At 71.3% G+C, this 226669-nt stretch carries 217 protein-coding genes, 3 tRNA genes and 4 pseudogenes (2 of these 224 running past the window's edge); 135 read left to right on the forward strand and 89 right to left on the reverse strand.

What is annotated here, in order from left to right; translation table 11 throughout:
• From OHA65_RS19990 to OHA65_RS20005, 4 genes are all read right to left on the reverse strand, one after another.
• Positions 1-1030: the 5' portion of a hypothetical protein gene (locus tag OHA65_RS19990; protein WP_405762220.1), read on the reverse strand. The gene continues 536 nt to the left of window position 1, outside the view; the window shows 1030 of its 1566 coding nt (coding positions 1-1030); it begins with the start codon at positions 1028-1030; its stop codon lies beyond the left edge, outside the window.
• Positions 1031-1198: 168 nt separating this feature from the next.
• On the reverse strand, positions 1199-2491 hold the full coding sequence (locus tag OHA65_RS19995) for a M18 family aminopeptidase (protein ID WP_327284457.1): 1293 nt from the start codon (positions 2489-2491) through the stop codon (positions 1199-1201).
• A 101-nt stretch (positions 2492-2592) separates the two neighbouring features.
• Positions 2593-3339 carry a hypothetical protein gene (locus OHA65_RS20000; RefSeq protein ID WP_327284458.1) on the reverse strand — a complete coding sequence of 249 codons (747 nt, stop codon included), beginning with the start codon at positions 3337-3339 and terminating at the stop codon, positions 2593-2595.
• 148 nt (positions 3340-3487) lie between these two features.
• Positions 3488-5314 (reverse strand): acyl-CoA dehydrogenase, encoded by a 1827-nt coding sequence (locus OHA65_RS20005; RefSeq protein ID WP_327285725.1) that lies wholly within the window; start codon positions 5312-5314, stop codon positions 3488-3490.
• A 206-nt stretch (positions 5315-5520) separates the two neighbouring features.
• Here OHA65_RS20005 and OHA65_RS20010 point away from each other — a divergent pair, with 206 nt between their 5' ends.
• The 4 genes from OHA65_RS20010 (at position 5521) to OHA65_RS20025 (ending at position 7831) form a co-directional block, all read left to right on the forward strand.
• The gene (locus OHA65_RS20010; RefSeq protein WP_054221662.1) at positions 5521-5979 is read left to right on the forward strand and encodes an SseB family protein; all 459 of its coding nucleotides are present in this window, start codon (positions 5521-5523) and stop codon (positions 5977-5979) included.
• 52 nt (positions 5980-6031) lie between these two features.
• Entirely contained in the window at positions 6032-6316 is a 285-nt protein-coding gene (locus OHA65_RS20015) for a hypothetical protein (protein ID WP_327284459.1), read from the forward strand.
• Between the two features lie 85 nt (positions 6317-6401).
• A complete protein-coding gene (locus tag OHA65_RS20020) occupies positions 6402-6710 on the forward strand; it encodes a hypothetical protein (RefSeq protein WP_327284460.1) in 309 nt (102 codons plus the stop codon).
• Positions 6711-6844: 134 nt separating this feature from the next.
• Positions 6845-7831 (forward strand): pirin family protein, encoded by a 987-nt coding sequence (locus OHA65_RS20025; RefSeq protein WP_327284461.1) that lies wholly within the window; start codon positions 6845-6847, stop codon positions 7829-7831.
• Between the two features lie 41 nt (positions 7832-7872).
• On the opposite strand, the gene OHA65_RS20030 is transcribed toward OHA65_RS20025, so the two are convergent.
• The 8 genes from OHA65_RS20030 to OHA65_RS20065 all read right to left on the reverse strand — a co-directional run bounded on the left by OHA65_RS20030 (position 7873) and on the right by OHA65_RS20065 (position 17184).
• Positions 7873-9180, reverse strand: a complete 1308-nt coding sequence (locus OHA65_RS20030; RefSeq protein ID WP_327284462.1) for an ABC transporter permease — start codon at positions 9178-9180, stop codon at positions 7873-7875.
• On the reverse strand, positions 9177-10046 hold the full coding sequence (locus OHA65_RS20035) for an ABC transporter ATP-binding protein (protein WP_405762223.1): 870 nt from the start codon (positions 10044-10046) through the stop codon (positions 9177-9179). The genes OHA65_RS20030 and OHA65_RS20035 overlap by 4 nt, the downstream gene beginning before the upstream one ends.
• Positions 10043-11551, reverse strand: coding sequence for a peptidoglycan-binding protein (locus OHA65_RS20040; protein ID WP_329314097.1), 1509 nt, complete (start codon positions 11549-11551; stop codon positions 10043-10045). Before OHA65_RS20040 ends, OHA65_RS20035 begins: the two co-directional genes overlap by 4 nt.
• A gap of 42 nt (positions 11552-11593) precedes the next feature.
• Positions 11594-12139, reverse strand: coding sequence for a hypothetical protein (locus OHA65_RS20045; protein ID WP_329314099.1), 546 nt, complete (start codon positions 12137-12139; stop codon positions 11594-11596).
• Complete coding sequence (locus OHA65_RS20050; protein WP_327284466.1) at positions 12136-13074, reverse strand: hypothetical protein; 939 nt, start codon at positions 13072-13074, stop codon at positions 12136-12138. Before OHA65_RS20050 ends, OHA65_RS20045 begins: the two co-directional genes overlap by 4 nt.
• Before the next feature lie 120 nt (positions 13075-13194).
• On the reverse strand, positions 13195-13506 hold the full coding sequence (locus OHA65_RS20055) for a hypothetical protein (protein ID WP_327284467.1): 312 nt from the start codon (positions 13504-13506) through the stop codon (positions 13195-13197).
• Positions 13507-13818: 312 nt separating this feature from the next.
• Positions 13819-14868: an AI-2E family transporter gene (locus OHA65_RS20060; protein ID WP_328763259.1), complete on the reverse strand. Its 1050-nt coding sequence runs from the start codon at positions 14866-14868 to the stop codon at positions 13819-13821.
• Positions 14869-14919: 51 nt separating this feature from the next.
• Positions 14920-17184, reverse strand: coding sequence for a SpoIIE family protein phosphatase (locus tag OHA65_RS20065; RefSeq protein ID WP_328763260.1), 2265 nt, complete (start codon positions 17182-17184; stop codon positions 14920-14922).
• A 138-nt stretch (positions 17185-17322) separates the two neighbouring features.
• Between OHA65_RS20065 and aspS the strand changes: the two genes are divergently transcribed.
• Positions 17323-19140 carry an aspartate--tRNA ligase gene (gene aspS, locus OHA65_RS20070; RefSeq protein WP_327284470.1) on the forward strand — a complete coding sequence of 606 codons (1818 nt, stop codon included), beginning with the start codon at positions 17323-17325 and terminating at the stop codon, positions 19138-19140.
• Between the two features lie 70 nt (positions 19141-19210).
• Here aspS and OHA65_RS20075 read toward each other — a convergent pair whose 3' ends face one another.
• The gene (locus OHA65_RS20075) at positions 19211-21154 is read right to left on the reverse strand and encodes a VWA domain-containing protein (RefSeq protein ID WP_327284471.1); all 1944 of its coding nucleotides are present in this window, start codon (positions 21152-21154) and stop codon (positions 19211-19213) included.
• Positions 21155-21507: 353 nt separating this feature from the next.
• Between OHA65_RS20075 and OHA65_RS20080 the strand changes: the two genes are divergently transcribed.
• A complete protein-coding gene (locus OHA65_RS20080) occupies positions 21508-23610 on the forward strand; it encodes a PhoX family phosphatase (protein WP_327284472.1) in 2103 nt (700 codons plus the stop codon).
• A 40-nt stretch (positions 23611-23650) separates the two neighbouring features.
• Here the strand turns inward: OHA65_RS20080 and OHA65_RS20085 are convergent, their stop codons facing one another.
• The 4 genes from OHA65_RS20085 to OHA65_RS20100 form a co-directional block, all read right to left on the reverse strand.
• Positions 23651-24958 (reverse strand): ATP-binding protein, encoded by a 1308-nt coding sequence (locus OHA65_RS20085; RefSeq protein WP_327284473.1) that lies wholly within the window; start codon positions 24956-24958, stop codon positions 23651-23653.
• Positions 24959-24978: 20 nt separating this feature from the next.
• A complete protein-coding gene (locus OHA65_RS20090; protein WP_327284474.1) occupies positions 24979-25707 on the reverse strand; it encodes a hypothetical protein in 729 nt (242 codons plus the stop codon).
• A 128-nt stretch (positions 25708-25835) separates the two neighbouring features.
• Complete coding sequence (locus tag OHA65_RS20095) at positions 25836-27833, reverse strand: FUSC family protein (RefSeq protein WP_327284475.1); 1998 nt, start codon at positions 27831-27833, stop codon at positions 25836-25838.
• A gap of 120 nt (positions 27834-27953) precedes the next feature.
• A complete protein-coding gene (locus OHA65_RS20100) occupies positions 27954-28781 on the reverse strand; it encodes a hypothetical protein (RefSeq protein ID WP_327284476.1) in 828 nt (275 codons plus the stop codon).
• A gap of 176 nt (positions 28782-28957) precedes the next feature.
• Here OHA65_RS20100 and OHA65_RS20105 point away from each other — a divergent pair, with 176 nt between their 5' ends.
• Both OHA65_RS20105 and OHA65_RS20110 read left to right on the forward strand, forming a co-directional pair.
• Positions 28958-29434 (forward strand): Rrf2 family transcriptional regulator, encoded by a 477-nt coding sequence (locus OHA65_RS20105; protein WP_327285726.1) that lies wholly within the window; start codon positions 28958-28960, stop codon positions 29432-29434.
• 147 nt (positions 29435-29581) lie between these two features.
• Positions 29582-29989, forward strand: a complete 408-nt coding sequence (locus OHA65_RS20110) for a hypothetical protein (RefSeq protein WP_327284477.1) — start codon at positions 29582-29584, stop codon at positions 29987-29989.
• A gap of 60 nt (positions 29990-30049) precedes the next feature.
• On the opposite strand, the gene OHA65_RS20115 is transcribed toward OHA65_RS20110, so the two are convergent.
• From OHA65_RS20115 to OHA65_RS20140, 6 genes are all read right to left on the reverse strand, one after another.
• Positions 30050-30220 carry a hypothetical protein gene (locus OHA65_RS20115; RefSeq protein WP_327284478.1) on the reverse strand — a complete coding sequence of 57 codons (171 nt, stop codon included), beginning with the start codon at positions 30218-30220 and terminating at the stop codon, positions 30050-30052.
• A gap of 58 nt (positions 30221-30278) precedes the next feature.
• Positions 30279-30653 carry a hypothetical protein gene (locus OHA65_RS20120; RefSeq protein ID WP_327284479.1) on the reverse strand — a complete coding sequence of 125 codons (375 nt, stop codon included), beginning with the start codon at positions 30651-30653 and terminating at the stop codon, positions 30279-30281.
• 109 nt (positions 30654-30762) lie between these two features.
• Positions 30763-31353, reverse strand: coding sequence for a class F sortase (locus OHA65_RS20125; protein WP_327284480.1), 591 nt, complete (start codon positions 31351-31353; stop codon positions 30763-30765).
• A 211-nt stretch (positions 31354-31564) separates the two neighbouring features.
• The gene (locus tag OHA65_RS20130; RefSeq protein WP_327284481.1) at positions 31565-31810 is read right to left on the reverse strand and encodes a hypothetical protein; all 246 of its coding nucleotides are present in this window, start codon (positions 31808-31810) and stop codon (positions 31565-31567) included.
• A gap of 21 nt (positions 31811-31831) precedes the next feature.
• Positions 31832-32587, reverse strand: a complete 756-nt coding sequence (locus OHA65_RS20135; RefSeq protein ID WP_329314102.1) for a CbtA family protein — start codon at positions 32585-32587, stop codon at positions 31832-31834.
• Positions 32588-32618: 31 nt separating this feature from the next.
• Positions 32619-32831 (reverse strand): CbtB-domain containing protein, encoded by a 213-nt coding sequence (locus tag OHA65_RS20140; protein WP_327284483.1) that lies wholly within the window; start codon positions 32829-32831, stop codon positions 32619-32621.
• A 221-nt stretch (positions 32832-33052) separates the two neighbouring features.
• Between OHA65_RS20140 and OHA65_RS20145 the strand changes: the two genes are divergently transcribed.
• A complete protein-coding gene (locus OHA65_RS20145) occupies positions 33053-33475 on the forward strand; it encodes a histidine phosphatase family protein (RefSeq protein ID WP_327284484.1) in 423 nt (140 codons plus the stop codon).
• Between the two features lie 21 nt (positions 33476-33496).
• Here OHA65_RS20145 and pucL read toward each other — a convergent pair whose 3' ends face one another.
• Positions 33497-34414 carry a factor-independent urate hydroxylase gene (gene pucL / locus OHA65_RS20150; RefSeq protein ID WP_329314104.1) on the reverse strand — a complete coding sequence of 306 codons (918 nt, stop codon included), beginning with the start codon at positions 34412-34414 and terminating at the stop codon, positions 33497-33499.
• A 255-nt stretch (positions 34415-34669) separates the two neighbouring features.
• A complete protein-coding gene (locus OHA65_RS20155; RefSeq protein WP_327284486.1) occupies positions 34670-36022 on the reverse strand; it encodes an aspartate aminotransferase family protein in 1353 nt (450 codons plus the stop codon).
• A gap of 149 nt (positions 36023-36171) precedes the next feature.
• Here OHA65_RS20155 and OHA65_RS20160 point away from each other — a divergent pair, with 149 nt between their 5' ends.
• The 4 genes from OHA65_RS20160 to OHA65_RS20175 all read left to right on the forward strand — a co-directional run bounded on the left by OHA65_RS20160 (position 36172) and on the right by OHA65_RS20175 (position 40217).
• On the forward strand, positions 36172-37068 hold the full coding sequence (locus OHA65_RS20160) for a sigma-70 family RNA polymerase sigma factor (protein ID WP_327284487.1): 897 nt from the start codon (positions 36172-36174) through the stop codon (positions 37066-37068).
• A gap of 292 nt (positions 37069-37360) precedes the next feature.
• Positions 37361-38875 carry an APC family permease gene (locus tag OHA65_RS20165; RefSeq protein WP_405762227.1) on the forward strand — a complete coding sequence of 505 codons (1515 nt, stop codon included), beginning with the start codon at positions 37361-37363 and terminating at the stop codon, positions 38873-38875.
• Between the two features lie 26 nt (positions 38876-38901).
• Complete coding sequence (locus OHA65_RS20170; protein ID WP_328763269.1) at positions 38902-39861, forward strand: hypothetical protein; 960 nt, start codon at positions 38902-38904, stop codon at positions 39859-39861.
• Positions 39862-40034: 173 nt separating this feature from the next.
• A complete protein-coding gene (locus OHA65_RS20175) occupies positions 40035-40217 on the forward strand; it encodes a hypothetical protein (RefSeq protein ID WP_327284490.1) in 183 nt (60 codons plus the stop codon).
• Between the two features lie 101 nt (positions 40218-40318).
• On the opposite strand, the gene OHA65_RS20180 is transcribed toward OHA65_RS20175, so the two are convergent.
• Complete coding sequence (locus OHA65_RS20180; protein ID WP_327284491.1) at positions 40319-41257, reverse strand: alpha/beta hydrolase; 939 nt, start codon at positions 41255-41257, stop codon at positions 40319-40321.
• A gap of 122 nt (positions 41258-41379) precedes the next feature.
• Here OHA65_RS20180 and OHA65_RS20185 point away from each other — a divergent pair, with 122 nt between their 5' ends.
• Complete coding sequence (locus OHA65_RS20185) at positions 41380-42012, forward strand: TetR/AcrR family transcriptional regulator (RefSeq protein ID WP_371644255.1); 633 nt, start codon at positions 41380-41382, stop codon at positions 42010-42012.
• A gap of 123 nt (positions 42013-42135) precedes the next feature.
• On the opposite strand, the gene OHA65_RS20190 is transcribed toward OHA65_RS20185, so the two are convergent.
• A complete protein-coding gene (locus OHA65_RS20190) occupies positions 42136-43074 on the reverse strand; it encodes a restriction endonuclease (protein WP_327284493.1) in 939 nt (312 codons plus the stop codon).
• A 338-nt stretch (positions 43075-43412) separates the two neighbouring features.
• Between OHA65_RS20190 and OHA65_RS20195 the strand changes: the two genes are divergently transcribed.
• The 4 genes and pseudogenes from OHA65_RS20195 (at position 43413) to OHA65_RS20210 (ending at position 45808) form a co-directional block, all read left to right on the forward strand.
• Entirely contained in the window at positions 43413-43616 is a 204-nt protein-coding gene (locus OHA65_RS20195; RefSeq protein WP_327284495.1) for a hypothetical protein, read from the forward strand.
• Between the two features lie 319 nt (positions 43617-43935).
• Positions 43936-44124, forward strand: a pseudogene (locus OHA65_RS20200) (IS5/IS1182 family transposase); the annotation flags it as partial.
• 329 nt (positions 44125-44453) lie between these two features.
• Entirely contained in the window at positions 44454-45284 is an 831-nt protein-coding gene (locus OHA65_RS20205) for a hypothetical protein (protein WP_371644257.1), read from the forward strand.
• On the forward strand, positions 45281-45808 hold the full coding sequence (locus OHA65_RS20210; RefSeq protein WP_327284497.1) for a histidine phosphatase family protein: 528 nt from the start codon (positions 45281-45283) through the stop codon (positions 45806-45808). Before OHA65_RS20205 ends, OHA65_RS20210 begins: the two co-directional genes overlap by 4 nt.
• A gap of 27 nt (positions 45809-45835) precedes the next feature.
• Here the strand turns inward: OHA65_RS20210 and OHA65_RS20215 are convergent, their stop codons facing one another.
• From OHA65_RS20215 to OHA65_RS20230, 4 genes are all read right to left on the reverse strand, one after another.
• Positions 45836-46108, reverse strand: coding sequence for a hypothetical protein (locus tag OHA65_RS20215; RefSeq protein ID WP_327284498.1), 273 nt, complete (start codon positions 46106-46108; stop codon positions 45836-45838).
• Positions 46109-46161: 53 nt separating this feature from the next.
• Complete coding sequence (locus OHA65_RS20220; protein WP_371646889.1) at positions 46162-46404, reverse strand: hypothetical protein; 243 nt, start codon at positions 46402-46404, stop codon at positions 46162-46164.
• 119 nt (positions 46405-46523) lie between these two features.
• The gene (locus OHA65_RS20225; protein WP_327284500.1) at positions 46524-46712 is read right to left on the reverse strand and encodes a hypothetical protein; all 189 of its coding nucleotides are present in this window, start codon (positions 46710-46712) and stop codon (positions 46524-46526) included.
• Between the two features lie 5 nt (positions 46713-46717).
• On the reverse strand, positions 46718-47296 hold the full coding sequence (locus OHA65_RS20230) for a DUF5994 family protein (protein WP_328763271.1): 579 nt from the start codon (positions 47294-47296) through the stop codon (positions 46718-46720).
• A gap of 232 nt (positions 47297-47528) precedes the next feature.
• Here OHA65_RS20230 and OHA65_RS20235 point away from each other — a divergent pair, with 232 nt between their 5' ends.
• Positions 47529-48017: a DUF5994 family protein gene (locus OHA65_RS20235; RefSeq protein WP_327284502.1), complete on the forward strand. Its 489-nt coding sequence runs from the start codon at positions 47529-47531 to the stop codon at positions 48015-48017.
• 33 nt (positions 48018-48050) lie between these two features.
• On the opposite strand, the gene OHA65_RS20240 is transcribed toward OHA65_RS20235, so the two are convergent.
• On the reverse strand, positions 48051-48221 hold the full coding sequence (locus OHA65_RS20240) for a hypothetical protein (RefSeq protein WP_328763272.1): 171 nt from the start codon (positions 48219-48221) through the stop codon (positions 48051-48053).
• Positions 48222-48258: 37 nt separating this feature from the next.
• Complete coding sequence (locus OHA65_RS20245) at positions 48259-48615, reverse strand: PRC-barrel domain-containing protein (protein ID WP_327284504.1); 357 nt, start codon at positions 48613-48615, stop codon at positions 48259-48261.
• 610 nt (positions 48616-49225) lie between these two features.
• On the opposite strand from OHA65_RS20245, the pseudogene OHA65_RS20250 reads away from it, so the two are divergent.
• A pseudogene (locus OHA65_RS20250) lies at positions 49226-50008 on the forward strand (PP2C family protein-serine/threonine phosphatase); the annotation flags it as partial.
• 118 nt (positions 50009-50126) lie between these two features.
• Here the strand turns inward: OHA65_RS20250 and OHA65_RS20255 are convergent.
• On the reverse strand, positions 50127-50465 hold the full coding sequence (locus OHA65_RS20255) for a MerR family transcriptional regulator (protein ID WP_327284505.1): 339 nt from the start codon (positions 50463-50465) through the stop codon (positions 50127-50129).
• Between the two features lie 1825 nt (positions 50466-52290).
• On the opposite strand from OHA65_RS20255, the gene OHA65_RS20260 reads away from it, so the two are divergent.
• Positions 52291-52464 (forward strand): CsbD family protein, encoded by a 174-nt coding sequence (locus OHA65_RS20260; protein ID WP_371644261.1) that lies wholly within the window; start codon positions 52291-52293, stop codon positions 52462-52464.
• Between the two features lie 74 nt (positions 52465-52538).
• On the opposite strand, the gene OHA65_RS20265 is transcribed toward OHA65_RS20260, so the two are convergent.
• The 3 genes from OHA65_RS20265 to OHA65_RS20275 form a co-directional block, all read right to left on the reverse strand.
• Entirely contained in the window at positions 52539-52985 is a 447-nt protein-coding gene (locus OHA65_RS20265; RefSeq protein ID WP_327284507.1) for a DUF2267 domain-containing protein, read from the reverse strand.
• Between the two features lie 54 nt (positions 52986-53039).
• Positions 53040-53435, reverse strand: a complete 396-nt coding sequence (locus OHA65_RS20270; protein ID WP_328763273.1) for a DUF2267 domain-containing protein — start codon at positions 53433-53435, stop codon at positions 53040-53042.
• A 97-nt stretch (positions 53436-53532) separates the two neighbouring features.
• Positions 53533-53967 carry an Hsp20/alpha crystallin family protein gene (locus OHA65_RS20275; protein WP_329314117.1) on the reverse strand — a complete coding sequence of 145 codons (435 nt, stop codon included), beginning with the start codon at positions 53965-53967 and terminating at the stop codon, positions 53533-53535.
• 128 nt (positions 53968-54095) lie between these two features.
• Between OHA65_RS20275 and OHA65_RS20280 the strand changes: the two genes are divergently transcribed.
• Positions 54096-54755 carry an HSP18 transcriptional regulator gene (locus tag OHA65_RS20280; RefSeq protein ID WP_371644263.1) on the forward strand — a complete coding sequence of 220 codons (660 nt, stop codon included), beginning with the start codon at positions 54096-54098 and terminating at the stop codon, positions 54753-54755.
• Positions 54756-54939: 184 nt separating this feature from the next.
• Here the strand turns inward: OHA65_RS20280 and OHA65_RS20285 are convergent, their stop codons facing one another.
• Together OHA65_RS20285 and OHA65_RS20290 are read right to left on the reverse strand one after the other, a co-directional pair.
• Complete coding sequence (locus tag OHA65_RS20285; protein WP_030303412.1) at positions 54940-55143, reverse strand: cold-shock protein; 204 nt, start codon at positions 55141-55143, stop codon at positions 54940-54942.
• Positions 55144-55394: 251 nt separating this feature from the next.
• Positions 55395-55733 (reverse strand): MerR family transcriptional regulator, encoded by a 339-nt coding sequence (locus tag OHA65_RS20290; RefSeq protein ID WP_327284511.1) that lies wholly within the window; start codon positions 55731-55733, stop codon positions 55395-55397.
• Positions 55734-56800: 1067 nt separating this feature from the next.
• On the opposite strand from OHA65_RS20290, the gene OHA65_RS20295 reads away from it, so the two are divergent.
• Positions 56801-57193: an ATP-binding protein gene (locus OHA65_RS20295; RefSeq protein WP_405762230.1), complete on the forward strand. Its 393-nt coding sequence runs from the start codon at positions 56801-56803 to the stop codon at positions 57191-57193.
• A gap of 48 nt (positions 57194-57241) precedes the next feature.
• Positions 57242-57601, forward strand: coding sequence for a hypothetical protein (locus OHA65_RS20300; RefSeq protein ID WP_327280981.1), 360 nt, complete (start codon positions 57242-57244; stop codon positions 57599-57601).
• A 106-nt stretch (positions 57602-57707) separates the two neighbouring features.
• On the opposite strand, the gene OHA65_RS20305 is transcribed toward OHA65_RS20300, so the two are convergent.
• The 3 genes from OHA65_RS20305 to OHA65_RS20315 all read right to left on the reverse strand — a co-directional run bounded on the left by OHA65_RS20305 (position 57708) and on the right by OHA65_RS20315 (position 58897).
• Positions 57708-58019, reverse strand: coding sequence for an SCO5918 family protein (locus OHA65_RS20305; protein ID WP_405762232.1), 312 nt, complete (start codon positions 58017-58019; stop codon positions 57708-57710).
• A 49-nt stretch (positions 58020-58068) separates the two neighbouring features.
• The gene (locus OHA65_RS20310; RefSeq protein ID WP_327284513.1) at positions 58069-58476 is read right to left on the reverse strand and encodes a hypothetical protein; all 408 of its coding nucleotides are present in this window, start codon (positions 58474-58476) and stop codon (positions 58069-58071) included.
• 193 nt (positions 58477-58669) lie between these two features.
• Complete coding sequence (locus tag OHA65_RS20315) at positions 58670-58897, reverse strand: hypothetical protein (RefSeq protein WP_327284514.1); 228 nt, start codon at positions 58895-58897, stop codon at positions 58670-58672.
• A 555-nt stretch (positions 58898-59452) separates the two neighbouring features.
• On the opposite strand from OHA65_RS20315, the gene OHA65_RS20320 reads away from it, so the two are divergent.
• From OHA65_RS20320 to OHA65_RS20405, 18 genes are all read left to right on the forward strand, one after another.
• Positions 59453-59869 (forward strand): hypothetical protein, encoded by a 417-nt coding sequence (locus tag OHA65_RS20320; protein ID WP_327284515.1) that lies wholly within the window; start codon positions 59453-59455, stop codon positions 59867-59869.
• Between the two features lie 1249 nt (positions 59870-61118).
• Positions 61119-61838, forward strand: coding sequence for a hypothetical protein (locus tag OHA65_RS20325; RefSeq protein ID WP_405762235.1), 720 nt, complete (start codon positions 61119-61121; stop codon positions 61836-61838).
• A 1067-nt stretch (positions 61839-62905) separates the two neighbouring features.
• Positions 62906-64267 carry a YcaO-like family protein gene (locus OHA65_RS20330; RefSeq protein WP_329314123.1) on the forward strand — a complete coding sequence of 454 codons (1362 nt, stop codon included), beginning with the start codon at positions 62906-62908 and terminating at the stop codon, positions 64265-64267.
• A 54-nt stretch (positions 64268-64321) separates the two neighbouring features.
• Positions 64322-65002, forward strand: coding sequence for a TOMM precursor leader peptide-binding protein (locus OHA65_RS20335; protein WP_329314125.1), 681 nt, complete (start codon positions 64322-64324; stop codon positions 65000-65002).
• A 4-nt stretch (positions 65003-65006) separates the two neighbouring features.
• Positions 65007-66677, forward strand: a complete 1671-nt coding sequence (locus OHA65_RS20340; RefSeq protein WP_405762238.1) for a nitroreductase family protein — start codon at positions 65007-65009, stop codon at positions 66675-66677.
• Positions 66674-67390 carry a nitroreductase family protein gene (locus OHA65_RS20345; protein ID WP_405762240.1) on the forward strand — a complete coding sequence of 239 codons (717 nt, stop codon included), beginning with the start codon at positions 66674-66676 and terminating at the stop codon, positions 67388-67390. Before OHA65_RS20340 ends, OHA65_RS20345 begins: the two co-directional genes overlap by 4 nt.
• Positions 67391-67430: 40 nt before the next feature.
• Positions 67431-67604, forward strand: coding sequence for a thiocillin family RiPP (locus OHA65_RS20350; RefSeq protein ID WP_405762242.1), 174 nt, complete (start codon positions 67431-67433; stop codon positions 67602-67604).
• Between the two features lie 50 nt (positions 67605-67654).
• A complete protein-coding gene (locus tag OHA65_RS20355; RefSeq protein WP_329314133.1) occupies positions 67655-67837 on the forward strand; it encodes a thiocillin family RiPP in 183 nt (60 codons plus the stop codon).
• Between the two features lie 53 nt (positions 67838-67890).
• Positions 67891-68070, forward strand: a complete 180-nt coding sequence (locus OHA65_RS20360) for a thiocillin family RiPP (protein ID WP_405762244.1) — start codon at positions 67891-67893, stop codon at positions 68068-68070.
• A 57-nt stretch (positions 68071-68127) separates the two neighbouring features.
• Positions 68128-68295, forward strand: a complete 168-nt coding sequence (locus OHA65_RS20365; RefSeq protein ID WP_405762246.1) for a thiocillin family RiPP — start codon at positions 68128-68130, stop codon at positions 68293-68295.
• A gap of 57 nt (positions 68296-68352) precedes the next feature.
• Complete coding sequence (locus OHA65_RS20370) at positions 68353-68520, forward strand: hypothetical protein (RefSeq protein WP_329314139.1); 168 nt, start codon at positions 68353-68355, stop codon at positions 68518-68520.
• A 208-nt stretch (positions 68521-68728) separates the two neighbouring features.
• Entirely contained in the window at positions 68729-69853 is a 1125-nt protein-coding gene (locus OHA65_RS20375) for a PqqD family protein (protein WP_405762248.1), read from the forward strand.
• Positions 69850-72291, forward strand: a complete 2442-nt coding sequence (locus tag OHA65_RS20380) for a lantibiotic dehydratase (RefSeq protein ID WP_405762250.1) — start codon at positions 69850-69852, stop codon at positions 72289-72291. The genes OHA65_RS20375 and OHA65_RS20380 overlap by 4 nt, the downstream gene beginning before the upstream one ends.
• Positions 72288-73244 (forward strand): thiopeptide-type bacteriocin biosynthesis protein, encoded by a 957-nt coding sequence (locus tag OHA65_RS20385; RefSeq protein WP_405762251.1) that lies wholly within the window; start codon positions 72288-72290, stop codon positions 73242-73244. Before OHA65_RS20380 ends, OHA65_RS20385 begins: the two co-directional genes overlap by 4 nt.
• Positions 73244-74125 (forward strand): ATP-binding cassette domain-containing protein, encoded by an 882-nt coding sequence (locus OHA65_RS20390; RefSeq protein ID WP_329314146.1) that lies wholly within the window; start codon positions 73244-73246, stop codon positions 74123-74125. The genes OHA65_RS20385 and OHA65_RS20390 overlap by 1 nt, the downstream gene beginning before the upstream one ends.
• Positions 74122-75348: an ABC transporter permease gene (locus tag OHA65_RS20395; RefSeq protein ID WP_329314148.1), complete on the forward strand. Its 1227-nt coding sequence runs from the start codon at positions 74122-74124 to the stop codon at positions 75346-75348. Before OHA65_RS20390 ends, OHA65_RS20395 begins: the two co-directional genes overlap by 4 nt.
• A gap of 86 nt (positions 75349-75434) precedes the next feature.
• Positions 75435-75707, forward strand: coding sequence for a hypothetical protein (locus tag OHA65_RS20400; RefSeq protein ID WP_329314150.1), 273 nt, complete (start codon positions 75435-75437; stop codon positions 75705-75707).
• Between the two features lie 174 nt (positions 75708-75881).
• On the forward strand, positions 75882-76157 hold the full coding sequence (locus OHA65_RS20405; RefSeq protein ID WP_329314152.1) for a hypothetical protein: 276 nt from the start codon (positions 75882-75884) through the stop codon (positions 76155-76157).
• Between the two features lie 23 nt (positions 76158-76180).
• Here the strand turns inward: OHA65_RS20405 and OHA65_RS20410 are convergent, their stop codons facing one another.
• Both OHA65_RS20410 and OHA65_RS20415 read right to left on the reverse strand, forming a co-directional pair.
• Positions 76181-77152 (reverse strand): LuxR C-terminal-related transcriptional regulator, encoded by a 972-nt coding sequence (locus OHA65_RS20410; protein ID WP_405762254.1) that lies wholly within the window; start codon positions 77150-77152, stop codon positions 76181-76183.
• A 744-nt stretch (positions 77153-77896) separates the two neighbouring features.
• Positions 77897-77967: transfer RNA gene (locus OHA65_RS20415), tRNA-Gly, on the reverse strand.
• 480 nt (positions 77968-78447) lie between these two features.
• Here OHA65_RS20415 and dcd point away from each other — a divergent pair.
• Positions 78448-79035 (forward strand): dCTP deaminase, encoded by a 588-nt coding sequence (dcd, locus tag OHA65_RS20420; RefSeq protein WP_327284520.1) that lies wholly within the window; start codon positions 78448-78450, stop codon positions 79033-79035.
• Positions 79032-79529, forward strand: coding sequence for a phosphoribosyltransferase (locus OHA65_RS20425; protein ID WP_327284521.1), 498 nt, complete (start codon positions 79032-79034; stop codon positions 79527-79529). The genes dcd and OHA65_RS20425 overlap by 4 nt, the downstream gene beginning before the upstream one ends.
• 80 nt (positions 79530-79609) lie before the next feature.
• On the opposite strand, the gene OHA65_RS20430 is transcribed toward OHA65_RS20425, so the two are convergent.
• Complete coding sequence (locus OHA65_RS20430; RefSeq protein WP_327284522.1) at positions 79610-80521, reverse strand: Yip1 family protein; 912 nt, start codon at positions 80519-80521, stop codon at positions 79610-79612.
• Positions 80522-80870: 349 nt separating this feature from the next.
• On the opposite strand from OHA65_RS20430, the gene OHA65_RS20435 reads away from it, so the two are divergent.
• Both OHA65_RS20435 and OHA65_RS20440 read left to right on the forward strand, forming a co-directional pair.
• Positions 80871-81068, forward strand: a complete 198-nt coding sequence (locus OHA65_RS20435) for a hypothetical protein (protein ID WP_328763278.1) — start codon at positions 80871-80873, stop codon at positions 81066-81068.
• 24 nt (positions 81069-81092) lie between these two features.
• On the forward strand, positions 81093-81602 hold the full coding sequence (locus OHA65_RS20440) for a hypothetical protein (protein ID WP_327284523.1): 510 nt from the start codon (positions 81093-81095) through the stop codon (positions 81600-81602).
• A 721-nt stretch (positions 81603-82323) separates the two neighbouring features.
• Here OHA65_RS20440 and OHA65_RS20445 read toward each other — a convergent pair.
• Together OHA65_RS20445 and OHA65_RS20450 are read right to left on the reverse strand one after the other, a co-directional pair.
• Positions 82324-84573, reverse strand: a pseudogene (locus OHA65_RS20445) ((Fe-S)-binding protein); the annotation flags it as partial.
• Between the two features lie 110 nt (positions 84574-84683).
• Positions 84684-85265 (reverse strand): sugar transferase, encoded by a 582-nt coding sequence (locus tag OHA65_RS20450; RefSeq protein ID WP_327284525.1) that lies wholly within the window; start codon positions 85263-85265, stop codon positions 84684-84686.
• A 205-nt stretch (positions 85266-85470) separates the two neighbouring features.
• Between OHA65_RS20450 and dnaK the strand changes: the two genes are divergently transcribed.
• Genes dnaK through OHA65_RS20470 form a run of 4 tightly spaced genes read left to right on the forward strand, consistent with a single transcriptional unit; the run spans position 85471 to position 89694 of the window.
• The gene (gene dnaK / locus OHA65_RS20455) at positions 85471-87315 is read left to right on the forward strand and encodes a molecular chaperone DnaK (RefSeq protein ID WP_327284526.1); all 1845 of its coding nucleotides are present in this window, start codon (positions 85471-85473) and stop codon (positions 87313-87315) included.
• On the forward strand, positions 87315-87986 hold the full coding sequence (gene grpE / locus OHA65_RS20460) for a nucleotide exchange factor GrpE (RefSeq protein WP_327284527.1): 672 nt from the start codon (positions 87315-87317) through the stop codon (positions 87984-87986). Before dnaK ends, grpE begins: the two co-directional genes overlap by 1 nt.
• Positions 87987-88034: 48 nt before the next feature.
• Entirely contained in the window at positions 88035-89222 is a 1188-nt protein-coding gene (gene dnaJ, locus OHA65_RS20465) for a molecular chaperone DnaJ (RefSeq protein WP_327284528.1), read from the forward strand.
• 1 nt (position 89223) lies between these two features.
• Complete coding sequence (locus OHA65_RS20470) at positions 89224-89694, forward strand: heat shock protein transcriptional repressor HspR (protein WP_327284529.1); 471 nt, start codon at positions 89224-89226, stop codon at positions 89692-89694.
• Positions 89695-89780: 86 nt separating this feature from the next.
• Here OHA65_RS20470 and OHA65_RS20475 read toward each other — a convergent pair whose 3' ends face one another.
• The gene (locus OHA65_RS20475) at positions 89781-90794 is read right to left on the reverse strand and encodes a helix-turn-helix transcriptional regulator (protein WP_327284530.1); all 1014 of its coding nucleotides are present in this window, start codon (positions 90792-90794) and stop codon (positions 89781-89783) included.
• Positions 90795-91120: 326 nt separating this feature from the next.
• Between OHA65_RS20475 and OHA65_RS20480 the strand changes: the two genes are divergently transcribed.
• On the forward strand, positions 91121-91435 hold the full coding sequence (locus OHA65_RS20480) for a hypothetical protein (protein WP_030299141.1): 315 nt from the start codon (positions 91121-91123) through the stop codon (positions 91433-91435).
• 187 nt (positions 91436-91622) lie between these two features.
• Here the strand turns inward: OHA65_RS20480 and OHA65_RS20485 are convergent, their stop codons facing one another.
• Entirely contained in the window at positions 91623-92036 is a 414-nt protein-coding gene (locus tag OHA65_RS20485) for a pyridoxamine 5'-phosphate oxidase family protein (protein WP_327284531.1), read from the reverse strand.
• 93 nt (positions 92037-92129) lie between these two features.
• Between OHA65_RS20485 and clpB the strand changes: the two genes are divergently transcribed.
• Both clpB and OHA65_RS20495 read left to right on the forward strand, forming a co-directional pair.
• Complete coding sequence (gene clpB / locus OHA65_RS20490; protein ID WP_327284532.1) at positions 92130-94730, forward strand: ATP-dependent chaperone ClpB; 2601 nt, start codon at positions 92130-92132, stop codon at positions 94728-94730.
• A 191-nt stretch (positions 94731-94921) separates the two neighbouring features.
• On the forward strand, positions 94922-95464 hold the full coding sequence (locus tag OHA65_RS20495) for a YbjN domain-containing protein (protein ID WP_327284533.1): 543 nt from the start codon (positions 94922-94924) through the stop codon (positions 95462-95464).
• A gap of 13 nt (positions 95465-95477) precedes the next feature.
• On the opposite strand, the gene OHA65_RS20500 is transcribed toward OHA65_RS20495, so the two are convergent.
• Positions 95478-96626: a hypothetical protein gene (locus OHA65_RS20500; RefSeq protein WP_405762256.1), complete on the reverse strand. Its 1149-nt coding sequence runs from the start codon at positions 96624-96626 to the stop codon at positions 95478-95480.
• A 146-nt stretch (positions 96627-96772) separates the two neighbouring features.
• Positions 96773-97954 carry a pyridoxal phosphate-dependent aminotransferase gene (locus OHA65_RS20505; RefSeq protein ID WP_328763280.1) on the reverse strand — a complete coding sequence of 394 codons (1182 nt, stop codon included), beginning with the start codon at positions 97952-97954 and terminating at the stop codon, positions 96773-96775.
• Positions 97955-98102: 148 nt separating this feature from the next.
• On the opposite strand from OHA65_RS20505, the gene OHA65_RS20510 reads away from it, so the two are divergent.
• The 8 genes from OHA65_RS20510 to OHA65_RS20545 all read left to right on the forward strand — a co-directional run bounded on the left by OHA65_RS20510 (position 98103) and on the right by OHA65_RS20545 (position 105215).
• Entirely contained in the window at positions 98103-98357 is a 255-nt protein-coding gene (locus tag OHA65_RS20510) for a hypothetical protein (protein WP_327284536.1), read from the forward strand.
• 355 nt (positions 98358-98712) lie between these two features.
• On the forward strand, positions 98713-99255 hold the full coding sequence (locus OHA65_RS20515; RefSeq protein WP_327284537.1) for a DUF2617 family protein: 543 nt from the start codon (positions 98713-98715) through the stop codon (positions 99253-99255).
• Positions 99256-99396: 141 nt separating this feature from the next.
• Positions 99397-101037 (forward strand): polyamine aminopropyltransferase, encoded by a 1641-nt coding sequence (locus OHA65_RS20520; RefSeq protein ID WP_327284538.1) that lies wholly within the window; start codon positions 99397-99399, stop codon positions 101035-101037.
• A 47-nt stretch (positions 101038-101084) separates the two neighbouring features.
• Positions 101085-101966: an SRPBCC family protein gene (locus OHA65_RS20525; protein WP_328763281.1), complete on the forward strand. Its 882-nt coding sequence runs from the start codon at positions 101085-101087 to the stop codon at positions 101964-101966.
• A 21-nt stretch (positions 101967-101987) separates the two neighbouring features.
• Positions 101988-102776, forward strand: coding sequence for an aldose 1-epimerase (locus OHA65_RS20530; RefSeq protein WP_327284540.1), 789 nt, complete (start codon positions 101988-101990; stop codon positions 102774-102776).
• Between the two features lie 31 nt (positions 102777-102807).
• The gene (pyrE, locus tag OHA65_RS20535) at positions 102808-103347 is read left to right on the forward strand and encodes an orotate phosphoribosyltransferase (protein ID WP_327284541.1); all 540 of its coding nucleotides are present in this window, start codon (positions 102808-102810) and stop codon (positions 103345-103347) included.
• Positions 103348-103572: 225 nt separating this feature from the next.
• Positions 103573-104595: a class II fructose-bisphosphate aldolase gene (gene fbaA, locus OHA65_RS20540; protein ID WP_327284542.1), complete on the forward strand. Its 1023-nt coding sequence runs from the start codon at positions 103573-103575 to the stop codon at positions 104593-104595.
• A 221-nt stretch (positions 104596-104816) separates the two neighbouring features.
• The gene (locus OHA65_RS20545) at positions 104817-105215 is read left to right on the forward strand and encodes a hypothetical protein (RefSeq protein ID WP_327284543.1); all 399 of its coding nucleotides are present in this window, start codon (positions 104817-104819) and stop codon (positions 105213-105215) included.
• Positions 105216-105293: 78 nt separating this feature from the next.
• On the opposite strand, the gene OHA65_RS20550 is transcribed toward OHA65_RS20545, so the two are convergent.
• The gene (locus OHA65_RS20550) at positions 105294-106559 is read right to left on the reverse strand and encodes a transposase (RefSeq protein ID WP_405762258.1); all 1266 of its coding nucleotides are present in this window, start codon (positions 106557-106559) and stop codon (positions 105294-105296) included.
• Between the two features lie 201 nt (positions 106560-106760).
• On the opposite strand from OHA65_RS20550, the gene OHA65_RS20555 reads away from it, so the two are divergent.
• From OHA65_RS20555 to OHA65_RS20575, 5 genes are all read left to right on the forward strand, one after another.
• Positions 106761-107174 (forward strand): DUF3151 domain-containing protein, encoded by a 414-nt coding sequence (locus OHA65_RS20555; protein WP_327284545.1) that lies wholly within the window; start codon positions 106761-106763, stop codon positions 107172-107174.
• A 209-nt stretch (positions 107175-107383) separates the two neighbouring features.
• Complete coding sequence (locus OHA65_RS20560; RefSeq protein WP_327284546.1) at positions 107384-108229, forward strand: tryptophan 2,3-dioxygenase family protein; 846 nt, start codon at positions 107384-107386, stop codon at positions 108227-108229.
• Positions 108222-109535 carry a kynureninase gene (gene kynU, locus OHA65_RS20565; RefSeq protein ID WP_405762259.1) on the forward strand — a complete coding sequence of 438 codons (1314 nt, stop codon included), beginning with the start codon at positions 108222-108224 and terminating at the stop codon, positions 109533-109535. Before OHA65_RS20560 ends, kynU begins: the two co-directional genes overlap by 8 nt.
• A gap of 166 nt (positions 109536-109701) precedes the next feature.
• A complete protein-coding gene (locus OHA65_RS20570) occupies positions 109702-110586 on the forward strand; it encodes an alpha/beta hydrolase (RefSeq protein ID WP_328763284.1) in 885 nt (294 codons plus the stop codon).
• A gap of 213 nt (positions 110587-110799) precedes the next feature.
• Positions 110800-111087: a hypothetical protein gene (locus OHA65_RS20575; RefSeq protein WP_327284549.1), complete on the forward strand. Its 288-nt coding sequence runs from the start codon at positions 110800-110802 to the stop codon at positions 111085-111087.
• Positions 111088-111214: 127 nt separating this feature from the next.
• On the opposite strand, the gene OHA65_RS20580 is transcribed toward OHA65_RS20575, so the two are convergent.
• Entirely contained in the window at positions 111215-112498 is a 1284-nt protein-coding gene (locus tag OHA65_RS20580) for an adenylosuccinate synthase (protein ID WP_030152855.1), read from the reverse strand.
• Positions 112499-112682: 184 nt separating this feature from the next.
• On the opposite strand from OHA65_RS20580, the gene OHA65_RS20585 reads away from it, so the two are divergent.
• Positions 112683-113609 carry a diacylglycerol kinase gene (locus OHA65_RS20585; protein ID WP_405759246.1) on the forward strand — a complete coding sequence of 309 codons (927 nt, stop codon included), beginning with the start codon at positions 112683-112685 and terminating at the stop codon, positions 113607-113609.
• A 95-nt stretch (positions 113610-113704) separates the two neighbouring features.
• Here OHA65_RS20585 and OHA65_RS20590 read toward each other — a convergent pair whose 3' ends face one another.
• A complete protein-coding gene (locus tag OHA65_RS20590) occupies positions 113705-114205 on the reverse strand; it encodes a MarR family transcriptional regulator (protein ID WP_327284551.1) in 501 nt (166 codons plus the stop codon).
• A gap of 75 nt (positions 114206-114280) precedes the next feature.
• Between OHA65_RS20590 and OHA65_RS20595 the strand changes: the two genes are divergently transcribed.
• Positions 114281-115252 (forward strand): ATP-binding cassette domain-containing protein, encoded by a 972-nt coding sequence (locus OHA65_RS20595; protein ID WP_405762261.1) that lies wholly within the window; start codon positions 114281-114283, stop codon positions 115250-115252.
• Positions 115249-116832: an ABC transporter permease gene (locus OHA65_RS20600; RefSeq protein ID WP_405762263.1), complete on the forward strand. Its 1584-nt coding sequence runs from the start codon at positions 115249-115251 to the stop codon at positions 116830-116832. Before OHA65_RS20595 ends, OHA65_RS20600 begins: the two co-directional genes overlap by 4 nt.
• 4 nt (positions 116833-116836) lie before the next feature.
• On the opposite strand, the gene OHA65_RS20605 is transcribed toward OHA65_RS20600, so the two are convergent.
• Positions 116837-118033 (reverse strand): cytochrome P450, encoded by a 1197-nt coding sequence (locus OHA65_RS20605; protein ID WP_327284554.1) that lies wholly within the window; start codon positions 118031-118033, stop codon positions 116837-116839.
• A gap of 134 nt (positions 118034-118167) precedes the next feature.
• On the opposite strand from OHA65_RS20605, the gene OHA65_RS20610 reads away from it, so the two are divergent.
• Positions 118168-119334 carry a hypothetical protein gene (locus OHA65_RS20610; protein WP_405762265.1) on the forward strand — a complete coding sequence of 389 codons (1167 nt, stop codon included), beginning with the start codon at positions 118168-118170 and terminating at the stop codon, positions 119332-119334.
• Between the two features lie 18 nt (positions 119335-119352).
• A complete protein-coding gene (locus OHA65_RS20615; protein ID WP_405762266.1) occupies positions 119353-119616 on the forward strand; it encodes a hypothetical protein in 264 nt (87 codons plus the stop codon).
• A 22-nt stretch (positions 119617-119638) separates the two neighbouring features.
• On the opposite strand, the gene OHA65_RS20620 is transcribed toward OHA65_RS20615, so the two are convergent.
• From OHA65_RS20620 to OHA65_RS20645, 6 genes are all read right to left on the reverse strand, one after another.
• A complete protein-coding gene (locus OHA65_RS20620) occupies positions 119639-120298 on the reverse strand; it encodes a response regulator transcription factor (protein WP_327284557.1) in 660 nt (219 codons plus the stop codon).
• A complete protein-coding gene (locus tag OHA65_RS20625) occupies positions 120295-121647 on the reverse strand; it encodes a sensor histidine kinase (RefSeq protein WP_371644291.1) in 1353 nt (450 codons plus the stop codon). Before OHA65_RS20625 ends, OHA65_RS20620 begins: the two co-directional genes overlap by 4 nt.
• A gap of 87 nt (positions 121648-121734) precedes the next feature.
• Entirely contained in the window at positions 121735-122415 is a 681-nt protein-coding gene (locus OHA65_RS20630; protein ID WP_327284559.1) for a response regulator transcription factor, read from the reverse strand.
• Positions 122416-122424: 9 nt separating this feature from the next.
• Positions 122425-123810, reverse strand: coding sequence for a sensor histidine kinase (locus tag OHA65_RS20635; protein ID WP_371644293.1), 1386 nt, complete (start codon positions 123808-123810; stop codon positions 122425-122427).
• Positions 123803-125014 (reverse strand): acyltransferase, encoded by a 1212-nt coding sequence (locus tag OHA65_RS20640; protein WP_327284561.1) that lies wholly within the window; start codon positions 125012-125014, stop codon positions 123803-123805. Before OHA65_RS20640 ends, OHA65_RS20635 begins: the two co-directional genes overlap by 8 nt.
• Positions 125007-126026 (reverse strand): alpha/beta hydrolase, encoded by a 1020-nt coding sequence (locus tag OHA65_RS20645; RefSeq protein ID WP_327284562.1) that lies wholly within the window; start codon positions 126024-126026, stop codon positions 125007-125009. Before OHA65_RS20645 ends, OHA65_RS20640 begins: the two co-directional genes overlap by 8 nt.
• Before the next feature lie 221 nt (positions 126027-126247).
• Here OHA65_RS20645 and OHA65_RS20650 point away from each other — a divergent pair, with 221 nt between their 5' ends.
• Entirely contained in the window at positions 126248-126763 is a 516-nt protein-coding gene (locus OHA65_RS20650; RefSeq protein ID WP_327284563.1) for a diadenosine tetraphosphate hydrolase, read from the forward strand.
• Positions 126764-126864: 101 nt separating this feature from the next.
• On the opposite strand, the gene OHA65_RS20655 is transcribed toward OHA65_RS20650, so the two are convergent.
• The 4 genes from OHA65_RS20655 to OHA65_RS20670 form a co-directional block, all read right to left on the reverse strand.
• A complete protein-coding gene (locus OHA65_RS20655; protein ID WP_327284564.1) occupies positions 126865-127467 on the reverse strand; it encodes a LysE family translocator in 603 nt (200 codons plus the stop codon).
• A 5-nt stretch (positions 127468-127472) separates the two neighbouring features.
• Positions 127473-127874 (reverse strand): nuclear transport factor 2 family protein, encoded by a 402-nt coding sequence (locus OHA65_RS20660; RefSeq protein ID WP_327284565.1) that lies wholly within the window; start codon positions 127872-127874, stop codon positions 127473-127475.
• Positions 127875-127967: 93 nt separating this feature from the next.
• Positions 127968-128465, reverse strand: a complete 498-nt coding sequence (locus OHA65_RS20665) for a helix-turn-helix domain-containing protein (RefSeq protein WP_327284566.1) — start codon at positions 128463-128465, stop codon at positions 127968-127970.
• Positions 128458-129084: a DJ-1/PfpI family protein gene (locus OHA65_RS20670; RefSeq protein WP_327284567.1), complete on the reverse strand. Its 627-nt coding sequence runs from the start codon at positions 129082-129084 to the stop codon at positions 128458-128460. The genes OHA65_RS20665 and OHA65_RS20670 overlap by 8 nt, the downstream gene beginning before the upstream one ends.
• Positions 129085-129306: 222 nt before the next feature.
• On the opposite strand from OHA65_RS20670, the gene OHA65_RS20675 reads away from it, so the two are divergent.
• The 4 genes from OHA65_RS20675 to OHA65_RS20690 all read left to right on the forward strand — a co-directional run bounded on the left by OHA65_RS20675 (position 129307) and on the right by OHA65_RS20690 (position 134773).
• Positions 129307-130662, forward strand: coding sequence for an aspartate aminotransferase family protein (locus OHA65_RS20675; RefSeq protein ID WP_327284568.1), 1356 nt, complete (start codon positions 129307-129309; stop codon positions 130660-130662).
• A 131-nt stretch (positions 130663-130793) separates the two neighbouring features.
• The gene (locus tag OHA65_RS20680; protein WP_266665442.1) at positions 130794-131474 is read left to right on the forward strand and encodes a GntR family transcriptional regulator; all 681 of its coding nucleotides are present in this window, start codon (positions 130794-130796) and stop codon (positions 131472-131474) included.
• Complete coding sequence (locus OHA65_RS20685; protein ID WP_405762268.1) at positions 131471-134026, forward strand: glycosyltransferase; 2556 nt, start codon at positions 131471-131473, stop codon at positions 134024-134026. The genes OHA65_RS20680 and OHA65_RS20685 overlap by 4 nt, the downstream gene beginning before the upstream one ends.
• Before the next feature lie 96 nt (positions 134027-134122).
• Positions 134123-134773, forward strand: a complete 651-nt coding sequence (locus tag OHA65_RS20690; RefSeq protein WP_327284570.1) for a hypothetical protein — start codon at positions 134123-134125, stop codon at positions 134771-134773.
• A gap of 105 nt (positions 134774-134878) precedes the next feature.
• On the opposite strand, the gene OHA65_RS20695 is transcribed toward OHA65_RS20690, so the two are convergent.
• Complete coding sequence (locus OHA65_RS20695) at positions 134879-135634, reverse strand: SLATT domain-containing protein (protein WP_327284571.1); 756 nt, start codon at positions 135632-135634, stop codon at positions 134879-134881.
• Between the two features lie 266 nt (positions 135635-135900).
• On the opposite strand from OHA65_RS20695, the gene OHA65_RS20700 reads away from it, so the two are divergent.
• The 7 genes and pseudogenes from OHA65_RS20700 (at position 135901) to OHA65_RS20730 (ending at position 142243) form a co-directional block, all read left to right on the forward strand.
• Positions 135901-136245: a YbaB/EbfC family nucleoid-associated protein gene (locus tag OHA65_RS20700; RefSeq protein WP_327284572.1), complete on the forward strand. Its 345-nt coding sequence runs from the start codon at positions 135901-135903 to the stop codon at positions 136243-136245.
• Between the two features lie 39 nt (positions 136246-136284).
• A complete protein-coding gene (recR, locus tag OHA65_RS20705) occupies positions 136285-136884 on the forward strand; it encodes a recombination mediator RecR (RefSeq protein WP_030152816.1) in 600 nt (199 codons plus the stop codon).
• Positions 136877-137551: a DUF5063 domain-containing protein gene (locus OHA65_RS20710; RefSeq protein WP_327284573.1), complete on the forward strand. Its 675-nt coding sequence runs from the start codon at positions 136877-136879 to the stop codon at positions 137549-137551. The genes recR and OHA65_RS20710 overlap by 8 nt, the downstream gene beginning before the upstream one ends.
• A 226-nt stretch (positions 137552-137777) precedes the next feature.
• Entirely contained in the window at positions 137778-139052 is a 1275-nt protein-coding gene (locus tag OHA65_RS20715) for an aspartate kinase (protein WP_327284574.1), read from the forward strand.
• Positions 139049-140125 (forward strand): aspartate-semialdehyde dehydrogenase, encoded by a 1077-nt coding sequence (locus tag OHA65_RS20720; protein ID WP_327284575.1) that lies wholly within the window; start codon positions 139049-139051, stop codon positions 140123-140125. Before OHA65_RS20715 ends, OHA65_RS20720 begins: the two co-directional genes overlap by 4 nt.
• A gap of 371 nt (positions 140126-140496) precedes the next feature.
• A pseudogene (locus tag OHA65_RS20725) lies at positions 140497-141140 on the forward strand (SigE family RNA polymerase sigma factor).
• The gene (locus tag OHA65_RS20730; protein ID WP_327284576.1) at positions 141137-142243 is read left to right on the forward strand and encodes a hypothetical protein; all 1107 of its coding nucleotides are present in this window, start codon (positions 141137-141139) and stop codon (positions 142241-142243) included. The pseudogene OHA65_RS20725 and the gene OHA65_RS20730 overlap by 4 nt, the downstream one beginning before the upstream one ends.
• Here OHA65_RS20730 and OHA65_RS20735 read toward each other — a convergent pair.
• Both OHA65_RS20735 and OHA65_RS20740 read right to left on the reverse strand, forming a co-directional pair.
• Positions 142215-143069: an SURF1 family protein gene (locus OHA65_RS20735; protein ID WP_327284577.1), complete on the reverse strand. Its 855-nt coding sequence runs from the start codon at positions 143067-143069 to the stop codon at positions 142215-142217. The genes OHA65_RS20730 and OHA65_RS20735 overlap by 29 nt on opposite strands.
• A gap of 43 nt (positions 143070-143112) precedes the next feature.
• Entirely contained in the window at positions 143113-144906 is a 1794-nt protein-coding gene (locus tag OHA65_RS20740) for a prolyl oligopeptidase family serine peptidase (RefSeq protein WP_327284578.1), read from the reverse strand.
• Positions 144907-145008: 102 nt separating this feature from the next.
• Between OHA65_RS20740 and OHA65_RS20745 the strand changes: the two genes are divergently transcribed.
• The 5 genes from OHA65_RS20745 to OHA65_RS20765 all read left to right on the forward strand — a co-directional run bounded on the left by OHA65_RS20745 (position 145009) and on the right by OHA65_RS20765 (position 147873).
• Positions 145009-145173, forward strand: a complete 165-nt coding sequence (locus OHA65_RS20745; RefSeq protein ID WP_327284579.1) for a hypothetical protein — start codon at positions 145009-145011, stop codon at positions 145171-145173.
• A gap of 96 nt (positions 145174-145269) precedes the next feature.
• A complete protein-coding gene (locus OHA65_RS20750; RefSeq protein ID WP_159044533.1) occupies positions 145270-145437 on the forward strand; it encodes a hypothetical protein in 168 nt (55 codons plus the stop codon).
• A gap of 119 nt (positions 145438-145556) precedes the next feature.
• Positions 145557-146852: a cytosine deaminase gene (gene codA / locus OHA65_RS20755; protein WP_327284580.1), complete on the forward strand. Its 1296-nt coding sequence runs from the start codon at positions 145557-145559 to the stop codon at positions 146850-146852.
• 32 nt (positions 146853-146884) lie between these two features.
• Positions 146885-147400 (forward strand): DUF5956 family protein, encoded by a 516-nt coding sequence (locus tag OHA65_RS20760; protein WP_327284581.1) that lies wholly within the window; start codon positions 146885-146887, stop codon positions 147398-147400.
• Positions 147401-147468: 68 nt separating this feature from the next.
• Positions 147469-147873, forward strand: a complete 405-nt coding sequence (locus OHA65_RS20765; RefSeq protein WP_327284582.1) for a GNAT family N-acetyltransferase — start codon at positions 147469-147471, stop codon at positions 147871-147873.
• A 12-nt stretch (positions 147874-147885) separates the two neighbouring features.
• On the opposite strand, the gene OHA65_RS20770 is transcribed toward OHA65_RS20765, so the two are convergent.
• The 3 genes from OHA65_RS20770 to OHA65_RS20780 form a co-directional block, all read right to left on the reverse strand.
• Positions 147886-148626 (reverse strand): metallophosphoesterase, encoded by a 741-nt coding sequence (locus tag OHA65_RS20770; protein WP_327284583.1) that lies wholly within the window; start codon positions 148624-148626, stop codon positions 147886-147888.
• A 366-nt stretch (positions 148627-148992) separates the two neighbouring features.
• Positions 148993-149066, reverse strand: a tRNA-Pro gene (locus OHA65_RS20775).
• Between the two features lie 115 nt (positions 149067-149181).
• Positions 149182-150120 carry a metallophosphoesterase gene (locus OHA65_RS20780; protein WP_327284584.1) on the reverse strand — a complete coding sequence of 313 codons (939 nt, stop codon included), beginning with the start codon at positions 150118-150120 and terminating at the stop codon, positions 149182-149184.
• 67 nt (positions 150121-150187) lie between these two features.
• Between OHA65_RS20780 and OHA65_RS20785 the strand changes: the two genes are divergently transcribed.
• On the forward strand, positions 150188-150649 hold the full coding sequence (locus tag OHA65_RS20785; protein ID WP_327284585.1) for a GatB/YqeY domain-containing protein: 462 nt from the start codon (positions 150188-150190) through the stop codon (positions 150647-150649).
• Positions 150650-150706: 57 nt separating this feature from the next.
• On the opposite strand, the gene OHA65_RS20790 is transcribed toward OHA65_RS20785, so the two are convergent.
• The gene (locus tag OHA65_RS20790) at positions 150707-153001 is read right to left on the reverse strand and encodes a transglycosylase domain-containing protein (RefSeq protein WP_327284586.1); all 2295 of its coding nucleotides are present in this window, start codon (positions 152999-153001) and stop codon (positions 150707-150709) included.
• Positions 153002-153398: 397 nt separating this feature from the next.
• On the opposite strand from OHA65_RS20790, the gene OHA65_RS20795 reads away from it, so the two are divergent.
• The gene (locus tag OHA65_RS20795) at positions 153399-153749 is read left to right on the forward strand and encodes a WhiB family transcriptional regulator (RefSeq protein WP_030228569.1); all 351 of its coding nucleotides are present in this window, start codon (positions 153399-153401) and stop codon (positions 153747-153749) included.
• Positions 153750-153810: 61 nt separating this feature from the next.
• Here the strand turns inward: OHA65_RS20795 and OHA65_RS20800 are convergent, their stop codons facing one another.
• Together OHA65_RS20800 and OHA65_RS20805 are read right to left on the reverse strand one after the other, a co-directional pair.
• Positions 153811-155046, reverse strand: a complete 1236-nt coding sequence (locus OHA65_RS20800; RefSeq protein ID WP_328765220.1) for an ArsA family ATPase — start codon at positions 155044-155046, stop codon at positions 153811-153813.
• Between the two features lie 92 nt (positions 155047-155138).
• Positions 155139-156119, reverse strand: coding sequence for an ArsA family ATPase (locus OHA65_RS20805; protein ID WP_405762270.1), 981 nt, complete (start codon positions 156117-156119; stop codon positions 155139-155141).
• 100 nt (positions 156120-156219) lie between these two features.
• Between OHA65_RS20805 and OHA65_RS20810 the strand changes: the two genes are divergently transcribed.
• The 5 genes from OHA65_RS20810 to OHA65_RS20830 all read left to right on the forward strand — a co-directional run bounded on the left by OHA65_RS20810 (position 156220) and on the right by OHA65_RS20830 (position 159062).
• Positions 156220-156381: a DUF4177 domain-containing protein gene (locus OHA65_RS20810; protein ID WP_007264966.1), complete on the forward strand. Its 162-nt coding sequence runs from the start codon at positions 156220-156222 to the stop codon at positions 156379-156381.
• The gene (locus OHA65_RS20815; RefSeq protein ID WP_327284588.1) at positions 156378-156845 is read left to right on the forward strand and encodes a RidA family protein; all 468 of its coding nucleotides are present in this window, start codon (positions 156378-156380) and stop codon (positions 156843-156845) included. The genes OHA65_RS20810 and OHA65_RS20815 overlap by 4 nt, the downstream gene beginning before the upstream one ends.
• 188 nt (positions 156846-157033) lie before the next feature.
• Complete coding sequence (locus OHA65_RS20820; RefSeq protein ID WP_329314187.1) at positions 157034-157933, forward strand: NUDIX hydrolase; 900 nt, start codon at positions 157034-157036, stop codon at positions 157931-157933.
• Entirely contained in the window at positions 157930-158775 is an 846-nt protein-coding gene (locus OHA65_RS20825) for an MBL fold metallo-hydrolase (protein ID WP_327284590.1), read from the forward strand. The genes OHA65_RS20820 and OHA65_RS20825 overlap by 4 nt, the downstream gene beginning before the upstream one ends.
• Positions 158772-159062: a hypothetical protein gene (locus OHA65_RS20830; protein ID WP_327284591.1), complete on the forward strand. Its 291-nt coding sequence runs from the start codon at positions 158772-158774 to the stop codon at positions 159060-159062. Before OHA65_RS20825 ends, OHA65_RS20830 begins: the two co-directional genes overlap by 4 nt.
• A 135-nt stretch (positions 159063-159197) precedes the next feature.
• On the opposite strand, the gene OHA65_RS20835 is transcribed toward OHA65_RS20830, so the two are convergent.
• On the reverse strand, positions 159198-159998 hold the full coding sequence (locus OHA65_RS20835; protein ID WP_405762272.1) for a nucleotidyltransferase domain-containing protein: 801 nt from the start codon (positions 159996-159998) through the stop codon (positions 159198-159200).
• A gap of 109 nt (positions 159999-160107) precedes the next feature.
• Complete coding sequence (locus OHA65_RS20840; protein WP_003981529.1) at positions 160108-160782, reverse strand: Crp/Fnr family transcriptional regulator; 675 nt, start codon at positions 160780-160782, stop codon at positions 160108-160110.
• A 353-nt stretch (positions 160783-161135) separates the two neighbouring features.
• Here OHA65_RS20840 and nth point away from each other — a divergent pair, with 353 nt between their 5' ends.
• The 3 genes from nth to OHA65_RS20855 all read left to right on the forward strand — a co-directional run bounded on the left by nth (position 161136) and on the right by OHA65_RS20855 (position 163999).
• Positions 161136-161894: an endonuclease III gene (gene nth, locus OHA65_RS20845; RefSeq protein ID WP_371644310.1), complete on the forward strand. Its 759-nt coding sequence runs from the start codon at positions 161136-161138 to the stop codon at positions 161892-161894.
• Positions 161895-162021: 127 nt separating this feature from the next.
• Positions 162022-162783 carry a CoA pyrophosphatase gene (locus tag OHA65_RS20850; RefSeq protein ID WP_327284593.1) on the forward strand — a complete coding sequence of 254 codons (762 nt, stop codon included), beginning with the start codon at positions 162022-162024 and terminating at the stop codon, positions 162781-162783.
• 13 nt (positions 162784-162796) lie between these two features.
• Positions 162797-163999: a MarP family serine protease gene (locus tag OHA65_RS20855; RefSeq protein WP_327284594.1), complete on the forward strand. Its 1203-nt coding sequence runs from the start codon at positions 162797-162799 to the stop codon at positions 163997-163999.
• 365 nt (positions 164000-164364) lie between these two features.
• Here the strand turns inward: OHA65_RS20855 and OHA65_RS20860 are convergent, their stop codons facing one another.
• The 5 genes from OHA65_RS20860 to OHA65_RS20880 form a co-directional block, all read right to left on the reverse strand.
• On the reverse strand, positions 164365-165324 hold the full coding sequence (locus OHA65_RS20860) for an alpha/beta hydrolase (protein ID WP_327284595.1): 960 nt from the start codon (positions 165322-165324) through the stop codon (positions 164365-164367).
• The gene (locus OHA65_RS20865) at positions 165321-165779 is read right to left on the reverse strand and encodes a phage holin family protein (protein WP_327284596.1); all 459 of its coding nucleotides are present in this window, start codon (positions 165777-165779) and stop codon (positions 165321-165323) included. Before OHA65_RS20865 ends, OHA65_RS20860 begins: the two co-directional genes overlap by 4 nt.
• Positions 165780-165877: 98 nt before the next feature.
• Complete coding sequence (gene nhaA / locus OHA65_RS20870) at positions 165878-167311, reverse strand: Na+/H+ antiporter NhaA (protein ID WP_328763304.1); 1434 nt, start codon at positions 167309-167311, stop codon at positions 165878-165880.
• Between the two features lie 218 nt (positions 167312-167529).
• Positions 167530-169527 (reverse strand): acetate--CoA ligase, encoded by a 1998-nt coding sequence (gene acs, locus OHA65_RS20875; protein ID WP_327284598.1) that lies wholly within the window; start codon positions 169525-169527, stop codon positions 167530-167532.
• A 201-nt stretch (positions 169528-169728) separates the two neighbouring features.
• Positions 169729-172155 carry a SulP family inorganic anion transporter gene (locus tag OHA65_RS20880; protein ID WP_329314191.1) on the reverse strand — a complete coding sequence of 809 codons (2427 nt, stop codon included), beginning with the start codon at positions 172153-172155 and terminating at the stop codon, positions 169729-169731.
• A gap of 245 nt (positions 172156-172400) precedes the next feature.
• On the opposite strand from OHA65_RS20880, the gene OHA65_RS20885 reads away from it, so the two are divergent.
• Positions 172401-173711, forward strand: a complete 1311-nt coding sequence (locus tag OHA65_RS20885; RefSeq protein WP_327284600.1) for a hypothetical protein — start codon at positions 172401-172403, stop codon at positions 173709-173711.
• On the opposite strand, the gene OHA65_RS20890 is transcribed toward OHA65_RS20885, so the two are convergent.
• Positions 173665-174729 (reverse strand): ATP-binding protein, encoded by a 1065-nt coding sequence (locus tag OHA65_RS20890; protein WP_327284601.1) that lies wholly within the window; start codon positions 174727-174729, stop codon positions 173665-173667. The genes OHA65_RS20885 and OHA65_RS20890 overlap by 47 nt on opposite strands.
• A gap of 109 nt (positions 174730-174838) precedes the next feature.
• On the opposite strand from OHA65_RS20890, the gene OHA65_RS20895 reads away from it, so the two are divergent.
• On the forward strand, positions 174839-175660 hold the full coding sequence (locus OHA65_RS20895; RefSeq protein WP_327284602.1) for an oxidoreductase: 822 nt from the start codon (positions 174839-174841) through the stop codon (positions 175658-175660).
• A 462-nt stretch (positions 175661-176122) separates the two neighbouring features.
• On the opposite strand, the gene OHA65_RS20900 is transcribed toward OHA65_RS20895, so the two are convergent.
• Entirely contained in the window at positions 176123-177001 is an 879-nt protein-coding gene (locus OHA65_RS20900; protein WP_371644318.1) for an HAD family hydrolase, read from the reverse strand.
• A 488-nt stretch (positions 177002-177489) separates the two neighbouring features.
• Between OHA65_RS20900 and ssd the strand changes: the two genes are divergently transcribed.
• From ssd to OHA65_RS20935, 7 genes are all read left to right on the forward strand, one after another.
• Positions 177490-178704: a septum site-determining protein Ssd gene (gene ssd / locus OHA65_RS20905; RefSeq protein ID WP_371644320.1), complete on the forward strand. Its 1215-nt coding sequence runs from the start codon at positions 177490-177492 to the stop codon at positions 178702-178704.
• Positions 178701-179849, forward strand: a complete 1149-nt coding sequence (locus OHA65_RS20910; protein WP_327284603.1) for a TadA family conjugal transfer-associated ATPase — start codon at positions 178701-178703, stop codon at positions 179847-179849. The genes ssd and OHA65_RS20910 overlap by 4 nt, the downstream gene beginning before the upstream one ends.
• A gap of 5 nt (positions 179850-179854) precedes the next feature.
• On the forward strand, positions 179855-180736 hold the full coding sequence (locus OHA65_RS20915) for a type II secretion system F family protein (protein WP_328763306.1): 882 nt from the start codon (positions 179855-179857) through the stop codon (positions 180734-180736).
• Positions 180736-181515 (forward strand): type II secretion system F family protein, encoded by a 780-nt coding sequence (locus OHA65_RS20920; RefSeq protein WP_405762275.1) that lies wholly within the window; start codon positions 180736-180738, stop codon positions 181513-181515. Before OHA65_RS20915 ends, OHA65_RS20920 begins: the two co-directional genes overlap by 1 nt.
• 86 nt (positions 181516-181601) lie before the next feature.
• Entirely contained in the window at positions 181602-181799 is a 198-nt protein-coding gene (locus OHA65_RS20925; protein ID WP_327284606.1) for a DUF4244 domain-containing protein, read from the forward strand.
• Positions 181786-182163, forward strand: a complete 378-nt coding sequence (locus OHA65_RS20930) for a TadE family type IV pilus minor pilin (RefSeq protein ID WP_327284607.1) — start codon at positions 181786-181788, stop codon at positions 182161-182163. The genes OHA65_RS20925 and OHA65_RS20930 overlap by 14 nt, the downstream gene beginning before the upstream one ends.
• A complete protein-coding gene (locus OHA65_RS20935) occupies positions 182160-182501 on the forward strand; it encodes an Rv3654c family TadE-like protein (protein ID WP_328763308.1) in 342 nt (113 codons plus the stop codon). The genes OHA65_RS20930 and OHA65_RS20935 overlap by 4 nt, the downstream gene beginning before the upstream one ends.
• Positions 182502-182705: 204 nt before the next feature.
• On the opposite strand, the gene OHA65_RS20940 is transcribed toward OHA65_RS20935, so the two are convergent.
• Positions 182706-185162 (reverse strand): DEAD/DEAH box helicase, encoded by a 2457-nt coding sequence (locus OHA65_RS20940; RefSeq protein ID WP_371644325.1) that lies wholly within the window; start codon positions 185160-185162, stop codon positions 182706-182708.
• An 81-nt stretch (positions 185163-185243) separates the two neighbouring features.
• Between OHA65_RS20940 and bldG the strand changes: the two genes are divergently transcribed.
• The 15 genes from bldG (at position 185244) to OHA65_RS21015 (ending at position 205749) form a co-directional block, all read left to right on the forward strand.
• A complete protein-coding gene (gene bldG, locus OHA65_RS20945) occupies positions 185244-185585 on the forward strand; it encodes an anti-sigma factor antagonist BldG (RefSeq protein ID WP_030152678.1) in 342 nt (113 codons plus the stop codon).
• Positions 185586-185709: 124 nt separating this feature from the next.
• A complete protein-coding gene (locus OHA65_RS20950; RefSeq protein ID WP_327284610.1) occupies positions 185710-186150 on the forward strand; it encodes an ATP-binding protein in 441 nt (146 codons plus the stop codon).
• 285 nt (positions 186151-186435) lie between these two features.
• Entirely contained in the window at positions 186436-188844 is a 2409-nt protein-coding gene (locus tag OHA65_RS20955; protein ID WP_405762277.1) for a sodium-translocating pyrophosphatase, read from the forward strand.
• Between the two features lie 172 nt (positions 188845-189016).
• Positions 189017-189580 (forward strand): small secreted protein, encoded by a 564-nt coding sequence (locus tag OHA65_RS20960; RefSeq protein ID WP_327284612.1) that lies wholly within the window; start codon positions 189017-189019, stop codon positions 189578-189580.
• A gap of 215 nt (positions 189581-189795) precedes the next feature.
• Complete coding sequence (locus OHA65_RS20965) at positions 189796-191316, forward strand: class I SAM-dependent methyltransferase (protein WP_328763312.1); 1521 nt, start codon at positions 189796-189798, stop codon at positions 191314-191316.
• Positions 191317-191538: 222 nt separating this feature from the next.
• Positions 191539-191736, forward strand: a complete 198-nt coding sequence (locus tag OHA65_RS20970; RefSeq protein ID WP_327284614.1) for a hypothetical protein — start codon at positions 191539-191541, stop codon at positions 191734-191736.
• A gap of 279 nt (positions 191737-192015) precedes the next feature.
• Positions 192016-194847 (forward strand): type I DNA topoisomerase, encoded by a 2832-nt coding sequence (gene topA, locus OHA65_RS20975; protein WP_327284615.1) that lies wholly within the window; start codon positions 192016-192018, stop codon positions 194845-194847.
• A 168-nt stretch (positions 194848-195015) separates the two neighbouring features.
• A complete protein-coding gene (gene tmk, locus OHA65_RS20980) occupies positions 195016-198294 on the forward strand; it encodes a dTMP kinase (protein WP_405762279.1) in 3279 nt (1092 codons plus the stop codon).
• Between the two features lie 104 nt (positions 198295-198398).
• Entirely contained in the window at positions 198399-199610 is a 1212-nt protein-coding gene (locus OHA65_RS20985) for a DNA polymerase III subunit delta' (protein ID WP_327284617.1), read from the forward strand.
• 159 nt (positions 199611-199769) lie between these two features.
• Positions 199770-201338, forward strand: coding sequence for an alpha/beta hydrolase (locus tag OHA65_RS20990; RefSeq protein ID WP_327284618.1), 1569 nt, complete (start codon positions 199770-199772; stop codon positions 201336-201338).
• A 118-nt stretch (positions 201339-201456) separates the two neighbouring features.
• Positions 201457-201530, forward strand: a tRNA-Thr gene (locus tag OHA65_RS20995).
• Between the two features lie 548 nt (positions 201531-202078).
• On the forward strand, positions 202079-203296 hold the full coding sequence (locus tag OHA65_RS21000) for a serine hydrolase domain-containing protein (protein ID WP_328763315.1): 1218 nt from the start codon (positions 202079-202081) through the stop codon (positions 203294-203296).
• Between the two features lie 46 nt (positions 203297-203342).
• Positions 203343-203837 (forward strand): GNAT family N-acetyltransferase, encoded by a 495-nt coding sequence (locus OHA65_RS21005; protein ID WP_328763316.1) that lies wholly within the window; start codon positions 203343-203345, stop codon positions 203835-203837.
• A 56-nt stretch (positions 203838-203893) separates the two neighbouring features.
• Positions 203894-204409, forward strand: coding sequence for a SigE family RNA polymerase sigma factor (locus tag OHA65_RS21010; RefSeq protein ID WP_327284653.1), 516 nt, complete (start codon positions 203894-203896; stop codon positions 204407-204409).
• A 107-nt stretch (positions 204410-204516) separates the two neighbouring features.
• Positions 204517-205749: a hypothetical protein gene (locus OHA65_RS21015; protein ID WP_405762280.1), complete on the forward strand. Its 1233-nt coding sequence runs from the start codon at positions 204517-204519 to the stop codon at positions 205747-205749.
• A gap of 18 nt (positions 205750-205767) precedes the next feature.
• On the opposite strand, the gene OHA65_RS21020 is transcribed toward OHA65_RS21015, so the two are convergent.
• A complete protein-coding gene (locus tag OHA65_RS21020; RefSeq protein ID WP_329314205.1) occupies positions 205768-207507 on the reverse strand; it encodes a bifunctional 3'-5' exonuclease/DNA polymerase in 1740 nt (579 codons plus the stop codon).
• A 176-nt stretch (positions 207508-207683) separates the two neighbouring features.
• Between OHA65_RS21020 and OHA65_RS21025 the strand changes: the two genes are divergently transcribed.
• Positions 207684-208853, forward strand: a complete 1170-nt coding sequence (locus OHA65_RS21025; protein WP_327284656.1) for a DUF2786 domain-containing protein — start codon at positions 207684-207686, stop codon at positions 208851-208853.
• Positions 208854-208865: 12 nt separating this feature from the next.
• Here OHA65_RS21025 and tatA read toward each other — a convergent pair whose 3' ends face one another.
• Entirely contained in the window at positions 208866-209045 is a 180-nt protein-coding gene (gene tatA, locus OHA65_RS21030) for a Sec-independent protein translocase subunit TatA (RefSeq protein WP_327284657.1), read from the reverse strand.
• A 301-nt stretch (positions 209046-209346) separates the two neighbouring features.
• On the opposite strand from tatA, the gene OHA65_RS21035 reads away from it, so the two are divergent.
• Positions 209347-209583: a DUF397 domain-containing protein gene (locus OHA65_RS21035; protein ID WP_030868010.1), complete on the forward strand. Its 237-nt coding sequence runs from the start codon at positions 209347-209349 to the stop codon at positions 209581-209583.
• Between the two features lie 134 nt (positions 209584-209717).
• Here OHA65_RS21035 and OHA65_RS21040 read toward each other — a convergent pair whose 3' ends face one another.
• The gene (locus tag OHA65_RS21040) at positions 209718-210236 is read right to left on the reverse strand and encodes an ATP-binding protein (RefSeq protein ID WP_327284658.1); all 519 of its coding nucleotides are present in this window, start codon (positions 210234-210236) and stop codon (positions 209718-209720) included.
• Between the two features lie 344 nt (positions 210237-210580).
• Between OHA65_RS21040 and OHA65_RS21045 the strand changes: the two genes are divergently transcribed.
• The 6 genes from OHA65_RS21045 to OHA65_RS21070 all read left to right on the forward strand — a co-directional run bounded on the left by OHA65_RS21045 (position 210581) and on the right by OHA65_RS21070 (position 217532).
• Positions 210581-211459, forward strand: a complete 879-nt coding sequence (locus OHA65_RS21045) for a helix-turn-helix transcriptional regulator (protein ID WP_327284659.1) — start codon at positions 210581-210583, stop codon at positions 211457-211459.
• Positions 211460-211548: 89 nt separating this feature from the next.
• Positions 211549-213006, forward strand: coding sequence for an aldehyde dehydrogenase family protein (locus OHA65_RS21050; protein WP_054224268.1), 1458 nt, complete (start codon positions 211549-211551; stop codon positions 213004-213006).
• Between the two features lie 56 nt (positions 213007-213062).
• Entirely contained in the window at positions 213063-215144 is a 2082-nt protein-coding gene (gene mrdA / locus OHA65_RS21055) for a penicillin-binding protein 2 (RefSeq protein WP_405762283.1), read from the forward strand.
• Positions 215145-215229: 85 nt separating this feature from the next.
• Positions 215230-215772, forward strand: coding sequence for a DinB family protein (locus OHA65_RS21060; protein ID WP_327284661.1), 543 nt, complete (start codon positions 215230-215232; stop codon positions 215770-215772).
• 133 nt (positions 215773-215905) lie between these two features.
• Complete coding sequence (locus OHA65_RS21065; RefSeq protein WP_327284662.1) at positions 215906-216664, forward strand: MerR family transcriptional regulator; 759 nt, start codon at positions 215906-215908, stop codon at positions 216662-216664.
• A 166-nt stretch (positions 216665-216830) separates the two neighbouring features.
• Positions 216831-217532: a VTT domain-containing protein gene (locus OHA65_RS21070; RefSeq protein WP_328763322.1), complete on the forward strand. Its 702-nt coding sequence runs from the start codon at positions 216831-216833 to the stop codon at positions 217530-217532.
• 122 nt (positions 217533-217654) lie between these two features.
• Here OHA65_RS21070 and OHA65_RS21075 read toward each other — a convergent pair whose 3' ends face one another.
• Together OHA65_RS21075 and OHA65_RS21080 are read right to left on the reverse strand one after the other, a co-directional pair.
• Positions 217655-219307: a threonine/serine exporter family protein gene (locus tag OHA65_RS21075; RefSeq protein ID WP_328763323.1), complete on the reverse strand. Its 1653-nt coding sequence runs from the start codon at positions 219305-219307 to the stop codon at positions 217655-217657.
• Positions 219308-219469: 162 nt separating this feature from the next.
• Positions 219470-219964, reverse strand: a complete 495-nt coding sequence (locus tag OHA65_RS21080; protein WP_215011464.1) for an inorganic diphosphatase — start codon at positions 219962-219964, stop codon at positions 219470-219472.
• Positions 219965-220126: 162 nt separating this feature from the next.
• Here OHA65_RS21080 and dacB point away from each other — a divergent pair, with 162 nt between their 5' ends.
• From dacB to ftsH, 5 genes are all read left to right on the forward strand, one after another.
• Positions 220127-221575, forward strand: coding sequence for a D-alanyl-D-alanine carboxypeptidase/D-alanyl-D-alanine-endopeptidase (dacB, locus tag OHA65_RS21085; protein ID WP_405762285.1), 1449 nt, complete (start codon positions 220127-220129; stop codon positions 221573-221575).
• 48 nt (positions 221576-221623) lie between these two features.
• Positions 221624-222751 (forward strand): zinc-dependent metalloprotease, encoded by a 1128-nt coding sequence (locus OHA65_RS21090; RefSeq protein WP_327284666.1) that lies wholly within the window; start codon positions 221624-221626, stop codon positions 222749-222751.
• A gap of 320 nt (positions 222752-223071) precedes the next feature.
• The gene (tilS, locus tag OHA65_RS21095) at positions 223072-224133 is read left to right on the forward strand and encodes a tRNA lysidine(34) synthetase TilS (protein ID WP_327284667.1); all 1062 of its coding nucleotides are present in this window, start codon (positions 223072-223074) and stop codon (positions 224131-224133) included.
• Between the two features lie 65 nt (positions 224134-224198).
• On the forward strand, positions 224199-224759 hold the full coding sequence (gene hpt, locus OHA65_RS21100) for a hypoxanthine phosphoribosyltransferase (protein ID WP_030158549.1): 561 nt from the start codon (positions 224199-224201) through the stop codon (positions 224757-224759).
• Positions 224760-224956: 197 nt separating this feature from the next.
• A protein-coding gene (ftsH, locus tag OHA65_RS21105) for an ATP-dependent zinc metalloprotease FtsH (RefSeq protein WP_327284668.1) crosses the window boundary here: on the forward strand, positions 224957-226669 show its 5' portion. The gene runs 309 nt beyond the window's last position; only the first 1713 of its 2022 coding nucleotides appear in the window; it begins with the start codon at positions 224957-224959; its stop codon lies off the right edge, out of view.

A 226669-nucleotide genomic window follows, 5' to 3' on the forward strand; every position in this document is an offset into this window, starting at 1 on the left:
GCGCGGCGTCGGCGATCAGCAGGTTCGGGTCGATGCCCGTGAGGAAGGCGCCGCTGGTCACGTAGACCTTGTGGTGGCGGATCGCCACGGCGGTCGGACCGGACAGCCCGTCCGCCCCGGTCAGCACGATGGTGTGGGTGCCGTTGGGCCGGACCAGGGCGAGCTCGCTGGCCTCGGTGTTCAGTGCGGCGAGCACCGTCGTGCCGTGCCCGGCGAACGCGAAGTCGTCGATCCCCGTCAGCCCGGTGGCCTGCGTCCTGATCGGGCCCGCGGACCCGTCCTTCTCGACCGGGATCCGCAGCAGCGTGCCCCGGTCGGAGTTCGATACCCAGACCGCACGGTCGCGCACCTTGATGCCGTTGGCGCCGACGAACGTGGACGGTTCCAGCGCGGCGCCGGTGGCCCAGGTCGTCACCTCGGGTTCTTTGCCGAGCGAGACGCGCCGCACGGCGCCGAGGACGGAGTCGGCGACGTAGAGCAGGCCGAGGTGCTCGTCGAGGGCGATGCCGTTGGCGAAGCCGTCCGCCGGCAGGTCGACGAACTTGGTGACCTCGCCGTCCGGGGCGATCCGGTAGATGCCGGTCTCGGCGGTGCCGGTGTTGTACGCGACGTAGAGCGACCCGTCCTTGGTGCGGACGATCCCGCTCACGACGGCGGCGCCGACGAGCGGTGTCTGCGGGTTCGCGACGAAGGGCAGCGTCGCGAGGACATGTTTGCCGCCGTGGCGGTCCACGCGGACCACCTGCCGGGCCAGCGCGAGGGTCAGATCGGCGGAGCCGTCGGGCTCCAGGGCGAGGTTCTCCGGTGTCTGGCCGGCCTTGAAGTCGAAGTGCGCGACGATCCGCGGGTTCGTGAGGGCGAACGGGGACTTGGCTGACGGGGGCGGCGCCGGCGCGGGCGCCGCGAAGGCGCCTGCTGCGGGGGCGGATACGAGCAGGGCGAGGGCGATGCCCACGGCGCCGGTGGTGCGCGGCGTACGGAGTCTGCGGGCCGTGCGGGGCACGGGGGCCATGCGGAACAGGCGGAGCACGGGACTCTCCTTGTCGACCGGGAGTGACAGGAGTCCAGAACAACATGACGGAATGTCACTATCGGTTCATCACACCGCGTCGCCCCGCAGATCGACCCACCCGGCCGAAGCCGGTGCCCGCGTCCGCACCCGCCCGCCGGGACGTTCCGGCAGGCGGTGCGGGGCGCGTCAGCCCTCCAGGAAGGCCACGAGCGCGTTCGCGAGCAGGTACGGGTCGTCCGCACCGCACAGTTCGCGGGCGCTGTGCATGGAGAGGATCGCGACGCCGATGTCCACGGTCTGGATCCCGTGCCGGGCGGCCGTGATCGGGCCGATCGTCGTACCGCAGGGCATCGAGTTGTTCGAGACGAACGTCTGCCACGGCACGCCGGCCCGCTCGCAGGCCGCCGCGAACACCGCGCGCCCGCTGCCGTCCGTCGCGTACCGCTGGTTGACGTTGACCTTGAGGATCGGGCCGCCGTTGGCGCGCGGGTGGTGCGAAGGGTCGTGGCGCTCCGCGTAGTTGGGGTGCACGGCGTGGCCGGTGTCCGAGGACAGGCAGATGGTGCCCGCGAAGGCACGCGCGCGGTCCTCGTAGGTGCCGCCGCGCGAGAAGACGGAACGTTCCAGCACGTTCCCGAGCAGTGGGCCGTCCGCGCCCGTGTCCGACTGCGAGCCGTTCTCCTCGTGGTCGAACGCGGCCAGCACCGGGATGTGGTCCAGCTTGTCGGCGGTCGAGGCGGCGGCCAGCGCCGCGAGTCCGGCGTGCACCGAGATCAGGTTGTCCATCCGCGGGCCGGCGACGAGCTCGCGGTCGCGCCCCAGGTAGGACGCCGGCTCGATCGAGTGGACCATCAGGTCCCAGCCGGCCACCGAACCCTGCGGCAGACCCTCTTCCTCTTCCAGGAAGGCGATGAGGTCGCCCTCCTGGACCTCGCCCAAGCCCCAGATCGGCTGCATGTGGCGCTGCTTGTCGAGCTTGAGGCCGTCGCTGTTGACCGAACGGTCCAGGTGGACGGCCAGCTGGGGGACGCGCAGCAGCGCACGGTCCACGTTCACCAGCCGCTCGCTGCCGTCGCGCAGGGTCAGCCGGCCCGCCAGGCCCAGGTCCCGGTCGAGCCAGGTGTTGAGCAGCGTGCCGCCGTAGATCTCGACGGCGATCTGCCGCCAGCCCTGTGAGCCCGTGTCAGGCAGCGGCTTGACCCGCAGGTTGGGGGAGTCGGTGTGGGCGCCGACGATCCGGAACGGGGTGTGCGCGGAGGCGCCCTCCGGGACGAACCAGGCGATGAGCGCCCCGCCGCGGAGGACGAACCGGCCTCCGCTGCCCGAGTCCCAGGCGTCCGTTTCCGACAACTGCCTGAAGCCTGCCTTTTCCAGCCGCTCGGCCACATTGGCCACGGCGTGGTACGGCGACGGACTGGCCGTCAAAAAGGTCATCAGATCGTCGGTGTGGCCGCGGTCGAAGCGGGCGGGAGAGCTCATGTGGTTCACCTTAACGACGGTCGTGTTCGCCATGGTCGGGCTGCGGCGGATGGCCGGAACGCCGGGGTTACGGGTCGTGTGGTCCCCTTCCCGGCGGCTTTTCAGCCCGGCGGGCGCTCGAAACGGCGCTGCAGCTGCCTGCGCTCGCCCCGGCGGATGCGCGGGAGCATCTCCGGGGCCGTCGCGGAGCGCTGCGCGCGTCTCTTGCGTCCGGCGCAGAAGATACAGGCCTCACCGGCCGGCGCGTCGGGATCGATGGGCGCGCCGGGGTGCTCGGAACAGCCGGAGGCGTTGCGGGGCCTGGAGAGTTCGCGGGCCACGATGAACGCCCGGTGGAGATCGTCCGCGATGCGTACGAACTCCTCGGGGGGCGAGGAGAAGCCCAGGTGGAAGCGGCGGTCCTCGACGGTGCGGAGGTGGTCGCGCAGCGCCTGGAGCGTGTACGGGGGGTCGGGCACGGGATAGCCCAGCCGGCGCTGCTCCCCCGCGGGCGGGGCGGCGGCCGCGCGGGCGCCGCGGACGCCCTGGGCGCGCAGTCCGAGGCGGCGCCGGTCGTTGCAGATCAGGCAGCGGCCCCAGCCGTCGGGCGCCTCGGGGTCCAGGGCGCCATTGGGGTGCTCGGAGCAGCCGGTGTAGCTCTTGGCGGGGGCGAGCCCGGCGGCGGTCTGGAAGGCGGTGTAGAGCGCGTCGGCGACGGCCTCGTACTCGGCGGGGTGGGCGCCGTCGTACAGCTCCCGCAGATGGTCGCCGAGGCTGCCCAGGGCAGCCTGCAGCTCCTTGAGGGCGTACGGCCGCCCGGTCGGGACGGAGTACCCCCTGCTGTTGCCGCGCTGCTCTGCTGGACTCATGCCATACAGCGTCCCACGCGGGACCGACAGCCGGGGATGCCGGTGCCCTGCGGGGGCCGTGGTACGCCGACGGCCGGGCCCTCCGGGGAGGGTCCGGCCGTCGGGTGTACGTACACCGCGTACAGCTGCGGTGGACGGGCGCCGCGGGCTAGAAGGCGGCCTCGTCCAGCTCCATCAGGGTGTTGTCGACGGACTCGGCCAGCGCGCGGGCGACCGAGACGTTCGGCAGGACCTGCGAGGCGAAGAACTTCGCCGCCGCGATCTTGCCGGTGTAGAACGGGACGTCCTTCGCGGAAGCCGTGGCCAGCTTCTCGGCGGCGACGGCCGCGCCCTTGAGCAGCAGGTAGCCGACGACCACGTCACCGGACGCCATCAGCAGGCGGGTGGTGTTCTGGCCGACCTTGTAGATGTTCTTGACGTCCTCGCCGGTGGCGGTGAGGTCGACGATCATCTGGCCGACGATGGCCTCCAGGTCGACGGCGGCCTTGGCGAGCGCGTCGCGGGCGCCGGCCAGCTCCTCGCCGCCGACGGCCTCGGCCAGGAACTTCTTGATCGTCTCGGAGAGGACGTTCAGCGAGGCACCCTGGTCGCGGACGATCTTCCGGAAGAAGAAGTCCTGGCCCTGGATCGCCGTGGTGCCCTCGTAGAGGGTGTCGATCTTGGCGTCGCGGATGTACTGCTCGATCGGGTATTCCTGGAGGTAACCGGAACCGCCGAAGGTCTGCAGCGACTGGGCGAGCTGCTCGTACGAGCGCTCCGAGCCGTAGCCCTTCACGATCGGCAGGAGCAGGTCGTTCAGGCCGATCTCGGCGGAGGCGTCCTCGCCCGCGGCCTGCTTGACCTGGATCGCGTCCTGGACGGAGGCCGTGTACAGCACCAGGGCGCGCATGCCCTCGGCGTACGCCTTCTGCGTCATCAGCGAACGGCGCACGTCGGGGTGGTGCGTGATGGTGACCTTGGGCGCGGTCTTGTCCATGAAGTTCGCGAGGTCCGGACCCTGCACGCGCTCCTTGGCGTACTCCAGGGCGTTCAGGTAACCGGTCGAGAGCGTTGCGATGGCCTTCGTGCCGACCATCATGCGGGCGAACTCGATGATCATGAACATCTGGCGGATGCCGTCGTGCTTGTCGCCGATCAGCCAGCCCTTGGCGGGGTGCTGGTCGCCGAACGTCATCTCGCACGTGTTGGAGGCCTTGAGGCCCATCTTGTGCTCGACGTTCGTCGCGTAGACGCCGTTGCGCTCGCCCAGCTCGCCGGTCTCCCAGTCGAAGTGGAACTTCGGGACGAGGAAGAGGGACAGGCCCTTGGTGCCCGGGCCGTGGCCCTCGGGGCGCGCGAGGACGTAGTGGAGGATGTTCTCCTCCATGTCGTGCTCACCGGACGTGATGAAGCGCTTCACGCCCTCGATGTGCCAGGAGCCGTCCTCCTGCTGCACGGCCTTGGTGCGGCCGGCGCCCACGTCCGAGCCGGCGTCCGGCTCGGTGAGGACCATGGTGGAGCCCCAGCGCTTCTCGACCGCTATCTGAGCGACCTTCTTCTGCGCCTCGTTGCCCTCTTCGAAGAGGATGCCGGCGAACGCCGGGCCGGAGGAGTACATCCAGATGGCCGGGTTCGAGCCGAGCAGCAGCTCCGCGTAGGCCCAGATCAGGGAGCGGGGCGAGGTGGTGCCGCCGATCTCCTCGGGCAGGCCGAGCCGCCAGTACTCGGAGTCCATGAAGGCTTCGTAGCTCTTCTTGAAGGACGCCGGGACCGGCGCGGTGTTGGTGGCCGGGTCGAAGACCGGCGGGTTGCGGTCGGCGTCCGCGAAGGAGTCGGCCAGCTCGTTCTCGGCGAGGCGGGTCAGCTCGGACAGGACGCTCTTGGCGGTGTCGGTGTCCATCTCACCGAACGGGCCGGTGCCGTACAGCTTGTCGCGACCGAGCACCTCGAAGAGGTTGAACTCGATGTCTCGGAGGTTCGACTTGTAGTGCCCCATGGCGACGGCTCCGTTAAGGCTCGGGAAGACAGGTTCCTCGTACATACCAATCGGTAACGTCATGATGCTACCCGCGGGTAATAAGGCGCAAGCCCCGGCCGGTCGACTGTGACCAGGGTCAAGCCGCACACCAGCCGGACCCCGGCCCGCAACCCTGGCGGGAATGCGCGTCCACGGGGCCGGAGGCGCTCGGTAGGCTTCGCCCTATGTACGGCTACGACCAGAACGTGAGCGCGGGGCAGCAGTACGCCGCCCCGCAGCAGATGGCCGGCGGGTACGGCGAGCAGCCGCTGTACCCGGAGCCCTCGCCGCCGTCGCTCGCCGACGCGGTGCGCGCCTTCACGACCGGGTCGCTGTCCGCCGAGGACTTCCAGCAGATCTTCGCCACGTCGAAGGTCTACTGCCCGCGCGGCGACACCCCTGGGTTCCTGGCGCTGCACAACACGCAGCAGCCGGTGATCCCCATGTTCACCACGCTCAAGGAGCTCCGCCGCTACGCAGGCAAGGAGTCCAAGTACTTCGTGATCACGGGCGCCGAGGTGATCGACCTGCTGCCCACCGGGTACGGCTTCGTCCTCGACATGGAGGGCGACCACCGGATGGTCTTCGACGCGAAGGCCGTCGAGCAGATGGTCGACTTCGCGATGCGCCGCATGTACGGCTGATCGCCTTCGCCGCACGGGCGGCCGGCGTCGTACCCCGGGGCGAGGGGGGATCGTGCTGCGCGTGCACTTCACGGCCGAGGGCCTGCTCGACGTCACCTTCGCGAGCGAGCCGCTGCCGCTGGTGGAGCCGTCGATGGCGCTGATCGCCTGGCAGCGCGTCGACGAGCAGGCCGTTTTCGGCCGCTGGCGCAACCGGATCGGTCGGGAGTTACCGGACCGGGCGCGCCCGCTGCTGGATCCGCTGCGGCCGGACGGCGACGATCCGCAGTTCGTCGAGCCCCTCTCGCGGAGCCCGGAGGAGGGGCTGGCCGCCTTGCGGGACGCTGGTCCCGGCTGACCGCGGACCAGCTGCACCGCACCGCCGCCCGCGCGCCCGGCCGGGCGTCCTGGCTGCGCGCGCTGTGGGGCCGGGACCGCGAGGCGTGGGAGCTGCTGGACGGCGCGATCCGCTGTGCGCACGAGGTCGTGGCCCGCAGTGGGCGCAGATCCGCCGGTCCTTCCGGGTGGACGTCGCCCGGCGCACCCGGCTGCTGGCCGCCCACGGCATCAAAGCGTGCCCGGCGGGCATCCATCCGGCCGCGGCCTGGTCGGACACGGTCTTCGAGGTGGGCCTGCCGCCGGACTGCGACGTCCGGCTCGGCGGCGGCCTGACGCTCCTGTCCGTCCGGCGACGCCTGCATCTACGGGGGGGCGATCTCACGCCGATCAACTCGGTCGTCGTCTCGCCGTAACTGCCGCAACTGTCATATGCGCAGGTGGAGCGTCTCAAGGGCTCGGGGAATGTCTCCGGGGCCCCTTGTGTTCTGGGGGGTGTGGCAGAAAGTTCGAGTTTCAACTAAACTCGACGCAGAAGGAGGTTCCGACCATGCCTGCAGTGACTGTGGAGAACCCGTTGACGCTCCCCCGCGTCGCCGAGCCCGCCCAGGAGACCGCCGCCCGCAAGGTGCTGGCCGTCACGACCGCCCCCGGTGGGTTCGAGGGCGAGGGGTTCCCGGTGCGCCGCGCGTTCGCCGGGATCAACTACCAGCACCTCGACCCGTTCATCATGATGGACCAGATGGGCGAGGTGGAGTACGCGCCGGGCGAGCCGAAGGGCACCCCCTGGCACCCGCACCGCGGCTTCGAGACCGTCACGTACCTGATCGACGGAACCTTCGTCCACCAGGACAGCAACGGCGGCGGCGGAGTCATCAACGGCGGTGACACCCAGTGGATGACCGCCGGCGCCGGCCTCCTGCACATCGAGGCCCCGCCGGAGTCCCTCGTCGTGTCCGGCGGCCTCTTCCACGGCCTCCAGCTGTGGGTGAACCTCCCCGCCTCCGACAAGATGATGCCGCCGCGCTACCAGGACATCGGCGGCGGCCAGGTCCAGCTGCTGTCCACCCCCGACGGCGGCGCCCTGCTCCGCGTGATCGCCGGTGAGCTGGACGGCCACTCCGGCCCCGGCATCACCCACACCCCGATCACGATGATCCATGCCACCGTCACCCCGGGCGCTCAGGTCACCCTCCCGTGGCGCGAGGACTTCAACGCCCTCGCGTACGTCATGGCCGGCCGCGGCAGCGTCGGCACCGACCGGCGGCCCGTCCACACCGGGCAGACCGCGGTCTTCGGCGAGGGCGGCTCGATCACGGTGCGGGCGGACGAGTCCCAGGACGCGAACACCCCGGACCTGGAGGTCATCCTCCTCGGCGGGCGCCCCATCCGGGAGCCGATGGCGCACTACGGGCCGTTCGTCATGAACAGCCGGCAGGAGCTCCAGCAGGCCTTCGACGACTTCCAGGCGGGCCGGCTGGGAACCATCCCCACCACCGCCCGGGAGCGCACGAAGTCGGCGGATCAGCACTCCTGACGACGCGACAGCGGCAGCACGGCCCGGCGGCGGACCCGGCTTTAGCGGCGCAGGGCCTCCGCCGGCTGGGTACGGGAGGCCCGCCACGCCGGGTACAGCCCGGCCAGTACCCCGGTGACCAGTCCGATCAACGGCGCCACGGCGACGGTGAGCGGCGACATCACCGGGGTCCAGTCGCGCAGCGCCGACACCCCGACCACGGTCAGGGTGCCGAGCGTGGTGCCGACCAGGCCGCCCACCGCACCCTGCGCGGCGGACTCGGCCAGGAACTGGGCGGTGATGTGCCGCCCGCGGGCGCCCAGCGCACGGCGCAGTCCGATCTCGCCGGTTCGCTCCAGCACCGCGACGAGCGTGGTGTTGGCGATCCCGACCGCCCCGATGACCAGGCAGATCGCCGCCAGCAGCAGGAACAGCTGGTCCAGGTCCGAAGTCACCCCCGCCCGCAGCGTCTTCGGGTCCGGCGGCGGCGCGGCCGTGAGCCAGTCGGGACGGTCCGGGCGCAGGGCGAGCGGCAGTTCCGCGGACACCTGGCGGGCCGCCCCCAGCTCGGTCACCACCAGCATCCGGGCCCGCTGGGCGTTGTCCGGCGGCCCCCACAGCCTCTCGGCGGTGCCCCGGGGCACGATCACCGACAGCAGCAGGTCCGGCTTGCGGTCCGCCCCGCTCGCGATGCCGATCACGGTGAACGGGTGCTCGCCGATGAACACCGCGGGGCGGCTTTCCAGCGTGGTGATGCCGAGACGCGCCGCCATGGCCGAGCCCACCACCGCGACCTGCTCGGCGCGCCCGTCGTGGAAGGCGTCGTACGCCCTGCCGGAGCCCAGCGTCAGGCCGGCGGCGCGCAGCATCCCGGGGGAGGCGGCGACGACCGGGAGCCGTTCGCCGCTCGCGCCCGCGACCGGGGCCGACCGTACGGTGGTGTCTCCCAGCGGTACCGGCCAGAACACCCCTGCGGCGCGCACTCCGTTGAGCGCGCCCGCGCGGGCGTCCGCGTCGCGGGGGAAGGCGAGCGGAACCTGCCGGCCGAGCTGGGGATCGCCGCCGCCCGCGGTGTCGGTGACCCCGATCTCGGTGGCCGTCAGTGCGTTGAAGCGGCTGTCGATCTGCGAGGAGGCGGTGGCCGTCAGGCCCAGGATCGCCACGAAGGTGCCCACGCCGAGGACCGTGCCGAGGCCGGTCAGCGCCGAGCGGGCGGGACGCTGGAGCATTCCGGCGAGGGCCTCGGAGAGCAGGTCGCGCAGGGACAGTCGGGAGGGAACGATCCCTGCCGCGCGGCTCCCCGCACGGTCGGCAACGTCGGTCCCGTCGGCCCGCCGCCTTCGCCCGATGCTTCGCAAAGCGGTCCTCATGCGGTGACCACCTCGGTCAGGATCCCGTCGCGGATGGACACCGTCCGCCGGCCGCGGGCGGCCACGTGCGGGTCGTGCGTGATGACCAACAGGGTCAGCCCGTCGGCGTGCAGCTCGTCCAGCAGGCCCAGTACGGCCCCGGCCGTGGCGGTGTCCAGGTTCCCGGTGGGTTCGTCGCACAGCAGCAGTGAGGGCCCGGCGACCAGGGCGCGGGCGATGGCCACGCGCTGGCGCTCGCCGCCCGACATCCGGGTCGGGAGGTGGCCGGTGCGGTGGCCGAGGCCGACCCGCTCCAGCGCGGTACGGGCCCGGTCGGCGCGTTCCGCGTGCGGGACGCCGTTGTAGACCATGGCGAGGCGGACGTTCTCCAGGGCGCTGCGGTGCGGCAGGAGGTGGAAGGACTGGAAGACGAAACCGATGCGCTGCCCGCGCAGGGCGGTCCGGTCGCGGTCGCGCAGTGCGCCGGTGTCGATGCCGTCGAGAAGGTACCGGCCGGTGGTCGGGGCGTCGATGAGCCCGGCGACGTTCAGGAAGGTCGACTTCCCGGAGCCGGAGGGGCCGACGACGGTGACGTACTCGCCGCGTTCCACGGTCAGTTCGCAGGGCCGCAGCGCCTGGACGGGCGGCGGCCCGGGATAGGTGAGCCCGACCCCCTCGAACCGTACGACGGGCCCGTCCCCCGCCCCCACGTCGGCGGCCCCGCCTGCCCCCACGTCGGCGGCCCCGCCCGCGACCGATTCCGTGTCCCCGCCCGCGGCCGAATTCGTGCCCGCTGCCGACTCCGTGCCTGTGCCCGTGCCCGTGCCGGCGCCCGTGCCCGTGCCCGACTCCGTGCCTGTGCCCGCGGGTCGGTCCGCGGGCGTCATGGCTTTGCCTGCGCTACCAGCACCCGGTCGCCGTCGGCGAGCGCGCCGCCGGCGACCGGCTCGACCTGGACCATTCCGTCGGCGGACATCCCCGCCCGGACCTCGACCCGGCGCCGGGCGTCCGCCGCCGCGGGGTCCTTGCCCAGCACCGTGACGGTGGTCCGGCCGTCGGCGCCGGCCGACACGGCGGACAGCGGTACGACCAGCACCGGCTCCCCGGAGGAGGCGGCGGTCACGGTGAGCCGGACCCCCTGTCCGGAAAGCCGGGCGTCGAGGGCCTGGTCGGGGGTGACGGTGAGCGCGTACCCGCCGGGGTCCTGCCCGGCACCCGGTGCGCCGTCCCCGGAACCGGCACCCGCAACCGCACCCGCACCGGAGCCGCCGCCCGAGGGGGCGCCGGCCGAGGCCGGGGTAGGAGCGGTGGCGACCGAGGCGACGGTCGCGGTGGCCGTGAGCCCGGTGGACTCGGACAGCACTTCCACCTTCATGCCCGCCTTGACCAGGTCCTTCTGGTGCGCCGGGAGCGAGGCCCGGATCACCGGGGCGCCCGCCGAGAGCGTGAGCAGTCCGTCCGGGACGGGTTCCCCGACCCCCGCCTTGACCGCGTCCACGCGGGCCGGGAAGCCCTTGACGAAGACGAGCTCGTCCGCCGGGACCATGGGGCCGGCCGAGGCTCGGGCCGTCTCCAGGCGGGTGGTGGCCTTGGCGAGGTCCTGCTGGGCGAAGACCAGTTGCTGCTGTGCCTCGGAGGTGTCGCTGCCACCGCCCGCCTTGGCCTTGGCGAGGGCGTTCTTGGCGGTGGTGACCCCCCGCTGGGCGGTGTCGGCGGCGTCCTCCGCCGCCTGCAACTTCTCGGCGTCGCCGGGGTCGGCGGGCCGCGGGGTGTAGCCGAGCGCGGCGTAGAGCGCGGTGACCGCCGCCTTCGTCCCGGCGCCGTACGTGCCCGCCGGATCCTTGCCGGTGGGGTGGCCCAGCGCCTTGAGCCCTTCCTGGAGCTGCCCGACGTCCTTGCCGGTGGCCCCGGGCTTCAGGTCCCGGTACACGGGCAGGGCCCCGGCCAGCGCGAACACCGGCCGCCCCGACACCTCGACCAGTACCTCGCCGGCCTGTACGGCGGCCCCGGGCTGTTTGTTGACCCGGGTGACCACGGGCTTCCCGCCCGTCCCGGCACCGGCGGCCCCGGCCCCCGGGGACACCGTCAGAACCTGCTCGGCGGCAACCGTGCCCCGTACGACCACGGAGGAGGTGAGCACCCGCCGTTCGACCCGGTCGGCCAGAACGGAGGCGGGTGGCGGCGCGGCATCGGCCGCGACCTGGGCGGGGGAGCGGATGGTGGTGGCGAGGACCACCCCGGCCCCCGTGAGGGCGACGGCGCCCACGACGACCCAGATCAGGATCCGGCGCCGCCGGCCGAGGGAGGCCCGTACGTCATCGGGCTCGGCTGCGGCGCCGGACTCGGCTGCGACGTCCGGCTCCTCGGGGACGACGGCCTCTTGATGTTTCACGTGAAACCCACTTTTCCGTTCAACAGCTGTTGTCGGCTGTCGTCAGCAGTCGCCGAGCACCGAGACCGACGTGACCTTCCACGGCGCGCCCAGCCGCTCGCGGACGAGGGTGAACGCGGACAGCTGGGAGGGCTTGTCCTGCAACTGGTCGGCGAGCGCGCCGCTCGCGCGGTCGTAGATCAGCCAGCGGTCGAGGTCCACGCAGTCCTGCACCACGCGGGTCTGCTCGCCGGAGACGTCCATGCCGTCGATCCGGTGCCCGACCTCGCCGCGCAGCACCTTCCCGCCGTCGCCGAAGTGCTTCAGCATGGCGCGCATGTCGTCCAGTTGGGCCCCGGTGGCGATCTGGGCGAGCACCGGATCATCGGGGTCGGCCTTCCGGCCGGCCGCCAGCCAGGAGGTCCAGTACGCGTCGTACGCCTGGCGGACGTCGGGGGTCGGCTCGACCAACCCGGTTCCGCCGGCCGACGGCGCAGGTCGGGCGGTCCCGGCGGCGGACGAGGTGCACCCGGTGACGGTGAACACCAGCACCGCGCACGCGGCGGCTACGGCCACGGCGGCGCGTCGGGCTCCGGCGGGGCGCGTCACGCCGTACCGTCCTTGAGGACCTTCCCGGCGGTCTTCACCTGCTCGGCCAGGTTCTTCTTCTCCTGTCCGAGTCCGTCCTTGTTCTTCTCCACGGCGGTGTTCTGGTACGCCGTCAGCACCGCGGTCCAGGTGTCGGTCAGCTTGCTCTTCTGCTTGCAGGACACGTCCGTGGTGGCGGCGGTGATCTCCTCGGAGGTGACCGGGCCGGTCCACCGGGTGCCCTCCATGTCCTGGAGCTCCCAGGGCGTCTTCACCTGGAACCCGGCGTCACGCATGCAGGCGCTCCATTGGCCGATGGCCGCCACGACCCGACTGTCGCCGCGCGCCCGGTCGTTGGTCTGCCGGGTCAGCTCGTCGAGCAGTTCGGTGCCGGCCTTGCCGCTCTGCGGGTACAGCTTGTGGGTCGCCTCGCCCGAACAGCCGCCCTCCGGGGTGCCGGGCCGGGCCGGCGCTCCGTCCTGCGGACCGTAAAGGGCCGCGGTCTCGTTCGGGTCCTGCTTCTTCGCATCCCTCGGGCGGTCCGGTGACGCGCCCGTGCGGTAGCCGAACTTCTTCGCGTATTCCGCGTCGACCAGGCCGATTCCGGTACTTCCGCGCTCGGCGCCGGTATTGGTGTACGTATTCGAGTTTTTGAAGGAGGCGAATCCGAGCCGGTGCATGCAGGAGTCGGTGAGAATGTCCTGGGCCTGCTGCATGGTTTTCAGCTGGTCTTTGTCGAACGTGTAGGCGTCCAGCGGGAGTCCGGCGTGTACGGGATCGTCCTGCGGCGTGATGCTGACCTTGGGTTCCGTACTGGGCAGGGATCCGGCGCCGGTTCCGGTACCGCCCGTGCCGGCGTCGCCGGAACTTCCGGAGCAAGAAGTCAGGGCGGCGGCGAGGAGCAGTGCGCCGAGGGATCCGAGCGGGCGGCGGGAAGACCGGGTGGAGCGCGGCACGATCGACCTTTCCGTGGTGTGCGGGTGGCCCTAAACTGCCGGGCGAGCCCGGAGCCGGGACCGATTCCAGCGGTCCCGGCACCGGGTGCCTGTGGGCAGATCACATACGGCAGGTGGCCGTCAGCAGTGCGGCTGGGCGATCTTGTTCAGCAGTGTCTCCGAGGCGAACCCGACCACACCGGTGTTGTTGTTCTTGTGCTTGGTCCAGTACGAGTTGCCGCTGACGTTCGTGCCCTCCGAGAAGCAGATGGGCGTGATCGTCTGGCTGCGGTAGCCGAGGCCGTTGACTCGGGTGTCGCTCGTGTACGGGGTCTGGCGGATGCGCACCCCGTCGGTGTTGTAGTCGCCGGCCTGGGCGGCGGAGGCCGCCCCGATGCCGAACGCGGCGGTGGAAAGGGCAATGGCCAGGAACTGAACTGCCTTGCGACGCACGTTGTCATCCTCTCGATGAGCCGACAGATCGTCGTGCAGCCGAGAGGAATTGCCCGTGCCATGAGCGCTGAGCTGGTCCCCCCGGTCCGGTGAAAGACGATGGCACGAAGACGAATTCCGTACCAGGGGGTTCAGGGGGTGCGGGCGAGACCGGCTGGAATCGTCACGGGTCGGTGCGGGCGCCGGTCGCTCGGACGTCGGAGATCCATTTTCGAATATCCGCAGGAGAGGACGGTCACCGGAAAACGGTCGCCTTGGCTCCTCCCCGATCGGATGATCGGGGACCGCTTCGCGGTTGTCCTGAAACCGGCATTACTCGGCGCGCGCGGCCTCCGCGAAGCGCCCCCGCAGCTCCGACACCACGCCGAACACGGCCGCGGTCAGCGGCACGGCGAGCAGCATTCCCAGGATCCCGGCGACGCTGGCCCCGGCCGTGATGGCGATCATGACCACCGCAGGGTGCATCTGGACGGTCCGGCTCTGGATCACGGGCTGGAGGACGTGCCCTTCCAGCACCTGTACGGCGAGCACCACGCCCACCGCCCACAGGCCGATGAACCAACCCCGCTCGGCGAAGGCGACGAGGACGGCCACCGTGCCGGAGATGAAGGCGCCCAGGTACGGGATGTACGCGCCGACGAACACCAGGGCGCCGAGACCGACGGCGCCGGGGACGCGGAGCACGAGCAGTCCGACCGTGATGCACACGGCGTCGATCAGGGCGATGAAGGTGGTTCCGCGCATGAAGCCCTCGACGGCCTCGAAGGCACGGCGGGCGATCGCCTCGGCGGTGTCGCCGGCGGCACGCGGTGCGAGCGAACGCAGGGTGTCGGCGGCGCGGTGGGAGTCGCGGACGAAGAAGAACATCAGCAGCAGCGCGAGGACGGCGGTGGCGAGCACCTGGCCGACGACGCTGATGCCGGTGATGACGCCGGAGGCGGCCGTACCGCCGAACTTGGCCAGCAGGTCCTTGGCGTTCGCGGCGAGGTCCTCCAGCGAGGTCCCGGCCGGCCCGAAGCGCTCGGCGAGGTCCTGTCCGGCCTGCTTCAGGGAGCCGATGATCTGGTCGCCGGTGCTGATCAGGGCGTGGACGACGACGTACGCGGCCCCGCCGAACACCGCGAACACGGCGAGGCAGGTCAGCGCGGCCGAGAGGGACCGGTGGACGCCCATCCGCACGAGCCGCCGGTGCATCGGCCCGAGCAGGGCGGTTCCGAGCAGGGCGAGCAGTACGGGTGTGACGGCGGTCTTGAAGACGATGCACAGCCACACGCCGACGGCGAGCACGCCGGTGAAGAGCAGGACGACCACGCACCAGGCGGCCAGCCGCCTGACCGGCAGGGGAAGCAGGGGAGTCGACACCGCTGCATCCAACCACGCGGGCGTCCGCGCGCCCCCGAGCGGCCGCGCCGGTCAGGCCACGCCGGAGCCCGGTTCCGCCCCGGAGTCCGGCGCCGGTTCCAGGCCGAGTTCCAGTTCCAGTTCCAGTTCCATGCCCAGCGTCAGGGCGGGGTCCGCGGGCCCGGAGTCCGGCGTCGACTGCTCGTGGAGCTCGAACCAGATCGACTTGCCCTCGCCGCGCGGGTCCACGCCCCAGCTGTCCGCCAGCATCTCCATCAGCAGGACGCCGCGCCCGCTCGACGCCATCTCCCCCGGATGCCGCTTGTGCGGCAGCTCGTCGCTGGCGTCCGCCACCTCGATGCGCAGCCGTCGCGTCCCCAGCTCGCCGACCGCCTCCGCGACCAGTAGCGCGTCGCCGTCCGTGTGCATGAGGACGTTCGTGACCATCTCGGAGACCATGAGCACCGCCGAGTCCACCTGCTCCGCGTCCGCCCAGTCGTGCAGCAGCTCCCGGATCTGCCGGCGGGCGCCGGCGATCCGTTCCGGCTCCGCCTGCGCCACGGTGAGCATGGTGCGGCGTGCCGGTCGAGCGGGCCGCGCCGGCGGGGCGCCGCAGCCGCAGTCCGTGCCCTCCCGGCACAGCAGGACGACGGCTATGTCGTCCTCGCGGCGGTCGGCCAGCGGGCCGGTGGTGTGGTGCGAGGAGGGCCCGTGCACGGCCTGGACCAGCAGGTCGGCGAGTTCCTCCAGGTCGTCGGAGCCGTGGCCGGGTTCGTACGTCTCGGACTCCAGGATCGCCCGCAGCCGCGCCCAGCCGGTGTCCAGGTCGTGTCCGCCGGTCTCGATGAGCCCGTCGGTGCACAGCATCATCGTTTCGCCCGGCTCCAGCGTGAACTGCGTCGTCGGGTAGTCGGTGTCCGGGACGATCCCGAGCGGGAGGCCGCCGGCGGTCGGGCGCATCAGCACCGTGCCGTCCGTCATCCGGATGACCGGGTCGGGGTGGCCGGCCCGGGCCACCTCCAGCAGGCCGGTCTCCGGGTCGCACTCCACGTACAGGCAGGTCGCGAAGCGCGGGCTGAGGAAGTCGAACTCCTCGTGGGACTCGGCCCCCTTCGAAGAGCACAGCCCGGCCAGGAAGCGGGAGGCGCGGGAGAGCACCGCGTCCGGCCGGTGGCCCTCGGAGGCGTACGCGCGCACCGCGATCCGCAGCTGGCCCATCAGCCCGGCGGCCCGTACGTCGTGCCCCTGAACGTCACCGATGACCAGGGCGAACCGTCCCGACGGCAGCGGGATCATGTCGTACCAGTCGCCGCCGACCTCCAGCCCGCCGCCGGTCGGGACGTACCGGGCGGCGATCTGCATGCCCGGGATGTCGGGGCCCACCGTCGGCATCATCGACCGCTGCAGGCCGGAGGTGAGTTCCCGTTCGGATTCGGCCACGCCGGCCCGCTGGAGGGCCTGGGCCAGCATCCGGGCCACCGTCGTCAGGACGGAGCGCTCGTCCGGGGAGAAGGACACCGGATGCTTGAACGCGGCCATCCAGGCGCCCATGGTGCGCCCGGCGACGATCAGGGGGAGGAAGGCCCAGGAGACCCGGCCGAAGCGCTGGGCGAGCGGCCAGGTCGCCGGGAAGCGCCGCTTGTAGTCCTCGGGGGAGGGCAGGTAGATCGCCCGGCCGGTGCGTACGACCTCGGCGGCCGGGTAGTCCGTCTCCAGCCGCATGTCCGTGAACGGGTCCTCGTCCCCGGGTCCGTGCCCGCGGTGCCCGATGACCGACAGTCGGTCCCCGGCCACCCCGAAGACCGCCAGTCCGTCGGGGCTGAAGCCGGGCATCGAGAGCGAGGCGGCCACCCGCAGCACCTCGGCCGTGGACCGGGCCTCGGCGAGCGCCCGCCCCGCGTCCAGCAGGAAGGCCTCGCGGGAGCGCCGCCAGTCGCCGGTGATCGGGGTGTGCACGGCGGTCGTACCGGGCTGCGGTTCGGCGATCTCCTGGATCGTGCCGATCAGCTCGTAGTCGACGCGGCCGTCGGGGCAGCGGTTCTCCACGGGCTTGGAGCGGCTGCGCACGGTCCGCAGCACCCGCCCGTCCTCGTCCATGATTCGCAGCCGGGCCTCGGCGAGGGTGTCCTCGGCCACCGCGAGGTTGACGATCCCGTTGATCTCGTTCCAGTCCACCGGGTGGAACCGCGACCGTACGACGACCTCCGGGAGGACGGCGGGCTCCGCGGGCAGCCCGAGCAGCCGGGCGGCCTCGCTGTCCAGAGTGACCGTCCCGGAGGCGTTGTCCCATCGCCACAGGCCCGTCGCGATGGCGGCCAGGACGTCCTCGGTGCGCACCCGGTCATCTTTACAGGTCATCCCCCCCCCGGCGGCCTGTTCGTGGGGGCTGCCGGGCACGCCAGCGCGGTCCCCGGCCCGGACGGTAACCTTGTGAGGGTTGAATCCACCCTGGTATCGCGAAGAACTGGATGACTGATGCATCGGTACAGGTCCCACACCTGCGGCGAGCTCCGCGCCTCTGACGTCAACGCCGACGTCCGGCTGAGCGGCTGGCTGCACAACCGTCGAGACCTGGGCGGCATCCTCTTCATCGATCTGCGCGACCACTACGGCATCACGCAGCTCGTCGCCCGCCCCGGCACCGCCGCGAACGAGGCGCTCAGCAGCGTCACCAAGGAGACCGTCGTCCGCATCGACGGCAAGGTCGTCTCCCGTGGCGCGGACAACGTGAACCCCGAGCTGCCGACCGGCGAGATCGAGATCGAGGTCTCCGAGGTCGAGGTGCTCGGCGCGTCCGCACCGCTGCCCTTCACGATCAACACCGACGACGGTGTGAACGAGGAGCGGCGCCTGGAGTACCGCTTCCTCGACCTGCGCCGCGAGCGCATGCACCGCAACATCATGCTGCGCTCCGCCGTCATCGCGGCGATCCGCCACAAGATGGTGGCCCTCGGCTTCAACGAGATGGCGACCCCGATCCTCACCGCGACCTCCCCCGAGGGCGCCCGTGACTTCGTCGTCCCGTCCCGCCTGAACCCGGGCAAGTTCTACGCCCTGCCGCAGGCCCCGCAGCAGTTCAAGCAGCTGCTGATGATCTCGGGCTTCGACCGGTACTTCCAGATCGCGCCGTGCTTCCGCGACGAGGACGCCCGCGCCGACCGCTCGCCGGGCGAGTTCTACCAGCTCGACGTCGAGATGTCGTTCGTCGAGCAGGAGGACGTCTTCCAGCCGATCGAGCGCCTGATGACCGAGCTCTTCACCGAGTTCGGCGGCGGCCGCGAGGTCACCTCGCCGTTCCCGCGGATCCCGTTCCGCGAGTCGATGCTGAAGTACGGCAACGACAAGCCCGACCTGCGCGCCAAGCTGGAGCTCGTCGACATCACCGACGTCTTCGAGGGCTCGGAGTTCAAGGCGTTCGCCGGCAAGCACGTCCGTGCGCTGGCCGTCCCGGACACCGCCGCGCAGCCGCGCAAGTTCTTCGACGGCCTCGGCGAGTACGCGATCTCGCTGGGCGCCAAGGGCCTGGCATGGGTCCGCGTCGGCGAGGACGGCGGCCTGACCGGCCCGATCGCCAAGTTCCTCACCGAGGAGAACATCAAGGTCCTCACCGAGCGCCTGGGCCTGGTCCCCGGCCATGCCGTGTTCTTCGGCGCGGGCGAGTTCGACGATGTCTCCAAGATCATGGGCCCGGTCCGGGTCGAGGCCGCCAAGCGCGCCGGCCAGTTCGAGGAGAACGTCTTCCGGTTCTGCTGGATCGTCGACTTCCCGATGTACGAGAAGGACGAGGAGACCGGCAAGATCGACTTCTCGCACAACCCCTTCTCCATGCCGCAGGGTGGCATGAAGGACCTGGAGGAGAAGGACCCGCTGGACATCCTGGCCTGGCAGTACGACATCGTCTGCAACGGCATCGAGCTGTCCTCCGGCGCCATCCGCAACCACGAGCCCGAGGTCATGCTGAAGGCCTTCGAGATCGCCGGTTACGAGGCCGAGACCGTCGAGCGCGAGTTCGCCGGCATGCTCCGCGCCTTCCGCCTCGGCGCCCCGCCGCACGGCGGCATCGCCCCGGGCGTCGACCGCATCGTGATGCTGCTCGCCGACGAGCCGAACATCCGCGAGACCATCGCCTTCCCGCTGAACGGCAACGCGCAGGACCTGATGATGGGCGCGCCCACCGTCCTGGAGGAGTCCCGCCTGCGCGAGCTGAACATCGCGCTGCGCAAGCCGGTGGAGACGAAGCCGGCGGAGGCCAAGCCGGTCGCCGAGGCCGTCCACCCGGACGCCGCCCGCTAAGCAGGCACAGGCACGACGAAGGGCCCGGGATCCGATCGGATCCCGGGCCCTTCGTCGTACACCGGCCTGCTCAGAAGCTCTGGAGCAGGCCCTTGACCAGCGCGGCGGAGGTCAGCTCGGCCGGGGCGGGGCCGGCGTGGAAGAAGCCGGCGTTCTCGGCGTCCAGCTTGCGCAGGAAGTCGAAGGCCTTGGCGTCGTGGTCGCCGAACGCGACGAACTGCCAGTGCACGCCGGGGGCGGAGGCGGCGGCATCGGCAATGGCCTGCTTGGCGGGCCGGACGCTGTCGGGGGCGCCGTCGGTCTGGAACACCACGAGGGCGGGGCCTTCGCCGCCGTCCTTCTGGTACCGCTCGACGACGGCCTCCACGGCCACGTGGTAGCTGGTGCGGCCCATGCGGCCGAGCTCGGCGTGGCGGGCCTCGACCCAGGTGCCGTCGTGGGAGTCGAGGGCCAGATCGGCGGTGCCGTCCACCTCCGTGGAGAAGAACACGGTGTGCACGGTCGCCCCCTCGTCCAGGTGCGCGGCGAGGGCGAGGGCGTGGTCCGCGAGGTGCTGGGCGCTGCCGTCCTTGTAGAACGGGCGCATCGAACCGGACCGGTCCAGGACCAGGTACACCTTGGCTCGCGCACCGGCCTTGCCCTTGCCCCGGAGCACCTGCCCGGCGGCCTTGTAGGCTCCCGCGACCCCGGGCGCCCGCCGCTTCACATCACCCAACGCCCAAGCCGGCGCACCGGCCTCGCCCTCGGGCTCGATGACGCCCTCGGGCTCCGCCGCAGGGGCCTCGGCTCCGGCCGCGACGACGTCGGCGACGACCTCGGCTTCGGGCTCCGCCACGGGGGTCTCGGTGACGGCCTCGGGCTCTGTGGCGGGAGCCTCGGCCTCAGCCGCGACGACGTCGGCGACGACCTCGGCCTCGGGCTCCGCCACGGGGGTCTCGGTCTCGGGCTCGACGACAGCGTCGGGCTCGGTGACCTCGGCGACAGCTGCGGCCTCGGGCTGGTCAACGGCCTCGGGTTCCGCTTCGGCGGTCGGGGCCGCGGACTCGTGCTCCGCCGCGGCGGTTTCGGCCTCGACCTCGGGCTCGGCCGCGGGGGCTTCGGCCTCGGGCTGGGCAACGGCCTCGGGTTCCGCTTCGGCGGTCGGGGCCGCAGCCTCGGGCTCCGCCACGGCGGTCTCGGTCTCGATCACCGGCTCCGCCGAGGGGGCTTCGGCCTCGGCCGCGATGACTTCGGCGACAACTTCGGCCTCGGGCTCTGTGGCGGGAGCCTCGGCCTCAGCCGCGACGACGTCGGTGACGACCTCGGCCTCGGGCTCCGCCACGGGGGTCTCGGGCTCGACGACAGCGTCGGGCTCGGTGACCTCGGCGACAGCTGCGGCCTCGGGCTGGGCAACGGCCTGGGGCTCCGCTTCGGCGGTTTCGGCCTCGACTACGGGCTCCGCCGCGGGGGCTTCGGCCTCGGGCTGGGCAACGGCCTCGGGTTCCGCTTCGGCGGTCGGGGCCGCAGCCTCGGGCTCCGCCACGGCGGTCTCGGTCTCGATCACTGGCTCCGCCGAGGGGGCTTCGGCCTCGGCCGCGATGACCTCGGCGACAACTTCGGCCTCGGGCTCGGTGACGGCCTCGGGTTCTGTGGCGGGAGCCTCGGCCTCAGCCGCGACGACGTCGGTGACGACCTCGGCCTCGGGCTCCGCCACGGCGGTCTCGGTCTCGATCACCGGCTCCGCCACGGCGGTCGCCGCAAGGGCTTCGGCCTCGGGTTCCGCTTCGGCGGTCGGGGCCGCGGGCTCCGGCGCCGGCGCCGGCTGCACGGGGGTTCCCGGCAGGGGGCGGCGGGCTTCCGGGACCGTGGGGTCCGGCGCCGGAGCGGTGAGGAGGGTCCCCGGTTCGCGGTCCCGAGGAGCGGACTGCGGGGGAACCGTCGGGTTGTCGAAGGACGCCGCGACCAGTTCGGCCGCCACGTCCAGGGGGGTCCGTTCCGCCTGGCTCGGGACGGAGGCCGAAGTGGCATCCGTCATCTCCGGAACCGGCTCGGCAGACCGTCCGAACACCTTGCGCAACAAGCTCCGAATACCCATGGGCCAGGCCTTTCGCATGAGTGCGTGCGTCATTTGTCCGTGCTGCGCGGTTGATCCCTGCCCAGAGTGGACACGTAAGGTTATCGGCCGCCTGGCTGGAACTTCGGCAGGGGCGCCCTTCGTGGCGCCCGGCCCGCCCAGCACACACCCCATCTTGCCGAACTCCCGCACCGCCGTGCCCGGTTCACCGAGCGTTCATTCCGCCGCCGCCGCATTGGCGGAAGCCGCACCTACCGTCGCGGCTGGATTCGACCGACATGACGTCGGCGCCCATGCATCTACGGAGGACATTCGTGCGCAAGCTTCTGCCGCTCATAGGCAACTCGCATGGGGGCGGCCGCTCCGCCCTCACCTGCCGCTACCGCTGTGGTGACGCCTGCTTCCACGAGGTTCCGAACACGAGCGACAACGAGTACGTCGGTGATGTCATCGCCCGCGCCTACTCCCGCCGCTCGATGCTGCGCTCCGCCGCCGTCGTCACGGTCGCCTCCGCCGCCGGTACCGCCGTCACCCTCGGCGGGAACGGCTCCTCGGCCACCGCCGCACCCGCGGCCGACGCCCAGGGGGCGGCCGCGGACGCCGTCAACGCCGCGGGTGCCCGCGGTCTGCGCTTCAAGGCCGTCCTGCCGAACACCGACGACCGGGTCACCGTCCCCGAGGGCTACGAGCAGAACGTGGTCATCCGCTGGGGCGATCCCATCGTCAAGGGCGCTCCGGCGTTCAACGCCGACAAGCAGACCGCCGCCGCGCAGGCCGGCCAGTTCGGCTACAACAACGACTTCCTGTCCCTGCTCCCGCTCGGCAGCGACTACGAGCGCCAGCAGCTCCTCGTGGCGAACCACGAGTACACCGACGAGAACCTGATGTTCAAGGGCTACGACCCGGCGAACCCGACCCGCGAGCAGGTCGAGGTCGCCTGGGCCGCGCACGGCCTCGGCGTCGTCGTCGTCCAGGAGGACCACCGCAGCGGCAAGCTGACCGCGGTCAACCGCCACCAGCTCAACCGCCGCCTCACCGCGACCAGCGAGTTCAAGCTCACCGGCCCGGCCGCGGGCAGCGCCCTGGTGAAGACCTCCGCCGACGCGACCGGCACCAAGGTCCTCGGCACGCTCAACAACTGCTCCGGCGGCACCACCCCGTGGGGCACCACGCTCCACGGCGAGGAGAACTTCAACCAGTACTTCGCCAACGCCGGCCAGGTCACCGAGCCCGTCGAGGCCGCCCGCCTCAAGCGCTACGGCGTCACGGCCGGCGCCACCGAGCGCAAGTGGGAGCGCTTCGACAAGCGCTTCGACGTGCTCCAGGAGCCGAACGAGTCGCACCGCTTCGGCTGGGTCGTCGAGCTCGACCCGTACGACCCGGCCTCCACCCCGCGCAAGCGCACCGCTCTGGGCCGCTTCAAGCACGAGGGCGCCCAGCCCCGTCTGACCGAGGACGGCCGCCCGGTCGTCTACATGGGCGACGACGAGCGCTTCGACTACTTCTACAAGTTCGTCTCGTCGAAGCAGATGAAGAAGGGCACCTCGCGCGCGGCGAAGGAGCACAACCTCACGCTGCTCGACGAGGGCACCCTGTACGTCGCCAAGCTGACCGGTGACTCCCCGGCCGCCGAGGTGGACGGCTCCGGCAAGCTCCCCTCCGACGGCCAGTTCGACGGCTCCGGCGTGTGGATCAAGCTGCTCACCTCCTCCCCCTCCGGCAACGTCTCGCACGTCCCGGGCATGACCGCCGAAGAGGTGGCCGTCTTCACGCGCGAGGCCGGTGACAAGGTGGGCGCGACCAAGATGGACCGCCCCGAGGACATCGAGCCCTCGCCGCGCACCGGCCGCGTGTACGTCGTCCTCACCAACAACACCGACCGCGGCAAGGCCGGCAAGGCCGGTGCGGACGAGGCGAACCCGCGCAACCTGAACAAGCACGGCCAGATCCTGGAGCTCGCCGAGAACTTCGACGACCCGGCCGGTGACGGCTTCGCCTGGCGCCTGTTCCTGGTCGCCGGTGACCCGAAGGACCCGTCCACCTTCTTCGCGGGCTTTCCGAAGGACAAGGTCAGCCCGATCTCCTGCCCGGACAACGTGACCTTCGACCCGCACGGCAACCTGTGGATCTCCACGGACGGCAACCAGCTCGGTTCCCACGACGGTCTGTTCGGCGTCGCCACCGCCGGTGAGCGCCGCGGTGAGCTGAAGCAGTTCCTGACCGTTCCGCGTGGTGCCGAGACCTGTGGCCCGCTGGTCCAGGACAAGCGCGTCCTGGTCGCCGTTCAGCACCCGGGCGAGATCGACGGCGCGTCCGTCGAGAAGCCGCAGTCGGTGTGGCCCGACGGCCCCGGCAAGATCGTCCGTCCGGCGGTCGTGTCCGTGTGGCGCAAGGACGGCAAGAACATCGGCGTCTGATCGCACCCGTGGCCCCAAAGCCGGTCAGGCGGACGGTGTTTCACGTGAAACCTTCTCGTGGAACACCGTCCGCCAGCCGTCCGACGGGGAGCCTGAGGGTGGTCACCGCCCCGCCGCCGGGGGCGTTGGCGAAGCTCAGGGCGATCTCCAGGACCGTGGCCTGGCCGACCACGATGGTCAGTCCCAGCCCGTGGCCCCGGCCGCGGCCCGGGTCCCCGGTGCGGAACCGCTGCGGGCCCTGTTCGATCAGCTCGGGCGGGTAGCCGGGCCCGTGGTCGCGCACGATCACCACCGGTCCCTCCACGGTCACCTCGACCGGCGGTTCCCCGTGTTTGTCGGCGTTGACCAGCAGGTTGGCCAGGATGCGGTCCAGCCGTCGGCGGTCGGTCAGCACCACCGCGTCCCGGATCACCCGTACCGAGGTCTCCAGGCGGGTGGCCGCGACGGCCCGCTGCACTGCCCGGCCGAGCTCCACCCGGGCCAGGTCGGCCTGCTCCACGCCCGAGTCGAGCCGGGAGATCTCCAGCAGGTCCTCGGTGAGCAGGTGCAGGGCCTTGAGCCGGTCGTTGATCATCTCCTTCGGGCGGCCCTCCGGCAGCAGGGCGGCCGCGGCCAGCGAGCCGGTGAGCGGGGTGCGCAGCTCGTGCGCGACGTCCGCGGTGAAGCGCTTCTCCGCCTCGATCCGCTCCTGGAGGGAACGGGCCATCGAGTTCAGTGCCTGCGCGACGTCGCGTACCTCGTCGTGGTAGCGGGGCCGGCGCCGGCCTCTGCCGTCGGCCGGGCCGTCCTGGCCGTCGCGGTCCTGTTGTTCGGAGGGGAATTCCACGCGGGCGTCCAGGTCTCCGGCGCTGATGCGACGCGCCACTGCGGCCGTGGTGGTCAGCCGTCGGCTGATCCGGTTGGCGAGGAACAGGCCGGCCAGTGCCACGACTCCCGCGGCGAGGGCGCAGGAGGCGAGGATCGCGGTGTCGACGTCCCGCAGCCGGTGGCGGGTGCTCTCGTACGGGAGCCAGACGGCGAGTGCCCGGTCGTCCGCGGGTCCGGCGGCCCACATGACGGGTTTGCCGTCGTGCGCGCCGACCATGCTGCCGGTGCGTCCGCGGGCGATGAGGGCGCGCAGCGGCCCGGGGAGCTGCGGCGGGTCGATCGCCACGTTCATTTCGCCGTAGGACGTGCCGTACTGGTACTGGGCGAGGGCCTGGTCCAGGTCCCGGTCCGCGTCCTTGCGGACCTCTCCGACGATCTGCCGGGCGACCACGTTGTGCACCAGGATGCCGAGCACGGCCGCGACGGCGCAGCACACGGCCGTGGTGGTCAGGGCGATCTTCCAGCGCAGACTGCTCGTCACCCGCACGACGCCCGGCCCTCTCAGCCCCGGCTCGCGGCGGAGCACGGGGCGGAGCTGTTCTTCGGACCGGCGCAGTCGTCGAGGGTGAGCTGGGACAGGCTCATGATGCCGGCCCCGGGGTCCCACACGTAGTCGGAGACGGAGACCTTCTCCGGGTTCGAGGTCGGCTCGCGGACCGCCAGGTGCTCGGCGGCCACCTCCACGCCCTCCAGCACCCCGCGCCGGGACAGGATCCGGGTGATCGACCCGTCGTCGCGGACGGTGTAGACGCGCAGTTCGCTGAGCCTGCCGTCGATGTCCAGAGCGGTGATCAGCTCCTCGCGGCCGTCGCCCGTCACGTCGTGCAAGGCCGCGGGCCGCACCGGGCAGTCCGGACCGCCGTCCACAGCCCGTGTGCACGGCGCGAGGCGCTGCACCGCCCGCGGGTCGACGAGGCGCCCGGTGCCGCCGTCCTGGGCGGCGGCGGCCTTGATGTCGGCCCGTACGACCTCCACCGCGTTCACGCCGCGCATGCTGGAGCCGGCGACCTTGGGCAGCCCCGGGACCACGGCGGCCGTACCGGGCTGCTGGCCCGGGCCGGGCGGATCCGGGTGGATGCCCGCCCACAGGGACTGCGGGGCGTGCACCGTGCCCAGGTCGCCGTCGTTGCGCAGCCCCTCCACGTCGGCACACCCGGCCGCCGCCGCGAGGACGGCGGCCAGGACCGGGGCCGCGGCCGCCCTGCGGCCGCGCGGGGAGAGGGGCCTCATGCACCGATGCTCTCCCGCCCGGGCCGCGCGGGCCCGGCTCCGGGGCCATTCGGGCGATGCGCTCCCGCCCCCCCCGGAGCCCCACCTCCGGGGGCGGGCCCCGCGGCGGGCCCGGGGGCGGGCGCGCGTCAGTGGCCGGGCGAGGCGATCGCGCGCGCTGCGGCGAGCTCTTGGCGCACCGGGGCCAGCACGGAGTCCGCGTCGCCGGGCGGCGGGGCCGCGGGGCGCAGCTGGGAGGGCGTCCGGGCGTTGCGCACCCCTTCTGCGAGGGCCCGCAGATCGGTGATGACGGTCTCCACCTCCTCGGCGCGGGGCGCCTCGGCGCCGTGGTTGACCCGGACCCGGGCGGCGGTGGTCGCGTCCACGATCCGTTCGACGGCGACGACCAGCGGCCACCAGGCGGCGGCCCGCGCCCCCGTCGGCGGCGGCTCGGTCAACGCCCGCTGGAACTCGTTGCGCACCCCCGACATGTCCCGGTAGATCCGTCGCCGGGCCTGGAGCCGGGCGGTGCGCGCCGCCCGCTGCGCGGCTTCCGTGTCCGGGTGGCCGCCGAAGGCCCGTTCCACGTACCGGGCCGCATCGTCGATGGTGTCGGCGAGCCGGTCGCCGATCCGGGTGTGCCAGCTCTCGGGCCACAGCAGGTAGCCGAAGACCAGGGTGATGGCGCAGCCGATCAGGCTGTCCAGTAGCCGGGGCCGGATCAGGTCGAAGCCCTGGTGGTTGAGGAGGTCCGAGAGCAGCAGGATCACCGGGGTGATCGCGGCGGTCTGGAAGGCGTACCCCTTGGCGGAGAAGGCGGGGATCAGCGCGGCCAGCACCACCATCACCGGAACGTCCCACCAGCCGCGCGGTACTTCGGAGAGCACGGCGGCGGCGATGACCAGCCCGGCCGCCGTGCCCAGGGCGCGCAGCACGGCCCGGGAGAACACCGAGCCGAAGTCGGGCTTGAGGACGAAGGTGACGGTCAGCGCGACCCAGTAGGACCGCTCGACCGGCACCAGCGAGACCAGGCACTGGGCGAGCCCGATGCACAGGGCGAGGCGCAGCCCGTACCTCCAGGATGTGCCGGACAGCATCATGTCGCGCACGGCCCGCCGGGCCCGGACGGTCAGCGCGGCGGGCCGGCCGAGCCGGTCGTCGACGTTGTGCAGGTCGGGATCGGGCAGGTGCACGATGGCCGCGGCGTGCCGCAGGGCCGCGTCGAGGGCCCGTTCGGCGGGGGTGTGCGGCGCGGGGAGGTCCAGTACGGGCTTCCCGGTGCGGCCTTGTTCTACGGCCCGTGCCAGGTCCCGTACGGCCGCCGGGATTTCGGGCGGCAGCGGTCTGCCGCGCAGGTGCATGGCGGGTGCGGCCTCGACCAGCGGGATCACCACGTTCAGCTGGGCCAGCATCCGTACGAGCGCGGGACTGCGGCCGTGCACCCGGGCGCGGCGGCCCAGAACCAGGTCGTAGGCCTGGTTCAGGGCGTGCGTGACCTGTCGGCGGCGTTCGTCGTAGTCCGGTCCGCCGGCGGCTTCCAGGGCGTCGGCGAGGGCCCGGTAGGTGTCCGCCACGGCGGCGCGCTCCGGCTGCCGGCCGCGCAGCGGCCAGCCCAGCAGCGTCAGCAGGAGGACGAACAGCCCGCCCGCACTGAGCAGCAGGGGGGCCGTCCACCAGGGCCGGGGGAGCGGCAGCCCGGCGCCGACCACGGCGTTGAGGAGCAGCAGCAGTCCCGACACGGACGCGACCGTGCCGATCGAGGAGATCATCCCGGAGACGAGGGCGATCAGGGTGAGGGCACCGACGGCCACCCAGCCGTGGCCGAAGACCAAGGTGCCCAGGGCGACACCGATCGCGCCGAAGAGCTGGGGCACGGCGATGTTCAGGATCCGCATCCGGTAGGCGTCGGCGGTGTCGCCGATGACCCCGGACAGGGCGCCCATCGAGACGAGGGCCCCGTACTCGGGCTCGTTCAGGGCGAAGCCGACGGCGAGCGGGGTGGCCATCGCGACGCCGGCCCGCGCGGCGGCGGCCCAGGGAATCGGGGCGGCACTCGGCCGCAGTCCCTTGAGCAGCCAGGCGGGCGGAGCCAGCGGGTGGTGCCGGGGGCGCCCGGAGGGTATCTGTTCGGTGCGTTCGGTGCTCATTCAGCTTCCGTGCGGCCGCTCGTGAATCGGTTCTTCTGCGCTGTTCCGGGGTCTTGCGTTCTTCTTGGGTTCTTCTCGGGTTCTTCTGGGGCGTTCTGCGCGCGTGGGTACGTTCCGAGCTTATGGGGTGCGACGTAGTCGGCCCGTCAGCCAGGCGCCCAGTGCGGCGGCGAGCCCGATCGCCAGCACCACCCAGGCGGTCGTGCGCAGGAACGCGGTGAGGGCGTCGTACACCGCGGCCGCTGCCGCCCGGTCGATGTCGGCCGGCAGGTCGTCCAGGGTGAGCCGGCGGCAGACGGCCAACGCGATCCACAGCAGTACGGCGCCGACGGCGACCCCCAGCCCGGTGGCGATCACGGCGCGGCGCCGGTGCACGGCGACCGCGATCGCCGCAGCGGCGAGCACCAAGGTCAGCACGGGAAGCCAGATGCCGGCGACTTGGAGCATGCGGAAACCCTTCCGGAGCGCGCCCAGGTCGTCGTACTCCATGACCTTCACCGATACGTGCGTCACCGGGATGCGGTCGGCGAACGGCACCCCGTCGGCGACGAGCTCCCCCTTGACCTGCTCGATCGCGGGTGCGAGGTCGATGGTGACGGCGTCGCCGTCGCCGGTGGTGAGCGCCTTGAGGAACGCGGCGTGCGCGGCGCGGTTGGCCGCGTCCCAGGCGGTGCGGTAGGCCGGCGTGCCGGCGAAGGAGCGCAGGGCTTCGCCGAGGAGGGCGTCGATCCCGCTCTGGAACGGGCCGGCGTCGATCTGCCCGGCGAGGGCGCGGCCCGCCTGGCTGACGACGACGCCCTGGACGGCCGGGTCGTCGGCCAGGGGGGACATGGCCGCGGTGTACCGGTCGGCGTCGCCGAGCTCGCGGTCCGCCCAGTACGCGACGGCGCTCGCGGGCACGAGCACGGTCACGAGGACGATGAGTACCGCCGAGAGGAAGGTGCGCACGTCACCAGGGGAAACCGCGCCGGTGCCGGGCGCGAGCGGTGCTGCTGCGGGTGGGTGGCGGCCGGATGGCGGGCCGACGGCCGGCGGCGCGCGCCCGGGAGGGGGAGCCGGGACGCGGTGCGCGCGTGGCGCCCTTGCGGAAGGAATCCTGGATTTCTAGCGTCCAGGTTATGAGGATGAGCGAGGGCGTCGAGTGGGCGCTGCACAGCTGCGTCAATCTGGCCTGGGCCGGTCCCGGGCGGGCCGTCCCGGCAGCACGGCTGGCCGCCTGGCACGACCTCCCGGCGGCCTACCTCAACAAACAGCTCCAAGCGCTGGCCCGACCGCTCGCCGAGATCACCCTCATGGACGTGGTCGCCGCCGTCGAAGGCCCCGAGGAGGCCTTCCGGTGCGCGGAGATCCGGCAGCAGGGTCCGGGCGGCGCCCCGGCCGCGGACGACGGCCCGGCCTGCGCGATCGCGCACGCCATGAGCCGGGCCGAACTCGCCTGGCGCCGGGCCCTGGCAGCGGAGGACCTCGACGGGATCCGGCGCCGGGCCGAACAGCAGGCGCCCCAGGCCCCGGCACGGCTGCGCGCCTGGCTCGCGGGGACCGCGGGCGGGCCGCCGGGCGGTGGCCGTCCCACCGCACGACCGGCCGTCCCGGGCGACTGACGGCCCGCAACCGACCACCGACCCGCAACCGACAACCGGCCCACCGACCAGCAGGAGCTGGGGGCCTTGCAACCGCTGGGGCGCTGATCCACTTGCCGGTCCGGGGCGGCGGGTGTGCCCTGGATGATGGGAGAGAGGAGCCCTGTCATGGCACATGCGGCACCCACCGCCCCGATGCGGCGGCACTGGCAGGCGACCGGCACGGACGACGCGATCAAGGGCCAGCTGGCGCGGGCACTGCTCCTCGGACTGGTCTACGGAGTCTGGGCGGCCTACATGAGGCGCGACACGGGCGGGGTCGACACGGGCAACGTCTTCTACGGGATCCTGTGCGGGGTCGTCTTCGCCGGCATCATGTTCACCCTTGCCCGCCTCGGTCCGCGGCTGATGCAGGAGTTGCACGCCGCGGCGTACGGCGCGTTCGGCGGGATCGCGGTGGGCTACCTGTACAGCATGGCCGACCACTCGATCCTCCGCTCGTGCTGGGTCGGCTTCATCACGGGCATCGGCATCGGGCTGGCGGCGTTCTACCGCTACCACACGCGCGAGCCCTGATCCGGAAGCGAGGCAGGCGCCGGTCCCGCACGGGACCGGCGCCCGCGCGTATCCGGTGGCTCAGCCCTCGGACGGGGTCTCGGAGCCGGCGGCCGGGGCGGTCGCCGCGGCCGCGGCGGGAGCGTCCTCGGCATCGGTCCTACGGCTCGGCGGCTTCGTGGCCGTCGGGGCGTAGCGGGTGACCTCGGCGCGGAGCATGGCGTTCAGGGCGGCGTACGGGTCGATGGGCATGCCGGAACCTCACGGTGTTCGGGGGGTGTATGGGGGTACGCGCTGCTGCTCGGCACGCTCAGCAGCGCAGGACCACGCTCCGCGCCGTCCATGTGGTCGGCGTCGGCCGCCCTTCCGTCCCGTACGTCTCGGTGGATGCCGCCCGACTGGCGTGTTTCACGTGAAACACCGGCCGGGGCAGCTGTCGTACACCCGGCAGCCCGCGCGTGACCACCCGGACCGCGGCGCGCACTTCGGGGTCCGCGGCCGGATCGGACTCCCCCTCGACGGGGATGCCGGGCTCGCTCGGCGCGCCGGAGCCGGTGCGCTCGGCCGCGGCGGTGGCCGCAGCGGCCGTTGTGACGCCACCGGCCGCGAACAGGCACAGCAGCACGACACAGGCGGCCGAAAGGGCCCTGGCCAGTGCCGTACGTGCGTGCCGCGTCCCGCTCATGCGAGGGGTCTGCCCCGACACGCAGGCCAACTCCCCGACCGACCCGCAGAAGCCCCCGACCGGGGGACGAAGACACCCCCCTCGGCTGACGGCGGGCTGGCCGGCGGGCTCAGCCGGTGTGGTGCCGGCCCGTGCGGTGCTGCCCGGTCAACCGGGCCAGGACGATGGTCTCGCCGCTGACCAGACGCAGTTGGGCGCGCCCGGCCCGCTGCTGCCCGCGGCCGCTGCCCGCGGGCGAGACCCGGTCGACGGTGAACACGGCGGTACGTCGGTCGGTGCGCGCGATCTCGATGGTCAGTCCCCGTCGCAGTTCGGCGAGGGGCAGGTCGGCGGCGGTGACCACGGCGGTGCCGGCCGAGCCCGGGGCCGGACTGTCGCGGTCCCAGGTGGCCTCGTCCCCGTCCAGCGGCAGGTCCACTCCCAGGCTGGGGATGTGCAGCCGCAGCGGCGGTACGGCCCGCAGGGGTGTGACGGCGGCACCCCGCGCGGGCCGGGAGCCCTTGCCGGGAGCGTGATGTCCGGCGTGCTCCAGCTGCTCGACGAGCCGGCGGTGGCCGGACAGGCCCAGCGCCCGGGAGGGCAGCGCGTCGGCGGCGGTGGCAGCAGTGGGCCGTCCGCCCTCCGTACTGCGCAGCATCACTATGCCGCTGCCCAGCAGAGCCACTGTCGTCACGCCGACCACCCACTTGGCGCGGGGCATGGAATCCCTCCTGGTCCGATCCCCCCGGCTCCGGCGGCCGGGTGTACTGAGAGCAGTGGAACCCCTCTCTGCCCGTCAGTAACGCTTACAACGCCGGATGCTGATGCCACGTCACAGGCGTGTCGCTACCCTGCCGAGGACGTCTTCGCAGCTGGCGGCGGGTGGACCGGCCGTGTTGGGGGGATTGCCCGAGGTGCAGCCGAACGGGCGATCAGAAGACCACGAACACGACCGCCGCCGCCCCCATGAGGGCGGCGGCGAGGTGCACGGCCGGGTGGCCGTAGTCGCCGAACCAGAGGTGGCGGGCCAGGCCGCCGAGGGCGGCCAGAGCCGTGATGATGCCGACCTGAGCCAGCAGCGTGACGGCCGTGAAAGGGGCCAGGAGCAGCAGAACGGTGTTGAGCCACAACGGGACGGCGCCCGTCCAGCCGCGCCATTCCCAGATCGCCGTGTGCATGGCCCACCGGCCCCCTCATCGTCAGCTCGCGGGCTGTACAGCCTCCTTGGGTGCGGCGGCGGGGGCAAGGGCCCGTTCGGCAAGAAAACCGAAGGCCAGGCCGAAAGTCGTCCACATCGCGATCTGGATGCCCAGGGTCGCGAGGCGGAACTGCCAGATGAGGGCGGCCGGGAAGTCCGCCGGGACCTCGTTGATGCCGGGCAGGGTGGCGTAGGCGATGCCGACCACCACGACGAAGGCGACCAAGGCGATGATCGACGCGTTCCAGTTCCCGAGCTTGGGCGCCAGGCGCCGGCCCAGGATCAGCGCGGCCGTGGACAGCAGCACGCTCAGCGCGATCATCAGGATGAAGAGGGTGGTCCTCCGGACGACGGTGTCTGGGTCTCCGACGGCCGGCGGGTTGGAGGGGTACTTGAGGAACGGCACCAGGTTGACGGCGACGAACAGGCCGCCCGAGACCAGCAGGGCCGTGACCCGCGGGCCGAAGCGGCCGATGCGGCCCAGGGCGTAGCAGAAGACGAGCGCGGCGATGCCGCCGAGCGCGACCCCGTACAGGAGCGTTCCGGTGCCGAGCCCTGCCGTGGCTTGGAGGGCCCGGCTGACCGGGGCCGCCTCCTCGCCGTGGTCGTGGGCGGCGTGGCCCGCCTCTTCGATGGCGATGGCCGCGTCGACCTTGGACTCACCGAGGACGTACGCGACGAGGAAGGCGGCCACGCCTGCGAGCAGACCTGCCAGCATGCCCCGGACCAGTAGGACACGGGGTGAAATGGGGTTCATGGTTCGGTTCTTCCCCTTGCGGCGGTGGAGATCAGTGGCAGGGGAAGCCGAGGAGGTGGCGACCGTCGTGCATCCACTCGTGGACGGTGTCGCCCTGGAAGATCGCGGTGGCGCCCTGCTCGGCGCCGACGAGGTAGAGCAGGACGAGCATGAGGACGCCGACGAACAGGGCCCAGGGGGCCAGCGCGGAGAGGGAAATCGGGGCGACGGCAGGGGCCGTCGTGGGCACGGCGGAGTGGGCCATGGCAGAACCTCCAGAGGGAACACGCGTCCCGGTCAGTGGTGCTCGCGACGACATGGCGGGTCTGACTTTCCCTCCCCCTCACGGGAGGTTTCACAGTGGCGCGACCGTGCCGGATTTTCACCGGTACTTCCGTCATACCGTCGTCTTTTTTAGGTTGTCGTCCGAGACCGTACCGCGTTTACGCTCCCCTTATGAAGAGTGCCGTGGTACGAGTTCAGTTCGTGAGACGTCCGTTCGACGACGATTCCCGCCGGGCACGCTTCGGCCACGGCGACCCGTGCCCGGGCCACGAGGGCCTGCGCGGCCCGGACACGGGGGACTGGGCGGGCCGGACCCTGGACGAAATTTCCGCCGAAGATCCGGCCGCTGTGCACCGATGGCTGACCGATCCGGACTACGCGCCCCCCGGCGGGGAGTCCGTGACCGCGCTGATCGCCCGCGTCGGCGCCGCACTCGCCGGGCTGGCCGCGGGCACCCATCGCGCGGTGGTCGACCAGGCCGTCGTACGGGCCGCGGTGGTGCACGCGCTGGAGCTGCCGGCCGCCGCGTTCTGGCGCCTCGACGTACGGCCCGACACGGTGACCACCCTCACCGGGCGGCTCGGCCGGTGGAACCTCCAGCTCGGCCGGCCACTCGACACCTAGCGGCTACGGGACGGTGAGCCGCTACGCGACGATCCAGTCGCTCGTCGCGATCACCAGCTGTACGCCGTCGCGGTGGACGGTGCCCTCGATCAGGCCGTACATCCGGTCCGCCGCGAAGTAGACCTCGTTGTCGTTCTTGAGGCCGAAGGGCTCCAGGTCGACGAGGAAGTGGTGCTTGTTGGGGAGGTTGAGGCGCACCTCGTTGACCCGCGGGCAGTTGTCGAGCACCCGCTCGGCCATCTGGTTCAGGGTCTGCTGGAGCGAGTACGAGTAGGTCTCGGCGAAGGCTTCCAGCATGTTCTTGCGGACCTTCTTGTACGACTGGTCCCAGTCGAACGCGTCGTCGTCGGCGGCCAGCGCCGAATGAGCCCAGCGCGCAGTGACCTTGGTCGCCAGGATGCGGTCGTACGCCTCCTTGAGCGTCGTGTACCGGTCCTTGATGTAGCCGTGGAACTCGGAGTTCGTCGAGTTCATCACGGTCAGGTCCTTCAGACCCGAGATGACCTGCAGACCGGTCGTCTCGCTGTACGTGATCTGCGCGGTGCGTACCTCCTGGCCCTTGCGGACGAAGGAGTGCTGTTCCTTGCGCGTCGGGACCGGGATCCGTTCCCAGGCGTACTCCTCGATCCGGATCTGCGCCTCGCGGATCGGCGACTGGGAGGAGACGAAGTGCTTCGCGAGCAGGATGCCGAAGGCCTCGGGGGAGGCGATGCCGTGCTCCTTGCCGAAGGCGTACACCGTGTTCTTGGTGGTGTCGGTCGGCAGGCAGTTGGCGTTGTCGCCGGTCAGGTGGACGTCGCGGAACTCGCCGCGGAGCGCGACCGACACATTGAGGTCGCGGATCTCGTGCCACGAGCCGTCGGCGCCCTTGCGGGTCACCTTGACGATGCGGTTCTCGGCCTTGCCGTACTGGTTCTGCGCCAGGACGTGCTTGCTCATGGTGTCTTCCTTCGGTGCCTCGGGAACACGGAGTCCGGTGGTCTGGATCCCGTACGCCCGGCGTCCAGCGCCCGCCCCCGACCACAGGACGTCCCGCTCCCCGCCGTTCGGTCCCGGGGGACCGCCCCGGGACTGACGTGCATCCCGGTCCGTAGGTGCTGCTTCGGATTGCAACATGTGCGGGGCACGTTGTTACCCGTACAGATCATCCGAACACCGGCACCCACGGATTGGGCGACCACACAGCGCCGCAGGTCAGACCGTGTGCGTATCCGGGACCGACAGGGCTTCGTCGAGGATCTTCAGGCCCTTGGCGACGTCCTCGGGGCTGATGTTGCAAGGCGGGGCGACGTGGATGCGGTTGCCGGCGATCAGCGGCCACAGCCCGCCCTTCTTGCAGGCGGCCCCGAACTCGGCCATCGGCGCGTTGTCCGCCCCGGAGGCGTTGTACGGGACGAGCGGCTCGCGCGTCTGCCGGTCCCGTACCAGCTCCAGGGCCCAGAACGTGCCCAGACCGCGGACCTCCCCGACCGAGGGGTGCTTCTCGGCGAGGGCGCGCAGGCCCGGACCCAGCAGCTCCGCGCCGGTGCGGGCGGACTGCTCGACGATGCCCTCCTCCTCCATGAGGTTGATCGTCGCCACGGCGGCGGCGCAGGCCAGTACGTGCCCGGAGTACGTCAGCCCGCCCGGGTAGGGCCGGCGGGCGAAGGTCTCGGCGATGGCGGCCGAGATGGCGACCCCGCCGAGCGGGATGTATCCGCTGGTCACGCCCTTGGCGAAGCAGATCAGGTCGGGGGTGACGCCCCAGTGCTCGGAGGCGAACCACCGCCCGGTGCGGCCGAAGCCGACCATGATCTCGTCGAGGATGAAGACGATCCCGAAGCGGTCGCAGAGCTCGCGGACGCCCGCCAGGTAGCCGTCCGGGTGGACGAGGACGCCAGGAGCGCCGCCGACGGTCTCCAGGATGATCGCGGCGATGGACTGCGGGCCCTCGAAGACGATGGTGTCCTCAAGGTGGCGCAGGGCCCGCTCGCACTCCTCGGCCCCGGTGGCCGCGTAGAAGGGCGAGCGGTAGGCGAAGGGCCCCCAGAAGTGCACGACGCCGGCGGTCGCGCTGTCGTTGCCGAAGCGGCGGGCGTCACCGGTCAGGTTGATCGCGGTGGACGTGGCCCCGTGGTACGAGCGGTACGCGGACATCACCTTGGGCCGGCCGGTGTGCAGGCGGGCCATCCGTACGGCGTTCTCGACGGCCTCGGCGCCCGCATTGGTGAAGAAGATCTTGTCGAGGTCGCCGGGGGTGCGCTCGGCGATCAGCCGGGCCGCCTCCGAGCGGACGTCGACGGCGAAGCCGGGCGCAACGGTGCAGAGCTTGGCCGCCTGCTCCTGGATGGCCGCCGTCACCTTGGGGTGCTGGTAGCCGATGTTCGTGTAGACGAGGGCGCTGGAGAAGTCGAGGTAGCGGTTGCCCTGGTAGTCCCAGAAGTACGAGCCCTCGGCCCCGGCCACGGCGAGCGGGTCGATGAGCTCCTGCGCCGACCAGGAGTGGAAGACGTGCTTCCGGTCGGCGTCTTTCACGGCGGCGAGCGCGTCGGCGGCTTCAGCGTTCATGTCCTGAGCGTAGTTGTCCATGATGTGGACCCCCGGGAGGGTCGCGGCCCTGTCGGCGCCGCTCACCTGGCCAAAACCACCCGCACGTGCCGGATCATCTGGTTAACGTGTCGTCGGGTACTGGTGATCACGACGCGAGGACGTGACAGGTGGGCGAGCAGGACGACCTGGCCCGGCGCTTCGAGGAGCACCGACCGCATCTGCGGGCCGTGGCCTACCGGATGCTGGGCTCGCTGAGCGAGTCGGAGGACGCCGTTCAGGAGGCGTGGCTGAAGCTGAGCCGCTCGGACGTCACCGCCGTGGAGAACCTGGGCGGCTGGCTCACGACCGTGGTCGGCCGGGTGTGCCTCGACATGCTGCGGTCGCGCACCTCCCGGCGCGAGGATCCGCTCCACGACCAGGACGGATACGTCCGGCTGCCCGACCCGGTCGTCACCGGGCTCGCTGGCATCGATCCGGAGCGCGAGGTGCTCGTCGCCGACTCCGTGGGCATCGCCCTGCTGGTCGTCCTGGAGGCGCTCGCTCCCGCCGAGCGGCTCGCCTTCGTCCTGCACGACCTCTTCGCCGTCCCGTTCGACGAGATCGCCCCGGTCCTCGGCCGTACCGCCGCCTCCACCCGGCAGCTCGCCAGCCGCGCCCGACGCCGGGTCCAGGACGCCGCGCCCACCCCCGACGCCGACCTGGTGCACACCCGCGAGGTCGTGGACGCCTTCCTCAACGCCGCGCGGGGCGGGGACCTCGATGCGCTCGTCGACCTCCTCGACCCCGAGATCATCGCCCGGTCCGACGGCGGCACGCTGCGCCCCAGCGCGGTCCGGCGCGGCGCGACCGACGTCGCCTCGCAGGCGATCACCTTCGCCCGGTTCGCCGCGGCGGCCCACCCGGTCCTCGTCAACGGTCTTCCCGGTGTGCTCGCCCTGGCGGAGGGCAAGCCCCTGTCGGTCATGGCGTTCACCGTCAAGGACGGAAAGGTCGTCGCGCTCGACATCCTCACGGACCCGCAGCGCCTCGCACGGATCGACCTCGGGGCCGTCCTGGGCGACTGAACCGGGAACCCTTGCGCTTCCCGGGCGGCTTGGGCAGGATCTGGTTCCTGTTCAGCCGCCCGGTCGTGCGAACCGCAACCGGCCCGGCTCTGCAAGGGCGGGGAACGCCACCGCGATGCCGCCCGCACTCCGACGCGCCCGGCACCCCACGCCCCCTCCGTCCCCCTCCACTTCACCTCCCCACCTCCCTTCCCCCTCCTCCGCCCGTCGCGTCAGATCACACGGCACGGGCGTCACAGGCGAACGCCAGCGCAGTCGCCCCGCTGGTACCCCTCCCCGGAAAGACGTGATCGTGAGCAAGCACTCTGGTGCCGGAGGGAGTCTGCGGGCCGATGCGCTGGGCACGTTCGACTCCGTCGTGATGGCCGTGGCGGGCTGCGGCCCGGCCCACACCATCGCGGGCACGCTCCCCGCGCTGATAGCCGCCGTCGGTGTCGCAGGCCCGGCCGTCCTCCTGTACTGCGCCCTCCCCGTACTCGGCATCGCCCTCGCCTTCCGTCACCTGGGCCGGCTCGACCCGAACGCCGGCGCCGCGTACGCCTGGGTCGGCCGGTCGCTGCACCCCTTCCTCGGCTTCCTCAGCGGCTGGGCGCTCGTCGTCTCCGCCACCGTGTTCATGGCCTCCGCCGCACGCCCGGCCGGCGCCGCGACGCTGTCCCTCTTCGGGCCCGGCCCGGCCGGTCACGGCGTCCTGGCCACGGCCGTCGGCGCGGGCTGGTTCCTGCTCATGGCCGGCGTGGTGATGTACGGAGCCCGGATCGGCGCCCGTACCCAGACCGTCATCACCGGCATGCAGGTCATCCTGCTCGTGACCTTCGCCGTCGCCGCACTGTCCAAGGACGGCAACGTCGCGGACTTCTCGCCCTCGTGGTTCGGTTTCAGCCACTTCGACGGCCAACACCATTTCGTGACCGGCGCGTTGATCGCCGTCTTCGCCTACTGGGGCTGGGACGTGACCGGCAACCTGGGCGAGGAGACCCGCAACGGCCGCCGCGGCTCGGGGCTGGGCGGGGTGATCGGCATCGTCATGTGCTGCGCGCTGTTCGTCGTCTTCACCGTCTCCGTCAACATCCTCGTCGGCACCGATGTCGTACGGCAGAACCCCGACTCCTTCCTCACCGTCCTCGGCGACGCGGTCCGGCCGGGCTGGGGCGGGCGGCTGCTCGTCCTCGCGGTGCTGCTGTCCACCGTCGCCACCCTGGAGACAACGCTGATCCAGGCCACCCGCACCCTGTTCGCCATGGGCCGCGACCGCACCCTCCACCCGGCGTTCGGCCGCATCCCCCGCGGACGGCAGACGCCGTGGACCGCCACCCTGGTCGTCGCGGGCATCGCGCTCGCCTGCACCATCGCCGCCGACCTCGGCCCCGGGACCGGCTCCGGAGCCGGCTCCGGGCCGCGGCTGCTCGCCGACGCGGTCAGCGGCATGGGCCTGCTGATCTGCTTCTACTACGGCCTCGCCGCGCTCTGCGCCGTCGTCGTCCACCGCAGGCAGCTGTTCTCCTCCGCGCGGAACCTGCTCCTCATCGGGCTCTGGCCGCTGTGCGGCGCGCTGTTCATGGCGTGGATCTTCGTACGGTCGGTGACCGAGCTGAACGCCCTCGCGCTCGGCATCGGGCTCGGTAGCCTCGGCCTCGGCGTCGTCCCGATGCTGATTTCCCGGCGGCGCGCCCCCTCGTACCACCGGCCGGTCCCGCTCGACCCCGAACGGGCCCGCTCCGTCGACGCCTCGTACGGGGCCGCCGACCTCGACCCCGCCTCCAGGGGCGGCTCCGGCCGGACCGGCGAACTGCTCACCGACTTCTGATCCGATGCTCCGAGGAGGGGGTCCGCATGGCCATGGCCTGGAGACGCCGCCGCTCCGCCGCGGCGCCGCACTACGACCCGGCCTTCGGTGACAAGGCCCTTTCGGAGGCCTGCCAGGACGTCGCCGCCGGCCGCTGGCAGGGGCCGCGCGACCTGCTCGCCGCCGGCGGCCCCCACGACTGGGACCGGCGCAGCCACCGCATCCGGCTGCTGGCCAACGCCGCCGCGGACCGGCGGGTCGCGGAGGCCTGGCAGTCCGCCGAACCCCACAGTCCCGACGCGGTCGTACTGCGCGCGGACATCGAGGTGATGCGGATGTTCGCGGTCGCCCGCCGCGGGACGATGCCGGCCGTGAACCGCCTCGACTGGACCGCCCGGATCTGCCTGCACGCCTCCGAAGCCGCTCCGGACGACCCCCATCCGTGGGTGTCCCTGGTCACCCTCGCCCGGCTGTACGAGGGCGGGCACGCGGAGACGGGCCGCTGGTGGCAGGAGCTCTGTGCCCGCGATCCGTACCACCGGGAGGCGCACCACCAGGGTCTGCGCTACGTGTCCGCCCGCTGGCACGGCTCGCACGGCCGGGCGTCCACTTTCGCCCGCGAGCGCGCCGCCGCCGCGCCGCTGGGCTCGCCCCTCGCGGTCCTGCCGCAGGTGGCGCGGGCGGAGCAGTACCGGCACCGGGCGGAACACGAGGGCCCGGGCAGCCTGGACCTGCTGCACCACTGGAGCGGTGACGCCGAACTGTGGGACCTGCGTACGACGATGGAGCGCTGGATCGGATTCCGTACGGCCTCCGGGGCGCAGGACGTGGCCGACCTCAACCACCTGGCCCACGCCCTGGTCCACGCCGACCTGCTCACGGAGGCGGCCGCGGTGTTCGAGCTCCTGGACGGCCGCGCCACCCGGGTCCCCTGGTCGTACACGGGAGACCCCGAGCAGCAGTACACCCGCTGGCGCACCCGCGCCGGTGCGGCAGGGACCCGCTGACCGGACGGCAGCTCGCCCCCGGCTGCTCGCCGAGCGGATGTTCGGCTTAACCTATGAAATATAGGATTACTGGGGCGAGTTGACGTTGGCCTGCGAACGCTGACGAGCCCCGTTCGTCCGTCGATGCGCGACCCCCGGCCGACGGAATGCAAGGAAAAGGGAAAGAGATCGTGATGGGGAACAAGAAGGAAATCGTCCGCTGGGCTCCGGTGGCGCTACTGCTGGTCCTGGCGCTGGTCGCCCCGCTCTTCGGGGACAGCCCCACCGCCGTGGCGGTCCCGCTCCTGCTGGCCGTGGTCTTCGGCTGTGTGAACCTGATGCAGCAGAAGCGCGAGCAGGCTCGCGACGAGGGCTGAGAACGGCCACTGGTACGACGAACGGGCCGGCTGTCGCGCATCGTGTGCGGCAGCCGGCCCGTTGCTCGTGCGTTGGGTCAGGGCGCCTCGTAGCGGGCGTCCTACGACTTGACCGAGGCCGGGTCGAGGGAGTCGATGTCCTCCATGAAGCTCAGCATCCGGGCGTTGACGACGTCGGGGTGGTCGATCTGCGGTCCGTGGCCGGTCGCGGCGATGATCTCGGCGCGGGCCCCGGCCACGAGGCGCGGTACGCGTTCCAGCTGCCGCTTCGGGTGGAGGAGCAGGCTGTGCTTGCCCATGATGACGTAGAGCGGGGTCCGGATGGACCGCAGTGCGTCCTCGGCGAGCGGCAGGGGTGCGGGGCGGCGGATCCGGTACGCGCGGGCGCCGAGCTGGATCCACTTGCGCATCTCGGGGATGGCGAGGACCGGCTGGTCCAGCCAGGCGGCGAGACGCGGACGCAGGCGCTTGGGGGCGAAGGTGGCGAACAGGCTGACGAAGATCCAGACGAAGAAGCGCAGCCCCACCTTCTCCAGGCCGCCGGGGTCGAGGGCGGTGACCGAGGCGAGCCGTCCGGGTCGGCGGTGGGCTTGGTTGAGCACGAGCCAGCCGCCGTAGGAGGAGCCGACGAGGTGGACCCGGTCGAGGCCGAGCGCGTCGAGGGCCTCGTCCATCCACTGGGCGGCGCGCTCGGGCTGCCACATGGGCTCGCGGTGGATGCTGCGGCCCGCGTCACCGGGGGTGTCGAGGGCGTAGACGGGGCGGTCGAGGCTGAGCCCGGGGGTGTTGGGGAACCACATGGCGGAGGAGTAGGCCGCGCCGTGGATCAGGACGATCGGCGTACGGGATTCGGCTGCGGGGTCCGTGGGGCCGTACCGGTAGACGTGGGTGGTGCCGAAGCTCGTCTCGACGTCCGACTCGGAGCGTAGGGGTGCCCCCATCGCGTAGAGCACGTCGGCGGCGGCGAAGTACCGGTCGCGCAGGGTGTCGTTGACGTAGCGGCCGACGTCGCGGCGCACACGGGTCGTGTTCTCGGGCACGGGGCACCTCCGGGAAGATCCGTTCTTCGTGATACGACCGTACCATGTTGGTGGTACGGCGGTACCATGAAGAGGTCCGGGAAGGCCGGGCTGCGAACGCGACCGACGGGTGGAGAACCGGCATGCCAAAGCGCGTGGACCACGAGGAGCGGCGCGCCCAGATCGCCGAGGCCCTCATCCAGGTGGCGGGGCGGCGAGGCCTGCACGCCGTCGGCATGCGCGACGTGGCCGCGGAGGCCGGCGTGTCCCTGCGGCTCGTGCAGTACTACTTCGAGACCAAGGAGAAGCTGCTCTTCTACGGCCTCCAGCACCTGACGGACCGCTTCACCGCACGGGTGGGCGCCCGCCTCCGCGCCGCCGGCGCGGACCCGGGACCCCGCGCGACCATCGAAGCGCTACTGATGGCCTCCCTCCCGACCGACGAGGAGGGCCGCACCTTCCACCTCCTCTACAGCTCCTACTCGATCCTGTCCGTGACCGACGAGGCGCTCGCGGCGCAGCCGTTCATAGACAACCCCGACGCCGCGGAGGATGCCGTGACCGGCCTGCTCGAACAGGCCCGGGCATCAGGTCTGGCCGCCCCGGGCATCGACGCGCGCACCGAGGCGATCAGCCTGCTAGCCATGGCGGCGACCATGGGCACCAGCATCCTCGTGGGCCAGCGCACCCCGGAGTCGGCCATCGCGGTCCTCCACCACCACCTGGACCGGATCTTCCCGCCTGCCGGGCCGCCACCGAACGCGGACCCGGTCTGAGGCGCTGCCACGACGAAGGCCCAGGTCTGTGACCTGGGCCTTCGTCGTTGTCGGCTGTCCATTAATAATGCTGCCTCACCCAAGTGATGCAGCATCCGCCCCGTAGGCAGCCCGGGCGATCCGCTACGGCAGCACGTCCGGGCTGCTGCCCTCGAACGACTTGCCGGCCGGCCACAGGACCACGCACTCCTGGCTCGCCGCGAGGTCGATCAGGTCCTTGCGCGGCTCGGAAGGCAGGAGGATCGCGCACGTGGTCGACCGTACGAAGCGGCTGTAGTCGGCCAATTGCCCGATGGCCATGCGCACGTTCTCCCGGGTGACGCTCCCCTTCGCCTCGACCAACAAGCCGATCCCCGGAGCGTAGAGGTCGGTCAGCAGGGGGCGGGTCTCGCCGTCGGGCAGGATCCGGTGCCGGTGCACCTGCTGCCCCTTCGACCTGAGGTAGTCGCTGAACTGGAGCACGAGCTTGGCTTCCCGCCGCTCCGCTTCGTACGGCTCGCGGCTCGGATTGACGAAGGCCTTCTCGGTCTCCTGCTGCTCGATGTCAACGTGCATGACGGTCTCGGGCTGATTGCGCAACACGCGACCCAGTTTCGTCCCCGGCTCCTGCACGGGGGTGTCCACCGGCCTCAGCTTGAAGACGATCACCTTGCGGAGGGGGCCGTCGCCGGTCTCCGGCGCATCGGCTTCGTACCAGCTGTCCACCTCGAACTCGCCGAGGTAGGTGACGACGCCGCGGGCTCCTTGGAAGACGCGCAGTGCGCGGCCTTCGGCGCGGTGATTCAGGATGCTGGCGTTGCCGGACAGCATCCGCTGGTCGCCGTACTGCCCTTCACCGCTGTAGTGGAACAGCCCGTCCGGCATCCACCCGTCGTAGTAGCCGTGCTTCTCGCCGGCGATCGGATCCGTGAAGATCATGACGTTCGGCGTCTTCGCCGACGGGCCGATGCCCCCCTGCGTGCGGCCGCCGTACTCGGCGTGCAGCAGCTTGCGCTCGATCGGCTCGCCGGGTTCGAGACCCCACACCACGCTCGCCGGGTCCGCGACGTTCACCTCCGTCATGTGCAGCTCTCCTCTTCGTTCGCGCCGATCTACTACCGCTCGTCGTAGTGTACTCTGCTCATGCGCCCAAGGAATCAGATGCGGGAATCTGACCCGTGAAAAGCTCATCCAAATCGGACATGCGGAAGGTCGAGCGAGGGGGCGCGGGGGAGGAGCTTGCTCGGGGGCGAGCCGAGCGGAAGAAGCAGTCTGTTGGATGCCGGCTAGGGCCCCGGGGGGCTCTTGACGGCTCAGATCGAGAACGTCGGCCACGGCCCCTGCACATGGAGCAGGCGGCCACCCGGTGCAACGGGGGCCGCCCTTGAAACACCTCGTTCATCACTCCAGGAGGCGTCCACATGAAAGTACGACGAACCCAGCTCAATGGCGAGCGGCGCCGCCGCCCCACCCGCAAGGCACTGGCGCTCGTCGCGGCCGGAGCCGTCGTGTTCGGCCTCGCCATGATCGCGCCCGCCGCCGGCTCGGCCCTGGGGGTCGCCGCCGCGGTCGTCGCGGTCATGCCCTCGGACCGCCGGGGAGGCAAGGGGGGCGACGAGGAGTAGCGCTCCTCGCGGCGCGGGCGCCGGTCGCTCTGCATTCGACGAGGCCCCTGAGCATTCCGATCAGGGGCCTCGTCCCGTCGGGCTTCTCCTCCGCAGTTCTGGCCGGACACCGTTCCGGGCCGCAGGGGCTCAGGGTGCGGGGCGATGCCTCCCCCGCGCGGCTGCTCAAGGCGGGGGCTTATTGGCGGGGCCTTCGCAGATGCCTCGGCCGACCCCTTGTTGATCAATTCTTACCGCTGACCCCCTGACGGCTCGACCAGCGCAACACTCCGGGCTAGCCCGGAGCGTCGTTCGGGCCGTCGGGGGCGACGGCCCACCGGCCCGCCGTGGCATCGAGTCCTCGCAACGACTGGGCCGTCACCTCTGGACCATCGAACGGACCATGGCCTGGCTCGCCGGCCGCCGCCGCCTCCACCGCCGCTACGAACGCAAAGCCGATCACTTCCTCGCCTTCACCAGCATCACCTGCACCCTCATCTGCTACCGCAGACTCGCCAATTGGCTGCCGACCTGCGCATATCGGCTGCCGGGGTGGTCACTGCAAGGGTCCTGCCGCACCCGTATTGACCGCTGTGCACCGCTCCCAAGGGCACGGATGGGGCACGTGCCCGCTGGCTTTGAGGCGTAGAGCGTTCTGGCCTCGGATGCCACGGGGCGGGGTAGCGTCGGTGCGGCGGCGCTGGGCCTGCTTCGCGTGTGCGAGCAAGGCAGCTGACCGGCTGCCTGGACTGGAATGGCGCGGACCCCGCGACCGTGCGACACGCGCCACGCCATAACGTCGGCTTCCTGGTCAGGTCCTCCCCCGTAACGGAGGTTTTCACGACTAGCCTCCGCATCATGCTGCGTATCGCCGACACCCGCACCGGCCGCCTCGTGGAGATCCCGTCCGCACACCGCCACATGCTGCGCATCTGCGTCCATCTGCCGGTCGTCGACACCCGGATCGGCGCGGTGGACCTTCGGGCGCCCCTGGTCGGCGACGTACTGGCGCGCGCCGTTGAGCTGCACGGCCTGCAGTCCCTCACGGTCCTCACCACGCCGGACCTGCCGCGCGAGCAAGCCGAGGCGCTCGATCGCGCCCTGGCCGCCCTCGGCATCCACCCGCCCGCCACCGTCGGTGCGCACCTTCCGACCGAGGCACCGTGCGCCGCTGCCGACGTGCACGTGCTCGCGTACGGCTCCGCCGTGCAGGACTCCGCCGGCGGGGTCCGGATCCATGTGGGCCAGGTGAGCGCACCACCACCGGACGGGGGAGTCCCCGACCGTGTCCATCTCCTCGCCTCTGGTCTCCTCGACGCATTCGTCCCAGAGGGGACCGATCCGCTGGCCGTGAGGATGCTGTTGCTCGGCCACGCCCACCGCATGCCGGTCACGATCACCAGCGCCGCGCTCGCCGAGGCCCGGCGGGCGCTGGGACACTGGCGGCAGCAGGTGGCCGACTGGGCGCAGCAGCCGTCCCGGCCGGTCCCTGCCGAGGTGCTGAGACAGGGCCGTGCCGCGCTGGCCGATGATCTCGGTGTCCCCGCCGTCCTGGACCTGCTGGCCCGTGTGGCGGAGCGCGCCGACGTGCCGGCGGGTGCCAAGTTCGAGACGTTCGCCTTTCTCGACCGCGTCCTGGGGCTGGACCTCGCGCGCGAGGTCGGCCACCAGCACCACGCGACGTCATGATGTCGGGCAACTTGCGGCGCCTGGTCGTCCTGCGGCACGCCAAGTCGGCCTGGCCGCCGGACGTGGCAGACTCCGAGCGGCCGCTCGCCCCGCGCGGCCGCCGCGACGCTCCGGCAGCCGGCCGCTGGCTGCGCGAGGCCGGCTGTGTTCCCGACCTCGTCGTGTGTTCCCCGGCCCTGCGCACCCGCCAGACGTGGGGCCTCGTCGCGGCCGAGTTCGCCGCCGCCACGGCGGTGATCCAAGAGGCCCGCATCTACCGGGCGGGTGCCGGGGAGTTGCTCGAAGTCGTACGTGAGATCCCCGCGCAGGTACGGACGCTGATGCTGATCGGGCACAACCCCGGTGTGCAGGAGCTGGTTCTGCTGCTCACCGGTGAGGCGGACGGCTACGCGCTGGAGCAGACCCGTACGAAGTTTCCGACATCCGCGATCGCCGTACTGAGCGTGTCAGGGCCCTGGACGTCCCTCGAACCGGGTGCCGCCCGGCTGACGGACATGGTCGTGCCGCGCGGCGCGAACCCTTGACGGTACGGCACCGGTCGGTACACGGGCTCAGCCGCGCTCTTCCTCCTCGGCCTCCATGCGCCGGATTCCCTCGTGGGTGAGGGTGACCATCGCGGGGGTGTTGCCCGGTTCCCAGTCGACGGTGATCAGGCCTTCGCCCGCCAGGTAGGTGCAGGCGGCGGCCAGGTCCTGTTCCGGTACGTGGAGGTCGTGCCGCAGCTGTGCTCCGGTGATGCCGAGGAGGCGGTTGCCTTCGACGGCTTCGTACAGGACCCGGAGCACCTGTTCGCGGTAGGTCTTGCGTTCGCGCAGTGTGGCCATGACCGCGTCCTTCCGTGTGGGGTGGAGTGGGCTCCGGGGCCCGTTGGGGCTTCTCAGGTCTCGTCGGAGTGGGCGCCGGTGCCGACGGGGGTCCTGCTGGTGGCCAGCCAGGAGCGGGCGGGGCCGGCGGGTGTCGCCGTGTCCACGGTGAGGTGGAGGCGGGTGTCGCCGTCGAGACCGGGATAGCTGCGCTGTTCCGCGCCCGCGAAGCAGTGACGGAGCGCCTCTGCGACGGCTCGGGCGGCTTCGGGTGTGTGCGCGATGATCCGTACCTCGGCGTGTGCGAGCGACGGCATTGTCTGGGTCTCGATGTACTTCACGTGGGCGTGGTTCCCTTCAGGGTGGGCGAGAGGCCGGCGGGTCGGGGCGCCGAGGCGCCCCGACTGCTGCCCCCGGTCGGAGGAAGGTCTGCTCCTCACCGGTCGGCACCCGTGTGGTGGGCTCGACGACCGGTGTCGTCCGGCAGGCCGGGAGGCCTCGGCAGGGGGTCACTGAAGTGATGGGCCTCGATCCGCGCGTCGTGCTGGGCGTTCAGCAGATGGATCCAGCGCATTCCGATGCCGATCATGAGGATGATCACTGCGATGAGGACGACGGTCTCCACGGAGCTCACCTCCAGCCGTTTCCGGGCAGCGGCAGGGCGGTCCGGCCCATCGCGTCTCCGAACGGGGACATGCAGGCCCCGCCCTCGCCTTCCCAGGTGGCTTCCGGGCGCGAGGCGTCGCGGATGCCGCGGCCGATGGCGGATTCGTTGGCCATGAGCACGCCCGCGGCCAGGACGCTGCCGGGGATCGCGGCGGCGGCCATCAGACGGGCAGCGGCGGCGGGTTCGGTCTCGGGCGGGATGACGAGGAGGTCCCAGCGGCCGACGGTGTAGGAGAGCAGGATCAGCTTGTCGGGGTCCTGTTCGGTGAACCAGCCCACGTGCAGCACGCGCCCGTCCACGGCAACCGTGCGCGGTACGACCGGCCAGCGGCTGGGGTTCACGCTGACGCGCGTGATGCGCCCCCAGGGCTCGTCCAGAGCGGCGGCAAGAGCCGGGAGCTCGGCTTCGAGGTCACGCGAGTACGGCCACCAGGCACCGTCCAGCTGACTGGCGAGCAGGGTGTTCGGCATAAGGGAAAGGCGCGCCGGGCGCGTGGGTGCACGTGTGCCTGCAACAGCGCGGTCAAGACTCGTCGTGGTCATGACGCGGACCCGTCTCCAGGCCGTCCGAGGACGGCCCGGTGCAGTGATCGCCGGAAACGACGTCCGCGAGGGAGCGGGTGTACGGAAGACTCCCGGTGTTTTCAGCCTACTCCGGTCCGAGGCCGAAGAGGCCGATGGTGACCGGGTAGCTCCCGGCGCTCGACCGCAGGCGGCGGAGTACCGTGAGAGGGACGGCGGCATGCCGCCGCACCGTGAGATAGGCGCACCGATCATGGCCGCATCCGACACTCCGGTTCCCCCCGGACTCCCCGACGAGATCCACCGAGCGGTCGAGCCCGGCACCGCCCTGCTCCGGCTCGAAACGACGCAGTCCCGCGAAGGGGTTCTCGACGGTGCCTGGTGGCCGCGCTCCCGGGACGTCACCACGGAGCTGCCCGCCCTGATCACGGCGCTGACCGAGCACCTGGGCTCCATCACGAGGGTCGGCCTGGACGCCACCGCCTGGCAGGACATCCCCACCCGCCTGGTCGTCGACGATCACATCGTGCACCTCGACTCCGACCCGGTCGGCGACGACACCGTCCTCATCACCCGAGGCCACAACGACCACTTCTCGCTTCTGGTGGTTCCTCCCGGCACCGCAACCGGTGCCGCCCGCGAGGCCATGGCCCAGGCGGTCCGTGCGGACAACATCGCCCGGGCCTCCCAGATCCTCATCGCCCGGGCCCCCGCCACCGATGCCCCCGGTCGGAGTGACTGACCTGCTGCTGCGGACGCCGCGCTCGCCCGGTGGTCATCGGAGGCGGTGGCGACGCGATGACCGGGAAAGTCGTAGCACGATGTAGACCACGTCGGCCACGGCGATCGCGATGGCGATGACGAGGAGATAGAACAGGCCGTCCACCACCGCGCCGATGAGGCCCAGGACGAAGGCCACGAGCAGCAGCAACAAGAAGATCACCATGCGCCGGACACCTCCTCTGGCGCCAGGCTCGGGGCGCTCAGCGGCGCGCCAGTCGGCGTTCGCCGCCGGCGCCGGGCTGGTAGGGCATCCCGTAGTGCTGGAAGATTGCTTCTTCCTGCTCTGCGGGCAGGACGTCGTCGGTGCCGATGGCAGGGGCCTTCTTCACCACTGCCTTGGCATGGGCGACCTTGACGTAGCGGGGTCCCAGGATCGCCTCGTCGAGAGGAACGAAGACCAGGCGGTGGCGGGTGGGCAATCCGGTGCGGAGGGTTGCCATGGCCGGTTCGTCGGTGGCGGTGTCCACATAGACCGCTTCCAGAGCGCCGATGCGGTGCCCTTTCGCGTCGAGGACGTCACAGTCGCGCCACTCGCGTACATCGGCTGAACGGATCATGGCTCGCCCCCTGCGGCGTGACGACGGTCACACAACGACCCCGGCACATTCACACGCCGGGGCCGCCCTTCCGGACGCCACACGTGAGAGTGCGACGACCTATTTATCAGGATATGCCCCTGGTGACAATCTGGCAGCAGGGATGTGTCCCGCCGATACGGGCCAGTCGGTCGACGGGGTTCAGCGCACCTCGATCGACAGGACCGCGACGACGATCGTGGCCAAGGAAGAGCGACCATCGTGGCTCGGGCGCGCGTCTCCGTAGGCAGCCCGGCAGCGTAGCGCCACGAGGAGTCGCCCGAGGTGAAGCCTTCCTCCGCGTGGTTGGCACAGGGGTCCGGGCCCGCCGTCGGGGCTCCGCCGTCATCCCCTCGCGTCCGGTCACATGCCACGCGTCGTCGGGGAAGGCGGCGGATGCGGTCACCGTGCCAGTGGCCGGCTCACGGGTTCGACGGGCGGCCTGACTGAGCCGGCCGGCCCGGGCTGAGTCGGAACGAGTGCGGATTCTCCCCGGGTCGGAGCCTTCCTCTTCCCGCCGGCGATGGCGACAGCGACCGGGTGTTCATCCAACAGGAGGGACAGCGCAGGCCATGGCCGGAAGAGGTCGAGGTTCTACCAGTGGGGTCGCCGGACGCGGCCCGTGAACCTGGCGGCCGAGATCCAGCACCGGCTCCTTCCCGCCTCGCTGGCATGTGAGGCGGCCCCGTTCACGGTCGCCGGAGCATTGGAACCGGCGACGCACGTCGGCGGCGGCACCTTCGACTACGTCGTCGACCGCGACACCATGCAGCTCTCCGTCACCGATGCCATGGGCCACGACGTAGAAGCCGCGCTCCTCGCCACCCTGGCCGTGGGCGCTCTCCGGAGGGCCAGACGTGCCGGCGCCGAGCTCGAAGAGCAGGCTCTCGCGGCCAACCAGGCACTCATCGACAACGGCCGACGGGGCTTCGTCACCGGACGGCTGCTGCACGTCAGCCTGCTTGACGGCACTACTCAGTTCGTCAATGCGGGTCACCCCTGGCCGCTGCGCCTGAGACACGGAACGGTCGAGGAGATCGTTCCAGCAGTGGATCTACCGTTCGGGGTCGATCCCCATGCCGCCTACTGGGTGCAGCGGCTGGACTTGCCATCGGGTGACCGGCTGGTGATGCTCACCGATGGCATGCTGGAGCGCCGCGCTGTTGAGGTCGACCTGCCCTCGCTGATCGTGGACACATGCGATCTCCACCCCCGCGAGGCCTCCCGGGCCCTGGTCGCAGCGGTGCTGCACGCCCATGGTGGCCACCTCCAGGACGACGCCACGGTCATGTGCTTGGACTGGCACGGCACCCATCAGGCCACGCGCAGCGCTGACGCCGGGGCGGATCTCACAGAAGCATCAGCGCCTGAATAGCACTCCGTCCACAACCCGGCTTGCAGCCACGGCCCGACGAGGACGACCGAAGCGGGGTGGTTGCGCGAACGCCGCCCGCTGAGCGCGCGGCACGCCGATGCCTGCGGGCACCCTCGCCTCAGGCCGAGGGCGGCGATGCGGATGATTCGGCGGCGCGGCGGTATTCGGCGTTGATGCGCTGGGCTTCCTCAAGCTGGTCTTCGAGGATGATGATGCGGCAGGCGGCCTCGATGGGGGTGCCCTGGTCGACGAGTTCGCGAGCGCGGGCGGCGATGCGCAGCTGGTAGCGGGAGTAACGGCGGTGGCCGCCCTCGGAGCGGAGCGGAGTGATCAGGCGGGCTTCGCCGATGGCGCGGAGGAAGCCCTGGGTGGTGCCGAGCATGGCGGCGGCCCGGCCCATGGTGTAGGCGGGGTAATCGTCGTCGTCGAGACGGCCGAACGAGTCGTCTGCTGTCATTGAACCTCTCTCATGGAACGCGTGGAGGGGCCCTGGTGCCGTACGGCACCAGGGCCCCGAAGGAACTACTACACCATCTGTCGGCCCTAGTCCTGCGCCGGCCTACTGTTTCCGCCGACCCGTCCGAACGAGGACAGGCTGTGCGGGGATCGCGGTTGCTTGACCGGAGACCACCTCACTATCGATGTCCTGCGGTACCCGGGCTCAGACTTCCGCCCGGGCGATCCTGATGGCGCTCGGCTCCTCCGTTCTTCCCTCGGTGATCAACTGTTTACTGCTTGCACTGCTGATACTGCGGTACTGCTGGTGGCCTGACCCAGCGCCACTCTTCGGCAGCCAGCCCCGTTGCCCATCGTGCGTCTGCTCTGGCTTAGAACCCCACTGCCGAACTTCCCGGTGCGCGCGTCCGCAGTCGACGCCTTCACCGAGGTGCTGCTCACTTACTTCACTGCCGGGTACTGCGAACTGCACTTACTTCGGGTACTGCCACTGCGTTAACTGCGGTACTTCTCTCGGCGGCCCCTGATCACTGCGGGCCCCCCGGTCCGGTCGTCAGTCCCGTCGCCGTCCTGAAACAACCCTGGCTTCGGAACTCCACCACCGCACCGTCATGCGCACTGCAACTGCGGGTACTGCTGCCCGGCAGTTCGTCTCTGCCGGGCCTTGCTGTCTCTCTGGGCTACGAGAGAAACCATAGCCAGGCCACCGCCCAATGTCTACTCCAGCCGTCATAGATTTTTGTATGGCGGGCGAGGAGCTAATCGAACTCAAACGCACGGCCGATGCCGGGGCTGCAGATGCGCAGCACAAGGAGCGGCTGGGGGCGGCAGTGCTGCCCTGGGCGCAGGGCGAAGGTCGTGAGGGGCCCTCTACGCCGGCTTCCGGCGCGGCCCTGCGGCCGGTCGCCGCCGTATGCGGGCTGCCAGAACGGCAGGTGCCAGGGCCGCAGGGGCCCGGCCTGGGGGCGCTCGGGGCAATCCCTGGGACGGCTGTCCACCCCGCACCGGTGTCCTAGAGGATGGAAGAATCGTTTTGACGAACGTGACGGATGATCATGGGGCGAACTCCAGCCGCGGCCCACAGACCGACGGCGGCAGCCGCAGAGCGGTTGGCTGTCTTCCGGAACACGCGCGCCGAAGGCCTTCCCGTAGCCCGGCACACGCCCGTGACCAGATCCCCGGAGAAGCCGCGAACCAGGGCGCACCCCTGTACATGCAGCTCGCCAAGGAACGGGCTGTCCGCGGCGCCACCGTCCCCCGCCGCTCCGACCCGCTGTGGCAGCATCTGGCCTCTCCCCAACACCTCAGGTGCAAGACGGAAAGCATCTGGCGCCAGCTCCACCCGGCGGGGGAGCCCCGCTCTGTGGAAGGCACAGCCGAGTCCGTTCATCCGGAGGCACTCACGTGATCCACGCTTCTCTGGTGTGCCGGGGCTGCTCCGGCACCCTCTACGCCGTCTCCACCATCTGCGCCCCGGCCGCACGCTTGCCCACCTGGGAAGTCGACCACGACCACACCCCGACCTCATGTCCCCTGCGCCCTCTCCTGCCGCTACAAGGGGTGGCCGCTCACGTCTACGAGCTCCCCGAGGCCACCCGCGTCCTGTCCGAGCCGGCCTGACACGATCCCGGCTCGTCACCACCGCGCTCCGGCACGCTGGCACGGTCACCTCCATGAGCTCCGCGCGAACCGCCTCGACGTCCAGGTCATCGTCGAAGACCCCCGTCGCTTCGGGTCGGGCCGTGGTGCCCCGTCTGTTTAGGAGGGAGCCCACCGGTCATACGGGGTTCTGTAAGAACCTTCCATCGAGCAGGGAGTGATCAGCTGTGTCTGGTGAGCAGAAGGCCGAGGCGAAGGGCGAGCAGGCCAAGGGCAAGCTCAAGGAGACCGCTGGCCGCCTGACGGGAAACGAGCGGCTGACCGCCGAGGGTCGCGCGGAGCAGGCCAAGGGCGATGCCCGCGAGGCCAAGGAGAAGGTCAAGGACACCTTCAACCACTGACCCCTCGCGTGCATGGGGCCGGGACCGCAGTAGCGGTCCCGGCCCCATGCGTGTCCGCGTGCAGCCGGCTCCGGTCAGGCGGCGGCGCGCTCAGGCCGGCGCAGTTGCGCCTGTCCGAAGAGGAGCGCGTAGTCGTCGGGAAGTCGCTGGAGGATGCGGGCGAGGAGGTCGGGTCCGGCGAGCGCGGTGACGGTGGCGAGTACGGCGCCGGTATCCCAGCGGGCGACAGCGGGGCTCACGCCGGTCCGTGCGGCCAGGTCCTTGACGAAGCCCCAGCCGGTGAGCTGCTCGGTATCGGGGATCTGGGCGGTCAGGACGAGGGCGGCTTCGACGGGCAGGCACTGCGCGAGGTCGACGCGCTCGTCACCCGTGACCTGCCGGCCGAGCCCGGCAAGAACGGTACGGACGGCGTCTTCCGCACGTTCGCGAGTGGGGTAGGCGCCCTCGTAGCGGACGCGTTCCAGCATCTGGTCGAACGTCATGGCGGGGGTGGGCCGGTCCGGTCGAGGCTGGTCGTACATGGTGCTGCGATTGCCTTTCTCTTCGAAGGTTTACGTTCCGGCCGTCGGCGCCGGTCAGGTGGGCTGGGGGTGGCCGAAGAGGAGGTCGTATCCGGGCGGGAGCTGGAGCAGGACCTCGCGCATGAGGACGTCTCCCGCCGCGGCGGCCACGGTGGACAGGACCGCGCCGATGTCCCACAGTGCTGTGTTCTCGGTGGCGCCTTCGATCCAGGCCGCGGTCGCGCGGACGAAGCGTTCGGGCGATAGCGGTTCGGCGGCCTGCAGGGGATTCAGGAGGATCAAGGCGTACGTCTCGGGGAGCCGGGCGGCGAGCTCGGCTCGCACGGTGCCGACCAGGTGCGCGCCCAGCAGGGCCAGGACGACGCGGGCCGCCCGTTCGGCTTCCGGCAGGGTCGTGTACTCGCCGCGTTCCTGGACGTGGGCCAGGAACGCCTCCCTGCGTATCGACATCACGTCACCTCCGGGGAGGGGTGAAGGGGCCGAGGGGTGCGGGGGACGGGGTGCCGGAGGGGGATCGGTTCCCCGTCCTCCGCCGCTGCGGGGCTGGTCAGCCGGAGATCTGCTTGCGGCCGGACTCGCCGCCGATGCTGATCTTGCGGGGCTTGGCGCGCTCGGCGATCGGGATCCGCAGGGTCAGGACACCCGCGTCGTAGTCCGCTTCGATGTGCTCGGTGTCGAGGGTGTCGGCCAGCATGATCTGGCGGGAGAAGACACCGAGGGGCCGCTCGGAGAGCTCCATCTGCACGCCGTCGGACTTCCCGGTGGGCCTACGCTCGGCCTTCACCGTCAGCATGTTCCGCTCGACGTCGATGTCGATCGCCTCGGTGCTCACCCCGGGGAGGTCGAAGGCGATCACGTACGCGTCGCCCTGGCGGTAGGCGTCCATCGGCATGACCGACGGCTTCGACCACGTGCCCGATGTGCCGGACAGCTGCTGGACGATCCGGTCCATCTCGCGGAACGGGTCAGTGCGCATCAACATCGCGAAACACCTCCAGTTGGTTCAGGCAGGAACTGCCAATGCGCTTCAACGTGCTTCCGTTGTAGCATGTCATCGAAACGATGACAAACAATGGGTCATCTGGAGGATGACAAGCAGCGGAGAGTGTCATGAACGAAGCCAGCCAGCCGGCCGCGCCGGTCCCTTTCCCCGCTGCGGCGACGGCCTTGCGGGCCATCGACCAGGCCGTGAGGCACGCACAGCGTTGCTCTGCCGGAACGCCCCCGACCGAGCCGACAGGCGCGGGCCCGCACCCGGCGCTGGCCGCGCTGCTGATGCTGCGCGCGGTCCGTGAACAGCTCGCCAGCTGGGAGAGCGGCCTGATCGAAACAGCCCGGGGCCAGGGCGCGAGCTGGGCCGACCTCGCCGGACCCCTCGGGGTCGCGAGCCGGCAGGCCGCCGAACGCCGCTATCTGCGCCTGCGCCCCGGCACGGCCGGAAGCACCGGCGAGGAACGCGTCCAGGCCACCCGCGACACACGTGCCTCAGACCGTGCCGTCAAGGCCTGGGCCCGTGACAACGCGGCCGACCTGCGCCGGCTCGCAGGCCAGATCACCGCCCTCACCGGCCTTCCCGACGCCGCCGCGGCAGCCGTCGGCGAACTGAACCGGGCCCTGGCCGACAACGACGCAGCCCGCCTCATCCGGCCCCTGACCGACACCCGGCCTCACCTGCGCCCCGAGGACTCGGCTCTCGTCGATCACCTCGACGCCATGACCCGACACACCGACCACCTCCGCCAGGACAGCCGCGACCGGCGCAGCACCTGACCGCGCATACGAACCGCACCCCGGACCCGGACAAGATCAGGGCCGCGCAGCAGCAGCTGCGCGGCCCTGATTCGGCACGCCTCGGATCCTGCCGACATCGCAGGGGTCCGTTGTTCGGGTCGAGCGGTACGAGCTCCAGGGGGCAGCCTTACGTGCCGGTCTCGGTGCCCGCGGGTGGTGAAGGTCAGGCCGGGGTGATGTTCTCGGCCTGGGGGCCCTTCTGGCCCTGGGTAACGTCGAAGGTCACGACCTGGCCCTCCTGGAGCTCACGGAAGCCCGAGGAGTTGATGGCGGAGTAGTGGGCGAAGACGTCCGGGCCGCCGCCGTCCTGGGCGATGAAGCCGAAGCCCTTCTCCGCGTTGAACCACTTCACAGTTCCCGTAGCCATGTCTCTTGCCTTCCAGTCGATGAACGCCTCCCGCTCCATGCGGGAGGCGGAGGTGATCGCCCTGGTTCCTGCGGCACAGCACAGCAAAACGCCCACGCCGAACGCGTGGGCAAAGGGGAACTTCCGAACCACGACAGCTGACGCAGACGCTACACGCCCACGACGGGCTGTCACCAGAGGGCGCGAGCACGCGTCACGACCCCGACGTGCACGGGCGGTCGTGCCCGCCGAGACCGGCGGGCACGCCTGCCTCAGGCCACAGTCAGTGGACTGATCTCGACCGCTGCGCGGCGGTACTCGGTGTTGACGCGCTGCGCTTCCTCGAGCTGGTCTTCGAGGATGACGATCCGGCAGGCCGCCTCCACGGGGGTGCCGTGGTCGACGAGTTCGCGAGCGCGGGCGGCGATGCGCAGCTGGTGGCGGGAGTAGCGGCGGTGGCCGCCGGCGGAGCGGAGTGGGGTGATGAGGCGGGCTTCGCCGATGGCGCGGAGGAAGCCCTGGGTGGTGCCGAGCATGGCGGCGGCCCGGCCCATGGTGTAGGCGGGGTAATCGTCGTCGTCGAGACGGCCGAACGAGTCGTCTGCTGTCATCGCACCTCACTGCGAAACAGGTAGAGGAAAAGGGGTCGGAATACGAGGAGGGGCCCTGGTGCGTACAGCACCAGGGCCCCGAAGGAACTGCTACACCATCTGCCGGCCCTAGTCCTGCGCCGGCCTGCTGTTTCCGCCGACCCGTCCGAACGAGGACAGGCTGTGCGGGAATCGCGGTTGCTTGACCGGAGACCACCTCACTATCGATGTCCTGCGGTACCCGGGCTCAGACTTCCGCCCGAGCGATCCTGATGGCGCCTCAACTCCTCCGTTCTTCCCTCGGTGATCAACTGCTTACCAGCGGGAGAGACTGCAACTGCGGGTTACTGCGTTTACTGCGGTACTGCTGGTGGCCTGACCCAGCGCCACTCTCCGGCAGCCAGCCCCGTTGCCCATCGTGCGTCTGCTCTGGCTTAGAACCCCACTGCCGAACTTCCCGGTGAGCGCGTCCGCAGCCGACGCCTTCACCGAGGTGCTGCTCACTTACTTCACTGCTGGGTACTGCGAACTGCACTTACTTCACTGCCGGGTACTGCGAACTGTACTTACTTCGGGTACTGCCACTGCGTTAACTGCGGTACTTCTCTCGGCGGCCCCTGATCACTGCGGGCCCCCCGGTCCGGTCGTCAGTCCCGTCGCCGTCCTGCAACAACCCTGGCTTCGGAACTCCACCACCGCACCGTCCTGCGAACTGCAACTGCGGGTACTGCTGCCCGGCAGTTCGTCTCTGCCGGGCCTTGCTGTCTCTCTGGGCTACGAGAGAAACCATAGCCAGGCCACCGCCCAATGTCTATTCCAGCCACCATAGATTTTCATGCTCGCCGAGGAGAGCTAGACCTTCACGGTCGCCCCAGGATGCGCAGAGCGGACTGCACAGCAGGTCTGGGGCTCGGGAGGGGTGCAGCCGAGCGCGTGGGGTCCCCCGCGTCTCGTCGATTGGCGTCGGCGTCGGCTGCCCTCCGATCCCTTCCTGGAGACCTGAGTCGGGTTGGCGGGCAGTGGGGTGGGGCACAGGGATCAGGTAGGCAGGGGCCGGACGTGGACGATCCAGAGACCAGGGTGACCTGATGAACACGATGGCCGAGAGCGTTGCAACCGTGCTTTCCATGGCGGCTGTTGCAGAGGCACGCGATGCCGCGCGAGCCGTGCTCGACGGTCTCCGTCAGCCGGCGATGGCCGCAGAAGCCGCGGACACCGTGGTCTTGGTCGTGTCCGAGCTCGTCACGAACGCCGTGCGCCACGGCGGGGGCACCTGCACCTTGGAACTGACGGCCCACGAGGAGAGCATCGAGGTGGCCGTTCACGACTCCAGCCCGCACGCGCCGCGTATGCGCACCCCTGACCTGCACGGCGGTACCGGTGGATTCGGCTGGCCCATGGTCAACCGTCTTGCCCGAGCGACCGCGGTCACCCGTCGGGCCTGCGGCGGGAAGACGGTCAGTGCTCTTCTCGACCGATAGTGCTACCGGTCGAGAGGACAGGACGGCCGGCGCATAAAATCGGCTCTCATGTCGAAGCCTGACGAGCTGCTCGTTGACGTTGCCACCCTGGTGGAGTCCGGGCAGAGCAATCAGATGTCCCTGACCGTGGTCACCGGTGGCACTGTCATCACCGGTCGGCTGGCTCCCGAAGCCGTGTGGAGGCAGCGGGTGTCGGAGGTCCTGACGGACTCCGCCCGCTTGGGCGAGTTCGCCGCCATCTTCACCGCAACGCCACCCCGGGAGGGGCCGCCCACCCATCTGCACTTCCATGTGGCCCGCATCCTTCAGGGCACGGTGGGGATCCCGGAGACGGGTGGGATGTACCGCGTCTCGATCGCGGACGTCAGCGCCTGGACCGTCGGCGACTTCAGCTACTCCGACCACTGACCCGGCGTCGCGTAAGAAACCCCTGGGTACGCGGGAGGGCCCGACCGGCGTGTGCCGGTCGGGCCCTCCTCGCTGTTCGGGTGTCGGCTTGCTCCGGCCCTGTACGTCAGGCGGTCACCGGGATGCCGAGCATCGCGGAAGCCTGCTGGAGCGGGCTGAGGACGCGCGTGGGCACGGCGGCCCGGGGGAGGCCGCGGCAGGTGAACCCGATCTGGTTCATGGCCCGGAGGACTTCGCCGGCGCTGAAGTCACGGCGGTCCTGACGGGTGATGACCTGGCCGACCTGCTTGACGGGGTAGGTGCGGCGGCCGACGATCACGGACTCGCCGATGACCTGCTCGGGCTTGACGCCCTTCATCGACTCCAGGACACCGCTTTTGGTCAGGTCGAACGGAAAACGGGCGATGACGCAGCGCATGGTGCCTCACAGGAAGTAGAAGGGGACGGTCGTGCTGCCGTGAGGCGGTTCAGCGGGCAAGGGCGAGGACGCCCAGAGCGCTGCCCTGCCCGTCGACGAAGGGCAGGGCAGCGAGCCGGCGGTAGCGCATCGCGTGCTCGGCTTCGGCCATCGCGGTCACGGGCGAGGTGACCGGCGCGCGGTCGCCGAGGACGTCGCGGAGACGGACCTGGTCCGTGTACGTGGCGCTGTTGTCCCGGATGGCGGCGAGCTGGGCGTGAGTGACCAGCCCGGTGCACAGGACGTCCTCGTCGCAGACGAGCAGATGACCCGCGCGGGCGCTGGCCAAGACGGCCAGGGCCACCTCGACCGTCATGTCGTCACAGACCTGTGGACCGGCCGCCTCCATCGCGTCGTCCACCGTCCGGTGCACCAGGTGGGCGTTCGTCGAGCGGGGCTGCATCTGGACCAGCGTCAAAACGTGCCTCCTGCAGAGATGGGGAGGGTCGGGCAGGTCTAGACAATGACGAAGGACCAGGTCGCTGACCTGGGCCTTCTCTCAAGAGCGGATGATGGGAATCGAACCCGCGCCACAAGCTTGGGAATCACCGATCTTCCTCGCCCCATCTGGCACGCGTCTGGCACGCACGATGTGGACCACAGGGGGTGTTTCAGCGGTTGGTCCCTTCGGAGATCTGCCGGGCCAGCTCGTCGACCACCTGCGGCACCATTGGGCGAGCCCCTTCCTCCTCCAGAGCAAGGACCAGGGCCTCTCGGACCGTTGCGTACGGCTGACCGGCGTGCGTCGCCGACGTACGGTCGATGCCTCGTTCCATCCTCTCTAGGAATGCTGACACCGCCGGCATGGCCTTGTCGTACTCGCTCGCCTCCGCAGTCATGGCCAGAGCCGATCACATGGGCAGGCCCCCGTCGACCACGCGAGAGCTAGACCTGCCAGCCTTGGCCGCACGCGCTTTCCCACTGTGTTGGTGGGATGTTGGGCTGCGTGCGGGGGCGTTCACCTGCGTTCATGTACGGCCCGTCATGGGAGCGGCTGCCCTCCTCGGTCTCGCCTGAACGGCCGTGAACGGCGCTGAATGAGACGGAAACTGAGACGGACGGCGGGGCCGGGTTCGCCAGCATCCTCGCTGTTGACCGTCGTCGCGCAAACAGCCGACCAGCGGGACCCCTGCAGCGCCCTCCAGTTGCGACATATGGGTGACCGACGTTGACTGGAATTACCTTGATGACTAGCGAGAGTCGGATGTGATTTTCTTCGCCCACTCTTCAGCGCGTCGTCATCAACTCTCCCGTGCTGCGCTAGTCGTGCCTGCCACCAAGTGACAAGACCAGCTGGACGTGTCGTGCGAACACGGAATGCTCATGGTGGTACCCGCCATCGGAGGCTCGCAATGACACTCGTCGGTTCTGCCCGCAGCCCAATATCCCGGACCATGGCCCTGCTCATCACGGCCGCTTTGACGCTCTCCCTCGCGGTCACGTTCACGCTCACCTCAGCGAAACAGGCAGCCGCCTGCCTAAGCGCAAGTAAGCTTCCAGGCAAGTGGTATTCAAGCAATGACAGGCTGAGCCGCATCGACGTATGGGTTTCAGACAGCTGCGGCCTTTACATGAGGGCCTATTCCACGTGCGACTACGACGCGACGAAGGACTGTCCCTGGGACGGTGGCCGGTCGAAGAAACTGTCCCCCAGCAGGTACGTCGCGGACGCCCAGTACGCCAAGTACACATGGAACAACGCGAGCGAGCAGCTGCGCCTGGCCCGGGATTCGGCCCACTTGTCGGTTCAGGACATCATCAAATGGAACTCCGGCAAGGAAGAAAACTTCACCGTACGTATGAACAAGTGATCGCCGAAAGTGAGTCCGTGGAAGCAACCGACCTGCGAAGGGCCGGGGTATCTCAGGGTTTTGGGGAGCAGGGCTGATGCGTTCTCAGGTGGGGAGATGAGGGTTCCGCTCCGGTGTGGTGCGCTGTGGTCGATGTGCCCGACTGAAAATGACCAACGCGACTCCTGATGATCACGGTACCCGAAGCCGAAAGAGCATGGACAGGGGCCGCGTTCGCATGCCATTTTCCCTGATCGACGCCCTCTACCGCGAGGGCGTCGACCCACTGCCCGGCTTGTGCGCCCCGGCCGACGTGCTGACCAGGTGCCCGACCCGCGCCGGACAGTCCTCGGAGAAGGCGGCGATGATCTACCAGCACTCGAACCTTGAGCGTCAGCGGGAGGTCGCCGAGGGGATTGATGCCCGGGTGCGTGCCATGAGAGGGGAAGGGCCAGCGATTTCGCATCTGGCACGGGAGGGGTAGAGAGGTCTAGGCAACACAAAAGCCCCGGGTCATTGACCTGGGGCTTTGTCGGAGCGGATGACGGGAATCGAACCCGCGCTATAAGCTTGGGAATCGCCCAGCACTTGAGCATCCAGATGCCCTCTGAACTGCGGGAACGTCCGTGGAGGGCCCTGTGCTCAGGGGTCGTGGCCAACCTCTGTTGACCGCTGCTTACCGCCCCTACTGGCACGTTGTGGCACGGTCCTACCGAGATGCCGAGCAGCACGTACAGGGCCACTCGGGTAGATTCCTACCTTTTCGTCTCGAAGCGACACTATGGTCCGGGAATCGGCTTCTCGATGATGAGGACGCACTGCCTATGCGACGCGTTTTGGCCCTCGCCACCACAGTCCTGCTCGTCTCGTCCCTGAGTGGGACCGTCCACGCGGAACCGTCACCCCCTGAGCCCCGTGCGGGCAAGTTCATCTGCCAAGTCAATGAGTACGCTCCGACGCTGGATGCCGAGGGGCGGATCTACGGTTATGCGGATCACACGTGCGACTCACGCCCTGACTGGGCCCCGAAGTGGCTGGAGGTCCGCCTCCTGAGCCGGGCTTGCGAGCGGTGTGCGGACCGTGAGGTGACCGTCTGGCGCCGAAACGACCGCAAGGAGGACAACTGGAGGGTCTCCCGTATCTGGTTCGCCACGCCCTGCAAGAAGAGTTCCGCTGCTCGGTGGTACGTGACGGAGGCGAGGGCCTACGTCCAGAACGGTGTCTTCCATGGGGGCGGCAAGTCATCTCCGGCGAAGCTGGGGTGCTCGAATTGACGACGCCCACGTCTGAGGGGCTGGGGTGGCTCCGGCCGCCGGCCGACGGGGCGGACGGCGCCGTCTGGTTGTTCGCCGAGCAGACGCCCTCAGGGACGGAACTCCTCGTCGGATCCGTAGTGACAGTCGATCCCGACCGGGCCCCGGAGCCCGTCTGCTTCGTACCCGGCCCGGACGCGGCCCCGATCGCGGCCGACGAACTGGCCCTCCTCGGCCCACCGCGGGCCCGTCTGTCCCAGTTCATCCTCCCGGACACCCCCGGAAGCGCCGCCCGCATCATGCTCCCCGACCGGGACGAGCAGTACGCACTCAACAGGCTAGCCGAACCCGACACCGAACCGGGCGCCTGCCTGCGCCTCCTGCTCCTGGGGGCTGTCGTGCACGAGGACGCCGAGTGGACCGTTCGGCACAGCGGGGTCGTGTCCTCCCCCGGAGGCTGCCACGTCGCCGCCCACGCCACGCGCCGCCCGGGCGCACCCGACTTCCCCGATCCCTGGCCGCAGCAGCCCTTGAGACTTCTCTTCGAGCACGCTCTCGACACGGACAACCCCGAGGAAATCTCCGGCGGAGGAAGCGGCACACCCCCGCACTTCGATGAATACCGTGTCGTTACCGCCACCGCGGACCGCCGACCGACCGCCGTTGTACTCGTCCTGGACGATCCGACCCGTGAAGGTCCCCCGATCCGGCTGAGGCTCCCGCTCCCCACAAGCTGAGCATGCGCGCTCTTCGCCGTCATGCAGGCCGGAGGGGGCTGCCGGCGACCGTGCTCGGGCCGGCGGGGTGGGCGGTGGCTCCGAACCATGCGTACAGGGCGCCCAGTTGGCCAGGACTTCGGGCATGTGCAGGAGCGGGGTCATGAGCAAGCCCAGCGAGGGCATAAAGGTCTGTACACGACAAAGCCCCAGGTCGCTGACCTGGAGCTTTGCTGTGGAGCGGATGACGGGAATCGAACCCGCGCTATAAGCTTGGGAATCACCCGGTACTTGGACGTGCGCACGAGCTATGACCTGCGGAAACGTCCGCCGACGGCTCCGCTCTGGCTGCCTCCTCGGAACCCCCTGTTGCTCGCTGTTTACCGCCTCTGCTGGCACGTTGTGGCACGGCCTCCCATGCACGCATGGGAGGCCGGAGGATCGCGGTTGGCCGACGTCCTGACCGTCGCCGGACCCGGCCACGCAGGGCCGAGTCGGGAGCTGGCTTCGCGTGGACCGGAGGGCTGACGTACCTGAGGGCGCGTGGACGCGAAGCCCACAAGGGGTTTGGCCGCGGTGGACGCGAGCCGTACGGCGGCCCGAAGGGCCTGGACGTGATCTGCATCTTTATGCATTCACCCCCTGCATGAAGTTGCACCCGAACCCCACGCCGTAGCCCTTCCGGTGCTGGCATATTTCATCTCGCCGAACAGTTGGCTGTCACATCGGGGGAACGATGAATAGCTGGGTAATCAGAACGAGGCGTGGCGACAAGACCGGTCGGGGGACCGGAGTCGCCCTCCTGGGCGCCGCGATGCTGTCCTTTTGCCTAGTCAGCGGAGCCGGGGTGGCTCAGGCCGACACCCGTCCAACCGCTGCCTCCATCAGCGACGTGTCCGGTATGGCGCACCTGGACCTCCCGCGGTGGTCGGTCCTGAAGACGCACGCCTGGGACTGACCAGGAAATACCTCGTACACCCGGCATCCGCCCCACGCAATTTCTTTTACGCGTCCGGAATTGACCAGCCGACGCGATGGGCGTGCGCGGAGCCGTGAATTACCCAGTGGTTTCCGGAAAGGTTCACCAAATGTTGGACGTGAGCGGCATCAGGCACCTCAGTGGTATGGAGGACGTGCCCGAGGAACTCCCCGAGGGGCTGCGTCGGCTCGACACGCTGGTGTCGCACGGCGGTGGGCTGATCGGGCGGGTGACCCGTATATCTTCCGAGTCCTCCGGCCTGGCCGTGTACTCCTCGACCATGGGGGAGCTGGAGCACGTCCAGCCCAACGTCCGGTCGACCAGCAACCGTCCGTCGGGGGTCGAACTCGGCGGAGGAGGCGGCGGCACCGATCCCCAGCGTGCCAGGGCCATTTCCATCGCCGAGGCGCTGGAGCGGTACTCCAGCTGTGTCCTGCCGAAGGACCTGGTGTGGGCCACCGCCGAGGAACTGGGCGACCGGGCGGCCGACATCACCGGTTTCCCGCAGGTCAGCAGCGACGAGCTGGCACACCCCGGGTGTCCCCTTACGCTCCCGGACCCTGCGGAGCCGATCCGCTGGACCACCGCCTGGTCACTGACCGAGGGACGGCCGGTGATGGTCCCGGCGGTGTCTGTGTGGCTGCACATTCCGCCTCTCACTCCGGGTGAGCGGTTCACCATGCCCATCTCGACGGGCTGTGCGACGCACACCGACATCCACCGGGCCCTGCTGAACGGTATCTGTGAGGTCGTGGAGCGCGATTCGATCGCGCTGACCTGGCTCCAGCGCCTGCCGCTGCCCCGGATCGAGTTCGACACCGTGTCGGACGAGCTGGCCCGTTCGCTCCGCGAGGTGGAGCGCAAGGGGATCCGTACGACCTTCTACGACGCCACGTCCGAGCTCGGCATCCCGACGCTCTACAGCGTGGACGAGGACCCGCGGAGCGAGCGGGTACGCCACGTGGTCATGTGTGCGACCGACCTCGACCCGGACCAGGCGGCCATCAAGATGCTCCGGGAGACGGCGTCGTCCCGGATCGCGCTCACGGCCGCCGAACCGCCGCCCGCCAGCCTGGACGACTTCCACAGCGTCTTCCACGGCGCGACGTACATGGGCGTGGCCGACCGCACAGAGGCGTACGACTTCCTGCGCGCCCCGGACAACGGCGTACGCCCGTTCTCCGCCCTGCCGCGGCCGTCCACCGGCGACGCCTGCGAGGACCTCCAGCTGATTCTGCGGCGGCTGAAGGAACGCGGGATGGACGTGTACGCCGTCGAGATGACCACCACCGAAGCCCGCGAGGTGGGATTCCGGGTGATCCGCGTGCTCATCCCCCAGCTGATGCCGCTCTCGTTCTCGCACCGTGCGCGCTACCTCGCCCACCCGCGCCTCTACGACGGGCCGCGCGCGATGGGCTACCCGGTGCACGCCGAGGCGGACCTCAACCCCTGGCCCCAGCCCTTCGCATAAGGGCGCAAGAGCACCGAACAACGTGCACGAGCGTAGGAGCGGTAGGAACAACGGATGTTCGATCTGCATGTGCTGGCGGTCGGTGACTTCGGCCGGGCGGTGGCCGACCGGCTGAAGAACCGGCCGTCGACGGTGGTCTCGCCCGAGGCCGACCTCTTCCAGCCGGGCCTCTGGCCCCGGGCGCGGCTGCGCGTGGTCGCCGCCTGGCGGGAGACCCCCGCCCTGTTCGACCTGGTGGACAGCCTGTCCTTCGCCACCAGGACACCCTGGCTACCGGTCACGATGGGAGTCGACGCGCTGCGCGTCGGCCCGGCCGTCCTGGGCCGGCAGGGACCCTGCTACCAGTGCTTCCTGGGCCGCCAGTACCAGCACCAGCACCTGCGTGAGCTGGACAGCCGCCTGTTCCGGGCGTACGAGGCCGATCCGAAGCTCGGGCCGGGCGGATTCCTGGAGGCCCACGTCGTCCTGGCCGAGACCGTGGCGGGCCTGGCCGCCGACGAGCTGCTCGACGGCGACGCCCAGGCGGAACGCGGCCGGGTGCGCTCCTTCGACCTGCTGTCCGCCGCGGTCACCGCCGTGTCGGTGGTGCCGGTGCACGGCTGCAAGCGCTGCGACCGGGAGGTGCCCGACGCCACCTGGCGCCGGCTGTCCGACGACCTGCGCGACATCGTCCCGGTGTCCGCGACCGCACCCGCGACCGAAATCGCCGCGGCACCCACCACGAGGAGGGGGTGAACCCATGACCACTCAGCTGTCCGCAGTCGACCTGGCCTACGCGACGCTCAACGATCCGCAGTTCCGCCTGCCCACCCGTCCGTCGCTGGTGCCCGGCGTCGTCCTGCACTGGTCGGAGGACGGCCTGCTCGTCGAGGGGACGGGCAACCGGCGCACCCTCAGCGGCCGTTCCGCCCGGCAGATCCTGCCCGACCTGGTGCCGCTGCTCGACGGCACCCGCACCTTCGAGGAGCTCGCCGACGCGCTCGGTCGGACCGCTCCGCAGATCCGCGCGGTCCTGCTGCTCCTCTACTCCTGCGGCCTCCTCCAGGAGGGCGTGCCGCGCGACACGGCGCCGCAGTCGGTCCTGCTGGCCCGGCTGCTCGACACCACCCGGGTCAACGCCAACGCCGACGAGGCGCAGGACCGCATGACGAGCACGCCGATCGCGCTCTGGGCCGCCGGCCGGTTCGGTGAGCTGCTCGCCGAACGGCTGGAGGCGCTGGGGATGCGCACCGTCCGCCTCGACTCCACCAGCCTCACTCCGGAGACCCCGGAGACCCCGGCTGGTGACGGTGAGCTTCCGTCGCTGGCCGTCCTCCAGGTCGACCGTGACAACCGGACCGCCGCCCGTGCGCTCTACCGCGCGCTGCGCCACCGCGGCGTGCCGGTGCTCCTCACCGGGCCGGACGGTGACGCGTTCTCCATCGGCCCGTACAGCGCGAGCGACCACGGTGCCTGCCCCGAGTGCCACCTGGAGCAGGCCCCGCCGACCTCGGCGGAGCTGCTCTCCCCGGACGCGGTCGCCGTGTCCGCCGCGCTCACCGCCCTGGAGGTACTGGCACTGGTCGGCCGGATCGGCAAGCCGGTCTCGCTCCACGGCCGCGCGCGCATCGACCCGCGCGCGGGGACGTCGGAGACCCGGATCCTCGCACCGCGACCCGGCTGCGACCTCTGCGGCGACCCTGCCGTCGACCTCCAGGACCCGGCGCCCGCGTACGCCTACGAGCAGTCGGTCGCCTTCCCGCCGCGTCGGCTGGTCAACCCCAGGGACCACCAGAGCCACTTCGAGCCCGCCAACCTCGCGCTCCAGTACGACGTGAAGGAGTACCCGGACGCGGAGGCCGTCGACCTGCCCGGGGCGGACCTCGCCCTGCTGGACACCGGCGGCGAGCAGGTGCTCACCCTTGAGGTGCTGGGCACGATGCTGGCCGGCGCCTTCGGGCTCAAGGAGCAGCCGCAGGACCGGCGGCAGAAGCTGCTGCGGTTCGCGCCGACCGGCGGGAACCTCGGCTCCCCTACGGCCTACGTCCTGGTGCGCGACGTCCCGGGGCTGCGGCCCGGCGGGTACGCGTACCAGCCGATCGGACACCGGCTGGCGCGGGTGGCCGACCTCCCGGACGCGTACGCGGACATGACCGAGCCGGCGCTCCTGGTGGTCACCGGGGCACTGGTACGGGTCGCCCGGAAGTACCGGACCTTCGCCTACCGGGTGATCCACCTCGACACCGGAGTCGCGCTGAGCCACCTGTTGCTGCTGAGCCGCCGCTTCGGCCTGGGGCTGGTCAACGAGCCCGCCTGGGACGACGCCGCGCTGATGACGGCCCTGGGCGTGGAGCGCGAGTTCGAGAGCGTGACCGCCGTCGTCCGGCTCGGAGCCGGCGCCGGTACGGACGCGAAGGAAGGGAACCAGTGAGCGATCTTCTGGAGATCCTGGCAGCGGTCCGCCAGGACGCCGAGATGCGGTCCGCGGCGGAGTTCCGGGAGTGCCGGACCCCGCCGCGGCCGGACGGCGCCGATGGAGTCCGGGCGGAGTTCGGCGCCCTCGCGGAGGGCGGGCTGCGGCCGGCTCTGGAGCGGCGCAGGGCGAATCGATTCTTCGCCGAGCGGACGGTGGACCCCGAACTGCTCGCCGCGATGATCCGGGCCGGTCACGCGGCCGACGCCGCCCTCTGGCCCGCCGAGCAGGCACGACCGCTGGAGTTCCTCGTGGTGGCGCGCGCCGTCACCGGGCTGGGCCCCGCCGTCCACCGGCTCGGCCCGGACGGGTTCGAACCGCTGACCGCCATCTCGGGTACGGACGAACTGAGCACGCTCGTACTCCAGCCGGAGTTCGCGCACGCGCCGGCCCTGCTGCTGGCGATCGGCTCCCTGGAGGACGCGCTGGAGGGCGGCGGCTCCCACGGCCACCGGCGTCTCCTGGAGCGCAGCGGAGCGGCCTGCGAGGCCGCCTGGCTGACGGCGGTGGACGCGGGCCTGGCCGGAAGCATCTTCGCCGGGTTCCTCCCGTCGGCGCTGAAGAGGCTCGTGGGCATCGATGGTTTTCGGCGGACGCAGTTGTTGGCCCTGGCCGTTGGCCACGCCATCGACGCGTCCGGCGAGTACGGCGGGGCCTCGGCCAACGGCTGAGCCCCCGCACCCCACCGGAAACAGAGAGGGGGTGACACACATGGACAACCTGACCGACCTCGACCTGATCATGGCCGCGGAGGGCCCGTCCGGCGCGTTCCTTGAGGACCTCCAGGACTCCGCCGCCGCGTACTCCACGATCGGTTCGGTCTCCACCGCGGGTACCGCGACCGGCTGCGCGAGCAGCTTCGGCTCCGCCGGCACCTTCGGCTAGCCGAACACCGGACCCGTGTCCGGTCGAACCGGGAGAGGGGGTGTAACACCATGCGGCAGACCAGCGAGAACGCTCTGGAGATCGACCTGTTCGTGGCCGAGGAGGCCGCGGTCGAGGAGCTCTTCGAGAACGGGGCGGCCGGCTTCGGCACTGCGGGCACGCTCTCGTGCGCCGGCTCCGTGACCGGTTGTCTCGGCACCGCCTCCACTGCGTCCAGCACCAGCCCCTGGTAGGGACGCGGGACCCAGAACGCGACGACTGATCCGTGAAGGGAGGTGAACCACACATGCAGCACATCAACGAGAACGGCCTTGAGGTCGACCTGTTCGCAGCCGTCGAGGCCTCGGTCGAGGACCTCTCGGAGAGCGCCGCCGCGGGCTGGAGCAGCGCCGGCACCGTCTCTTCGGCCGGCACCGTGACCGGCACGTTCGGCTCGGCCGCCACGCTCTCCTCGTACAACAGCTGACGAGGCGGGGACATCTGACGGCCTGATACTCCGAGATGGCGAAAGGAGGTGAAACACATGGAGCACCTCAACGACAACGACCTGCAGCTCTTCCTGACCGACGAGCTGGTGGTCGAGGACCTTCCGCAGACGGCGGCCCTCGGTTCCCTGGGAAGCGCAGGCACCTTCGGCAGCACGGTCGGCGGTTGCGCGTCGTCCGTGAGCACCGGCAGCACCTTCACCTAAGCCGGCCCGAGCACCTGCATCGGACCGACAACCGAAGTGACAGAAGGAGGAACCACCATGGAGCACATCCAGCTGGGCGATGACCTGGACCTGGAGGCTTTCGTCGAGGAGCTCGACGACGCCGCCAACCCGGGTCTCTCCACCGCCGCCACCCTGGCGTGCGCCGGCTCGTTCGCCGGCAGCTGCGCGTCGAGCGGCAGCAGCTTCTCGACCGCCTCTTCCTGACAACCCCTCTGCCCGGAGGTGCCTCGCTCTGAGGGCCGCCTCCCCTTGAGGACCGGCGCTCGCGCCGAGCGGTGACCAGAAGGCGGGGAGCCGCGTCGTTGCTACCGACGCGGCTCCCCACTTCGCGAGTCTCGCAGAGACCCGCTCGGAACGGACTCGATCCGTCCGAGAACACACGTGATCAAGACATCGAGAGCGAGGACAGCACGTGTCATCCGGCCACGAAACCGCGGTGATGGATCCGTGGCTCGACACCGAGCCGCTGCGCATGCGCGAGGGTGTCGAGATCACCACCGGCGCCGGGGGCCGCACCATGCTGATCACTCCGGCTGGGCGGTACCTGAACATCTCGCCCAGCGGGCTGGCCATCCTGCGCCATCTGGGTGAGGGCATGACAGGCAGGGAGCTCATGAACCTGCTCGCGGAGCGCTACCCCAAGCAGAACGAACAGATCCGCGCGATCCTCCCCGACTTCCTCGCCGACCTGCGCCGCGCCTCCGTGCTCAACCTGGAGCCGCTGCCCGCCACCGGCACCGAGAAGGCCGTCAAGTACGGCAGGCTCGACCTGGTCAAGCGATTCCCCCTGGTCCGCGACCCGAACCGGTACGCCGGTCCGGTGGCGGATCTGCTGCGGCGCCTCCCGGCCTGGCTTCCCGCCACGCTGCTGCTGGCCGTCCCCCTGCTCGCGGTGCCGTTGGCCGTGCTCGCCCTCGGCTCCTCCGCGGGCACCGGCGAGCCGGCGGCCTGGATGGTGATCGCCGCCGTCGCGGTGATGCTCGCCGAGATCGCGGTGCACGAGTCCTGCCACGCGGTCGCGATGGCCTACAACCGGGTCACGCCCAAGGACGCGGGCGTCGGGCTGATGCTCTACCTCTTCCCGATGGCCTACGTCGACCGCACCGACAGCTACCGGCACCAGGGCCGCTTCGGCCGGGTGCTGATCTCCCTGGTCGGACCGCTCTGCGACCTGGCGTTCGCGGGCGCGTGGGCTGCCGTGGCGCTCAACACGTCGGGCGACGCGGCCCTGTTCTTCCGCATCCTGCTGGGCTTCCAGCTGCTGTCGGTGATCGCGAACATCAACCCGCTCTTCCCCAGCGACGGTTACCACGCCCTTGAGGCGGCGTTGGGGTCGATCAACATGCGCGGCCGTGCGCTCACGTACGTCCTGCACCGGGTGACCTGCAAGCCGCTGCCGCTGTACCTCCGGTCGGTCCCGGGGCGGGTACGCGCCGGCTACGTCTGCTACTTCGCGCTCAGTCTGCTCTACACCCTGCTCGCCGCCGGGCTGATCGTGTTCAACCTGTTCTCCCTCGCCGTGAGGCTGATGCCGTGAATCCCAGGACGATTTCCGGGACGGAACCCGGGACGGAGCGCGTACTGTCCGCGTCGTTCCGGCTCGACCGGGTGAGTGGGCTGCCCGCCACGGCGCTGACCCTCAGCGAGCCGGTACGCGTACAGCTGGACCGCTACGCCGCCGCCGCGGCCGCACTCGACGTCGCCGTCACCCCGCTCACCGACGCGATCTTCCCTCTGGTCCCCCTCGCCGAGCAGGGCGCCCGGCGCCGGCTGCTGAAGTTGCGGCGGCTCGCGCACCGCGGCGGTGTTCCGACCGCCGCCGACCTCGCCTTCCTCGGCGACGCGGGCGTTCCCGACGCCGAGCTGAAGCGCTGGCAGAGCGCCCGTGAGGAGCTGGCGCGGCAGCTGGCCGAGCTGGAGGAGGCCATCGCGGGCTGCGAAGCGGCGACCGCCGACGCACTGCGCACCCACCTCGAAGGGGGCCCGCTGGCGCTGTCCCTGCCGCTGGTCTCGGCGCACCTGCCGGAGAAGGCCTCCGCCGCCGAGCTGAAGCCGGGCACCCGGACCGCCCGGACCCTGCTGAGCTATCTCGTACGGGCCGCTCTGAAGCCCAGCCCGCTGAGTCGCCTGACCACCGTCGCCCTGCACCCGGGGCCCGCCACCGAGCCCGCCGAGCGCAGCGAGACGGCGGTACCGATCGGCCTCGTCCACAGCCTGTTCACGGAACTCGCGGCCACCCCGCGTTTGGCCGACGCCTTCGCGTACGCCCCGGCCTGCCCAGTCCCGTCCCGTCCCGGACGCACCCCGGTGGTCCTCACCTCGCTCTCCGACACCGGCGGCTTCCTCTGGTCCACCGAGAGGATCGTCGACGCCGGCCTCTACCAGGCGGAACTGTCCGAGCTGAACGACGCCCACCCCGCCTCGCTCCCCCCAGCCAGGCTGGCCCGGTACGTACGGACGGGCCTGCTCGTCCCGGTCGTGCCCTGGGAGCAGGGCAGCCGGGCCCCGCTGATCGACCTGGCCGACGCGCTGCTGGGCAGCGCGGCCGAGGACGCCCCGGCGCTCGCCGACGCGCTAATGGCGTTCGAGACCGGGGTCCGCGCCGTCGCCGCGGCCGGGCCGGGCGACCGCCGCCGCCTGCTGCCCGCCCTGCGCGCGCAGGCCGACCGGCTCGCCGACCTCTGCGGAGCCCCGCGCTGGAACGGCCAGCTGGTCCACGAGGACGCGTCCACCCCCGACCTGGTCGGACCGTTGCCGCATACGGTGGCGGCCGACCTGGAGACGGTGGCCTCCGCGCTGCGCCCGTACCTGATCCGTTCGCACGTCTACGACGCCGTACTGGAGGCCTTCCGTACCCGGTACGGGGCGGGCGGCCGGTGCGAGAACGCGGCCGGGTTCTTCATGGAGCTTCAGGCCGACAGCGCCTTCAAGGTCGCCTTCCACCAGGCACGGATGCGGGACATGGCGCCCGCCTCCGCGCAGGACGAACGTGCCTTCCTCCCCGTGGGACGCACCTCGGCCCCGCCGTCGACCGCGGTGCTCTACCAGATCTCGGCGGACAGTGCCGAGGCCGTCCGCGACGGCGGCTACCGCATGGTGGTCAACCAGTTCGGGAGCGCCCTGGGCGGTCTCGTCACCCGGTTCGGCCGCATCCTGGGGGAGGAGGCCGTGGCCGAGGCCCAGATGGGCTGGCTGGAGGAGCTCTTCCCCGGCTGCGAGATCCGCACCCTCTCGCTCTCCGGCCAGGTCAACAACCTCCAGCACGCCGGAGCCGGCTACCTGCCCGAGCTCCGGTGGCCCGCGGAGCGCCAGCGCCGCCGCGCCGGGTCCCTCGGCTTCGACCAGCTCGTCCTGCGGCACGATGCCGCCACCGACACCCTGGAGTTCGAGGACACCTCCGGCCGCCCGGTCGCGCCCGTGTACACCGGCATCGTCCCGTCCCACATCGCGACGGGCGCTGCCCGGTTGGCCCTGGCCGTCATGGACCCGTGGCTCGACCGCTCGCCCTTGACCAGGGACAATCACCCGTTCCTGCGCGCCCAGGCCTACGCAGGCGGAACCACCGAGACCGTCAGGACCCCCCGCGAGACCGCAGACCGAGTGGTGCTGCGGCGGGCCCGCTGGGTATTCCCCGCTGCTTCCTTCCCCGTACCCGAGCGGGGTGAGCCGACGGCCGCGCACCTGCTGCGCGTAGACCAGTGGCGGCGTTACTGGCAGCTGCCCCACGAGGTGTTCTTCCTCGCCCTGGGCGATGACCCGCTCGACGCCAACCGGCGCAAACCGATGTGGCTGGACCTGTCCTCGCCGCACGCCGTCGCCACCGCGCTCCCGCTGATCGCCGGCGCGCACACGCTCCGGGTCGAGGAGGCACTGCCGGGCCGGGAGCACGCCTGGGTCGCCGGTCCCGACGGCCCGCGCACCTGTGAGCACGTCAGTTTCCTGGCCTGGGACCGCTCTTCCGGAGACAGTCGATGAACCACGCACCCACGACGGCGGACCACCCCACGTGGCTCTACCTCAAGCTGTACCCGGGCAGGCTCGACCTGCTCGACGCGACCCTGACGGACGTGGTGGCCCCGCTCGTCGCGCAGGTCGCGCCCACCGCCACGCGGTGGTTCTTCCTGCGCTACCTGGACACCACGGGCGCTCACATCCGCCTGCGGTTCCGCCTCACGGGACCGGCGGCCGACGCCCTGGCGGAGCAGCGTGCCGCGCTGACCGGTCAGTTGGAGGCCCTCGCGGACCGGCCGGAACGTGTGCCGACCGCCCTGCCCGCGCTGGGCGCCCTGGGCGGAGGCCTGCCGTCCGGGCAGGCGCAGGGGCGGCCCGAGGTGCGGCTCGACCTCTACGAGCCCGAGTACGCCAAATGGGGCGGCCCCCCTTACCTGGAGGTCGCGGAGCGCACCTTCCAGGCGTCCAGTGCGACCGTTCTGCGCCTGTTGACCGAGTCGGACGGCACCCTTGAGCACCGGCTCGCCGTGGGCCACCTGGTGATGACGAGCCTTCTCGACCGGCTCGGCCTCGCCGATGAGGAGCGGGCCGGGTTCCTCCGTACCCACTACGCCTGGTGGTCGGGCCTTCGGCACGCGCCGCCCGCCGATGGCACCACCCGCGACACCGGCCTGCGCGCCGCGTACGAGCAGCTGGGGCCCGCCGTGATGGACCGGACCGAACGGCTTTGCACGGCAGGCCCCATGGGCGAAATGATCAACAGGTTGTGCGCCGATATGCTGACCGGTATCGAAGATCGGGGGCCGCAGCAGAAGCCGCTCTACCTGGCCTTCCACCACCTGCACCTCTCGCTGAACCGGCTCGGGATCGTGCCGGTGGAAGAGGCCCTGGTGTCGCTGTCGGCCGCGTCACGCCCGGAGCCCGTGCCGGCGATGACCGCCTTGTCCCTCTCCCCCGTCCGCTCTGAGGAGTCGTAGTGCTGGAACTGCACAATGTCAGAAAGGCCTTCGGGGATCGTCAGGTCCTCGACAACGTGACGATGGCCTTGACCCCCGGGAAGCTGACAGGCTTCGTCGGGTCGAACGGTGCCGGCAAGACGACCACGATGCGCATCATCATGGGCCTGCTCGCCCCGGACAGCGGCCGGATCATCTGGAACGGCTCGACCCTGACCACCGAGCAGCGCCGCACCTTCGGGTACATACCGGAGGAGCGCGGCCTCTACCCGCGCCAGCCCGTGCGGGAGCAGCTCGTCTACTTCGGGACGCTGCATCTGATGACCTCACGTCAGGCGGCGGACCGGGCGGACGAGATCCTGGAGATCCTCGGTCTGGAGCAGCGGGGTGCCGACAAGCTGGAGGACCTCTCGCTGGGCAACCAGCAGCGCGCCCAGATCGCCGTGGCGCTCATGCACCGGCCGGAAGTCCTGGTCCTCGACGAGCCGTTCTCCGGTCTCGACCCGGAAGCCGTCGACGCGCTGAGCGGACTGATCCGCTCCTGCAGCGACGACGGTGTCCCCGTGCTGTTCTCCAGCCACCAGCTCGACCTGGTGGAGAAGCTCTGCGACGAGCTGGTCATCCTCTCCGGCGGCCGGATCGTGGCATCCGGAACGGCCCCGGCTCTGCGAGCAGGGCACAGCACGGTCATCCGTATCGACGCACCGGCTGTCGGCGGGTGGATCGGTGACGCGGAGAAGATCGAGGTCCTGTCGGTGAACGACGGGCGCGCGGAGTTCGTTCCGTCCGACGCGGGAGCGGCGGACGCCGTGCTGCGCGAGGCGCTCGTACGCGGGCCCGTGACCCACTTCGGCGAGGTTCCCGTACCGCTGTCGGAGATCTACAAGGAGGTGACCCGGTGACCGGGCTTCAGCAGCGCTCCAAGACCTCACCGATCTGGCTGCGGGTGGCGCAGCGCGAGATCCGGGTCCGTAGCCGCGGCAAGGCGCTGTGGATATCCACAGTGGCCATGGTCGTCCTGATCGTCGGCGGCGTGGTGGCCCTGCACTTCCTCTCCGGCAAGACCACGAGCTACGAGGTCGCCGTCACCTCTCCCGCAGCCGCCCAGGCCGTCTCGGCCGCGGCCCAGGCCGCGCCGGACGCCGAGTTCGAGACGCGGAGCCTGCCCGACCGGGCGGCCGCCGAGCAGGCGGTGAAGGACGAGGAGGTCGACGCCTTCCTGGTGCAGGAGGACGCGGCAGGTGGTCCCGTCTGGCGGCTGGAGGCGAAGGGGAAGCCGGACGCCGCGCTCCACGGCTACCTCGCCCAGGCGGTGGCGGCCCAGGCCATGCAGCACAACGCGCAGGCCCTCGGCGTCGCGCTGCCCGAGGTGCTGCGCGGTTCCCAGCTGATCCCGGTGGAGCTGGATTCCGGCTCCGACCAGGCTGAGTTCCAGTACGGCGTGACCTTCGCCTTCGGCCTCCTCTTCTTCCTGTCCTGCCAGCTCTTCGGCACCGCGACGGCCAACAGTGTGGTAGAGGAGAAGGAGTCCCGGGTAGTCGAGGTGCTGCTCGCCGCGATCCCGACCCGCTCGCTCCTCGTCGGGAAGGTGGTCGGCAACGTCTTCCTCGGTATCGCCCAGATGGCCCTCTTCACTGCTTCAGGACTGCTCACAGCGGTCCTGGTCGGCGGGATTCCGCATCTGGGGTCGATCGTCGCGTCCAGCGGCTGGTTCCTGGTGTTCTACGTCATTGGCTTCGGCACGGTCTGCTGCCTGTTCGCCGGCCTGGGGGCCCTGGCCTCCCGTACGCAGGACATGCAGTCGGCCACCGCCCCGCTCCAGCTGCTCATCACCGCCACCTACATGTGCTCGATCGTGGGCAAGGGCGTGGTCGTGACCATCGCCTCCTTCGTCCCGATCGCCTCCACCGTCACGATGCCAGCGCGGGTCTTCGCGGGGACCGCCGCGTGGTGGGAGATCGCGGCTTCGCTCGCGATCGCGCTGGCCTTCGCGGCACTCACCATCCGGATCGCGGCTCGCGCCTACCGGTCGTCGGTGCTGCACACCGGCAGCCGGCTGTCCCTCCTCGCCTCGCTGCGAGCGGCGCGTACCGAGCCTGCGGGCGCTCAGCCCACGGGCGCGTAGGACCGGATACCCGGTCCGCACCGTAACCGGCCAGGGCCAACCCCGGCCGGTTGCACCCCACAGAGAACGAAAAGAAGGGTTTCCCCATGAGCAACTACGTCGTCGTGGCCGAGATCGGCCTGACCAAGAACAAGTACGGCGCCGAGATCCGCACCTCCGAGCCGATGACCCTGGACCAGGCCCGCGCGTTCGCGCTGACGGCAGCCCAGGGCGGGAACCCCGACTTCGCCCCGGCGGCGAAGAACGCCCAGGTGCTCCGCACCGGCGGAGCGGACCAGTACCTGGTCGTCGAGGGCCACCGGCTGAGCCCGGACAGCCTCACACGGCTCAGCGTGGCCGAGGTCGTCAACAACGCCTGACTCCGCCCGGGCCCTGGGGCCCGCTCCGCATGGGACCGCCTCCCCGGAGCCGGGGAGGCGGTCCATCGGCACGGGTGAGCAGTCACCCCCCGCTGCCCCGAAGGGGGTCTGAGACAATCTCAGGGGCAGGCAGGGCAAACGCGGCTGATGTACGACAGCACCAAGAGGACTTCCATGGTGACTCTGAGGATTCAGGCCTTAGCCCGTCCGGACACGGGCGGCACCCTTCTGCTGCCGGAGACGGCCTGCATCAGACTCGTCGCTCTGTTGCCGTCGCAGTGGCGCCCGACCCCGTTGATCGGCGGCGGCCAGTTCACGCTGGATGTCCTGATCCCGACGGAGGACGGGAAGTCCGCTCACCAGATCATCGAGCGGGCGTTCATGGACCCGGGTCTGCGGGCCTGGACCTGGGCCGCTCAGCCGGAGCCCTCGGTCACCTGCAGCCCTTGATCCCCGGCGGCCGTTCGCCGTGGTCAGAGCCACCCTCGGTCGCGGGCCGCCAGCACTCCCTGGGCGCGGCTGGTCGCGCCGAGCCGGCGCAGCAGCTGGGCGATGTGGCCGCGGTAGGTCCGTACGGAGATGCTGAGTTCGCGCGCGCCGGCCTCGTCCTTGTCCACGCGGACCATCGTCTGCAGCACCTGCTGCTCGAAATCGGTCAACCGCTCTTGGTCCAGGCCCTTTGCGGTCGACCAGAACCGCTCGAAGAGCGTCATGAGGCTGGAGATCATCCCGGGCTGGTGCACGACCAGTGCCCCCCGGGAGGTCTCCTGCGGGTCGATCGGCACTAGCGCGGTGCGCCGGTCGAAGATCAGCATGCGCTCCAGCGGCCCGTCCAGGGTGCGGATCTGTGCGCCCTGGGCGGCCAGCTCCGACAGGTGGTCGGCGGTCGGCCGGTCGGCAAGGGCGTCGGTGCGCACGATGGTCCGCATCGTCGTACCGCGCCGCAGCGCCCGCAGGTCCGCCTCCTTCGCGGCCTCGATGGCTGCCGCGGTCAGCGGGCCGTTCGGCTGGACGGACGCCACTTCGTGGTGCACGAAGAAGGCCAGTTCGTCGATACGGGCGCGCACCCGGTCGGCGCCCTCGACCCGTTCGACTCCGTCCGGCAAGGACTGCCGCTGGCCCTCCCGCTGGTCGTCGAGCAGTACGTTGACCAGCCTCCGTGAGGAGATGACCTGCTGGAGCTCCTCTTGGAGTGTCGCAAGTCGGCACTCGACCAGCCGTTCCATGACCAAAAAGGGGTCGGTCGCCTCGAAGCCCTGGACACCGGCCTCGGTCACCATGCCGCCCTTCTCCAGGCGGTCCAGCACCTCACGCAGGCCGGAGCTGTCCATCCCCACGTTCAGGGCCAGCGCCTCGAAGCCCGTACCCGGGGAGCGCAACACCGCGCGGTAGACGAGCTCCTCGTCATCTGTGACTCCCAGGTGCGACAGCTCACCTTGTGCCATCCAATTTCCCCCTGATGACGCCTGAAAAAATCGACCGGAATCGTTCGTCCGTTGATCGAGATCTGATCGTAACGCCGACTGGTGACAGTGGATTCTGTTGAAAGGTCGGCGAGATCCCGAACATCCCTTGCAATCCCTGGCTCAACAGCCCACAAGCCAGGCACAACCGGCGTCATCGGCGTCTCTTGTACCGAACCTGTGACGCTTCCTCCCGGCCTCGGGCAGGTCGGCCCGGGGGATCGCGGATTCTTTTATCGGATTCTTAACGGCAGGCGTGAGTCAGGGCGAGGCGCTGGTCGTGGTCGCGGTGAGCCTTGGACGGCGCGGGGGCCGATGAAGGCGCACGCCGGGATTTATCCAGAAGCCCAACGCCGACCGGCGGACCGGGCCGTCGAGCCCCTCCGCACCCGCCGGTCGAGCATGGCCGCCACCGTCCACAGGCTCGCGCCGCCGGGTGGCTGTCAGCGGCAACTCGGCGCTCGATTCGACTCACCGTGAGGGCAGTTGTGGCACGCACCGTTCGAGGCATGTGCCCTGCGCTGCAATCCACTGGTGCGGAGGTTCTTCGGACTGCTGCGATGGTTACTGAGTCCCTTGTGCGCCGGGGATCAATGCCCGGGTGCAGGCGCTGCGGGCCAAGGCCAGGCCAAGGATTTCGCCTCTGGCACGGATCTGGCACGTGAGGGGTGGAGAGGTCTGGGCAACACAGAAGCCCCAGGTCTCTGACCTGGGGCTTCGTTGAAGAGCGGATGACGGGAATCGAACCCGCGCTATAAGCTTGGGAAGCTCATGTTCTACCATTAAACTACATCCGCACAGCGTTCCAGTTGCCTGGAGCGGTATCTTTGCACACTCTACCCCATGATCGACCCCCGGTGAATCGGCCGCGGGGTCGTCGTCGTGTGTGGGGTGCACCGACAGTCGTGGGGGCGGGAGTTGGGGCGTAACGTACCCGTGCGCGGTGGTGCTTCCCCGGTGTTGGAGTGGCGGCTGGAGCAGGTCGCGATCATCCCCTAATGTGGCGATTCGTCGTAGTACGGCAGGTTGGGGAAAGGGACTCGATGGAGAACACCGTCGTCCGTTGTGCCGAGGGGCACGTTTTCAGTACCGCTTCGTTCCCGCTGCAGCACCTCGGTGCCGGCCGGATCGGGCCCGGGCGGCTGTTGCGGTGCCCGCGGTGTGCGCGGCTGAGGCATGCCGTGCCGGTCGGGGCGGCCGTCAAGCGATAGGCGGCGAGGCGCGCGGGCCGCCCTCTCGATTGCGGGTGGTCCGTGCGCACTGCGTATCCTCGGGACGTGCTTCTCTCAGACAAAGACATCCGGGCCGAGATCGACAGCGGACGGGTTCGCATCGACCCGTTCGACGAGTCGATGGTGCAGCCCTCCAGCATCGATGTACGTCTCGACCGCTTTTTCCGGGTGTTCGAGAATCACCGCTACGCCCACATCGATCCGGCGGTCGAGCAGTCCGACCTGACCCGAATGGTCGAGCCGGAGGGTGACGAGGCCTTCATCCTGCACCCGGGCGAGTTCGTGCTCGCGTCGACCTACGAGGTCATCTCGCTGCCCGACGACATCGCCTCCAGACTGGAGGGGAAGTCCAGCCTGGGCCGCCTGGGGCTGGTGACGCATTCGACCGCCGGGTTCATCGACCCCGGGTTCTCGGGGCACGTCACGCTCGAACTGTCGAACCTCGCCACCCTCCCGATCAAGCTGTGGCCCGGGATGAAGATCGGGCAGCTGTGCATGTTCCGGCTCAGCTCGCCGGCAGAGTTCCCGTACGGGAGCGAGCGGTACGGATCGCGGTACCAGGGCCAGCGCGGTCCGACGGCCTCGCGCTCCTTCCAGAACTTCCACCGCACTCAGGTGAGGCACGAGGCATGAGTGAAGTACGAGAGAACCTGAACTACGAGGGCTTCGGCCGCGCCGTCCGCGAGCTGGCGCAGACCATCGCCGACGACGGCTACGAGCCCGACATCATCCTCAGCATCGCCCGCGGCGGTGTGTTCGTCGCCGGCGGCCTGGCGTACGCGCTCGACTGCAAGAACATCCACCTCGTGAACGTCGAGTTCTACACGGGCGTCGGGACCACGTTGGAGATGCCGGTCATGCTGGCCCCCGTGCCCGAGGCGATCGACTTCACGGACAAGAAGGTCCTCATCGCCGATGACGTGGCCGACACCGGCAAGACGCTGAAGCTCGTCCACGACTTCTGCCTGGGCCACGTCGCCGAGGTCCGCTCCGCCGTGATCTACGAGAAGTCCCACTCGCTCGTGAAGTGCGAGTACGTGTGGAAGAAGACCGACGAGTGGATCAATTTCCCGTGGTCGGTCGAGCCGCCCGTCGTGAAGCGTGAGGGCCAGGTCCTCGACGCCTGAGCCGGACCGTCTCCTCTGTCGCATGCCGAAAGGGCCCCGGTGGTTTCCCACCGGGGCCCTTTCCGTTGCCTGCTGCGTGCCTACAGCGTGCCCAGCTTGATGATCGACAGCAGTGCGACCAGCTGGATCGCGGACGCGCCCAGTGCCTTCGGCCAGGGCAGGTCGTGCGACTTGCTGACGAGCGAGGTGAACAGTGCCCCGGCCGCCACCCACGTGGCCCACCCCAGCACCTGAACGAACATGTTGTCCCCGCCGAGGAACACGGCGAACACCAGGCGCGGCGCGTCCGTGATGGACATGACCAGCATCGACAGGCCCACGGTCGGCTGCCACGCGCCGTCGCCGCCCAGCTGGCGGGCCAGGGTGTGAGTGACGACGCCCAGGAGCAGACCGCAGACGACGAAGGCGACGCCCGCGCTGAGGACGATCGGGACGGCGTTGGCGAGGGTGGCCTTCATGACGTCCGCGCGGGCGTCGTCGAAGCCGAAGACCGCGAGCAGGCCGTACAGGAACGTCACGATCAGCGCCGGGCCCCAGACCGCGTAGTCGCGCATCTGGTGGAACGTCGGCCCGGGCCGCATCACGATGCCGCGGAGCAGCTCCTTCCACGGCAGCCGCGGACCCGTCGGTGCGGCCGCCGCGGCGCCCGCCTGGTACGTCGCGCCCTGGCCGTACGGGTCCTCGCCGTACGCGAAGACCTGGGTGTGCCCCGGGTTGTCGTTCGCGTACGAGCCACCGCCGCCGCCCCCGTGGCCGTACGGGGGCTGCTGCTGCGCCTGGGGAGGCGGCTGCTGCTGTCCGTACGGGTCGAAGTACTCGGGCTCGCCATGGCCTCCGGCGGCGGGCTGCTGAGGCCACTGCTGCTGAGGAGGGTAGGGCTGCTGACCGTACGGCGCCTGCGGCGGTTGCTGCTGACCGTACGGCTGCTGCCGCGGGGGTTGTTGGGGAGCGCGGTTGTTGTCCCTGCCGCGTCCGATCCTGAATCCAGCCACGTGATCGAACGTACCTGGTCCCGGGGGGCGTGGTGGGCGGGCCGCCGGAATAAGCACCGTTTGCGGCTGACCTGTGACATCCCCTAGGGGAACCCTGGGGGGTTGGCTCCATGTCCGGTTTGCGAGGTTGTGGGGCGACTTTCGATGGTTCATTACGTTGTCGGCGGAATGCGCAGATATAGGCTCCGTAGCTTCGAGTTCGTCGCCGTAGACCACGAGCACGAGCACGAGCACGAGCACGAGAGGGCGCCCCACATGCGTAGCACCCGCCGTACCACCCTTCGTACCGCCGCTGTCTTCGCCGACGACCCCGACCGGGCCGGAGGAGGCCGAGCCGGCGCGGGCCTTCGTGACCACCGTCAAGCTCGCGGACGGCTCGGTCGCCAAGGTGTACGAGGTCGGCGCCGACCGCTTCGAGGCCGGCGTCTTCGCCGGGTCGACGAAGCTGGGCACGCTGGTCAGCAAGGGGGGCACCCCGGCGTACGGGCAGAACGACGGGCTCCACGTCGTCCTCCGGCCGGACGGGACCGTGACGTCGTGGAGGTAGGGCGAGCCGAAGCCGAAGCCCGAGGTGAAGAAGGAGAGCTCGGTCCGGATCACCATGCCGGACGGACGGATCGCCAAGCTGATCGACGGCCCGAACGGCAAGCGCGTCGAGATCTCCGTCCCGAACGGCAACCCGCTCGGGACGGTCGATCCGGAGCATCCGCGCGAGCAGAACGACGGCTGGACGTACCGGCTCGTGCAGGACGGGAAGCGCGTGAAGTTCGTCGTCATCGACGGGACGGGCGGCAGGAGCAGCTGGGTGTACGGGTTCGACGGGAAGCTGATCGAGAAGTACACGGCGGAGAAGGCGGAGAAGACCGCCAAGGTCGAGAAGGTCGAGAAGGCAGGTGAGCCGGGGGAGCGCGTGGTGCCGAAGGGCGGCGTGAAGGCCGGGGCGGAGGGGGTCGGGGCGTCGACGGGTGATACGCCGATGCTGGTCGCCGCCAGCGGGGGGATGACGGCCGTGGGGGCGGCCGTGGGGGCGGCCGGGCTGGGCTTCGCGCTGCTGAAGCGGGGGCGGGCCGAGGGGTCCTGACGGGCGCCGCGGGTCCCTTCCCGGCGGCTGGGCGCGCCCCGGACCCCCGGAACGCCGGTACGGCCGGTCCCCCGAGCGGGGGACCGGCCGTACCGGCGTTGTTGCGTACGGACTACTTGGCGCCGGCGCTGCTGCCCTCGCCCGCAGCCTCCGCCGCCCCGGCGTCGGCTTCCGCCCCCGCGTTCGGCGCGGCCTTGGTCTCGTCCTGGGCCTTCGGCTCAGCCGTGTCCTTGGCCTCGGCGGCGGGCTTGGCGTCGGCGTCGGCTTCCGCCTCGGTCTTCGGCGCGGCCTCCGCCGTGTCCTGGGCCTTGGCTTCGGCGGCGGGCTTGGCGTCGGTGTCGGCTTCCGCCTCGACCTTCGGCGTGGCCTCAGCCGTGTCCTGAGCCTTGGCTTCGACAGCGGGCTCGGCCTCCGCGGCGGCTTCCGCCTCGGCCTTCGGCTCCGCCGTGTCCTGGGCCTTGGCCTCGGCGGCGGGCTTGGCGTCGGCTTCCGCCTCCGCCTCCGCCTCCGCCTTCGGCGCGGCCTCCGCCGTGTCCTCGGCCTCGGCTTCGACAGCGGGCTCGGCCTCCGCCTTGGCCTTGGCCTCGGCAGCGGCCGCAGCCTCCGCTTCGGCGTCTGCCTTGGCCTTGGCCTCCGCTTCGGCCTTCGCCTTGGCCTCTGCGTCCGCCTTCGCCTTGGCCTCTGCGTCCGCCTTCGCCTTGGCTTCGGCTTCCGCCTTCGCCGCGGCCTCGGCTTCCGCCGCCAGTTCTTCCTCCGTCGGGCCCGGGGTCTTGACCGACTCCAGCAGCAGCTGCGCCACGTCGACGACCTGGACGGATTCCTTCGCCTGGCCGTCGTTCTTCTTGCCGTTGACCGAGTCGGTCAGCATCACCAGGCAGAACGGGCAGGCGGTGGAGATGATGTCCGGGTTGAGGGACAGGGCCTCGTCCACGCGCTCGTTGTTGATGCGCTTGCCGATGCGCTCTTCCATCCACATCCGCGCGCCACCGGCGCCACAGCAGAAGCCCCGCTCCTTGTGGCGGTGCATCTCCTGCTGCCGCAGGCCCGGCACGGCGGACATGATTTCGCGCGGCGGCGTGTAGACCTTGTTGTGCCGGCCCAGGTAGCAGGGGTCGTGGTAGGTGATCAGCCCGTCGACCGGCGTCACCGGCAGCAGCCGGCCCGCGTCGATCAGGTGCTGGAGCAGCTGCGTGTGGTGGATGACCTCGTACTCGCCGCCCAGCTGCGGGTACTCGTTCGCGATGGTGTTGAAGCAGTGCGGGCAGGTCGAGACGATCCGCTTCGCCGACTTCGGCTTCTTCGTCGAGGGGTCCTCGTCGTCCTCGCCGAAGGCCATGTTCAGCATGGCCACGTTCTCCTGGGCGAGCTGCTGGAACAGCGGCTCGTTGCCCAGGCGGCGCGGGGAGTCACCCGTGCACTTCTCGTCGCCGCCCATGATCGCGAACTTGACGCCCGCGATGTTGAGGAGTTCCGCGAAGGCCTTCGTCGTCTTCTTGGCCCGGTCCTCCAGGGCACCCGCGCAGCCGACCCAGTACAGGTAGTCGTACTCGGAGAGGTCCTCGGCGTCCTTGCCGACGATGGGGACCTCGAAGTCGACCTCCTTGGTCCACTCCACGCGCTGCTTCTTCGCGAGGCCCCAGGGGTTGCCCTTCTTCTCCAGGTTCTTGAGCATCGTGCCCGCCTCGGACGGGAACGCGGACTCGATCATCACCTGGTAGCGGCGCATGTCGACGATGTGGTCGATGTGCTCGATGTCGACCGGGCACTGCTCCACGCACGCACCGCAGGTGGTGCAGGACCACAGGACGTCCGGGTCGATGACGCCGTTCTCCTCGGCGGTGCCGATCAGCGGGCGCTCCGCCTCGGCCAGGGCGGCCGCCGGGACGTCCTTCAGCTGCTCGGCGGTCGCCTTCTCCTCGCCCTCCATGGTCTTGCCGCCGCCTGCGAGCAGGTACGGCGCCTTGGCGTGGGCGTGGTCGCGCAGCGACATGATCAGCAGCTTGGGGGACAGGGGCTTGCCCGTGTTCCAGGCGGGGCACTGCGACTGGCAGCGGCCGCACTCGGTGCAGGTGGAGAAGTCGAGGATGCCCTTCCAGGAGAACTGCTCGACCTGGGAGACGCCGAAGACGTCGTCCTCGCCCGGCTCCTCGAAGTCGATCTCCTTGCCGCCGCTCGTCATCGGCTGGAGCGCGCCCAGCGCGGTCGCACCGTCGGCGTTGCGCTTGAACCAGATGTTCGGGAAGCCGAGGAAGCGGTGCCAGGCGACACCCATGTTGGTGTTCAGCGAGACGACGATCATCCAGATCAGCGAGACGCCGATCTTGATCATCGCGGTGAAGTAGATGGCGTTCTGGAGGGTGTCGAGCGAGAGGTTCTGGAAGGCGAGCACCAGCGGGTACGAGGCGAAGTACGCCGGCTCGTACGAGTCCACGTGGTGGATCGCGCCCTCAAGGCCGCGCAGGGTGAGGATCGCGAGGCCGATGGTGAGGATGACGTACTCGACGAAGTACGCCTGCCAGGCCTTCGAGCCGGTGAAGCGCGACTTGCGGCCCGCCCGGGAGGGCAGCGACAGCAGTCGGATGGCGATCAGCACGGCGATGCCGAGGATCGTCATGACGCCGATGAACTCGATGTACAGCTCGAACGGCAGGAAGTCGCCGACGATCGGCAGCACCCAGTCGGCCTGGAAGAGCTGGCCGTACGCCTGCAACAGCGTCGGCGGCAGCGTCAGGAAGCCGATGGCGACGAACCAGTGCGCGAAGCCGACGATGCCCCAGCGGTTCATCCGGCTGTGGCCGAGGAACTCCCGGACCAGGGTGAGCGTTCGTGCCTTCGGACTGTCCGTACGGCTGCCTGCCGGTACGGGCTGTCCGAGCTTCACGAACCGGTAGATCTGCGCCACGGCTCGGGCGAGCAGCGCGACGCCGACCACGGTCAGGACCAGCGACACGATGATCGCGGCGAGTTGCATGGGAGGGCTCCTCGGGCGGGACTTACTAAGCGGTAACTTATTGAGTCAAGGCTTGAGGTTACCCATTCCCCGCGCCGCAATGTAGGTGAGCGAGCGGTGATCTGTGTCGCTCAGGCATGCCTGTGTCGACAGGCCGCCCGAGGGGTCTGAGCCAGGATCGCGAGATCCATCCCCAGCCAATGGCTCTCCACATAGTGCCGGTCCAGCAGGGCCATCTCCTCCCAGGGGAGGTCGGAGCGTGCGCTGACCTGCCACAAACCGGTCATTCCGGGCCGTACGAGGAGCCGGTCGGCCCGGTCCGTGCGTGCCTCCGGGCGCGGCCCGACCAGTGACATCTCGCCGCGCAGCACGTTCAGCAGCTGCGGCATCCCGTCCAGGGCGCACCGCTGCACGGTCGCCCCCAGTCGTCCCGCCGCGTCCGTGCGCAGCCGCCAGGTCCGGAACGGGCGTCCGGCCAGCCCGGCCGCCGGGTGCCGTACGAGGGCCCGTCCGCCCTGGGTCGCGTACAGCAGGGCGGCGACGGTCAGCAGCGGCAGCGCGAACAGTCCGAGCAGCGCGGTGGCCCCGAGGAGGTCGACCACCCGCTTCGCGGGCACGCCCGGTCGGCGCAGGTGTGCCGCCCGGGGCGGGCGTACCGCCCGGAGCAGGTGTAACGGCCGGATCGGGGGGAACGTGAGCGGCGGCAGCGGCATGGGGGCACCCTGCCCGCGCCTCCGGTGGTTTCCGCGGTGCCGCGCAGTGCGCCGGGCGAGCATCGCCCGCTCGGCCCCCGGGAGCGGTGCGTGAGCTTAAGTCCGGGATAAAAGTTGAGTCGACTCCACTCACCTCTGTTGACGTGTGCGGAGCCATGCGGCATGGTTGAGTCTGTTCCACTCAAGTCAGCTGGAGGAAATCAAAATGGCACGTGCGGTCGGCATCGACCTGGGCACCACTAACTCCGTCGTCAGCGTTCTCGAAGGCGGCGAGCCCACCGTCATCACCAACGCCGAGGGCGCCAGGACCACGCCGTCCGTCGTCGCCTTCGCCAAGAACGGCGAGGTCCTCGTCGGCGAGGTGGCCAAGCGCCAGGCGGTCACGAACGTGGACCGGACCATCCGCTCCGTCAAGCGCCACATGGGCACTGACTGGAAGATCAACCTGGATGGCAAGGACTTCAACCCGCAGCAGATGAGCGCCTTCATCCTGCAGAAGCTGAAGCGCGACGCCGAGGCCTACCTGGGTGAGAAGGTCACGGACGCGGTCATCACCGTCCCGGCCTACTTCAACGACTCCGAGCGTCAGGCGACGAAGGAGGCCGGCGAGATCGCGGGCCTGAACGTCCTGCGCATCGTCAACGAGCCGACCGCCGCGGCCCTGGCCTACGGCCTGGACAAGGACGACCAGACCATTCTCGTCTTCGACCTCGGTGGCGGCACGTTCGACGTGTCGCTCCTGGAGATCGGCGACGGCGTGGTCGAGGTCAAGGCCACCAACGGTGACAACCACCTCGGTGGTGACGACTGGGACCAGCGCGTCGTCGACTACCTGGTGAAGCAGTTCGCCAACGGCCACGGCGTCGACCTGTCCAAGGACAAGATGGCGCTCCAGCGTCTGCGCGAGGCCGCCGAGAAGGCGAAGATCGAGCTGTCCTCCTCCACGGAGACCACGATCAACCTGCCCTACATCACGGCTTCCGCCGAGGGCCCGCTGCACTTGGACGAGAAGCTCACGCGCGCCCAGTTCCAGCAGCTGACCGCGGACCTCCTGGACCGCTGCAAGACCCCGTTCCACAACGTCATCAAGGACGCCGGCATCCAGCTGTCCGAGATCGACCACGTGGTCCTGGTCGGCGGCTCCACCCGCATGCCGGCCGTCGCCGAGCTCGTCAAGGAGCTCACCGGTGGTCAGGACGCCAACAAGGGCGTCAACCCGGACGAGGTCGTCGCCATCGGCGCGACCCTCCAGGCCGGTGTCCTCAAGGGTGAGGTCAAGGACGTCCTGCTCCTCGACGTGACCCCGCTGTCCCTCGGCATCGAGACCAAGGGCGGCATCATGACCAAGCTCATCGAGCGCAACACCACGATCCCGACCAAGCGGTCCGAGATCTTCACGACGGCCGAGGACAACCAGCCGTCCGTGCAGATCCAGGTCTACCAGGGTGAGCGCGAGATCGCGGCGTACAACAAGAAGCTCGGCATGTTCGAGCTGACCGGCCTGCCGCCGGCCCCGCGTGGCGTCCCGCAGATCGAGGTCTCCTTCGACATCGACGCGAACGGCATCATGCACGTCACGGCCAAGGACCTTGGCACGGGCAAGGAGCAGAAGATGACCGTCACCGGCGGCTCCTCGCTCGGCAAGGACGAGGTCGACCGCATGCGCCAGGAGGCGGAGCAGTACGCGGACGAGGACCTGCGCCGCAAGGAGGCGGCCGAGTCCCGCAACCAGGGCGAGCAGCTCGTCTACCAGACGGAGAAGTTCGTCAAGGACAACGAGGACAAGGTCCCGGCCGAGGTCAAGACCGAGGTCGAGGCCGCCGTCGCCGAGCTGAAGGACAAGCTCAAGGGCGAGGACACCGCCGAGATCCGCACCGCGACTGAGAAGCTCGCCGCGGTCAGCCAGAAGCTCGGCCAGGCCATCTACGCCGACGCGCAGGCCGGCCAGGCGTCCGCCGGCGCCCCCGGCGCGGAGCAGGCCAAGGCCGACGACGACGTCGTCGACGCCGAGATCGTCGACGACGAGAAGCCGAAGGGCGGCGCTGCCTGATGTCGGAGGAGACCCCGGGTTTCGAGGAGAAGCCCGAAGTCCCCACCGGCGCCACGCCTGACGACGCCGCCGAGCCGAAGGCCGCAGCTTCCTCCGAGGAGGAGGCCGCGGCCCCGGCCGGGGACTCCGGAGCACCGTCCGCCCAGGAGACGGCTCTGCTGGCGCAGCTGGACCAGGCCCGCACCGCGCTCGGTGAGCGCACCGCGGACCTCCAGCGGCTCCAGGCGGAGTACCAGAACTACCGCCGCCGGGTGGAGCGGGACCGCATCGCCGTCAAGGAGATCGCGGTCGCGTCCCTCCTGACGGAGCTGCTCCCGACCCTGGACGACATCGGCCGGGCGCGGGACCATGGCGAGCTGGTCGGCGGCTTCAAGTCGGTGGCCGAATCGCTGGAGACCGCCGCGGCCAAGATGGGGCTGCAGCAGTTCGGCAAGGAGGGCGAGCCCTTCGACCCGACGATCCACGAGGCCCTGATGCACTCGTACGCGCCGGACGTCACCGAGACGACCTGCGTGGCGATCCTGCAGCCGGGGTACCGGATCGGCGAGCGTACGATCCGCCCCGCGCGGGTCGCGGTGGCCGAGCCCCAGCCGGGGGCGGCCCCCAAGTCCGAGTCCGCGGACGGCGAATCGCCTTCGGACAAGGACGCGGATGCCCCCGACAAGGGCTGACATCCGTACGGCAGGACACGCAGTGGCACGAGAGGAGGGACACCGGGGATGAGCACGAAGGACTTCGTCGAGAAGGACTACTACAAGGTCCTCGGTGTCCCGAAGGACGCTACCGAGGCCGAGATCAAGAAGGCGTACCGGAAGCTCGCGCGCGAGTTCCACCCGGACGCCAACAAGGGCGACGCCTCGGCCGAGGAGCGCTTCAAGGAGATCTCCGAGGCGAACGACATCCTCGGTGACGCCAAGAAGCGCAAGGAGTACGACGAGGCCCGCACCCTGTTCGGCAACGGGGGCTTCCGCCCCGGTCCGGGCGGGGGCGGCTCGTTCAACTTCGACCTGGGCGACCTGTTCGGCGGCACCCAGCCGGGTGCCGGCGGCGCGGGCGGCGGCTTCGGCGGCGGCGGCGGCCTGGGCGACGTCTTCGGCGGCCTGTTCAACCGCGGCGGCGCGGGCCCCGGGACCCGTACCCAGCCGCGCCGCGGCCAGGACATCGAGTCGGAGGTCACCCTCTCCTTCACGGAGGCGGTGGACGGGGCGACGGTCCCGCTCCGGATGTCCTCCCAGGCGCCCTGCAAGGCTTGTTCGGGCACCGGCGACAAGAACGGCACTCCGCGCGTGTGCCCGACCTGCGTAGGCACCGGCCAGGTGTCGCGGGGCAGCGGCGGCGGTTTCTCGCTGACCGACCCCTGCGCGGACTGCAAGGGCCGCGGCCTGATCGCGGAGACCCCCTGCGACGTCTGCAAGGGCAGCGGGCGGGCCAAGTCCTCCCGCACCATGCAGGTCCGCATCCCGCCGGGCGTCTCCGACAACCAGCGGATCCGGCTGCGCGGCAAAGGCGCTCCGGGCGAGCGCGGCGGTCCCGCGGGCGACCTGTACGTGGTCGTCCACGTGGACGGCCACCCGGTCTTCGGCCGCAAGGGCGACAACCTGACGGTCAGCGTTCCGGTGACGATCGCCGAGGCCGCCCTGGGAGCCGACATCAAGGTTCCGACCCTGAACGGTCCGCCGGTGACGCTGAAGCTGCCGCCGGGCACCCCCAGCGGGCGCACCATGCGGGCCCGCGGCAAGGGAGCGGTCCGTAAGGACGGCACCCGCGGAGACCTGCTGGTGACGGTGGAGGTCGCGGTTCCGGCCTCGCTGTCGGACAAGGCCCGCGAGGCACTGGAGATGTACCGCGACGCGACGGAGTCGGAGGACCCGCGCGCCGTGCTGTTCGAGTCCGCGAAGGGAGCATGACATGGACGGCCGCCGACGACAGCCCCGGTTCGGTAACGGGGCTTACGAGCTGACCGACGAGACCCCGGTCTACGTGATCTCGGTGGCCGCCCAGCTCTCGGGCCTGCATCCGCAGACCCTGCGCCAGTACGACCGCCTCGGCCTGGTCTCCCCGGACCGGACGGCCGGCCGCGGCCGGCGCTACTCGGCCCGCGACATCGAACTGCTCCGCACGGTGCAGGCGCTGTCCCAGGACGAGGGGATCAACCTGGCCGGCATCAAGCGGATCATCGAGCTGGAGAACCAGGTCACGGCGCTCCAGCAGCGCGTGGCCGAGCTCGCGGCGGCGGTGGACGGCGCGGCAGCCGTGCTCCAGCAGCGCGAAGCCCAGGTGCACGCCTCGTACCGGCGAGATCTGGTCAAGTACCAGCCGCCGGTGGCGGGCAACGCCCTGGTCGTGTGGCGTCCCGCGCCGAAGCGCCAGGGCGACTGACTCCGGCCGGCCCCGGCGGCCGGCACGCGAACGCGTAGGCCCCGCCCGGGATCCCCGGGCGGGGCCAGTGCGTTGTCCGGCGGGCTTCAGTCGCCCCCGTCCTCCAGGATTCCGGAGCGGGCGATGAGGAAGCCGAGTTGGGCGCGGCTGCCGCTGCCGAGGGTGCTGGCGAGCTTCGCGATGTGCGCGCGGCAGGTCCGTACGTTCATGCCGAGCCGGCGGGCGATGGCCTCGTCGACGTGGCCCTCGATGAGGAGCTGGGCGATGGTGCGCTGCACGCCCGAGATTCCGCCGCGGGTGTGCTGGTACGTCACTTCTTCCTGGAGCGGCACCGCGCGGTGCCACAGCTGCTCGAACACCTTGATGAGGTAGTCCACGAGCCCAGGGTGGCGCAGTTCCAGGGCGACCTGGCGGTCGTCGCTGGCCGGGATGAAGGCGACGGTCCGGTCGAAGATGATGAGGCGCTCGAAGAGCTCCTCCAACGTGCGCACTTCGACCTTGCCGGCCTTGAGGAGATCGACGTATGCGAGGGTGCCGCGGCTGTGCCGGACGGTGTGCTGGTAGAGGGTCCGGATCCGGACACCGCGGTCGGTCAGCGGCTGGTCGCGTTCCAGGGCTTCGGTGAGCTCCAGGCTGGGCCGGGCGCCGCCGGGCTGGATGGTGAGCATCTCGGTGTGGCACTCGGCCGTGGCGAGGTTGAGGGCGGCGTTGATGGGGTCGAAACCTTCGAGCACGGTGATGGCGTGGGTGCTTGCCGGATTCTGCGCGCTGATGGCGAGAAACGGCTCGAAAGCCTCGGACAGTTCGAGGGAATCGCGGCGTCTGTCGCGGATCTCGCGTTCGATCGGATGCAGCCGCTGTGCGAGTGCCACGGCCGGTGGAACCGGACGGAGCGAATTGGCGTCATCAGGATCCGGCTGCAACAGCGCCAGATCGAGCAGACAGGGTGCCGTTTTGACATCCCCACGTGCGATACGTCCCGTCCTCAGCGCACTCGTGTAGAGCCGCGCCCCCTCGCTGCACAGCTCGGTGACCGAGTGGGGATGTGTCGCTTTTGTTCTGTTTATGGTCAAATCTCCACCCCCCAGGGTCCTGAACATGCAAGAACATGATGCATCGTCCCTGTGGCAGTGATGTGCCTGAATGAGCCATCGTCTGACAGGCGGGGGAGAGGATTTCATCAAGTGAGGACGAAGCCGACCATGAACAAGAGAATGCTTCGCTCGGCGCTTGCCACCGTCATCTTCTCGGCTGTGGCCGGTCTGGGACTTGCCGGGGTCACCCTGGGGGGCGCTGCAGGGGGTGTCGCCGACCTCCAGGCGGCACCGCTGGAGGACAGCGGATGGCGCGCGGCACCGATGGATAGCGGGTGGCGCTCCGCCCCCGTCGACGCCGAAGCCGGCGCCGTTGGCTCGGAGACCGCGGTATGACCCCCGACGACCGCGGTTTCCGTCGCGAAATGGCCTCTGCCTACCGCTCCGGCTGGCAGTTCATCGACCTTGCCACGGCCATCCCCCACCCTGGCGACTCGTTGATGGTCACCCTGTTCGGACAGCCCATCGTCATCACGCGCGAGGAGGACGAAGACGTCCGGGCGTACCGATGCCTGCGCCGCCCCCGCGGCGCGCCGCAGCCCGTCCGCTGCGAGGTGCGCTACGGAATGGTCTTCGTCAACCTTGATCAGCGCGACCACCAGCTCTTCGAACCCGATATCACCACCGCCACCCCCCGCAGTGCCTGAAGCGATTCCCCCGTCGTTGCAGATCGCTCCAGGTGCTTCCCCCACACAACGGCGCCATCGTGGACCTGACCACGATGGCGCCGTTGTGATGTCCGCGTCCAGTGCTTGAACCGGACAAGGTGAAAACCGAACTGTTTCCGCGTGCTGGTGCTGGTGCTGGTACCGGTGCCGGTTCGGGCCGGATGGTTCAGGCGCGTCCCATGGCTCGGTCGAGGGTGATCTCCAGGACGACCCGGTCCGGATTGGGCGACGGCGTCCGCCCGTAGCGCTCCGCGTAGCGCGCCACCGCCTCGGCGACCGAGGCCTCGTCCGTGCGGACCACCGCGCTGCCCTCCAGGGTCGCCCAGCGGCGTCCCTGCATCTGGCACACCGCGACCCTGGCCGGGCCCTGCTCCGTCGCCTGCGCCGCCAGCACGTTGCGGATCTTCTTGCTGTTCTTGTTGCTGATCACCCGGGCCAGACCGGCCTCCGGGTCGTACGTGACGCCCACCGGCACCACGTGCGGCGTCCCGTCGGGGCGTGGGGTGGTCAGGGTGCAGACGTGCCGCTCCCGCCAGAAGGCGAGGTACTCGGGCGTCGGGTTGAGTACGTCATGAGCCATGGCCCGAGGGTACGACTGTGGCCTTGAGTGGAATAGACTCAACTTTGCGTACGCTGACATACTCACAGCCGCTCCTGAGAGGGGAAGTCGCACGTGGATGCCGAGCTGACCAACAAGAGCCGGGACGCCCTGAACGCGGCCACCAGCCGGGCCGTGAAGGACGGCCACGCGGATCTGACCCCGGCGCACCTGCTGCTGGCCCTCCTCGCCGGCGAGGACAACGAGAACATCATCGACCTGCTCGCGGCCACCGAAGCCGACCAGGCGGCGGTCCGGGGCGGCGCCGAGCGGCTGCTGGCCGCCCTGCCCAGCGTCACGGGCTCCACGGTCGCGCCCCCGCAGCCCACCCGCGACCTGCTCGCCGTACTCGCCGAGGCCGACCAGCAGGCCGGCAAGCTTGGCGACGAGTACCTCTCCACCGAGCACCTCCTCATCGCGATCGCCGCCAAGGGCGGCGCGGCCGGTGAGGTCCTTTCCGCCCAGGGCGCGACGGCGAAGAAGCTGCTGGACGCCTTCGAGAACGCACGAGGAGGACGGCGGGTGACCACCCCCGACCCCGAGGGTCAGTACAAGGCCCTGGAGAAGTTCGGCACCGACTTCACGGCAGCCGCCCGTGAGGGCAAGCTCGACCCCGTCATCGGCCGCGACCAGGAGATCCGGCGCGTCGTCCAGGTCCTGTCGCGCCGTACGAAGAACAACCCGGTGCTCATCGGCGAACCCGGCGTCGGCAAGACGGCCGTCGTCGAGGGCCTGGCGCAGCGCATCGTCAAGGGCGACGTCCCCGAGTCGCTGAAGAACAAGCGGCTGGTCTCGCTCGACCTCGGCGCGATGGTCGCCGGTGCTAAGTACCGCGGCGAGTTCGAGGAGCGGCTGAAGACGGTCCTCGCGGAGATCAAGTCCAGCGACGGCCAGATCATCACCTTCATCGACGAGCTGCACACCGTCGTCGGCGCGGGCGCCGGCGGGGATTCCGCCATGGACGCGGGCAACATGCTCAAGCCCATGCTGGCCCGCGGCGAGCTGCGGATGGTCGGCGCGACCACGCTCGACGAGTACCGCGAGCGGATCGAGAAGGACCCGGCGCTGGAGCGCCGCTTCCAGCAGGTGCTGGTCGCCGAGCCCTCCGTCGAGGACACGATCGCGATCCTGCGCGGCCTCAAGGGCCGCTACGAGGCCCACCACAAGGTCGTCATCAACGACAGCGCGCTGGTGGCCGCCGCGACCCTGTCCGACCGCTACATCACCTCCCGCTTCCTCCCCGACAAGGCCATCGACCTGGTCGACGAGGCCGCGTCCCGGCTGCGCATGGAGATCGACTCCTCGCCGCTGGAGATCGACGAGCTGCAGCGCTCGGTCGACCGCCTGCGGATGGAGGAGCTGGCGCTGAAGAACGAGTCCGACCCGGCCTCGATCGAGCGCCTGGACAAGCTCCGCAAGGACCTCGCGGACCGGGAGGAGGACCTGCGGGGCCTGACCGCCCGCTGGGAGAAGGAGAAGCAGTCCCTCAACCGCGTCGGCGAGCTCAAGGAGCGCCTGGACGACCTGCGCGGGCAGGCCGAGCGGGCGCAGCGCGACGGCGACTTCGACACCGCCTCCAAGCTGCTCTACGGGGAGATCCCGACGCTGGAGCGCGAGCTGGCCGAAGCCACGGAGGAGGAGGAAGAGGCCTCCAAGACCGGCCACTCCAAGGACGCGATGGTCAAGGACGAGGTGGGGCCCGACGACATCGCGGACGTGGTGGGCGCTTGGACGGGGATCCCGGCCGGCCGCCTGCTGGAGGGCGAGACGCAGAAGCTGCTGCGCATGGAGGACGAGCTGGGCCGCCGCCTGATCGGCCAGGGCGAGGCCGTCCGGGCCGTCTCGGACGCGGTGCGCCGCACCCGGGCCGGGATCGCGGACCCCGACCGCCCGACCGGCTCGTTCCTGTTCCTGGGCCCGACGGGCGTGGGCAAGACGGAGCTGGCCAAGGCGCTCGCCGACTTCCTCTTCGACGACGAGCGGGCCATGGTCCGCATCGACATGTCGGAGTACTCCGAGAAGCACAGCGTGGCCCGTCTCGTCGGCGCCCCGCCCGGCTACGTCGGCTACGAGGAGGGCGGCCAGCTGACCGAGGCCGTACGCCGCCGCCCGTACTCCGTGGTGCTGCTGGACGAGGTCGAGAAGGCCCACCCCGAGGTCTTCGACATCCTGCTCCAGGTCCTGGACGACGGCCGCCTCACGGACGGCCAGGGCCGCACCGTGGACTTCCGCAACACGATCCTGATCCTGACCTCGAACCTGGGCAGCCAGTTCCTGATGGACCCGGCGACCTCGGCGCAGGACAAGCGCGAGCGGGTCCTGGAAGTGGTCCGGGCCTCCTTCAAGCCGGAGTTCCTCAACCGCCTCGACGACCTGGTGGTCTTCTCCGCACTGACCGAGGAAGAGCTGGCGCACATCGCCGAGCTCCAGATCGGCAGCCTCGCCAAGCGCCTGGCCGACCGCCGCCTGGCCCTGGACGTCACGCCCGAGGCCCTGGCCTGGCTGGCGGACAAGGGCAACGACCCGGCGTACGGGGCCCGGCCGCTGCGCCGCCTGATCCAGACGGCGATCGGCGACCGCCTGGCCAAGGAGATCCTGGCGGGCGAGGTCCGCGACGGGGACACGGTCCGGGTCGACGTGGCAGGCGAAGACCTGATCGTCGGCAAGGCGCTCTGACGCGCCCCGGCCGCGCCCCGGCCGCGCCCCGGCCGCGCCCCGGCCGGGCCCTGGCCGGGCCCTGGCCGGGCCCCGGCCGGCCTTACGGGCGGCTCACTCCTGTCCGCCCTGCGCGGATCGTACGTGCGGGGGTGGACAGGGGGTGGGAGCCATGGGGGAGGATGACATCATCCGCACGAAGGGAAAACACGGTGAGCATCGACCCGGCCTCGATTCCGAATTTCGGAGGGCAGCAGCCCGATCCGCAGGCCACAGGACCGGCGGGCCCCGTCGTCCCCGACCAGGATCTGGTCAAGCAGCTGCTGGAGCAGATGGAGCTCAAGTACGTCGTCGACGACGAGGGTGACCTCGCGGCGCCGTGGGAGGAGTTCCGGACGTACTTCATGTTCCGCGGCGAGGACGAGCAGCAGGTCTTCTCGGTGCGGACCTTCTACGACCGTCCGCACGCGATCGAAGACAAGCCCCAGCTCCTTGAGTCGATCGACGATTGGAACCGCCGCACCCTGTGGCCGAAGGTCTACAGCCACACGCACGACGACGGCTCCGTTCGCCTGATCGGCGAGGCGCAGATGCTGATCGGCACCGGCGTCAGCCTGGAGCACTTCGTTTCTTCCACGGTCAGCTGGGTCCGGGCCTCCATCGAGTTCGACAAGTGGCTCGTGGAGCAGCTCGGCCTGGAGAAGGAGATCGACTCCACCGACGGTGAGGACGAGGACGGCGGCGACGACGCCTAGTCGTCGCTGACCGTCACAGCGGCACGCGGGCGATCAACAGCAGGTACAGCCCGTAGCCGTACGAGAGCCCGGCCAGCCCCGCGGTCGTCATGACCGCGGAGCGCGGCCGGGCTCGTGCCATTGCGGCGGCGACCGGCAGGAGCAGGGGGAACGCCGGGAGCAGGAAGCGCGGCTTCGATTCGAAGTAGCCGGCCCCGCCGTAGGTGATCAGCAGCAGGACGGCGGTGTACGCGAGCAGCGCCATCGGCGTCCGGTCGAGCAGCAGGAGCACCGCCAGGAGCCCGGCGGCGGCCAGGACGGCCACGGTCACGACCGTGGCGAGCGGTACGTGCCCGCCGGTCAGCACCCGCCAGACGGTGGCGGTGGTGTACGAGCCGAAGTCGAAGCGGGAGCCCCAGCGCTGCTGCACGGTGAAGTACCCGGCCGGACTCCCGGTGCGTATCCCGACGGCGACGACGTACGCGACCCAGCCCGCCGGGGCCAGTAGCGCGGCCGCCCACACCTCGGGCGCGCGGGATCTTCGTACGAGCAGGGTGTGCAGGGCCGCGGCGGTCACGGCGGCGCCGACGGCGATCCCGGTCGGGCGGGTCAGTCCGGCGAGCACGGCGAGGCCCGCGGCCCACAGCCACCGCCGGCGCAGCACGGTGTACAGGGCCCAGGCGGCGAGCGCGGCGAGCAGCGGCTCGGTGTAGGCGAGGGTCAGCACCACCGCGTGCGGGGTCGCCGCCCACAGCGCCACCAGCAGTACCCCGGCGCGCGGGGCGAGCACGAGCTCTCCGACGCGGTACACGCCGACGGCGGCGACCGCGGCGGCGGTCCAGGCCACGAGCAGCCCGGCCCAGGGCGTGGCGCCGGCCAGCCGCACGAGCAGCGGGTAGAGCGGGAAGAACGCGTAGTCGCTCTGCACGAGACCGGAGGCGGCCGACATCTGGGTGCGGCCGTAGCCGTGCACGGCGATGCCGAGGTACCAGGCGGAGTCCCAGGAGTGCCCGAGCACGCGGACGGGGCTGCGCCCGGCCCACCACGCCCCGACGGCGAGCACGAGCGCGCCGCCGGCGCGGACGGCGGAGAACAGCCCGAGGGCGACGAGGGCCGCGGGCACCCTGCCGGTCCGGAGCTCCTGCGGACGTACGGAAACCGACAGACTGCCCGTCGCCGTCATGAACCCCGTCTTTCCCGCGCTGCGTGAAGTGGGCCCGTCCCGGCGAGGAGAGCCTCGGGCACCCTAAAGCTCAGGGGCGCCCGGCGGGTGTGAATGCCGCTGGAACCTCCGGTGAAATCGGGCGCCGCCCGCAGCGGGTGCCCGGCTCAGAGCCGCCGCAGCCGCGCGGCGGCTTCTTCGAGCACCTCCGTCTTCTTGCAGAACGCCCAGCGGACCTGGGTGGCGCCGGCGGCCCGGTCGTCGTAGAAGACCTGGTTGGGGATGGCGACGACGCCGCAGCGCTCGGGGAGGGCGCGGCAGAAGGCGAGGCCGTCCTTTTCACCGAGGGGCGTGATGTCCGTGGTGATGAAGTACGTGCCCTGTGGGCGGAAGACCTCGAACCCGGCGGCCGTGAGGCCGTCGGCGAGGATGTCGCGCTTGGCGGCCAGGTCGGCGCGGAAGCCGTCGAAGTAGTCGTCGGGGAGCTGCAGGGCCTGCGCGATGGCGTACTGGAAGGGGCCCGAGGAGACGTACGTCAGGAACTGCTTGGCGGAGCGGACCGCGGAGACGAGCTCCGGCGGGGCGGTGATCCAGCCGACCTTCCAGCCCGTGAACGAGAACGTCTTGCCCGCCGAGCCGATGGTGACGGTGCGCTCGCGCATGCCGGGCAGCGAGGCCAGCGGGACGTGGGCGCCCTCGAAGACCAGGTGCTCGTAGACCTCGTCGGTGACCACCAGGAGGTCGCGCTCCCGTGCGAGCTCCGCGATCGCGGCGAGCTCGGCCGGGGTCAGGACCGTGCCCGTCGGGTTGTGCGGGGTGTTCAGCAGGATCAGGCGGGTGCGCGGTGTGACCGCGGCGCGCAGTTCGTCGAGGTCGAGGGTGAAGGCCCCGGCGTGCGGGCGCAGGGTGACCGGGACGCGGGTGGCGCCGGCCATCGCGATGCAGGCCGCGTACGAGTCGTAGTAGGGCTCCAGGGCGATGACCTCGTCGCCCGGTTCGAGCAGGGCGAGGAGGGAGGCGGCGATGGCTTCCGTGGCGCCCGCGGTGACCAGGACCTCCGTGTCCGGTTCGTAGGGCAGGCCGTAGAACCGCTGCTGGTGCTGGGCGATCGCGGTGCGCAGCTCCGGGACGCCGGGGCCCGGCGGGTACTGGTTGCCCAGGCCCGACAGCACGGCGCGGGAGGCTGCCTCGGCGATCTCGGCGGGTCCGTCGGTGTCGGGGAAGCCCTGGCCGAGGTTGATCGCCCCGGTGCGGGCGGCCAGGGCCGACATCTCCGCGAAGATCGTCGTGCCGAAGGACGCGAGCCGGCGGTTCAGGAGGGGGCGGCTGCCGCCCACGGGTGCGCTCATGGGCGCAATCCTGGGGGCAACCTCTGGACTTGCTCAAGTGTGCTTTGGCCCGTGTGGCCCGGGGGCATCCCCCCTTCATGCGGGCCCCGGCCCGTGAAGGAACAGTCGGCTCTCGGGGGACCGGGGCGTTGGAGGGGGGTTGAGGATCATGTCTTTTATCGGCCTGCTGCTCGTGGTGGCGGTCATCGCAGCCTTCGTGTTCCTGGTGACGAAGGTGGTCCGTGCCTGGACCGGTGCCGATTCCGGCTCCGGCTCCGGATCCGGCTCGTCCTGGTGGGCGGGGGGCAGCGGCGGTTCCTCTTGCGGGGGCGGCTCCTCCTGCGGCTCCTCCTCCTGCGGTTCCTCCTCGTCCTGTGGGGGCTCCTCGTCCTCCTGCGGCGGTGGAGGCTGCGGTTCCAGCTGACACGGGGCAGCTGGCGCCGCGCACGTCGGGGCGCCCGACGGTGCTAACTGCCGTCGGGCGCCCTTATGTTCGGGCTGGTGGATCCGCACGTTCCGGCTTGCGGAGCCGACGCGGGGTGACGCGAGGGCCGTACGGGGTTGAACACGTGAACTGAGTAGCCCCCGGGGGGATGTAAACCCAACCAAGTTGGGTAAAAACGCTGTGAGTGCCGTGCCTTTCATGATTCCCTCGGTTGAGTAGACCAGTCCTCGGACCTCCCTGGACTTCCTGCGGACCCGTGCCGGTGTCCCCCCACCCGTTGACTACCGCTGGCGGGCCCCGGCCCATCTCCCTCGCGCGTTTGCGGAGCCGACTCATGCTCACGACCCTCCAGACCACCTACACCGACACGCGTGCCGCCGATCTCGCCTGGGCCCTGGGTCGGGACCGGCTGCCCGCCCTGGCCGTGCTGAACCTCGACCTGGCGGGCGCGAAGTTGGAGTTGCGCCTGCTCGGGGCCTCGCACCAGGTGCTCCTGGAGGAGGGCGCGGTGCTCTGTTCGGAGACGGTCGCCTGCATGCCCGGCAGCAGGACGCCGCTGCCGCTCGGCGTGGCCAAGCGGATGGGCGACTGGGAGTACGAGTTCGCCGCCCGGGTGGAGACCCTGTCGCAGGGCTCTTTCGCGGGGCGCGCGCAGGAGCTGCTCGCGCTGGTCGCGGATCACCCGAACGGGTTGGCCGGAACCTTTCCCGGTAGCCCGCACGCCTTCACCGCCATGCTCGCGCAGCGCCACGAGGGGCAGGTGCGCTGGCGGACCTGGCACGCGTACCCGCAGGAAGGCCAGTTGGTGGCCACCCGTACGAGGGTCGGAGCGCGTACGGGCGCACCTGCCGAAGCCCTGGAACCCGCCGCGCAGTAGTGCGCGAGCGGGTCAGGCCGTCCGGGGGGCGCGGACGCCGTGAGCGCCCCCGCGACGTTACGCCAACTGGCTGGAACAGCAGATCACTTGCACCCATGTGGGTGACGGGATGTGAGTGGGTGGTGACGTACGGTTCGCTTCATGATCGACCGTTCCGTCCCGCGCCGGGTGCTCCCGGCTCCGGAGCCGGAGGGCGTGGCAAGCCTCACGGCCGCCCTGCCCGTACGGCCCCGGACCGGCCGACTCCTCGTGCTGGCCACCGTGTTCGTCTGCGCCGCCTGCGGGCTCGTGTACGAGCTGGAGCTGCTCGCCCTCGGCTCCTACCTCATCGGCGATTCCGTCACCCAGGCGTCCGTCGTGCTGTCCGTCATGGTCTTCGCGATGGGCGTCGGATCCCTGCTGGCCAAACGGCTCCGCAGACGGCCCGCCTTCGGCTTCGCCGCCATCGAGGCGGGCCTCGCGCTGCTCGGCGGGCTGTCGGCGATGGCGCTGTACGCGAGCTTCGCCTGGCTGGGCGAGTCGCGGCCCGCGCTCGTGGCCTTCTCCTTCGCGATCGGCGTGCTCATCGGGGCAGAGATCCCGCTGCTGATGGTCCTCATCCAGCGCATCCGCAGACAGGACGCGGGCGGAGCCGTCGCCGACCTGTTCGCCGCCGACTACGTGGGCGCCCTGGTCGGTGGGCTGGCCTTCCCCTTCCTGCTGCTGCCGGTGCTCGGCCAGCTCACCGGCGCCATGCTGACCGGCACCGTCAACGCGGTCGTCGGTGCGGGCCTCGTCCTGTGGCTGTTCCGCCGCGACCTGAGCCGGCGCTCCCGCTGGCTGCTGATCGCCGCGAACGTCACCGTGCTGGCCGCCCTCGCCTGCGCGACCGTCTTCGCCCCCGACTTCGAGCGGGTCGCCCGGCGCGCCGTCTACGGCGGCGAGGTCCGCGTCGCGCAGCAGACCGGCGTCCAGGAGCTCGTCCTGACCGGCCCCGCCACCGGCTCCCCCCGCTCCCTCGACCTGTTCCTCGACGGCCGGCTGCGGGTCAGCGGCTACGACGAGTACCGCTACCACGAGGCCCTCGTGCACCCCGCGATGACCGGCCCGCACAGTCGGGTCCTGGTCCTCGGCGGCGGCGACGGGCTCGCCGCGCGCGAGGTGCTGCGCTACCGCGACGTCACCTCCGTCACCGTCGTCGAGCTCGACCCCGGAGTGGTCCGGCTCGCCCGCACCGACCCGATGCTCTCCGCGCTCAACGGCCGGGTGTACGAGGACCCGCGCCTCGGGGTCGTCACGCAGGACGCGTTCCGCTGGCTGCGGGGACCCGGTGCCCGGGACGGCTACGACGTCATCGTCTCCGACCTCCCCGACCCCGGCATCACGCCCAGCACGAAGCTGTACTCGCAGGAGTTCTACGGGCTCGCCGCGCGGGCCCTGCACCCCGGCGGGCGGATCGCCGTGCACGCCGGACCGCTGGCCACGCGCCCGCGCACGTACTGGACGGTCGAGGCCACCCTGCGCGCGGCCGGTCTGCACACCGCGCCCTACAGCGCGGGCGGCCGGCTCTCCGGCTTCGCCGCCGGTCCCGACCGCAGCCCCGGCACCGCCGAGACGCCACCGCAGGACTGGGGCTTCGTACTGGCGGGCCGGGAACGGGTCCCCGAGCTGCGCGTGGACCCCGACACGCCGGGGCTGCGCTCGCTGTCCACGCAGTCCCTGCGGGACGCCGCGCGCGACGCCGAGCGCACCCGCGTGGCGGGCCTGCCGCCGTCGACGCTCCCGCACCCGCGGTATTCGTAAGTGCCGGACCGGGCGCGGGAGGGCCTCCCGTCGGTAGGCTCGACCACATGGAGCATCAGGTGTTCGTTCCGGTACCGGCAGACGACCTCCGCGCCGTGCTGCGCGACCCCGCCCGGGTGGCCCGCTGCGTACCCGGGCTCCAACAGGACGCCGACGCGGCGTCCGGGCCCGTGTCCGGCCGCCTCAAACTGCGGGTCGGCGGGAACACCATCACCTACCGCGGGGCCCTGACCGTCACCGAACGGGACCCGGACCGCTTCGCCGTCGCCGGAGAGGGCACGGAGATCCGCGGCAGCGGCACCGTCAAGCTGACCCTCGCACTGCTGCTGACCCCGGTGGACGACGGGACCCGGCTGGAGTTCACCGCCGAGGGCGCCGCCGACGGGCGGGCCGCCGGCTTCTCGCCGGAAGCCACCGCGGCCGCCGTCCAGCGGCTCCTGGACCGGGCCGCCGAGCAGCTCGCGGCGCTAGCCGGGGCGGGGGAGCAGGTGACCGACGTGATCGCCGAGGCCGAGGAGGCGGAGGCCGGCGCACAGGACACCGGGGACGGCGAGGACGGCGAGGACGGCGGGACCACGGAGGTCACGGCGTCCGTCTTCGACACCGATGTGCCACCCCCGTCCCTGGAGCCCTTCATGGACGGAGACTTCGAGGGACTCCCCGACTTCGGCCAGATCGGCGACCTAGGGGAGATCGACGAGCTCGGGGCGGCTGCTCAGCCGCCCGCCGAGGCCGCCCATGCCCGCCGCACCATGATCGGTCGCAGCGCCGAGGAAGTGGACCACGCACCCCCGCGCGGCCGCTACGCCCCGGTCCCGGCCCCCGCGAGCGCCGGTGCCGGCGCGAACCTGCGCTGGCTCGCACCGGCCGCCGCCCTGGCCCTGGCCTCGGCGGTCGTCGTCGGCCGAGCGCTGCGCCGTCGCCGTTGACCCCTCGTTAGAGTCGGGCGCATGAGTACGCAACTGAGCGCGGGCGGCGCCGAGGTGACCATCGACCAGGAGGACGGCTGCCGGATCAGCAGTCTGCGCATCGACGGCACGGAGCTGCTGCGCCAAGGTCCCCCTTACGGCAGCTTCCCGATGGTCCCGTTCTGCGGGCGCACCGCGCACGGGCGGTTCCGGGACGGGGCCGCCGTCCACCAGCTGCCGATCAACCAGCCGCCGCACGCCATCCACGGCTTCGGCCGTGACGCCCCCTGGCGCCCCGCCCGTGTCACCGGTACCGAGGCGGCCTTCACGTACGACCTCGCCGAGCCGTGGCCGTACCCGGGCCGGGTCACCCAGGTCGTAGAGCTCGGCCCCGATGCGCTGACCGTCGCCATGGGCGTCGAGACGTACGGCGACTCCTTCCCGGCCCAGGCGGGCTGGCACCCCTGGTTCCGGCGCAACCTCGGCACCGGCGGGGAGGACGTGCGCCTCGACTTCGCGCCCGCTTGGCAGGAGGAGCGCGGCGCCGACCACCTCCCCACCGGCAAGCGCATCGACCCGCTGCCCGGCCCCTGGGACGACTGCTTCGGCATGCCGGACGGTGTCGAGGCGACGCTCACCTGGCCCGGGGCCATCGAACTGAAGATCACCAGTCGGGCCGAATGGCTGGTCGTCTACGACGAGCAGCCCGAGGCGGTCTGCGTGGAGCCGCAGTCCGGCCCGCCGAACGGGTTGAACACGCTGCCCCGCCTGGTCAGCGCCGTGGACCCGCTGGAGGTCTCCATGACCTGGACCTGGAGGCGGCTGTCCTAGCCACTGCCGGCGCGCAATTAAGCTCGGGCCCATGAGTGAAGTACGGGATGCGCTTCTGCAGCAGATCAAGGACAAGGCCGTCGTGCACGGCAAGGTGACCCTCTCCTCCGGCAAGGAGGCCGACTACTACATCGACCTCCGCCGGATCACCCTGGACGGCGAGGCGGCCCCGATGGTCGGCCAGGTCATGCTCGACCTCACCGCCGACCTGGAGTTCGACTGCGTCGGCGGTCTGACCCTCGGCGCCGACCCGGTCGCGACCTCGATGCTCCACGCGTCCGCCGCGCGCGGCGCACGCCTCGACGCCTTCGTCGTCCGCAAGGCGCAGAAGGCCCACGGCATGCAGCGTCGTATCGAGGGCACCGACGTGCAGGGCAAGCGCTGCCTGGTCGTCGAGGACACCTCGACCACTGGCGGGTCCCCGCTGACCGCGGTCGAGGCGGTCCGCGAGGCCGGCGGCGAGGTCGTCGCCGTAGCCACGATCGTGGACCGCGGTGCCGCGGACGCGATCGCCGCGGCGGGCCTCCCTTACCTCACCGGGTACCGGCTCGCCGACCTCGACCTCGCCTGATCTCGCATGCTGGCCCCCCGGAGAACTGGTGACTGAGGTCCCCGGCTCTCCGGGCACAGGTCCTGACCTGCCCTTTCCCCTCGGTGCGGAGTGTTTCACGTGAAACGGTCCACCCGGCACGGGTGGAGTGCCGCGCGGAGTCTGGAAAGATGAGCCCGACGGTTACGTCGCCCCCAGGTCAGGGCCAGCAATCGCACACTCCCCGCACATCCAAGGAGCGGACAGATGCCCATCGCAACCCCCGAGGTCTACAACGAGATGCTCGACCGGGCGAAGGCAGGCAAGTTTGCCTACCCGGCGATCAACGTGACCTCGACCCAGACCCTGCACGCTGCACTGCGCGGCTTCGCGGAGGCCGAGAGCGACGGCATCATCCAGATCTCCACCGGTGGTGCGGAGTTCCTGGGTGGTCAGTACAAGAAGGACATGGTGACCGGCGCGGTCGCCCTGGCCGAGTTCGCGCACATCGTCGCCGCGAAGTACGACGTCACCGTCGCGCTGCACACGGACCACTGCCCCAAGGACAAGCTGGACGGATACGTCCGCCCGCTCCTGGAGGTCTCCGCCGAGCGCGTGGCCCGTGGTCTGAACCCGCTCTTCCAGTCGCACATGTGGGACGGCTCCGCCGAGACCCTGGCCGACAACCTGGCCATCGGCCAGGAGCTGCTCGCCAAGGCCGCCGCCGCGAAGATCATCCTTGAGGTCGAGATCACCCCGACCGGTGGCGAGGAAGACGGCGTCACCCACGAGATCAACGACGAGCTGTACACCACCGTCGACGACGCGATCCGCACCGCCGAGGCCCTGGGCCTGGGTGAGAAGGGCCGCTACCTGCTGGCCGCCTCCTTCGGCAACGTGCACGGCGTCTACAAGCCGGGCAACGTCGTCCTGCGTCCCGAGCTGCTGAAGGACCTCCAGCAGGGCGTCGGCGAGAAGTACGGCAAGAACAGCCCGTTCGACTTCGTCTTCCACGGCGGCTCCGGCTCCTCCGAGCAGGAGATCGCCATCGCGCTGGAGAACGGCGTCGTGAAGATGAACCTCGACACCGACACCCAGTACGCCTTCACCCGCCCGGTCGCGGACCACATGTTCCGCAACTACGACGGTGTCCTGAAGGTCGACGGCGAGGTCGGCAAGAAGTCCACCTACGACCCGCGCACCTGGGGCAAGCTCGCCGAGGCGGGCATGGCCAAGCGCGTCACAGAGGCGTGTGCGAACCTGCGCTCCACGGGCACGAAGCTGAAGTAGTAACGCCTGTACGACCGAAGGGCCCGGTCCACCGTCTCGTGACGGTGGACCGGGCCCTTCGGCGTGGTCAGGGCCGCGGTCGGGCCTCCGGTCGACACTTGCGGGTGGGTGGGTGAGGATGGATGGGCGGTTGCCTTCGGCCTTCCAGACACCGCCGTCGCGGTGGGCGCCGACAGCTCTGCAGCCGCAACTCCTGGCTTCTCCCTGATGGGAGCACCCTCATGCATCTGCACATCCGACGCGCAGCGGTTGCGCTGTCCGCGTTTCCGCTCGCCCTGTCCGGCGCGATCGCCCTCGCGCCGACCGCCGGTGCGGCACCTGCTGCGAGCTGCACGGTCACACCCGCCGCGAACGGGACGTACGTCACCATCTCCGGCGAGGGCTTCTCGGCGCCTCGTAACCTCAATGACGGCGAGACCACCGTGCCCCTGAACGTCGACGCCACCGGACACTTCCTGCTGAAGCGCTTCCAGAAGAACGTCGACTACACCGTTCTCGCCGTCAACGAGAACCAGGACTACCCCTTCAAGAACTGCACGGTCGTCAAGGCGCCGACGTCCCAGACGCCGAAACCCCAGACACCCACGTCCACTCCCAGCCACCGGCCCCACCGCAGGTGATGCCGGGCGGGGCCGGCACGACCGAAGCCTGAGCCGGGCCCGGGGCCGCTGAGCCCCGGCTCCGGCTCCGGCGGACGCTCAGCGGCCGGCCAGGACCGCCGCGTGCGCGCGGGGGCGGTGCAGCGGGCTATGCCGCACGGGAACCGAGGACGCAACCGAAGCCGCCGCCGGGGCCAGGCAGCGCGCCGCGTGAGCCACCGAAGCGAGCGTGACGTGCCGGTGCCAGCCCGGCAGGGAGCGCCCGGAGAAGTCCCGCAGGCCGACGTCCTGCACGCTGGCCCCGGCCGCCGCCGACACCCGGTGCGCCGTCTTCGTCATCCGCACCAGCGCCCCGGGTTCCGTCCGCACCATGTCCGTCACCCACAGCTGCGTCGGCAGCCGCCGGGCCGCCTCCCACTCGCCGAACAGCAGGACCTCGCGCCGGCGCCCGGGTGCCGGATCCGGCACCATCACCCGGACGGCCGCCACCAGCGAGGTCCGCCGCGCCCCCGGCAGTTCCGGGTCGGGCCACTCCACCGGCATCCGCAGCCCCCTGACGTTCTGCAGGACGTCCCGCGCGGCCAGCGTGCCCGCGCCGAAGCCCGGCAGCCGCGGGTCGGTCACCAGCAGCCGCGCCTCGGGGCTGATCCGCCCCACCACGGGCACCCGTGCTTCCGCGAAGCGGTTCAGCGCGGCCCGCGTCGCGATGTCCCGGACGTCCAGCACCACCGGGCGCGTGGCCGCCCCCGACTCGCGGGCCTCCCGCAGGGTGTCCAGCACCGCCGTCACCGCGCACTCCTCGTACGACTCGTCGGCGGCCTCCTGCTCCTCTCGAAGGTGGAGCCGCCAACCCACCGGCGTGACGACCCCCGCCGACGTGAACCACGTCCCGAACGCCTGCTGACCACGGAACATCTGCCCGCGGTGCGGGTCGAAACGGTGGCCCGCCCCCACCGAGTGCTCGCCGCCCTTCGGGATCGCCATGGGCTGCGCCACCCACGCGTTGAGCGGAGCCGTCCCTCCCAGGTACTGCGACAGCGCCGCGCGGATCGGCTGCCAGTCCCAGGTGGACGCCGCGATGAAGTGGTGCAGGCTCTGCTCCGCGGCCGCCGCGCCCCCCGCACCGGCGCCGGCGGTGAGCTGCTGCGCGATGTTCCGGATCGACTTGCGGCCCTGCGCCGCCAGCAGTCCGCGCACGTACTGGCGGCCCCGCTCCCGCTGGTCCCTGCGCCGCAGGGAGGTGAACACCGCCGCGCACAGCTCCTCGACCGCCTCGCCGACGGGCTCCCGCCGCCCCGCCGCCCCCGCCGCCGCCCGGACGCCCCGGTACGTGCCGCTGTTCGTGCTGCTGATGCTGGTGTTCACGACTCCCCCTTCGTCGATGGCCCCCCTACCGTCCGTCCGGGCCCCCCTTCCCGGGGAGGTGTGCCGGGCACACGGCTGGGCCGACCTGTGGTGGGGCGCCCACCACAGGTCACCCGGGGGAGCCCCAGGGGTGGTTGGGACCACCGCCCGTACGCGGTACCGCCGCTCCGCGGGAGGGGCCCGATACCCCAGACTTGGTGCATGTCCATTCACCAGAACCTGCTCGGGGGCCCCGCCCCCACCCACCTCCCCGACGAGCCGGGCCGCGAGGCCCTCGCCGCCGGCACCCCCGCGGTCGAGGTGGCCGCCGCGCACCCGACCTCCTCCCTCGCCTGGGCGACCCTCGCCGACGATGCGTTCGCCGCCGGCCGCACCGTCGAGTCGTACGCGTACGCCCGTACGGGCTACCACCGCGGCCTGGACGCGCTGCGCCGCGCGGGCTGGAAGGGCCACGGCCCGGTGCCGTGGGAGCACGAGCCGAACCGCGGCTTCCTGCGCGCCCTGTACGCCCTGTCCCGGGCGGCCGAGGCGATCGGCGAGAAGGAGGAGTACGAGCGCTGCTCGACCTTCCTGCGCGATTCGTCCGAGACGGCGGCGGACGTCCTCGGCGCCTGAGCCGTACGGACGCGCACATGCACGCGGCCGGGACCTCGCGCGCGGGGCCCCGGCATGCCGTAGTGTCCGAAAAGTGACTGTGACCCCGGTCACACCCTGTTGGATGGGGCCCGGCTACCGGTCCTATGATGCGGACAGGGGACCGGGGCTCCACTCACCCATCGGAAGGAGCGGACCGCTACCCGGAAGCACGTGTCGAGGAGACAGCGATGTCGAACACCCTTGATGCCTCCGGAGCCGGTTCGGACACCCCGAACCTCGACTTCGACGGCACGACCCCGTACGAGGACTACGTCCAGGCGGACGTCCTCACCCACCTCCAGCACCTGCGCTCGGACGACCCGGGCGAGATGGTCTTCCTGGTGACGACCCAGGTCATGGAGCTGTGGTTCACGGTCATCGTCCACGAATGGGAGACGGCCGCGAAGGCCCTCCGCGAGGACCGCATCCCCGTCGCGATGGATGCGCTGAAACGATCCCTCCGCGAACTGGAGGCCCTCAACGCCTCCTGGCGCCCGCTCGCCCAGCTCACCCCGGGCCAGTTCAACGCCTACCGCTCCGCCCTCGGTGAGGGCTCCGGCTTCCAGTCGGCGATGTACCGCCGGATGGAGTTCCTGCTCGGCGAGAAGTCGGCCTCCATGCTCGTCCCGCACCGCGGCGCCCCGCGCGTCCACGCGGAGCTGGAGAAGGCCCTCCAAGAGCCCAGCCTGTACGACGAGGTCCTGCGCCTGCTGGCCCGCCGCGGCCTGCCGGTGCCGCAGGCGGTCCTGGACCGCGACCTCTCCCAGCGGTACGAGCCCTCCCCCGAGGTCGAGGCCGTCTGGACCTCCCTGTACGAGGACCCCGAAGCCCAGCTCGACCTGCACCGCCTCGGCGAGGTCCTGACGGACGTCGCCGAGCTCGTCTGGCGCTGGCGCAACGACCACCTGGTCGCCACCCGCCGCGCGATGGGCGCCAAGACCGGCACGGGCGGCTCCGCCGGCGTGACCTGGCTCGAAAAGCGCGCCACGAAGAACGTGTTCCCCGAACTCTGGACGGCGCGCAGCCATGTATGAGTCGACGACGAACGAAGTCCCCGGCAGCGGGGCCCCCCGTACCGGAGTCCCCGGCGCCGGGGCCCGCCCCGGCGGAGCCCCCCGTACCCGTACCGCAGGCGCCCCCGGCAACGGCGCCGCACGGGACCTGGCCGCCCGCGCCGCGGAACTGGACACCGCCGACGAGCTCGGCAAGCTCCGCGACCGCTTCACCCTCCCCGACGGCGTCGTCTACCTCGACGGCAACTCCCTCGGAGCGCTGACCACCGGCGTCGCGGCCCGACTGGCCCAGGTCATCACCCACGAGTGGGGCACCGAGCTCATCCAGTCCTGGAGCACCGGCACCTGGTGGACCGCCCCCGAGCGGATCGGCGACAAGCTGTCCCCGCTCATCGGCGCGGCCCCCGGCCAGACGGTCGTCGGCGACTCCACCAGCGTCAACCTGTTCAAGGCCCTGGTCGGCGCCGCCCGGCTGGCCCGCCCCGGCCGCACACAGCTGCTGGTCGACGCGTCCACCTTCCCCACCGACGGCTACATAGCCGCGTCGGCCGCCCGGATGACCGGCCTCACCGTCGTCCCGGTCGACCCGTCCCGTGCGGCCGAGTCGATGGGGGAGGACACCGCCGTCGTCCTCCTCAACCACGTCGACTACCGCACCGGCCGCCTCCACGACCTCCCGGCCCTCACCGCGGCGGCCCGCGCCGCCGGGGCCGTCACCGTCTGGGACCTCTGTCATTCGGCCGGTGCCCTCCCCGTCAACCTCGACGAGCACGCCGTCGACCTCGCGGTCGGCTGCACGTACAAGTACCTGAACGGAGGCCCCGGTTCCCCGGCGTACCTTTACATCGCCGCACGCCACCAGGGAGCCTTCGACTCCCCGCTCCCCGGCTGGAACGGCCACGCGGACCCGTTCGCGATGACCCCGGACTACGCCCCGGCGGACGGAGCGGTGCGCGGCCGGGTGGGCACTCCGGACATCCTGTCCATGCTGGCCCTGGAAGCGGCGCTCGACGCCTGGGACGGGGTCTCGGTGGAAGCGGTGCGGGCCAAGTCCCTCGCCCTGACCGACTTCTTCCTGGAATGCGTCGCGGCGTACGTCCCGGCCGGCAAGGTCGAGTCGGTCACCCCGATCGAGCACGACCGGCGCGGCAGCCAGGTCTCGCTGCGCACCGAGAACGCCCGCGCGGCCATGGACGACCTGATCTCCCGTGGCGTGATCGGGGACTTCCGCGCTCCGGACGTCCTGCGCTTCGGTTTCACCCCGCTCTACGTCGGTTTCGCCGACGCGGAGCGGGCCGCCCGGACACTGGGTCACATTTTCGGGTGATGTAGGGGCGAAACGTCACGGCAGCGGGGCGGGCGGGGCTACGGCTCCGTCCGCCCCGGTCCATTCCGGCTCCGGCCGCCGCCCGCCACGAACGGTTCTGTTCCGGACTGATACGGTCCCGCTCTGCCGGAACACCAGTCCCACGCGTTACCGAGAGGTTGAGCCGATGACGGACCCCGCAGTCGAACGGGACGCCGCCGAGGCGGCCTCGGCCTTCGCCCACGCGCCGGTAGCCCCGGACGCGACCGGAGCGTACGGGGACCACCCCGACCAGGTGGTCGACTTCTACGTACCGCGCACGGCCGCTGCCGCGGGTGCGGCTCCGCTGGTCGTGGTCCTGCACGGCGGCGCCTGGCGGGCCCCGTACGACCGGCACCACATCACCCCGCTCGCGGACTTCCTGGCCCGCCGGGGTTTCGCCGTCGCCAACGTCGAGTACCGGCGGGGCAGTTCCCTGCCGCGCCAGAACGCCGAGGGCCACATCGCCGGCCGCTGGCCGGAAACCTTCGATGACGTCGCCGCCGCGATGGACGCCCTCCCGTACCTGGCCGCCGCCCACCTCCCGCAGGCCGATCCCCGCCGTACGGTCATCACCGGCCACTCCGCGGGCGGCCACCTCGCCCTGTGGGCAGCGGCCCGGCACGTCCTGCCCGCCGCATCCCCGGCCGCCTGGAGGCTGCCCTCCCCACCGCTGCTGCGCGGCGTGGTGGCACTGGCCCCCATCGCGGACTTCGTGGCCGCGGAGGAGTTGGGCGTGTGTGGCGGCGCGTCCGGGCAACTGCTGGGCGGCGCCGACCAGTGGGCCGAGCGGCTGCCGTTCGCGGACCCGGCGGCCCTGCTGCCGACCGGGATCGCGACGGCCGTCGTCCACGGCCGCGAGGACATCGTGGTCCCGGCTTGGGTGGCCGAGTCGTACGTGGCCGCGGCGGCCAAGGCCGGGGAGACCGTCGGGCTGACGCTGCTGGACGGCGTCGGTCACTTCCCGCTGATCGACCCGGCCGCCGACGCCTGCGCCGTGGTCGCCGAGGAGATCTCGCAACTGGCCTGGTAGGGGCCGGTGGCCGGGCGCCGACGGGCGCCGGTCGGCGCACAGGAGGCGCTGCACCGGTTCCCGGCCCGATCCCGCGCAGGCGCACCGATACTGGAGCGAGGCGGTCGGCTGCTGGAGGGTTTCGAGGACGCGCGCGGGCCGGCTCCGGGAGCGGATCGAGGACCGGCTGAGGCGTGTGGACGCCGGGGCCGCGATGGAAGGGGAGGGGGACGGATGACCAGATGGGGATTGCTCGTCGAGCAAAACCTGGGGTCGGGCAGCACGCACCGGGTGTGGACGGCGGGCGTGTTGGGGCACGTCGAGGGCACCCGTGAGGAGGCCTTGGAGGAACTGCGCCGCCAGGCGGAGACGTTCGAGCCGATGCATCCGCGCCAGGTGCGCCGCAGGGTGGTCTACCGGACCGGGGACGGGTTCCTGGTGGTGCTGGAGGGGTCCTGGCAGGACTTCCACTGCCGGTTCTCGCTGGCCGAGCAGCTCTCGGACAGCGCGCCCCCTCCGTAACCGCCGCCCGAGCCCCGCCACGAGCCGCAGGAACGGGCTCCGGCCGCCCCTTGGGCGATCTGATCCACCGGCGGATACGCCGAAGGGGCGGGGCGCCGTACGGCGCCCCGCCCCTTCGCGTCGCCGACTACAGGAACGAGTTGATCTCGATCGTCTCGGTGCGGCCGGGGCCGACGCCGATCGCGGAGATCGGGGCGCCCGACATCTCCTCAAGGGCCTTCACGTACGCCTGGGCGTTCTTCGGGAGGTCCGAGAAGGTCTTGGCCTTGGTGATGTCCTCGGACCAGCCGGGGAGGTTTTCGTAGATCGGCTTCGCGTGGTGGAAGTCGGTCTGCGAGTACGGGAGCTCCTCGACGCGCTTGCCGTCGATCTCGTACGCGACGCACACCGGGATCTGCTCCCAGCCGGTCAGCACGTCCAGCTTGGTGAGGAAGAAGTCCGTCAGGCCGTTCACGCGGGTGGCGTAGCGCGCGATCGGGGCGTCGAACCAGCCGCAGCGGCGGTCGCGGCCGGTGGTCACGCCGCGCTCGCCGCCGATGCGGCGCAGGTCCTCGCCGTCCTGGTCGAACAGCTCGGTCGGGAACGGGCCGGCGCCGACGCGGGTCGTGTAGGCCTTCAGGATGCCGATGACGCGGCTGATCTTCGTCGGGCCCACGCCGGTGCCGGTGCAGGCGCCGCCGGCGGTCGGGTTCGAGGAGGTGACGAAGGGGTACGTGCCGTGGTCGACGTCGAGCAGGGTGCCCTGGCCGCCCTCGAACAGCACGACCTTGTCCTCGTCGAGCGCGTTGTTGAGGATGAGGGTGGTGTCCGCGACGTACGGCTTGATCTGCTCCGCGTACTGGAGCATCTCCTCCACGATCGCGGCGGCCTCGATGGCGCGGCGGTTGTAGAGCTTCGCGAGCAGCTGGTTCTTGCCCTCCAGCGCCGCTTCGACCTTCTGGGTGAGGATCGACTCGTCGTAGAGGTCCTGGACGCGGATGCCGATGCGGTTGATCTTGTCCGCGTAGGTCGGTCCGATGCCGCGGCCGGTCGTGCCGATCTTGCGCTTGCCGAGGAAGCGCTCGCCCACCTTGTCGAGGGTGACGTTGTACGGCGTGATCAGGTGCGCGTTGCCGCTGATGAGCAGCTTGGAGGTGTCGATGCCGCGCTCGTTCAGGCCGCGCAGCTCGGAGAGCAGGACGGCCGGGTCGACGACGACGCCGTTGCCGATCACCGGGGTGCATCCGGGGGAGAGGATGCCGGAAGGGAGAAGGTGCAGTGCGTACTTCTGGTCGCCTACGACGACCGTGTGGCCGGCGTTGTTGCCGCCCTGGTAGCGCACCACATAGTCAACGGAACCACCGAGCAGGTCGGTGGCCTTTCCCTTGCCCTCGTCACCCCACTGAGCTCCGAGCAGCACAAGAGCGGGCACAGGCGTACACCTCTTCCGGATGGGGCATGTCCAAGGTCAGGGGGCGTACGACGATGTACACCGCAGGCTGAGCCGTCGGACCGGTACCCCGGAATAGACGAAGGCCCTGGCGCAATAGCGCAAGGGCCTCTTGCACAAAGATGCTACCCGAGGAAGGACCGAGGTGTCGGCTCCAGAGCCCACCATGAGCCATGCGGGCGCGCCGGTAGGCGGCCTGCTCGTGCTCGTCGACCCGGTCGCCCGCCGTCTTGACGGCGAGTCCGTGCGGATCGCGAAGGATGTTCTGTCAGCGGGCGCGGCAGCGAAAATCTGCCTCCCGGACTCGCAGGAGGAGTTTGCGCGGGCCCTTGCCCGCCGCGGTCATCGGCAGCCGGTGATCGTGGGTGACGACCGGGCGCTGGTCCGGGCCGTGGGGCTGCTGTACCGGGAGCGGGGGCTGGCGGAGGGCCCGGTTTCGCTGATTCCGGTGGGGCAGGTGGGGTCTTTGGGGCTGGCGCGGTCGCTCGGCGTTCCGCTCTCGGCGGTGGCGGCGGCGCGGTCGGTGCTGGACGGCACCGTCCGGACGCGCGACCTGCTGGTGGACGACAGCGACGGGGTGGTGCTCGGGGACCTGCGGATTCCACCCGTCCGGGCGGTACCGAGGTCGCTGACGCCGTCGGTGTGGAGCGCGTACCGCTCGCTGGTCCGGACACTGGTCCCGACCGGGGCTCCGCTGGGGCACCGGCTGCGGGTGGAGGCGGACGGGCAGCTCCTGGTGGACGTGGACCGGCCGGTGCAGGACCTGAGGGTGGTTCCGGTTCCGGTTCCGGCGGTGCCGGGGGCGGCCGGGCGGGCTTCGGCGTGGTCTTCCGCGGGGTCTTCCGGCTCGGCGGGCCCGGATGCGCCGGAAGACCCGGTCGGCCCGCGGGGCTCGGGCTCGGCGGCTTCGGCCGGCCTGGCGGAGCTCACGGTCCGGCTGACCGGCGGATCGGCCGTCCGGGTCAGGGCCCACTCGGTGACGGTGTCGGGATCGGACTTCCGCTACCGCGCCGATGCGGTGGTGACGGGCCCGGTCCGCCGTCGCACCTGGACCCTCCGCCCGGCGGCCTGGTCCCTGACCGTCCCGCGCTGACGGCGGTGGCTCCGGGGGCGTCGCCGACGCCCCCGGTGCCACTTCCGTCGTCGCCCCGGTGCCACTTCCGTCGCCGTCGCCCCGGGGGCCCGCGGCTAGGAGAAGTCCAGGGTCGCGCGGTGGGCTCGCCAGCGGTCCATCATTCCGTGCATTTCGATCTGCAGAAACTCGAAGAACTCCGCCGTCTCCGCCATCCGCGCGCCCGCCGGGGTGTCCTTGCCGAGCCCGGCCACGCCGTCGCGCAGGGTCTTCTCGAACAGGCTCAGCACCTGGTCCCGCCGGGTGAACGTCTCGTACCAGAGCTCGTTGTGCAGTACGTACCGGTCCCGCCGGGAGCCCGGCTCCCGCTCCCGGCTGACCATCGTCACCTGCGTCAGGTACGCCACGGCCCCCGACACCGCCGCCGGGCTGATCTGGAGCGCCTCGCTGAGCTCCGCCGAGGTCATCGCGCCGTTGTCGCTCGCGAGGAGCTGCGCGAAGACCCGCGAGGCCATGCGCTGCATGCCCGCCTCGGTCAGCTGCGCGGCGAACCGCTCCACGAAGCGGGAGACCGCCTCCTCGCTCCGCGCCTCTACGTCCACGTCCCGTGCATTCATGTCGTCCGCCACCTGCCCAACTTTACGCGGTTTCCGAGCTTCACAAGTTTGTGAAAGTAGCGTACGTTCAGAAACATGACGAAGGCAATCAGCGTCGCCGGCCTCCACAAGGCGTTCGGCCGCACCCACGCACTGGACGGCCTCGACCTCTCGGTCGCCACGGGCGAGGTCCACGGGTTCCTCGGCCCCAACGGCGCCGGCAAGTCCACCACCATCCGGGTCCTGCTGGGCCTGCTGCGCGCCGACTCCGGAACCGCCCGGCTGCTCGGCGGCGACCCCTGGGCCGACGCCGTGGAGCTGCACCGCCGCGTCGCCTACGTACCCGGCGACGTCACCCTGTGGCGCAACCTCTCCGGCGGCGAGGTCATCGACCTCTACGGGCGGCTGCGCGGAGGCCTGGATCGGGCCCGGCGCACCGAGCTGATCGAGCGGTTCGAGCTGGACCCCACCAAGAAGGGGCGCACGTACTCCAAGGGCAACCGGCAGAAGGTCGCACTCGTCGCCGCCTTCTCCTCCGAGGCCGAACTGCTCATCCTCGACGAGCCCACCTCCGGGCTGGACCCGCTGATGGAGGAGGTCTTCCAGCGCTGCGTCGCCGAGGCGCGCGCCGCCGGGCGGACCATCCTGCTCAGCTCGCACATCCTCAGCGAGGTCGAGACCCTCTGCGACCGGGTCAGCATCATCCGCAAGGGCCGCACGGTGGAGACGGGCACGCTGGCCGATCTGCGGCACCTGACACGTACGTCGATCAGAGCCGAGCTCGCCGCGCCGCCGAACGGCATCGCGTACCTGCCGGGCGTGTACGACGTGGAGGTCCAGGGGCTGAAGGTCCGCCTCCAGGTCGACACGGACAAGCTGGACGCCGTACTGCGCGCGCTCGCGGAGTCCGGTGTCCGGTCGCTGACCTCGACCCCGCCCACGCTGGAGGAGCTCTTCCTGCGGCACTACTCGGGCGACTCGGACGACCCGGCCGAGGCGGGCGCTGCGGGCGAGGCGGGCGAGGCGGGCGCGGCGGACGGGACCGTGAAGGCGGGCGTGGCGCGATGAAGAACCAACTCGCCGGCACCGGAACGCTGCTGCGCCTCGCGATCCGCCGCGACCGCGTGATGATGCCGGTCTGGATCGTGCTCGTGGCGATGATGGTGCTCAGCCTGCCCGCCTCGCTGGAATCGGTGTACGGGACGGCCGCCGAACGGGCCCGGCTGCTCGCCACGATGAACACCAACGGCTCGCTGCGCGCCCTGTACGGGCCGGCCTTCGGCGACTCGATCGGCGCCCTGACCGCTTGGCGCGGCGGGGTCTTCGCCGGGGTGCTCGCCGCGATCATGAGCCTGGTCATCGTGGTCCGGCACACCCGCGAGGAAGAGGAGACGGGCCGTCAGGAGCTGCTCTGCGCGGCGATGGTGGGACGCCGGGCGCCGCTGACGGCCGCGCTGCTGGCGGCCCTGACCGCCAACGCGTTGGTCGCCCTGCTCGTGACGGGCGGACTCGCGGCGCGCGGAGCGGGCGGTGCGCTCGCCCTCGGTCTGGGCATCGGCGCCACCGGGATGTTGTTCGCCGCCCTGGCCGCCATCGCGGCGCAGCTCACCGAGAGCGCGCGGCTGGCGAAGGGGCTCACGGGCGCATTGGTCGGCGCGGCCTTCGTGCTGCGCGCCGCCGGCGACGCCGGGAGCGCCGCGGGTGCGAGCGCGCTGACCTGGGTGTCGCCGCTGGGCTGGCTGGAGAACGTACGGGCCTTCGCGGACGAACGCTGGTGGGTGCTCGGCCTGTTCGCGGCGGCCTTGGCGGTGCAGGTGGGGGCGGCGTACGCACTGGCCGGCCGTCGCGACCTCGGCATGAGCTTCCTGCCGGCCCGGCCGGGCCCGGCGGAGGGCCGGCTCGGCAGCGCGGGGGCACTGGCCTGGCGGCTCCAGCGGGGCAGCCTGATCGGATGGAGCCTCGGGTTCCTGGCGGCCGGGGTGGTCTTCGGCGGGATGACGGATGGGGCCGCGCAACTGGTCGGCGACAACGAACGGACCCGCGAGATCATCGAGCGGATGGGCGGACAGAGCGGCATCGCCGATGCCTTCCTCGCGACGATGGCCGGGATGCTCGGCATGGTCGCCGCCCTGTACATCGTCTCGGCGGTGCTGCGGCTGAGCGCCGAGGAATCCGGGCAGCGCGCCGAACCGCTGCTCGCGAACGCGGTCGGCCGGCTGCGCTGGGCCGGCGGCCACCTGGCCGTGGCGTTCGGCGGCTCGGCCCTGATCCTTCTGCTGGCCGGGCTCGGCCTGGGCGTCGGGCACGGCCGCGGCTTGCAGGACACCGCCGCGACCGTCGGCGCCTGCCTGGCCCAGCTCCCGGCGGTGTGGGTGATCGGCGCCCTCGCAGCCCTGCTGCACGGCGCCGCCCCGAAGTACGCGGTGGCCGCCTGGGCGGTGGCCGGGACCGCGCTGACGCTGGGCTGGATCGGCCCGGCGCTCAACCTCCCGCAGGCCGCCCTGAACCTCTCGCCCTTCGCTCACCCGCCCAAACTGCCGGGCGCGCAAGCCATGGCCTGGGCGCCGGTGCTGGTGCTGACCGCGCTGGCGGCGGCCCTGCTGGCGGCCGGCCTGACCGCACTGCGCCGCCGGGACCTGGCGGCCTAGCCCCTCAGAACTCCACGAGGAGTTCTTGCAGACCGCGGATGACGTACCCGTCCCGCCACTGGGGCTCCCGCACGAGCTTCAGGGGCGGGACGCCGTCTGCCAGCAGGGCCCCGAATGACGCGGTCAGCTCCCGCCGCGCGAGCGGAGCCCCCAGGCAGTAGTGGATCCCGGCGCCGAAGCTCAGGTGCGGATTGTCGGCCCGTACGAGGTCCAGGACGTCGGGGTGGTCGAAGCGGGCAGGATCCCGGTTCGCGGACCCGAACAACAGTGCGACTTCAGCTCCGCGCGGGACGACCGTGTCGCCGATCGTGATGTCGTCGAGCACCCACCGTTCGAACATCTGGAGGGGGGTGTCGTAGCGCATGAGTTCATCCACAGCTGTGGACAACTTTTCGGAATCGAGCGAGGCGAGCTGCTCGGGGTGGCGGAAGAGGGTCCACCAGCCGTTGACGGTGGTGTTCACGGTCGCCTCGTGACCGGCGTTCAACAGGAGCACGCAGGTGGAGATCATTTCCTGCTCGCTGAGCCGCCCCTCCTCATCGTGGGCGGCGATCAGACCGGAGATCAAATCCTCGCCGGGCTCCTTGCGCCGCCGGGCGATCAGCTCACGCAGATAGGCGCTGAACTCCACGCTCGCCCGCACCGCCCGCTGCGCGGTCTCCTCGTCCGGCCGAAGCTCGAACATCCCGCAGATGTCCGCCGACCAGGGCCGCAACAGCCCCCGGTCCGCCTCGGGCACCCCGAGCAGCTCGGCGATCACCGCCACGGGCAGGGGCTCGGCGACGACGGAGAGCAAGTCCCCGCCCCCGTCCGCGAGGAGCTGCCCGACCAGCTCCCCGGCGAGCCGGTCCACGGCGGGTGCGAGCTGCTCCACGGTCCGCGGCGTGAACGCCTTCGACACCAGCCGCCGCACCCGCGCATGGGCGGGGTCCTCCAGGTCCAGCAGGCCGTTCCCGTTGAGGACGTGGAAGGGCTCGTGCTCCGGCGGCGGGGCCTCGCGGCCGAACTCCTCGTGCGAGAAGCGGTGCAGATAGGTCCGGCCCAGCCGGCGGTCACGCAACAGGGCGCTCACATCGGCGTAGTGCGGCACCAGCCACTGCCCGGTGGCCTCCCACCACAGGGCGCGGCCCTGCTCGCGCAGCTCCCGGTAGGCGGGGTACGGATCGGCGACGAAAGCGGCATCCCACGGATCAAAGCCCATGCCCGAAGCCTAGGACCCCTCCCCGCAAGGGGGGTGACGCGCCGTCATGTTGTTCCTTGTGCGGGGTGCGCGGCGATGCCAAGATTCCGGCAAAACGTGAAAACTGCCCCATATTGCTTCAGAGGGAGACCTCGATGGTCCATTCGTATGCGGCCGCCCGGGTTCTGACCCGCTCCTGCCGGCTGCTCGCGGCCGTGTTGGTCGGGATCGCCCTTCCGGCGGGGGCGGCGGACGCGGCGGGGGCGGCCGGAGTCGACGTACGGCTCGACCCGCGGTTCGGCAAGGGCGGCATCGTGTCGACGGCGATCGCCCCGAAGGGGGGACCCGACTTCCAGAACGGCCTCGTGGTCGACGGCCTCGTGGTCGACGGCCGCGGACGCCATCTCGTGTCGGGCTCGTCCGACGTCGGCTCCGGGGGCGCAAGCCGATGGCGGATCGCCCGCTACACGCCCACGGGGCAGCTGGACCGGTCGTTCGGCCCGGGCGGCACCGTACTGACCAACATGTCGGACGCGGGCGGGGAGGACGAGCACGTCTGGCGGCTCGCCGTACAGCACGACGGGAAGATCGTGGCCGTGGGCCATGCCGTCACGCCCACGGGCGGGGAGGACTTCGCGCTGGCCCGCTACCTGCCCGACGGCCGCCTCGACCGCAGTTTCGGCAACGGCGGAAAGGTGTTCACCGCGATCGGCTCCGGCCCGTTCGACGACGAGGCCCAAGCCGTCAGCGTCTTGCCGGACGGCAAGATCCTGGTCGCCGGCTTCGCCGGGACGGGCGCGGGCACCGAAGGCCGCGATTTCGCCCTCGCCCGCTACCTGCCGAACGGCCGGCTCGACCCCTCCTACAACCGCCACGGCAGCCGTCCCGGCATCGTCGTGACGGACATCGCCGGGCAGCGCGACCAGCTCAAGAACATGGTGATCGACTCCCGCGGCCGCAGCGTGGCCGTGGGATCGGCAACCCTGGGCGCGGGTCTGGGCGGTACGGACTTCGCCGTCGCCCGCTACCTGCCCGACGGCTTGCTCGACCGGTCCTTCAACCGGGCGGGCGAGCGCCCCGGCGTGGCCATCACCGCCATGGCCCCAGGCGACAACCTCGACCTCGCCGAAGACGTCGCGATCGACCGCAAGCAGACGATCACCGTCGGCGGTTCGGCCGATGCCGGCGGCCTCTTCGACGTCGCGCTCGCGCGCTACACCCCCGAGGGCGTGCTCGACGGGAGCTTCGGCGCGGGTGGGAAGGTACTGACCAACGTGGGCCCCGGGTCCACCGACGACTACCTCGAAGGGCTCGCCCACTAGCCCAACGGGAAGATCATCATGGGTGGGAGCGTCGCGGCGACCGCATTCCTGGACGGCAGCGACTGCCTGCTGGCGCGCTACGAACCGAACGGCCGCCTCGACCACAGCTTCGGGAACAACGGATGCGTCGTCACCTCCACCGCGCCCGGCAAGGCCGACGACGAGATCTTCGACATCCCCCTGTCAGGCGCCGGGAAGTTCATCGCCGCCGGAGAGTGCGACCAGCCGACGACGGGCCGCGACATCTGCCCGGCCCGGTACGAGGTTGGCTCCCCGCACTGACCCGCGGACCCGCGAAGCCCCGCTACGCCGGGGTCACCAGGCGGGTCTCGTAGGCGAACACCGCGGCCTGGGTCCGGTCGCGCAGGCCCAGCTTGACCAGGATCCGGCTCACGTGCGTCTTGATCGTGGACTCCGCGACGATGAGCCGGTCCGCTATCTCCGCGTTGGACAGGCCCTGCGCGATCAGCACCAGCACCTCCGTCTCCCGCTCCGTCAGCTCCCCGACCCCCGCCGGGTCCGCGAGCTTCGGAGGCGTCGAGAGCTTCGAGAACTCCAGGATCAGCCGCTTGGTGACCGTGGGCGCCAGCAGTGCCTCGCCCGAGGCCACCACCCGTACCCCGTCGGCCAGCTGCCGGGCCGAGGCGTCCTTGAGCAGGAACCCGGAAGCCCCGGCCCGCAGGGCCTGGTACACGTACTCGTCGAGATCGAAGGTCGTCAGGACCAGCACCTTCGCGTCCGTGTCGGCGGCCACGATCTCCCGCGTGGCCTCCAGCCCGTTCATCACCGGCATCCGGATGTCCATCAGCACCACGTCCGGCCGTAGCGCCGCCACCTGGGCGATGGCCTCCCGGCCGTCCACCGCCTCGCCGACCACCTCGATGCCGTCCATCGCGTTCAACAGGACGGAGAAGCCCTCCCGGACCATCATCTGGTCGTCGACGATCAACACTCTGATCGTCATGCCGGCCGCCCCGAACCCTGCGCCGGCTCCTGCGCCCCGTCCTTCCGGCCGCGCACCGGTAGGAACACCGCCACCTCGTACCCGCCCGCCGCAGTCCCTCCGGCGGTCATCTCCCCCTCCAGCATGGCCACCCGCTCCCGCATCCCGGTGATCCCGTGCCCGGCGCCCGGCGAGGGCCGCACGTCCCCGGTCGCCGCCGCATTGACGACCCGTATGCCCAACCCGCCCAGCACGTACGAGACCTCGACCGACGCCGCCGCCCCCGGCGCATGGCGCAAGGTGTTGCTCAGCGCCTCCTGGACGATCCGGTACGCCGACAGCTCGACGCCCGGCGGCAGCTCCCGCACCGCACCCGTCACCGTCTTCTCCACGCTCAGACCGGCCTCCCGCACATTGGCCAGCAGCCCCTCCAACGAGGCCAACGTCGGCTGCGGGGCATCCGGCGCCTCGTAGTCCGCGGACCGCACCACACCCAGCACCCGGCGCAGCTCCGTCAGCGCCGCCACCGCGTTCTCCCGGATGGTGACGAACGCCGCCTCCAGCTCCGGCGGCGGATTCTTCACCCGGTACGGCGCCGCCTCCGCTTGGATCGCCACCACCGACATGTGGTGGGCCACCACGTCGTGGAGCTCCCGCGCGATCGTCGTCCGCTCCTCCAGCAGCGTCCGCCGGTCCCGCTCGACGGCCGTGACCTCCTGCTGCGCGCTGACCTCCTGCGCCGCCTCCTTGCGAATGTTGCGGACCGTGACGATCAGCAGCGAGACGGCCAGGAGGAAGGCCATGGGCATGATCTCGACCGGCGCCCCCCGGTCGAGCACCACGGGTACCGCGATCCCGCTCGCCAGGGTGATCAGCCACATCCAGCCCGCAGCCCGGGGCCTGGTCCGCATCGCGGCGATCGTCACCGTGGTGATGTAGGCCAAGAACGCTCCTGGCGTCCACGGCCACACATCGTTCGTGTGGGAACCGATGACCAACAGCGCCTCCGTGGCGATGACGGTCGCCCAGAACGCCCCCACGGGCCGCACCAGGGTCATCAGCACCGGCGTGGCTGCGACCAGCCCCATCACGAGGGAGCTGCTCGCCGCCAGGTATTCGCCGCTGGAGGTGGAGGTGACCATCACCACGAGGAAGGCCAGGAACCCCACGACCACGTGCGGCAGGTAGGCCAGGTGCGGCCGTATCCGCTTCGGGAGCCGCCGCGTCACCGGTCCGTCGGTGCGCATTGGCGGCAGCGGCCGGTACGCGAAGGCGTCCGTGATCATGTCCTGGCGCAGGCTCTCGAACAGGCCGGAGGCCATCCGGAACTCGGGTGTCCGGGGGGTCGCCCGGGAGGTCGTCTCGGTCATACACACACCGTAGGTCGGCCACCCCCTCGTCCGCGTCGCCGCTGAAGGGGATATCCCCGCCTCCCCCTCAAGTACTACCCAGGTCCCTCAGTAGCCCGTCGGACGGACGAGACCCGTCTCGTACGCGAACACCGCGGCCTGGGTGCGGTCCCGCAGGCCCAGCTTCACCAGGATCCGCCCCACATGGGTCTTCACGGTCTGCTCGGCCACGACCAGGTGCCCGGCGATCTCCGCGTTGGACAGGCCCTGCGCGATCAGCGACAGCACCTCGGTCTCCCGCTCGGTCAGCTCGTCGATCCGCGCCTTGGAGGGCGCCCGCGGCGCCCCCATCCGGGAGAACTCGGTGATCAGCCGTTTCGTGATGTTCGGTGAGAGCAGCGCCTCACCGGCCGCCACCACCCGGACCGCCTCGGCGAGTTGGTCGGCCGACGCGTCCTTCAGTAGGAACCCGGAGGCCCCGGCGCGCAGCGCCTCGTACACGTACTCGTCGAGGTCGAAGGTGGTCAGCACCAGCACCTTGACGGTGGAGTCCGGGGTTGCCGTGATGATCGAGGTGGCCTCGATGCCGCCCATCCCGGGCATGCGGATGTCCATCAGCACCACGTCCGGGCCGAGTTCGGCGACCTTCGCCACCGCGTCGGCGCCGTCCACGGCCTGCCCGACGACCCGGATGTCGGGCTGGGCATTGAGGAGGACGGTGAAGCCCTGCCGGACCATCATCTGGTCGTCGGCGATCATCACCTTGATCGGGTCGGGCGGAGTGCTCATGAGTCCTGTTCAGTCCTTCTTCGTCTCGGGATCCATGGGGAGCACGGCGCTCACCTCGTACCCACCGCTGGCGAGGGGGCCGGCGGCGAGCTCGCCCCCCAGCATGCCCGCCCGCTCCCGCATCCCCAGCAGTCCGTGCCCCGCACCCTGCGACGGCGGGGCCGGCCGGGTCGGGGCGCTGTTGGCGATGCACAGGTGCAGCTCGCGCGGCCCGTACGCGACGCCGACCTCCACCCGCGAACCGGGCGCATGGCGCAGACAGTTGCTCAGCGCCTCCTGCACGATCCGGTACGCGGTGAGGTCGACGCCCGGGGCGAGGGCCCTGCGGACGCCCGCGATCTCGGTGACCACCTCCAGTCCGGCGCTGCGCACGTTGTCCACGAGGCCGTCCAGTTCGGCGAGGGTGGGCTGCGGATGGTGCGGGTTCGCCGGATCGTCCGGTTGCTCGGAACGCAGCACGCCCAGCACCCGCCGCAGTTCCGTCAGGGCTTCCAGCGCGTTCTCCCGGATGCCCGCCAAGTTCTCCTTGAGCTCCTCGGAGGGGTTCTCCACCAGGTGCGGGGCGACCTGCGCCTGGATGGAGATCACCGACATGTGGTGGGCGACCACGTCGTGCAGTTCGCGGGCGATCCGGGTGCGCTCCTCCAGCAGGGTCCGCTGGGCCCGCTCCTCCTCGGTGAGCGTCTCCTGCTCGACGAGCTTGCCGCGGGCCAGGCGCGTGGCCCGCAGCGCGTACCCGAGCAGGCCGACGACCCCGTAGAGGAGGAGCGCCGACAGGACGGTGCTCTGGCTGTGCGCCGGCTTCAAGAACGCCTCGGCCAGCCCGGTGAGGACGACGGGGACACCGACGGCCGCTATGGTCACCCTGGGCGGCACGCGCAGGGCGACCAGCAGCAGCACCGGTGCGAAGGCGATCAGCCCTCCTGCCGTCCAGGGCCAGGTCTGTCCCGCACTGACGTCGGCTTGGATCAGCCAGGCGCCCAGCCCGCCGGCCAGCACGCCGAGCCACCACCCGGCCATCGGCCGGAACATCGCGAGCACGATCGAGCCACCGGTCAGGAGCGCTGCCACCAGCGGTGGACCGCCGGTGACGCCGTAGTGGTCGCCCAGTTGTTCCGTGGTGAGGAAGCAGAAGAAGACGGCGACATAGCCGACCGCGACGTGCGGCAGCCGGTTCAGCCACCGCGGCCGGGACATCTTCGGCAGCGGATCCCACTCCAGGTTGATCAGGTCCCGGCCCAGGGCCCACAGCCACCCGCCCCGGGGCGCGGAGGCCCGGCCCGGGTGCGCAGTCGGGTCCGCAGCCGTGGCCCGGGCCGCGGCCGGACTCCTGCCCTGGGCTGCGGGCGTGGCCGGGGGCGCGCTCTGCTCGTTCACGGCGGCCAGCCTAGGCATGGGTGATCTCCTGGACCGGTGCCGGCGGGGAACCGGCTGTCGGACGGGAGCCCACGACCGTCCGCGACGAGCTGCTCCGATTCGGCTGCCTGGCCTGTTCGTACGTGTGGAACGCGGCCCAGCAGAGGGCCAGCACGGCGGCGAACACCGGCAGCCACAGCAGCCGGGCGGCTATCCACTGCGCGGAGTCGGGCACCGTGTGCAGCCCGGACAGATCGGCGGGGGCCAGCAGCCCCAGGGCTGTCACGGCCATCATCGCGGTCTGGTGCCACAAGAAGATCGTCATCGCGGACAGGTTCATCAGCGCCACCTTCGCCCAGACCCGGGGTCGCCGCATGGCCCGCTCCAGCGGCTCGCGGAGCAGCAGGGCCAGTCCGCACTGGGCCAGCCCGAACGCGGCGGCGGCCAGCGTCGGCGGGTTCAGGTTGGATATCGGGGCCCCCGGCACACCGACCATGGACGCCGGATACCCGCCCCACAGCACCAGCGCGACGGTGGCGGCGGCGCCCGCGCCCAGCAGCAGCGCGGCCGGGGTGCGCCGGGCGAACGCCCCACGGGACCAGGCGGCGCCCAGGGTGAAGGGGACGAGCCAGCCCGCGGCCACATTGACCCACCCGATCCACTCGGGCCCGCCGAGACCGAACCGCCATGCGTCCACCGCCGCCACCACGGCCAGTGGCCACACCGGGCTGAGCCGTGCCACGAGCGGTGTGGCAGCGGTCAGTACGGCGAAGACGAGCAAGAACCACAGGGGCGAGAGGACGAGCTTGAGCAGCGTCTGGACCGTGCCCGGGTCTGCTCCACCGAGGAGCATCCCGCCCGCCGTCACGGCCCAGAGGGCGAGCACCGCGGCCACCGGCCGGAACAGCCGCGACAGCCGCTGCCCGACCCACGCCCCGTACGGGAGCCCGCGCTCGCGCGCCGACGCGTAGCCGCGGGCGGCGACATGACCGCCGACCAGGAAGAAGACGGCGAGGGTCTGGAATATCCAGGACACCGGCGCCAGCCAGGGCAGGTGGGCCAGCGGACTGGCCGTACTCAGGCCGCCGTTGGCGGTGGTCAGGGCGGTCACCAGCCAGTGGCCCAACACCACGCCGAGGATGGCGAAGGACCGCAACGCGTCCACGGTCCGGTCCCGGTCGGTGGGGGTGCCGGCGTCGATGCGGTCCGCGAGGGCGGACCAGCGGGCGCGGAGCTTACGCATGGGGGACCTCCGGAGTGATCGGGGTGGTCTGGGCGGTGCCGATGACGATGCGGGTCAGGCTGTCGAGGGACGTGGTGCCGGGCTTGAGGTAGTCGCTGTGCCCGCCGGATCCGGCGGCGAAGGGCCGGGCCCCGAAGGCCGGTTCGACGGGGTCGGTGCCGAAACCGATCCCGCCGATGCGGACATGGGGGACGTTGCCGATCCAGTCGCCGCGGCCCCGCCCGGCCCAGACCTGCGCGCCGGTCGGCAGCTCGGCGGCGGAGCCGGCGCCCGTACCCGGACTGCCGAACAGGGCGATGTCGGTGACCTGGGGGCCGGTGTCGGTGCGGGCGCAGACCACGGACCCGTACGAGTGGCACAGCAGCGAGATCCGGGCGCCGGGCGCGGCCACACGCCCCAAGCGGTCGAGGAAGGGGCCCAGTTCGGTGGCAGCCGTATCCGCCCGGTCCGCGGTCAGGACGGTCGCGCTGACCGTGCCGGGGGTGTCGTACCCGAGCCAGGCGACCACGGCGGAGCGCGGATGCTCGGCCTGGACGCGCTGGCGGAGGGCGACCGCTCCGTCGCGGAACCGCTGGTAGGTGTCCAGGCCGGTGTCGGAACCGGGCACCAGCACGGCGATCCGGTCGGCGGTCTCCAGATCGCCGAGCACCTCGACCGCGCGCCCCTGGCCGCGGCCGTCGAACGCGAGGAACCGGGCCGTCCCCTCCGCCTCCATGGCGCGCAGCTTCGCCGCCCGTCCCGTGCGGCCGGCGTCCTGCGCCATCCGGGCCGCCTCGGCGAGGTTGGCCCGGTTGGCCGCGTACCGGGCCGGGAGCGAGTCGTGTTCGGCGAAGGCGGCGGGCGCCGGCGCGGGCACATCGGGAGAAGCGGCGGCGGACACGGGGAACACGACGGCCGAGGCGATGAGTCCGGCGAGCAGGGTCCGACGCAGACGCTCACGCCGACTTCCGGCAGGGCGGCCTTCGCCGTGGCCTTCGGGGCGTCCTGCGGGGCGGTCTGCGCGGCGGGTCATGTCGGGTCCCTGTCCTTCGCTCGATCCAGAGGGGCTGGTGCCTGAGTGCGTGTCTTCTCTGGTTTCGAAGTTAGGAATTGAGGCCCATCGCCGGCGTCCCGCTGTAGACCGGCCTTTGCGGATAGCTCTCAGGTATGACAGGGGGAACCTGAGAGCCACGGAGAGAGGAAGGGAGTCCGTCCCAGGAAGGCCTCCCCAAGGCGGTCGACTAGGGTTCTGGCATGAGGCAAGGCGACAACAGCCGCAACGACAAAGCCGGTTACCGCGAGGACTGGCGCGCCGACCGCATCGGCAGCGCGCACCGGGGCGAGAACCCGACCGTCCTGCGCCGCCTCGGCCAGGGGTTCGCCGTGATCGGGGACCGGCAGTTCCTCCCCGGGTACGCGGTGCTGCTGACCGACGACCCGTCAGTGACCCGGCTCTCCGATCTCCCGCGGGCGCGCAGGACGGAGTACCTCTCCGACATGGAGCGGCTCGCCGAAGCCGTCGAACGGGCCTGCCGCCGGCTCGACCCGGCCTTCCGGCGGGTCAACATCGAGATCCTGGGCAACGCCGACCCGTACCTCCACGCCCACATCTGGCCCCGCTACGAATGGGAGCCCGCCGACAGGGTGCGGCTGCCCGTGTGGCTGTACGAGGAGCAGTACTGGAGGGGGAGCCGGTACGAGTTGGGGGCGCGGCACGACGGGCTGCGCGCCGCCATCGGGGAGGAGCTGGACCGGCTGGCCGCGGGCTGACGTACTGGGCTGCCAAGGCTCACGCCCGCCGCTGTGCCCGTGCGCCGATGTGCCCGTGCGCCGTATACCCGTGCGCCCGTGTTGCCCGTACCCCGCCAGGGCTACGGCGTCGTCGCCACGCGGACGCCGAAGCCGATCAGGACCACGCCCGTCGCGCGGTCCAGGGCCCGGCGGACGCGCGGCCGGGCGAAGAACTGCCGGGCGCGCGAGAGGACGTACACGTACGTGCCGAGCCAGACCACCGTCAGGGCGAGGTGGATCAGGACGAGCAGTGCCATGCCGGTGGCGGGGCGCAGGCCGGACGGGGCGAGGGCGGGCAGCAGGCCGGTGTAGAAGACGGCGATCTTGGGGTTGAGGGCGTTGCTGACGAGGCCCGTCCGCCAGGCGCTGCCCGTGGAACCGCGTACGGCGGGCGGCTCCGCGCCGGGCCGCCGCAGGGACTGGACGCCGAGGAAGCAGAGGTACGCGGCGCCCGCGAGCTTCACCGCCAGGTACACCTCGGCCGACGCGGCGAGCAGTGCGGCGAGGCCGGCGACGGTGAGGGCGCCCCACAGCAGGAGCCCGGCCGCGATCCCGGCGACGGTGCGCAGCCCGTCGGCGCGGCCGCGGGAAACGGCGCGCTTCGTCACGACGGCCATGTCGGGGCCGGGGACGAGGGTCAGCAGTGCCAGGACGCCGGTCGCGGTCAGGAATTGCGTGAGCACGCGGCTCAGTCTGCCACCCGGGGCTCCGCGAGCGGTTCGACGAGACCCGCGCGCCAGCTGGGGGCCGGGTCCTGGCCGGGGCTGGTCCAGTACTCACGGGCGCCGGTGATCTCTCCGTCCTGGACGGTCCACAGGGAGACGGCGCGGTAGACGACGTGGTCCTGGGGGACCTCGACCTCGGTGACGACGAGGTCGCCGTCCGCCAGGATGCGCAGGAGGTTGACGGATCTCTCGTCCGTGAAGGCCTCGTCGCTGTTCACGGCGATGAAGTTGTCCCGGCCGACGATGCGCTCGCCGCTGACGGGCCACTCGATGACCGCGTCCTCGGCGATGAGCCGTGACACGGCGGGCCAGTCGCGGGCGTCTATCCGCTCCCACAGTTGTGCAATGACGGTCAACGGCTCCATGTGCGGCAGTGTGCGGCGGGGGTGTCGCGGGCAACAAGCTTTGCTTGCAGGCTTATTGACTTCGACACATTCCGCTTTCGCACCGCTTCCACTTCACTCGTCGGCCGCCACCTCACGCGGGGGGAGCAGCAGGGCGTCCAGGGCCGCCGTGAGGCGGTCCAGGACCCGGACCGTTTCCGCGAAGGCTGCTTCGCCCAGCTCCTCCGCCAGCCGGCCGGCCAGGGCGGCGTGGTCCGGGGTGATGCGGGCTACGGCGGCGCGGCCCTCCTCCGTCGGCCGGAGCAGCTTCGCGCGGCGATGGGCCGGGTTCGGCACGTACTCGGCGAGGCGTTTCGCCACCAGCAGGTCCGCGATCCGCTGGACGCTCTGCCGGGTGATGCCCATGACCCGGGCGATGCCAGCCACTGGCAGGGGCTCCTGGAGCACCGCGCCCAGTACTTGCCACCAGGCCGCGGTCAGTCCGGCCGGGCGGGCCAGCTCCTCCGAGAGCGTGAGGAACCGGCCGTTCAGTCCGAACACCCCGAGGGCGGTGCGGCTCAGCAGGTCCTGCCGGGCCCGTTCCGACAAGGCGTCGGGCAGCGGTTCAGGCATCGCCGCGCTCCGAAGCCGCCATCAGGACGGGGAACGCGCTCGCGTCCGAGTCGTGGAACAGCCGGTACCAGGCGTCCAGGACCTCCGGCGCGTAGGCGTCCAGCCGGGCGAAGACCTCGCGGGCGAAGGCCACCGGCTCCGTCGGGCCCGCCGTGATCAGGTCGCCGTCCGTCACCGCGTCGACCTCGACGTACCGCTCGGCGCCCGCGTAGCCGGGCTGCAGGGCGAGGTACCCGGCGGCCGCGCTGGTGTGCGCGCGGGCGTCGAGCAAGCCCTCGCGGGCCAGGCCGGCCGTGGCGCCGCAGATCGCCGCGACCGGGACGCCCGCCGCCAGGAACTCCCGCGCCTTGGCCGCGAAGGGCGCCAGGTCGTCGCCCGAGTCCCAGAGCGAGGCGCCGGTCAGGATGAGGAGGGAGGAGTCCTCGGGGGAGAGGTCCGCGAGGGCCAGGTCGGGCTGGATGCGGACGCCGCCCATGGTGGTGACCGGCGTTCCTGCGGTGAGGGCGACCGTACGGACGTGGTGGCCGCGCTGGGTCAGGTGCGCGGTGGTGTGCCCGGTCTCCCAGTCCGCGTACGTGTCGTACACCGCGAGGTGGACCGGATGGGTGTTGTCGGCCATGTCGCCGCCTCCTCCATTGATGCCTGGATGCCTGGATGCCTGGATGCCTGGATGTCCGGGTGTCTGGATGTACGGGGTTCATGCGCTATGACAGTAGGCTGTCATGACGGCAGTGTGCTGTCAATCACCGCATTCCGTGCAGACAGACTGCCGAGACCCGGCCCCCACCCGCAGACAGTCCGCCCATATCCCTTCCCACCTGCGGACTTCTAGCGTGGCCGCATGACCCCTCACGTCGCCACCGGCGCGGCCGTCAAGGCCGCCGACCGCGCCCACGTCTTCCACTCCTGGTCCGCCCAGGCCCTGATCGACCCGCTCGCCGTCGCCGGAGCCGAGGGGTCGTACTTCTGGGACTACGACGGAAACCGCTTCCTCGACTTCTCCTCCCAGCTGGTGAACACCAACATCGGCCACCAGCACCCCAAGGTCGTCGCCGCGATCCAGGAGCAGGCCGCCCGGCTCTGCACCCTCGCGCCCGGCTTCGCCGTCGACGTCCGCTCCGAGGCCGCACGCCTCATCGCCGAGCGGACGCCGGGCGACCTGGACAAGATCTTCTTCACCAACGGCGGCGCCGAGGCCGTCGAGAACGCCGTACGGATGGCCCGGCTGCACACCGGCCGCCAGAAGGTGTTGTCGACCTACCGCTCCTACCACGGGGCCACCGCCGCCGCGATCAACCTGACCGGCGACCCGCGCCGTTGGCCCTCCGACACGGGCGCCGCGGGCGTCGTGCACTTCTGGGGCCCGTTCCTCTACCGCTCGCCGTTCCACGCCACCACCGAGGCCGAAGAGTGCGAGCGCGCCCTCGCGCACCTCGCCGACACGATCACCTTCGAGGGTCCTGCGACCATCGCCGCGATCATCTTGGAGAGCGTGCCCGGCACCGCCGGGATCATGACCCCGCCGGCCGGATACCTCGCGGGCGTCCGCGAGCTCTGCGACCGCCACGGCATCGTCTTCATCCTCGACGAGGTGATGTCCGGCTTCGGACGGACCGGCAAGTGGTTCGCCGCCGAGAACTGGGGGGTCACCCCCGACCTGATCACCTTCGCCAAGGGCGTGAACAGCGGCTACGTGCCGCTCGGCGGCGTCGCCATCTCCGGCGCCATCGCCGAGACGTTCGCCACGCGCCCCTACCCCGGCGGACTGACGTACTCCGGCCACCCGCTGGCCTGTGCGGCCGCCGTGGCGACGATCAACGCCATGGAGGAGGAGGGCGTCGTCGAGCACGCCGCCCAGCTCGGCGAGAACGTGATCGGCCCGGCGCTCGCCGAGATCGCCGAGCGGCACCCGTCGGTCGGCGAGGTCCGCGGCCTGGGCACCTTCTGGGCCCTGGAGCTCGTACGGGACAAGGAGACGCGCGAGCCGCTCGTCCCGTACAACGCGTCCGGAGCGGACAACGCGCCGATGGCCGAATTCGCGGCGGCCTGCAAGGCCTCCGGCCTGTGGCCCTTCGTGAACATGAACCGGACGCACGTCGTCCCGCCGTGCACCATCACGGAGACGGAGGCCAAGGAGGGTCTGGCCCTGCTGGACGAGGCGCTGACGGTGGCGGACCGCCACACCACGTCGGCGTGACCCGCCACACCACGTCCGCCTGACCTCCACGCGGCCCGTCGCCGTCCACCACAAATGGTCCGCGTTCGATCGGTTTCAGCCTCGCTGCCTGGCCTAAGGTGTCCGGAGTTCACTTAAGGAGACGGACGCCTATGTCAGGCAGCGGCGCTGTCACCCGCAACACACTTCGCCAGCAGATCGCGGACGCGCTGCGCGACGAGGTGCTCGCGGGACGCCTGCCACCGGGCACCGAGTTCACGGTCAAGCAGATCGCCGAGCAGTACGAGGTCTCCGCGACCCCCGTACGCGAGGCACTGGTCGACCTCGCGGCACAAGGGCTGCTGGAATCGGTACAGCACCGGGGCTTCCGCGTGCGCGTCTACACCGTGGACGACTACCGGGGCATGATCGAGGCCCGTACGCTCATAGTGGACGGGATCTTCCGGCGGCTCGTCGAGCGTGGCACCGCGCCCGGCTCCGGCGAAATGCTGGTGTCGGTGCGCCGTCGTGCCGAGGAGGCGTGCCGGGCCGCCCAGAGCGGCTCGCTCGAAGTGCTGATCGGCTACGACCTGCGCTTCTGGAGGGAGCTGAGCGGGCTGGTCGGCAACACGTACATCTCGGAGTTCCTGCACCGCATCCGCGTCCAGTGCTGGGTCTTCGCCGTGCCCCACCTGAAGGCGGCGCCGGACCTGCACACCGGGCTGTGGTCCGGCCACAACGAGCTGGTCGACGCGGTGACCCGCGCCGACGCCGACGAGGTGCGCAGCCTCGTGTACGCGTACAACCAGCACGGTCTGGACTGGGCCGCGGGACTGAAGGCGGTCGGCGCATGACCGGTCCGAGCAGCATGACCGGCCCGAGCGGCCCGAGCAGCCCGAGCAGCCCGAGCGACCCGAGCAGCCCGAGCGACCCGAGCACCCGCGCGGGCACCGAAGCGGCGGGACCGGGCGACGCAACCGGAGCAACCGGAGCAACTGGAGCGGCCGGAGCGGCCCCGCTCTGGCTCGGCACCGTCGGGCTGTCCGTGGTCATCCCCGCCCACGACGACGAGCACCGGATCGGCCCGACGCTCGACGCCTTCCGCGCAGACCTCGACGCCCGCTTCGGCACCGGCCGCGGCGACTGGGAGCTCGTCGTCGTCGACGACGCCTCCCGTGACGCCACCGCCGCCCTCGTCGAGGCCGCGGCCGCCGACGAACCCCGGATCCGGCTGGTCCGCTCCGAACACCACCGCGGCCCGGGCGCCGCGCTGCGCGCCGGAGTGCTCGCCTCCGCCGGTGAGCGGGTCCTGCTCGCCGACGCCGGGCTCAGGACGCCGCCGGCCGAGCTGGAGCGGCTGGAACACGCCCTCGCCCAGGCGGACGGAACCACGGCCACCGCCGCCCTCGGCCGGTCGCAGACCCGCGTGGTCCGCGCCCTGGGCATCCCCGGGATACCGGGCTTCCGCACCAACACCTGCGGCTTCGCCCTCTTCGACGGGGACCGGGCACGGGCCGCCTTCGGCGCCTGCGTACTCGACGGTCCCGCCGTCGACGCCGAGGTGCTGCGCTGGGTGCGCCGCCAGGGCTGGCACGTGGTCGAGGTCCCGGTGCGCCGCAGTGCGCCGCGTACCCCCCGCCCTCCCCGGCCCCGCCGGGCCGCGGGCGACCGGCGCCGCGCCCTCGTGGAGCTGCTGCGCCTGAACGCCGGCGGCCTCGCCGTCGCGGCCGTCTTCCTCGCCCTCGCCGCGTACGTTTTCCACGGCCTGTGGGCGGACCTCGACGGCCGCTACCTCAAGGACGCGCTGCAGGACCAGAACCAGTGGGAGTGGTTCGTCGGCGTCACCACCGACAACATCACCCACCTGCGCAATCCGCTCTTCACCACGGCCCAGGGCATGCCCGACGGCGTGAACCTGATGGCCAACGCGACGATGCTCGGCCTGACCGTCCCGCTGATCCCGGTGACGCTCCTGTTCGGGGAGACCGTCACCTTCGCGCTGGTCCTCACGCTCGGCATGGCCGCCAGTGCCTGGACCTGGTATTGGCTGATCCGCCGCCGCTTCGTGCAGAGCCGTTGGGCCGCCGCCGCGGGCGGGGCGCTCGCCGCGTTCGCGCCGCCGATGGTCTCGCACGCCAACGGCCACCCGAACTTCGTCGTCCTCTTCATGCTCCCGCTGATCATCGACCGGGCACTGCGCCTGTGCGGGGGCCGGAACGTGGCCCGGGACGGTGTCCTGCTCGGCCTGTTCGCGACGTACCAGATCTTCCTCGGCGAGGAGCCGCTGCTCATCGCCGCGCTCGGCATGCTGGTCTTCTCCGTGGCGTACCTGCTGGTCGACCGGCGGCGCGCCCTGGAGGCCGCCCGGCCCCTGGGCCTCGGACTGGCCATCGCCGCCGCCGTCTGCGTGCCGCTGCTGGCCGTCCCGCTGTACTGGCAGTTCTTCGGGCCGCAGAGCTACCACTCGGTCCTGCACGGGGACAACGCCGGGAACAGCCCGCGCGCCCTGGTCGAGTACGCCGCCCGCTCCCTCTTCGGCGACGCCGAGACGGCGGGCCGGCTCTCCCTGAACACCACCGAGCAGAACGCCTTCTACGGCTGGCCCCTGCTGGCCTTCGGCGTGGCCGCGTGCGTGTGGATGTGGCGGCGTACGGTCGTCCGCGCACTCGCGATCACCGGGGCCGTGGCGCTGCTGCTGTCCCTCGGGCCGTGGGTGCCAGTACCGCGCACGGACGTGGTGCTGCCCGGGCCCTGGCGGCTGGTGGTCAAGCTGCCGCTGTTCGAGTCGGTGATCGAGGGGCGCGTGGCGATGGTGTGCGCCCCCGTGCTGGGCGTGCTGGTGGCGCTCGCGCTCGACCGGATCGTACGGATGCGCAGGCGCGAGCTGCGCACGCTCGGCCTGCTCGGGGTGGCGGCCGCGCTGATTCCGGTGCTGCCGCTGCCGCTGGCCGTACGGGAACGGGCGCCGGTGCCGGAGTTCATCGCCTCGGGTGCGTGGAAGGGCTACGTCAAGGACGGCGAAGCGCTCGTCCCGGTGCCGCTGCCGGACCCGGGCCAGGCGGACGCGCTGCACTGGCAGGTCGAGGCGGACTTCGGCTTCCGGTTGGCCGGCGGCTACTTCAACGGCCCGTGGGGGCCCGACCGCATCGGCATCTACGGCGCCACCCCGCGGCACCTCTCGAACCTCCTCCGGGACGTCCGCTACGGGGCGCAGCCGCCGGAGATCACCCCGCAGTGGCGGGAGCGGGCCCGGCAGGACCTGGAGTTCTGGAAGGCGAGCGCGATCGTCCTGCCGTTCCAGGACCGGGACACGGAGCTGCGCGACATGATCAGCGAGCTGCTCGGGCAGGAGCCGAAGAAGGTGCAGGACGTGTGGGTCTGGAGGGTGGGCGCGGGACGGCCGTAGCGGGCCGTTCCGCTACAGGTTCTGCGCAGCCCTTCGCGGAGGGTGTTCGGCACACTACGCTGGCCGGATCGGCGACACCGACTGATCGGAGCCCGCGTGGCCTGTGACCTGTGGCTGGTCCCCCTTGTCGACGTGCTGTGCCACAGCCCCGACAACCCGTTCGCGGAAGAGATCGCCTCGTACGACAAGGCGCTGGGCGAGGCGGGACTGCCGTCCGTGCCCGTGTTCGCGTACATGCCGGGCCTGAGCGGGGACGTGGCTCCCGTCGCCGGCTTCGACTACGACGCCCTGCACTTCCTGCGGCGGGCCTACCTGCTGCAGATCTGCGGACTGCCGGTGACGCCGGTGGACGAGCTGGGCGGGGACTACGAGCAGCTGCTGGAGATGTTCGAGTCGACGGCGCAGCAGTCGCACCTGGTGTGGCACTACGACCACGCAGGGGCGTACGTGCCGGTGGACTTCGCGGCTCCGCTGGCCAACGAGGAGCTGTTGGCCGGGGGCGGGCCGCTGGGGTCGGCGCAGGGGCTGCTGCGCGAGCTGATGGTGGTGGCGCCGGCGATCGGGATAGACCCGGGGAACCCTCCGGTGGCGCCCGCGGCGCCGGGGCGGCCGACGTCGCTGGAGGAGCCGGCGGGGCCGATCCCCTACGACGAGAGTCCCTTCGCGCGGGAGCGGCACGTGTGGCTGGGCCTGCATGCGGCTGCGACCCGGAGCCTGGGCCAAGGCTCCATGATCATCTTCAGCTGATCCCGGCCCCGCTCGCCGGGGTCCGGCCCGGAGCCCAGCGCCTCGAACGCCGGCGGGGCCAGGTTCGAGGGGGCCGGCCACCGGCCCCGAAACCGGCCCGCAGGGTCAGCGGGGTTGTTCCGGGGGACGCTGGCGGGGCATGTTCGGGCGGGTGCCGGGCGGGAGCGGGAAGCGGGCCGGCGGGAGCCCCGCTTCGGCCCGGGACGACGGGGCGCCGAGCGACTGCATCACCAGCGGCGCCGGCCCCGACGAGAACTCCACCATCCACTCCGCGGTCTCGGACCGCACCAGCTCCGTCACGTCCTCCGAGAACCGCCGCAGGACGGTCAGGCACCGCTCCGCCGCCTCGCTCGCCGTGCCCTCCGTCGGGCCCAGCACCTCCCGCACGTTCTCGGAGGCCCAGTCGAACTGCAACGTCTGTAGGCGCCGCTGGACCGCCTGCGCCGTCGCCACGTCCCGCATCCAGCCGGACGTCAGCCCGAAGAACCGGTCACAGGCCAGGCAGGCGGCCCCCAGCAGCAACGACAGGTATCCGTACGGCAGCAGGCCGGAGGCGGACCCGGTGAGCTCCAGCAGCGGCATCGCGGCCCCGGTGACCGCTCCCGTCGCCGCGCCGATCCGCAGCACCCGTGCCCCGCGGCGCTTCCACGCGCGGTCGGACAGGTACCACTCCGCGGTGCGCAGCGCATCGGCTTCCACCCGCCGGTAGAGCTCGTCCAGCCGCTCGGCCGGCTCGCCCCAGTCCCCGAGGGGGAACGGTCCGCCGGTCAGATCGCCCGCCGCCATCGGTCCGCTGCCCTCCTCCCGGGAGTCCCGGGGCTCCCGGGGTGGCCCCTCGGGCTGCATCTCCGGCTGGCTCACCCGGCACTCCCTCTGCCTGCGCTGACGTGTGGTGGTGCGCGTGTGCGCAATGATGCGCATGCTCTTCCTACCTTCGAATGGCGACCTGTGGGCGACGAATCCCCGGTTTTCCGCCCGCAAGGAGGTCTCCAGCAGGTACGCGCACGCCCCGTCTCTCACTCGAAAGAGTTGGTCCTCACGGCGTAGGGCGCACCGCGCGGGGAGCACGTAGGCTCGGATTGACCAAGCTGTCCCAGGCTTGGACGACGCTACGGAGTGAGTGACCTGTGATTCCCGGTGGTGGCCAGCCCAACATGCAGCAGCTGCTCCAGCAGGCCCAGAAGATGCAGCAGGACCTCGCGGCGGCCCAGGAGGAGCTGGCGCACGCCGAGGTCCAGGGCCAGTCCGGCGGCGGCCTGGTCCGGGCGACCGTCACCGGTTCCGGTGAACTGCGTGCACTGGTGATCGACCCGAAGGCCGTGGATCCGGAGGACACCGAGACCCTCGCCGACCTGGTCGTCGCCGCGGTCCAGGCCGCCAACGAGAACGCGCAGGCCCTCCAGCAGGAGAAGCTGGGCCCGCTGGCCCAGGGCCTGGGCGGCGGCAGCGGCATCCCCGGCCTCCCGTTCTAGTACTCCCCACACCCGACCCATCCCGAAAGAAGGCAGTCCGTGTACGAAGGCGTGGTCCAGGACCTGATCGACGAACTGGGCAGGCTGCCCGGCGTCGGGCCCAAGAGCGCGCAGCGGATCGCCTTCCACATCCTGCAGGCGGAGCCCACCGACGTCCGGCGTCTCGCGCACGCGCTGCTGGAGGTCAAGGACAAGGTCCGGTTCTGCGCCGTGTGCGGGAACGTGGCCCAGGAGGAGCGGTGCAACATCTGCCGCGATCCGCGCCGTGACACCACGGTCATCTGTGTGGTGGAGGAGCCGAAGGACGTCGTCGCGATCGAGCGGACCCGAGAGTTCCGGGGCAGGTACCACGTCCTCGGTGGCGCGATCAGCCCCATCGAGGGCGTCGGACCGGACGACCTGCGCATCCGAGAGCTGCTGGCGCGCCTGGCGGACGGCGAGGTGACCGAGCTGATCCTCGCCACCGACCCGAACCTGGAGGGCGAGGCGACCGCCACGTACCTCGCCCGCATGATCAAGCCCATGGGCCTGAAGGTCACCCGCCTGGCCAGCGGGCTCCCCGTCGGGGGAGATCTGGAGTACGCGGACGAGGTCACGCTCGGGCGGGCCTTTGAAGGAAGGCGACTTCTCGATGTCTGACGCAACGCTGCACGCCCTGGCCCAGGATCCGGACGACTTCGCCGTCCAGATCGCGGACCAGATCGAGTCCTTCATCGTCGCGGTCACCGAGGTGGCCAAGGGCGAGGACCCGGACAGCGCGGTCCCCTTCCTCCTCCTGGAGGTGTCCCAGCTGCTGCTGGCGGGCGGCCGGCTGGGCGCGTACCAGGACGTCCTGCCCGACGAGCGCTACGAGCCCGACCTCGGCCCGGAGCCGGATGTGGACGAGCTGCGCGAGCGGTTCGCGTACATGCTGGACCCGGTCGACGTGTACTCCGAGGTCTTCGACCCGTACGAGCCGCGCAAGGCGCCGGTCGCGCACCGGATCTCCGACGACCTGGCCGACGTGGTGGCGGACCTCCGGCACGGCCTGGCGCACTACCGGGCGGGCCGGACGGCCGAGGCGCTGTGGTGGTGGCAGTTCTCGTACTTCTCCAACTGGGGTCAGACGGCCTCGGCCACGCTGCGCGCCCTCCAGTCGCTCGTCGCGCACGTACGGCTGGACCAGCCGCTGGAGGCCTTGGACGGCCTCGACACCGACGAGGACCTGGCCGAGGACGACCTCGCCGAGCAGGCCGGCCGGGTGATGGCCGAGGAACTCGGCACCATCGGCCGCGCCCCGGCCCGCCGCCCGGTCGGCGAGCCGTAGCCGTCACCCGAGCGGTCCGCCCTGCGGGGACGCAGGCGGACCGCTCCGGTGCACTCCGGGGGTGTACCTCGTTTTCGCCGGACGGGTGCACCGGCCACAGGCGCAGCGGCGCCGCCATGATCAGGGAATGAACCGAATGTCTCATGATGTGGTACGCGTCGGCCGTATTGCGGGCGCTCGTTAGACTGGCCCGCGACCGCAGTACTGGATTGAGCGAGGAGCGCACGTGGGCCTTGTCGTGCAGAAGTACGGAGGCTCCTCCGTAGCCGATGCCGAAGGCATCAAGCGCGTCGCCAAGCGGATCGTGGATGCCAAGAAGAACGGCCACCAGGTGGTCGTCGTGGTTTCCGCGATGGGCGACACGACGGACGAGTTGATCGATCTCGCCGAGCAGGTATCCCCGATGCCTGCCGGACGCGAATTCGACATGCTGCTGACCGCCGGAGAGCGCATCTCCATGGCCCTGCTGGCCATGGCGATCAAAAACCTGGGCCACGAGGCCCAGTCGTTCACCGGTAGCCAGGCAGGCGTCATCACCGACTCGGTCCACAACAAAGCGCGCATCATCGATGTCACGCCGGGCCGTATCCGCACCGCGCTGGACGAGGGCAACATCGCCATCGTCGCCGGCTTCCAGGGCGTGTCGGCGGACAGCAAGGACATCACCACCCTCGGCCGCGGCGGCTCGGACACGACCGCCGTCGCGCTCGCCGCGGCGCTGGACGCCGAAGTCTGCGAGATCTACACCGATGTCGACGGCGTCTTCACCGCGGACCCCCGCGTCGTGAAGAAGGCCCGGAAGATCGACTGGATCTCCTCCGAGGACATGCTGGAGCTCGCCGCCTCCGGTTCCAAGGTGCTGCTGCACCGCTGTGTCGAGTACGCACGCCGCTACAACATCCCGATCCACGTCCGCTCGTCCTTCTCCGGACTGCCGGGCACCTGGGTCAGCAACGAGAATCCGCAAGGGGACGCGCAGGTGGAGCACGCCATCATCTCCGGAGTCGCTCACGACGTCTCCGAAGCCAAGATCACGGTCGTCGGCGTCCCGGACAAGCCGGGCGAGGCCGCGGCGATCTTCCGCGCCATCGCGGACGCCGAGATCAACATCGACATGATCGTGCAGAACGTGTCCGCCGCGTCCACGGGCCTGACGGACATCTCCTTCACCCTTCCCAAGGCCGAGGGCCACAAGGCCATCGAAGCCCTGGAGAAGGCGAAGGGCGCCATCGGCTTCGACTCGCTGCGCTACGACGACCAGATCGGCAAGATCTCCCTGGTCGGCGCGGGCATGAAGACGAACCCGGGCGTCACCGCCTCGTTCTTCCAGGCCCTGTCCGACGCGGGCGTCAACATCGAGCTGATCTCGACCTCCGAGATCCGCATCTCGGTCGTGACCCGCCAGGACGACGTCAACGACGCGGTCCGCGCCGTGCACACGGCCTTCGGCCTCGACTCCGACAGCGACGAGGCCGTCGTCTACGGGGGCACCGGACGATGACCTCGACCCGGTCGACCCCGGCTCCGGCGCTCGCCGTGGTCGGGGCGACCGGAGCTGTCGGCTCCGTCGTGCTCCAGATCCTGTCCCAGCGGGCGGACGTCTGGGGTGACATACGCCTGATCGCCTCCGGACGCTCGGCCGGCCGCATGCTGGCCGTGCGCGGGGAGGAGAGCGAGGTGCTCGCCCTCACCGAGGACGCCTTCGACGGCATCGGTCCGGGCGACGTCGTGCTGTTCCTGACGCCGCCCGAGGTCTCGGCCCGCTGGGCGCCCGTCGTGGTCACGCGCGGGGCCGTCGCCGTCGACCAGTCCGCCGCCTTCCGGGAGGATCCGGAGGTGCCGCTGGTGGTGCCCGAGGTCAACGCCCAGGCCGTACGGATGCGGCCGCGCGGAATCGTCGCGAGCCCGGACTGCGTCACCGCCGCGATGATCGCCACCCTGGGCGCCCTGCACGCCGAGTACGCGCTGGCCGACCTGACCGTGTCCTCGTACCAGGCCGCGAGCGCGGCCGGCCGGGCCGGTTCCGAGGCGCTGCGCCGACAGTTGTCGCTGGTCGCCGGGACGTCCCTGGGGGAGCAGACCGGGGACGTGCGCCGTGCCGTGGGCGAGGACTCCGGGCCCTTCGCGGCCCCGCTCGCCCTCAACGTGGTCCCGTGGTCCGGTGAGTTGCGGGGCGGCGGCTGGTCCTCGCACGAGCTGGCCGTGCGGGCGCAGACGCGCCGGGTCCTGCACCTGGACGCGCTGCCGGTGGCGGTGACCTGCGTGCAGGTGCCCGTGCTGACCGGGCATTCGCTGAGCGTCCGGGCGCGGTTCGAGGCCGAGGTGGACGCCTCGCACGCCCGGGAGATCCTGGAGGCCGCGCCCGGCGTGGTCGTCGTGGACGACCCGGCTGCCGGGGAGTTCCCGACTCCGGTGGACGCGGCGGGGACGGATCCGGCGTGGGTGGGGCGGCTGCGGGCCTCGCTCGACGACCCGCGCTCCCTGGAGTTCTTCGTGTGCGCGGACAATCTCCGCAACGGGGCCGCCCTGAATGCCACTCAGATCGCGGAACTGATCGCTGGTGAATTCGCGTAATTCACTTTGTAGGATCAATGCTGATCCCTTGATCAAGGTGATGGCCTGACTGCCGCCTGGACGGGCGGGGCAATCAGGAAGAGCGGGTACGCATGAGGGCAACGGGGATTTTGCTGGTGAGGCGGCCTCACGCGTACAACCCTGGTGGGGGGACGCGTGTCCAACTGGCGTGGCAGAGGCACTTCTCGACTTCGCCGTCGTACCGGCGCGCAGCGCAATCAGTGCGCCGCGCCGGCCTTCCCGCGTGCCCGTGTCCGCGTCCGGCGGCTTCCCGGTGATCGTTCCCGTCCCGCCGGCCGTGCCGTCCGCGATACCGCTCGCAGTGCCCTCCGCCCTACCGACCCGGGGCGGCCGCGTGCCCGCGCCCCGCGATAGCGCGGAGGCCGCGGGGAGCGGGGAGGAGGCGTCCGCCACCGGGTCCGCCGCTGCCGAGTCCGCTGCCGAGTCCACGGCCGCCGAAACCGGGGCCGCGGGGTCCGCCGCTGCCGAGACCGCGGCCGCCGAGCCGGTCGTCGTGGCCGGCACCACGGTCGACCACCTCACCGAGACCTACCGGGCCCACTACCGCTCCCTGCTCGGCCTCGCCGCGCTGCTCCTCGACGACACCGCCTCCTGCGAGGACGTCGTCCAGGAGGCGTTCATCCGTGTCCACTCGGCCCGCAACCGGGTTCGCGATCGGGACAAGACACTGGCGTATCTCCGCCAGACAGTCGTCAACCTCTCGCGCTCCGCGCTGCGCCGCCGCATCCTCGGCCTCAAGCTCCTCTCGAAGCCGATGCCGAACATGGCCAGTGCCGAAGAGGGCGCGTACGACCAGCTGGAACGGGACGATCTCATCAAGGCGATGCGCGGACTCCAGCGGCGTCAGCGCGAGGTGCTGGTGCTGAGGTACTTCGCGGACATGACGGAGGCCCAGGTCGCCGAGACGCTCGGAGTCTCGCTCGGCTCGGTCAAGGCGTACGGATCGCGGGGCATTGCCGCGCTGCGGGTGGCGATGGAGGCTGCGCAGTCATGATGGACGACCACACTCCGCCGGGCGGGGCGAGCGAGGAACAGGCGCTGCGGAGCCTGCTGCGCGGGGCCGTCGAGAGCCTGGAGCCCTCCGAGGGCGCGCTGGAGCGGCTGCGGTACGCGGTCCCCGTACGCCGGACCCGCAAGCGGCAGGCCGTCATCGGGGCGGTGGCGGCCGTGCTCCTGGCCGGGACGGCCGTCCCGGCGGCCCTGCACCTGCACATCACCGGCGGAGAGGGCTCCGCCACCGACCACTCCGCCATGGCCGGGCACGGCGAGCAGCCCGGTGCCACGGCGGGCGGCGGCACCTCCGATCCACACCAGAACGGCTCCGGCGCCCGTCCCCAGCCCGGCAAGGACGCCGGCACGGGCGTGGAGACGGGCGGCCCCGGCGTGCAGCCGGATGCGCAGAGCGGCAGCTCCCCGACCGGTGGCGGGGCAGTGGCCGGCCCGGACACCGGGGGCGCCTCGGCGGGGGCCTCGGCCGGCACCGGCCCGATGCCCCCGGCGGCGCCCGGCGTACCCGGCTGTAGCGCGGAGCAGCTCGGGGTGCAGGGCAGTGCACAGGCCCCCGAGGCCGACGGCAAGGTGTACGGCAGCTTCAAGGTCACCAACATGTCGGCGCGCGGCTGCACCGTCATCGGCCCGGACACCGTGACCGCGGCCCCGGTGTCCGCGGCCGCCTCCGGCCAGAGCGCGGGGGTCACCGTGGTCGGCCACACTGCGGGGGACCCGGCGGCTGGGCTGCCCGACCCGTCGACGGAGACGCCGCTGCTGCTGCTCCAGCCGTACACGGCGTACGAGGTCCGCTTCGCGTGGGTGCCCTCGGCTCAGCCCTGCCCGGCGGCCACGCCCGACCCGGGCCCCAAGCCTCCGGTGAGCAGCGCCCCGGACACCGGGCAGCGCACGGCGGGCGGCGCTGCCGCAGCGACGGGTCCGGAGCCGGAGTCGGGCGCCAAGACCCCGGAGACGACCGGGGTGGCGGTGACGCACACGCCGAACACGGCGCCGCCGGGTGCGCCGACCACGCAGACGACCATCCCGTCGGCCTGTGGCGGAACGGTTTACCGGACGGGCGTCATTCCGCTGGACGCGCCGAAGCCGTAGCGGGGGCCGCGGCGGAAGCCGTAGTCGTGGCCGTGGCGGCAGCCGTGGCCGTGGTCCCGATGGAAGCGGGCTCCTCCGGCAACAGCCCGGCCTCGGCGTCGCGCAGGGTCTCCACCTCGCGGCGGTAGAGCCGGAACCACATGAACAGTACGAACGCGGCGAAGACGAACCACTCGCCGGTGTAGCCGAGGTTCTGGAAGGCCTTCAGGTCGAGCCCGGTGTTGCTCGGAGCCTGCGCGGGCACCGGGGTCATGCCGTCCACCGGGGTCTGCACCGTCAGCCAGGCGTCGTACAGCTCGTACGGCACGAGGTTGACCAGCGAGGCCGCCCCGATCACCCCGAGCTGCCCGGCCGGCAGGCCGCCCTCGGCGTGCACGCCCTTGGTGGTGGAGTTCTCGGAAGCCTGGAGCGAGCCCGTGACCTCGACCCGCCCGGTCGGCGCGGCCGGGGCCTTCGCCTCGTCCGCGGGGCCCGCCAGCCAGCCCCGGACCACCGGGACGGCCTTGCCGGAGTCGGTCTTGAGCAGGGTCAGGACGTAGAAGCCGCTCTTGCCGTCGAGCCGGCGGTCGGGGACCAGCAGCTGCTCGGCGTACTCGCCGGAGGTGGAAGCCAGGCGTCCGGAGGTCTTCTGGTCCACCGGCAGCAGCGATTCCAGCGGCGCGGCGGCCTCGGCGGCGGGCCGCTCCGCGGTCGCCTCCCGGTGCGTGTCGACGCGGTCCTCGAACCGGCCGAGCTGCCAGGTCCCCATGAACAGGCAGACGGGCACGGCGAGCGCGACGAAGACGTTGATCCCCCACCAGCGCGGGGTCAGGAGAAACCGGTGCACCCCACCACCGTACGGGGGGTGCACCGGATCTTCGGGGCCGGGGCTACCGCGGCAGGTGCTTCAGCACGAAGTCCAGCTCCATCCGGACCTGCTTGATCCGTTCCTCCACGACGAGCGAGCCGTGCCCGGCGTCGTACCGGTACACCTCGTGCACCGCCCCGCGCGCGGCCAGCCGGTCGACGTAGTTGTCGATCTGCCGGATCGGGCAGCGCGGGTCGTTGACGCCCGCCGCGATGTGGACGGGGGCCTTCACCGCGTCGACGTACGTGAGCGGCGAGGATGCCTCGAAGCGGTCCGGGACCTCCTCCGGGGTCCCGCCGAAGAGGGTGCGGTCCAGGGACTTCAGTGCCTCCATCTCGTCGTGGTACGCCGTGACGTAGTCGGCGACCGGTACGGCGGCCAGCCCCACGGCCCAGGCCCCGGGCTGCGTGCCCAGGCCCAGCAGGGTCAGGTAGCCGCCCCAGGAGCCGCCGGAGAGCACCAGCCGCGCCGGGTCGGCGAGGCCCGAGGCCACCACCCACTCCCGGACGGCGGCGATGTCCTCCAGCTCGATCAGGCCGACGCGGTGCTTGAGGGCGTCGGTCCACTCCCGGCCGTACCCCGTCGAGCCCCGGTAGTTGACCCGGACGACCGCGAAGCCGTGGTCCAGCCAGGCCGCGGGGGCCGCCGCGAAGGCGTCGCTGTCGTGCCAGGTCGGCCCGCCGTGTACCTCGAACACGGTCGGGAACGGCCCGTCGCCGTGGCCCGTCGGGCGCTGGGCCAGCGCGTGGATCCGCCCGCCGGGGCCCTCCACCCACACGTCCTCCACCGGCAGCGAGCCGGGCGGCCGGAACCCGGGCGGGTCCAGGACGATCCCGCCCGCGGTCGACCGTACGGACGAGGGCTCGGCCGCCGAGGACCACTGGTACTCCACCGTGCCGTCGGGCCGAGCCGTCGCACCCGAGACCGTGCCGGGCGGGGTGTCCACCTTGACGAGGTCCCGCGAGGCCAGGTCGTAGCGCCAGAGCTCGCTGCGCGCCTCGAAGCCGTGCGCGATCAGCAGGGCGGAGCCGTCCGGGTACCACTCGGCGCTGACGTCGCCCGGCAGCTCGACCGCCAGGTCCTGCTCGGCCCCGGTGGCCACGTCCCACACCATCGGCTCCCAGCGGCCGCGCCGCTGGTGGCCGACCAGCAGCCGGGTGTCACCCGCGACCGGGGCGAAGCCGAGGACCTCCAGGCCCAGCTCGACCGTGCCGCCCCGGGAGTCGTCGAGCTCGGCGACCGTGGCGCCGTCGAGGGTGACCACGCGCAGCGCCGAGTGCATGGCGTCCCCGTGCTCGGTGTGCTCGATCGCGATCAGGGTCCCGTCGTAGGAGAGGTCGCCGACTCCGGCCGACTCCCGGTGCCGGTAGATCACCTCCGGCGCGGCGGCGTCCGGCCGCAGCACGTGGATGGTCGAGCCGTCCTCGTCGGTGGACCGGCCGACGACCGACGTCCCGTCGCGGCCGATGGCGAGCCCGGCGGGGTACGAGGGCTCCAGCCCGGGGGTGGCCGGCTCGTCGGGGCCGCCCGCGAAGGGCTGGCGCACCCAGGTGCCGAACTCGTCGCCGTCGGTGTCGGAGAACCACCAGATCCACTCGCCGTCGGGAGAGAGGGTTCCGTCGGTGGTCCCGTTGGGCCGGTCCGTCGCCTGCCGCTGCGTGCCGGTGGCCCGGTCCCACGCGTAGAGCTCGTACGTCCCGGTCGCGTTCGAGACGAAGAGCGAGCGGTCCGGGGCGTCCTCCGCCCAGTCGGGCAGCCCGACGCGCGGCGCCCGGAAGCGCTTCTCCCAGTCGGGCATGGCCGTGTTGTCAGTCATACCCCCCATGTAACCCGATTGGCGCTGCCGGATGGTCGGGACTGCCGGGAGGAGGCAGCGTGGGCGGGGTCCCACCCAGCCGTTTTCCAGTGAGGAGTGATCATGGCGAACAAGCGCAAGGAACAGACTCACGAGGACCGTCGGACGTCGGAATCCCAAATGCCGAACAAGCCGGCGCAGCTGGTCGAGGACGTACGGGAGGCGCAGACGATGGCCATGAAGGAGGACCAGATGCGCGAGCAGCGCCGCAAGGGCGGGCGCGGCTGACCCACTGCTGCAGATCTCTCCGAGGATGCCGCCTCCTCCCGACGGAGGGACAGTGGAGGGCGTAGACCCTCCGGTGCGTCCCGAGGAGGAGTGATCATGGCCAAGAAGGCTCGTGCCGGTACGGCACAGGCCGCGGAGCGCGAGCGGGAACGGGCGAAGAACACGGCGGCCGAGGCACGCGCCAAGGCAGCGGTCAAAGACGTGCAGTCCGTCTCCGCGAAGACGCGGGGCATGCAGCAGAAGGCCCAGGCCAAGCGCGGCTGAGACCACCGGAGGCCGAGCGACCTCCGCTGCCGCTGCCCACGGATTCAGGGTCAAGGATTCACCGGTCGTGGCTCGTGGTTCCTCCCGGGAACCACGGGCCACGGTCGTAGGCTGGCCGCATGCGGATGATCGTCCGGGGTGCCCGGCTGCTCCACACCGACGGCCTGTCCGACGTCGAGGTCGCCGAGGACGGCCGGATCGCGCGGGTGGTCCCGTACGACGACCAGAAGGAGCCACCGGCCACCGGCGTGCTGATCGAGGCGCACGGCGGGCTGCTGACGGCTCCCTTCGTCGAACCGCACATCCACCTGGACACGGCCCTGACCGCCGGGGAACCGCGCCCGAACGCCTCGGGGACGCTGTGGGAGGGCATCGCCTGCTGGAGCGAGCGCAAGCGGACCCTGACCCGTGAGGACGTCGTCGCGCGGGCCACGCAGGTGCTGCGCTGGCAGGCGGCCCAGGGCGTGCTGCACGTGCGGACGCACTGCGACGTCACCGACCCGTCGCTCACCGCCCTGGACGCGCTGCTGGAGGTCCGCGACCGGGTCCGGGACGTCCTGACCCTGCAGATCGTCGCCTTCCCGCAGGAGGGCATCGTCTCCTTCCCGGACGGCGAGGCGCTGCTGCGCGAGGCGGTCCGGCGCGGCGCCGACGTCGTCGGGGCGATCCCGCACTTCGAGGACACCCGCGAGGACGGCGTCGCCTCGCTGGGCATCGCCTTCGCGGTGGCCGGGGAACACGGCCTGCGCGTGGACGCCCACTGCGACGAGATCGACGACGAGCAGTCCCGCTTCGTGGAGGTGCTGGCCGCGCTCGCGCTGCGCACGGGGCTGCGGGAGCGGGCGACGGCCTCGCACACCACGGCGATGGGCTCCTACGGCGGCGCGTACAGCTTCAAACTCCGGCGGCTGCTGTCCCGTTCCGGGATCAACCTGGTCTCCAACCCCTTCGCGAACCTCAACCTCCAAGGGCGCTTCGACGACTACCCCAAGCGGCGCGGCCTCACGCAGGTCAAGGAGATGCTGGCGGCGGGCGTCAACGTCGCCTTCGGCCACGACGACGTGATGGACCCGTGGAACGCCCTCGGTACGGCGAACCCGCTCCAGACCGCCCTCGTCGGCCTGTACGCGGCCCAGCTCACCGGAGCGGACGAAATCCCGGTGGCCTTCGAGATGGTGACGGAGCGTGCGGCGCGCGTACTGGGCCTGACGGCCGCCGAGTACGGCATCGCGGAGGGCGCTCCCGCCTCGTTCGTGCTGCTGCCCGCCGAAACCCCCGCGGAAGCCCTGCGCCGCCAGGTCCGGCCGCGGTACGTGGTCGCGCGGGGCACCGTGATCGCCGAGACGCCGCCCGCGCCGACACGGCTGAACTGGCCGGGGGAACCACCCGCGCAGGTGGACTTCCGCCGATCGTAGGCCGCCGCCCGCTCCGGCGGTAGCCTGCGCGCATGTCGTGGGACGAGGACGGAACACCGCACCCGCTCGCACTGCGCCGGACCGGCCGCAGCGAACAGGAGCCGGACCGGCTGCCCGAGGTCCGGGAGCTGGAGGTGCTCGGCTGGGAACCCGCGCCCGAGGACACGCTGTGGGTGTTCCTCCCGTACGTGTGGCCCCCGGCGTCCCGGACCTGGATCCCAGACCGGTCCACCCACTGGGCGGTCCGGACCGGGCTCGACGGCCACGGGCACATCACCGACGTCGAGGCCGCCCCGCTCGCCGACCCCGACCTGCACGACCTCGACTGGGAGGCCGAGGAGGTCCTCACGGGCCTCGACCTCCCGCCCCGGCCGCAGGGCCGGCTGTGGCTGCTGCGCCCGCTCGGTTCCTTTCCCACGGTGGGGGCGGTCCTGGCACACGTAACCGCGGTGGCGCGGGAGCGCGGCGTGGAGGCCCGGCCCACCGCCGACTTCCTCGCACTAACCCGCGCCGAACTCGACTCGATGGCCGACGGACCCGACTGCTGACGGCCTCCCCGGCACCGGCGATCATGTGAACGCCCGACCGGAAGAACCGAGCAAGGAGCCGGAAAGCCATGTGGAAGTGTGAGCCCGTCGTGGGCGCCAGCCTCGACGTCGCCGAAGTCACCGCCCTCTACCGCGCGTCCACCCTCGGAGAGCGCCGTCCCGTCGACGACGTCGAACGGTTCACCAAGATGCTCGCCGGCGCCAACCTCGTGGTCACCGCCCGCCTCGACGGCCGGCTGATCGGCATCGCCCGCTCGGTCACCGACGGCTGCTACGTCACGTACCTGGGCGACCTCGCCGTGGACACCGAGTTCCAGCGCCGGGGCGTGGGCCGGGACCTGATCCGGGTCACCCGGGAGGCCGCGCCGCAGGCCAAGCTCGTCCTGCTCGCGGCCCCGGCCGCGGTGGAGTACTACCCGCACATCGGGTTCGACCGCCACGAGTCCGCCTGGACCCTGGCCGCACTCGGCTGAACCTGAAACGGACTAGCCGAGCGTCCGATAGTGCGTGACCAGCCGCCACTGCTCGTCGAGCACGTGGAACGCCAGCGCCGGCGCCAGCTCGTGGTCCACGACGGGCCGCCCCTCGAAGGGCAGCGGAACGGTCGAGGCGACCCCGGGCGCGACGAGCAGCGGCAGGCCCGCGAACGTCGTGGCGGCGGCGACGTGCGCGTGCCCGCACAGCAGGGCCACGACCTGCGGGTGGCGCCCCAGCACCGCGGCGAGCCGCTCCTCACCGAACTGCCGGACCCGGTCCACGTGCGGGGTGTGCAGGTCGACCGGCGGGTGGTGGAAGCACACGAACACGGGCAGCTCACCCCCCTCGGCGGTCAGCGTCCCGTCGAGCCACCGCAGGGTGTGATCACTGAGCAGGCCCTCGTCGCTGCCCGGGATCGTCGAGTCGCACAGCACGAAGACGGCTCCGGGCGTCCGGACGACCTGGTTCAGCTCCTCGTCGTCCGGCTTGCCGTCCAGCAGCCCGGTACGGAACGCCGCCCGCCGGTCGTGGTTGCCGGGCAGCACCAGCACCGGGTACGGCAGCTCGAACAGCTCGCGGGCCTGCGCGTACTCGTCCGCCGCGCCGTGGTCGGCGATGTCCCCGGAGACCAGGACGGCATCGAGGGGCCCGGGCAGGTCCCGTAGATAGTTCATGATCGTGAGCGCCCGCCGCGTGGCCCGCTCCGAGAGGTCCAAGTGCAGGTCACTGACATGCGCGATGACGGTCACGGGTCGTCCTTCCAGGAGGGTCCGGCCGCGACGGGGAAGCGCCCCGGCCCGGTCCTCCCCGACGCTACCCGCGCCACCCCTCCCCGAGCCCAACTCGTCGCACCCCACCGGAGATCGGCTTCGTCCCGCTGATCTCCGACCTGGGGGCCCGCTCGACGAGACCTCCCGGCTCATCGGGCTTTCGGGGCCGGCCGTCACCGAAGCGGTCTATCGGAAGCAGGTCCGGCTGGTGATCCAGACGGGGGCGACGGCCACGGACGAGATCTTCGGGGCCGCTCCGAGCCCTTGGTCACCCAGTGAGACACCCAGACGCAGAAAGAGCCGGTGCAGGTTTCCCTGCACCGGCTCTCACCTGGTCTTACTCTGTCGGGGTGGCGGGATTTGAACCCACGACCTCTTCGTCCCGAACGAAGCGCGCTGCCAAGCTGCGCTACACCCCGATCGCCGCCTTGCAGCAGTTGCTGTCTTGGCGACATCGATTACTTTAGCGGACCCTCGGCCGGAGACGAAATCCGGTTTTCGCGAGGGGGGCGACGGGCCCCGGACCGGTGGGGGTCAGGCCTTCGGGGTCAGGGTCAGGAGGGTGGCTTCCGGGGGGCAGGCGAAGCGGACCGGGGTGTAGCGGTTCGTGCCGCACCCCGCCGAGACGTGGAGGTAGGCGCGGTGGCCGTCCGCCTCGTGCGTGGAGAGCCCCTTGACCCGCTTGGTGTCCAGGTCGCAGTTGGTGACGAGCGCCCCGTAGAAGGGGATGCACAGCTGCCCGCCGTGGGTGTGCCCCGCCAGGATCAGCGGGTACCGGTCGGCCGTGAAGGACTCCAGGACCCGCAGGTACGGGGCGTGCACGACGGCCATGGAGAAGTCGGCGTCGGCTTCCGGCCCGCCCGCCACCCGCGCGTAGCGGTCGCGCTTGATGTGCGGGTCGTCGAGGCCGGTGAAGGCCAGTTCCAAGCCGGGCAGTTTCAGGCGGCCGCGGGTGTTGGTGAGGTTGACCCAGCCCGCCGCGTCGAAGGCGTCCCGCATCTCCTCCCACGGGTTGTGCACGGCGCCGACGACCGGCTTGTTGCCGTTCAGGCCGTGCCGCCCCTGGACCTTCTCGATCAGGTAGCGCCCGGGGTTGCGCAGCCGCGGCCCGTAGTAGTCGTTCGACCCGAAGACGTACACGCCGGGGAAGGACATCAGGGGGCCCAGGGCGTCCAGCACCTCCGGAACGCCCTCGGTGTCGGAGAGGTTGTCGCCGGTGTTCACCACGAAGTCCGGGCGCAGGCCGGCCAGGGACTGGAGCCAGGCGCGCTTCTTGTGCTGTCCGCCGACCATGTGGATGTCGGAGACCTGGAGCACGCGCAGCGGGCGCATCCCGGCGGGGAGGACCGGCACGGTGATCCGGCGCAGGCGGAAGGACCGCGCCTCGAAACCGGCGGCATAGGCCACACCAGCGGCCCCCACGGCCGCGATCGATGCGGTGACCTTCAGGGGTACTCCGTAACGCGCACGCATGGCCCCATCGTCGCAGACGCGGAAAACCGGCGGGCGCCACTGCCCCATGACCTGGCAGACTCGGCTCATGACCACGCTCAAAGCCAAGCTCCAGGAAGACCTCACCACCGCCATCAGGGCGCGCGACGAGCTGCACTCGTCCACGCTGCGCCTGACGCTCTCCGCCATCACCAAGGAGGAGGTCGCGGGCAAGGAAGCGCGCGTGCTCTCCGACGACGAGGTGCTGAAGGTGATCGCCAAGGAGGCGAAGAAGCGCCGCGAGGCCGCGGAGGCCTTCGCGCAGGGTGGTCGTCCCGAGCAGGCCGCGCGCGAGACGGCGGAGGGCGAGTTCCTCGACACGTACCTGCCCAAGCAGCTCGGCGACGACGAGCTCGGCGCGATCGTGGCGCAGGCCGTCGAGGAGGCCAAGGCGGCGGGCGCCGAGGGGCCGCGGGCCATGGGTGCCGTCATGAAGATCGTGGGCCCGAAGGTGGCCGGTCTGGCGGAGGGCGGCCGGGTCGCCGCCGCCGTCAAGAAGCAGCTTTCGTAAGAGGACAGAGAAGAGGGCCCCGCCCGCGCGTTGCGCGGGCGGGGCCCTTCCTCTTTCCTACTGCTCCTCCGGGCCGCCGATCACGCCCGGATCCAGGGTGATGTTCGGGAACGGGTTCGGCGGGGTGTTGCCGCCCGTCGCACCGCCCATGGTGCCCGCAGCCGTCTGACCGCCGGGGCGGCCGCCGGGCTTGTTGTCGCCGCCCGGCTTGCCGGGCTTGCCCGGCTTGTTCGGGGTCGGGTTCGGGTTCGGGTTCGTGCTGGGTCGGCCGCCGCCGGTGGGCATTCCGCCCTCCGGGATGGCCACCGTGGTGAAGTTCGGTGCCTCCCGGCCCGACAGCGCGCCCGAGACCGCCTGCTTCCAGATCGGGCCGGGCAGCCCGCCGCCGTAGACCTTGTCGTAGTACTGGCCGCCGATGGTGATGTTCTCCATCGACACCTGCTTGGAGCCGCCCGAGCCGACCCAGGTCGCGCCGGCCATGTTCGGCGTGTACCCGACGAACCATGCGTTGTAACGGCTGTCGGTGGTGCCGGTCTTGCCCGCGTTCTGCCGGTCGGTCAGACCCGCGGCGGTACCCGTACCGGAGTCGACCACGCCGAGCAGCAGCGTGTTGATGGTGTCGGCGGTCTTCTCCGACATGACGCGGTCGCACTGGGACTTCGGCACGGCCAGGGCCTTGCCGTGCGAGTCGGTGATGGACTCCAGGGTGATGGGGGTGCAGTACACGCCGCGGTTGGCGAAGGTCGCGTAGGCGTTCGCCATGGTCAGCGGCGACATGCCCTCGGTGCCGAGCGCGATCGCCGGGACCTCGGGCAGCTTCGTCCCGTCGGCCGGGATCACGCCGAGCTTGGTGGTCATCTCGGTCACGGGGCACAGCCCGTTCTCGGAGATCATCTCCACGAAGTACGTGTTGACGGACTTGGCCATCGCGTCCTGCATGCCGTACGGGCCGCGCTCGGACTCGGATTCGTTCTCGACCCGGTCGTGGGAGGTGTTGACCCAGGGCTTGTCGCCGCAGGTCTGCACCGGGCTCGGGTACTCCATGTCGTGCGGGGACAGGTACGTCTTGCCGGGCGATACGCCCCGCTCGATGGCCGCGGCCGCGACGAACGGCTTGAAGGTCGAACCCGTGGGGAAGCCGAAGTTCGACCCGCCCATCCGCTTGTCCACGGAGAAGTTGATCTGGGTCTCGTTCTTGCCGAAGCCGTACGGCTTGGACTGGCCCATGGCGAGGACGCGGCCGGTGCCCGGCTGTACCAGGGTGACGGCCGTGGCGACCTTGTCGTCCTGGTTGACGTGCTCCTTGATCGACTCGTTGACGGACTCCTGCGACTGGGGGTCCAGCGTCGTACGCACGGTCAGGCCGCCCTGGTTCCAGAGCTTGGCCCGCTCCTCGCGGGTCTTGCCGAACACCGGGTCGGTCAAGAAGGTGTTGCGCACGTAGTCGCAGTAGAAGCCCGCGCCCTTGACGGCGGTGATGCAGCCGTTCTTCGGGCGCGTCACCTTCAGCGTCACCGGCTTCTTCTTGGCCTCGTCCGCCTCGGCCTGCGAGACGTCCTTCATGTCGGCCATCCGCTGGAGGACGACGTTCCGGCGCTTCGTCGCCTCCTGCACGTCGTTCACCGGGTCGAACCGGCTCGGCGACTGCACGACGCCCGCCAGCAGCGCCGACTCGTCCAGGGTCAGGTCCTTGGCCGGCTTGCTGAAGTAGCGCTGAGCGGCGGATTCGATTCCGTATGCCTGCTGGCCGAAGTACGTGATGTTGAGGTAGTTCTCAAGGATCTTCTTCTTCCCGAGTTCCTCCTCGACCTGGATCGAGTACTTCAGCTCGCGGATCTTGCGGCCGAGGCTCTTCTCCTGGGCCTCGCGCACCTTGGTCTCGTCGTCGCCGGCCTCCTCGACGAACACGTTCTTCACGTACTGCTGCGTCAACGTGGAGGCGCCCTGCGCGGCGCCGCCCTCCTGCGCGTTGCGGTTGACCGCGCGCAGGATGCCCTTCAGGTCGACCGCGCCGTGCTCGTAGAAACGCGAGTCCTCGATCGCGACGATCGCCTTCTGCATGTACGGGGAGATGGCCGTGAGCGGTACCACCTGCCGGTCCCGTGAATAGACCGTGGCGATCAAGCCACCTTCGGCGTCCAGAATCGTCGTGCGCTGACTCAGCGGCGGTGTCTTCAGATTGGCCGGGATCTCATCGAATCCCTCGACCGTGCCCTTCGCGGCGAGCCCCAGGGCGCCTGCGCCCGGGATCGCGATGCCGGCCAGCACAACTCCGGAGAGAACGGACACCCCGAGGAACTTGGCGGCCTGCTGCGGCCCCGTGAGCCCGGCGCCCGAGCGCTTCTTTCCCATGGAGGGCAGCCTACGTTCTCATTCGCCGGACACGCGCGAATGCCTTGGCCTAAGCTGTCCCCAACTGTCACAGCAGTGTGGTGCGACATCAACCCCTCGGCTTGATTTTCACCCTTCCCGAATGGGGTGGACTTATGTCCGAATCTCGCCCCTCACCCTGACGGTCGTTCGTCCATGGTCCGCCGATTCCATCCGAATTGCCGGAATGGTCGCGCATGTCGCCGGATCACTCCGTCGGGTGATCTGCCGCTTACCCATAGTCCGTTCGGACCATTCAAGATTGGGCCCGTCGGGGGTGTTGCACCGTGCCCGCCTTCCGTAACGTCCTCAACTGGCAGCGGTGAATATGCCGCTACCGCCGTGGGGGAGCCTCGATTCGGGAGAGGACGGCGCCGGGATGGGCTGGGTTACCGACTGGAGTGCGCAGGCAGCCTGCCGCACTACCGATCCGGATGAACTGTTCGTTCAAGGAGCGGCACAGAACAGGGCCAAGGCGGTGTGTACCGGGTGTCCGGTGCGCACCGAGTGCCTGGCCGACGCGCTCGACAATCGTGTCGAGTTCGGAGTATGGGGCGGAATGACCGAGCGGGAGCGTCGCGCATTGCTGCGCAGGCGTCCCACCGTCACCTCGTGGCGACGGCTGCTCGAAACCGCCCGCACGGAGTACGAGCGCAGTACGGGCATCCTCACCGTGGATGTCGATGCGGAGATCGACGTTTCGTACGAGACGTACGCGGCAGCCGGGTAGACCCCTCGCGCGTCCCGCGTACGAGTGCCTCCGTACCCGGAGGCAGCCGTCGTACGAACGCCTACGCTCCGGCCGGAACCCCGGCCGCGAGTCGCTCTCCGATGGCCCGTAGCCCGGCGAGGTCGTGCACATCGCCGGGCAGGGCGGCCACCTCGGCCACCGCCACCTCGGGGTGCAGGGAGGTGAATCGATCGCGTGTGCGCTGTTCGCGCGCGATCACCTGCATCCGTTCGGCGTGCAGGCGCAGCAGTCCTGCCGTGATTTCGTCCACGTCGGCATCGGCGTCGGCGTCGGCGTCGACATCGGGGTCTGAGTTCGGGTCGGCCGAGTCACGAAGTCCAGCTTTCCCGGACTCCTGATCGACAATGCCGCCTTCTTCAAGATTCTCTGCGGCGGCCAACGCCCGCTCGGCGGACAGCTGGTCGGCACCACTGCCGTGCACCCGGTTCAGTACGAGCCCGGCCAGCGGCATGTTCTCTGCGGCCAGCCGCTCCACGAAGTACGCAGCCTCCCGCACCGCGTCCGGCTCGGGCGCCGCGACCACGAGGAACGCCGTACCCGGAGCCTGGAGCAACCGGAACGTCGCGTCCGCACGGGTGCGGAACCCGCCGAACATCGTGTCCATCGCGGCCACGAACGTCTGTACGTCCTTCAGCAGTGAGGCGCCCATCAGCTTGCTGAGCGTGCCGGTCATCAGGGACATGCCGACGTTGAGGAACTTCATCCCCGCCCGGCCGCCCACCTTCGCGGGGGCCATCAGCACCCGGATGAACTTCCCGTCCAGGAAGGACCCCAGCCGCTTCGGCGCGTCGAGGAAGTCCAGCGCGGAGCGGCTCGGCGGAGTGTCCACGACGATCAGGTCCCAGTCGTCCCGCGCCCGCAGCTGGCCCAGCTTCTCCATCGCCATGTACTCCTGCGTGCCCGCGAAGCCGGCCGACAGCGACTGGTAGAAGGGATTCGCGAGGATGGCCTGAGCCCGCTCGGGGTCCGCGTGACCTTCGACGATCTCGTCGAAGGTGCGCTTCATGTCGAGCATCATGGCGTGCAGTTCGCCGCCGTCGACCCCCTTCACCTTGCGAGGGGTGTTGTCCAGCGAGTCGATGCCCATCGACTGGGCGAGCCGCCGCGCCGGGTCGATGGTCAGCACGACCACCTTCCGCCCGCGCTCCGCCGCCCGTACGCCCAGGGCCGCGGCGGTGGTGGTCTTGCCGACCCCGCCCGCGCCGCAGCAGACGATGATCCGCGTCGCGGGGTCGTCCAGCAGCCGGTCCACGGCCAGCCGCGGCGCAGTGTCCATGCCGATCCCCGTCTTCGTCCCGGCGCTCGCGCCGGCGGTCCTGGTGGTGGTGTGGACGGTGGTCCTGGTGGTGGTCTTGGTGGTGGCCCCGCTCATTCCCCACCCACCTGCTTCCGCAGCTCCGAGGCCAGCTCGTACAGCCCGGCCAGATCCATCCCCGCGCCGAGCAGCGGGAGTTCGTACGTCGCCACGTCCAACTGCTGCAGTACGGTGCGCTGCGCGCGCTCCAGCTCCACCCGGCTCGCGTGCTCGGTGGCCTGCGTGAGCAGCGGGTCCACCAGCCGCTCCGCGAGCCCGCCGCGGCGCGCGCCGCCCAGACCCGCCCGGGACAGCGCCTTGGCCACGTCGGCCCGCCGCTCACCGGCGGCGGCGCGCAGGGCGTCCTCGTCCAGGTGGTGCGGCCGCACCATGTTGACGACGACCCGCCCCACCGGCAGCCCGGCCTCCTGGAGCTCGGCGATCCCGTCGGCGGTCTCCTGGACGGGCATCTCTTCCAGCAGCGTGACCAGATGGACGGCCGTCTCCGGGGACTTGAGCACCTTCATGACGGCCTGCGCCTGGTTGTGGATCGGCCCGAACCGGGCTAGTCCCGCCACCTCGTCGTTGACGTTCAGGAAGCGGGTGATCCGCCCGGTCGGCGGCGCATCCATGATCACGTGGTCGTAGATGAACCGGCCCGCCTTGTCCTTGCGGCGGACCGCCTCGCACGCCTTGCCCGTCAGCAGCACGTCCCGCAGCCCGGGCGCGATGGTCGTCGCGAAGTCGATCGCGCCGAGCTTTTTGAGGGCACGGCCGGCGGATCCCAGCTTGTAGAACATCTGGAGGTAGTCCAACAGCGCCCGCTCGGCGTCGATGGCCAGTGCGAAGACCTCCCCGCCGCCCGAGGCGACGGCGATCTTCCGCTCCTCGTACGGGAGCGCCTCCGCCCCGAAGAGCTGCGCGATCCCCTGCCGGCCCTCGACCTCGACCAGAAGCGTCCTTCTGCCCTCACGCGCGAGGGCGAGCGCGAGTGCCGCGGCGACCGTGGTCTTTCCGGTTCCGCCCTTGCCGCTGACCACCTGGAGCCTGCTCACAGCGTCTGAGCCTAACCACTCGCCCTTCGGACCGCGCATGAGCCTCCCCCAGCCTCCGGCCGGGCGGACCCGCAGGGCGACAGGCATTACGCTCGCCCCCATGACCAAGAAGTTCGAATACGCGACGGTCCCGCTGCTGGTCCACGCCACCAAGCAGATCCTGGACACCTGGGGCGAGGACGGCTGGGAGCTCGTCCAGGTCGTGCCCGGCCCGAACAACCCCGAGCAGCTCGTGGCCTACCTCAAGCGGGAGAAGGCATGAGCGGCGCTGTCGAGGCGAAGCTGGCCGGGCTCGGCCTGACCCTGCCCGAGGTCGTCCCGCCGCTGGCCACGTACCAGCCGGCCGTGCGGTCGGGCGCGTACGTGTTCACCGCGGGGCAGCTCCCGATGGTCAGGGGCAGCCTTCCAGTCACCGGCAAGGTCGGCGCCGAGGTCTCGCCGGAGCAGGCCAAGGAGCTGGCCGCGACCTGCGCGCTGAACGCCCTGGCCGCGGTGAAGTCCGTGATCGGTGACCTGGACAAGATCGCGCGTGTCGTGAAGGTCGTCGGATTCGTGGCCTCGGCCCCGGACTTCACGGGTCAGCCGGGCGTACTGAACGGCGCGAGCGAGCTGCTGGGTGCGGTCCTCGGCGAGAAGGGCGTCCACGCCCGCAGCGCCGTCGGCGTGGCGGTGCTCCCGCTGGACGCCCCCGTCGAGGTCGAGATCCAGGTCGAGATCGCCCCCTGACGCGGTGCCCCGACGCACGTCCTGACGCAGTGCCCCGGGGCCGTGTTCTGACGCAGTGCTCCGACGCAGTGCCCGCCCCGGCCCACCGCTCGCGCGGTAGGGCCCCGGCGGGACGCAGCGGCGCAGAGACCCCGGCCCGCCGCCGGGGCACTCTCGAACATCGGGCCGGATCCCCGTAGCATCCCGTCATGCCGAATGGTCAGCACGGTCAGCAGCAGCCCCCCGCCGGAGGTCAGTGGTACCCGCCGGAATGGCCCGATCGCATCCGCGCGCTCATGGACGGTTCCCTCGTTCCGGTGGAACCCCGGCGCGCCGCCACGGTCATGCTCCTCCGCGACACCCCCGACGGGCCCGCCGTGCACATGCTGCGCCGCAAGGCCTCCATGGCCTTCGCCGGCGGCGCGTACGCCTATCCCGGTGGCGGGGTCGACCCGCGCGATGAGGAACACCTCGTGGGCTGGGCGGGCCCGGACCGCGACGCCTGGGCCGACCGCCTCGCCACCGATCCCCGCACCGCCCAGGCCATCGTCTGCGGAGCCGTCCGCGAGACTTTCGAGGAGGCGGGCGTCCTGCTCGCCGGGGAGACCCCCGACACCGTCGTCGGTGACACCACCGGCGACGACTGGGAGGCCGACCGGGAGGCCCTCGTCGCCCGCGAACTGTCCTTCGCCGATTTCCTCGACCGCCGGGGCCTGCTGCTGCGCTCCGACCTGCTCGGCGCCTGGGCCCGCTGGATCACCCCGGAGTTCGAGCCCCGCCGTTACGACACCTGGTTCTTCGTTGCCGCCCTCCCGGAGGGCCAGCGCACCCGCAACGCCTCCACCGAGGCCGACCGGACCGTCTGGATCCGCCCCGCGGACGCCGCCGCCGGCTACGACAAGGGCGAGCTGCTGATGATGCCGCCCACCATCTCCACGCTGCGCTCGCTGGAGCCGTACGGGAGCGCCGCCCGCGCCCTCGCCGCGGCCGCCGCCCAGGACCTGACCCCCGTACTGGCCGAGGCCGCGCTGGTGGACGGCGAGCTGGTGCTCAGCTGGCCGGGGCACGACGAGTTCACCAAGCACGTCCGCCCCGGAGGCACCCCGTGACGAACGCCGCCGCCCTGCCCGGACAGCCCCGCGGAATCGTCACCTCAGGGCCCGCCACCGCCCGCGCGGTCAACATCCTGGCCCCCAACGCCTCCGCGATGACCCTGGACGGCACGAACACCTGGCTCGTCTCGGAGCCCGACTCCACGGAAGCCGTCGTCATCGACCCCGGCCCACTGGACGAGGCCCACCTGCGCGCCGTCGTGGAGACCGCCGAGCGGGCGGGCAAGCGGATCGCGCTGACCCTCCTCACCCACGGCCATCCCGACCACGCGGAGGGCGCCGGCCGCTTCGCCGAGCTGACCCGTACCAAGGTCCGCGCCCTGGACCCCGCCCTGCGCCTGGGCGACGAGGGGCTCGGAGCCGGGGACGTGATCCGGACCGGCGGCCTGGAGATGCGCGTGGTCCCGACGCCTGGCCACACCGCCGACTCGCTCTGCTTCCACCTGCCCGCCGACCGCGCCGTCCTGACCGGCGACACGATCCTCGGCCGCGGCACCACCGTCGTGGCCCACCCCGACGGCCGGCTCGGCGACTACCTGGACTCGCTGCGCCGGCTGCGCTCGCTGGCGGTCGACGACGGCGTGCAGACGGTGCTCCCGGGCCACGGGCCGGTCCTGGACGACGCACAGGGTGTGGTGGAGTACTACCTGGCCCACCGGGCGCACCGCCTCGCCCAGGTCGAGACCGCAGTCGAGAACGGCTACGCCACCCCCGAGGAGGTCGTCGCCCACGTCTACGCGGACGTGGACCGCTCGCTTTGGCCGGCCGCGGAATGGTCCGTACGAGCGCAGCTGGAGTACCTTCAAGATCACGGACTGATCCCCGGAGGGCCCGAATGAACACGATTTTCCTGCTGCTCGCGCTCATAGGTACGGCAGCCTGGATCACCTCGACCGTGACGCTGCGGATGAAGGCCCTGGAGCGGCGCTCGGAGCTTCTGGAGCGGCGGCTGGGCCTGGTCCTGGACCACTTCGGCATCGAGGAGCCCGAGCCGGCCGGGCTGGACGAGGTACGGGCGCTGGTGCGCGACGGCCGCACGGTCGAGGCCATCCGGGTCTACCGCCGGCTCACCGGGGCGGGTCTCCTTGAGGCGAAGCAGGCGGTCGAGGCCCTGACGGGCGCCTGAGGCCTGAGGGGGGCGCCCAGGGCCCCGGGGCCCTGACTGGCGCCCTGACGAGCGCCTGGGCCCCTGACGAGCGCCTGAGCCCCTGACGGGTGCCCGTGGCCGTGACGGGCGTCCGGGCCGTGACGGCGTGACGTTTCAGCGGGGCGTCTTGGTGCCGTGCACGGCCGTGTACTCGTCCGCGAGCCACGGTCCGAGGTCCTCCAGGTACCCGTGCAGCACGACCGGGTCCTCGGCCGGTTCCAGTGCCACCGCTGCCGCGGCCCGCATCTGTGCGGCGCGCTCCGGGTAGTACCGCCCGAAGACCTCCGCGGACTCGGCGAGATCGCTGGTCCAGCCGCCCCACCGGGGCATCACGAGGGTGAACCCGGTGCGCACCAGGTGCCGCGCGACGTGACGGCTGAGCCTGCAGTAGTCGGCGGGGGTCGACGCGGCCCGCGCCCTCGCCCGCCACCGGGGCAGCACGGCGGTCAGATCGCCGTTGGTCTCACGGGCGAGCAGGCTGTCCGGGCGGTAGCGCGGAAGGTGCTCGGCCAGGTCCGCGCCGAGCAGCGGGGTGCACAGGCAGGCGAGGAACCAGCCCAGGTCGTAGCGTTCCTGCTCGCTCAGCAGCCGGCCCTTGCCGTGGAGCAGGATGCCGACGCCGTCGACCTCGGCGAAGTCCTGGTCGAGCCCGCGCGCCAGCACCTCGGCGGTGTCCCGGTCCTCGTCGCCGGGATCGTGGTGCAGGGCGAGAAGCAGGTCGAGGTCCGACCGCCCCGGCCGGGCGGTCCCGCGCGGCACGGACCCGTACAGGTAGGCGCTGTGCAGCCGCTGCCCGTAGGCCGCGCCGATGCGCTCGCGCGCTGCGGCGACGACCGGCGCGAAGCTGCGCTGCACCCGGCCGAGTGACCCCTCGCGCTCGAAGCACCCGTACGCGTCCAGCCCTCTGCGCTCCATGGCCACACTCTCCCAGCCGGCTGCCGGGGCCGGGCCCCGCCGCGGGCGGAACGCACGGAGGGGCCCCGCCCGGTCGGGCGGAACCCCTCCATGCGGTGCGAAACCGCGGTCAGCGCGAGCGCTTCGCCAGGCGTTCCACGTCCAGCAGGATGACCGCGCGCGCCTCCAGGCGCAGCCAGCCGCGGCCCGCGAAGTCCGCGAGGGCCTTGTTGACCGTCTCGCGGGAGGCGCCGACCAGCTGGGCCAGCTCCTCCTGCGTCAGGTCGTGCACGACGTGGATGCCTTCCTCGGACTGCACGCCGAAGCGGCGCGAGAGGTCCAGGAGGGCGCGGGCGACGCGGCCCGGGACGTCGGAGAAGACCAGGTCGGACATCTGGTCGTTGGTCTTGCGCAGGCGCCGGGCGACCGCGCGCAGCAGTGCGGTCGCGACCTCAGGCCGGGCGTTGAGCCAGGGCTGGAGGTCGCCGTGGCCGAGGCCCAGCAGCTTGACCTCGGTCAGGGCGGTAGCGGTGGCGGTGCGCGGGCCGGGATCGAACAGCGACAGCTCGCCGATCAGCTCGCCGGGGCCGAGGACGGCCAGCATGTTCTCGCGGCCGTCGGGGGAGGTGCGGTGCAGCTTCACCTTGCCCTCGGTCACGACATACAGCCGGTCGCCGGGGTCGCCCTCGTGGAACAGGGCGTCACCGCGTGCGAGGGTCACCTCGCCCATGGAGGCGCGGAGCTCCGCGGCCTGCTCGTCATCGAGCGCCGCGAAGAGCGGGGCGCGCCGCAGAACGTCGTCCACGAGTCTCTCTCCTATGTCGACCAGCTCAGGGGACCGTGCTCCCCATTTTGCCGGACGGCTCAAACAGTGCGATCAATCACAAGGATGCCGGACGGACGGGCGTGCTGTGCGGCGAGAGGCCAATCGGAGTGGTGTTACCTGAGGTCCAGACGGGTGTCAGCGCCCGGCCTTAGGCTGGCCGGGTGTCCAATAAGCCGGTGAGAGCACAGGCCAAGGGGTCCGCAGGAGTGACGGGCGGACTCGATTCAGCTGTGGGCGAACAAGCCCCCGAGAAGACGTCCGGAAAGCCCCGGAGGGCCCTGCCGAGCCCCCAGGGCAAAGCTTCGGCCAAGAAAACGGAATCACGGCTGGGCATGGTGCGACGGGCCCGCCGCATCAACCGGGAGCTGGCCGAGATTTACCCCTACGCCCACCCCGAGCTCGACTTCCGGAACCCCTTCGAGCTGCTGGTCGCCACGGTCCTCTCCGCCCAGACCACCGACCTGCGCGTGAACCAGACGACCCCGGCCCTGTTCGCCGCCTATCCGACCCCCGAGGACATGGCCGCGGCCGTGCCCGAGGAGCTGGAGGAGATCATCCGGCCGACCGGGTTCTTCCGGGCGAAGGCGCGCTCGCTGATGGGCCTCTCCCAGGCCCTGCGGGACGATTTCGGCGGCGAGGTGCCGGGCCGGATCGAGGACCTGGTGACGCTGCCCGGAGTCGGCCGGAAAACGGCCAACGTGGTGCTCGGCAATGCGTTCGGCGTCCCGGGGATCACCGTGGACACCCACTTCGGCCGGCTGGTGCGCCGCTGGAAGTGGACCGATCAGGAGGACCCGGAGAAGGTCGAGGCGGAGATCTGCGCGATCTTTCCGAAGAGCGAGTGGACGATGCTCTCGCACCGGGTCGTCTTCCACGGCCGCCGGATCTGCCACGCCCGCAAGCCCGCCTGCGGCGCCTGCCCGATCGCCCCGCTGTGCCCGGCGTACGGGGAGGGCGAAACGGACCCGGAGAAGGCGAAGAAGCTGCTGAAGTACGAGAAGGGCGGCCAGCCCGGCCAGCGGCTGAGCCCGCCGCCGGACTACCCGGGCCTCCCGGCCCAACCGGCGGGCGGAGGCCAGGCGGTCTCCTGAGCGCGGTACGGGCCGCCGCACGGCGACCCGCGGAGGAACGAATCCGGCCCGGGGGTGCGTTGTCCCCGTATCGGGACGGCGATGGCGTCGGCGGCGGTGTCGGCGACGGCGAGGAGCAGGGGTGCCTATGACGCGCGGAACGCGGGACGAGAGCGGCGTGGCCCAGGCGGCCGCGCCGCCGCAGCAGGGCGAGGCGCGGGGCAACCCGTACGCGGACCAGGGGGGTCCGCGGGTGAGCAGCCAGGGGCTGCCGCAGTGGCTCGGTCCCGTCGTGGAAGCCGTGCGGACGGTCCGACCGACCCAGCTCAGCCGCTTCCTGCCCCCCGAGGACGGTCGCGGCCGCCAGTCCGCCGTGCTGATCCTGTTCGGCGAGGGCCCCCGCGGCCCCGAGCTGCTGCTCATGGAGCGCGCCGGAAGCCTGCGCTCACACCCCGGCCAGCCCTCGTTCCCCGGCGGCGCCCTCGATCCGGAGGACGGCGATCCACACACCACCGGCCCGCTGCGCGCGGCTCTGCGCGAGGCCGAGGAGGAGACCGGCCTCGACCCCGCCGGCGTGCAGCTGTTCGGCGTGCTGCCGCGGCTCTACATCCCGGTCAGCGAGTTCGTCGTGACCCCGGTGCTCGGCTGGTGGCGCGATCCCAGCCCTGTCGGCGCCGTGGATCCGGCCGAGACCGCCCGCGTCTTCACGGTTCCCGTGGCCGATCTCACGGACCCCGATCATCGCGTCACGGCCGTCCACCCGAGCGGCCACTTGGGCCCCGCTTTCACCGTCGAATCGGCTCTGGTCTGGGGTTTTACCGCTGGAGTGATCGACCGGCTGCTGCATTTCGCCGGGTGGGAGCGCCCATGGGACCGGTCCAGGCAGGTCCCGCTCGACTGGCGCGCATGAGACGGTGACCCTCGTGAACGTGCTGGACATCCTGTTGCTGGTCGCCGCCGTGTGGTTCGCGATCGTCGGCTACCGCCAGGGGTTCGTCGTCGGCATCCTGTCGGTGATCGGCTTCCTCGGCGGTGGTCTCCTTGCCGTGTCCCTGCTCCCCCTGGTCTGGGACCGGGTGACCGACAACGGCACCCAGGTGTCCACCACGGTCGTCGTGATCGCCGTGGTCGTGATCATCGTCTGTGCCTCGATCGGGCAGGCCTTCACCACCCACCTGGGCAACCGCTTGCGCCGCCACATCACGTGGTCGCCGGCGCGCGCGCTCGATGCGACGGGCGGGGCCCTGGTCAACGTCGTCGCGATGCTGCTGGTGGCCTGGCTGATCGGCTCGGCGCTCGCCGGGACGTCACTTCCCACGCTGGGCAAGGAAGTCCGCAATTCCAAGGTGCTGCTCGGCGTCTCGCGGGTGCTGCCGGCCCAGGCCAACACCTGGTTCTCGGACTTCAGCTCCACCCTTGCGCGCAGCGGCTTCCCGCAGGTCTTCAGCCCGTTCTCGAACGAGCCGATCACCGAGGTGAAGGCGCCCGACCCGGCGCTCGCCCGCAGCCCCGTCACCGTGGCGGCCAAGCACTCGATCGTGAAGGTCGTCGGTACCGCGCCGAGTTGCAGCAAGGTCCTGGAGGGCACCGGCTTCGTCTTCGCGCCAGGCAAGGTGATGACCAACGCGCATGTCGTCGGCGGGGTCGGCGAGCCCACCGTGCAGATCGGCGGCGAGGGCAAGCTGTACGACGGCAAGGTCGTGCTCTACGACTGGGAGCGCGACATCGCCGTCCTGGACGTGCCCAAGCTGAAGGCGCCCGCGCTGGAGTTCACCGACAAGGACGCGGTGAGCAGCAGTGACGCGATCGTCGCCGGCTTCCCGGAGAACGGCTCGTACGACGTCCGCGCGGCCCGCGTCCGCGGCCGGATCAACGCCAACGGCCCGGACATCTACCACCGCGGCACGGTCCGGCGCGATGTCTACTCGCTGTACGCGACCGTCCGCCAGGGCAACTCCGGCGGCCCGCTGCTCACGCCCGACGGCAAGGTGTACGGGGTCGTGTTCGCGAAGTCGCTCGACGACCCGAACACCGGGTACGCGCTGACGGCGGACGAGGTGCGCGACGACGTCAGGATCGGAAGGGTCTCCGACCGGCGGGTCGACAGCCAGGGCTGCGCCCTCTGACCCGTACGGGACGGGTTGCCCGTACGGGCAGCGCGGCCCGTACGGGACCGGGCGCGGTGCCGGCTACGTCCGTGGATGCCGCAGGCGGGCCGAGACCCAGCGGGCCCGCCTGCGCAGGATGCGTGGGATCCCGAGTCGGGGGTCGTGGCCGTCCCGGCCCGTCCTCCCGTGTGTGCCCGGCGTCGCTGCCGGGCGGCGTTCGCGTGCGGTGTCACCGTAGTCGTACGTCCAGCCCATACAACGAGCTGTGCCCGGGCCCCAAGGTCGGTAACCCCGTCCCGGGCGGCCAATTGGCCTATGCGCCGGGCAATTGAATGTTCGTAAGACAGTCGTAGCGGCAGTCGTACTGACAGTCGGTCAGATGGTCAGCGGTCCGGCTCCGGGTCCTTGAGCCAGTTCACCAACTCGGTCGAGAAGGCTGCGGGGTCCTCCTCGTGCGGGAAGTGCCCGAGACCGTCGAACAGCCGCCACCGGTACGGGGCTTCGACGTACTGGCCGGAGCCGGCAGCACTGCGGGTGCGCATCACCGGGTCGAGCGAGCCGTGCAGGTGCAGCGTCGGCACGCGCACCGGCCGCTTCATCCGGCGGTTGAACTGGAGCCCGTCCGGCCGGGCCATGGACCGCATCATCCAGCGGTACGGCTCGATCGAGCAGTGCGCGGTGGACGGGATGCACATCGCCCGCCGGTACACGTCGAGGTCCGCCTCCTCGGGAGGCACGGGCCCGGACCAGTCCCGGATCAGCTCCGCCACGAGCGCCCCGTCGTCGGCGACGAGCTGCCGCTCGGGGATGAACGGCCGCTGGAAGCCCCAGATGTGCGAACTCGCCCGGGTCTGGCCGAAGTCGGACAGCATCGCCGAGCGCCAGCGCCGCGGGTGCGGCATCGAGGAGACCACGAGCCGGCGCACCAGCTTGGGCCGCATCACGGCCGCGGTCCAGGCGAGGTAGCCGCCCAGGTCGTGTCCCACGAGGGCGGCGTCCGGCTCGCCGAGGGACCGTACGACCCCGGTGATGTCGAGCGCCAGGTTCGCGGGGTCGTAGCCGCGCGGGGTGCGGTCGCTGCCGCCCACCCCGCGCAGGTCCATCGCGACCGCTCGGTACCCGGCGTCGGCGAGCGCGACCAGCTGGTGCCGCCACGTCCACCAGAACTGAGGGAAGCCGTGCAGCAGCAGCACCAGCGGCCCGTCGCCGAGCTCGGCGACGTGGAACCGGGCGCCGTTGGCGGCGACGTCCCGGTGGGTCACCGTTCTCCCGCCGGGCACGTCGATCCTGACCGCCGTCGCGGCGGTGGGCGGAGTGCTGGAATCCGCAGAGGGCGCTGTCATGAGGACGAGCGTGCCACACCCACGGCCTGGTCACTCACCGGCCGCGGATGCGGCTTGACGGTCGCGACGACCGCCGCGGTCTGCTTGACGGAGGCGATGGACTTCTCCGGCGGCTTGACCTTCTTGAACTTCGATACGGCGATCAGCGACAACAGGCCCGCGATCAGGAGGAACGCCACGCCGACGATGAGGAAGGACCAGGCGAGCCCGAGTCCGAGGTTGTGGATCCCGTACGCCGCGGCGAAGCTCAGCACGGGCAGGGAGAACAGTGCGAGCACCCCCGCGACGGAGATGGCGGCGCCGCCGACGCCCGCGCGCTTGACGTCCTGGCGGAGCTCCGCCTTGGCGAGGGCGATCTCGTCGTGCACCAGGGCGGACATCTCGGCGGTGGCCGAGGCGACCAGCTGGCCGAGTGTGCGCTCGGCTCCCTGCGCCCCTTGGTCCCCTGCACTCATCGCTCTCTCTCCCTCTGTCAACTGCCGTCGTCGTGGTCTCGTCTGCGCTCGACGCCGTGGCGGCGGCTGTCCTGCGCCCGTCACAGCGTCAGTTCAGATCATGCCGGACGGTCGCGCTCGGCGCTGGACCCGGCTGCCGCTTTGTGCGCGGCGGCCGCTGCGGTCTCGGCCCTGCGGCGGTGCTCCGCGGCCTTCTCCTCGTAGATCTTCGCCATCCGCAGGTGGTACTCCGGCTTGTCCTGCTCGTAGATGTCCGGGATGCCGTCGCGGTCCTCGTCGCGGTCCTCGTCCTCGGTCAGGGCCCGGTACTTGCGGTTGCGGAGCTTGAGCATGACGCTCGCGACGACGGCGGCGATGAGGGAGCCGATCAGGACGGCGGCCTTGACCTCGTCGGTGAGGGTCTGGTCGCCGGTGAAGGCGAGTTCGCCGATGAGGAGCGAGACGGTGAAGCCGATGCCGGCGAGGGAGGCCACGGCGAGCACGTCCGGCCAGGCCAGGTCTTCATTGAGTTCGGCCCTGGTGAAGCGGGCGGCCAGCCAGGTGCCGCCGAAGATGCCCACGGCCTTGCCGATGACCAGGCCGAGGAGGACGCCGAGGGTCTCGGGTCGGGTGAAGACCTGGGCGATGGCCTTGTCGGAGAGGGAGACCCCTGCGGAGAAGAGGGCGAAGAGCGGGACGGCGAGGCCGGCCGAGACGGGCCGGACGAGGTGTTCGATGTGTTCGCCGGGGGAGGTCTGCTCGCCTTCCTTGCGGGAGCAGCGGAGCATCAGGCCCATGGCGACACCGGCGATGGTGGCGTGGACGCCGCTGTTGTACATCAGGCCCCAGATGACCAGGGCGAGCGGGACGTAGACGTACCAGCCGTGGACGCCCTTGCGCATCAGGAACCAGAAGAGGACGAGGCCGGCGACCGCACCGCCGAGCGCCATGAAGTTGATCTCGCTGGTGAAGAACACCGCGATGATCATGATGGCGAAGAGGTCGTCGACGACGGCGAGGGTCAGCAGGAAGGCGCGCAGGGCGGACGGCAGGGAGGTGCCGATGACCGCGAGGACCGCGAGGGCGAAGGCGATGTCGGTGGCGGTCGGGACCGCCCAGCCGTTCATCGAGCCACCGCCGACCGTGTTGACCAGTACGTAGACCAGCGCGGGCATGGCCATGCCGCAGACGGCGGCGATCACCGGGAGGGCGGCCGCCTTGGGCTCGCGCAGATCGCCCGCGACGAGCTCGCGCTTGAGCTCGATGCCGGCGACGAAGAAGAAGACGGCGAGCAGGCCGTCGGCCGCCCAGTGCTGGATCGAGAGGTCCAGGCCGAGGGCGGCGGGGCCGAAGTGGAAGTCGCTGACCTGGGCGTAGCTGTCGGAGAAGGTGGGGATGTTCGCCCACAGTAGGGCGGCGATCGCGGCCACGAGCAGGAGCACGCCACCGACGGTCTCGGCGCGCAGGGCGTCGGCCACGAAGCGCCGTTCGGGCAGGGAGAGCCTGCCGAGGAACTTGCGGCCGTGGCGGTCGGTGGGGCTGGGCGCGGCCACGAGGGGACACCTCCGGGGTGGGTTGGACGGCATGGCGAAGCTCGTTGCCGACCAGACTTCCCGGCGCACCCTGTGGACTTGCTTTCTTGACGCTTCGCATATTTTACAGGATCACGAACGGGCGAATCCGGCGATCTTCACTTTATGTGCGAAAGGGGCATCCGGCGCGATGCGTCGGATGCCCCTCCTCATGGTGTCGCCCGGGTCCTCGTTGGTGCTCAGTCCTCGCTGGAGGCGCTCGGCAGCTTGTTCTGGATCAGCTCCATGACCGAGGAGTCGGCCAGCGTCGTGACGTCGCCGACCGCGCGGTCCTCGGCGACATCGCGCAGCAGACGGCGCATGATCTTGCCCGAGCGGGTCTTCGGCAGCTCCTGGACCGGAACGATCCGCTTCGGCTTGGCGATCGGGCCCAGCGTGGCGCCCACGTGGTTGCGCAGCTCGCCGACCAGGGTGTCGGTCTCGGAGGCGCTGCCGCGCAGGATCACGAAGGCCACGATGGCCTGACCGGTGGTCTCGTCCTTGGCGCCGACCACCGCCGCCTCGGCGACCGCCGGGTGCGAGACCAGCGCCGACTCCACCTCGGTGGTCGAGATGTTGTGGCCGGAAACCAGCATCACGTCGTCCACCCGGCCCAGCAGCCAGATGTCGCCGTCCTCGTCCTTCTTGGCGCCGTCGCCCGCGAAGTACTTGCCCTCGAAGCGGGACCAGTAGGTGTCGACGAACCGCTGGTCGTCGCCCCAGATGGTGCGCAGCATCGACGGCCACGGCTCGGTCAGGACCAGGTAGCCGCCACCGCCGTTCGGGACCTCGTGGCCCTCGTCGTCCACGACCGTCGCGCCGATCCCGGGCAGCGCGCGCTGCGCCGAGCCCGGCTTGGCCTCGGTGACGCCGGGCAGCGGGGAGATCATCATGGCCCCGGTCTCGGTCTGCCACCAGGTGTCCACGATCGGGCAGCGGTCGCCGCCGATGTGCTTGCGGTACCAGATCCAGGCCTCGGGGTTGATCGGCTCGCCGACCGAGCCCAGCACGCGCAGGCTCGACAGGTCGAACTTCGCGGGGATGTCGTCGCCCCACTTCATGAACGTGCGGATCGCCGTGGGCGCGGTGTAGAGGATGGTGACGCCGTACTTCTGCACGACCTCCCAGAAGCGGCCCTGGTGCGGGGTGTCCGGCGTGCCCTCGTACATCACCTGGGTCGCGCCGTTGGCGAGCGGCCCGTAGACGATGTAGGAGTGCCCGGTCACCCAGCCGATGTCGGCGGTGCACCAGTAGACGTCGCTCTCCGGCTTGAGGTCGAAGACGGCGTGGTGGGTGTACGCGGCCTGCGTGAGGTAGCCGCCGGAAGTGTGCAGGATGCCCTTGGGCTTCCCGGTGGTTCCCGAGGTGTACAGGATGAACAGCGGGTGCTCGGCGTCGAAGGCCTGCGGGGTGTGCTCGGCGGACTGGCGTCCGACGACCTCGTGCCACCAGACGTCGCGGCCCTCGGTGAAGGCGGTGTCCTGGCCGGTGCGCTGCACGACGAGCACGTGCTCGACCTGCGGGCACTTGGCGACGGCCTCGTCAATGGCGGGCTTGAGGGCGCTGGGCTTGCCGCGGCGGTAGCCGCCGTCGGCGGTGATGACCAGCTTGGCGTCGGCGTCCTGGATGCGGGAGGCCACGGCATCGGCGGAGAAGCCGCCGAAGACCACCGAGTGCGCGGCGCCGACGCGGGCGCACGCGAGCATCGCGACGACGGCCTCGGGGATCATCGGCAGGTAGACCGCGACCCGGTCGCCGGCCTGGACGCCCAGCTCGGTCAGGGCGTTGGCGGCCTTGGAGACCTCGTCCTTGAGCTCGGCGTAGGTGATCGAGCGACTGTCGCCGGGCTCGCCCTCGAAGTGGATGGCGACGCGGTCGCCGTTGCCGGCCTCGACGTGCCGGTCCACGCAGTTGTACGCGACGTTCAGCTTGCCGTCCGCGAACCACTTGGCGAAGGGCGGGTTGGTCCAGTCGAGCGTCTCGGTCGGCTCGACGTCCCAGGTCAGGCGGCGGGCCTGGGTGGCCCAGAAGCCCAGCCGGTCCGCCTCGGCCTCGGTGTACGCAGCCTGTGTCACATTGGCGGCGGCGGCCAGATCGGCAGGCGGTGCGAACCGCCGCTCCTCCTTGAGCAGATTGGCCAGGCTTTCATTGCTCACGACATCTCCCTTTCCCAGGGTGTCCGTTGTGTCCCCGGGCATAGCTCATCAGTCGGCGGCCCCGGTGACAAGGGGTAGCCGAAAATTGGTTTAGACCTATAACGCGGCTGGGCCCACGCACAGAGTGGCCCCTCCCCGCAGCAGGATGCGGGAAGGGGCCACTCTCTGGCACGGATACCGGAGGGTATCGGTTCACTCCTGTCCATGATCCGGATCCGCCGGCGTCGGCGATTCGGTCATCATTCAGACATGTTGTCCGACGCTGTCGAAGACCCGGCAGTCGAAGAAGTCCTCGCCCTCGGACAGCAGGTACGCCTGAGCCTCACCCACGTGGAAGTACATCCCGTGCAGCTCCAGCGTGCCCTCGGCGAGCCGCCGGGCCACCGATTCGTGCGCCCGCAGGTGCTCCAGCTGCTGCACCACATTGGTCAGGCACAGCTGCTCCACGGCGTCCGCCGGGAGCCGGCCCGCGATCCGGGCCCAGGCGTGGTGCCGGCTGCCCATCCGCTCCAGGCTGGGCAGCCCGTGCCGGAGCCACCGGCGCAGCGGCGTCATCGGGGCCCCGGGCGTGGAGTTCAGCAGCGCCTGCATCGCTCCACAGCCCGAGTGCCCGCACACCGTGATGCTGTCCACCTTGAGCACGTCCACCGCGTACTCGATGGCCGCCGCGACCGAGTCGTCCGCGGCCTCGGCACCCGGCAGGGGGACCAGGTTGCCGACGTTGCGGACCGTGAACAGGTCGCCCGGACCGCTGGCCGTGATCATGCTGGTCACCAGGCGGGAGTCCGCGCAGGTCAGGAAGAGCTGCGAGGGCTGCTGCCCCTCCCGGGCCAGCCGGGCCAGTTCGTCCCGGACGTGCGGCGCGGTGTCCCGCTGGAAGGCGCTGATCCCGCTCGCCAATTGGCCGGCGCCCCGGCGGCGCCGCGGGGCCGGGGGCTCCACGGTCTCCATCGCGTCGAGGGCCGCGGCCGCGCCGGGGATCGTGGGCTCGGCCACCGGCCGGTGGTCGCAGTGGTTCATCCACGGCGTCCAGGGGCGGCAGCAGTGGTGCCCGCCGCGCGGGACCCGGTCACCGCGGTCGCCGCGATCCGCCGCGCCCATCCGGGTGGTGGAGCGGCCGGTGACCTCCAGTGAGCCGCCGTGCACCAGGTGCGCGTCCTGCCAGTCCTGCAGCGTCTCGTACGCCGCGTGGTCCATGAACGAGCCATCCAGCTCCACCACCACGCGCCCGCCGGGCGGGATCTGGTTGAGCACCCGGCTCAGCCGCGGCACCGCGAGGAAGGTCAACTGCCCGCGAGCCCACACCCGGTGGACCCCGTCGCACACCTCCACCGTGATCCGGGTCCGGGCCAGCCGGTGCAGGGCGATCGCGACGGCCACCGCAATGCCGATGGCGACCCCCAGCAGGACCCCGCCGAGCACCACCGCCGCGATCGTCGTCACGTAGACCGAGATCTCGCGGTGCCGGGTGACGGTACGCAGGTGCGTGGCGCTCACCATCCGCACGCCCAGTGCCATCACCAGCGCGGCCAGCGCCGCGAGCGGGATCAGGTCGAGGACCGGGACGAGCAGCCCGGCCGCGAGCAGGATCCACAGCCCGTGCAGCATGACCGACCGGCGACTGACGGCACCGGACTTGACATTGGCCACGCTGCGGACCGCCCCGCCCGCGACGGGCAGCCCGCCGAGCGCTCCGGAGAGGATGTTCGCAGCGCCCTGTCCGCGCAGTTCGCGGTTGAGGTCGGCGCGCGGCGGACGGTTGCCCGTACGCCGCTGGGAGGCGATCAGCTTGTCGGTGGCCACCGCGGACAGCAGGGATTCCACGCTGCCGACCAGCGTGACCGTCAGGACGGCCGCGATGATGCCGAGGACGGGGCCCTCGGGGAACCCCGGCAGCGCGTGGCTGCGCCAGGACGGCAGGTCCACCCGTGGCACGCTGAGCCCCGTCAGCGCGGCGAACGCCGTAGCCGTGGCGACGGCGGCCAGCGCGGCCGGCACCTTGCGCAGGGCGAGCCCCGCCCGTCCGGGCAGCCGCGGCCAGCCGAGCAGTACGGCCAGGGTCAGGGCGCTGACACCGAGTGCGGCCGGGTGCAGATCGGCCAACTGGGCGGGCAGCCCCTTGACGTTGGCGACGGCGGAGCTCTGCGGAGTGCCGCCGAGGACGATGTGCAGCTGGGCCAGGGCGATCGTCACGCCGACGCCCGCGAGCATGCCGTGCACGATGGCCGGACTGACCATGAGCGCCGAGCGGGCGGTGCGCAGCGCGGCCAGCGCGAGCTGGCAGCAGCCGGCGAGCACGGTGATGGCGCAGGTGGTGCGCCACCCGTAGCGCTGGATCAACTCGGCAGTGACGACGGTGAGTCCGGTCGCCGGCCCGCTCACCTGGAGGGGGGTTCCGCCCAGGCGCCCGGCCACGATCCCGCCGACGGCCGCGGCGACCAGGCCCGCCTGGAGCGGGGCACCGGTGGCCAGGGCGATGCCGAGGGAGAGCGGCAGGGCGATCAGGAAGACGGTCAGGGAGGCGGAGAGGTCGGCGTGCAGATCGGCGCGGTGCCCCTTGCGGGGCGAGCTGCCGGGCCGGCTGCCGGCGGTGCCGTCGGCCGTGGTGCCGGGCGCGCTGGCGGGCTCGTCGAGGTCCTTGACGAGGGGTGTGGGGGAAGTGGCTGTCATGGGTCCCGTCTCCTCTGCGGAGGGATGAAGCGGCGGGAGTCTCAACACTCAGTCTCAACACTCAGTAAATGAAAGGTAATGGAGAGTAAAGGAATGTGATGCGTAATGGGGGCAAATGGCCTAGGAATTAGCGCTCAGGGGTGATTAAGCATTTTGTACGGCTTGTCACATCATCATCACGGCGGACCGCATGGGACGTTGCGGCGCGGAAGACCCGCGATGGAACTGCGAGGAGAGGTGGGCGGATGATCGCCGCCACGAAGAGGATCGCCGGCGGCCTGGTCGCCACGGCGCTGGTGCTGGGCGCCGCCGGGTGCAGCACCTCGGGACCCGCCAAGCCCCCCTCCCCCGGGGGCCCGAACGGCAAGAAGGGCGCGGCGGCCCCGGAGGCCGCCCCGGGCAGCGTCAACCGGCTGATCGGCGACGGCTCGACCGCGTACACGGGCCGGCAGCCGAACGTCCAGAAGCCGCAGAAGCTGAAGCCCGGCGAGAAGCCGCCGCAGTTCGTGGTGTTCTCGTGGGACGGCGCCGGCGAGGACAGCCAGAAACTCTTCTCGCACTTCCGCGAGGTCGGCAAGGAGTACAACGCCCGGATGACGTACTTCCTCAGCGGTGTGTACATGCTCCCGGAGGAGAAACGTTCCCTCTACACGGCCCCGCAGCATGAGTCCGGCCGCTCCGACATCGGCTTCGGCGATCTCCAGGGCATCAAGGACACGGCCACCCAGGTCCGCGAGGCCTGGCTGGAAGGCAACGAGATCGGCACCCACTTCAACGGCCACTTCTGCGGCCCCGACGGCGGCGTCGGCACCTGGTCCGTGCCGGAGTGGAAGAGCGAGATCAACCAGGCCAAGTCCTTCGTCAAGAACTGGAAGACGAACACGCCGGGTCTCAAGGACATGGAGCCGCTCCCCTTCGACTACGAGAAGGAGCTCATCGGCGCCCGCACCCCCTGCCTCGAAGGCCAGAAGAACTTCATGCTGGCGGCCAAGGACATGGGCTTCCGCTACGACTCCAGCGGCATCAGCAAGCAGATCTGGCCGAAGAAGACGGACGGCCTCTGGGACGTCCCGCTCCAGCTGGTGCCCATGCCGGGCCGCGCCTTCGAGACCCTGAGCATGGACTACAACTACCTGGTCAACCAGTCCGGGACGACCACGCAGGGCGACCCCTCGCAGCACGAGTACTGGGGCGAGCAGATGCGCGAGGGCCTCCAGCAGGCCTTCGACCGGGTCTACCAGGGCAACCGCGCGCCGTTGATCATCGGCAACCACTTCGAGTCGTGGAACGGCGGCACCTACATGAGGGCCGTCGAGGACTCCATCAAGTCGATGTGCACCAAGAAGGAAGTCCGCTGCGTGCCGTTCCGCGAGCTGGCCGACTGGCTGGACGCCCAGGACCCGAAGGTCCTGGAGTGGATGCGCGGCCTCGATGTCGGCGAGGCGCCCAAGGAGGGCTGGCCGAAGTTCCTGACGGCGGGGCCGCCGGCCAAGCCGGCCGCCCCCGCGGTCAAGCCGGCTGCGGAGCCGGCCGAAGAGGGTTCGGGCGAGGACTGACGAGCTCCGAGGGCGGCGGCTCCGGGAGCTCCGGGGCCGCCGCCTCTCCGCCGGTGCCCTCCCGCAGCACGAAATCGGGGTCGACCTGGGCAGCCAGGTCGACCCCGGTCTTGGCGTTGCCCCAGCTCTGCGCGTTCCGCAGGTGGAAGTGGACCATCTGCTCGGTGTACCGCTCCCAGTCGCGGTGGGCGTACGAGTCGTCGGCCGCGTCCTGCAGGGCCTGGAGCGCGAGCCGGTTGCTCGCCTCCAGCAGCTCGAACGCCGCGGGGCGACCCTTCTCCATGGCACGCACCCAGTCGGAGTGCCCGACGGTGACGAGCAGGTCTTCCCCGACCTCGTCCTGGAGGAATTCGATGTCGTCCGTTCCCTGCACCTTGTTGCCGATGACCTTGAGCACCACCCCGAAGTCCCGGGCGTACTCCTTGTACTGGCGGTAGACGGAGATGCCCTTGCGGGTCGGTTCCGCGACCAGGAAGGTCACGTCGAAGCGGGTGAACATGCCCGAGGCGAAGGAGTCCGAGCCGGCGGTCATGTCGACCACCACGTACTCGTCGGGGCCGTCGACCAGGTGGTTGAGGCACAGCTCCACCGCCCCGACCTTGGAGTGGTAGCAGGCGACCCCGAGGTCCGACTCCGTGAACGGCCCGGTGGCCATCAGTCGTACCGGCTCCCCGTCGAGCAGCACCGTGCGCGCGCAGGCCTCGTACACCGGGTTGTCCTCGGTGACCCGCAGCAGGCGCGATCCGGCGCCGGGCGGGGTGGTCTTGATCATCGTGTCGGCGCAGGAGATGCGCGGGTTGGAGCCCCGCAGGTACTCCTTGATCAGGGGCAGGTGCGCGCCCAGGGCGGGCAGCGCGGAAGCTTCCTCTTCGGCGAGTCCGAGGGCTGCGCCCAGGTGCTGGTTGATGTCGGCGTCCACCGCGACGACAGGGGCCTCATTGGCGGCGAGGTGGCGGATGAAGAGGGAGGACAGGGTCGTCTTGCCGCTGCCGCCCTTTCCTACGAAAGCGATCTTCATGTTCACAAAGAGTAGTCGCTCGGTCGCTTTCTGTGGTGCTTGTAAGTGAAGAAGACCACTCCAAGGAGGGGTCGGTGCTATGGACGTCCAGTGCGTAGGCTCCTTACTTATGAGTAGCGCTTCTGACCCGCTGGCCGCCCTGGGTTCGCTCCCGGGCGTCGCCGAATCCGTGGATTCCGTACGCAAGGCCGTGGACCGTGTCTACGGGCACCGGGTGATGCGCCGGCGCAGCGGGGAGATCACCTCGGAGGCCGCGCTGCGCGGGGCCCGCGGGAGCGCGGCACTGTCCGGGGCGGACTGGGCACTGGAGGAGGTGCGCCGCCGCACCGACTTCGGGGCGGAGGCGGAGTCGCGCACGGTGGGCGCGGCGCTGCGCCTCACGGCGGAAGCCGGGCAGCTGCTGAGCATCTGGCGCCAGTCGCCGCTGCGGGTGCTGGCGCGCCTGCACCTGGTGGCGTCGGGGTCGACAACCGACGGTGACGCGGTGGGCCGCCCGCGCCTGGCCGGCGAGCCGGTGGACGAACCCTTCGTCACCCTCCCGCTGCCGAGCGCCGAGGAGGTGGCGGGCCGGTTGGACGGCCTGTCCCGGCTGATCATCGCGGGCGGCTCGGCCCCGGCGCTGGTCACGTCGGCGGTGGTGCACGGCGAGCTGCTGGCGCTGCGCCCGTTCGGTTCGTACAACGGGCTGGTCGCGCGGGCGGCGGAGCGGATCGTGCTGATCAACAGCGGTCTGGACCCGAAGGCGATCTGCCCGGCGGAGGTCGGTCACGCGGAGCAGGGGCGGGAGGCGTACCTGGCGGCGTTCGAGGGCTACGTCTCCGGGACGGCCGAGGGGATGGCGGCCTGGATCGCGCACTGCGGCCGGGCGATCGAGCTCGGTGTCCGCGAGTCGACGGCGGTCTGTGAGGCCCTGCAGCGCGGCGCGGCGTAACGACCCCCCACACAGGGTTGCGGCGACACCGTCTTGCTCTGGTGTCGCCGCTGGCACTTACGCCCAGTTACCAAGCGTCCTCGATGGTTGCCCATCAGGTCGGGAACTTTGCCCGTTACCTGGTGCGGCTGGCCCGTAATCGACGGGTCGACGTCGCGTGGGTGCTCGGCGTTCATGCTTCGGTCCGTGGGCCTTACTGCGTTTTAAAGATGATCCTCTCGGATGTTCTTTGGTCTCGCGGGCCGTTGACTCCTTTGTACTCCGCTTGGGAGACAAGCGGAACCCCTACCCACTTTTTTTACTTTCCAGGACACCTCGGGGCGAACGGGACACCGCGCGTCCTCGCAGCTCAGCGGGGTCCGGAGCGGTCCGCGCCGACCCGCCCGGCGGAACCGGGCGGGTCGGCGGAGGGCGGTCATGGGTGTCGCCCGAAGGCCGGGCACGGATGTCGCCGGAAGCCGGTCAGACGGACGTCGTGACGGCGGCCAGGGCGCTCGCCCGGCGCCGGCTCGCGTACCAGACCAGCCCGGCGGTGGCCGCTGCCGCCCCCAAGGCCGCGGCGGCGACGAGCGCCGGCCGCGCGGGCATCGACAGCCCGGGCAGCCGCTGCTTCAACCGCACCGGCCGGTTGAACACCAGTACCGGCCACTCGCGAGCCACCGCTTCCTTGCGCAGCGCCCGGTCGGGGTTGACGGCGTGCGGGTGCCCGACCGCCTCCAGCATCGGGATGTCCGTCACCGAGTCGCTGTACGCGTAGCAGCGCGAGAGGTCGTACCCCTCGGACTCCGCGAGTTCGCGTACGGCCTCGGCCTTGGTGGGCCCGTACGCGTAGTACTCGACCTCGCCCGTGAAGCAGCCGTCCTCGCCGATGACCATGCGCGTGGCGACGACCCGGTCCGCGCCGAGCATCTCGCCGATCGGCTCGACGACTTCGGCTCCGGAGGTCGACACGATCACCACGTCGCGGCCGGCCGTGTGGTGGGCCTCGATGAGGGAGGCGGCCTCGTCGTAGATCAGCGGGTCGATGAGGTCGTGCAGCGTCTCGGCGACGATCTCCCGCACCTGCTGGACGTTCCACCCCTTGCAGAGGGAGGACAAGTACTCACGCATCCGTTCCATCTGATCGTGGTCGGCGCCGCCGACCAGGTAGATGAACTGGGTGTAGGCGGTGCGCAGCACGGCTCGGCGGTTGATCAGACCGCCGTGGTAGAAGGACTTGCTGAACGTCAGAGTGCTTGACTTCGCAATGACCGTCTTGTCCAGGTCGAAGAAGGCTGCGGTGCGGGGCGACGAGTGCGGCAAGGGCTGGATTTCCACGCCCCGAGCATATGCGCCCACCATTCGGCGTAAGGTGTGGCGCGTGGGTTTGCCTGAGAAGGCTCTCGGGTACACCATGGAAGTCACGGATCGTTCGCGACCGTGCTAACCCGGTCTGGCTCCTCCCCCCCCGAGTCGGACCGTGGGGACGACCCCCGCTCTCCCCCCCGGCGGGGGTCGTCGCATGTCCGGACGCGGTTCGCGTCCCTGCCTTCGGCCCCAAGTGACCATTCCGCAGCCCTCCTTCTTCGGTGGGCCCTGCGTGGCGAAGGCCCTCACCCCTTCAGACTCGTGACGCTGTGTAGTTGTTCCGCCGCGCTCTGGAACTCACCGGTTGGGGTGACGGAGTTATTCACAGGGCTCGTGTTGTCCACAGTTTTCGGGCAAGATCCACTTCCTTTTCCGGATCGCTGCACGGTGATTCCAGCCGCGAAGTCCGCGGCGGCTGGATTTGCAGTGAGAAGGGGGCGGAGATCGTGGCTGGATCGAAGTCGTGTGAAGTGTCGGAGCGCGTGGAAGCAGGCGGAATCAGGCCATTGGGCGCTCCGGGCGGGCCCGGGTTCGTCGGTGGACGGCCGCTGATCATCACCGAGGACCCCCTCCTGCTCGACGATCTGCTGCGGCTGTGCGCGGCCGCGGGCGCCGAGCCGCATGTGCACCATGCGGTGCCCGAGCAAAGCGGAGGCGGTCGTGACGGAAGCGGCGGGCGCGGCGCGGGGAGTTCCGGCGTGGCGATGGAGGCGGGCCGTTACGGCGTGGCGGTGGCGGCGGGCGGGGGCGTCGGCTGGGAGTCCGCGCCGCTCGTGCTCGTCGGGGACGACGCCGCACGCCGGGTGCGCGGGGCTCCGCGCCGGGGCGGGGTGCTGATCGTCGGCAGGGACTCGGACGATCCCCTCGTGTGGCAGCGGGCGGTGGAGATCGGCGCCGAGGAGGTGCTCCGGCTCCCCGATGCCGAGAGCCGGCTCGTCGACCGCATCGCCGATGTGGTGGAGGGGGCCGGGAAACCCGCCCTCGCCGTCGGGGTGATCGGGGGGAGCGGCGGAGCCGGAGCTTCCACCCTGGCGTGCGCACTCGCCCTCCGGGCCGCCCGCGCGGGGGAGCGGACCATCCTGGTCGACGGGGACCCGCTCGGCGGCGGCATGGACGTGCTGCTCGGCGGCGAGAGCGCCGAGGGGCTGCGCTGGCCGGACTTCGCCGGCTCGCGGGGCCGGGTGGGCGCCGGCGCGCTGGAGGAGTCCCTGCCGGAGCTGCACGCCCTGCGGGTGCTCAGCTGGGACCGCGGGGACCGGGTGCTGGTGCCGCCGGCGGCGATGCGCTCGGTACTGGCCGCCGCGCGCCGCCGGGGCGGGGTGGTGGTGGTCGACCTGCCCCGGCGGGTGGACGAAGCCGTGGCCGAGGCGCTGGCGCAGCTGGACCTGGTGCTGATGGTGGTGCCGGGCGAGTTGCGGGCGGTGGCTGCCGCGGGGCGGGTCGCGGCCGGGGTGCGGATGGTGGCCCGGGACGTCCGCGTGGTCGTACGGGGCCGCTGTCCGGGCGGGCTCGACGCCGAAGCGGTGGCCGGGCTGCTCGGGGTGCCGCTGGCCGGCGAGGTGCCGGTCGAGGTGGGGCTCCCGGGGCGGGTCGCCGAGGGGGAACCACCGGGCGGGCACGGGCGGGGCGCGCTGGCCCGGTTCTGTGACGGCTTCTGGCGGCGGGCGCTCGGTCCTGTCCAGGGGGTGACGGCATGAGCGCCGTACTCCTGGATGCGGTGCGGCAGCGGCTCGCGGAGAGCGGCGCGGAGCCGACCCCGGCCCGGGTGGCGGCCGCCCTGCGGGCACAGGGCCGGCTGCTCGGGGACGCGGAAGTCCTTGGTGTGGCAGCCGAGCTGCGGTCCGAACTGGTCGGCGCCGGCCCGCTGGAGGCGTTGCTCGCCGACCCGGAGGTCACCGATGTCCTGGTGGCCGCCCCGGACCGGGTGTGGGTGGACCGCGGAGGCGGACTGGAGCTGACCGGGGTGACCTTCAGGGACACCGAGGCCGTGCGCAGGCTCGCCCAGCGGCTGGCCGCCGTCGCCGGCCGGCGCCTGGACGACGCCCGGCCCTGGGTGGACGCCCGGATGCCGGACGGCACCAGGCTGCACGCCGTGCTGCCGCCGGTGGCGGTCGGCTCGGCCTGCCTGTCGCTGCGGGTGGTGAGGCCGAGGGCGTTCACGCTGGACGAGCTGGTCGAGGCGGGCACGCTGCCGCCCGGCGGGCAGCGGCTGCTGCGGGACATGATCGAGGCCCGGCTGTCGTTCCTCGTCTCCGGCGGGACCGGCACCGGCAAGACCACCCTCCTCAGTGCCCTGTTGGGGCTGGTCGGCCCCGGTGAGCGGATCGTCCTGGCCGAGGATTCCGCGGAGCTGCGCCCCGACCATCCGCATGTGGTGCGACTGGAGACCCGACCGGCCAATCAGGAGGGGGCTGGTTTGGTCACCCTGGCGGATCTGGTCCGACAGGCGCTGCGGATGCGCCCGGACCGGCTGGTCGTCGGTGAGGTCCGGGGCGCCGAAGTCGCGGATCTCCTGGCGGCTTTGAACACGGGCCACGAAGGCGGCTGTGGCACGGTCCATGCCAATGCCGCAGCCCACGTGCCGGCTCGACTGGAGGCGCTCGGGACGTCCGCCGGGCTCGATCGGGCCGCCCTGCACAGCCAGTTGGCGGCCGCGCTGACCCTGGTGGTCCATCTGGTCCGGGACCGGGCCGGGCGGCGTCGGGTGGCCGAGGTGCACGTCCTGGAGCGGGACGCCGCCGGCCTGGTGGTCACCGTGCCGGCGCTTCGCTGGTCCGCCCGGGGCTTCGCACGGGAGTCGGGCTGGGAGCAGCTGCGTCCGCTGCTGCGGGGTGCACGGTGAACGGGGTGGCCGCGGTGCCGGTGCCGGTGCCGCTTTTCGCGGGGGTGCTGTGCGCGGGGACGGCCGCCTGGGCCCTGGCCGGGGGAGACCGGGTGTCCCGGCGGGCCCGGGTGGTGCTCGCCGGGGGCCGGCCCCTGCTGCCCCGAGGCCCGAGGCGCCGGGAGCGGCTGGTGATCGCGGTGCGGGTACGTGCCGCGCGGTGGCGGGAGTGGTGCTGCCTCGGGATCGGGCTCGTGGTCGCCTTGCTCGGCGGGTCGCTGATCCCGCTGGCGGCGGGCGCGGCGGCGGTGCCGATCGTGCGGCGGTGGCTACGGGGCCGGCGCGGGGAGCGGGCGCGAGCAGCCCGGGCCGCCGGGGTGATCGCGCTGTGCGGAGCGGCGGTGGGCGAGCTGCGGGCGGGGGCCCAGCCCGGGCAGGCGCTGATGGCGGCGATACGGCGGACGGCTGCGGGCCCCGGCGGTCCGGGTGCGAACGAGGCGGCGGTGCTGGCCGCCGCGGCGTTCGGCGGGGACGTCCCCGCGGCGCTGCGGCAGGCGGCGCGGGAGCCCGGCGCGGCAGGGCTGGCCGGGATGGCCGCCTGCTGGTCGATCTCCGTGGACGGGGGCGCGGGGCTGGCCGCCGGACTGGACCGGCTGGAAGGGGCGTTGCGGGCCGAGCGGGACCGGCAGGAGTCGCTGCGGGCCCAGTTGGCGGGGGCGAGGTCGACGACCGTGGTGTTGGCCCTGCTGCCGCTGGTCGGTCTGCTGATCGGCACCGGGCTCGGGGCGGATCCGCTCCGCGTGCTGCTGCACACCCCGGTCGGGTGGGGCTGTCTGCTGGCGGGCGGGGTGCTGGAGGCGCTGGGGCTGCTGTGGTGCCGGCGGATCGTACGGGCGGGTGAGCGGTGATGGGCGCTCTCGTGGTCCACAGGCTGGGGATGGCGGTGTGCCTCGCGGCGGCTGCCGTGCTGTGCACGGCCTCGGCGGTGGCGGCGCGGGTCCGGGCTCGGGCGGCCCGGCGCAGGATCGCGGCGCTGCTGTCAGCGGAACCGGAGCGGCGGGCGCGGGCGCTCGGATCCGGGTTGCTGGCGGTGGTGAAGGCGTGGGCCGGCCCGGCCGGGGCGCTGTTGGCGACCTGGGTGCTGGTCGGCGGTGCGCCGGGCGTACTGGCCGGCTGCGGGGCGGCGGTCGGGGTGTGGCGCTGGCTGCGGCGGGCACGACCGTCGGCCGGGGTGGATCCGCAGGAGGCGGAGCGTCAGTTGCCGTTCGCCGCCGACCTGTTGGCGGCCTGCCTGGCGGCCGGTGCGGCGCCGGTGGAGGCCGCTGAGGTGGTCGGTGAATCGCTGGGCGGCCCGGTGGGCGAACGGTTGGCGCTGGCCGGGGCGGAGCTGCGGCTCGGCGGCGAACCGGGGGCGGCGTGGGGGAGGTTGGCGGAGATACCGGGCGCCAGGGCGCTCGCGGAATGCCTGGAGCGGGCAGCCCGGACGGGTGCTCCGGCCGCGGAGCCGGTCTCCCGGCTGGCGACGGCCCTGCGCGAGGACCGGGTCCGTCAGGCGGGCGCCCGGGCGCAGCGGGCGGCGGTGCTCGTCACCGCTCCGGTGGGGCTGTGTTTCCTCCCCGCGTTTCTCGCGGTCGGAGTGGCCCCGGTGGTGATCGGAATGGCTTCCGGGCTCCTCTCCGCCACCTGACGTCACAACAGAAACTCTGGCCTCAAGTCAGCGACTGAAATCAAAACTGAGATCACGTCAATAATACGAATCAACGGGAGGCAGTCATGAGGATCATCTGGTTTCGTGTGCGGTCGGCGCTGAGTGGCCGCGCCAACGACGCGGGCATGTCCACTTCCGAATACGCCATGGGCACGATCGCGGCGTGTGCATTCGCGGCCGTTCTGTACAAGGTGGTGACGAGTGACGTGGTCTCCACGGCACTTCAGTCGACCATCGGGAAGGCGCTCGATGTGCCCTTCTGAGGAAAAGCGCCGCGGGCCGGGCGACCGGGGATACGTGACGGCGGAGGCCGCCCTGGTGATCCCCGCGCTCGTGCTCTTCGCGACCCTGCTGGTGTGGGCGCTGATGGCGGCGGCCGCGCAGATCCGGTGTGTCGACGCGGCGAGGGCCGGCGCCCGGGCGGCGGCCCGGTCGGAGCCGCCGGGCGTGGCGGAGGCGGCGGCCCGGGCGGCCGCCCCGCCGGGGGCGGAAGTGGGGCTGGAGCGCAACGGGGACCTGTGGCGGGTCCGGGTGGCGGCGCCGGCGCCCGGCCCGGGCGGGCTGCCGGTGCGGCTCGGGGCGCAGGCGGTGGCTCTGGCGGAGGACGCGGTGGGGCCGCCGCCATGAGCCGGGACCGGGGTTCGGCAACGGTGTGGGCGGCGCTGGTGGCGACCGTGCTCGGAGCGGTGTTCGGAGGGGTGCTGCTGCTCGGCCAAGCCGTCGTGGCCCGTCACCGGGCGGCGGCGGCCGCCGACCTGGCTTCCCTCGCGGCGGCCGCCACCTGGACCCACGGCCCGGAGGCCGCCTGTACCGCGGCCCGCCGGGTCGCAGCGGCACAGGGCGCGGCCGTGACCGCCTGCAGCGTCGGGGGCGAGGTGGCCGAGGTGACGGCCCGACCCGCGACGGGCCCCTTCACACCGACGATCAGAGCCCGTGCGGGGCCGCCACTGCCTGCCTCCGGCTGACCCGGGCGCCGCTGCCCGCCTCCGGCTGACCCGGGCGGGCGCGCCGCCGCCTGCCTTCGGCTGACCTGGGCGGGCCCGCCGGGGCCTGTCGCCCGTTGAACGGCCCGTGACCGCCGGCGCTTGCCGTCCACGGACCCGCGCAGGTGCGCCCCTGAGCGTCCTGCCCGCCGCAGGCAGGCCCGGCTGCGGACCGGCGGTCGGCCCTCAGGGTGGTGGGGCCTGGGCGAGGAGGCGGGTGAGGAGGCGGATCGCGCCGCGCTTGTGGAGAGGGTCGTTGCCGTTGCCGCACTTGGGGGACTGGATGCAGGAGGGGCATCCGGACTCGCATTCGCAGGCGGCGATCGCGTCGCGGGTCGCCGTCAGCCAGGCGCGGGCCGTGTGGAAGGCGCGCTCCGCGAAGCCGGCGCCACCCGGGTGGCCGTCGTAGACGAACACGGTGGGGAGGAGGGTGTCGGGATGCAGCGGGACGGAGACCCCGCCGATGTCCCAGCGGTCGCAGGTGGCGAACAGCGGGAGCAGGCCGATGGAGGCGTGCTCGGCGGCGTGCAGGGCCCCGCCGAGGATCTCCGGGTTGATCCGGGCCTCGTCGAGCTGGTCCTCGGTCACGGTCCACCACACGGCACGGGTGCGCAGGGTGCGGGGCGGCAGGTCCAGCTTGGCTTCGCCGAGCACCTCGCCGGTGATCAATTTGCGGCGCAGGTACGAGACGACCTGGTTGGTCACCTCGACCGAGCCGAAGCAGAGCCGGGCCGGACCCCAGGGGATCTCGGTCTCGGTCTCCAGGACGGAGATGGAGGTGGTGTCGCGGGCGGTGGTCGAGAACGGCGGGCTGGCCTCCTCGACCAGCGCGACCGAATCCTCCAGGTCCAGCCGCTTCACCAGATAGGTGCGGCCCTGGTGGAGGTGGACGGCCCCCTCGTGGACGGCGGTGTGGGCCGCGGCCTCGTCGACGGTGCCCAGCAGGCGCCCGGTGGCCGCCTCGACGATCTGTACGGGGGAGCCGCCCCCGCCGCGGATGTCGGTCAGGTCCGAGGCCCGCTCCCGGCGGGTCCAGTGCCAGGCCGTGGCCCGGCGCCTGAGCAGTTTCGCCGCCACCAGCTGCGGGACCAGCTCTGCGGCCGCCGGGCCGAACAGGGCGAGGTCCGCCTCCGTCAGGGGGATCTCGGCGGCGGCCGCGCACAGGTGCGGAGCCAGGACGTACGGGTTGTCCGGGTCCAGGACCGTGGCTTCCACCGGTTGGCGGAACAGGGCCTCCGGATGGTGGACCAGGTACGTGTCGAGCGGGTCGTCGCGGGCGATCAGCACGGCCAGGGCGCCCTGCCCCGAGCGCCCGGCCCGGCCCGCCTGCTGCCACAGGGAGGCCCTGGTGCCCGGATACCCGGTGATCAGGACGGCGTCCAGGCCAGAGACGTCCACGCCGAGCTCCAGGGCGGTGGTGGCGGCCAGGCCGAGCAGTTCGCCGGAGTGCAGGGCCCGCTCCAGGGCCCGGCGCTCCTCGGGCAGGTAGCCGCCCCGGTAGGCCGCGACCCGCCGGGGCAGGGACCGGTCCACCTCGGCGAGCCGCTCCTGGGCGATCACCGCGATCAGCTCCGCTCCGCGTCGGGAGCGCACGAAGGCGACCGTACGGACCCCCTGGACGACCAGGTCGGCCAGCAGCTCGGCGGTCTCGGCCGTCGCGGTGCGGCGTACCGGCGCGCCCTTCTCGCCCCGCAGCTCGGTCAGCAGCGGCGGCTCCCACAGGGCGAAGACCACCTCGCCGCGCGGAGAGGCGTCGTCGGTGACCTCGATGATCGGGACGCCCGTCAGCCGGGACGCTGCGGCCGCCGGGTCGCTCGCGGTGGCGGAGGCCAGCAGGAACACCGGATCGGCGCCGTAGCGGGCGCACAGCCGCCGTAGCCGGCGCAGCACCTGGGCCACGTGGGAGCCGAATACGCCCCGGTAGGTGTGGCACTCGTCGATGACCACGTAGCGCAGCGCGCGCAGGAAGGAGGACCAGCGGGGATGGGCGGGCAGGATCCCCCGGTGCAGCATGTCGGGGTTGGTGAGGACGTAGTTCGCGTACTGGCGCACCCATTCGCGTTCTTCCACCGGCGTGTCGCCGTCGTATACGGCGGGCCGGACCGCGTTGCCCAGGGGCGCGGCGAGCGAGCGCACGGCGCGCCGCTGGTCGGCCGCGAGGGCCTTGGTCGGGGCCAGGTAGAGCGCGGTCGCGCCGCGGCCGTTCGGGGCCTCGGCGCCGTCCGCAAGGGCGGAGAGGACGGGCGCGAGGTAGGCCAGAGACTTGCCCGAGGCGGTGCCGGTGGCGACGACCACCGACTCGCCGTCCAGGGCGTGCTCGGCGGCCGTGGCCTGATGTTCCCACGGATGTTCGATGCCCGAGGCCCGAATCGCCGCTACGACATCCGTTCGGATGCGGTCGGGCCAGACTGCATGACGGCCCTCCCGAGGGGGCAAGTGCTCCGTATGGGTGATGCGCGCAGGTCGGGAAGGCCCCCGTGAGAGCCGGTCCAGGACCGTGCCGGGAGTGGGTCGTGGGTCCTCGGGTGCCGTGGGCCGACCGGGACGGTGAGTATTGGCCATTGGAACCGAGTGTGTCACCGGCGTGCGGGACAATGGTCCGAAGGCGTCGTGCGCGCCTGCCGGTAAGTGATTGAATGCCATCGCGGTAGCCAATCCCTCCCCTGCCTACGGGTGGGGAGGCCCCTGGGGGGCGCCGCTCGATAGCAAGGTGCTGGAGGATCCGTGGACCTGTCCCTGTCGACTCGCACTGTCGGCGACCGCACGGTCGTGGAGGTCGGTGGCGAGATTGATGTGTATACCGCGCCCAAGCTGCGCGAGCAGTTGGTCGAGTTGGTGAACGACGGCAGCTACCACCTGGTTGTCGACATGGAGCGAGTGGACTTCCTCGACTCCACCGGCCTTGGTGTGCTCGTGGGAGGTCTCAAGCGCGTCCGTGCGCACGAGGGCTCGCTGCGTCTGGTCTGCAACCAGGAGCGCATCCTGAAGATCTTCCGCATCACCGGTCTGACGAAGGTGTTCCCGATCCACACGACGGTGGAAGACGCCGTCGCCGCCACCGACTGACGGCCTCACCCTCTGGGGCGCCGCGAGGCGCCGCGGGGGGAGCCGAAGAGGAGCAGGAGCGGGGGCGCGGGCCGAAGCGGTCCGGGCCCCTGTAAGGCACGCCCGTAGTCCGAGGGGGACGCGCATGGCCACCGTTGAACTGCGCTTCAGCGCCCAGCCCGAACACGTCCGGACGGCCCGCCTCGTCGCGGCGGCCGTGGCGCGGCGGGCCGGCGTGGACGAAGCCGTGCTCGACGAGGTCCGCCTCGCCGTGGGCGAAGCCTGCTCGCGCGCCGTCGGCCTGCACCTCAGCAACGGGCTGACCGCGCCCGTCCGGGTGGTCCTGACCGAGGAGGAGAAGCTGTTCTCCATCGAGGTCGGTGACCAGGTGCCCGGACCGGCCGGCGGCCCGGAGGGCGCCGTGCCCGGCTTGGACGCCGCCCTGGACCCGGACACCGAAACCGAGGACGAGATGGGTCTCGCGGTGATCAGCGGGCTCGTCGACGACGTCGAGGTGACGAGCGGGGAGGCAGGCGGGACCATCCGGATGAGCTGGCCCGTGTCCGGCGCGCCCGATCTTCCGTAGTCCGGCGGTCCCACAGCCCCGCGAAACCGCGGTCCGGAGACTTTTCCGATCTTAATCAAGGCCCTGCTGAGCAGGGCCTTTTTTCATACCCGTGCAGCATTTTCTAGATCGCTGATCGGCAGTCAATGCCTTTGTCCCATTACTTCTTTCGGGGGGTAATGGAGTGACGCGATCTATTGCTGAGGAGCAAGAGCAGGCCAATTCCGTTTCCTGCGTACTGTTTTGATCGGGAAGAGCTCCCTACAATCCGTCCACATCTTGAGCTCATCACGTCAAGGAGGACGAATGACGGGGCTCTTCACCCCCAACGCGCCGATCGGGAACTCCGATCTGGCAGCCGCAGTACTCACCGATGGAAATCGGCTCATCGTCATGGTGATCGCGGCCGTGGCACTTGCCGCACTCGTCGTCGCGCAGATCCTGGTCCGCCAGGTCCTCGCCGCCGACGAGGGAACCGACAGCATGAAGGAAATCGCCGCCGCCGTCCAGGAAGGCGCCAACGCCTACCTCGGCCGGCAGTTGCGCACCCTCGGGATCTTCGCCGTCGTCGTGTTCTTCCTGCTCTTCCTGCTCCCCGCCGACGACTGGACGCAGCGGGCGGGACGTTCCGCCTTCTTCCTCGTGGGCGCCCTCTTCTCGGCGGCCACCGGCTACATCGGCATGCGGCTCGCGGTCCGCGCCAACGTCCGCGTCGCCGCCGCAGCACGCGAGGCCACCCCGGCCGAGGGCGAGGCCGCCAAGGACCTGACCGAGGTCTCCCACAAGGCCATGCGGATCGCCTTCCGCACCGGTGGCGTCGTCGGCATGTTCACCGTCGGCCTCGGCCTGCTCGGCGCCTCCTGCGTCGTCCTGGTCTACGCCGCCGACGCCCCCAAGGTCCTGGAGGGCTTCGGGCTCGGCGCCGCCCTGATCGCGATGTTCATGCGCGTCGGCGGTGGCATCTTCACCAAGGCCGCCGACGTCGGCGCCGACCTGGTCGGCAAGGTCGAGCAGGGCATTCCGGAGGACGACCCGCGCAATGCCGCGACCATCGCCGACAATGTGGGCGACAACGTCGGCGACTGCGCCGGTATGGCGGCCGACCTCTTCGAGTCGTACGCCGTCACCCTCGTGGCCGCGCTCATCCTCGGCAAGGCCGCCTTCGGCGACCTGGGCCTGGCATTCCCGCTGATCGTCCCCGCGATCGGCGTCGTCACCGCCATGATCGGCATCTTCGCGGTCTCCCCGCGCCGTTCCGACCGCAGCGGAATGACCGCCATCAACCGCGGCTTCTTCATCTCCGCCGTGATCTCGCTGGTCCTGGTCGGCATCGCCGTCTTCGCCTACCTGCCGGCCAGCTACAAGGACCTCGTCGGCGTCGAGAACGCCTCGATCACCAACCACTCCGGTGACCCGCGCATCCTGGCCCTCGTCGCCGTCGCGATCGGCATCCTGCTCGCGGCCCTGATCCAGCAGCTGACCGGCTACTTCACCGAGACCAACCGCCGTCCCGTCCGGGACATCGGCAAGTCCTCCCTGACCGGCGCGGCCACCGTCGTCCTCGCCGGTATCTCCGTCGGCCTGGAGTCCGCCGTCTACACGGCGCTGCTCATCGGCCTCGGCGTGTACGGGGCGTTCCTGCTCGGCGGTACGTCGATCATGCTGGCGCTCTTCGCGGTGGCCCTGGCCGGCACCGGTCTGCTCACCACCGTCGGCGTCATCGTCGCCATGGACACCTTCGGGCCCGTCTCCGACAACGCCCAGGGCATCGCCGAGATGTCCGGCGACGTCGAGGGCGCCGGTGCACAGGTCCTGACCGACCTGGACGCCGTCGGCAACACCACCAAGGCCATCACCAAGGGCATCGCGATCGCCACCGCCGTGCTCGCCGCGGCCGCGCTGTTCGGCTCGTACAGCGACGCCATCGCGGGCGCGATCAAGCAGGTCGGGGCCAAGGCGGGCGAGATGAACCTCAGCCTGGACATCGCCCAGCCCAACAACCTCGTCGGCCTGATCCTGGGCGCCGCGGTCGTGTTCCTGTTCTCCGGCCTCGCCATCAACGCCGTCTCCCGCTCCGCGGGCGCCGTCGTCTACGAGGTGCGCCGCCAGTTCCGCGAGCACCCCGGGATCATGGACTACTCCGAGAAGCCCGAGTACGGGCGCGTCGTGGACATCTGCACCAAGGACGCGCTGCGCGAACTCGCCACGCCCGGCCTGCTCGCCGTCCTGACCCCGATCGCGGTCGGGTTCTCGCTCGGCGTCGGTGCGCTCGGCTCGTTCCTCGCGGGCGCCATCGGAACCGGCACCCTGATGGCGGTCTTCCTCGCCAACTCCGGTGGTGCGTGGGACAACGCGAAGAAGCTCGTCGAGGACGGCCACCACGGCGGCAAGGGCAGCGAGGCCCACGCCGCGACCGTCATCGGCGACACGGTCGGCGACCCGTTCAAGGACACGGCGGGTCCCGCGATCAACCCGCTGCTCAAGGTCATGAACCTGGTGGCCCTGCTGATCGCCCCGGCGGTCGTGCAGTTCAGCTACGGCGCGGACGCGAGCGCGACCGTCCGTGCGATCGTCGCGGTCCTCGCCATCGCCGTCATCATCACCGCGGTGTACATCTCCAAGCGCCGCGGCATCGCGGTCGGGGACGAGGACGAGGGCGAGGGGGCGTCCGCCGAGCGGGTCTCCCAGCAGGCCGATCCCGCGGTGGTTTCCTGACCTCAGGGGCGACCCTGGGCGGGGCCGGAGGGCCCATCGGCCCGAGGACTCGTAGGTACGACCGAAGGGCGGACAGGCGGCGCGGACTGACGCGCCGTCTGTCCGCCTTTCTGCGTGCCCGGATGGCGGACGTGTATCTTCCGGGCCGAGAGCCTTCGAAGGGACCAATCCGGTGAACAAGAAGTTTGCGGCCGCGGTGTCCGGCGGTGCGGTACTGATGCTCGTGCTGTCCGGCTGCGGCGGTGACGACGGGGACGAGAAGGCCAACGCCTGGGCCAAGAAGGTCTGCGACAAGTGGCAGCCCGAGCTGAAGAAGATCGAGACCGCCAACGCGGACATCAAGCGGGTGGCGACCGAGAGCAGCAAGCCCGACGAGGTGCAGACGACCGACTCGGCGGCGTTCGGGAGCATGTCCGGGGCGTACCAGTCGATGGGGAACGCCCTGCAGGGGGCGGGAGTTCCTCCGGTCAAGGACGGCCAGACGACCCAGGAAGCGGCGGTCAAGGGCTTCGCGGCGACGTCCAAGGGCTACGCCGACCTGAAGACGAAGATGGAAGGCCTGGACCCGAAGGACCAGACGAAGTTCGCCGAGGGCCTCAAGGAGGTGGCCGGCGGACTCGAAGCGGCCACCCAGGGCGGCAAGGACGCGCTTAACACGCTCAAGACGGGCGGCCTGGACAAGGCGATGAACGGCCAGAAGGGCTGCCAGGTCACGACGCCGTCGCCGGCGAAGTGAGGTAGCGGGCCGCCTCGGTCGCCGGCGGTCACGGCGGCTACGGCGGTCGCGGCGTCACAACGGCCACAGGGGCCACGACAGCCACAGCGGCCACAGCGGTACGCGGAACGGGGCGGCGGGGTGCGGGGCGCCCCGCCGCCCCGGCGCATACCGGGTCACCGGGTCACCGGCCGCGCGGCGCACGCTTCTGCGGCGTCAGCCGACACAATGGACCGGTGAGTACCACCAGCCTTCCCACGCCCGACCGCGCCGCCGAGCTCCGCACGGCCCTGCTCGCCGCCGGCTTCACCGCCGACGGCCTGCTCGACCTGCTCGGCGCCCCCGCCTACGCCGCGCTGGCCCGCAGCGAGACGGTCCCCGCCCTGCGCGCCACGCGCGGCAGTGGCGACGGCCCGCTCGCGAGCCTGGTCCGGCTGTTCCTGCTCCAGCAGTCGGAGCCGTACGCGCGCGCCGCGCAGGCGCTGCCCGTCGAAGCCGCGCTGGCCGACGGCTGGCTGCGCAGGGAGGAGGCCGCCGGTGGCGAGGACACGGTGTACGCCACCGTCGACGTGCGCCCGTTCGGCGGTCCCGACGGCGAGGACTGGTTCATCGTCTCCGACCTCGGCTGCGCCGTCGGCGGGGCCGGCGGGATCGGCAGCCGCGAGGAGGGCGTGGTCCTCGGGGTCGGCGGAGCCTCCACGACGCTGGCCGGGATCACCGTCCGCACCCCGGTCGCGACCGCCCTCGACCTCGGCACCGGCTCCGGCATCCAGGCCCTGCACGCCGCCGGGCACGCCACCCGGGTCACCGCCACCGACGTCAACCCGCGGGCCCTGGAATTCACCCGTCTGACCCTGGCGCTGTCCGGCGCCCAGGAGGCCGAGCTGCTCCTCGGGTCCCTGTTCGAGCCGGTCGGCGAGTCCACGTACGACCTGATCGTGTCGAATCCGCCGTTCGTGATCTCTCCCGGTGCCCGGCTGACGTACCGCGACGGCGGGATGGGCGGCGACGACCTGTGCCGGACCCTCGTCCAGCAGGCCGGCACGCACCTCAACCCGGGCGGGTACGCGCAGTTCCTCGGCAACTGGCAGCACGTGGAGGGCGAGGACTGGCACGACCGGGTCCGCTCCTGGGTGCCGCGCGGCTGCGATGCGTGGATCGTGCAGCGTGACGTGCAGGACGTGACGCAGTACGCGGAACTTTGGCTGCGCGACGCGGGCGACCACCGCACCGACCCCGCCGAGTACACCCGCCGGTACGAGGACTGGCTGGACGAGTTCGAGGCCCGCAAGACCAAGGCCGTCGGCTTCGGCTGGATCACGCTGCGCCGCAGCGACGCAGTGGAGCCGTCGGTCGTGGTCGAGGAGTGGCCGCATTCGGTGGAACAGCCTCTGGGCGACGCCGTCGTCGCCCACTTCGCCCGGCAGGACTACCTGCGGGACCACGACGACGCGGCCCTGCTGGAGGCCCGCTTCGTGCTGGCGGCGGAGGTCGTCCAGGAGCAGGTCGGCGCGCCCGGCGCGGAGGACCCGGAGCACGTGGTGCTCCGCCAGAACCGCGGGATGCGTCGCGCGACCAAGGTCGACACGGTCGGGGCGGGATTCGCGGGAGTGTGCGACGGCTCACTCACGGCGGGCCGGATCCTGGACGCGATCGCGCACCTGGTGCAGGAGGATCCGGTGGTCCTGCGGGACCGGACTCCGGAGTCGATCCGGATGCTGGTCGAGCAGGGATTCCTGGAGCCGACCGAGAGCTGACGGTGCCCTGCCGGCGCCGCCGCGGCCCTGTCGGCGGCCCCGGCGGCGCCCCTTCCGCGGCCGCCGGGCCGTGGCCGGATCCGTGATGTAACCCGGGGTTCGCGCGCCGTTTCCCCTCGGCTGTCAGGCTCCCGTACGGGGGACGGCCAAGGGGTCGGAGACGGGATCCGGGGGGATCCGTACGGGACCCCTGGAGCGGCCCGAGGGTAAGGGGGGAACGGCATGGAGAGCGGTCCGGCAATCTTCGCGGGGGCCGTGTTCCTGCTGTTCGGAGCCGCTCTGCTGGGCTGGACGGGGGCGCGTACCCTGCACCGCGCGCCGGTGGCCGAGGGTGTGCGCCCCGTCGTGGCCGTTCCGCTGGCGCTGCTCGCCTCCGGAGTGTCCCTGGCGCTCGGCGTCTGGTGCCTCGCCCGCCCGTGACCCGGGGCCTGCTCACCGGCGCGCCGACCAGTGTGGATCTTGGTCGGAAACAGGACGTCAGGTGGGTGCGGGAGCGGGGCCAGACGGCCCCCTGGCCACTCGGCCCGGTGATCGCGACGGGTCCGGCGCGGTATCCGGGCGGCAGAAATGGCACTTGTCGGGTTACCGTTCGAGTGGCCGTTGCGGGCTTCCGCCGTTTGACACGGGGGCGGGTTGTACCGTCACACTCCGCAGCGTCGCCGTACCGCGACCGAGTGCCGACCGGAGAGAAGAGCCAAGTTGTCCCCGACTAGCGAGACCGCAAAGGGCGGCCGCCGACTCGTCATCGTCGAGTCCCCTGCCAAGGCGAAGACCATCAAGGGCTACCTCGGCCCGGGATACGTCGTCGAGGCGAGCGTCGGGCACATCCGCGACCTGCCGAGCGGCGCGGCCGAGGTTCCCGACAAGTACACCGGCGAGGTCCGCCGTCTCGGCGTGGACGTCGAGCACGACTTCGCGCCGATCTACGTCGTCAACGCGGACAAGAAGGCGCAGGTCCGCAAGCTCAAGGACCTGCTGGCCGAGTCCGACGAACTCTTCCTCGCCACCGATGAGGACCGCGAGGGCGAAGCCATCGCGTGGCACCTGCAGGAAGTCCTCAAGCCCAAGGTCCCCGTCCACCGGATGGTCTTCCACGAGATCACCAAGGACGCGATCCGCGACGCCGTCGCCAACCCGCGCGAGCTGAACCAGCGCATGGTCGACGCCCAGGAGACCCGCCGCATCCTCGACCGCCTCTACGGCTACGAGGTCTCGCCGGTCCTGTGGAAGAAGGTCATGCCGAAGCTGTCGGCGGGCCGCGTGCAGTCGGTGGCCACCCGTCTCGTCGTCGAGCGCGAGCGCGAGCGCATCGCCTTCCGCTCCGCCGAGTACTGGGACCTCACCGGAACCTTCTCCACCGGCCGCGCCGGTGACGCCTCCGACCCCTCGACGCTGGTCGCCCGCCTGAACACGGTGGACGGCAAGCGCGTCGCGCAGGGTCGCGACTTCGGCTCGAACGGGCAGCTCAAGAGCGAGGTCCTGCACCTCGACGAGGCGAACGCCCGGGCGCTGGCCGCCGCGCTGGCGGACACCTCGTTCGCCGTCCGCTCGGTCGAGTCCAAGCCGTACCGCCGCTCCCCGTACGCTCCGTTCCGTACGACGACGCTCCAGCAGGAGGCCTCGCGCAAGCTCGGCTTCGGCGCGAAGGCGACGATGCAGGTGGCGCAGAAGCTGTACGAGAACGGCTTCATCACCTACATGCGTACCGACTCCACCACGCTCTCCGACACCGCGGTGTCGGCAGCGCGGGCGCAGGTCACGCAGCTCTACGGGGCCGACTACCTGCCGGAGAAGCCGCGTGTCTACGCGGGCAAGGTCAAGAACGCGCAGGAGGCGCACGAGGCGATCCGCCCCTCGGGTGATCGTTTCCGCACCCCGGCCGAGACCGGTCTGACCGGCGACCAGTTCCGTCTGTACGAGCTCATCTGGAAGCGGACCGTCGCCTCCCAGATGAAGGACGCGACCGGCAACTCGGTCACCGTCAAGATCGGCGGCCGCGCTTCGGACGGCCGGGACGCCGAGTTCACCGCCTCCGGCAAGACGATCACCTTCCACGGGTTCATGAAGGCGTACGTCGAGGGCGCGGACGACCCGAACGCCGAGCTCGACGACCGCGAGAAGCGGCTGCCGCAGGTCGCGGAGGGCGACGCGCTGTCGGCCGAGGAGATCACGGCGGACGGCCACTCGACCAAGCCGCCGGCCCGCTACACCGAGGCCTCGCTGGTCAAGGAGCTGGAAGAGCGGGAGATCGGCCGCCCGTCGACGTACGCGTCGATCATCGGCACGATCCTGGACCGCGGGTACGTCTTCAAGAAGGGCACGGCGCTCGTGCCGTCCTTCCTGTCGTTCGCCGTGGTCAACCTGCTGGAGACGCACTTCGGGCGACTCGTCGACTACGACTTCACGGCCAAGATGGAGGACGACCTCGACCGCATCGCGCGGGGCGAGGCCCAGTCCGTGCCGTGGCTGAAGCGGTTCTACTTCGGCTCCGAGCACGCGTCGGAGGTCGTGCCGGCCGACGGCGACCACCTCGGCGGTCTGAAGGAGCTGGTCACGGACCTCGGCGCGATCGACGCCCGGGAGATCTCCTCCTTCCCCGTGGGCGAGGGCATCGTGCTGCGTGTCGGTCGCTACGGGCCGTACGTCGAGCGCGGCGAGAAGGACGCGGAGGGCCACCAGCGGGCCGACGTGCCCGACGACCTGGCGCCCGACGAGCTGACGATCGGGTACGCGGAGGAGCTGTTCGCGAAGCCGAGCGGCGAGTTCGAGCTCGGCAAGGATCCGGTGAGCGGGAACGAAATCGTCGCCAAGGACGGTCGCTACGGGCCGTACGTGACGGAGATCCTGCCCGAGGGCACGCCGAAGACCGGCAAGAACGCGGTGAAGCCGCGGACGGCCTCGCTGTTCAAGTCGATGTCCCTCGACACCGTGACCCTGGACGACGCGCTGAAGCTGATGTCCCTTCCCCGGGTCGTGGGCGCGGACGCGGAGGGCGTGGAGATCACGTCCCAGAACGGCCGCTACGGCCCGTACCTGAAGAAGGGCACGGACTCGCGGTCGCTGGAGACCGAGGACCAGCTGTTCACGATCACGCTGGACGAGGCCCTCGCGATCTACGCGCAGCCGAAGCAGCGCGGTCGGGCGGCGGCCAAGCCGCCGCTGAAGGAGCTGGGCACGGACCCGGTCAGCGAGAAGCCGGTCGTCGTCAAGGACGGCCGCTTCGGACCGTACGTGACGGACGGCGAGACGAACGCGACGCTGCGGCGGGACGACGACGTCGAGACGATCACGCCCGAGCGGGGCTACGAGCTGCTCGCGGAGAAGCGGGCGAAGGGCCCGGCCAAGAAGACGGCGAAGAAGGCCACGGCCAAGAAGGCGCCCGCGAAGAAGGCGACGGCGACGAAGACGGCTGCCGCGAAGAAGACCGCGGCGAAGACGACGACAGCGAAGAAGACGGCCGCCAAGAAGACGGTGGCCAAGAAGGCGACGGCCAAGAAGACGGCCGCCGCCCCGGCAGCCGCCGAAGAGTAACCCCCGACGGGGACGTAACCCCGACAGGGATGTAACCCCCCGACGGGGCTGGACGCGCCGCACCGGCCGATCCAGCCCCGCCGGCCCGGGAAAAGGTGGGTCCAGGGTCACACCCGGGCTTGTCCACAGGCTTCCGCACCCGCCAAGCGCAGCGGATAGGCTGGGCGGATGACGCGAGCCGAGCAGCCAACGGTCGTGACCGCCCCCGCGAACCCCACCTACGACGAAGCCCTCGCCGCGGATTCCCGCGAGCGTGCGGTGCGCGCCCTGCTGCGCACCCCGAGGCTGCGCCGGCTGTGGAGCGCCCAGCTGGTGAGCGGCATCGGCGATGCCCTCGCCCTGCTGGTGCTGGTGCTGCTGGCCTTCCAGACGGCCGTCTCCGAAGAGACCTTCGGCGGTGGCTACCGGGGCTGGGCCTTCACCGTCGCCGCCGTCTTCGGGGTCCGGATCCTCGCCACGCTGCTCTTCGGCGCCGTGCTGCTCGGGCCGCTGGCCAAGCTCCTCGCGCCGAAGGAGGCCGGCGGCAAGCTGGACCGCCGCTGGACGATGATCGGCGCCGACGGGGTCCGGCTCGGCTTGTTCGTCGTCGCGCCGCTCTGGCTCGACTGGATCCCGGCCCACGCGCTGACCGCGCTGCTGGCGACCGTCTTCGTATCCGGCGTCGCCGAGCGGCTGTGGAGCCTGGCCAAGGACAGCGCGGCTCCCGCCCTGCTGCCCTCGCCGCCGCCGGAGGGGGCGAGCGTACGGCCGCTGCCGGACCACCTCGACGCACTGCGCCGGCTGACCCTGCGGACGACCTTCGCCGCGATGCCCGTCGCCGCTGCCGTGCTGCTCGCCGCGACCCTGGTCGGCAACGCCCTCGGCCTCGGCGTGGACTGGTTCGCCGAGAACCAGGCCGCCCTCGGCTCGTACGTGGCCTCCGGCCTCTTCGCGGCGTCCGTCTCGCTGCTGCTCCCGCTGGTGCTGCCCGCGACGAAGACCCCGCGCCCGCGGTCCCCGCTGGAGGGCCTGCGGGCCCCCAAGGTGGGAGACCGGCCGGAGAAGGGCCGTACCGGAGCCATCCCGCTGCTCGTCCTGGCCTGCGCCGCCGTCGCCGGAGCCGTGGCCAGTGCCGCGGCCGTGGCCGTCCTGCACGCCTTCGACCTCGGCGGCGGTCCCGCCACCTTCGCCCTGCTCGTCCTGGCGCTGCTTGGCGGTACCGCCGTCGGGATCCGCGCCAACCAGGCCGGCAAGGTGGTGCCCGCGCTCTCCCGGCGCCGGCTGCTCGCCCTGTCGATCGCGGTGGCCGGGCTGGCGCTGCTGCTGACCGGGCTCGTCCCGGACACGGCGACCGTGCTGTTCCTGTCGCTGCTCGCCGGCACCGCCGCGGGCGTGGCCGCCAACACCGGGCACACCCTGCTGGACCAGGAGACCGAGGAGTTCCGCCGGGCCCGGGTCACCGAGCACCTGCAGGCCGTCGTACGGGTGGCGGTGGGCATCGGCGCCGTCCTCGCCCCGGTCCTGGCCGCGGCGATCGGCCCGCACCGGCTGGCCGGCGGGGACGTCGTGTTCGCGCACGGCGGGGCCGCCTTCACCCTGATGCTGGTCGGCGCCCTGCTGCTGCCCGTAGCCGTCGTGGTGCTTGCCAAGGCCGACGACCGCAGCGGCGTACCGCTGCGCCGTGACCTGCGCGATGCGCTGCGCGGTGGGGAGCCGGTGCAGGCCGCGTCCGACGCCGGGTTCTTCATCGCCCTGGAGGGCGGCGACGGCGCCGGCAAGTCCACCCAGGTCGAGGCGCTGGCCGACTGGATCCGGAGCAAGGGCCACGAGGTCGTCGTGACCCGCGAGCCGGGGGCCACGCCGGTCGGCAAGCGGCTCCGCTCGATCCTGCTCGACGTCTCCTCGGCCGGGCTGTCGAACCGTGCCGAGGCCCTGCTGTACGCCGCCGACCGCGCGGAGCACGTGGATACCGTGGTGCGGCCCGCCCTGGAGCGCGGCGCGGTCGTCATCTCCGACCGCTACATCGACTCCTCGGTGGCCTACCAGGGCGCCGGCCGCGACCTGTCCCCGACCGAGATCGCCCGGATCTCGCGCTGGGCCACCGACGGGCTCGTCCCGAACCTGACCGTGCTGCTCGACGTATCGCCGGAGACGGCGCGCGAGCGGTTCACCGAGGCCCCGGACCGGCTGGAGTCGGAGCCCGCCGAGTTCCACCAGCGGGTGCGGGCCGGCTTCCTGACGTTGGCCGCGGCCGACCCCGGCCGCTACCTGGTGGTCGACGCCGGCCAGGACCCGCAGTCCGTCACCACCGTCGTGCGCCACCGCCTGGACCGGATGCTTCCGCTCTCGGAGGCCGAGATGGCGGCTCAGGTCGAAGCCCGTCGCAAGGCCGAGGAGGACGCCCGGCGCAGGGCCGAGGAAGAGGCGGCGCGCAAGGCCGAGGAAGAGCGGCTGCGGGCCGAGGAGGAAGCCCGGCTGAAGGCCGAGGCCGAGGCCGCCAGGATCAAGGCCGAGGCCGAAGCCGCCCGCAGGGCGGAGGAGGAGCGGCTGCGCGCCGAGGAGGAGGCCCGCGCCCGGGCCGAGGCCGAGCGGCTGCGCCTGGAGGCGGAGGAGAAGGCCCGCGCGGCCGAGCAGGAGCGGCTGCGCAAGCAGGCGGAGGAAGAGGCCCGGCTGCGTGCCGAGGCCGAGGAGCGGCGGCTGGAGAAGCAGCGGCGGGCCGAGGAGGCCCTGCTGCGGGCCGAGGAGGCGCGCCGGCTGGCGGAGGCCTCGGCGGCTGCGGCGGCTGCCCAGGCCGCGGCGGCTTCTGCGGCTTCGGCGGCGGCTTCGGCTCCTGCCGCGGCTCCGGTGCCCGAGCCGAAGTCTGCTCCGGCGCCTGCTCCGGAACCGGCAGCTCCGGCTCCCAAGGTGGCGATGACCAAGGAGCCGCTGCCGGACGACGCGGTGACGGTGGAGACCCCGCTGGCCAAGCGGGTCGTCCAGCCGGACGACGTGACGCAGACGGTGCCGGTGCCGAAGATCGACCCGGCGGCGGAGACCTCGGTGCTGCCGGCGGTCCCGCCGGCCGGTCCGACCGACGAGACGGCGGTCCTGCCGCCCGTCCGGCCGTCCCGTAGGACCCCTGCGGCCGGGCAGGCCCCGTCCGGGCAGGCCCACTCCGCCGTGCGGCCGACGGCCCGGCGTCCGCAGGAAAGCCCGGCCGACCGGGTTCCGCCGGGCATCTTCCGGGATACGGGCGACGACGTGACCCGTGAGCTCCCCGTCTTCGGCGAGGACGGCCGCCCGGGCGGGCAGCAGCGACAGGACGGTCAGGACGGGCAGGACCGGCAGGGTCAGCCGACGCGGTCGGACCGGCCGCGGCCCGCCTGGGCCGAGGAGACCCCGCTGGACGATCTGCCGACCCTGGCGGACGAGCTGCTCGGCCGGCGCCGGGACGACGAGGACGAAGAGGGCGGTCCGCGCCGCCGCTGACGGGGATTGTCAGTGGCGCACGCCACACTGGGGGCGGGCGGAGCAGGACGAGCGCGAGCGGTACGGACGGCCGGCGGAGACGCCGGTGAAAGGCGGTGGGCGACATGCCCGTATGGGACGACCTGGTGGGCCAGGAGCGGGTGCAGGCGCAGCTCGCCGCCGCTGCCCTGGACGCCGACGCCCTGGTCACCGCCGTCGAGGCCGGGTCGCCGCCGCCCGCGGCGTCCAAGATGACGCACGCCTGGCTGTTCACCGGACCGCCGGGCTCCGGGCGGGCCACCGCCGCCCGGGCCTTCGCGGCCGCCCTGCAGTGCACCAGCCCCGACCGGGCCCTCGGGGGTGAGCCCGGCTGCGGATTCTGCGACGGCTGCCACACCACCGTGGTCGGCACGCACGCCGATGTGGAGATCGTCCGTACCGATCTGCTGTCCATCGGCGTGAAGGAGACCCGCGCCCTGGTCCGCCGGGCGCAGCTCTCCCCGGCCGTGGGCCGCTGGCAGGTCATCGTCCTGGAGGACGCCGACCGGCTGACCGAGGGTGCGGGCAACGTGCTCCTCAAGGCAGTGGAGGAGCCCGCTCCGCGGACCGTGTGGCTGCTGTGCGCGCCCTCGCTGGAGGACGTGCTGCCCACCATCCGCTCCCGCTGCCGCCATCTGACCCTGCGCACCCCGTCGGTCACCGCCGTCGCCGACGTGCTGGTCCGGCGCGACGGCATCGAGCCCACCGTCGCCGCGGCCGCCGCGCGCGCGACCCAGGGCCACATCGGCCGGGCCCGCCGGCTCGCGCAGGACGAGTCCGCCCGGGCCCGCCGGGCCGGCGTGCTGAAGCTCCCGCTCCGCATCGACGACGTGGGCGGCTGCCTCAAGGCGGCCCAGGAGCTGGTCGACGCCGCCGCCGAGGACGCCAAGCAGGTCGCGGAGGAGGTCGACGCGAAGGAGACCGAGGACCTGAGGGCAGCGCTCGGCGCCGGGGCCGGCACCGGCGGCCGCATGCCGCGCGGCACGGCGGGCGTGATGAAGGAACTCGAAGACCGGCAGAAGCGCCGCCGCACCCGCACCCAGCGCGACACCCTCGACCTGGCGCTGACCGACCTCACCGGCTTCTACCGGGACGTCCTGGCCCTCCAGCTCGGCTCCTCGCTGGCGATCGCGAACGAGGAGATACGGGCCGACCTGGACCGCATCGCCCGTGCGTCCGGACCGGAGCGCACCCTGCGCCGGATCGAAGCGATCATCGCCTGCCGTGATGCCCTGGACCGCAACGTGGCCCCGCTCCTCGCGGTCGAGGCGATGACGATGTCGCTGCGCGCGGGCTGACCGCCGTACGTTGACCGCTTCACCCGAATGAGCGATCCGGCGAGGTCGGACCGGGTACCGCGGGTCCCGGGCGGGGCTGCGGCGCGTCCCCGGGCGGCGGGCGGCGGGTCGGCGCACGCTCACCCGGCCGGGGTGCCCGGCAGGACGTAGGCTCCGGGGATGGACACCAGTCGCCTGCTGCGTACCACCGGAACCGTGATCGCAGCCGCCGGGCTGCTGCTCTCCGGGTGCACCTCGGACGGGTCGGGGGGACCCCGGGCAGCCGCCTCCTCGTCCGGGGGCTCCACGCAACTGGCCGCTCCGCCCGCGGTCCCGGCGGCGCTGCGCCCGTACTACGAACAGAAGCTGAGCTGGCGCGACTGCGGTGTCCCCGGGTTCCAGTGCGCCACGATGAAGGCCCCGCTGGACTACGCGCATCCCGAGTCCGGCCAGGACATCGACATCGCCGTCGCCCGCCGCCAGGCCACGGGCCCCGGCAAGCGGCTGGGCTCGCTCGTGGTCAACCCGGGCGGACCGGGCGGCTCCGGCATCGGGTACCTCCAGGCGTACGCGGGCATCGGCTACCCGGCGGCCGTCCGCGCCCAGTACGACATGGTCTCCTTCGACCCGCGCGGAGTGGACCGCAGCAGCCCGGTGCAGTGCCTCACCGGGCCGGAGATGGACAAGTTCACGCAGGTGGACCAGACGCCGGACAACGCGGCGGAGCAGGCCGAGCTGGTGACGGCGTTCAAGGACTTCGCCGCCGGCTGCCAGACCCGCTCGCAGCGGATCCTGCCGCACGTCTCGACCGTCGAGGCCGCCCGCGACATGGACATGCTCCGCGCGGTGCTGGGCGACGAGAAGCTGACGTACGTCGGCGCCTCGTACGGCACCCTCCTCGGGGCGACGTACGCCGACCTCTTCCCCGGCCGGGTCGGGCGGCTCGTCCTGGACGGCGCCATGGACCCCTCCCGTCCGGCGCTCGAAATGAACCGCGACCAGACCGGGGGCTTCGAGACGGCCCTGCGCTCCTTCGCGAAGGACTGCGCGAAGCAGTCCGACTGCCCGCTCGGCAAGGGCAGCCCGGAGGCGATCGCGGACCGGCTCAAGGAGTTCTTCCGCAAGGTCGACGCCCAGCCCGTGCCCAGCGGCGATCCGGACCGCCCGCTGGGCGAGTCCCTCGCCACGACCGGGGTGATCGCGGCGCTGTACGACGAGAGCGCGTGGCCGCAGCTGCGCGAGGCGCTGACATCGGCGATGAACGGTGACGGGTCCGGCCTCCTCGGCCTCGCCGACAGCTACTACGAGCGCGAACCGGACGGCAAGTACGCGAACTTGATGTTCGCGAACGCCGCTGTCAACTGCCTGGACCAGCCGCCGGCCTTCGCCGGCCCCAAGGCGGTCGAGGCGGCCCTTCCCTCCTTCGAGAAGGCCTCGCCGGTGTTCGGCTCCGGCCTGGCCTGGGCCGCGCTGAACTGCGCGTACTGGCCGGTCAAGGCCACCGGCACGGCCGGCGCGCTGCCCGCGAAGGGCGCCCCGCCGATCGTGGTGGTCGGCACGGTCCGGGACCCGGCGACCCCGTACAAGTGGGCCCAGGCCCTGGCGCAGCAGCTCGACTCGGGCGTCCTACTGACGTACGACGGCGACGGGCACACGGCGTACGGACGCGGCAGCACCTGCATCGACACGGCGATCAACACCTATCTGCTGGAGGGAACTCCGCCGAAGGACGGCAAGAAGTGCACCTAGCGCCGCCCGCCGCGCACCCCCGCACAACGTGGTTCGGGGCACCCCGTTCGAGCCTGTAGACTTGGCGCCGCTGCTGATGAGCGCTCCCTTCCGAGGGAACACTTGTCTGACCAGCGGTGCCGCCTTAGCTCAGTTGGCCAGAGCAACGCACTCGTAATGCGTAGGTCTCGGGTTCGAATCCCGAAGGCGGCTCTGTAGAAGCCCCAGGACTCACTCGCCGTGACCTGGGGCTTTTGCTATTTCCGGGACGGGAAACGGGTCGGCCCGGGGTGGGCGGTAGTGTCCGTTGCGTGGCAACCATCCCGCTCTTCGGCCCGGACGGCCTCTCCCTTCCCGAGTCCCTTACACCCCCGACAAGGACCTGTGCGGTCTGAAGATCGTGAAGCCGGCCTGTGGCGGGGGGTGTTCCTGGGGGAGGTTACCTCCCGGATCAGTGCCGCGTGTCGGAAGCGGCAGCACCCGCTCGCCGATGCGGTCGAAGCCGTGCGGCCCTTCGACCTGATGGACCGCAACGTGCAGCGGAGTCGCGCGCTGGTCGCGCGGACGCTGCGGGCCGACGGCTGGGCGGCGGGGGAGGCGGCGCGCGTGGCCCCCGGAACACGCTCCCGGGGCTCTAGCCGACGTGGGCCCCCGAGCCGCGCGCTACGGAGGGTGACGGGCGGGTGGTGCGGTCGCTGGGGTGTGGGGGCGGGGCTACGTTGGAAAGGCTGAACCCGGGCGACGCGTGGCAGGAGGCCGGCATGTCGACACGGTTGCGCAAGGCGGCGGTGGGGGTGGCCGCGGTGGGGCTCGTGGTGGTGCCCCTGGGGGTGGGGGCGGGGTACGCCCTGGACACGTCGGCCCCGGTCACGGTCTCGGCTTCGGCCCCGGTTGCCGCCGACAGCGATTTTCCGCAGCTCACGCCCGCCGTCGCACGGCAGTTGGACGATGCCGTGCGGAAGGTGATGAGCCAGGCCTCGGTGCCCGGGGTGATGGTGTCGCTCTCGGCTCCCGGCAAGGGCTCGTACGTACGGGCCTTCGGGGTCGCCGACAAGGCCACCGGCCGGTCGATCAGCACGGACATGAACGTGCGCATCGGCAGCGTGACCAAGACCTTCACCGTGACCGCGCTGCTCCAGTTGGTCGACCAGGGCAAGGTCGGGCTCGACGACCCGATCGGCAAGTACGTGTCCGGGGTGCCCAACGGGGGCCGGATCACGTTGCGCGAGCTGGCCGGGATGCGCAGCGGGCTGTTCAACTACTCCGAGGACGAGGGCTTCTTCAAGGCCCTGACGAGCAATCCCCGACGGCCCTTCACCCCGCAGGAGTTGCTCGCGTACTCCTTCAAGCACCCGGTGCTGTTCGAGCCCGACGCGAAGTTCTACTACTGCAACACCAACTTGATCCTGCTGGGGCTGGTGGTGGAGAAGCAGAGCGGGCAGAGGCTCAACGACTACATCAACCAGAAGGTCGTCCGCCCCGCCGGTCTGGGCCACACGCTCTTCCCCGTCGGCGCGGAGTTCCCGAGTCCGCACGCGCAGGGGTACACGGACCAGACCGCCTCCGGGAAGGTCGAGGACGCGGCCGACTGGAACCCCTCCTGGGGCTGGGCGGCCGGAGCCATGATCTCCGATCTCGAAGACCTGAAGACCTGGGCGAGGGTCCTGGCCACGGGCACGCTGCTCAAGCCGGCCACGCAGGCCCAGCGCCTGAAGGTGGTGGACGCGCTGCCCGGCACCGGCTACGGCCTGGGCATCTTCAACGTCCAGGGCTGGATAGGCCACAACGGCTCGCTGCCCGGCTACCAGGCGCTGGTCGTGTACCTGCCGCAGGCGAAGGCCACGTTGACGCTGACGCTGAACACGGACATCTCCTACCAGGGTTCAGAGCCCAGCACCCTCTTCGGTGAGGCGATCACCAAGATCGTCACCCCGGACCACGTCTTCAGCCTGCCCGCCCAACCCGTCACCGGACACTGAACGCCGGACGCTGAACGCTGAACGCCGAACCCGCAAGACTGGTGGCATGAACGATGACCAGAACCCCGTCGTGCGCGTCGCCGGTGAGACCGATGTCGAGGTCGCGGCCGCGCTGTTCCGCGGCTATCTCGACTTCTACGAGGTGAAGGTTGAGGACCCGGACGCTCCCCGCGCCTTCCTGGCGGAGCGGATCAGGGCCGACGAGTCCCTGGTGCTGCTCGCCGACGTGCCGGGGGCCGGGCCGGGGGCCGAGCCGGGGGCCAGCGCGGTCGGGTTCGCGCAGGTCTACCGGACCTTCTCCTCGCTCGCCCTGCGGCCGATGTGGATCCTGAGCGACCTGTACGTCGCGCCGTCCGGCCGCCGTACCGGCGCCGGGCGGGCGCTGCTGCGCGAGGTGTTGCGCCGGGCCGGGGAGGCCGGGGTGGCCGGGGTGCAGCTGGAGACCGCGTACGACAACCACGTCGCGCAGGCCCTGTACGAGGCGGAGGGCTTCGAGCGCGACGCGTTCCACATCTACTTCCACGGACTCGGACAGGGGTGAAACATTTGCGCGCCGCCGTCGCGTCATTGGGGTGAGACGGACGCGAGGGGGAGTGCATGCGGCAGGGTCGCAGAGACGGGTTTCGTGAGTTCGCGGAGGGCCGGTCCGGGCATCTGTACAGGTCGGCCTGCCTGCTGACCAGCGGCGACACCCATCTCGCGGAGGACCTGGTGCAGGACACCCTGGGGCGGATGTACCTGCTCTGGGGACGGATCTCGCGCATAGACAACCCGGCGGCGTACGCGCAGACCGTGCTCGTACGGGCCTTCCTGACGCACCAGCGGCGCAGATCGGCGGGGGAGCGCCCGGTCGGGGAGTTCCCTGAGTCGGGCGCGGCCGCGGCCGGCGGCTCCGATCCGGCGCTGCGGCTGACGCTGCTGGAGGCGTTGGGGCGGCTGGCGCCGAAGGACCGGGCGGTACTCGTGCTGCGGTACTGGGAGGACCGCAGTGTGGAGGAGACCGCCGATGCGATGAACGCCAGCTCGGCCGCGGTGCGCACCCGCACGACGCGGGCGCTCGGTCGGCTGCGGGACCAATTGGGCGGCTCGCTCAGCGAGTTCGCCGGTCTCTGACTTCAGCGTTCCCTGCTTTCCCTGTTCTGGCTGCACTCCCGACACCCCCGTGTTTCCCGCCCCGTTCGGCCCCACCCGTTGCCCTGTGATGGAAGGTCTGGTTCCGCATGCTCTCCGAAGATGACCTGAGCGACGCCCTGCGGCGCACGGGAGAAGGTTTCACGCCCGATCCGCACGCCCTCGTGGCCGCCGGTGAACGGCGCGGACGGCGGCTGGTGGCACGCCGCCGGGCAGCCGTCGTCGGCGGTTCGGTGCTGGCGCTCGCCGTGATCGGTGCGGGCAGCGCCTACACCGCCGGTCTGTTCGAGGGCGCGGGCGGGTCCGGCGCGACCACGGTCGCCGCGCCGCCCGCGCTGCCGGAGAAGGGCAAGCGTGCCGGCAGCGGGGCCGTTCCCGCCGACCAGATGATCGCCGTACTCAAGAAGTTGCTGCCGGACGGGGAACTGTCCGACTTGGAGGCGCGCGGCACGGGCGATGAACTGGGCCCGAGCGTCTCCGGCGTCTACGACGACGGGATGGGCAAGGCGGCCATCGGGGTCTCCCTCACGCGGACCGACCCCACCGGCCGGCCGGCCGCGGAGATGCTGAAGTGCCCCGACAAGAACTTCGTCGAGTACGACGGCTGCGAGGTCGACACCCTGCCCGACGGCGGGCGGATCCTGCTCTACAAGGGGTACGAATACCCCGACCGCCGGGAGCCCACGAAGCTGTGGCGGACCACGCTGGTGACACCGGAGGGCTACCAGGTCGACGCTCAGGAGTGGAACGCTCCGGCGGAGAAGGGTGCGAAGGTCTCGCGGACCGACCCGCCCCTGAACCCGGCTCAGTTGAAGCAGTTCGCGATGTCGACGCTGTGGCGCCCGGCGCTGAGCGACCTGCCGGCCGTCGGGGGGCAGGCGCAGGTCCCCCTCCTGCCGCCCGCGGTGGCGGACCCCCGCGTGGTGCTGGAGTCCCTGCTGCCGAAGACCGGGCTCACGGTGACCGGCAGGGGTGGTTCGGGCGACTACGCCTACGTCGTGCTCGACGACGGCAAGGGCGCCTCGCTCGTCCAGGTCAATGCGCAGAAGGACATGGGCTCGGCGCTGGCGGCCCGCTTCGGCGCGGGCAACGTCACGACCCTCCCCGACGGCACCAAGGTGGTGGCGGAGGAGCAGCCCGGAGAGAAGGGCGGGGCGAACGTGGTCATGTGGACCGTCGACACGCTGCGGCCGGACGGGCGCCGCATCGCGATCTCCGCTTTCAACACCGGCAGCCAGAACAAGCCCGCCACCCGCAAGGAGCCCGTCCTGACGATGGAGCAGCTCAAGCAGATGGCCCTCGACCCGAAGTGGGTCGGCTGATCATCCGGAGCGGACGCGCTATTTGGCGTCCGCGTAGCACTCCACGACCGCCGTGGTGAACGGGAAGCGGACCGGGGTGTCACCGAAGGCGATCCGGCCGGCCCGGTCACCGGCCGCGCGGATCGCCTCGGCGACGGCCCCGGCCTCCTCGGCCGGGCAGTGCACGATCACCTCGTCGTGCTGGAAGAACACCAGCTCGGCCCGCATCCCGGCGCCCGCGATGGCCTGCCGGAGGGCCGCGAGCAGCAGCAGGGCCCAGTCGGCGGCGCTGCCCTGGACGACGAAGTTGCGGGTGAAACGGCCGCGGGCCCGCGTGTTGGTGGAGGCGTAGCTGGGGGTCCAGCCCCCCTCCCGGTCCTGCGGGATCCCGGCTTCGCCGTCCTCGTCGGCGCCGGCCGGCGGCGGGCAGGTCCGGCCCAGCCAGGTCCGTACGAGGCGCCCCTCCTCCCCGGCCCGCGCGGCGTCGTCCACGTACGCCACGGCCTGCGGGAAGCGGCGGCGCAGTGAGGCCAGGTTCTTCAGGCCGTCGCCCGAGGTCTGCCCGTACACGGCGCCCAGGACGGCCAGTTTGGCCATGTCCCGGTCGCCGGAGAAGCCCTGGCGGGAGATGGCCGTGTACAGGTCTTCGGGGCGCCCGGCCACCTCCATGAACGCGGGATCGCGGGAGATCGCGGCCAGGACACGGGGTTCCATCTGGTCGGCGTCGGCGACGACCAGCCGCCAGCCGGGATCGGCGATGACGGCCCTGCGGATCACCTTCGGGATCTGTAGGGCCCCGCCGCCGTTGGTGACCCAGCGGCCGGTCAGGGTGCCGCCGGGGACGAACTCCGGGCGGAAGCGGCCGTCGCGCACCCAGTCCTGGAGCCACGCCCAGCCGTGGGCGGTGTAGATCCGGTACAGCTTCTTGTACGCGAGGAGCGGCTCCACGGCGGGATGGTCGAGCTCCTGGATCTCCCAGCGGCGGGTCGACTTGAGCCGGATCCCGGCCTCCGCGAACGCCTTGATGACATCGGCGGGCAGCTCGGGACGCACGCGCCGGCCGAACGCGGCGGAGATCTCGTCGGCCAGCTCGGCGAGGCGGCGGGGTTCGCCGCCGCCCGCGTACCGCTCGCCGAGGAGCTCGGTGAGCAGTGCGCGGTGCACGTCGGCCCGCCAGGGCAGGCCGGCACGGTGCATTTCGGCGGCGATCAGGAAAGCCGCCGACTCGGAGGCGGTGAGCAGGCGCATGCGGTCCGGGTGGGCGGTGGCGGCGTGGCGCCTCGTCTGCTCTTCGTAGACGGCGACGAGCGCGTCGAGGGGGAGGGGCGTGCGTGCGGGCTGCGGATCGAAGAGGGAGTCCTGAGCGGTGGGTGCGGCCGCGCGCTGCGGGTGCGGGGGATCGGGGGGTACGGGGGCCCCGGTGAGCCGGGCCCAGGCGGCCACGGCCGAGCGGGGCTCTCCGGAGCGGCCCTCGTGGGCGAGGAGCAGGAGCTCGGCGTCCTCGATGTCGTGGCAGCGCTCCACGCGGGTGCCGGCGGCGAGGAGGCGGGGGTAGACCGCGGCGGTGCTCCGCCAGATCCAGCGGGTGGTGGCGGGCGCGGAGCGGATCGCGTCCGCGGGGTCCCGGAAGGTGAGGGGCCCGCCCGGGAGGGCGCCGGGGGCGGGGGCGCCGGGAGTGGAGGACGCGGAGGGCGCGGAGGGCACAGGGGTGAGCGGCCTGGCGTGCCAGAGGCCGTCGGCGGCTTCGGCCAGGGCCCAGTGGGGGGTGGGGTCGCTCATGGGTGCGAGTGTCCCACCGGGGGCTGACAGGGCGGGGACCCCGCTCGGGTGCGGCGCCGTTGCGGGGGCTCCGCCCCGGACCCTCCCCGGCTACCGCTGGGGGCTCCTGCGCCTCAAGCGCCGGCGGGGCCGGATCGGGCGGTGGTGGTGCGTGGGGGGCGTGACAAGCTTCGGGGGTGAGAGAGATTGTCGATCGTGCCTGCGAAGCCGCCCTCTACAGCCAGGACGACGCCGGGCTGGATGCCGGGGCCTCGGTGCTCGTCGGCGATGGCGGGCAGTGGGCCGAGGTCGGTCGGGGGCTGCTGGGGCGCGGGGAGGCGTACGTACGGCAGGCCTGGGAGCGGGGGTGGCAGCCCGCGGACGTGCTCCGGCTGGTGGGCCGGGACCTCGGCGACCGGCATCTGCGGATCACCCGCGACCTGATCGCCGCCGAGGCCCGCCGGTACGCCCGGCTGCCCGAGCGGTGGACCGACGCCGAGGTGTGGTGGGCGGACGACGCGGAGTACGGCGAAGGGCTCGCGCAGCGGGAGCGGGCGGACCGGTTCACCCTGGCGACCGCCGTGCTGGAGGTGTTCCGGCTGCTGATCCGGTTGCCCTCCATCGAACCGGTGGGTCCGGTTCCCGGCGATCCGGCCGCCGACGCGCTGGAGCACGCGCACATCGAGCCCCGCATGCTGGGACGGATCCGCGCCCTGCTCGCCAAGGCGGAGGCGACCACCTACCCGGAGGAGGCGGAGGCGCTCAGCGCCAAGGCCCAGGAGCTGATGGCCCGGCACACCGTCGACGAGGCCTTGCTCGCGGCGAGCGGCAAGGGCCCGGCCCAGGTGCCCGGGGCCTGCCGGATCGGGGTCGAGGTGCCGTACGAGGAGGCCAAGGCGGTACTGCTCGACGCGGTGGCCACCGCGAACCGCTGCCGTGCGGTGTGGAACAGCGCCTTCGAGTTCTCCACCGTGGTGGGCTTCGAGAGCGACCTGGAGGCGGTGGAGCTGCTCTACACCTCGCTGCTCGTGCAGGGCACGGCCGCCATGACCCGCGCCGAGGCCGCGCAGCGCTCAGGCGGACGCAAGCGGACAAAGACGTTCCGGCAGTCCTTCCTGCTCGCGTACGCCAGCCGGCTCGGCCAGCGCCTCGCCGAGACCGCGGAGCACACGGTGGCCGAGGCCCCCGACAACCTGCCCGCCCTGGTGGCCCGCGACGTCGCCGTCACCTCCCGGGCCGACGAGATGTTCCCCCGGACCACGACCACCCGGCTGCGCGGGGCCACCGACCACGCGGGCTGGGAAGACGGCACGGCCGCCGCCGACCGCGCGCACATGGGTGGCAAGCGCCCCCCGCTGCCCCGCTAGCGCGCTACCGGCCTAGCCCTGCTGGGGCCGGTCTCCGCCTTCGCCGCGCAGGGCCTGGGTCTCCGATTTCAGGATGCGCATCGACTTGCCCACCGAGCGGGCCATGTCGGGCAGCTTCTTCGAGCCGAAGACCAGCACGCAGACCACGAGGAGCAGGATCAGGTGCCAGGGCTCAAGGGCGTTGCGGAGCATGTGCTTCCCCCAAGGGGTGACGGGAATTCCGGTGTCGGCCCGACCATCGAACAGTGCCGGGCGCACGGGTACAAATCTGAAGGAGTTCTGAAGGGCCGGGATCCCCGCCCCGTGCACCGAGCGCCGATCGGGTCTTGATCCAAGCCTTATAAGGGTCTGATTCGCCCCTGATCCACCCGAGTTCTTCCCTGACAGTGATCAGGAGAGCACCCTCCGCGTGCACGTGCATCTGCCCATGCATGCGCTTATGAACACAGCTATGATCCGGTGCAGTTGACATCTGCACTATCGGGGGCTTCCTGTGGACCACGCGTACAACGGGATGGCAGCTGCAGAACTCGACGGAGTGACCTGGCAGAAGAGCAGACACAGCAACTCGCAAGGTTCCTGTGTGGAGTTCGCCAAGCTGCCGGGTGGAGCTGTCGCCATGCGCAACTCGCGCTTCCCGGACGGGCCGGCGCTCGTCTACACACCGGCCGAGATAGAGGCGCTGCTGTTGGGCGTCAAGGACGGCGAGTTCGACCACCTGATCGCCTGATCGCCCGCCTGCTCGCCCGTCTGGCCGACTGAAGGAACAGCGCACTGATCAAGCCATGCACGTGCACTGGCCGGGACTGATCGAAATGATCAACCCCGGCCAGTTGGCGTATGCGTGCCCGGCGAAGCGACTGACTACTCGTGGAGCATGAACAGCGCCCAGACCACCTTGCCGGTCAGCCGCCCCGCGAGCGGGTGCCAGCCCCAGTTGTCGCTGTAGGCGTCCACGAGGAACAGTCCGCGCCCCGATTCCAGGTCGCAGTTCTCCTGCGTGCGCTCCGGTGCGAACGATCCGCCCGGCCGGTCCTCGCTGGGGTCCCGCACCGCGCACACCAGTCGGGTGCTCCACCGCATGAGGTGCAGTCGTACCGAGGCCTCCGGCTCGCCCGCGCCGCCGCTCCCGGGCCGTGCGTCGTCGGGCAGGGCGTGGCGCAGCGCGTTGGTCACGAGTTCGGAGACCACCAGGGCCACGTCGTCGAAGCGCTCGTCGAGGTCCCACTGGGACAGGGTCGACCGGGTGAACGAGCGGGCGCCCCGCACCGCCTCGAACCGGGAGGGCAGAGCGCAGGAGGCGGACCCGGAGACAGCCGTGGGGTCGACCGGGGGCAGCCCCTGCCGTAACGGCTCGAGCATGGTCGATCCATTCGTCCCCATGCGAGGCACTCCCGGGATTCGCGGGCGGAGTGGTGGCTCCGTCCAGTAAGAACTGCGGGGTGGGTCCGGCGCCGGCGCGAAGAGCACGCAGGTGCGCGGCACCATCGTTCCGAATGCAGAAGCTGGATGCAAGGGCAGATGCACGTGCACGCGCCGGACCTGTCCACTCCCGTGATGGTTCTTGCTCATTTCTTCCTACGCATACTTACGGACTTCTTTTGCGGCAGCCCGGATTCCGTTACAGAACGAGTACGGGCCGATGCGTTTTGGTGGCAGACTGCGGGCCCTGGGGTACGGGGGCCCCGGCGACGCACACCACGCGCAGACCACGCGTACACATGGCGATGGGGAGGGCAGGACTAGTGACCGCAGAAGCGAGCGGTTCCGTGGTGCGCCGCATCCTCCTGGGCTCTCAGCTCAGGCGACTCCGAGAATCCCGCGGCATCACCCGTGAGGCGGCCGGCTACTCGATCCGCGCATCCGAATCGAAGATCAGCCGCTTGGAGTTGGGAAGGGTGAGCTTCAAGGCAAGGGACGTGGAGGACCTCCTCACGCTCTACGGAGTCACGGACGGCGCGGAGCGGGAGTCCCTGCTGGGGCTGGTCCGCGAGGCCAACGCGGCCGGCTGGTGGCACAGTTACGGCGACGTGCTACCCGGGTGGTTCCAGACGTACGTCGGCCTGGAGGGTGCGGCCTCGCTCATCCGGATCTACGAAGTCCAGTTCGTCCACGGCCTGTTGCAGACCGAGGCCTACGCCCAGGCGGTCGTCAGCCGCGGCATGCCCGGTGCCACCAAGGCCGAGATCGACCGCCGGGTCGCGCTGCGCCTGGAGCGCCAGAAGGCGCTGGTCTCCGAGAGTGCGCCGGTCTTCCACGCCGTCCTGGACGAGGCCGCGCTGCGGCGCCCGTACGGCGACCGGGACGTGATGCGCGGCCAGTTGGAGCACCTGATCGAGGTCTCCCAGCGGCCCAACGTGCAGCTCCAGGTGATGCCGTTCTCCTTCGGCGGTCACGCGGGCGAAAGCGGAGCCTTCACCCTGCTGCGCTTCCCGGAGTCGGACCTCCAGGACATCGTCTATCTGGAACAGCTCACCAGTGCCCTCTACCTGGACAAAGACGAGGAAGTGGCGCAGTACGAAAGGGCGATGGAGCGGCTCCAGGCCGACTGCCCCGACCCTGACCGGACCCGTGATCTTCTCCGTGGTCTGCTCCAACTGTCTTGATTCGCACGTAGTATGACGTCTGATCAGTGCATGATGACCGATCGGTCTCCGGTGCAGCGCACGGGTGCGCGCTCGCAGTAAGGGATGGCATGTCCATATTCGACGACCTGGCTCACCAGTACATCGACGGCGAATGGCTGGCCGGCACCGGTTCGTGGGACATCATCGACGTCAACCCGTACAACGGGGAGAAGCTCGCGGCCATCACGGTGGCCACCGTCGAGCAGGTGGACCGGGCCTACCGCGGCGCCGAGCGCGCCCAGAGAGAGTGGGCCGCCACCAGCCCGTACGCCAGACGCGCCGTCCTGGAACGCGCCCTGCGGATCACCGAGGAGCGCGAGAAGGAGATCATCGAGGCGATGATCGACGAGCTCGGCGGGACCCGCCCCAAGGCCGAGTACGAGGTCCACCTCGCCAAGGAGTTCATCCGCGAGTCGATCCAGCTGGCCGTCCGACCCGAAGGCCGGATCCTCGCCTCGCAGGTCGAGGGCAAGGAGAACCGGGTCCAGCGCCTCCCGGTCGGCGTGGTCACCGTGATCAGCCCGTTCAACTTCCCGTTCCTGGTCACCCTGAAGTCGGTCGCCCCGGCCCTGGCCCTGGGCAACGCGGTGGTGATCAAGCCGAACCAGAACGCGCCCGTGGTCGGCGGCGGGGTCATCGCCAAGGTCTTCGAGGACGCGGGTCTGCCCGCCGGCCTCCTGAACGTACTGGTCACCGACATCGCCGAGATAGGCGACGCGCTGCTGACGCACCCCGTCCCGAAGGTCATATCCTTCGCCGGCTCCGACCGGGTCGGCCGGCACGTCGGCTCCGTCGCCGCCCGCCACTTCAAGCGGACGGTCCTGGAGCTCAGCGGCAACAGCGCCCTCGTCGTCCTCGACGACGCCGACCTCGACTACGCGGTGGACGCGGCCGTCTTCAGCCGCTTCGTCTACCAGGGCCAGGTCTGCATGGCCGCCAACCGGATCCTCGTGGACGCCTCGGTGGCGGAGGAGTTCACCGCGAAGTTCACCGCCCGGGTGCGGAGCCTGAAGACCGGCGACCCCCACGAGGCGGACACCCACATCGGCCCGCTGATCAACTCCTTCCAGGCCGACGCCCTGACCGCCCTCGTCGACCAGGCGGTGGAATCCGGGGCCCAGGCCCTCGTCCGAGGATCTACGCGCGGCAACCTGGTGGAGCCGACCGTGCTGGCCGGCCTGCCCGAGGACTCCCCGCTGCTGGGCCAGGAGATCTTCGGCCCGGTGGCGCTCCTGGTGGTCTTCGACGGCGAGGACGAGGCCGTACGGCTGACCAACGCGACCCCGTACGGGCTGAGCGGCGCCGTGCACACGCGGGACGTGGAGCGCGGGGTGCGGTTCGCCCAGCGGATCGAGACCGGGATGATCCACGTCAACGACTCGACCATCGGGGACGAGCCGCTCGCCGCGTTCGGGGGGGAGAAGGCCTCGGGCCTGGGCCGGCTCAACGGCGAGGCCACGATCGAGGCCTTCACCACCCAGAAGTGGATCTCGGTCCAGCACGGCCGGACGACCTTCCCCTTCTGACCTCGCTCTAGACTCGTGCGAGTCAGCGGCGGGCAGCGTTCCGGGGGAGACCTGAGTTGAGCAACATTCCGGAGACGGGGCGCACGCCCCGGGTCCAGAACCGCCTGGTGATCATCCAGGTGGTCGTCTTCTCGCTGCTGCTCACCCTCGGTGGGCGCCTCTGGTACCTCCAGGTGCGCAATGGCCAGGAGTACACGGACGAGGCGAAGAACAACCACACCCAGCAGGTCGTCCAGCCCGCCGTGCGCGGTTCGATCCTGGACTCCCGCGGGGTGCCCCTCGCCGACAACGAGACGCGCATGGTCGTCTCCGCCAGCCGGACCGACCTGACCAAGATGAAGGACAAGGGCAAGGACGTCCTGACCCGGCTCGCCGGCGTCCTGGGTCTCAAGGCCGACGACGTGGTCAACAGCGTCCGGCTGTGCGACGCCAAGACGCCCAAGCCGTGCTGGAACGGTTCCCCGTACCAGCCGATCCCCGTCACCGACGAGGCGACCACGGACCAGGTGCTGGAAATAAGGGAGCACGCCGAGCAGTTCCCCGGCATCACCGCCGAGCCGACCGCCCTGCGCCGCTACCCCGCCCCCGACCAGGCCAACACCTCCCAGGTGCTGGGCTACCTCTCGCCGGTCACCGACGCGGAGATCACCAAGGCGAGGAAGACCGACTCCCCGTACCTGCGCTCGGACCAGGTGGGCCGCTCCGGCCTGGAGCGCACGTACGACAAGGAGCTGCGCGGCAAGGCGGGCGTCACGCGGTACGAGGTGGACAACCTCGGGCGGGTCATCGGGCAGGCGCAGGCGGAAAAGCCGACGCCCGGTTCGAACGTCGTCACCTCGGTCGACTCGCGCGTGCAGGCGGTGGCCGAGCGCGAGCTGAACAACGCCATGGTCGAGGCCCGCAAGACCTACGACAAGATCACGCACAAGAACTACGAGGCCGACTCGGGCGCGGTCGTCGTGATGGAGGCCAAAACGGGCCGCATCGTCGCGATGGCCTCCAACCCGACGTACGACCCGAACGCGTGGGTCGGCGGCATCTCCGCCAAGGACTACGCCTCCCTCACCGAGAAGGACTCCAACTACCCGCTGCTCAACCGCGCGATCCAGGGTCAGGCCGCCCCGGGCTCGATCTTCAAGGTCGTCTCCTCGACCGCCGCGGTGAACGCGGGCTACCCGTTCAACGGGCGCTACGGCTGCCCGAGCTCGTACTCCGTGGGCAGCCAGAACTTCACCAACTTCGAGTCCCAGGGCTACGGCGACATCACCATCGGCCGGGCCCTGGAAGTCTCCTGCGACACCGTCTACTACGGCATCGCGGACAAGGAGTGGAAGAAGGACGGCGGGATCAACCCCAAGAAGGACCCGAGCGACTGGTTCTTCAAGACGGCCCACGAGTTCGGACTGGGCAAGGCGACGGGCGTGGACCTGCCGAACGAGGTGAACGGCCGCGTTCCCGACCGCCAGTGGAAGAAGGACTTCTTCGAGGCGAACAAGGCCGCCTGGTGCCGCGACGGCAAGAAGGACGGCTCGTACGCCGAGAAGATCGCGTACGAGAACTGCCGCCAGGGCAACCAGCTGCGCGAGGGCGACGCGATCAACTACTCGATCGGCCAGGGCGACACCCTCGTCACCCCGATCCAGATGGCGTCGATCTACGCGGCCATCGCCAACGGCGGCACGATGCACCAGCCGAGCGTCGGCAAGGCGATCGTCAGCGCCGACGGCACCTCGGTCAAGGAGATCGCCCCGAAGGAGCAGGGCCGGCTGCCGATGGACGCCGAGCTGCGTGACGACATAGACGGCGCGCTCGCCTCGGTGGCCACCACCGGCAGCGCGGCCTGGCGGTTCGGCGGCTGGCCGCAGAAGCAGATCCCGATGCACGCGAAGACGGGTACTGCTGAGGTCCAGGGCAAGCAGACCACCTCGTGGTTCGCCTCGTACACCGAGGACTACTCGATCGTCATGACCATCTCCCAGGGCGGTACGGGCTCCGGGGCGTCCGGGCCGGCCGTCCGCAACATCTACGAGGCGATGTACGGGCTCGACGAGAAGGGCGGCCAGGACCTGTCCAAGGCCCTGCTCCCGAAGCCGCAGACGGCGCTTCCGGCGATCCGTCCGGAGGGTGTCGCGGAATGACCTCCATTGCGGACAGGATCTGACCGCATGCCTCCGTAGCGTGGTCCTTGTCAGCAGGAGCACATCAAGAAGGCGGTAGATCGGCATGGTCACTCACGTTCCCGCAGAGTCCTACGGCGACGAGCGCAGCGCGCTCCTGTCCTTCGTACAGGCCCAGCGCGGCGCACTGCGACGTGCGGTGCTCGGCCTCACCGAGGAGCAGGCGGCGAGCCGCCCGAGCGCGAGCGAGCTGTCGCTGTCGGGGCTGCTGAAGCACGTCGCGGAGACGGAGCTGAACTGGCTGCGGATGGCGCAGCAGCTGCCGAACGAGCGGCAGCGCACGCAGGAGACCTGGGCGGACAGTTTCCGCCTGGTCGAGGGGGAGAGCGTCCCCGAGGTCCTGGAGTTCTGGGACGGGGTCGTGGAGGAGCTGGAGAAGTTCGTCCGCGACCTCCCCAGCCTGGACGACACGTTCCCGCTCCCCGACGCGCCGTGGTTCCCGAAGGAGGGCCGGGTCTCGATGCGCTGGCTGCTCCTGCACCTGGTGGAGGAGCACGCGCGCCACGCGGGCCACGCGGACATCGTCCGCGAGTCCTTGGACGGCAAGACGGCCTTCGAGCTCGTGGCCGCGGCCAACGGCACCGCCTAGCCCGCCGACGGGCTAGGCGGTGCCGTTGGCCGCCCGGACCCGGCCTCGGAGCGACCCGCCTCGGAGAGGACTTGCACCTCACGCGGCGTGAGGACCCACAGTGGAGGGCGTACCGACCAGAGGAGCGGAAACGATGGGCTACTCCGTGGGACAGGTCGCCGGATTCGCCGGAGTCACGGTGCGCACCCTGCACCACTACGACGAGATCGGCCTGCTCTCCCCGAGCACCCGCAGCAGCGCGGGTCACCGGCGTTACGACGACGCCGACCTGGACCGGCTGCAGCGGATCCTGTTCTACCGGGAGCTCGGCTTCCCGCTCGAAGAGGTCGCGGTCCTGCTGGACGATCCGGACTCGAACCCGAGGGAGCACCTGCGCCGGCAGCACGCCCTCCTGTCCGACCGGATCGCCCGGCTCCAGCAGATGGCCGAGGCCGTGGAGCACGCCATGGAGGCACAGAGGATGGGCATCAATCTCACGCCCGAGGAGAAGTTCGAGGTCTTCGGGGACTTCGACCCCGACCAGTACGGGGAGGAGGCGCACCAGCGCTGGGGCCACACGGACGCCTACGAGGAGTCCGCCCGCCGGACGGCCTCGTACACGAAGGAGGACTGGAAGCGCTTCCAGGACGAGGCGGACGGGATCAACGGGCGGTTCGCAGAGCTGCTCGGCGCCGGTGCGGCCGCGGACTCCGAGGAAGCCATGGACGTGGCGGAGGAGCACCGGGGCTGGATCGACCGCAACTGCTACGCCTGCTCGCACGAGATGCACACCTGCCTGGGCGAGATGTACGTCGCTGACGAGCGCTTCACGGCCTACTACGACGCGGTCCGGCCCGGCCTGGCGGTGTTCGTGCGGGACGCGATCCTCGCGAACGCGGTCCGCAAGGTCTAGATCGTCCGCAAGGCCCGGGGTGTCGGATGTTCCCCACACGGCCCCCTCCCGGTACCTGGAACCGGGAGGGGGAACTGTGCGTTGATAATTGAAACCACTGCCTTGTCCGAAGCACCCGCGGAAACCGCCGCCGCGACACCCCCCGATCCAGGAGAGCCCGGAACTCGTGTACACGCTTGCGCTCGGCCCTGAGTGGCTGTCCCCGGAGTATCTGATCGGGCAATTCGGTCTGATCGGCATCCTGGTCATCGTTTTTGCGGAGTCGGGCCTCTTCGCGTTCCTGCCCGGGGACTCGCTGCTGTTCACGGCGGGCCTGTTCACCGCGAGCGGGACGATCACGGAGCCGCTGTGGCTGGTCTGCACCCTGATCTCGGCCGCTGCCATCCTCGGTGACCAGGTCGGCTACATGATCGGCAAGGTCTTCGGTCCGAAGATCTTCAACCGGCCGAACTCGAAGCTCTTCAAGCGCGAGAACCTCGACTCGGCGCACGATTTCATGGACAAGCACGGCCCCAAGGCCATCGTGCTCGCGCGCTTCGTGCCGATCATCCGCACCTTCGCGCCGATGGTCGCGGGCGCCACGGCGATGAAGTACCGCACCTTCTTGACGTTCAACGTCATCGGCGGCGTCCTGTGGGGCGCGGGCGTCACGGTCCTGGGCTACCAGCTCGGCCAGTTCGAGATCATCAAGAAGAACGTCGAGCCGATCTTCATCGTCATCGTCCTGATCTCCGTCATCCCGGTGATCTTCGAGGTGCTGAAGGGGCGCAAGGAGAAGAAGGCGGCGGCCGCCTCCGGCGAGCAGCCCGAGTCCGGCGAGGACGCGCAGGCACCGGGACGGCGCAGCGGCCGCCACGCCAAGCGCTAGGCCCCTGCGGCCGGCCCCTGCGGCCGACGCCGCCCTGTCCGTCCGAGCGTACGCAGACGCCCCGGAGAGCCGTTCCCAGGCTCCCGGGGCGTCCGCGTACGGTGAGCGCCCGGACGAGGCGGCTAGAAGCCGCGGGTCCGCTTCGCCGCGCGGCGTTTGGCGGCGCTCGCGGCTCCCGGGATCCGCATGAACAGCCGCGAGGTCTCCGAGCCCAGGTTGACCCCGATCGCGATGGCCAGCGCGATGGCCGCGGCGTTCACCAGAGAGCCGAGGCCCTCGTTCAGCCGGTTCTCGGCGATGAGCAGCAGTCCGTAGTACGTCGCCGAGCCCGGCATCAGCGGGCCGATGGCCGCCGTCGTGTACGGCAGGGCCGAGGCGAACCGGTAGCGGGAGAAGAGCTGGCCGAACAGACCGACCAGCCCGGCTGCGATGGCCGTGGAGGGCACGGGCGGGATGCCGCCCGCGTAGTGCAGGGCCCCGAAGGTCACCCAGGCGACCCCGCCGTTCAGCGTCACGATCAACACGGTGGAACGTTCCTGCTGGAGCAGGATCGCGAACGTGAACACCAGCACCATCGAGGCCGCGATCTGGATCAGCGGCCGCTGGGTGATCTGGAGCACCTCCTCCGGCTTCGGCGAGGTGCCGAGCTGGAGCCCGAGGTACAGCACGACCAGCACGCCCATGATGATGCCGATGAAGAGGTACATGACCTCCAGCAGCCGGGCCGAAGCGGTGATGTAGAAGCCCGTCAGGCCGTCCTGCACGGCTGCGACCAGGGCCCGCCCGGGCAGCAGCGCGAACAGTCCGCCGGTGATCACCGCGGAGGCGCGTACGTCGATCTCCGCCAGGGCCAGGGCCACGCCTATGGCGGCGGGCGGCATCGCGGCCACCACGAACTGGTAGAACTCCGGCAGCCCGCGCCCGGCGCACAGCCAGGCCAGCCGGTCGCCGAGCATCGCGCCGATCGCTGCCGCGAAGAAGACGAGCACGCCACCGCCGACCAGGGTGGAGGCGGCGCCGGCGAGTAGTCCGGCGGCGGCCGTGAGGACCCAGGAGGGGTAAGGGTGCCGGTTGCGGCGGATCTCCGCGAGGCGCCGGTAGGCCTCTTCCAGCGAGAGTTCGATCTCGTGGTGCGTGCTGATGTCGTCGACCAGCTGGTAGACGGCGGCCAGCCGGGTGTAGTCGGTGCCGCGGCGGCGCACGGTCCGGCTCGCCGAGACCGGGTCGTCGACGAGGGAGGGCTGGTGGGTGATCGACAGCAGCGTGAAGGTGACCGTGGGCTCGCAGCGGTCCAGCCCGTACGAGCGGGCCACCGCGAACATCGCGGCCTCCACGTCCTCGGCGCCTTCACCGCCCGCGAGCAGTAGCTCGCCGATGCGCAGGGTCAGGTCGAGCACGCGGCCCACGGCGGGCCCGGTCTCGCTGTGCTTGTGCACGGCCTCGGGGACGGGCCGGACGTCGACCGGCATGCGCAGCATGGTGCGCATGCGGTCCTGCCAGGGCGATTCCTTCATCAGGGAGACGGGGATGCCCCGGCCGGGGGTGTAGGCGGGCGGGGAGTGCTGCGCGCTGTAGGTCGCCGGGGGTGCGAACGCGGAGCCCTCGGGTTCGGCGGGCGGGGCGGGGAGTCCGGCCGGCATGGCGAACTCCGAGGTCGGCTGTTCCTCGTCGACCGGTTCCGGCTCCATTCCGGCGGGGGGAGCGAAGGCGCTGTGCGCCTCGTCGGATTTCGGCTTCCGGTCCTCCGTGCCTCCGGATCCCTCGGCCTCCGCCACGCGTCCTCCAGTCCCCGACCAGCCCGGGTATCAGTATGCGGAACCCGTTCGTCCCCAGCGAAACCACATGACGAACGGGCGGCACCCCCTCGGTGAAGGGGTACCGCCCGTCGTGTGTCACGGGGCGGCGGGAGCTCCCGCCGTCTCACGTGCCGAGCGGACTCAGTGGTGGCCGCCCTGCGCCTCAAGGCGCTTGTACGAGGCCTCGATCTCGGCCTCGGCCTCGGCGCGGCCCACCCAGTCGGCGCCCTCGACCGACTTGCCCGGCTCCAGGTCCTTGTAGACCTCGAAGAAGTGCTGGATCTCCAGGCGGTCGAACTCCGACACGTGGTGGATGTCGCGCAGGTGCTCCACGCGCGGGTCCGAGGCCGGCACGCACAGCAGCTTGTCGTCGCCGCCCGCCTCGTCCGTCATGCGGAACATGCCGATCGCGCGGCACTTGATCAGGCAGCCCGGGAAGGTCGGCTCGTCGAGGATGACCAGCGCGTCCAGCGGGTCGCCGTCCTCGCCGAGGGTGTTCTCGACGAAGCCGTAGTCGGCCGGGTAGCTGGTGGAGGTGAAGAGGCGACGGTCCAGACGGATCCGGCCGGTCTCGTGGTCCACCTCGTACTTGTTCCGCGAACCCTTGGGGATCTCGATGGTGACGTCGAACTCCACGTCCTGCTCCTCCATGATCAGCTTCATTGCTTCGAGACTGCGTGATTCACCTGCGTGCGCGGCCCGCCCAGCCCTGCCGGGTGGGGTGCCATGCTCGCGGCAAGACGCAGTGGTTAAGTGTCCCTCACGCATATGTGTGATCGCGAAAGGGGCTGGTCCGAGGTGCCATTGGTCAAGACGTGGCAGCTCATCGCGGTGTCGGCCGTGGCCGGCCTCGCCCTGTCGGTGGCGGCGGTGGCCGCCGCCGGTCCTTGGGACTCCGGCCAGCGTAAGGCCGAGCGGGACAGGGCCGCCTCCTGGGGCCTTACGGGTGGCGCAGATCACGGTGGCGGCTCGGGCGGCGGGTCCGTGCCGCAGGCCGCGCCCAGCGCCCCCGGAGTGCTCTCCGGGATCGGCCCGGACACCCTGCGCAAGACCGGCAGCGGGGTCGCGGCCGCCGATCCCGGGCGGCTCGCCGACGTCCTGCGGCCGCTGCTCGCCGACCCCGCGCTCGGCACGGTCCGTACCGCCTCGGTCGTCGACACCGCCACCGGTCAGGTGCTCTTCGAGTCCGGGCCGCGCGAGCCCATGACCCCCGCCTCCACCACCAAGATCGCCACGGCGTCGGCCGCGCTCGCCGCGCTCGGCCCCGACTATCGGATCCGGACCACCGTGACCCCCGGCGCTGGCCCCGGGGAGATCGTCCTGGTCGGCGGCGGCGACCCCTCCCTCACCGCGAAGAAGAAGAGCCCCGCCGGATCGGGCGGCAGCCTCGTCGCCCTCGCCGCCGACACCGCCCAGGCCCTCAAGGCCGCCGGCACCGACACCGTCCGCCTCGGCTACGACGACACCCTCTTCACCGGGCCAGCCCGCCACCCCATCGGCGACAACCCCAACATCGCGCTGATCACCTCCCTGGCCGCCGACGAGGGCCGCCCCGACGACTCCACCTCCGGACCCGTCGAGCGGGTCGGGGACCCCGCCGGGGAGACCGCCCGCTCCTTCGCCGCCCTCCTCGGGGAACGCGGCATCAAGGTCACCGGCGAGCCGACCAAGGCGAAGGCGCCCGCCGGCGCCCAGCCGCTCGCGACCACCCTCTCCACCCCGCTCGCCGGCCTCGTCGAGCGGATGCTGACCAACAGCGACAACGACATCGCCGAGGTCCTCGCCCGCCAGACCGCCCTCGCCTCCGGGCAGCCCGCCAGCTTCGAAGGGGCCGAGAAGGCCGTGACCGACCGGCTCACCGCCCTCGGCATCGACACCGCGGGCTCCCGCTTCGCCGACGGCAGCGGACTGGGCCGCGCCGACAAGACCACCACCGGCCTGCTCACCGGACTCCTGGCCAAGGCCGCCGACCCGCAGCGGCCGGAGCTGCGGCCCGTGCTCACCGGGCTGCCCGTCGCCGGGTTCACCGGGACCCTGCGCAGCCGCAACGCCGGCACCTCCCCGGCCGCCGGCCTGGTCCGCGCCAAGACGGGCACCCTGAGCGGGGTGAACTCCCTCGCCGGGACCGTCGTCGACTCCTCCGGCCGACTGCTCGCCTTCGCGTTCCTGACCGCGAACACCCCGGACGCGGGGGCCGCCGAGAAGGGCCTCGACAAGCTCGCCGCCGCCGTCGCCAAGGCTTCGTAGCGTCTCCGGGGGGCTCCGCAGCGGCGCCGGTCCACGTACGGTTGACGCATGACGAGCATCGGTGGTGCCGAGATGGTCGACTGGAATCTCGCGGTGGCGACCGCGACCCGGCTGGTCCGGCCGGGTCCCGAGGTCAGCCGCGACGGGGCCCGCGCGGTGGTGGCGGAGCTGCGCAGGCATGCCAAGACGTCCGAACGCCACGTGCGCGAGTTCACCCGGATGATCCCCGAGGGCACGGCCGTCCCCGACACCCCCGTCCTCGTCGTCGACCGGGCCGGCTGGGTCAACGCCAACGTGGCCGGCTTCCGCGAGCTCCTCGGACCGCTCCTCGGCAAGATGCAGGACCGCCGCGCCGGCGCCCCCGGCGGAGCCGTACTCGGCGTGGTGGGCGGCAAGGTCACCGGCGTCGAGCTGGGCATGCTGCTCAGCTTCCTGGCCTCCCGCGTGCTCGGCCAGTACGAGACCTTCGCCCCGGCCGGACGCGACCTGCCGGGCTCGGCCGCCGGCGGCGGCCGGCTGCTGCTCGTCGCCCCGAACATCGTGCACGTCGAACGCGAGCTGGACGTGCGCCCGCACGACTTCCGGCTCTGGGTCTGCCTGCACGAGGAGACGCACCGTACGCAGTTCACGGCCGTCCCCTGGCTCCGAGACCATCTGGAGGGCGAGATCCAGACCTTCCTCGGCGCCACGGAGATGGACCCCGCGGCCATCCTGGAACGGCTGCGCGAAGCCGCCCAGTCCTTCGCCGGCGCCCGCCCCGACTCCGAGCAGGGCGACGAGGGGCGCTCCCTGGTCGAACTCGTCCAGACCCCCGAGCAGCGCGAGGTGCTCGGCCGGCTCACCGCCGTGATGTCCCTGCTGGAGGGCCACGCCGACTACGTCATGGACGGGGTCGGCCCCGCGGTGGTCCCGTCGGTCGCCGAGATCCGCGAGAAGTTCCAGCAGCGCCGGGCCAGTGGCGCGGGCCGCCTCGACGCCACGCTGCGCAAGCTGCTGGGGCTCGACGCCAAACTGCGCCAGTACCGCGACGGCGAGCGCTTCGTGCGCGCCGTCGTCGGCGAGGTCGGCATGGACGGCTTCAACCGGGTCTGGACCTCGCCGAACACACTGCCGACGAAGGCGGAGATCGCCAAGCCCGCGGACTGGGTCGCGCGGGTGCACCGCAAGGGCGAATAGGAGCGAAGGGGGGCGACTCAGGGGGCGTAAACATGTCTCACTGGGGGAAGAAGCGTCACCCGTCCGAGGGACCGTGAGGCGTCGAAGGGCGTGCGATGCTCAGGGAACGGCTCGGTTCTGTCACCATCGACGCACTCTGAGTGACAACCCTCAATCTCGCGGGGGCTCCCAGCGGGGGCTCTTCACGGGGCCGGGGCACCGGGCAGCGTCGAACAGCACCGAACAGCAGCCGTTCCAGCACCACACCCCCGTGGGGGCACCTCCCGGCGTCGGCCGGGGGAGCCTCCGAGGCATCCGAACTCCACCGAAGGGCACCGGACATGGGTCCCCATCCTGCGGTCGCGGCGATACGCCTGGCGGTCCGCCGCGTACTCCACGACGTCCTCACCGACCTCACCGACCGTTCCGCCGACACCTCCCGGGCTGCGTCCGGGCGGACCCGCGCCGCCGCGGCCGACTCCCCGCCACTCGTGCTCGTCGCCTGCTCCGGCGGCGCCGACTCGATGGCCCTCGCCTCCGCCCTCGCCTTCGAGGCGCCCAAGCTCGGTATCCGGGCCGGCGGCATCACCGTCGACCACGGGCTCCAGGTCGGCTCCGACCTGCGCGCCGCCGAGGTCGTCACCCGCATGACCGCACTCCGCCTGGACCCGGTGGAGTCCGTCGCCGTGCGCGTCGGCCGTGACGGCGGACCCGAGGCCGCCGCGCGCGACGCCCGCTACGCGGCCCTGGACGAGGCCGCTGACCGCCTGGGCGCGTCGGCCGTACTGCTCGGCCACACTCGGGACGATCAAGCCGAAACCGTCCTGCTGGGCCTCGCCCGCGGCTCCGGCATCCGCTCGCTCTCCGGCATGGCCGAAGTCTCCGGCGGTCCCGGCCGCTCCCACCGCTACCGCCGCCCCTTCCTCCAGATCGACCGGCAGACCGCCCGCAAGGCCTGCATGGTCCAGTCCCTGGCGGTCTGGGACGACCCGCACAACATCGACCCCGCCTACACCCGCTCCCGGCTCCGCCACGAGGGACTGCCCGCCCTCGAAAAGGCGCTGGGCAAGGGAGTGGTCGAGGCGCTGGCCCGCACCGCCCAGCTGTCCCGCGACGACGCCGACGCCCTCGACGCCTGGGCCGCCGAGGCCGAGGCCGGCGTACGGGACGAGGACGGCCGGCTGGAGTGCGCCAAGCTGTACGCCCTGCCCCCGGCCGTCCGCCGCCGCGTGCTGCGCAGGGCCGTGGTCGCGGCCGGTTCCCCCGCGGGCTCCCTCTTCGCCCGCCACATCGAGGAAGTGGACCGGCTCATCACCGGCTGGCGCGGTCAGGGCGCCATCAACCTGCCCGGCAGGGTCGAGGCGCAGCGGCAGGGTGGCAGACTTGTCATCCGGCAGGGCTGATTGGTGCTGAGACACGGCTGAGTCCTCCGGGGGATCCCCCGGAGCCCCGGCCGACAACGAAAGTGATGCGGGTGGACGAGAAGGACATGGGCAGCGACCTCCAGTCGGTGCTCATCACCAAGGAAGAGATCGACGCGAAGCTGGCCGAGCTGGCTGCGAAGATCGACGCGGAGTACGCGGGCAAGGACCTGCTCATCGTCGGCGTCCTCAAGGGCGCGGTGATGGTGATGGCGGACCTGGCGCGCGCCTTGTCCACCCCGCTCACCATGGACTGGATGGCGGTGTCCTCGTACGGCGCCGGGACCCAGTCCTCCGGTGTGGTCCGGATCCTCAAGGACCTGGACACCGACATCAAGGACAAGCACGTCCTGATCGTCGAGGACATCATCGACTCGGGTCTGACCCTGTCCTGGCTGCTGTCGAACCTGGGCTCCCGCCAGCCGGCCTCGCTGGAGGTCGTCACGCTGCTGCGCAAGCCCGACGCCGCCAAGGTTGCCATCGACGTGAAGTGGGTCGGCTTCGACATCCCGAACGAGTTCGTCGTCGGCTACGGCCTCGACTACGCGGAGAAGTACCGCAATCTGCCGTTCGTCGGCACCCTCGCGCCGCACGTCTACGGCGGCTGACGCCGCGGGCCCCGGTCGGGGCCCGCACAGGGGAACCCTGGAACGATTCCTGCCGTTGGAGCAGGGGAAAGCAGTTCTGTCAGCCGTCCCACGAGGCCGCGGGTGACAATACAGGGGTACATTCCGAAGAACAGTCTTTACTCAGAGCAGCATTTACCTACGGGCAGGAGGGACGGGGTGCCCGGCACCCCGTATGGATGGACGTGAAGCGATACTTCCGTGGGCCGGTCATGTGGATCGTGCTGGCCGTCCTCGCCGTGGTCGTGTTGATGAATGTCGTCGGCTCCGGCGGCGGCTACAAGACGGTGGACACCAGCGAGGTCATCAAGGCGATCAACAGTGGCCAGGTGCAGAGCGCCGAGCTCACCACCGGCGACAGCCAGATGATCAAGGTCGAGCTGAAGAAGGACCAGAAGCTCGCCGACAACTCCGGCTCCAAGTTCCAGGCCAACTACATCGGGGATCAGGGCGTCGAGCTCGCCCAGAACCTCCAGACCAAGTTCGAAGCCGGTCAGATCCCGGACGGCTACAAGGTCCAGCCGGACAAGACCAGCCCGTTCCTCAGCGTGCTGCTCTCCCTCCTGCCCTTCGTGCTCATCGTCGTGGTCTTCCTGTTCCTGATGAACCAGATGCAGGGCGGCGGCTCCCGAGTGATGAACTTCGGGAAGTCCAAGGCCAAGCTCATCACCAAGGACACCCCGAAGACGACGTTCGCCGACGTCGCGGGCTCGGACGAGGCCGTCGAGGAACTCCACGAGATCAAGGAGTTCCTGCAGGAGCCGGCGAAGTTCCAGGCCGTCGGGGCCAAGATCCCCAAGGGTGTGCTGCTCTACGGCCCGCCCGGAACCGGCAAGACCCTGCTGGCGCGCGCCGTCGCGGGCGAGGCCGGAGTCCCGTTCTACTCGATCTCCGGTTCCGACTTCGTCGAGATGTTCGTCGGTGTCGGTGCCTCGCGTGTCCGTGACCTGTTCGAGCAGGCCAAGGCCAACGCGCCGGCGATCGTCTTCGTCGACGAGATCGACGCCGTCGGCCGGCACCGCGGTGCGGGCCTCGGCGGCGGTCACGACGAGCGCGAGCAGACCCTGAACCAGCTGCTCGTCGAGATGGACGGCTTCGACGTGAAGGGCGGCGTCATCCTGATCGCCGCCACGAACCGCCCGGACATCCTCGACCCGGCGCTGCTGCGCCCGGGCCGCTTCGACCGGCAGATCGCGGTCGACCGTCCGGACATGCAGGGCCGTCTGGAGATCCTCAAGGTCCACCAGAAGGGCAAGCCGGTCGCTCCGGACGTCGACCTCTCGGCCGTCGCCCGCCGCACCCCCGGCTTCACCGGTGCCGATCTGTCCAACGTCCTGAACGAGGCGGCGCTGCTCACCGCCCGCTCGGACCTCAAGCTGATCGACAACCACATGCTGGACGAGGCCATCGACCGCGTCGTGGCGGGCCCGCAGAAGCGGACCCGGATCATGTCGGACCGGGAAAAGAAGATCACCGCGTACCACGAGGGCGGCCACGCCCTGGTCGCGGCGGCCTCCCCGAACTCCGACCCGGTCCACAAGATCACGATCCTGTCCCGCGGCCGGGCCCTGGGTTACACCATGGTCCTGCCCGACGAGGACAAGTACTCGACCACGCGCAACGAGATGCTCGACCAGCTGGCGTACATGCTGGGCGGGCGCGCGGCCGAGGAGCTGGTCTTCCACGACCCGACCACCGGCGCGGCGAACGACATCGAGAAGGCCACGGCGACGGCCCGCGCGATGGTGACCCAGTACGGCATGACCGAGCGCCTCGGCGCGATCAAGTTCGGCGGGGACAACACCGAGCCGTTCCTGGGCCGCGAGATGTCGCACCCGCGGGACTACTCGGAAGAGGTCGCGGCGCTGGTCGACGAAGAGGTCAAGAAGCTC

It is taken from the genome of Streptomyces sp. NBC_00045, from assembly GCF_045041095.1.
Taxonomy (GTDB): domain Bacteria; phylum Actinomycetota; class Actinomycetes; order Streptomycetales; family Streptomycetaceae; genus Streptomyces.

Bases quoted from the DNA above. Each gene is read 5' to 3' on its own strand.
- OHA65_RS20660 (WP_327284565.1), bottom strand. From the start codon at position 127,874: ATGGAGCCGTTGACCGTCATTGCACAACTGTGGGAGCGGATAGACGCC.
- OHA65_RS20220 (WP_371646889.1), bottom strand. From the start codon at position 46,404: ATGCCGTCGCTCGCACACGCCGAGGTACGGATCATCGCGCACACACCC.
- OHA65_RS20305 (WP_405762232.1), bottom strand. From the start codon at position 58,019: ATGCGCTGCGTCATCGCCCGTTTTCCGTTCGACCTGACCAAAAGCGGT.
- OHA65_RS21065 (WP_327284662.1), top strand. From the start codon at position 215,906: ATGGGCTACTCCGTGGGACAGGTCGCCGGATTCGCCGGAGTCACGGTG.
- OHA65_RS20740 (WP_327284578.1), bottom strand. From the start codon at position 144,906: ATGACTGACAACACGGCCATGCCCGACTGGGAGAAGCGCTTCCGGGCG.
- OHA65_RS20745 (WP_327284579.1), top strand. From the start codon at position 145,009: ATGGCGAACAAGCGCAAGGAACAGACTCACGAGGACCGTCGGACGTCG.
- OHA65_RS20195 (WP_327284495.1), top strand. From the start codon at position 43,413: ATGAAAGTACGACGAACCCAGCTCAATGGCGAGCGGCGCCGCCGCCCC.
- tilS (WP_327284667.1), top strand. From the start codon at position 223,072: ATGGGTCCCCATCCTGCGGTCGCGGCGATACGCCTGGCGGTCCGCCGC.
- OHA65_RS20190 (WP_327284493.1), bottom strand. From the start codon at position 43,074: ATGACGGAGGTGAACGTCGCGGACCCGGCGAGCGTGGTGTGGGGTCTC.
- OHA65_RS20410 (WP_405762254.1), bottom strand. From the start codon at position 77,152: ATGGCACAAGGTGAGCTGTCGCACCTGGGAGTCACAGATGACGAGGAG.
- OHA65_RS20265 (WP_327284507.1), bottom strand. From the start codon at position 52,985: ATGTACGACCAGCCTCGACCGGACCGGCCCACCCCCGCCATGACGTTC.
- OHA65_RS20525 (WP_328763281.1), top strand. From the start codon at position 101,085: ATGGAGCATCAGGTGTTCGTTCCGGTACCGGCAGACGACCTCCGCGCC.
- OHA65_RS20235 (WP_327284502.1), top strand. From the start codon at position 47,529: ATGGCCGCATCCGACACTCCGGTTCCCCCCGGACTCCCCGACGAGATC.
- tatA (WP_327284657.1), bottom strand. From the start codon at position 209,045: ATGCTCCGCAACGCCCTTGAGCCCTGGCACCTGATCCTGCTCCTCGTG.
- OHA65_RS20560 (WP_327284546.1), top strand. From the start codon at position 107,384: ATGTCGAACACCCTTGATGCCTCCGGAGCCGGTTCGGACACCCCGAAC.
- OHA65_RS20290 (WP_327284511.1), bottom strand. From the start codon at position 55,733: ATGACAGCAGACGACTCGTTCGGCCGTCTCGACGACGACGATTACCCC.
- OHA65_RS20780 (WP_327284584.1), bottom strand. From the start codon at position 150,120: ATGCGTGCGCGTTACGGAGTACCCCTGAAGGTCACCGCATCGATCGCG.
- OHA65_RS20240 (WP_328763272.1), bottom strand. From the start codon at position 48,221: ATGGTGATCTTCTTGTTGCTGCTGCTCGTGGCCTTCGTCCTGGGCCTC.
- OHA65_RS20155 (WP_327284486.1), bottom strand. From the start codon at position 36,022: ATGAACGCTGAAGCCGCCGACGCGCTCGCCGCCGTGAAAGACGCCGAC.
- OHA65_RS20505 (WP_328763280.1), bottom strand. From the start codon at position 97,954: ATGAGCGCACCCGTGGGCGGCAGCCGCCCCCTCCTGAACCGCCGGCTC.
- OHA65_RS20595 (WP_405762261.1), top strand. From the start codon at position 114,281: ATGACGAAGGCAATCAGCGTCGCCGGCCTCCACAAGGCGTTCGGCCGC.
- OHA65_RS20635 (WP_371644293.1), bottom strand. From the start codon at position 123,810: ATGCCTAGGCTGGCCGCCGTGAACGAGCAGAGCGCGCCCCCGGCCACG.
- OHA65_RS20115 (WP_327284478.1), bottom strand. From the start codon at position 30,220: ATGCCCATCGACCCGTACGCCGCCCTGAACGCCATGCTCCGCGCCGAG.
- tmk (WP_405762279.1), top strand. From the start codon at position 195,016: ATGACGCGAGCCGAGCAGCCAACGGTCGTGACCGCCCCCGCGAACCCC.
- OHA65_RS20620 (WP_327284557.1), bottom strand. From the start codon at position 120,298: ATGACGATCAGAGTGTTGATCGTCGACGACCAGATGATGGTCCGGGAG.
- OHA65_RS20320 (WP_327284515.1), top strand. From the start codon at position 59,453: ATGGCCCTGCTCATCACGGCCGCTTTGACGCTCTCCCTCGCGGTCACG.
- OHA65_RS20425 (WP_327284521.1), top strand. From the start codon at position 79,032: ATGAGTGAAGTACGAGAGAACCTGAACTACGAGGGCTTCGGCCGCGCC.
- OHA65_RS20000 (WP_327284458.1), bottom strand. From the start codon at position 3,339: ATGAGTCCAGCAGAGCAGCGCGGCAACAGCAGGGGGTACTCCGTCCCG.
- OHA65_RS20885 (WP_327284600.1), top strand. From the start codon at position 172,401: ATGATCGCCGCCACGAAGAGGATCGCCGGCGGCCTGGTCGCCACGGCG.
- OHA65_RS21010 (WP_327284653.1), top strand. From the start codon at position 203,894: ATGCGGCAGGGTCGCAGAGACGGGTTTCGTGAGTTCGCGGAGGGCCGG.
- OHA65_RS20210 (WP_327284497.1), top strand. From the start codon at position 45,281: ATGATGTCGGGCAACTTGCGGCGCCTGGTCGTCCTGCGGCACGCCAAG.
- OHA65_RS20335 (WP_329314125.1), top strand. From the start codon at position 64,322: ATGTTCGATCTGCATGTGCTGGCGGTCGGTGACTTCGGCCGGGCGGTG.
- OHA65_RS20350 (WP_405762242.1), top strand. From the start codon at position 67,431: ATGGACAACCTGACCGACCTCGACCTGATCATGGCCGCGGAGGGCCCG.
- pyrE (WP_327284541.1), top strand. From the start codon at position 102,808: ATGAGTGAAGTACGGGATGCGCTTCTGCAGCAGATCAAGGACAAGGCC.
- OHA65_RS20120 (WP_327284479.1), bottom strand. From the start codon at position 30,653: ATGAGCGGGACGCGGCACGCACGTACGGCACTGGCCAGGGCCCTTTCG.
- OHA65_RS21060 (WP_327284661.1), top strand. From the start codon at position 215,230: ATGGTCACTCACGTTCCCGCAGAGTCCTACGGCGACGAGCGCAGCGCG.
- OHA65_RS20010 (WP_054221662.1), top strand. From the start codon at position 5,521: ATGTACGGCTACGACCAGAACGTGAGCGCGGGGCAGCAGTACGCCGCC.
- OHA65_RS20280 (WP_371644263.1), top strand. From the start codon at position 54,096: ATGAACGAAGCCAGCCAGCCGGCCGCGCCGGTCCCTTTCCCCGCTGCG.
- OHA65_RS20170 (WP_328763269.1), top strand. From the start codon at position 38,902: ATGGCCATGGCCTGGAGACGCCGCCGCTCCGCCGCGGCGCCGCACTAC.
- OHA65_RS20035 (WP_405762223.1), bottom strand. From the start codon at position 10,046: ATGACGCCCGCGGACCGACCCGCGGGCACAGGCACGGAGTCGGGCACG.
- OHA65_RS20400 (WP_329314150.1), top strand. From the start codon at position 75,435: ATGAGCAACTACGTCGTCGTGGCCGAGATCGGCCTGACCAAGAACAAG.
- OHA65_RS21045 (WP_327284659.1), top strand. From the start codon at position 210,581: ATGGGGAGGGCAGGACTAGTGACCGCAGAAGCGAGCGGTTCCGTGGTG.
- OHA65_RS20650 (WP_327284563.1), top strand. From the start codon at position 126,248: ATGAGGCAAGGCGACAACAGCCGCAACGACAAAGCCGGTTACCGCGAG.
- OHA65_RS20935 (WP_328763308.1), top strand. From the start codon at position 182,160: ATGAGCCGGGACCGGGGTTCGGCAACGGTGTGGGCGGCGCTGGTGGCG.
- hpt (WP_030158549.1), top strand. From the start codon at position 224,199: ATGCGGGTGGACGAGAAGGACATGGGCAGCGACCTCCAGTCGGTGCTC.
- OHA65_RS20470 (WP_327284529.1), top strand. From the start codon at position 89,224: ATGGACGGCCGCCGACGACAGCCCCGGTTCGGTAACGGGGCTTACGAG.
- OHA65_RS21005 (WP_328763316.1), top strand. From the start codon at position 203,343: ATGAACGATGACCAGAACCCCGTCGTGCGCGTCGCCGGTGAGACCGAT.
- OHA65_RS20485 (WP_327284531.1), bottom strand. From the start codon at position 92,036: ATGGCTCATGACGTACTCAACCCGACGCCCGAGTACCTCGCCTTCTGG.
- OHA65_RS20710 (WP_327284573.1), top strand. From the start codon at position 136,877: ATGTCTGACGCAACGCTGCACGCCCTGGCCCAGGATCCGGACGACTTC.
- OHA65_RS20675 (WP_327284568.1), top strand. From the start codon at position 129,307: ATGACCCCTCACGTCGCCACCGGCGCGGCCGTCAAGGCCGCCGACCGC.
- OHA65_RS20970 (WP_327284614.1), top strand. From the start codon at position 191,539: ATGGAGAGCGGTCCGGCAATCTTCGCGGGGGCCGTGTTCCTGCTGTTC.
- OHA65_RS20820 (WP_329314187.1), top strand. From the start codon at position 157,034: ATGCCGAATGGTCAGCACGGTCAGCAGCAGCCCCCCGCCGGAGGTCAG.
- OHA65_RS20175 (WP_327284490.1), top strand. From the start codon at position 40,035: ATGGGGAACAAGAAGGAAATCGTCCGCTGGGCTCCGGTGGCGCTACTG.
- acs (WP_327284598.1), bottom strand. From the start codon at position 169,527: ATGCCCGGGGACACAACGGACACCCTGGGAAAGGGAGATGTCGTGAGC.
- OHA65_RS20530 (WP_327284540.1), top strand. From the start codon at position 101,988: ATGAGTACGCAACTGAGCGCGGGCGGCGCCGAGGTGACCATCGACCAG.
- OHA65_RS20245 (WP_327284504.1), bottom strand. From the start codon at position 48,615: ATGATCCGTTCAGCCGATGTACGCGAGTGGCGCGACTGTGACGTCCTC.
- OHA65_RS21090 (WP_327284666.1), top strand. From the start codon at position 221,624: ATGACGAGCATCGGTGGTGCCGAGATGGTCGACTGGAATCTCGCGGTG.
- OHA65_RS20685 (WP_405762268.1), top strand. From the start codon at position 131,471: ATGACCGGTCCGAGCAGCATGACCGGCCCGAGCGGCCCGAGCAGCCCG.
- OHA65_RS20630 (WP_327284559.1), bottom strand. From the start codon at position 122,415: ATGAGCACTCCGCCCGACCCGATCAAGGTGATGATCGCCGACGACCAG.
- OHA65_RS20865 (WP_327284596.1), bottom strand. From the start codon at position 165,779: ATGAGTGCAGGGGACCAAGGGGCGCAGGGAGCCGAGCGCACACTCGGC.
- OHA65_RS20510 (WP_327284536.1), top strand. From the start codon at position 98,103: ATGTCTTTTATCGGCCTGCTGCTCGTGGTGGCGGTCATCGCAGCCTTC.
- OHA65_RS20600 (WP_405762263.1), top strand. From the start codon at position 115,249: ATGAAGAACCAACTCGCCGGCACCGGAACGCTGCTGCGCCTCGCGATC.
- OHA65_RS20575 (WP_327284549.1), top strand. From the start codon at position 110,800: ATGACCAGATGGGGATTGCTCGTCGAGCAAAACCTGGGGTCGGGCAGC.
- OHA65_RS20315 (WP_327284514.1), bottom strand. From the start codon at position 58,897: ATGACTGCGGAGGCGAGCGAGTACGACAAGGCCATGCCGGCGGTGTCA.
- OHA65_RS20110 (WP_327284477.1), top strand. From the start codon at position 29,582: ATGGCACATGCGGCACCCACCGCCCCGATGCGGCGGCACTGGCAGGCG.
- OHA65_RS20645 (WP_327284562.1), bottom strand. From the start codon at position 126,026: ATGACCCGCCGCGCAGACCGCCCCGCAGGACGCCCCGAAGGCCACGGC.
- OHA65_RS20750 (WP_159044533.1), top strand. From the start codon at position 145,270: ATGGCCAAGAAGGCTCGTGCCGGTACGGCACAGGCCGCGGAGCGCGAG.
- OHA65_RS20790 (WP_327284586.1), bottom strand. From the start codon at position 153,001: ATGGGAAAGAAGCGCTCGGGCGCCGGGCTCACGGGGCCGCAGCAGGCC.
- OHA65_RS20385 (WP_405762251.1), top strand. From the start codon at position 72,288: ATGAACCACGCACCCACGACGGCGGACCACCCCACGTGGCTCTACCTC.
- OHA65_RS20720 (WP_327284575.1), top strand. From the start codon at position 139,049: ATGACCTCGACCCGGTCGACCCCGGCTCCGGCGCTCGCCGTGGTCGGG.
- OHA65_RS20370 (WP_329314139.1), top strand. From the start codon at position 68,353: ATGGAGCACATCCAGCTGGGCGATGACCTGGACCTGGAGGCTTTCGTC.
- OHA65_RS20330 (WP_329314123.1), top strand. From the start codon at position 62,906: ATGTTGGACGTGAGCGGCATCAGGCACCTCAGTGGTATGGAGGACGTG.
- OHA65_RS20585 (WP_405759246.1), top strand. From the start codon at position 112,683: ATGAGCCATGCGGGCGCGCCGGTAGGCGGCCTGCTCGTGCTCGTCGAC.
- OHA65_RS20500 (WP_405762256.1), bottom strand. From the start codon at position 96,626: ATGACGGCGACGGGCAGTCTGTCGGTTTCCGTACGTCCGCAGGAGCTC.
- OHA65_RS21000 (WP_328763315.1), top strand. From the start codon at position 202,079: ATGTCGACACGGTTGCGCAAGGCGGCGGTGGGGGTGGCCGCGGTGGGG.
- nth (WP_371644310.1), top strand. From the start codon at position 161,136: ATGGTGCGACGGGCCCGCCGCATCAACCGGGAGCTGGCCGAGATTTAC.
- OHA65_RS20890 (WP_327284601.1), bottom strand. From the start codon at position 174,729: ATGAAGATCGCTTTCGTAGGAAAGGGCGGCAGCGGCAAGACGACCCTG.
- dnaK (WP_327284526.1), top strand. From the start codon at position 85,471: ATGGCACGTGCGGTCGGCATCGACCTGGGCACCACTAACTCCGTCGTC.
- OHA65_RS20800 (WP_328765220.1), bottom strand. From the start codon at position 155,046: ATGGACACTGCGCCGCGGCTGGCCGTGGACCGGCTGCTGGACGACCCC.
- OHA65_RS20680 (WP_266665442.1), top strand. From the start codon at position 130,794: ATGTCAGGCAGCGGCGCTGTCACCCGCAACACACTTCGCCAGCAGATC.
- OHA65_RS20030 (WP_327284462.1), bottom strand. From the start codon at position 9,180: ATGAGGACCGCTTTGCGAAGCATCGGGCGAAGGCGGCGGGCCGACGGG.
- OHA65_RS20105 (WP_327285726.1), top strand. From the start codon at position 28,958: ATGAGCGAGGGCGTCGAGTGGGCGCTGCACAGCTGCGTCAATCTGGCC.
- OHA65_RS20095 (WP_327284475.1), bottom strand. From the start codon at position 27,833: ATGAGCACCGAACGCACCGAACAGATACCCTCCGGGCGCCCCCGGCAC.
- OHA65_RS20005 (WP_327285725.1), bottom strand. From the start codon at position 5,314: ATGGGGCACTACAAGTCGAACCTCCGAGACATCGAGTTCAACCTCTTC.
- OHA65_RS20590 (WP_327284551.1), bottom strand. From the start codon at position 114,205: ATGAATGCACGGGACGTGGACGTAGAGGCGCGGAGCGAGGAGGCGGTC.
- codA (WP_327284580.1), top strand. From the start codon at position 145,557: ATGCGGATGATCGTCCGGGGTGCCCGGCTGCTCCACACCGACGGCCTG.
- OHA65_RS21020 (WP_329314205.1), bottom strand. From the start codon at position 207,507: ATGAGCGACCCCACCCCCCACTGGGCCCTGGCCGAAGCCGCCGACGGC.
- OHA65_RS20135 (WP_329314102.1), bottom strand. From the start codon at position 32,587: ATGAACCCCATTTCACCCCGTGTCCTACTGGTCCGGGGCATGCTGGCA.
- OHA65_RS20130 (WP_327284481.1), bottom strand. From the start codon at position 31,810: ATGCACACGGCGATCTGGGAATGGCGCGGCTGGACGGGCGCCGTCCCG.
- OHA65_RS20955 (WP_405762277.1), top strand. From the start codon at position 186,436: ATGACGGGGCTCTTCACCCCCAACGCGCCGATCGGGAACTCCGATCTG.
- OHA65_RS20215 (WP_327284498.1), bottom strand. From the start codon at position 46,108: ATGGCCACACTGCGCGAACGCAAGACCTACCGCGAACAGGTGCTCCGG.
- OHA65_RS20480 (WP_030299141.1), top strand. From the start codon at position 91,121: ATGACCCCCGACGACCGCGGTTTCCGTCGCGAAATGGCCTCTGCCTAC.
- OHA65_RS20920 (WP_405762275.1), top strand. From the start codon at position 180,736: ATGGGCGCTCTCGTGGTCCACAGGCTGGGGATGGCGGTGTGCCTCGCG.
- OHA65_RS20405 (WP_329314152.1), top strand. From the start codon at position 75,882: ATGGTGACTCTGAGGATTCAGGCCTTAGCCCGTCCGGACACGGGCGGC.
- OHA65_RS20545 (WP_327284543.1), top strand. From the start codon at position 104,817: ATGCATCTGCACATCCGACGCGCAGCGGTTGCGCTGTCCGCGTTTCCG.
- OHA65_RS20670 (WP_327284567.1), bottom strand. From the start codon at position 129,084: ATGGCCGACAACACCCATCCGGTCCACCTCGCGGTGTACGACACGTAC.
- OHA65_RS20125 (WP_327284480.1), bottom strand. From the start codon at position 31,353: ATGCCCCGCGCCAAGTGGGTGGTCGGCGTGACGACAGTGGCTCTGCTG.
- OHA65_RS20360 (WP_405762244.1), top strand. From the start codon at position 67,891: ATGCAGCACATCAACGAGAACGGCCTTGAGGTCGACCTGTTCGCAGCC.
- OHA65_RS21040 (WP_327284658.1), bottom strand. From the start codon at position 210,236: ATGGGGACGAATGGATCGACCATGCTCGAGCCGTTACGGCAGGGGCTG.
- OHA65_RS20640 (WP_327284561.1), bottom strand. From the start codon at position 125,014: ATGCGTAAGCTCCGCGCCCGCTGGTCCGCCCTCGCGGACCGCATCGAC.
- OHA65_RS21050 (WP_054224268.1), top strand. From the start codon at position 211,549: ATGTCCATATTCGACGACCTGGCTCACCAGTACATCGACGGCGAATGG.
- OHA65_RS20300 (WP_327280981.1), top strand. From the start codon at position 57,242: ATGTCGAAGCCTGACGAGCTGCTCGTTGACGTTGCCACCCTGGTGGAG.
- OHA65_RS20985 (WP_327284617.1), top strand. From the start codon at position 198,399: ATGCCCGTATGGGACGACCTGGTGGGCCAGGAGCGGGTGCAGGCGCAG.
- OHA65_RS20990 (WP_327284618.1), top strand. From the start codon at position 199,770: ATGGACACCAGTCGCCTGCTGCGTACCACCGGAACCGTGATCGCAGCC.
- OHA65_RS20950 (WP_327284610.1), top strand. From the start codon at position 185,710: ATGGCCACCGTTGAACTGCGCTTCAGCGCCCAGCCCGAACACGTCCGG.
- OHA65_RS20850 (WP_327284593.1), top strand. From the start codon at position 162,022: ATGACGCGCGGAACGCGGGACGAGAGCGGCGTGGCCCAGGCGGCCGCG.
- OHA65_RS20270 (WP_328763273.1), bottom strand. From the start codon at position 53,435: ATGTCGATACGCAGGGAGGCGTTCCTGGCCCACGTCCAGGAACGCGGC.
- OHA65_RS20830 (WP_327284591.1), top strand. From the start codon at position 158,772: ATGAACACGATTTTCCTGCTGCTCGCGCTCATAGGTACGGCAGCCTGG.
- OHA65_RS19995 (WP_327284457.1), bottom strand. From the start codon at position 2,491: ATGAGCTCTCCCGCCCGCTTCGACCGCGGCCACACCGACGATCTGATG.
- OHA65_RS20075 (WP_327284471.1), bottom strand. From the start codon at position 21,154: ATGACGGATGCCACTTCGGCCTCCGTCCCGAGCCAGGCGGAACGGACC.
- OHA65_RS20895 (WP_327284602.1), top strand. From the start codon at position 174,839: ATGAGTAGCGCTTCTGACCCGCTGGCCGCCCTGGGTTCGCTCCCGGGC.
- OHA65_RS20610 (WP_405762265.1), top strand. From the start codon at position 118,168: ATGGTCCATTCGTATGCGGCCGCCCGGGTTCTGACCCGCTCCTGCCGG.
- OHA65_RS20555 (WP_327284545.1), top strand. From the start codon at position 106,761: ATGTCCATTCACCAGAACCTGCTCGGGGGCCCCGCCCCCACCCACCTC.
- OHA65_RS20450 (WP_327284525.1), bottom strand. From the start codon at position 85,265: ATGCCGCTGCCGCCGCTCACGTTCCCCCCGATCCGGCCGTTACACCTG.
- OHA65_RS20230 (WP_328763271.1), bottom strand. From the start codon at position 47,296: ATGACCACGACGAGTCTTGACCGCGCTGTTGCAGGCACACGTGCACCC.
- OHA65_RS20880 (WP_329314191.1), bottom strand. From the start codon at position 172,155: ATGACAGCCACTTCCCCCACACCCCTCGTCAAGGACCTCGACGAGCCC.
- OHA65_RS20900 (WP_371644318.1), bottom strand. From the start codon at position 177,001: ATGGTGGGCGCATATGCTCGGGGCGTGGAAATCCAGCCCTTGCCGCAC.
- grpE (WP_327284527.1), top strand. From the start codon at position 87,315: ATGTCGGAGGAGACCCCGGGTTTCGAGGAGAAGCCCGAAGTCCCCACC.
- pucL (WP_329314104.1), bottom strand. From the start codon at position 34,414: ATGAGCAAGCACGTCCTGGCGCAGAACCAGTACGGCAAGGCCGAGAAC.
- OHA65_RS20295 (WP_405762230.1), top strand. From the start codon at position 56,801: ATGAACACGATGGCCGAGAGCGTTGCAACCGTGCTTTCCATGGCGGCT.
- OHA65_RS20520 (WP_327284538.1), top strand. From the start codon at position 99,397: ATGATCGACCGTTCCGTCCCGCGCCGGGTGCTCCCGGCTCCGGAGCCG.
- OHA65_RS20810 (WP_007264966.1), top strand. From the start codon at position 156,220: ATGACCAAGAAGTTCGAATACGCGACGGTCCCGCTGCTGGTCCACGCC.
- OHA65_RS20365 (WP_405762246.1), top strand. From the start codon at position 68,128: ATGGAGCACCTCAACGACAACGACCTGCAGCTCTTCCTGACCGACGAG.
- OHA65_RS20090 (WP_327284474.1), bottom strand. From the start codon at position 25,707: ATGAGGCCCCTCTCCCCGCGCGGCCGCAGGGCGGCCGCGGCCCCGGTC.
- OHA65_RS20340 (WP_405762238.1), top strand. From the start codon at position 65,007: ATGACCACTCAGCTGTCCGCAGTCGACCTGGCCTACGCGACGCTCAAC.
- OHA65_RS20140 (WP_327284483.1), bottom strand. From the start codon at position 32,831: ATGGCCCACTCCGCCGTGCCCACGACGGCCCCTGCCGTCGCCCCGATT.
- fbaA (WP_327284542.1), top strand. From the start codon at position 103,573: ATGCCCATCGCAACCCCCGAGGTCTACAACGAGATGCTCGACCGGGCG.
- OHA65_RS20475 (WP_327284530.1), bottom strand. From the start codon at position 90,794: ATGTTCAGGACCCTGGGGGGTGGAGATTTGACCATAAACAGAACAAAA.
- OHA65_RS20835 (WP_405762272.1), bottom strand. From the start codon at position 159,998: ATGGAGCGCAGAGGGCTGGACGCGTACGGGTGCTTCGAGCGCGAGGGG.
- OHA65_RS20185 (WP_371644255.1), top strand. From the start codon at position 41,380: ATGCCAAAGCGCGTGGACCACGAGGAGCGGCGCGCCCAGATCGCCGAG.
- OHA65_RS20205 (WP_371644257.1), top strand. From the start codon at position 44,454: ATGCTGCGTATCGCCGACACCCGCACCGGCCGCCTCGTGGAGATCCCG.
- OHA65_RS20615 (WP_405762266.1), top strand. From the start codon at position 119,353: ATGGGTGGGAGCGTCGCGGCGACCGCATTCCTGGACGGCAGCGACTGC.
- OHA65_RS20940 (WP_371644325.1), bottom strand. From the start codon at position 185,162: ATGGCATTCAATCACTTACCGGCAGGCGCGCACGACGCCTTCGGACCA.
- OHA65_RS20355 (WP_329314133.1), top strand. From the start codon at position 67,655: ATGCGGCAGACCAGCGAGAACGCTCTGGAGATCGACCTGTTCGTGGCC.
- OHA65_RS20795 (WP_030228569.1), top strand. From the start codon at position 153,399: ATGGGCTGGGTTACCGACTGGAGTGCGCAGGCAGCCTGCCGCACTACC.
- OHA65_RS20760 (WP_327284581.1), top strand. From the start codon at position 146,885: ATGTCGTGGGACGAGGACGGAACACCGCACCCGCTCGCACTGCGCCGG.
- OHA65_RS20815 (WP_327284588.1), top strand. From the start codon at position 156,378: ATGAGCGGCGCTGTCGAGGCGAAGCTGGCCGGGCTCGGCCTGACCCTG.
- OHA65_RS20910 (WP_327284603.1), top strand. From the start codon at position 178,701: ATGAGCGCCGTACTCCTGGATGCGGTGCGGCAGCGGCTCGCGGAGAGC.
- OHA65_RS20275 (WP_329314117.1), bottom strand. From the start codon at position 53,967: ATGTTGATGCGCACTGACCCGTTCCGCGAGATGGACCGGATCGTCCAG.
- OHA65_RS20930 (WP_327284607.1), top strand. From the start codon at position 181,786: ATGTGCCCTTCTGAGGAAAAGCGCCGCGGGCCGGGCGACCGGGGATAC.
- OHA65_RS20605 (WP_327284554.1), bottom strand. From the start codon at position 118,033: ATGGGCTTTGATCCGTGGGATGCCGCTTTCGTCGCCGATCCGTACCCC.
- OHA65_RS20255 (WP_327284505.1), bottom strand. From the start codon at position 50,465: ATGACAGCAGACGACTCGTTCGGCCGTCTCGACGACGACGATTACCCC.
- OHA65_RS20925 (WP_327284606.1), top strand. From the start codon at position 181,602: ATGAGGATCATCTGGTTTCGTGTGCGGTCGGCGCTGAGTGGCCGCGCC.
- OHA65_RS20785 (WP_327284585.1), top strand. From the start codon at position 150,188: ATGACCACGCTCAAAGCCAAGCTCCAGGAAGACCTCACCACCGCCATC.
- dnaJ (WP_327284528.1), top strand. From the start codon at position 88,035: ATGAGCACGAAGGACTTCGTCGAGAAGGACTACTACAAGGTCCTCGGT.
- OHA65_RS20665 (WP_327284566.1), bottom strand. From the start codon at position 128,465: ATGCCTGAACCGCTGCCCGACGCCTTGTCGGAACGGGCCCGGCAGGAC.
- OHA65_RS20860 (WP_327284595.1), bottom strand. From the start codon at position 165,324: ATGACAGCGCCCTCTGCGGATTCCAGCACTCCGCCCACCGCCGCGACG.
- OHA65_RS20570 (WP_328763284.1), top strand. From the start codon at position 109,702: ATGACGGACCCCGCAGTCGAACGGGACGCCGCCGAGGCGGCCTCGGCC.
- kynU (WP_405762259.1), top strand. From the start codon at position 108,222: ATGTATGAGTCGACGACGAACGAAGTCCCCGGCAGCGGGGCCCCCCGT.
- OHA65_RS20765 (WP_327284582.1), top strand. From the start codon at position 147,469: ATGTGGAAGTGTGAGCCCGTCGTGGGCGCCAGCCTCGACGTCGCCGAA.
- OHA65_RS20025 (WP_327284461.1), top strand. From the start codon at position 6,845: ATGCCTGCAGTGACTGTGGAGAACCCGTTGACGCTCCCCCGCGTCGCC.
- OHA65_RS21015 (WP_405762280.1), top strand. From the start codon at position 204,517: ATGCTCTCCGAAGATGACCTGAGCGACGCCCTGCGGCGCACGGGAGAA.
- aspS (WP_327284470.1), top strand. From the start codon at position 17,323: ATGCATCGGTACAGGTCCCACACCTGCGGCGAGCTCCGCGCCTCTGAC.
- OHA65_RS20730 (WP_327284576.1), top strand. From the start codon at position 141,137: ATGATGGACGACCACACTCCGCCGGGCGGGGCGAGCGAGGAACAGGCG.
- OHA65_RS20625 (WP_371644291.1), bottom strand. From the start codon at position 121,647: ATGACCGAGACGACCTCCCGGGCGACCCCCCGGACACCCGAGTTCCGG.
- OHA65_RS20285 (WP_030303412.1), bottom strand. From the start codon at position 55,143: ATGGCTACGGGAACTGTGAAGTGGTTCAACGCGGAGAAGGGCTTCGGC.
- OHA65_RS20515 (WP_327284537.1), top strand. From the start codon at position 98,713: ATGCTCACGACCCTCCAGACCACCTACACCGACACGCGTGCCGCCGAT.